Below are 225620 nucleotides of genomic sequence, written 5' to 3' on the forward strand. Positions count from 1 at the left end.
TCTCGGCGTCGGTGAACCCCCGTCCGAGATCCGCGCCCGTCATCCGCGCGGCCGGTTCTCCCAGCTCCGCGGCCAGGTGCAGCGCGGCACCCAGCGCCGTGCCGGCGTCGCCCGCCGCCGGCTGCACCCAGAGCTCGTCGAACGGCCCGTCGGCGAGCAGGCGCGTGTTGGCCACGCAGTTCAGCGCGATCCCGCCGGCCATGGTGAGCCTGCGCTGCCCGGTGTGCTCGCGCAGCCACCGCGCGAGGTCGAGCAGCACCTGTTCGATGCGCTGCTGCACGCTCGCGGCGAGGTCGGCGTGCTCGGGCCGGAAGTCCTCGCCGGGCTCGCGGCGCGGCGCGAACGCGCCGAAATCGACCGGGGCGGCCCGGAAACCGCCCGCGCCGTCGGCGGCGATCGCCTCGCCCAAGGCGCCGGCGAACCGCGGTTTCCCGTACGAGGCCAGTGCCATCACCTTGTACTCGTCGCTCGAGCGCGCGAAACCCAGGTGCGCGGTGAGGTCCTCGTAGCGCAGCCCGAGCGAATGCGGGAGCCGCTGCGCCGCCAGCTCGACCAGCTTGCCGTCGCGGTACTCCCCCGCCAGGTAGGAGGTCGCCTCGCCGCGCCCGTCCGCGACCAGCACGGCGGCGTCACCGAACGGCGCCGCGAGACCACTCGACGCGGCGTGCGCGACGTGGTGGCGGACGAACCGCACCGTGTCCGGGTCCAGGCCCGGCAGCGCGGTCTTGAGGAAGTTCGGGGCACGCCGGGCGAACGTGGTGCGCAGCTCCTCCCAGCCCGGGTCGACCCCGTCCAGGCCGTGGTCGACCAGGTCCGGGTCGTAGGAGTAGCCGACGGCGTCCAGATCGCCGGGCTCCAGCCCGGCCTGCGCGAGGCACCACCGGGCCGCCTGCTCGGGCAGTTCCCAGGTGGAGAAGGGGACCGGGCGCTTGCCGTGCTTGCGGCGGCTGAACCGCTCCTCCTCGGCCGCGGCGACGATCCGGCCGTCCACCACGAGCGCGGCGGCCGGGTCGTGGAAGACCGCGTTGATCCCGAGAACCCGCAAGCTCCTACCTCCGCCGATCGGTCGCTACTGCTACTTAGCGCTACCCCTGCTACTCCGCGTCTAAACGGGACTGAGACGGGTGGCGAACCACTCGAGGGTCCGGCGCAGGCCGTCGTGCAGTTCCACCCGCGGCTGCCAGCCCAACTCCCGTTGCGCGAGGCCGATATCGGGGCAGCGTCGTTGCGGATCGTCCACCGGGGCGGGAATGTGGCGCACCGGCACGCTCGTCCCGGCCAGCCGCTGGATCTCGTCCACGAGCTCGCGGATCTCCAGCTCGCGCGGGTTGCCCAGGTTCACCGGGCCGGGGAAATCGCTCTCAGCCAGCGCCAGCAGGCCCGCGACCGTGTCGTCCACAAAGCACAGGGAGCGGGTCTGGGTGCCCGCACCGGCGACGGTGACCGGCTCGCCGGTGAGGATCTGCCGGATGAAGGTGGGGATCGCTCGCCCATCGTCGGCACGCATGCGCGGACCGTAGGTGTTGAACAGGCGCGCGATGCCCGTGTTCACGCCCCTTGCCCGGCGGTAGGCCGTCGTGAGGGCCTCGGCGTAGCGTTTCGCCTCGTCGTAGACGCTGCGCGGGCCGACCGGGTTGACGTTGCCCCAGTAGGTCTCGCGCTGCGGATGCTGCCGCGGGTCCCCGTACACCTCGCTGGTCGAGGTGAGCACGAACCGGGCACCGTGCGCCTGCGCCAGGTCCAGCGCGTGGTTGGTGCCCGCGGCACCGGTCTGCAGGGTCTCCACCGGCAGGCGCTCGTAGTCACGGGGCGAGGCGGGGCTGGCCAGGTGCATCACCAGGTCGACCGGGCCCGGCACGTCGAAGCCACGGGAGACGTCGGCCTCGACGAAGCGGAACCGCGGCTCGGTTTTCAGGTGGGCGATGTTGCCGGCGTCGCCGGTGGAGAAGTTGTCGACACAGGTGACGTCGGCACCGGCAGCGAGCAGGCGGTCGCACACGTGGGAGCCGACGAAGCCCGCTCCTCCCGTGACGACGGCATGCTCGCGCATGCACTTCTCCTACCCGGCGGAGTCACTTCGAAACGCTACGGAGGGACTACTTCCTACGCGAGGGCGAGCAGCGCCAGGGCGGCGGCCGCCCCGCAGATACCGACCGTCTGCCTCCGGGTGAGGCGTTCACCCAGGAAGAGCAATGCCAGCACGACCGGGATCGCCGGGTAGAGCGCGGCGAGCACGGTGGCGACGGCGAGCAGCTGCTGGTGGGTGGCCACCCAGTAGAGGACGATGGCGACGCTGCCGAGCGCGCCCGCGGCGGCCGCCGGCCACGCCAGGCGCGGCCGCAGCGCGAGGGCGCTGCGGGTGGTGAGCACGAGCGGCAGGATGACGGCGACGGAGGCGGCACGGCTGACCCCGATCGGCCACAACCCCGCGTCGAGCGGCACGGGTTTCATGGCGAGGAACTGGAGCGCGAACCCGGTGCCGGCGATGAGCGCGTCCCGGACGCCCGGCCCGCCCGGACGCCCGCCGCCGGAGACGAGCCAGATCGCGGGCAGGGCGAGCACGATGCCGGCGATCGCCGCCGGGGAGGGCCGTTCACCCAGGACGGCGAGCCCGGCGAGGACCGGCAGCGCGACCGCGCCGACGTCACTGACCGGCACGACGACGCTCAGCGCGTCGCGGCTCATGGCCCGGTAGAGGAACCCGACGCCAATGCCGGTGCCGGCCCCGGAGAGAGCGCCCCAGAGGAGGCCGCCGGTGCCCGGGTGCGACCAGAAGAGCGCCACGAGCAGGGTGACGACCGTGCCACCGAGCTGCGCGTAGAGCGACACGGTCAGGCCGGGCGCCCGGCGCGCCACGACGCCGTTGACGAAGTGGGTGACGCCGAAACACCCGGCCGAGGCGAGGGCGAGCAACTCACCGGTCATCGGTCACCCCGGTGCCGGTGGCGCGGCTCATCGGCGGCCTCCCGGGCCCGGCAGGCCGCCCCGACCGGGCACACCTGCCCCTGCGCGACGCAGGCGGCCCGGTCGCACAGCCGGCACAGGCGGTCGGCTTCCGGGAGTTGCTCGTAGGCCGCCGCGAGGAGCTTGCCGGCCAGGTCCGCGAACAGCTTCCGCTCCCGCGGGTCGAGCGCCGCGGTGAGCGTGCCGAGCCGGCCGCCGCGTTCGCCCAGGATGCGGGACGCCGCGCCCGCGCCCGCGGCCGTCAGGTGCACCGCCACCGACCGGGTGAGCGTCGGCCGCCGCTCGACCAGGCCCCGCCCCTCCAGCCCGTCCACCATGCGCGCGGCCGCGGGCTGGCTGAGCCCTACCCGCCGCCCCAGCTCGGTCACCGACAGGCCGGGCGCCGTGGACAGCACGACCAGCGCCGCCGAGCCGCTCGCGCTCGTGCCCGCCGCCGCGGTGGCGTCGGCCAGCGCGAGATCGTTGACCGTCAGCGCCAGCGCCCCCAGCAGGTTTGCCAGGCGTTCATCATGCATGACTCATGCATAGTGCACCCGGCCGGAATTCGCAAACCGGGGAAGTGAACACGAATAACCCGCCCCCGCCGGGGAAGCCCCCGCTTGCGTACGCGTACTCAAGCACCTTTCCTTCGTTTCCCAAGGAGATCTCTGTGTTCCGACACACGAAACTGCTGCAGTTCGAGGCGAAGCCGGAACGTCCGGACCCCTATTTCGCACGGAAACTGCAGGAACTGATCGGCGGCGCGTTCGGCGAGATGACGGTGACCATGCAGTACCTGTTCCAGGGCTGGAACTGCCGCATCGAGGGCAAGTACAAGGACCTGATCATGGACACCGCGACCGAGGAGATCGGTCACGTGGAAATGCTGGCCACCATGGTCGCCCGCCTGCTCGAGGGCGCCCCCGCCACCGCCACCGCCGAGGCCGCCAAGGACCCGGTGATGGCCGCCGTGCTCGGCGGCATGGACCCCCAGCAGGCCATCGTCGGCGGCGGCGGCGCACTGCCCGCCGACTCCAACGGCACCCCGTGGAACGGCAAGTACATCGTCGCCTCGGGCAACCTGCTGGCCGACTTCCGCGCCAACGCCGCCGCCGAGGCCCAGGGCCGCCTGCAGACCGCCCGGCTCTACAACATGACCGACGACCCGGGCGTGAAGGACATGCTCAAGTTCAACCTCGCCCGCGACACCGTCCACCAGAAACAGTGGCTGCGCGCCATCGAAGAACTCCAGGCCGACGGCCTCGAATCCGACATCGCCCCCAACGCCCTGCTCGACGAGGAGGACCAGACCCACAACAACACCATCTGGCACCTCTCCGACGGCCCCGACGGCAACAAGGGCTCCTGGTCCAGCGGCGAAGACCGCATCGACTACCTCATGGACCCCCAGCCCCTCGGCGGCCCCGGCAGCGCGCCCAAACCCGACCCCCGGCTCTACGGCACGTATTCGCCCACCCAGGACGCTGTGGGCACGGTCAAGGGCAAGGCCCAGTCCGCGGTCAACAAGCTCACCTGAGGTGTGCGAACAGGCCCCTCGGGATCGCTCCCGAGGGGCCTGTTCCCGGGTGTGCTCAGGCCTGGCTGATCGCGGCGTCGGCCGCGACGCCGGCCGGAACCTTGTCCCCCAGCGTCTTTTCGTAGATGCGCAGCACGTCGATCGCGATGCGGTCCCACGAGTACCGCGACCGGGCCCGGTCGCAGCCGGCGATGCCGTAGGCCTCGCGCTGGGCCGGGTCACCCAGCAGACGGCGCAGGGTCGCCGCGAGCACCTCGGGCCGCTGCGGCGGCACCAGTTCACCGGTGACGCCGTCGACCACGGTGTCGATCAGGCCGCCGACCGCGGCCGCCACCACCGGGACGCCGCACGCCATGGCCTCCAGCGGCACGATCCCGAACGGCTCGTACCACGGCGTGCACACGACCAGGTCCGCCGAGCGCAGCAGTGCCGGCATCTCGTCGCGGGACACCTGCCCCATCAGCCGCACGCGGTCGGCGACCCCGACCCGCTCGGCCAGCTCCAGCAGGCGCCGCGCCTCCGGGTCGTCGGCCAGCCGCCCCCGCTCGGGACCGCCCGCGATGACCAGCTCGGCGCCCGGCACGGCGGGCAGCGCGGTGATCGCCGTCGCGAAACCCTTGCGCGGCACCAGCCTGCCGACGCTCACGATCCGGTGCAGGTTCCCGCGCGGTGCCACCTCCCCGTCCGGCGTGAACCGCTCGAGGTCCACCCCGCACGGCGCCACCGACATCCGCGACCGCGGCAGCCCCATGCGCGCCAGCTCGAACACCTCGTCGGAACAGGTGGCGGCCACCCGCGAGGCGTGCTTGCCGATCAGCCGTTCCAGCTGCACCCGCTCGGCCGGGCTGGTGTCCGCGGCACCCTGGTAGCGCTTCTTGACCACGCCGAGCGCATGGAAGGTCTGGACCACGGGGAGGTCGGTGCCGCGCGTGGCCAGCAGCGACGCCAGACCCGACATCCAGAAGTGCGCGTGCACCACGTCGGGCGACTCGCGCGCCCACGCCCGCGCCAGGTAGCGGCCGAACTCGGTCATGTGCGGCAGCAGCTCGTCCTTGGGCACGTACTCGGCCGGTCCCGCGGGCACGTGCACGACCCGGTACCCGCCCGGCGCGCGCACCTCCTCCGGCTGCGCCGGATCGTCCCGCCGGGTGTAGACGGTGACGTCGTGGCCCTGGCGGCACAACGCCGCCGACAGCTCCGCGACGTGCAGGTTCTGCCCGCCCGCGTCCACCTCGCCCAGCACGGCCAGTGGGTTGGCGTGCTCCGACACCATCGAGATCTTCATGCGCTACCTCCACTCGTCACCCGGCCGAGCAGGACGTCCCAGTTCCGCAGAAACCCGTCCAGGCCGTAGCGCGCGAGCGCGTGCTCGCGCGCCTGCTTGCCCATCCGGTGCGCGAGTTCGGGATCGGCCACCAGGTCCCGGACCGCTCGCACCAGCTCGTTCACATCCGCCGAGACGAAGCCCGCCTCGGGGGGTACCGCACGCGACGCTTCGGTGCTGGCCACCGCCACCACCGGCATCCCCAGGTGCATCGCCTCGATCAGCGACAGGCCCAGCGACGTCCAGCGGGGCGTGTGCACGTACACCCGGCACCGGGCCAGCCCCGCGTGCAGCGCGTCCTGGCCGAGGTCGCCCCGCACCCGCAGGCGCTCCCCCAGGGCGAAGTGCTCCGCGAGCTTCTCCACGCCGATGCCCCACACGTGCAGCGGGGCGGCCTCGGCGAACGCCGGCAGCAGGTCGGTGCCCACCGCCCGGCCGCGCCGCACCGGCTCGTTCATCACGAGCCCGACGGCCGCCTCTTCCCCGGTGTAGAGCTCGCCCGGGTCGACCACGCCGTGCTCGATGACCGTGGCGGGCGCCCGGCCGGAATCCCAGATCAGGTGGTTGAAATGGGTGACGTGCACCAGCGGGATCGCGTCCTGGCCGGCCAGCGGGTGCCGTGTGCGCGGCACGTCACCGGTCGGTGTGTTGTGCTCGACGAACACCGCGGGCACGTCCCGGCCGGGCCGTCGCCCGGTCCACCGCTCGGTCAGCTCGATCTCGTCCGGGCGCTGGAGGACGACCACGTCGATGCCGGCATCGCGCAGCTCGTCCGGGCCCATCTCCCGGGCGCCCGGCCAGTCCCGGCCACCACGGCCCAGGCCCCAGGGGCCGCCCTCCGGCAGTCGCGGAAGGAGGTACTCGTGCCCCCCGCGCACGAACGAACTGGTCCACGACCCGTGCACGTGCCACAGCAGGATCCGCAGCGGATCGTCCTCTGCCCGTCTCATGGAGAAGTTCTTTCACCCTGGCAGAGGAACTAAACACGCTACGCAGCACTGCTACTGTCGGTGATGATCACACTCGTTCGGCTTTCCTCGTCCGGGCGGGGATCAGGAAGATCACCAGCCCGAGCACGGCGACGACGGCGTGCAGGGCGTTGTCCGCCCAGCTCGGGTCGAAGATGCGCCGCACGTCCGCCGGATCGCCGGTGCCCGCCGACAGCAGGCCCCACACCGTGACGCCCAGCAGTCCGAAGAAGACCACCAGCCCGATGATCCGGGCGGACGGACCCCTGCGCGCCGCGCTCAGCGCGAGCACCCCGACAGCGGTGCGCACCACGTCGAGCAGTGTCCCGGTGTGGAATCCGAGCAGCTCCCCGGACGTGGCGAACCCCGCGATCCCCAGCACCAGGAACACCACGCCCACCAGCAGCGCGAAACCCTGGGCCAGCGGCGCCCGCCCCGTCGTGTGCTCAGCCATGTTGCGGACCTCCTTGATCGGACTCGTGGTCACCGGTGTTCCCCGGCGGCGCGGGAGGCAACCAGGTGTGGCGAACGGCGCGACGGGGTAGTCCGGGCCATGACCAGGTCGGCACGAGGCAGCGGGGGGTATGGGGACGTTGACTGAGACGCGCCTCGCGGGCACCGTCGAGGACAACGAATCCTCAGGTGACGACACGCCCACCTTCGCCGACCTGGCTGCCGCCGCGCCGGACGACCCGCGCCGGGAACGGCTCCGCACCGCCCTGGTCACCCAGTACCTGTCGGTGGCCGAGCACATCGCGCGCCGGTTCAGCGGGCGCGGCGAGGCCTACGAGGACCTGCTGCAGGTCGCGCGCGTCGGCCTGATCAACGCCGTCGACCGGTTCGAACCCGACCGGGGCACCGACTTCCTGTCCTTCGCCGTGCCGACGATCATGGGTGAGGTACGCCGCCACTTCCGGGACGCGAGCTGGTCGGTGCGGGTTCCCCGGCGGCTCAAGGAACTGCACCTGCAGATCGGGCAGGCCAGCAACGAGCTCGGCCAGCGCCTGGGCCGCGCGCCCACGCCCACCGAGATCGCGCGCGAGCTGGACCTGACTCCCGACGAGGTCAGCGAGGGACTGCAGGCGGGCAACGCCTACTACGCCGTCTCCGTCGACAAACCCGCCGGTGAGGACGACGAGGCCGCCTCACTGGCCGACACCCTCGGCGAAGAGGACTACGGCATCGAGACCGTGGAGAACCACGAGGCCCTGCAACCGCTGCTGCGCGAGCTGGCCCCGCGCGAGCGCACGATCCTCATGCTCCGGTTCTTCGGGAACATGACGCAGACCCAGATCGCCAAGCGGGTGGGGATCTCCCAGATGCACGTGTCGCGCCTGCTCGCGCAAACCCTGCAGCAGCTGCGGGACAAGCTCACCGAAGAGCCCTGACGCGTCGTTTCGCCCCGCCCGCACACGGGTAGCCGAGCACGGTGCCCGGCCCCGGCGCGCGAACCGTCCGAAGTGGACGACCGAGCGCGCCCGGAGCCACACCTGACGCGATACCCGGCTTGAGGAGCGACCTGGAGATGACCGGCTTTTTCGGGGGCGGGCCCGGCAGTCCGTTCGACCAGTTCCTGGCGCAGTTCTTCGGCAACGCCGTGCCCAGCAGGCGGCCGAACGCGGTCGACATCACCCGACTGATGTCCGACCAGGCCAGGGAGCTGGTCGCGCGCGCCGCCGAGAAGGCCGCCGAGCAGGGCCGCGGCGACGTCGACACCGAACAGCTGCTGTGGGCGGCCACCCAGGCTTCGCCGACGCGCCACCTGCTGGAAAGCGCCGGGGCCAAACCGGACGAGATCGCCCGCGAGATCGACCGCCACAGCGGCGGCACCGGGAAACGCAGCACGCCCGCGATGCTCGCCCCGGGCGCCAAGCGGGCCCTGCTGGACGCACACGGCATCGCCCGCACCCTCGGCTCCAGCTACATCGGCCCCCAGCACCTGCTGCTCGGGCTGGTGGCCAACCCGGACTCCGCGGCCGGGCGCATCCTCGCCCAGGCCGGGGTCACCCCCGAGGCCTTCCAGGGCGCCGGGCCGCCCGGCCCCGCGCGCGGCCGCCCGGACCAACGGCAGCAGGTGCGCACCGACACCCCGACGCTCGACCAGTACGGCCGCGACCTGACCGAGGAGGCGCAGGAGGGCAACATCGACCCGGTCGTCGGGCGGGACACCGAGATCGAGCAGACCATCGAGGTGCTGTCCCGGCGCACCAAGAACAACCCGGTGCTGATCGGCGAGCCGGGCGTCGGCAAGACGGCGATCGTCGAGGGACTGGCGCAGCGCATCTCCGACGGCGACGTGCCCGACCTGCTCGCCCGCCGCAAGGTGGTGCGCCTCGACCTGACCGCGATGGTCGCCGGCACCCGCTACCGCGGCGACTTCGAGGAGCGCATGACCACCCTGCTCGACGAGATCCGCCGCCACCGCGACCAGCTGATCGTGTTCATCGACGAGCTGCACACCGTGGTCGGCGCGGGCGCGTCGGAGGGGTCGATGGGCGCGGGGAACATGCTCAAGCCCGCGCTGGCGCGCGGCGAGCTGCACATCGTCGGCGCGACCACGCTGGACGAGTACCGGCAGCACATCGAGAACGACCCGGCGCTGGAGCGGCGCTTCCAGCCGATCCTGGTGCCCGAGCCCTCGGTCGCCGACACCATCGCGATCCTGCACGGGCTGCGCGACCGGTACGAGGCGCACCACCAGGTCCGCTTCACCGACGAGGCGCTGGCCGCGGCGGCGGAGCTGTCCGATCGTTACCTGACCGACCGGTTCCTGCCGGACAAGGCGATCGACCTGATCGACCAGGCCGGCGCGCGGGTGCGGCTGCGGTCGGGCCGCCGTCCCAACGACGTGCGCGAGATGCAGGACCGGCTGGAGGAACTGTCCCGCGACAAGGACCAGGCCGTCGCCGAAGAGAACTTCGAACGCGCCTCGACGCTGCGCGACGAGATCGCCGAGCTGCGGGAGCAGCTGCGCTCCGCCGACACCGGGGGGCTGTCCAGCGGCGTGCTCGAGGTGACGCCGGAGGACATCGCCGAGGTCATCTCCCGCCTGACCGGGGTGCCGGTCAGCCAGCTCACCGAGGACGAGCGCGACCGGCTGCTGCGGCTCGAGGAGCACCTGCACGAGCGGGTCATCGGGCAGGAGGAGGCCGTGGACGCGGTGGCCGAGGCGGTGCGGCGGTCGCGGGCCGGGTTCGCGCCGCCCGGCCGGCCCTACGGCAGTTTCCTGTTCCTGGGGCCGACCGGGGTCGGCAAGACCGAGCTGGCGCGGGCCCTGGCGTCCGCGCTGTTCGGGGACGAGGAGCGGATGATCCGGCTCGACATGTCCGAGTACGGCGAGCGGCACACGGTCAGCAGGCTGATCGGCGCACCCCCCGGCTACGTGGGGTACGAGGAGGCCGGCCAGCTGACCGAGGCGGTGCGGCGGCGCCCGTACTCGGTGGTGCTGTTCGACGAGATCGAGAAGGCGCACCCGGAGATCTTCAACGTGCTGCTGCAGGTCCTCGAGGACGGGCGGCTGACCGACGGCCGCGGGCGCACGGTGAACTTCACCAACACGGTGCTGATCATGACGAGCAACATCGGTTCCGAGCTGATCGCGAGCAGCACGCAGGGCGCGCTGGGGTTCGCCCCCGCGCGCGAGACCGGCGGCGAGGGGCCGTTGCGGGACCGGTTGATGCGGCGGCTGCGGGAGTCGTTCCGGCCGGAGTTCCTGAACCGGATCGACGAGATCATCGTGTTCCGGAAGCTGGAGGCCCGGCAGCTGGAGCGGATCACCGAGCTGATGCTGGAGCAGACGAAGCGGCGCGCGCACGCGCAGGACATCACGCTGGAGTTCACGCCCGAGGCGGTGGCGTGGCTGGCGCGGGCCGGCTACCAGCCGGAGTTCGGTGCGCGCCCGATGCGGCGCACGATCCAGCGCGAGGTCGACAACCCGCTGTCCCGGATGATGCTGCGCGGCGAGTTGCGTCCCGGCTGCCGGGTGCGGATCGGCGCCGGCGACAAGGGGCTGTCGTTCGACGTGTCGGCGTCGGTGGGCGGCTGAGCCGGGCGCTTCCTGGCGTGCCGGCCGCGGCCGGCGGGTAGTCCTGACTACCCCGGCCCCAGTTGGAGGGTGAGTCCGATGAGCAGTCCCGATCCCCGGTCCGACCGCACACCCGGAAGGGAGCGCGGTGGCGTCGTGCCGGGCGACACCCCGCCCGACCCGGACCCGGCCACCACGCCCGGACTGGAACCCGGCGGAGGCGTCGCACCCGGCGACACGCCGCCCGACTCGGGCCAGACGTCCGGCCTGTCGCACCACCAGCAGAAACCTCCGAAGGCGATGCCGGTGGTGACGATCGTGATCGCGGTGGTGCTCGCGGTGCTGATCGCCGCGCTGATCATCGCCTCCGCGGTGGGCTGGCTGCAGTTCTGACCCCACGGCGCGGCCCCGGGCCGCTACTGGTGCGAGCCCCTCGCGCCGGTCACGGCGTCGGCGCCCCCACGGGGTTGGGGTGCGGCACCGGCGCCGGGACGAGCCCGCGCGCCACGGGGCGGAGCAGGGCGTCGAGCGCGGCCAGTTCCTCCTCGCTCGCCGCCGCGTAGGGGGCGGCCGCCAGTTCGTCCGTGCGCTGCTCGATGTGGGTGCGCAGGTCGGCGCCCCGCGAGGTGAGGCCGTCCGGGCCGATGAGCCCCCTCGCCCTCAGCCGCTCCCGCGCCGCGGTCCATTCGGCGTCCGTCCAGCCGCGGTTCGGCGCCACGACGCTCCGGCTGCCGTCCGCCGCGTCGCGCAGGGCGTGCGCCTCCAGGCCGTCGATCCCCTCGGCCGCCAGCACCGCCACGTGCCCGTCCCCGCGGTGCTCCCGCAACGTCGTCGCCGCCTGCCACAGCGCGGCGAGCGGCTCGTCCGGCCAGGGCAGCGCGGCGTTCGCGGCGCCCAGCGGCCGGCCCGCCCAGTCCACCGCCTCCACCACCCGCCGCAGCACCGCGAGCGCCTCCGCGGGCACCTCCCCCACCTGCTCCCGCAACGCGGCGACCGCGCCGGCGCTGCGCGCCGCCAGCGCCTGTTCCGGCGGGACGGTCTCCCAGATCGCGGGCACCGAACGCGCCAGGAACGACGGCGCGAAGTTGTAGAACACCGCTGTGACCGCGCCCAGCCCCGCGGCCCCCAGCGGCGCCGCCCGCGTCCCGACGTAGCCGCGCCAGAACCCGCGCAGCCCGGCGGCCTCGTGCGCCGCCCGCGCCTGCGGCGCGAAGTACGTGACGTCGTGCAGCGTTTCCAGCACCACCCACAGCGCCCGCGCCCGTCCCGCTGTCATACCGCCACCTCCGGATGCTTCTGCGCCACCTGCGTGGCCTGCTCGAACGCGTGCCCCAGCTGTAGCACGGCGAAATCCGCCCGGTGCGGCCCGACGATCTGCAGCCCCACCGGCAGCCCGCCCGGCGTGAACCCGGCGGGCACCGACAGCGCGGGCGAACCGGTGACCGTGACGTAGTAGGCCGAGCGCATCCAGTCCAGGTAGGTCTCCATCTCCACCCCGGCGACCCGCGACGGGTACTCCAGCGCCGCGTCGAACGGCGGCACCTGGCTGACCGGCAGCAGCAGGAAGTCGTAGCGCCCGAAGAACTCCCGCACGCGGTGGAACAGCTCCGTGCGCAGCACTTCGGCGCGCCCGACATCGGTACCGGACAGCCGCAGCCCCTCCTCGGTGTTCCACACGATGCTCTCCTTGAGCCGGTCCCGCGAGGTCTCCAGCAGCGGCCCGAACGTCACCGCGAACTGCCACGCCCGCAGGATCCGGAACGCCTCGTCGGCCCCGCTGAAGTCCGGGCAAGCGCGCTCCACCGCACAGCCCAGGTCCGCCAGCACCCGCGCCGACGCCTCGACCACCTGCGCCACTTCGGGCTCCACCGGCAGGCCACCCAGATCCGGTGACCACGCCACCCGCAGCCCGCGCACGTCCCGGTCGAGCGGCCGCGCGAACACCTCCCCCGGCTCGTCCAGGGCGATCGGCGAGCGCGGATCCGGGCCGGCGAGCACCGACAGCAGCAGCGCGGCGTCGGCGACCGTGCGGGCCATCGGGCCCGCGGTGCCCAGACCGGTCCACCCCAGCGGCGCCGGCCACGACGGCACGCGCCCGGTGGACGGCCGGAAGCCGACGACGTTGCAGAACGACGCCGGGTTGCGCAGCGAACCACCGAGGTCGCTGCCGTCGGCCAGCGGGTGCATGCCGCAGGCGAGAGCGGCCGCCGCGCCTCCGCTGCTCCCACCCGCCGACCGGGCCGGGTCGTAGGGGTTGCGCGTGGCGCCGAAGACCGGGTTGAAGGTGTGCGAACCGGCGGCGAATTCCGGCACGTTCGTCTTGCCGAGCGTGATCACCCCGGCGGCCCGCATCCGCTCGATCACCAGCTCGTCGCGCCGGGGCACGTAGTCGGCGTGCAGGGGCGAGCCGAAGGTCGTGCGGATGCCGGCTGTCTCGTGCGTGTCCTTGTGCGCGACCGGGATCCCGTGCAGCGGCGGCAGTTCCGCACCCCGCGCGGCGCGCTCGTCGGCCGCGGCTGCGTCGGCGAGGGCCTGCTCGGCCACCAGCGTGACGACCGCGTTCACCTCCGGGTTGACGCGTTCGATCCGCCGCAGGTGCGCCTCGACGACCTCGCGGGCGGACACGTCGCGGGCACCCAGCGCGGCACGCAGCTCGCGGGCGGACAGGAAGCAGATGTCGGTCACGAGGATGATCCTGCCAGCTCCCCCCGCCAGGTTCGGTGAGACGATGCCGGAGTGGCGGGTGCGGCGGAGCGACGGGCGATCGACGGCCCGGCCGTCGAGGCGGCGGCGAGCGGTCTCGGCGACCCCGGCGTGGTGCGCGAGTGGGCCGGGCGGTTCTCGCTCCTGGCCGACCCGTCGCGGCTGACGCTGCTGGTGTGCATCCACTACGCGCGCGAGATCTGCGTGTCGGACCTGGCGATGGTGGCGGGCATGACCGACACCGCGGTGTCGCAGGCGTTGCGGCTGCTGCGGGCCCACGGTCTGGTCACCGCGCACCGCACCGGGCGGATCGTGCGGTACCGGCTGGCGGACGCGACCGTCCACGACCTGATCCACCACGTCCGCCCGCACCCCGGCGCCGCGCCCCACTGACGCGCCGTATAGGTCGTTATACGGTCCGGGTGGACGGCACGCCCCGCCGTTGGCGGGTACGGTGCAGACATGATCGGGTTGCCCGACGGCATCACCGCGTGCTTGTTCGATCTGGACGGTGTCCTCACCGGCACCGCCGCGCTGCACCGGGAAGCCTGGAAGAAGACGTTCGACGAGTTCCTGCGTGAACGGGACGGGGACGGCTTCAGCCCGTTCACCGACGCCGACTACGCCAACTACGTGGACGGGCGGCCACGGCTGGACGGGGTCCGCACGTTCCTGTCCGCGCGCGGCATCAGCCTGCCCGAGGGCGAGCCGGACGACGCGGTGACCGAGCACACGGTCAACGGGCTCGGCAACCGCAAGAACCACCTCGTGCTGCGGATCATCGACGAGCGCGGCCCCAACCCCTACGACGGCTCGCGGCGCTACCTGGAGGCCGCGCGCGACGCCGGGCTGGCGATCGCGGTGGTCACCTCGTCGGCGAACGCGCAGGCCGTGCTGGACGCCGCCGGGTTCACCCCGTTCGTGCAGGCCCGCATCGACGGGCTGGTCATCACCGGGCGGGGCCTGCGCGGCAAACCGGCCCCCGACTCGTTCCTGGCCGGGGCGCAGGCGCTGGGCGTGGCACCGGCGCGGGCGGCGGTGTTCGAGGACGCGCTGGCCGGGGTCGAGGCCGGGCGGGCCGGGAAGTTCGGGTTCGTGGTCGGCGTGAACCGGGCGAACCAGGCCGAGGCGCTGCGCGAGCACGGCGCCGACGTGGTGGTGGACGATCTCGCGGAACTGCTGGGGGACAACGGATGAACCCGATCACGCGCGGCTACGAGTGCGCGCCGTGGGAGCTGCGGTGGCGCGGTCTCGCGGTCGACCAGCTGCAGCGCACCGAGTCGACCTTCGCCCTGTCCAACGGGCACATCGGCCTGCGCGGCACCCTCGAGGAAGGTGAGCCGCGCGGCCTGCCCGGCACCTACCTCAACGGCTTCTACGAGGAGCACGAGCTGCCCTACGCCGAGGCCGGGTACGGCTACCCGGAGGCCGGGCAGACGATCGTCAACGTCACCGACGGCAAGATCATCCGCCTGCTGGTGGAGGACGAGCCGTTCGACATGCGCTACGGCACCGCGACCTCGCACGAGCGGGTGCTGGACTTCCGTTCGGGCACCCTGAGCCGGGAGACCGAGTGGTCGTCGCCGACGGGCCGTCACGTGCGGGTGCGCACGCAGCGGCTGGTGTCGTTCACACAGCGCGCGGTCGTGGCGATCCGGTACGAGGTCCAGCCGCTGGACGGGAAGATGCAGCTGGTGCTGCAGTCCGACCTGCTGGCCAACGAGCCGATCGAGTTCGACAGCAAGGACCCGCGGGTGGCGGCGGCGCTGCAGTCGCCGCTGGAGTCGGAGTTCTTCATGGCCGACGACTACCGCGCGGTCCTGGTGCACCAGACGAGGCGGTCCGGGCTGCGGCTGGCCGCGGCGATGGACCACCAGATCGAATCCCCGGACGGGCTGCGCACCGACATGATCGTCGAGGAGGACCTCGCCCGGCTGACCGTCGCCGTGGACGTGCCGCAGGGCGGCGTGCTGCGGCTGACGAAGTACGTCGGGTACGGGTGGTCCGCGCAGCGGTCGGTGCCGGCCCTGCGCGCCCAGGTCCACGCCGCGCTGGCCGGGGCGTTGCAGACCGGGTGGGACGGGCTGCTGGCCGAGCAGCGCGCGTTCCTGGACGACTTCTGGGAGACCGCCGACGTCGAGATCGACGGCGATCCGGAACTGCAGCAGGCGACCCGGTTCGCGCTGTTCCACATCCTGCAGGCCGGGGCGCGGGGTGAAAGCCGCGCGATTCCCGGCAAGGGCCTGACCGGGCCGGGTTACGACGGCCACGCGTTCTGGGACACCGAGTCGTTCGTGCTGCCGGTGCTGACCTACAGCGTGCCGGAAGCGGCCCGGGACGCGTTGCGGTGGCGGCATTCCACCTTGCCGAAGGCGCGCGAACGGGCGCGAACGCTCGGGTTGCGCGGGGCGGCCTTCCCGTGGCGGTCGATCAACGGCGCGGAGTGTTCGGCGTACTGGCCGGCGGGGACGGCGGCGTTCCACGTCAGCGCCGACATCGCCGACGCCGTGGCCCGCTACTACTGGGCCACGAACGACGCGGAGTTCGAGCGCCAGTGCGGCACCGAGCTGCTGCTGGAGACCGCCCGCCTGTGGATGTCGCTGGGGCACTTCGACCGGCACGGGCGGTTCCGCATCGACGGCGTGACCGGGCCGGACGAGTACTCGGCGGTCGCGGACAACAACGTGTACACGAACCTGATGGCGCAGCGGAACCTCCGCGAGGCGGCGGCGGCGTGCGAGCGCGTGCCGGATGTCGCGTCACTGTTCGGTGTGGACGAATCCGAGCTCGGGACCTGGCGCCAGGCCGCGGAATCGATGTACGTGCCCTACAACGAGGAGCTCGGGGTGCACCCGCAGTCGGAGGGCTTCACCGAGCACGTCGACTGGGACTTCGCCGGGACCCCGCGGGAGAACTACCCCCTGCTGCTGCACTACCCGTACTTCGACCTGTACCGCAAGCAGGTGGTCAAGCAGGCGGACCTGGTCCTGGCGCTGCACCTGCGCGGGGACGCGTTCACACTCCAGGAGAAGCAGCGCAACTTCGCCTACTACGAGGCGCGGACGGTGCGCGACTCGTCGTTGTCGGCGGGCACGCAGTCGGTGATCGCGGCCGAGGTGGGGCACCTCGACCTGGCCTACGACTACCTGGGCGAGGCGGCGCTGACCGATCTGCACGACGTGCACAACAACGTCCGCAACGGACTGCACATGGCCTCGCTGGCCGGGGCGTGGATGAGCGTGGTGGCGGGTTTCGGCGGGATGCGCGACCACGACGGCAAGCTCACCTTCGCGCCGCGGCTGCCGTCCGCGTTGGACCGCATCCAGTTCCGGATGTGCTTCCGGGAGAGCCGGTTCGCGGTGGAGATCCACCGCGAGTCGGCGACCTACCGGCTGCTGGCGGGCAAGCCGGTGGAGATCAGGCACCACGGCGAGCCGCTGTCGGTCCGCGAGCGCCCCGTGACGCTGCCCATCCCCGCGATCGACCCCGGGCCGGTGCCCCGCCAGCCGAGCGGCCGCGCGCCGGCCCACCGGGACCCGGAGCGCGTGCGGCGCAACCTCGCCCCGAGGTGAGGCGGGGCCGGCCGCCCCGCCGGTCCGGGCTGACCCCGCGACCGGTCCCGGTCCGGCCTCCCGGGCCGGCGGCTGTGGAATCCCACAACGGCACGCGTGGCCGGATCTGGCCCGCGCCGGCCGCCGGTTCCTAGCGTTGGTGTCGCGTCCGCACGGACCCTCGGACGCGACATCAGCCGAAGAGGACTGAGATGACCTGGGACTTCTCCACCGAACCCGAATTCGAGGCGAAACTGGACTGGGCGCGCGGCTTCGTCCGCGACGAGATCTACCCGCTGGAGGTGCTCGACCTCGACCACACCGAGTTCCGGCGGCTCGCCGCGCCGCTGCAGCGGCAGGTCAAGGAGCACGGCTTGTGGGCCGCCCACCTCGGGCCAGACCTCGGTGGCCAGGGCTACGGTCAGTTGCGCCTGGGCCTGCTGCACGAGATCCTCGGCACCAGCGAGCTGGCGCCGTACGTGTTCGGGTGCCAGGCGCCGGACTCCGGCAACGCCGAACTGCTCGCCATCGCCGGCACCGACGAGCAACGGCAACGGTGGATGCACCCCCTGCTGGAGGGCCGGCTGCTGAGCGCGTTCTCGATGACCGAGCAGGGCACCGGATCCGATCCGCGCCAGTTCACCACGTCCGCCCGGCTCGAGGGCGGCGAATGGGTGCTCACCGGGCGGAAGTGGTTCGTCGGCAACGCCTCCCGCGCCGACTTCCACATCGTCATGGCCGTCACCGAGCCGGACGCGCCACCGCACCACCGGATGTCCATGTTGATCGTGCCGGCGGACGTGCCCGGGATCGAGACCCGCGAGCTGGGGCTGATGAACGACCCGGACCACCGCAACCCGGTGTGGTCGCACTGCGAGGTCGCCTACCAGGACGTGCGGGTACCGGCGGAGAACCTGCTCGGCGCGCGCGGCGAGGCGTTCGCGCTCGCCCAGAAGCGGCTCGGTCCCGGCCGGATCCACCATTGCATGCGCTGGATCGGCGTGTGCCGGCGGGCGTTCGACATGCTCTGCGAGCGGGCGGTGAGCATCAGCGTCCACGGCGGGCCGCTCGCGGAGAAGCAGACGGTGCAGAACTGGGTGGCCGACTGCGCGGCCGCGATCGAGTCCGCCCGGCTGCTCACGCTGCACACCGCGTGGAAGATCGACCAGGTGGGCGCGTCGGCGGCCCGCACCGAGATCGCGATGATCAAGTACCACGGCGCGACCGTGCTGCACGACGTGATCGACCGCGCCATCCAGGTGCACGGCTCGCTCGGGTTCTCCACCGACATGCCGCTGGAGCAGATGTACCGGTGGGCGCGGGCGGCCCGGATCTACGACGGCCCCGACGAGGTGCACCGCGTCACCGTGGCCCGCCGGCTGCTCAAGGGCTACCAGCCGGTGCCGGTGCCCACCGAGCACGTCCCCACCCGGCGGGCGGCGGCGCTGGAACGGTTCCGCGATCACCTCGAACTCGCACTGGCGGCCCGGTGAACGCGCCCGCCCAGCTGCTGGACCGGACGCTCGCCCGCTGGCTCACCGAGCACACCGGGCGCGGCGGGCCCTGGGAGCTACGCCGGCTGGCGGGCGGCAACTCCAACGAAACCTGCCTGCTCGCCTGCGGCGAGGCCCGGTACGTGTTGCGCAGACCACCGCGGCACGCGCTGTCGGCGTCGGCGCACAGCGTCGCCCGCGAGCACCGGGTGCTGACCGCGCTGGCCGGATCCGGTGTCCCGGCACCGCGGCCGGTGGTGCTGTGCGAGGACCCGGCGGTGCCGATGGCGCCCTTCCTGGTGATGGAGCACGTTCCGGACGCGGTGTCGGTCACCGGCGAGCTGCCCGCCGCCTACGCCGGCCAGGAGGACGCGGTCATCCGCCTGGCCGACGCGATGGTCGACGCGCTCGCGGCCGTGCACCTCCTGGACTGGCAGGCGGTGGGCCTGGACGGCTTCGGGCGACCCGAGGGGTTCCTGGCCCGGCAGGTGCCGCGCTGGCATCGCCAGTGGACGGCCATCGCCCGGCGTCCCCTGCCCGCGATGGACGAGGTCGCGGAATGGCTCGAGGGCAACCGCCCGCCCGGCTCGCCGCCGGCCCTGCTGCACGGCGACTTCCATCTCGACAACTGCCTGGTGTCGGTGCGGGAACCGCGGCTGCGGGCGGTGATCGACTGGGAGATGGCCACCATCGGCGATCCGCTGCTGGACCTCGGTCTGCTGCTCGCCTTCTGGGGTCCGCGCCCGATCGCCCGGCCCGCGATGCCGGCCATCCAGGCCGTCTCCCGCACGCCCGGCGCGCCGGGCCGGGACCACCTGCTGGCCCGGTACGAGGCCGCCACCGGGCGACCTGCCGAGCACATCGAGTACTACCAGTGCCTGGCGTTCTTCAAGCTCGCCACCATCGTGGAGGCCGCCTGGTCGCAGCACCTGGCGGGCGAGCTGGACACGCCCTACGCGCGGGCGCTCGAACACGACGTACCGGCGCTGCTCGAGGAAGCTGCGACCCTCGCCGGCCTGCGCGGCTAGGTTCCGCTACGCGCCCCGCCCCGCAAGCCACTGTCCACACGCCCTGGATCTGGAGTTTCCGACAACACCCCGCTCGCGCGGCTCTGGTCGCGCACCTCTGCGCTCCGGCATGGTCGGCGCAGGAGGAACGTCGACAAAGGAGACGACGTGAACGATCAGCGCGAACGCACCTTCGGCCTCTGGTACGACTTCCGCAACCCGCCGCAGTGGCACCGCCCCTTCAGCACCCTCTACCGGGAGGCGCTCGACCAGATCGCCTGGGCGGAAAGCCTCGGCATCGGGTCGGTGTGGCTGACCGAGCACCACTTCTGCGACGACGGGTACACGCCCTCGCCGTTCACACTCGCCGCGGCGATCGGCGAGCGGACGAGCACGATGCGGATCGGGACGAACCTCATCGTCGCGCCGCTGCACAACCCGGTCCGTCTCGCCGAGGACGCGGCGACGATCTCCCTGCTCACCGGTGGCCGGTTCGACCTCGGCGTCGGCCAGGGCTACTGGGCACCGGAGTTCGCCGCGTTCGGGCGCACCGTGCGCAACCGTCCCAGCCTGCTCGAGGAAAGCGTCGCGCTGATCCGCCGGGCCTGGTCCGGATCGGACGAACCGTTCGAGGGCAAGCGGTTCCGGCTGCCCGCCGTCCGCGTGACCCCGGTTCCCGAGCGGGCCCCGAAACTGCTGGTCGGCGCGATGGCCGCCCCGGCGATCGAGCGGGCGGCCCGGATCGGCGACGGATTCCTCAGCACCCAGAACGCCCACCAGCCGTCCTATCTGGACGCACTGGAGCGGGTGGGGAAGCCGCGGGAAGCCGGTGAGATCTTCGCCGGGCAGTGGGCGGTGATCGCCGAGGACCCGGAACGGGAGTGGGCCCGGATCGGGCAGCACGCCCTGTACCAGCTCAACAACTACATCTCGTGGGGTGCGTTCGGGCCGCCGGAGGAGGTTCCGGTGTTCGCCGACGCGGACCAGATCGTCGCCGCGGGCGCGTTCCAGCTGTGGGATCCGGCGACCGCCGTCGACGAGCTCACCACGTTGCTGCGGGAACGCCCGCAGATCAAGGACGTCCACTTCTGGGCGCAGCTGCCCGGGGAGCCGGTGGACAGCGGTTCGGCCCGGGTGGAGCTGCTGGCGTCCAAGGTGATCCCGGAGGTGCGGCAGCGCCTCGCCGTCGAGGCGGCGCCGTGAGCACCCCGCTGCTGGTGACGGACTTCCTGCACCGCGCACGGGAGTTCTTCCCCGGGCGGGAGATCGTGCAGTACCGGGGTGGTGAGACGGCGCACCGCTACACCTACCGCGACTACCACGACCGCGTGCTGCGGCTCGCCGGAGCCCTGCGCGAGCTCGGGATACGGCCGGGTGACCGCGTCGCCACGCTCGCCTGGAACCACCACCGCCACCTCGAGCTGTACCTCGCCGTGCCGCTGGCCGGTGCCGTGCTGCACACCGTCAACCTGCGCCTGGAACCCGGGGAGATCGCCTACATCCTCGGTCACGCCGACGATCGCGTCGTCGTCGCCGACACCTCCCTGCTGGCCGCCCTGGAGCAGGCGCGGGCGGACCGGCCGGACATGCTGGTGGTGGGCACGGACGGCGCGGGGCCCGGGGTGCTGGACTACGAGGCGCTCATCGAGGCGGCCCCGCCGCTGACCGACCCGCCCCCGGTGGCCGAGGACGACCTGGCCGCCCTGTGCTACACCTCCGGCACCACCGGCTTCCCGAAGGGCGTGGGCTACTCGCACCGGGCGCTGTACCTGCACACCTTCGCCGCCTGCCTGGCCGACGGGCACGCGATCAGCGAACGCGACACGGTCCTGCACGTCGTGCCGATGTTCCACGCCAACGCCTGGGGCATCCCCTTCGCCGCCCTGATGTCCGGTGCCTCCCAGGTCCTGCCCGGACCGCACCCCGCCCCGGCCGACCTGGCGCGGATCATCGCCACCGAGCGGGTCACCTACACCGGCATGGTGCCCACGGTCGCGGTCGACCTGATGCGGGAGGCGACCGCCGCCGGCACCGGCCTGGACAGCCTCCGCGCACTCGTGCTCGGCGGGTCGCCGCCGTCGGAGGACCTGGTGCGCGAGCTCGAGGAACGGCTGCGCGTCCCGGTCTTCCAGGGCTGGGGCATGACGGAGGTCTCCCCGATGGGCACCTTCTCCCGTCCGCTGCCCTCCTCCGAACACGACGCGACCGCCCGCCGCCGGCAGATCCGCAAACAGGGCAGGCTGCTGCCGGGCCTGCGGTGGCGGCTGGTCGGCGACGAGGGGCGGGACCAGCCGCACGACGGGGTGGCCCGCGGCGAACTGCTGGTCCGCGGCCCGTGGGTGGCCAGCGCCTACTTCCGCGACGAGCACCCGGAGTGCTTCACCGACGGCTGGCTGCGCACCGGCGACATCGCCACCATCGACCCGGACGGCTACCTGGAGATCGTCGACCGGGCCAAGGACCTGATCAAGAGCGGCGGCGAGTGGATCAGCTCGCTCGCGCTCGAACAGGCCCTGGTCGCGCACCCGGCGGTCGGCGAGGCCGCCGTGGTCGCGGTGGCGCACGAGCGCTGGCAGGAACGCCCGTTCGCGCTCGTCGTCCCCGCCCCGGACGCGGTGGCCGAGCCGGCCGACCTGCTGGCCTGGCTGCGCGAGCGGGTGCCGCGGTGGTGGCTGCCGGATCGCATCGCCGTCGTCGACGCGCTGCCCCGCACCAGCGTCGGCAAGATCGACAAACGCGCCCTGCGCGACCAGGTGGCCGGCGGCCTGTTCGACGAGGTGCGGGGGCGGACATGAGGTTCGGCGTCTTCTACGTGCTGGAGTGCCCCGACCACGACTTCAGCCGCGCCTACCGCGAGATGCTCGCGCAGATCGGCTACGCCGAACACCTCGGGTTCGACGAGGTGTGGCTGGCCGAGCACCACGGCAGCGAGTACGGCTCGATGCCCTCACCGCAGGTCGCCGCCGCGGCGGTGGCCCAGCGCACCGAACGGATGCGGATCGGCATCGCGGTCAGCAACCTCACCTTCGACTGGCCGGTGCGCGTCGCCGAAGACTACGCGATGGTCGACGTGCTCTCCGGCGGCCGGCTCGACTTCGGGGTGGGCCGCGGGTACCAGCCCGGCGAGTTCCGCAACATGGGCGTGGGCGACCGGCAGGCCGTCAGCCGGGAGGTCTTCGAGGAGGCGCTGGAGATCGTCCGGGGACTGTGGAGCAGGCGGCCGGGCGAGCCGTTCTTCTTCCACGGCAGGCATTTCCACATCGACGGCGTGTCCTGCCACCCGATGCCGGTGCAGCGTCCGACCCCACCGGTGTACGTGGCCTCGATCAGCCCGGAAACCTTCGACCTGGTCGCCACGCTGGGGTGCAACCTGCTCGTCACGCCCACGCTGATGACCCTGCCGGAACTCAACCGGCTGGTGGTGGACATCAAGCGGAGGCTGATCGCGGGCGGGCGCGACCCGCTCTCCCTGGACTTCCCGATGAACTGGCAGATCCACCTGGCCGAGACCACCGGCGAGGCGGTCCGGGACGCCGCCGGCCCGCTGTCCTGGTACTACCGCAACGTCCTGGACCTCGTGCCGAGCGGGCCCGACGTGCCGCGGACCTACGAGCGGTACGCCGAGCTGGCGGCCGCGTCGGAGGAGGCGGGCGGGCTGACCCTGGACGGGCTGCGCGAAAGCGGCGTGGTCTACGTCGGCGACCCGGCCGGGCTGGCCACCGAGATCGACGCGCTGCACCAGGAAACGGGGCTGCAGCACCTGATCTGCTGGATGCGGTTCGGCGGCCTGGCCCACGACAAGGTGCTGCGCTCGATGGAGCTGTTCGCCGAGCACGTGATGCCGCTGTTCCGGGACCGGCCACCGGTCGTGCCGCGCGCACTGCGGGACGAGGTCGCCCCCGTCTGGTGACACGTGAGTTGACGAGAGAAGGGTGAAAACACAATGGCACATCTCGAGGTCGAAGGAAGCCGCCGGATCTACTTCGAACACCACCCCGGGCCAGGAAGGCCGATCGTGCTCGTGCACGGCTGGGGCGCGACCGGCCGGTGCTGGGACACCGTCGCCCCCGCCCTGCGGGACAACGGCAACGAGGTCGTCATCCTCGATCAGCGCGCCTGCGGGCGGTCCGACAACGACTTCGCCGACGTGTCGATCAGCGCACTGGGCGGCGACGTCGTGCGGCTGTGCGAGGCGTTGTCGTTGCGCAACCCGGTGATCAACGGCTGGTCGCTGGGCGGGGCGGTCGCCGTGGAGGCCGCTTCGCGCCTGGGCGGCAAGGCCGGTGGGCTGGTCCTGACCGGCGGCGCCACGCCCCGGTACACGGCCGCACCGGACTGGCCGCACGGCGGGACCGTCGAGGACGTCGAGGGCGTGCTCGCCGGGCTGGCCGCCGACCGAGCCACGACCTTGCAGGGCGTCGCCGACGCGGTCTGCGCGAAACCGGTGAGCCCGCAGGTGATCTCCTGGCTGTGGGGCATGTTCCTGGAGATGGGGCCGCGCGGCGACGGGTCCCTGCGTGATCTGGCCGATGTGGACCAGCGCAAAGCTCTGGGAGCGCTCGAGGTCCCGGTGCTGTCCCTGCACGGCACCGAGGACGCGTTCGTGCCGTTCTCCGGCGCGGAGGCCGCTGTGGAGCTGTGCGCCGACGGTCGTCTCGTCACCTTCCCGGGGTGCGGCCACGCGCCGTTCCTCGAGGACCGCGAGACCTACCTGGCCGAACTGACCGGCTTCCTGAACCGATGAGCACGTGGCTGGTCACCGGCGGCTCCCGGGGTATCGGGCGCGCGGTGGTCGACCACGTCGCCGGCGCCGGTGACCCGGTCGCGTCGTTCTCCCGGTCGGCCTCGGCCGTCGCACCCGCCCACCCGGACCGGGTGCTCGAGGTGAAGGCCGACGTGACCGACCCGGAGTCGATCCGCCGCGGCGTGGAGACGGTCCTGGAGCGGTACGGGTCGATCGACGTGGTCGTCAACAGCGCGGGCGTGCACTGCGGCGGCCGCATCGACTCCCTCGGCCGGGAGGCGTGGGACGAGGTCCTGGCGACCAACCTGACCGGCGCGTTCGAGGTCTGCCGGGCCGTGGTGCCGGTGCTGCGGCCCGGGGCGGCGATCGTGAACGTCGGCGCGGTCGTGGGCCTGCGCGGTTTCCCCGGCGACGTGGCCTACGGTTCGGCCAAGGCCGGGCTCAGCGGGATGACGCAGGTGCTGGCGGTGGAGCTCGCCCCGCGCGGCATCCGGGTCAACCTCGTCGTGCCGGGCTTTGTGGACACCGACATGACCGCCGGGCTGACAGAGCAGGCGCGGCGCCGCATCACCGACACCATCCCGGCCGGACGGACGGGCACGCCGGGCGAGATCGCCGACGTGGTCGCCGCGGTCGCGCGCTCGACCTACATGACCGGCGCGACGGTGCCGGTGGACGGCGGCCTGCTCGCCACGTTCGGGGGCGGCCGGCCGTCCGGTGTTGTGCCGCCCTCCAACGAGCCGCCGCGGTGAGTGTTCTCCCCCACCCGGGCTGTCACTAGCGTCGGAGGCACGTGCGATCCGGCGCGAACGCGTTCAACGAGGAGCCGATCATGACTGCCGGAAATGCGACCCAGACGGTCGAGGAGCGGAACAAGGAGATCGTCGCGTCGTTCATGGAGGTCTTCTCCACGGGTGACGTCGAGAAGATCCTGTCGCTGCTGTCCGAGTCGGCCACCTGGTGGGTCGCCGGGACCCTGGAGGGAATCTCCGGGACGAAGAACAAGAAGGAATTCGGCGAAATGCTCGCCGGACTGTCCGCGCTGACCGTCAGCGGTGCGATCAGGCTGACGCCGCTGGCCTGGACCGCCGAGGGCGACCGGGTCGCCGTGGAGACCGAGTCCTATTCGGAGCTTCGCAACGGCCGGGTCTACAACAACCTCTACCACTTCGTCTTCGAGGTGCGGGACGGCCGCATCCAGAGCATCAAGGAGTACCTGGACACCGAACACACCCGCGCGGTCTTCCTGGCCCCGTGAGTGACGCCATCAATTCATCAGTGAGGAGATTCCCGATGGACGTCGGCATGCTGCTGGTCTTCCAGAACTGGTTCGAAAACGTCAGTGACGAGGAGGTGTTCACGCGCGAGCTGGAAATGGGTGTGCTCGCGGAGAAGTACGGCTTCGACTCGGTCTGGTCGGCCGAGCACCATTTCGACGACTACTCGATGTGCCCGGACAACCTGCAGATCATGGCCTACCTCGCCGGCCGCACGTCGCGGATCAAGCTGGGCACCGGAGCGGTCATCCTGCCCTGGAACGACCCGCTGCGCGTGGTGGAGAAGGTCGTCATGCTCGACCACATGTCGAACGGCCGGGTGCTGTTCGGCATGGGCCGCGGCCTGGCGAAGATGGAGTACGAGGGCTTCCGCGTCGACATGAACGAGTCGCGCGGGCGGTTCGACGAGGCCGCCGAGATGATCATCCGCGGGCTGCGCAACGGCCACGTGGAGAACGACGGCCCGTTCTACCGGCAGCCGCGGGTCGACATCCGTCCCGCCCCGGGCCCGCACTCGTGGGAGGGCCGTCTGTTCGGCGTCGCGATGTCCCCCGACTCCATCCCGGCCGTGGCTCACCTGGGCGCGCAGATGATGACGTTCATGCAGTACGACTTCCCCAAGCACGCCGAGGCGATCACCCGCTGGCGCAACCTGCACCGCGAGGCGCACGGGACCGAGCCGGGGCCGCCGCTGCTGCAGGACTTCGTCTACTGCCACGAGGACCCCGACGAGGCGAAGCGGGTCGCCCAGGAGCACATCTCGCGGTACTTCCTGTCGGTCATCAAGCACTACGACTTCGCCGGCTCGCACTGGCGCGAGACCAAAGGCTATGAGGCCTACCAGGCCGGTGCGGACATGATCCGCGAGGCCGGCATGGAAGCCGCCGCGCAGGCCTACGTCGAGGCCAACGCCTACGGCACGCCCGAGCAGATCGTGGCCAAGTACGCCGAGCGCCGCGAGCTCATCGGCGACTTCATGGCCAACGCGGCGTTCTGCTTCGGCGGCCTGCCCCTGGACCAGGCGGAGGCCAGCATGAAGCTGTTCGGCGAGAAGGTCGTGCCCGAGCTGCACAAGATGAAGGCACGCACGCCGGCCGGGGTGTGAGCCCGGTGCGGTCCGGGGCCCGGGCGAGGGCTCCGGACCGCGCCCGACCAGGCGGGAGCTGGAATGGACACGACGATCTCGCCGTCACTGGCAGAGGACTTCCGGGAAGTGATGGCCCGCGTGTGCACACCGGTCTCGGTGGTGACGACACTGGACGGACAACGACCGCACGGCACGACGGTGAGCGCGTTCTCGTCGCTGTCGCTGCGACCGCCGATGGTGCTCGTCGCGCTGGACCGCGCGTCGGACCTGCTGGCGCTGGTGCGCGACACCGGGCGGTTCGGCCTCAACGTTCTCGGCAGCGGGCAGGCCGGGCTGGCCGTGCGCTTCGCCGGCAAGGGCCGGGACAAGTTCGACGGCGTGCCGTGGCGGCCGGAGCACGGCGTGCCCCGGCTGCCGGACACGGCGGGCTTCCTGGCCTGCGCGGTCGACAGCCTGGTGGCGGGCGGTGACCACATGATCGTGCTCGGGCGCGTGCTGGGCGCCGGGCGCGGCGAGGTGCCGCCGCTGACCTACCACGCGCGGTCGTTCGGCACGCACACGGCCGTGGGGGGTGAGGCGGCATGACCCCCTCCTCCCCCGGGGAGGCCGTGCAGCACGCCGTCGCCGCGCTCGCCCGGGGCGGGATGGTCGTGGTGGTCGACGACCCGGGCCGGGAGGGCGAGGCGGACCTGGTGGCCGCGGCCGCCTCGGTCACCGCCGAGCAGATGGCCTTCATGGTGCGCCACTGCACCGGCATCGTGTGCACCCCGATGCCCGGTGAGCGGGCCGACGCCCTGCGCCTGCCCCTGATGGTCGCGGACAACACCGACCGTCACGGCACCGCGTTCACCGTCAGCGTGGACCACGTCTCGACGGGCACGGGGGTGTCGGCGGCGGACCGGGCGGCGACGGTCCGCGCCCTGGCCGACAACGCGCTGCGACCCGCTGACCTGCGGCGCCCGGGGCACGTCTTCCCGCTGCGCGCCCGGGACGGTGGTGTGCTGGTGCGGGCCGGGCACACCGAGGCGGCCGTCGACCTCACGTCGATGGCCGGTGCCGGCGAGGTCGCCGTGATCAGCGAGCTGGTGGCCGGGGACGGCTCGATGCTGCGCGGTGACGGCGTGCGCGCGTTCGCCGAGGCCCACGACCTGCCGGTCCTGCACGTCGCCGACCTCGTCCGGTACCGGCGCGCGACCGAGCAGCTGGTGACACCGGTGGCGAGCGCGTCCATGCCGACCGTCTTCGGGGACTTCCGGGCGGTGGCCTACCGGTCGACGCTGGATGGCACCGAGCACCTCGCGCTGGTGCTGGGTGACGTCGCCGCCGCCGGGCACACCGAGGCCGGGGTGCTGGTCCGGGTGCACAGCGAGTGCCTGACCGGCGACATCCTCGGCTCGTTGCGCTGCGACTGCGGAGCTCAGCTGGAACAGGCTCTGCGGGCGATCGCCGACGAGGGCTGCGGCACGGTCGTCTACCTGCGCGGGCACGAGGGCCGCGGGATCGGCCTCGCGCACAAGATCCGCGCCTACGCACTGCAGGAAAAGGGACTGGACACCGTGGACGCGAACCTCGTCCAGGGGCTTCCGGTGGACTCCCGCACCTACGGTGTGGGCGCGCAGATCCTCGCCGACCTGGGCGTTCGCCGGCTCCGGCTGATCACCAACAACCCGGCCAAGTACCGCGGCCTGGACGGTCACGGCCTCCAGATCGCGGGCCGGGTCGCCCTGCCGGTGGCCGCGTCCCCGCACAACGTGCGCTACCTGCGCACCAAGCGGGACCGGATGGGACACCGGTTCGACGAGCCGCGACCACACCCGGTCGGGGGTATGGACCCGACGGGCCACCGTAAGGCAACGTAGAGGCGGCTGCAGGTGACCGGCGTTCGACGACGAAGGCGGTTTCGATGCGCGAATCCATCGTGAGTGCCCTGCCGCCGGCGCGGCCGGCGACGGGCCCGGCCTGGTCCTGCGATGGTGCGAACGAGACCGGCCACCGGGAACGCGACGTCATCGCGGCGTTCAGCGAGGTCACCACGGAGGCGATCACCGCGACCCGGCTGGAGGGCCTGCTCGGCCTCCTCGGCCGCAAGCTGTGCCACCTGCTCGGTGTCATGCGGTGCTCGGTCTACCTGCGCTGCGACGACGGGCGGTTCCGGGGTGCCGCGGGGTACTGCGAACGCGACGGTGACATCTCCGCCGCGGTGCAGACGCAGGAGGCCGGTATCCCGGGTGACCACTTCAGCCGCGAGGTGATCGAGACGGCCGCGCCGGTGCTGATCAGCGACGTGACCAGCGACCCGCGGCCGCACCACCGCACGATGGAGCACTGGCGGGTGCGGGCGATGCTGGGCGTGCCGCTGGTGTTCGACGACGAGGTGATCGGCCTGATCTTCGTGGACAACGTGGATCAGGACCACGTCTACACCGGCGAGGACGTGGCGCTGGCCGAGTTGTTCGCCCGGCTGGGCGCGCTGTTCCTGCGCCAAGCGATGCTCAACGCCCACCTCAAGCGGAAGGCCGCGGAGGTCGTGCGGCAGAAGAACACGCTGGCCTACCTCGCCGACGTGCACCAGAAGCTGACCAACGCCGTGCTCGACGGCGCCAGCATCCAGGCCGTGGTGAGCCTCTTGTCGGAGCTGTCGGCGAAACCGGTGGTGCTCTACAACGAGGACTTCAACGTGCTCGCGTGGTCGGCGCCGCCCGCGCTGAAGATGACGCAACCGCCGGTCCTGCCGCCGCGGATCCGCGAGATGCCCTCGGTGCGGCAGACGCTGGCGACGCTGAGCGCCAGCCGCCCGTCGGCGGTGGTGCCGCAGACGCTCGCCGTCGGACTGGGCCGGCGGCACCTGATGTGCCGGCTGATCATCGAAGGGCAGGTCAGCGGGTACCTCGGCATCGTCGAGGTCGGGCGCGGCCTGGAACACCGGGACAGCAAACTCGCCGAACACGGCGCGACCGTGTTGTCGTTGCAGATCCTGTCCGAACGGCGGCAGGCCGAGGCCGAGGGCCAGGCCCGCGAGGACTACCTCTCGGACCTGCTGCACCGCACCCGGGACGCCGAGCAGCTGGTGCGCCGCGGGCCGCAGTTCGGGGTGGACCTGTCACAGCCGCACGTGCTGGTGCGGTTCTCGCTGGACAGCGCGAACCAGAGCGTGAGCGTGTCGGTGGGACGCAAACTCGTGGTGGAGCAGCTCGCGCGGGCGCTGGACGTTCCCGACCCGGCGGCGGTGAGCCTGCCCGGGGCGGTGATCGCACTGGTGCGACTGCCCGACGGGGCGGTTCCGGAGGACCTGCGGGACGCGGTCGGCCAGGTGCGGGCCGCGGTGGCGCCACGGCTGCGCGTGAGCACCGCGACGATCTCGGCCGTCTGCCGCAGCGCCGAGGATTTCCCCATGGCGCACCGGCAACTGCGCGAGATCGACGAGCTCGCCCGGTCGTTCGGGTGGCCGGGCGGTGTGCTGACCGCCGACGAGCTGGGGGTGTTCCGGGTGATCGCCGCGACCGGCCGGGTCAAGGAGGCGGTCCACTTCGCGCACGAGTTCATCCGCCCGCTGCAGGACGGTGACAGCGACGCGCTCCTGGACACCTGGCGGGCGTTCGTCGCCGCGCAGGGGCGGGTGCAGGCCACGGCCGCCGACCTGGGCGTGCACGAGAACACCATCCGGTACCGACTGGGCAAGATCCGCAGGCTGATCCAGCGTGATCCGTCCGGATTGGACTGTCTCCTGCAGGCGCGGCTGGCGTTCCAGATCCTCGACCTCGCCGGCTGGTGACGCGCGAGGTTCACGACAGGCCCATCTCGCGGGCGCACGGCTGGGCATCTCGGGCGATTTCCTTGCCCGCGGCGGGGTGCGCGGAGCAGAGTCGAAGACATGAGGTACAGCGTGACATCCCGGATCAATCCACAGTGGATTCCTACCGGCCGCACCGGTGCTACGCGGGCAGCCGCCGGAGCCGGGCTCGCACTGGGGCCGCACCCGCGTTCGGCGCGGCCGGGTTACCGTCCCGCCGGCCGCGGCGGCGCTCACGCACCGGCTGTGCGAGGCGGACCGCAACACCCACCCGCCGCACACGGCGCGGTCACCACCCCCACCGCAGGCCCGCCGGCCAGAGCGGCGCGCACGCACCGGCTGTGCGAGGCGGACCGCCACACCCACCCGCCGCGCACCCGACACGGTCCCACCACCACCGCAGGCCCGCCGGCCAGGGCATCACCCGAGACGGCCACGGCCACCCATTCCCCGGCGACCGGCACACCTCCCGTAATGCGGCGACCGGCACACCTCCCGTAATGCGGCCGCCGCAGCCCCGGGGGGCCGGCGTGGCGACCGCCGACGCCAGCACCACCCCCGCCGCGACCGCCGCGGCCTCGGTGTGCCGGGGTGTCAGTCGGGTGGCTCGGGCAGGCCCTCGTCGGGCTTGACTTCCTCCGAGTTGGGCGGCGTTTCGACGTCCTCGGTCGGCCCGATGTCCAGATCCGGGTGCCGCACCTCGGGGAAATCCGGCGACAGCGGCGGCTCGGGGTTCTTCTTCTCGTCCTTGTCGGTCATGGCACCGGCTTACCCCGATTCCGCGAAACGTCAACCGGGCTGGCACCGCGGGCACCACACGGTGCCGCGCCCGCCGACCCGGCCGTGCTCGAGCGTCGTCCCGCACCGCGGGCACGACCCGGACGGCTCGTCCCGGCGGCCGGTCAGCCAGCTCGTGCGCGGCGGCACCCGCTCGGCCTTCACCGCGGACCGCAGCACCTTCCGCATCTCGCGGTGCAACGCGTCCACGACCTCCGCGTCCAGCGAAGCCGCGGGCACGTGCGGGTTCAGCTTGGCGCGCCACAGGATCTCGTCCACCAGCAGGTTCCCCAGCCCGGCGAGCACCGACTGGTCGGTGAGCAACGCCTTGAGCTGCCGCCGCCCGTCGAGCAGCTCGCGGAACCGGTCCCGGGAGACCGCCAGCGCGTCCGGGCCGGTGTCGGCGAGGAGCCGCTCGAGTTCGGCGTCCCCGTCCACCAGCCGGAGCCCCTGCAGCTTGCGCATGTCGCGGTACCGCAGCTCACCGTCGCCGAACACGAAGATCACCCGGTCGTGCTTGCGCCGCTCGTCCGCACCCGGGGCCCAGTCGAACGACCCGGTCATGCCGAAGTGCAGCACCACCACCGGCCCGCCGTCCACCGGCGCGATCAGCCACTTGCCCAGCCGCCGCGGCTCGGCGAACCGCTGGTTCCGCAGCTCCTCGCGGAGCCGGCGGGCACCCACCCCGCGCAGCACACCGTCGTCGAGGACCACCACGTCCTCGATTCGCTTCCCCACCGCGTGCGCGGCCAGGACCCGGCGGAACCCCTCGACGTCCGGCAACTCGGGCATGCCCGAGCGTTCCACACCCGCGACCCCGCCAAACGTCAATTCATCACGTGTTGATTTCTGTCCCCGGCACGGGCATCCTGGAGGCATGGTGCTGTCGAAGAAGGTGGCCAGGTTCAACCGCGTCGCGACCAACCGGGTGACCGGACCGTTCAGCAAGCGGCTCCCCGGGTTCGGCACGATCGTCCACCGGGGACGGAAGTCCGGGAAGACGTACCGGACTCCGGTGAACGTCTTCCGCACGCCCGGCGGGTTCGTCGTCGCGCTGACCTACGGCCCGGACGCCGACTGGGTGCGCAACGTGCTCGCCGCGGACGGCTGCGAGATCGAGACCCGGGGCCGGGTCGTCAAGGCGACCCGGCCCCGGCTCGTGCACGACGAACGCCGCTCCGGCATGCCGCCGGGGGTCCGACAGATCCTGTCGGTGATCGGTGTGACGGACTTCCTGGCCCTGGACCGGGTCAGCTGAGCAGTTCGCGCAGCTCGCCGACCACGCCGGCGCGGCGTTCCGGGGCCGGTTCGAGGAGGGTGACCTGCAGGGTGGTCACCCCGGCCTCGCGCAGGGCCGCCAGCCGCTCCTTGACGTACCCCTTCGGGCCGACGAGGGAGATCGCACGCAGCAGGTCGGCGGGCACCGCCGCGGCGGCCTCCTCCTTCTTGCCGTCGAGGTAGAGGTCCTGGATCAGCTTGGCCTCGGCCTCGTAGCCGTACCGGCAGGCGAGCTCGTTGTAGAAGTTCTTGCCGCGTGCGCCCATGCCGCCGACGTACAGGGCGACCACCGGGCGGACCCAGTCGAGCATGTGGCCGACGTCCTCGCCGATCGCGACCGGCACGCCGACGGCGATGTCGAGCTCGCCCAGGGACGGGTCCCGCTTGGCCTTGCCCTCGGCCAGCGCGTCGCCCCACACGTCGGCCGCGCGCTCGGGGTGGAAGAAGATCGGCTGCCAGCCCTCCGCGATCTCCGCGGTGAGGGCGACGTTCTTCGGGCCGATCGCGGCGATCTGCACCGGGATCCGTTCGCGCACCGGGTGGTTGATGAGCTTGAGCGGCTTGCCGAGGCCGGTTCCCTGGTCCGCCGGCAGCGGGATCTGGTAGTGCTTGCCCTCGTGGACGACCCGCTCGCGGCGCCACACCTGACGGCAGATCTCGACGATCTCACGGGTGCGGCCGAGCGGCGCGTCGTAGCGCACGCCGTGGAAGCCCTCGACGACCTGCGGCCCGGAGGCGCCGATACCGAGGATGAAGCGGCCGCCGGAGACGAAGTCGAGGCCGGCCGCGGTCATCGCGGTCAGCGTCGGGGTCCGCGTGTAGATCTGGAGGATGCCCGACGCGAGCTGGACCCGCTCGGTCTTCGCGGCGACGTACCCGAGCTGGCTGACCGCGTCGAACGAGTAGGCCTCGGGGATGGTGACGACGTCGAGCCCGGCCTTCTCCAGCTCGACGACGTCCCGGACGCTCTCGGCGAACCCGCCGGAGTACGAGATCTGGGTGCCGATCCGCATCGATCCCACCTTCTGTTCTAAGCGTGCGCTTACCTGCGCTGCCACACTACCGGCTGGTAATCCACTCCGAAACCACCCGGTCGAGGACGGGCAGCGGCAGGATCCCGTGCCGCAGCACGACGTCGTGGAAGTCCCGCAGGTCGAACCGCTCCCCCAGCGCCCGCTCGGCGCCCGCCCGGATCCGCTCGATCTCCAGCCGTCCCGCCATGTAGGACAGCGCCTGGCCCGGGCATCCGGCGTAGCGGTCGATCTCCTCCTCGATCTCCACCGGCGCCATCGGGGTGTTCTCGCGCAGGTAGTCCACCGCCCGCTGCCGGCTCCAGCCGAGCGCGTGCATCCCGGTGTCGACCACCAGACGGGCCGCGCGCATCGCGTCCTGGGTCAGCAGCCCGAAGCGCGCCACGTCGCCGGTGTACAGGCCCATCTCGTCGGCCAGCCGCTCGGCGTAGAGGCCCCAGCCCTCGGTGTAGGCGTTCACCTCGGCGATCCGGCGCAGCAACGGCAGGTCGAGCCCGAGCGCGAGCGACAGCTGGAAGTGGTGCCCCGGCACGGCTTCGTGGTAGGCGACCGCCTCGCTGACGTGCCGGAAGCGCTCACCGGCGTGCGTGGTGTTCGCGTAGTAGGTGCCGGGCCGGGAACCGTCGAGCGCCGGTTCGATGTAGTAGGCGATGGTGCCCGCGTCGGCGTCGGTCTCCGGCACCGCACGGACCTCGCACCGTTGCGGTGGGACGGTGCGGAACCACCGCGGCGCCTCGGCTTCCGCCCGCGCGATGGCGGTCCGGGCCGCCGCCAGCAGCTCCTCGCCGCTGTCCCAGCGCAACGCGGGATCGGTGCGCAGGCGGGTGAAGACCTCGCCCAGCTCGCCCGTGCCGAAGACGCGGCGGCCGAGCGCGCGGAACTCCCCGGCCAGGTCGGCGATCAGGGCCAGCCCGATGTCGTGCAGCTCCTGCGCGGAGCGTTCGGTGGTGGTGTGCGCGCGGATCAGCCCGGCGTAGCGCTGCAGGCCGCCGGGCTGCCAGCACAGGCCGGCCTCCTCGGCCGGGCGGGCACGCGGCTTCAGCTCCGCGACCAGGAATTCGCGGTACCGGGCCAGCGCGGGCCGCACGGTGTTCTCCAGCAGGGTGTCCCGCTCCGCGGCCCGCGATCCGACGTCGAGGCTCAGCGGTGCCACTCCCGGCGTGGCGAGCAGCCGGTCGAAGTACCCGATCGCCGCGTCCACGAGGAACCCGGGCGGGACGAGGCTACCGCTCTGGCGCTCGATCACCTCGTCCACGAAGGACGGGATCGCGGCCAGCCGGGCGAGGAAACCCGACACCCGCGCCTGGTCGGTCAGCGGGACCATCGGCAGCGTGATCAGCAGCAGCTGCATCGGGGCGGTGAAGGCGTCGCTGACGGCGAACTCGGGCAGCTTCGCGTCGAGGAGGTCGACCGCCGCGCGGGCCTGCTGGATCACCACGTCGCGGGTCAGCGACTCGTCGAGCCCGGTGACGTCGACGGCCTCGGCGCGGGCGGCGATGTCGAGGTAGGCCGCCCGGTGGCCCGCCTCCGCCGCGGCGCCGAGGCGGGGCAGCCGGTCGTGGTCGCCGGGCAGGCCCAGCACCGACGGCCGCAGCGGGTCGGCCTCGAACAGCCGGTCCGTCAGCTCGCCGGCGAGCGCGTCCACCCGGCTCATGCCCGCGCGATCCACTCGTCGACCACCGCTTCCAGCACCGACATCGGGAGCGCGCCGCCGCCGAGGACCAGGTCGTGGAAGGCGCGGATGTCGAACCGCTCCCCCAGCGCCCGCTCGGCCCGCGCCCGCACCCGCTGGATCTCCAGCCGGCCCACCATGTACGACAGCGCCTGTCCGGGGTAGGCGATGTACCGGTCCACTTCGGACTCGATCTCCACCTGCGGCATCGGCGTGTTCTCCCGCAGGTAGTCCACGGCCTGACGGCGGCTCCAGCCCTTCGCGTGCAGGCCGGTGTCCACGACGAGCCGCCCGGCGCGCATCGAGTCCATCGTGAGCATGCCCAGCAGCGCCACGTCGTCGGAGTACAGGCCCATCTCGTGCGCGAGCCGCTCGCTGTAGAGGCCCCACCCCTCGGCGTAGGCGTTGAAGTCCCCGATCCGGCGCAGCAGCGGCAGATCGGTCAGCGTCAGTGCCGTCGAGAGCTGGAAGTGGTGCCCGGGAATGGCCTCGTGGAAGGCCATCACCTCGGCGGCGTGCCGGAACCGCTCGGTCACCTCGTGGGTGTTGGCGAAGTAGATGCCCGGGCGCGAACCGTCGACGGACGGCTGCAGGTAGAACGCGGCGGGCCCGCCCGGCGCTTCGGCCGGCGGCACCGGTTCGACCCGCCACGGGTGCGGCGGGATCCGGCCGAACCACGCCGGCGCGGCCTCCTCGGCGCGGCCGATGGCCGCCCGGGCGGTGTCCAGCAGCTCCTCGGCACTGCGCCAGCGCAGGTCCGGGTCGGTGCGCAGCCGCCGGAAGATCTCGGCCAGGTCGGCGGTGCCGAACACGCGGCTGCCGATCTCGGTGTACTCGCCGGCGAGGTCGGCGATGATCCGCAGCCCGGTCTCGTGCAGCTCGTCCGGGGTGCGGTCGGTGGTGGTGTGCGCGCGGGCCAGTGCGGCGTAGATCCGCTCACCGTCCGGCAGCCAGCACACGCCCGGCTTCTCCGGCGGCCGTCCGTGCGGCGCGATGTCGGTGGCCAGCGCGTCCCGGTAGGCGGCGAAGGCCGGGCGCACGACCTCGGCCAGCACCCGCTCGCGCTCCCGGCCGAAGTCCTCGGTGGGCGCGGGCTGGCGCAGCAGCGGATCGGCGTCCGGGGCGGCGAGGTAGCGGTCCAGGTGCGCGATCGCGGCCCGCACCAGGTGCTCGACCGGCACGCGTCCCGCGGCGACGCCGGCACGGTGCCGGTCCGCGGCCTGCTCCAGGTACCGCGGGATCGCGGCGAGCCGCCGCAGGTGCCGCCGGCCCTGCTCGTCGTCCGCGACGCCGACCATCGGCAGGATGGTCAGCAGGCCCACGGCGGGCGCGACGAAGATGTCGCTGACGGTGTACTCGACGAGGTGGGCGTCCAGCCGGTCGAGGTAGCCGCGCGCCTGGTCGAGCAGGACGTCGCGGGTCACCCGGTCCTCGCCGCTCACCGTGGCCGGGTCGAGCGCCCCGGCGCGCCGGACGAAATCCTCGAGCCGCTCGCGGTAGGCCGCCTCGGCCTCCTCGCTCAGGTCCCCGAGCCCGTCCCGGTCCGAGTCGAGGCCCAGCACCGCCGGCCACAACGGTTCGGCGTCGAACAGGGCTTCCACGAACTCGTCGGCGAGCTTCACGACCTCGGTCATGCATCCATCCCAGTGTCGTCGGGTCACGGCTGCCGCCAGCCTAGAACGTCGGCCGGGGTGAACACTCCGGCCACGAGGGCCAGGCGGTAGCGTTTCCTGCTGTGGCCGTGACCGATCCCGCCGACGTCCGCCTGCTCGCCGCACTGGCCGAGCTGGGCAAGGTGGCCGTGCACGAACTCGCCGCCCGGATCGGGATGGATCCGCGCGAGGCCGCCTACCGCCTGGTGGCGCTGTCCGGCAGCGGGCTGCCCCTGCTGGTCGGCGTGGAGAGCGACCCGCAGGGCCTGCGCGCCGCGCTCGCGTTCCGCTCCCCGCCCGCGCCCTACCAGGCTCATCCCTCGGGTGCGGTGCCCGCCGGCCACCCCGGGCGCCCGGCCGCGGGCCCTCCGCCGCCGGCCGGGTTCGCGCCACCCGGCGGGGCCGGCGTGCCCGGCCACCCGGCGCCGAACCCGCCGTCCGGGCCGTACCCGGCGCCGGGTGCCCCGCAGGGTGTCCCGTCCGGGCCGTACCCGGTGCCGAACGGTGCCCACGGCATGCCGTCCGGGCCGTACGCGGTACCGGGCGCCGCGCAGAACGCGCCGTCGGGACCGTACGCGGTGCCCGCCCCCGCGCACCAGCAGCCGGGCGGTCCCGGCGGCGTGCCCTCGGGCCCCCATCCGGCGCCCGCGCCGGACCCGGTGATCAGCACGTGGGGCCCGCCGCAGACGGCGTCGTGGGCGCGCGGCGACCAGCGCCCCGCTCCCCCGCCCGGCCCGCGGACCGGCCGGATCGGCGACCGCCTGGCGAGCCAGGGCCTGGAGGGCGAACAGCTGACCGTGCAGCTGCTGGAGGTCCAGGACCCGGCGGACTTCCTGTTCGGCGCGGCCGGGTACCGGCTGGAGCCGGGCGAGCGGGCCGTCGTGGTGCACACCGAGGTCACCAACACCGGCCCGGTGCCGTTCGTGTCGCTGCCGGACAACTACCTGGAGCTGCTGACGGCCGACGGAACCGCGATCGCCAAGGCGGCGGTGTCGCTCACCTCACGGCCGCCGCACAAGATCGGCGTCCAGCCCGGCGAGACGGCCGGCGGGCACACGGTCTACGTGCTGGCCGAGTCGACCCGCGTGGTGTCGGTGCGCTGGAGCCCCCGGCCCGAGCCGGACGAGCGCTCGCTGACCTGGTCCCTGGAGGACTAGCGCGTGTCTGACACCAGTTTCGGCTGGTTGTTGGGATGCTGCTGGTGGTGTGGCGGTGCGAGTTGCTGTCGGATGCGGCCTCGCCGGATGGTCGGCGACGAACCGGGGACATCTGCGCGCCCGCGGCGTCACCACAGTGATCCCCGAGCCAGCTGACCAGCCTAGGCACCGCAAACGCCGCGGTTCCGGCACGCGGGCGACCGCCTGCCTTCGACGCGGCGGACCACCGAGGTCGCAGCGTCGTCGAACGACGGTTCACCCTGCCCGAACCGTGGCGGGCCCCCGGCTACTCGTTACGACACGTTGGCCATCGTCTACCGATCAGCAGTCGTCCTGCATGTCCTGATCACCTGGACAAAGACAGTGTTAGACACGCTCTGGCGCTACCGCGCTTCCGCCCCGCTGGGGCCGGCGCCGTCGCGGGCGTCAGCTCTCCGCGCGCAGCACGTCCAGCGCGTGCGCGAGGTCGTCCGGGTAGGGCGCCTCGAACTGGACCCACCGGCCGTCGGCCGGGTGCGCGAACCCGAGCGTGCGCGCGTGCAGCCACTGCCGCGTCAGGCCGAGCTTGCGGGCCAGCACCGGGTCCGCCCCGTACGTCAGGTCCCCCGCGCACGGGTGGCGCAGCGCCGAGAAGTGCACGCGGATCTGGTGGGTGCGCCCCGTCTCCAGCTTGACGTCGACCAGCGACGCGGCGCGGAAGGCCTCGATCACCTCGTAGTGCGTGACCGACGGGCGGCCGCCGGCGACCACGGCGAACTTGTAGTCGTGGCGGGGGTGCCGGTCGATGGGCGCGTCGATGGTGCCGCGCGTCGGATCGGGGTGGCCCTGCACCACGGCGTGGTAGCCCTTGTCGACCGTGCGTTCCTTGAACGCGCGCTTGAGCACCGTGTAGGCGTGCTCGCTCTTGGCCACCACCATGACGCCCGTGGTCCCGGCGTCGAGCCGGTGCACGACCCCCTGGCGCTCGGCGGCGCCGGAGGTCGAGATCCGCAACCCGGCCGCGGCGAGCCCGCCGACCACGGTGGGACCGGTCCAGCCGGGACTGGGGTGCACCGCGACGCCGACCGGCTTGGACACCACCACGATGTCGTCGTCGTCGTGGACGATGCGCAGCCCGTCGACCGGCTCGGCGACCACCTCGACCGGGTTGTCCGGCTCGGGCAGGGTCACCTCGAGCAGCGAGTTGGCCGACAGGCGGTCGGACTTGCCGGCGGGCCGGCCGTCCAGCAGGACGTCACCGGACTCGGCCAGTTCGGCGATCACCGTGCGGGACAGGCCGAGCAGTTTCGCCAGGCCCGCGTCCACGCGCATGCCGTCGAGCCCGTCGGGGACGGGCAGCATCCGGGCGCTCACCGCTTCGCCCTGCCCTTCACGGTCCCGTCGTACTCGCGGCCGAGCAGCGACAGCAGCACGATCAGCACGCCGCCGACGCAGATCGCCGAGTCGGCCACGTTGAAGACGGGCCAGACGTCGCCGTTGGGCGCGAACAGCGACACGAAGTCGACGACGTGCCCGCGCAGCACGCCGGGGGCGCGGAACAGCCGGTCGGCCAGGTTGCCCGCCGCGCCGGCGAGGATCAGCCCGAGCCCGACCGCCCAGCCGACCGACCGCAGCCGCCCGGCGAACCAGATCAGCGCGACGACGACGCCGATCGCGACGATGCCGAAGATCCAGGTGCCGCCGGTGGGCCCCATGCCGAAGGCCGCGAAGGGGTTGCGGATCAGCTGCAGGTAGACGAGGCCACCGAGGATCCGGACCGGCTCGTGCCCCGCCAGGGTGGCCACGACGACCGACTTGGTCACGACGTCGAGCGCGAGCACGACGACGGCGATCACGGCCAGCAGCAGGGCGCGCCGCTTCGGGGGCGGGCTCACCTGCTGCTCGTCCGGCACGGTGTCCGGGGAGGGCTGGGGGTCACTGCTCACCCCGCCATTGTCCACGTCAGGCCCGCCCGCCCGGTCGCGGTCCCCGCTCAGGCCAGGAACCCCGGCAGCGGCCGCGGGTCCGGCGCCGGCGCCCACCGGCCGTCGACCACCGCGTAGGTCCACCGGGCGCCGCGCGCGACGATCTGCCGCAGGGCGGTCACCAGCCGGTCCACGTGCTCGGTCGTGGTGCCCAGGCCGAGGCTCACCCGCAGCGCCTGCTGCCCCTCCCGCCCCGTGCGCCGCACCAGCCGCCGCACGGCGATGTGCGCGCAGAACGCCCCGTCGCGCACGCCGATCCCGTACTCGGCCGACAGCACCGCCGCGACCCAGCCCGGGTCGAAGCCGTCGAGCACGAAGCTCACCGTCCCGACCCGCTCGGCGGCGCCGTCGAACAGGCGCAGCTCGGCCAGGCCCGGCACGGTCGCCAGACCGCGGCGCAGCCGCTCCAGCAGCGCGCGCTCGTGCTCGGCCACCGCGTCCCACGACGCGGCCAGCCGCTCGCACGCCACGCCCAGCGCGTACACGCCGACCGTGTTCGGCGAACCGGCCTCGTGCCGTTCGGCGCCGGACTGCCACGCCACGCCGATGCCGTCGCCGTCCCGGCGCACCGCCTTCGTCGCCCCGCCACCGGCCAGGTACGGGTCCGCCGCGCGCAGCCAGTCCGCCCGGCCCACGAGCGCGCCGGCCCCGAACGGGGCGTACAGCTTGTGCCCGGACAGCGCCACGTAGTCCACGTCCAGCTCGCGCAGCGAGATCGGCCGGTGCGGGGCCAGCTGGGCGCCGTCCAGCGCGATGCGCGCGCCGTGGCGCCGGGCCGCGGCCGCGATCTCGGCCACCGGCAGCAGCTCGCCGGTCACGTTCGACGCCCCCGTGACGACCACCAGCCGCGGCCCCTCCGGGCAGGCCCGCAGCGCACTGTCCACAGCGGACACCGCAGCCAGTCGCGTGGCGGGCAACGGAATCCGGTGCACGTTCGGGCCGCGCCAGGGCAGCAGCGCGGCGTGGTGCTCGGTGTCGAACAGCACCACCGAGGTGTGCCGCGGCACGCTGCGGGCCAGGAGGTTCAGCGCGTCGGTCGTGTTGCGGGTGAACACCACCGCGTCCGACAAGCGGGCGCCGGCGAAGCGGCGCAGCACGTCACGAGTGCGCTCGTAGACCTTTGTGGACACCTGCGAGGCGAACCCGGCGCCGCGGTGCACGCTGGCGTAGTAGGGCAGGAACTCGTCCACCGCGCGCCGCACGTCCTCCAGGCACGGGGCGCTGGCGGCGTGGTCGAGGTTGGCGTAGCCCAGCGCGCCACCGGTGACCAGCGGGACGGTCGCCGTCGCGGTGACGGCGGGCAGGGTGGGGGCGGCGACACGATCGAGAGCGAGAGTCATCGAAGGCTCCTCGGGTCCAGGGACCCGCCAGGGGGTCCGCGCTTGCCCGCCGCACCTCGCGACGAGCCAGGTCCTCACCCGGGGCACCCCACCGCGGAAGGAGGGTTGCCGGCCAGCGAGCCGGGGCTTGACGCTGGCACTCATGACCTACCGGCACACCGTAGCCGATGACCGCGGCCGCGCGCCAGCGCGTCTCACGTCCCGGACTCGCCCTTCCAGCGCGCGAGCGGGCCGGCCCGGTCGACCGCGCGGATGCGGCGCTCGGCGGCGTCGCGTGCCGATTCGGTGGTGACGATCAGGATCTGGTCGCCGCGCTGGAGACGGTCGGTGCGCTCCGGGGTGAAACTGCGGCCGTCGCGCACGATCAGGCTCAGCGAAGCGCCGTGCGGCAGCCGCAGCTCGGACAGGTACACGCCGTGCAACCGCGAATCGCGGTGGATCCGCACCTGCAGCAGCTCGGCCTGCAGCTCGTCCAGCGGCGCGGCATCGACCGCGATCTCCTTCGGCTCGGTGTCGGCGGGCAGCCGGAGGAGGCGCGCCAGCGGGCCCAGCGTGGGCCCCTGCACCAGGGTGAGCACGATCACCAGGACGAACATCGCGTCGACGAGCCGTTGCGCGCCGGGCAGCTGCCGGGACAGCGGGATCATCGCGAGCACGATCGGCACCGCGCCGCGCAGCCCGGCCCAGGACAGGAAGACCTGCTCGCGCGCCCGGACGCGGAACGGCAGCTGCGTGATCAGCACCGACAACGGCCGGGCGAGCAGCAGCACCACCGCCCCGGCGATCAGGCCGGGCACGACCGCCTCCAGCAGCCGCTCGGGCGAGGCGAACAGGCCCAGCAGCACGAACAACCCGATCTGGGCGAGCCACCCGAGTCCCTCGGCGAAGGACAGCGTGTCGGAGCGGTGCGGCAGGCTGGAGTTGCCGAGCACGACCGCGGCGACGTAGGTGGCCAGCAGCCCGGACGCGTGCAGCAGCTGCCCGGACGAGTAGGCCACCACGCAGACCGCGACCGTCGCAAGTGGATACAGGCCGGTCGCCGGCAGCGCGGCGCGGCGCAGGGCCCACGCGCCGGCGAACCCGAGCGCGAGGCCGAGGACGAGCCCGGCGGACAGTTCGTAGACCACCAGCAGCGGCAGCGACCAGTCGACGCGGGTACCCTCGGCGAGCACGACGACCGCCATGTAGGCCGGGGCGTCGTTGATGCCGGACTCCAGCTCCAGGGCGCCGACGAGCCGTTTGGGCAGGCCCACGCTGCGCAGCACGGAGAACACGGCGGCGGAGTCCGTCGGGGCCAGCACGGCGCCCCACAGCAGGGCGGTGCGCCAGTCCAGACCGAGGAGCCAGTGCAGGGCCGGGCCGGTGATCGCGATGCTCAGCCCCACCGCCACCGTGGACAGTGCCACCCCCTGGGGCAACGCGGGTTTCACCGCCGTCCAGCGGGTGGTCAGGCCGCCCTCGGTGAGGATCATGACGAGCGCGGCCAGCCCCAGCGCCTGGGTCAGGAACGGGTCGGCGACCCGGACGCCGAAGCCCACCTCGCCGAGCAGCACGCCGATCGCGAGGTAGAGCAGCAGCGACGGCAGGCCGAGCCGGGTGGAGAACCGGACCGCGAGCACGGCGGCCAGCAGCACGGCCGCGCCCATCCCCAGCACGACCGGCAGCTCGCCCACCCGCACCTCCCCTGCCCGGTTTGTCAGGCTCTCAGAATAAGGAGGCCAGGCGGTCCGCCGCGCCGGGCGGGTCGGTTGTGAGCTCGATCAACTTGTCGCGGCCGCGTTCCCCTTGCACGACAACGAGATCACGGGCACGCACCCCGAGTGCCGGTGCGAGCACCTCGCGCACCGCCTCGTTGGCCTTGCCCTCGACGGCGGGCGCCCGCACCCTGACGACGAGCGCCGTCCCCAGCGGGCCGTCCCAGGAACCCCCGACGGCGTCCCGCTTGGCCCCCGGCTTGACCCGCACAGCGAACCGCATGGGGTGACTGTCGCACGGTCGTGGTCTTGCGTGGTGACCGGGCGCCCGGCGCAACCGCGATTGCGCGCGGCGGGCAGCCTGGGCACGCCTCGTGGGCGATCCGGCACCGCGCGGGGCACCACGCGGCGGCACCTCGGAGCGGAGGTGCAGCCCCGGTCAGGCGGCGCCCGAACCGAGGTCCGGGAGCTCGACCCCCAGGCGCGCCAGGGGTTCCTCCGCGGCCGGCAGCAGCCGCACCGCGCGGTCGGCGCGCCGGTCGAACCAGCCGGCCGCCACGCCCCGCGCGAACAGCGCCGCGGGGAGCGCGCCGCCCAGGTGGTCCCGTCGCTCGGTCCAGTCCAGACAGCCCCGCAGCAGCGGGCGGCGCCCGCCCTCGGGGACCTCGACCCCCAGCGACGTCAGCACCTCCCGCCCCCGGCCGGTCAGCGTGAGCCCCCCGGAGGCGTCCACCAGCCCGGTCCGCACCATCCCCTCCCGCAGCGCGACGCCCACCGCGCCGGCCAGGTGGTCGTAGCAGGTGCGCGCGAACGCCAGCCGCCGCACGCGCAGGGAATCCCGCAAACCGGTGGCCGCCCGGTGTTCCGCGTGCTGGGCCAGGTGCTCGATCAGCTCCGCCACCCGGGGATCGGCGATCCGCACGTACCGGTGCCGCCCCTGCTTCACCCCGGCGACGAACCCCGCCTCCTTCAGCCGGGTCACGTGCTCGCTCGCGGTCGACGGCGCGATCCCCGCCGAGCGCGCCAGCTCGCCCACGGTCCAGGCGCGGCCGTCGAGCAGGGCCAGGCACATCGCCGCCCGGCTCGGGTCGGCGAGCACCGCGGCCACCTCGGCGAGGGCGATCGTCTCCACACGCCCACGGTAGCCCCGCGACCTTTCGGCGTGCGCCGAAACGTCAGCCGAGCGCGCCCAGGAACACCGACGACACCTCCACCGCCGGCTTCGACGAGTCCGATCCGAGCAGCAGCACGGAGAACGCCACGTCGTCCCGGTACCCGGCGAACCAGCCGTTGGCCTGGCTGCCGTCGCCGAACTGCGCCGTGCCGGTCTTGCCGGACACGGCACCGCGGCCGCGCAGCCCGGTCGCCGTGCCACCGGTGACGACCTCCCGCATCATCGACCGCAGCGCCGCGATCACCTCCCCCGGCGGCGCCCGGTACCCGGTGTTGACCTGGGTCTCCATGCCCTGCCACAGCTCCGGCGTGACCGCCCCGCCGTGCGCCACCGTCGCCGCCATCAGCGCCAGCCCGAACGGGCTGGCCTGCACGGTGCCCTGCCCGATCGCCGACTCGACCTGTTCGGCCTCCCCCGTGCTGGCGACCACTTTGCCGGCCTCGGTGGTGATGCCCGGGATGGTGAAGTCGGCGTTGAGGCCGAACTCGCTCGCCGCCGAGGCCAGCGCGTCGGCCGGCAGCGCCGCCGCCAGCTGGGCGAACGTCGTGTTGCACGAGTGCGCGAACGCGGAGTGCAACGGCAGCGGCGGCAGGGCGAACTGGTCGTCGTTGGGGATCGTCCGATCCCCGATCCGCACGGTCCCCGGGCAGTCCGCCACCGTGTCCGCGGTCGCCGCCCCGGACTCCAGCAGCGCCGCGGCGGTCGCGATCTTGAACGTCGACCCCGGCGCGTACAGGCCGTTCAGGGCCTTCGGATCGGTGCCCGCGGCCGCGTTCTGCGCCACCGCCAGCAGGTCACCGGTCGACGGCTGGATCGCGACCAGCATCGCCGGCACCCCGGCCGAATCGACCGCCCGCTGCGCCGCGTCCTGCGTCGGCAGGCTCAGCGTCGTGGTCAGCGGCTCCACCTCGACCTCGCCCTGGCCGGACAGCGTCTCCTGGACCGCGCCCTCGGCGTCGGTGCTCACCACCGACCAGCCGCCTGCCCCGCGGCCCGACACCACCCGCTGCAGCGCGGGTGTCAGCACCGGCCCCGCGCCGGGGCCCGCCGGCGGCCCGGCCGCCTGCCACACCAGCACGGGACGGCCGTTGCGGTCCACCAGGGCGTTCTTCCCGGCCCGCGTGCGCACCGCGAGCAGCTGCCCGGCCCGCAGCCTGGGGTGCACGACGGCCGGGCTCCAGTGCACGAGCCACTGCCCGCCGGAGGCGACCAGGTCGAGCGTGTTGTCGTAGGTCCACTCCTGTCCGGGCGCGATCGTCCACGTGACGTGGAAGGTCGCCGTGGCCCGCGCGCCGCCCGGCCTCACCTGGCCCAGTGGGGCCGACACCGCCGCGGGGGCCAGGCCGCGGCGCACGTCGGCCAGCACGACGCTCGCCTCGCGCGGCGCGTCGGTCAGCGCGCCGGCCGCGTCCGCGTCACCACGGGCGAACGCGGCGAGGAAGCGCGCGGCCACCGTGCCGGAATCCGCGGTGGCCGTCCCGCCGGCCCGGGGCTCGTCCGGCGACGAGCCGCCCCACACGACGACCACGGCCGCCGCGACGATCGCGACGACCGCGGTCGCACCCCCGGCCAGGACCCACTTGCGCCACCCCACCGGCGATACCCCCTGTTGGTGTTTCCCGGTCTGTCGGGTGTCAGGGGGCCTTCGTTACCGCCACGGTGACCTTGTCGCCGTCTCCGACGGCACCCGCGAAACCACCGTCGACGTGCCCGAAGGACACCTCGTTCGCCAGCGTCTCGCCCGCCAGGAACTCCTGGTGCAGCGTCGCGGCGGCGACCACGTCCTCCGGCGCGTCCACGGTCAGCGCGATCCGGTCGGCCACGTCGAGACCGGCGTCGCGGCGCGCCTGCTGCACGACGCGGACCAGGTCGCGCGCCACGCCCTCGGCGGCCAGCTCCGGCGTCACGTCGGTGTCCAGCCGCACCAGACCCGAGCCGCCGGGCAGCTCCGCGGTCGCGCCCTCGTCCTTGGCGACCAGGCGCCGCTCGTACTCGCCCTCGGCCAGCTCGATCCCGGCCGCGACGACGGCACCCTCCGGTGTGGTCGTCCAGTCGCCCGCCTTGACGGCCTTGATCACCCGCTGCACGTCCTTGCCCAGGCGCGGACCGGCGGCGCGGGCGTTGACCGCGACCTCGAACCGGCCGTGCGCGGCGACGTCGGTGCTCAGCTCGACCGCCTTGACGTTGACCTCGTCGGCGATGATGTCGGTGAAGTCCGCCAGCCGCTCCGCGTCGTCGGCCGCGATGAGCAGCTTCGCCAGCGGCAGCCGCACGCGCAGCTTGTTCGCCTTGCGCAGCGACAGCGCCGACGAGCACACCTGGCGCACCCGGTCCATCGCCGTCACCAGCGCCGCGTCCGCGGGCAGCTCGTCGACCAGCGGCCAGTCCTGCAGGTGCACCGAGCGGCCGCCGGTGAGCCCGCGCCACACCGCCTCGGTGGTCAGCGGCAGCAGCGGCGCCATCGTGCGCGACACGACCTCCAGCACGGTGTGCAGGGTGTCGATCGCGTCGCGCTCACCGGCCCAGAACCGCTCGCGCGAGCGGCGCACGTACCAGTTGGTGAGCACCTCGAGGAAGTCCCGCACCGAGGCGCACGCGCCCGCGACGTCGCAGGTGTCCAAAGCGGACCCGACGTCGGTGACGAGCTCGCCCGTCTTGGCCAGGATGTAGCGGTCCAGGACGTGCCGGGAGTCCGTGCGCCAGGTGCCTTCCACCCCCTCGGCGTTGGCGTACAGCGCGAGGAAGTAGTAGGAGTTCCACAGCGGCAGCACGGCCTGGCGCACCGCGTCGCGGATGCCCTTCTCGGTGACGATCAGGTTGCCGCCGCGCAGGATCGGGCTGGCCATCAGGTACCAGCGCATCGCGTCGGAGCCGTCCCGGTCGAACACCTCGTTGACGTCCGGGTAGTTGCGCAGCGACTTCGACATCTTCTGGCCGTCGGAGCCGAGGACGATGCCGTGCGAGACGCAGGTGCGGAACGACGGCCGGTCGAACAGCGCGGTCGCCAGCACGTGCAGGGTGTAGAACCAGCCGCGCGTCTGCCCGATGTACTCGACGATGAAGTCGCCCGGGTAGTGGTGCTCGAACCACTCGGCGTTCTCGAACGGGTAGTGCACCTGGGCGTAGGGCATCGACCCGGAGTCGAACCACACGTCGAGCACCTCGGGCACCCTGCGCATGGTGGACCGCCCGGTCGGGTCGTCCGGGTTGGGCCGGGTCAGCTGGTCGATGTGGGGGCGGTGCAGGTCGTCCGGCCGCACACCGAAGTCGCGCTCCAGCTCGTCCAGCGAGCCGTACACGTCCACCCGCGGGTACTGCGGGTCGTCCGACATCCACACCGGGATCGGCGTGCCCCAGTAGCGGTTGCGCGAGATCGACCAGTCGCGGGCGTTCTCCAGCCACTTGCCGAACTGGCCGTCCTTGACGTGCTCGGGGTACCAGGTGATCTGCTGGTTCAGCTCGACCATCCGGTCCTTGAACGCGGTGACCTTGACGAACCACGACGACACCGCGCGGTAGATGAGCGGGTTCCGGCAGCGCCAGCAGTGCGGGTAGGAGTGCTCGTAGGTCTCGTGGCGCAGCAGGACCGGGCCCTGCTGCGCGACCGGCCCGGTGCCGTGCTTGAGGTCGCGGATGATGTCCGGGTTGGCCTCGAACACCTGCTGGCCCTGGTAGTCCGGCACGGTCGCGTCGAAGCGGCCGCGCGCGTCGACCGGGGTCACCGGCACGATGCCGGCCGCGTCACCGGCGGCCTTGTCGTCCTCGCCGTAGGCGGGTGCCATGTGGACGATCCCGGTGCCGTCGTCGGTGGTGACGAAGTCGGCGAGCAGCACCTGGTGGGAGTTCTCGGCACCCACGAAGTAGGGGAACGGCGGCGCGTACTTCACGCCCGCGAGGTCCGCGCCCCGGTAGCGGGCGACGACGGCGGGCTCCTCGCCCAGCTCCCTGGCGTAGGCGGACACGCGCGGCTCGGCGAGCAGGAACCGCTTGCCGTCCGCTTCGACGACCACGTAGTCCACGTCCGGGTGCACCGCGACCGCCTGGTTGGACGGCAGGGTCCACGGCGTGGTGGTCCAGATCAGCAGATACGCACCGTCCAGATCGGACCCGTTGCCCTCGGCGCGGAACCCGACGGTGAGCGCCGGGTCCTGCCTGCTGGCGTAGACGTCCTCGTCCATCCGCAGCTCGTGGTTGGACAGCGGCGTCTCGTCGCGCCAGCAGTAGGGCAGCACGCGGTAGCCCTCGTAGACCAGGCCCTTGTCCCACAGCTGCTTGAACGCCCAGATCACCGACTCCATGTAGGTGACGTCGAGCGTCTTGTAGTCGTGGTCGAAGTCGACCCAGCGGGCCTGGCGGGTGACGTACTCGCGCCATTCACCGGTGTAGCGCAGCACCGACCTGCGGCACGCCTCGTTGAACGCGGCGATGCCCATCTCGTCGATCTGGGACTTGTCGGTGATCCCCAGCTGCCGCTCGGCCTCCAGCTCGGCGGGCAGCCCGTGGGTGTCCCAGCCGAAGCGGCGCTCGACGCGGCGGCCACGCATGGTCTGGTAGCGCGGCACGATGTCCTTGACGTACCCGGTCAGCAGGTGGCCGTAGTGCGGCAGGCCGTTGGCGAACGGCGGGCCGTCGTAGAAGACGTACTCGTTGCTGCCGTTCGCTCCCGGCTCGCGCGCGTCGATGGTGGCCCGGAACGTCCGGTCGGACTCCCAGTAGGCCAGCACGCTGGTCTCCAGCGCCGGGAAGGACGGCTGGGACGGGACCTGGCCGGCCGGCCCGTCGCCGAGCTGAACCTTCGGGTACATCGGTGCGCTCCTCGCGGTGCTCGTCACTGCTCGTGGTGGATCGGTGCGATCCAGCACGGGGACGAAAAAGCGCCGTCCGGGCGCGCTTCCGCGGTACCACCCCGTTTGCCCGCTCCGCGGAGCGGGCCACTTCGTTGACGGCTGTGACGGGCCGTACCCGTCCGGTTCTACTGGGGGCCGCGACGGCCCTGTTCTTCCGGAGGCTCCCCGGTGATGGCCGGATCGACGCCGTGTCCTTCCAGGTTAGCGGCCTCCCGCAACCGCGTTCCCGGAGGGTCGGCGCACGGCGACAGCGGTCAGCACGGCCGCGGCCCCGTACAGCGCGGCACCGAGGACACCGGCCGTGTGCAGCCCGTGCACGAACGACGCGGGCTGCGCCGGGCTGCCCGCGAGGGCACCGAAGGTCGCGATCCCGAGCGCGCCGCACGCCTGCCGCGCCGTGTTGTTCACGCCGCTGGCCACACCCGCCTGCCCGGCCGGCACCCCGCCGACCGCCGCGGCCACGACCGCCGCCGTCAGCAGGCCCAGCCCCACGCCGAGGAAGAAGAACGCGATCAGGAACGTGCCGAGGCCGCTGACCGGGGTGACCCGGAGCAGGCCGAGCAGGCCGGCCGCGCCGGTGACCAGGCCGGCGATCATGACCGGGCGCGGCCCGAAGCGCGCGGTGAGCCGCCCCGTGACCGGGGCCAGCAGCGACAACGGCAGGAACCCCGGCAGCATCGCCAGCCCGGCCGTCAGCGGGCCGGCGTGGTGGACGCCCTGCAGGTAGAGGGTGGCGAGCAGGATCGTGCCGAGGCCGACGAAGTTCATCGCGCCGGCGACGACGTTGGCCGCGGCGAAGGTGCGGGACCGCAACAGGGTCAGCGGCAGCATCGGCGCCGGGCTGGTGCGTTCGGCGGCCACGAACGCCACGGCGGCGATCACACCGAGGACGGCGGCCGGGATGTTCGACTGGATGACGGCGTAGACCAGCGACGCCAGTGCGATCGCGCCCGTCACGGTGCCGCGGACGTCGATCCGCCTGCCGCCGGGCGGATCCGCCGGCACCAGCAGGGTGCCGGCGGCGGCGAGCGCGGTCAGCGGCACGTTGATCCAGAACAGCGATCGCCACCCCACCGCGGTCACCAGCAGACCGCCCAGCAGCGGGCCGGCCGCCAGTGCCAGCGCGGAGACCCCGGCCCAGATGCCGAGCGCGCGGGCCTGCTCGCGGCGGCCGGGGAAGGTGCGGGTGATCACCGCCAGGGTGCCGGGCAGCAGCAGGGCGGCGCCGATCCCCTGCGCCACGCGGAAAACGACGAGGACGGTGGTGCCCGGCGCCAGCGCGCACCCGGCGGAGGCCAGGCCGAAGACGCCCAGCCCGGCGAGCACGACCCGCCGGTGGCCGATCGCGTCACCGAGCGCCCCGCCGGACAGCAGCAGGGCGGCGAGCACGACCGTGTAGCCGTCGACGATCCACTGCAGCGCGGGGACGCCGGCCTGGAAGCGGGCACCGATGGTCGGCAGCGCCACGTTGACCACGGTGACGTCGAGCTGGACCAGGAACATGCCGGCGCACTGGGTGAGCAGGACGGTGCTGCGGTTGTCGGGCATGGGGACACCGAACCGCGGAATCGGTTCCACGTGGGTGGAAGTGTCGGGCGCAGCGGGTCGCCGCGTCGCGCGGATTCCGGACGCTTCGGCCGCGGTGGAAGTGTCCCGGGGGCATGCTGGGGGGCATGACCGGTGGGGATGTCGACATCGCGCGCACCGCGGCGCTCTTCGCGGATCCGGCGCGGGTGCGGGTGCTGACGGCGCTCGGCGACGGGCGGGCGCTGGCGGCGTCGGTGCTCGCGGCGGAGGCCGGGCTGTCGGCGCAGGGCGTCAGCGCGCACCTGGCCAAGCTGCGGGAGGCGGGCCTGGTCGAGGCGGAACGGTCCGGGCGGCACCGGTTCTACCGGCTCGCCGGTGGCGCGGCGGAGATCCTCGAGACGCTGGCGCGGTTCTCGCCCGCGCAGCCGGTGACGTCGCTGCGGGCGGGAACGCGGGCGCAGGCACTGCGCTTCGCCCGGACCTGTTACGACCACCTGGCGGGACGGCTCGGCGTCGAGGTCACCGCGGCGCTCGTGGAGCGCGGGGCGCTGGTCACCACGGACGGCGTGCCCGGCACCGGGCGGCGGCCGGGTGACCAGCTGTCCAAACCGATGGCCGAGCACCCGTACGCGGTGGGCCCGGCCGCGCCGGAGGTGCTGGGGGCCCTCGGGCTGTCCGTGGACGCGGTCGACGCGGGCCGCGGGCGGCGGCCGATGCTGAAGTTCTGCCTGGACTGGTCCGAACAACGGCACCACCTGGCCGGCGCCCTCGGCGCGGCGCTCGCCGCACGGTTCCTCGACCAGGGGTGGCTCACGCGCCGCCGCCCCGGACACCGGGCGCTCCGCCTGACCGACCACGGCGCCGACGCCCTGGCCGACCTGCTCGGGGTGCGGCTCGCCGCCTGACGCCGGTCGCCCCACCGGAAGGCGCGGGCAGCCGCGCGGGAGTCCGGCGCGCCTCGCCGCCCGAGACCGGTCACCGTCCGCGGCGAGGCGCGAGGGCTCAGGCCTTGGACTTCTTCTTCGCGCGGTGAGCCTGCGCCAGGTGCGCGTCCGGCGTGCACCGCGCGCACGGCGTGAACCCGAGGTCGCGCGCTTCACTGACCGAGATCGGGATCACGTCCCGGTCGGCGAGCCAGCCGCAGTCCGTCAGGTGGTATCGCGGGTGCTCGTCGACGACCACGACCTCCACGTCGAGTTCGTCGACGATCTTCGCGTCGGCCTCGTCGGTGCGTTCCTCGCCCGGTTCGCCCTCCTCGGCCGTACCGACGAGCTCACCGGCCGCCGGGATGAGCGCGGTCTGGTCCGCCGGCTCCCCCGCCTCGGCGACCGCGGTCGCCTGCTCGGCGGGCTCGTCCGCCGTCTCCGCCGTCACCGGCTCGTCGGCCACATCATCATCGCCGGCCGACGTCGCCGCTTCGGCCGAGGGTTCGTCCTCGGGCTCCGCGACAGCCGCCTGCCGGCGACGGCCGACCCGGCGCCGCACCCAGTCGACGACCAGCAGCAGCCCGGCGACCACCGACAGTCCGATCGAGATCCACGCCCACAGCGAGCTCGCCGTGATCAGGGCCGTGATCAGCAACCCCAGGGCGGCCAGAACCAGGACCAGAACGATGAAGAGCACGGTGAATTACAACACGGACCACGCCCGGAACGGTTCCGACCCTCCCACGCGGAGCGCCGGAACCGTCACCGGGAAACTCAGCCCGCCTCGGCCCGCGGACCGAACGAGTAGCCCTGCCCGCTGCCGGACCCGGAGGTCGCCTGGCCCGAGTTCGACGACGCCGACGCCGGAGCCGCCGACCCGCGGTCGTCCAGCTCGCGCAGCTGCGATTCCAGGAACCCGCGCAGACGCGTCCGGTACTCGCGCTCGATGGTCCGCAGTTCCTCGATCTTCTTGCCCAGCGCGGTCTTCTCGCTGTTCAGCGTGTTCATCGTCTCGGTGTACTTGCGCTGCGCCTCGCGCTCCATGGTCGTCGCCTTGTCGCGCGCCTGACGCTCGAGCGTCTCGGTGCGGGTGCGGGCGTCGTTGAGCATGTTCTCCGCGCGGGTGCGCGCCTCGTTGACCATCGAGTCGGCCTTGGTGCGGGCGTCGGAGAGCACCTGCTCGGACTTGGCGCGGGCCTCGGCCAGCATGCCGTCGGACTCGGTCTTGGCCTCCGCCGTCAGCCGGTCGGCCATCTCCTGCGCCAGGCCGAGGACCTTCGCCGCCTGCACGTTCGGCTCGCCGCCGTCCGACATCGGGTGGGCCTGGGTCTGCTCGGCAGCCGAGGGCGGCGGCACAGGCGCCAGGCGGCGCTCCTGCGGGCCGGCCCCGGCACGGGCGGCCTCGAGGTCGGCGCGGGTGCCCTCCAGCTCGGCGTCGAGTTGCTCGACCTGCTGGCGCAGCTCGTTGTTGTCCTCGATGAGCCGCGCGAGCTCGGTCTCCACCAGGTCGAGGAACGCGTCCACCTCGTCCTCGTTGTAGCCCCGCTTGCCGATGGGTGGCTTGCTGAACGCGACGTTATGCACGTCAGCGGGGGTCAACGACATCAGATCACCTCACGCACTCCATGGCCTGCTCCGTCACCCGGGTTCCCCCGAAGTCACCCGGGAAGCGCCAGTTGCATCAGTATGAACACAACCAACAGCAGCACCATAATCGATAAGTCCAGTCCGACGCCGCCAACGCGAACCATCGGAATGATCCTCCGCACCACGCGGACCGGAGGATCGGTCACTGTGTAGATGGTCTCCAGCGTCACCGCAACCCCGCCGGCGGGGCGCCAATCGCGTGCGAAGGCACGCACGAGCTCCACCACGACACGCGCTGTGAGCAGCAGCCAAAAGACGAACAGCACGTAGTAGAGGACTAGCCGGACCGCATCCACGAACACCACTCTGCCACATCACCGTGACCCCCGGAGCACCCGGAACACCCAATGTGTCCGGGTCACGTAATCGAACTGTGATTTAGCCAACGGTTTCACCCGTTCGGCCTAAATCGTCACCGATCGTAGTGGTGCTATCACACGGTTCACCCCCGTTTTCCGGAACTCGACGTCGCTCTCAGTGACGAAGGAAGAGTCCGCCCTCGGCGATGCGACGGCGCTCCTCCGCCGTCACCTCCACATCCGGCGGCGACAGCAGGAACACCTTGTTCGTGATCTTGTCCATCGACCCGCGCAGCGCGAACGCCAGGCCCGCCGCGAAGTCCACGAGCCGCTTGGCGTCCGCGTTCTCCATCTGCGTGAGGTTGATGATCACCGGGGTGCCCTCCCGGTACGCCTCGCCGATCCCCCGCGCCTCCACGTAGCTCGTGGGGTGCAGCGTGGTGATCCGCCCCAGCGCGTCCCGGGCCGAGGCGCGGGCGGGCTCGGGCACGGGGCGCAGTCTCGCCACCGGCTCCGGCTGCCGCTCGACCGCGAGCGCGCCGTGCACCGACGGCTCCGGCACGCGGGGACGGGCCCGCGGCGGGGCCTCCTCCTCGTACTCGGAACCGGCGCGGTACCGTCGGCGGGCACGCGGCAGCGGCTCCTCGTCGAAGCCGTCGTAAGCTTCGTCGTCGGCGTAGTCCCGCCGGTAGTCGTCGTCGTAGCGGTCCGCGGCCTCGTAGGAGTCGTAGCCGTCGTAACCACCGCTGTCGGCCGGGATCATGCCGAAGTAGGCCTTCAGCTTCTGCAGCGCGCTCATGCCTCTCCCTAGCCGCTCCCTCACCTGACTACCCGGACGCGATCGCTCACTTCCGGGTGATCTCGCTACGGCGAGGCTAAACCGCGGGCGCCGAGCAACGCGGTTCCGACACGCACACATGTCGAACCGTGCGCGATGGCGGGTTCCAGATCACCGCTCATCCCGGCGGACAGCTCGACCGCGCCCGGGTGGTCCCGGCGGAGGCCGGAAGCGGCCCCGGCCAGGCGCGCGAACGCCTCCGCGGGGTCCGCGCCGAGCGGGGCGACCGCCATCACGCCGCGCAGCCGCAGGCCCTCGAGCCCGGCGACGTGATCGGCCAACTCACCCAGCTGGGTGAGCGGACATCCGCCTCGTGACGGATCGTCGTCAAGGCTCGCCTGGACGAGGACGTCGAGCGGGCCCGGCCGCTCCCCCGCCTCGACGGCGGCGCGCACCGCCTTCGCGAGGGCATCGGCGAGCCGGACCGAGTCGACCGACTGCACCTCGTCGGCCCACCGCACGACCGACCGCGCCTTGTTGCGCTGCAACCGGCCGACCATGTGCCAGCGCGGCGAGGCGCCCGGCCGCAGCCGGCGCACCTCCTCGGCCTTCGGCCCGGCCTCCTGGTCGCGGTTCTCCGCGAGGTCGGTCTGCCCGAGGTCGGTGAGCAGGGCCGCGTCGACCGCGGGGAACGTCTTGGTGACGGCGATCAGCCGGACCTCCGATCGAGGCCGCCCGGCCGCCGCGCAGGCCTTCGCGATCCGGGCCTCGACGGCCTGGAGTGCCTGGGCGATCCCGTCCCGGCGCTGCTCGTCGCTCATTCCGGCTCGGCCCAGGTCAGCGCCGCGATGCGCCCGGTGGTGCCGTCGCGCCGGTAGCTGAACAGGGTCGGGTCCTCGGCCGTGCACCGCGGATCGACGCCCACCTTGCCGACACCGGCCTCGGCGAGCTGGCGCCACAACCCGGCGCGCAGGTCGAGCCCGGGCTTGCCCGCCCTCGTGCGGGTCGCCGAGCCCGGCAGGTGCGCGTCCACGTCCGCGGCCATCTCGGCCGGCACCTCGTAGCACTCGCCGCAGATCGCCGGGCCGAGCAGCACCTCGATGCGGCCCATCTCGGCGCCCGCCTCGACCATCGCCTGGAGCGCGGCCGGCAGCACACCGACCCGGGCGCCGACGCGGCCCGCGTGCACCGCCGCCACCACCCCGGTCTCCGGGTCGCCCAGCAGCACCGGCACGCAGTCGGCGACGAGCACGGCCACCGGCAGGCCCGGCGTCGTGGTCACCAGGGCGTCGGTCGCCTCGGCCGGGGCGGTCTCGGTGCCGTCCACGACGGTGACCGTCCGCCCGTGCACCTGCTCCATCCAGGCCACCCGCTCGACGCCGAGCTCGGTACCCAGCCGCTTGCGGTTGGCCGCCACCGCGGCCGGGTCGTCACCGACGTGGTCACCGAGGTTGAACGTGTCGTACGGCCGCGCCGAAACGCCGCCCGCCCTGGTCGTGACCACCCGACGGATGCGCAAGTCCACTACCTCCACTCGCCTGGTTCCTCCCGAGCCTACTGGGAACCGGATGGCGCCCTCGGACGGTCTCAGCACCATGGACCTCCCCCCGCCGCCGGACAGCGTCACCGCACTCGCCGCACCCGGGAAGCTGCCGCCCGAACTGGCCGGGCTGTTCACCCCCGCCGGGGAGGAGCAGTGGTCGCGCATCGCCGAACTGGCCGAGACCCACCTGACCCGCGAGGTGGCGCCGGACGTGCGCGGGCCGCTCGCGCTCGCCGCGGCCTACGGGTACCTCGACGACGTCGAGTTCCTCGATTCCACGGAGATGACCGAACGCAACGAGCGCGCGCGGGAGCTGCTCGAGGAGGCCGTCGCGCACGGCGTGGCGCACGACGAGGCCGCCGAGCTGTGGGACTTCACCCACCAGGTGCAGGACGCCGCGCACTACGCGCGGGAGCACGAGGAGTACGTCGCCGAGCACGGCGCCACCGCCAAGCAGCGGCTGAACGCGAAGCTGGAACGGGCGCACGCGCTCTACGAATCGGGTGACCGCGCTCCCGCGCTGGCGTTGTTCCGGGAGGTCGCCGAGGCCGACATCTGGGGCGAGTTCAGCGGGGCGGGCCACCGGTCGGACATCGGGTGGTGCCGGCTGCTGGCCGACGCGGCGCACCACGAGGGACCCGAAGCGACGCGGCGGATCTGGCGGGAGGCGAAGGCGAGCCGGCACGCCGCGCACTTCCCGTACCCGCACTGGGCCGCGCCGCTGGTCGAGACGCTCATCGGGACCGGGGTTCCGGACATCCTCGAGATCGTCGTCTCCGAGCGGCTGGACCTGGCCCTGCGCGAGGAGAACCCGTGGGACCTGACCGAGGACGAACGGTGGACGCTGTCCCGCGCCATCGAGGAGATCGAGCAGTACCACCGGGCCTGACCGCTCGGCCAGGCCCGGGGTTCGCGCGTCAGCGCCGCATGAACGGCGGGACGTCGACGTCGTCGTCGGACGGGTCGTCGGTCACCGGGACGGCCCGGCTGGGCAGGCTGCCCTGGGTCGTGCTCGTCCGCGGCGCCGGGTAGCTGCGGCTGCCGCCACCCGCCTGCGGGAGCCCGCTGGGCTGCGCGCCGTAATTGGTGCCCGACGGCGGCGTCCGCGGCGGCGTGACCGGGAAACCACCACCCGCGGGCGGGGCCGGGGGCTGCGCCGACGCCGGGGGCGCCGGCGGGCGGACTTCGCCGGCCGTGGCGGACGCGGTGGCCGAGCGGGTGCCCACGGCGGGCGGCTCGAGCTTCTTGTGGGTGGGCGAGCCGGAGTCGAACCCGGCGGCGATCACGGTGACCCGGACCTCGTCGCCGAGCGAGTCGTCGATGATCGTCCCGAAGATGATGTTGGCCTCGGGGTGCGCGGCCTCCTGCACCAGCGAGGCGGCCTCGTTGATCTCGAACAGGCCGAGGTCCGAACCGCCCGCGATGGACAGCAGGGCGCCGTGCGCGCCCTCCATCGAGGCCTCCAGCAGGGGCGAGTTGATCGCCTTCTCCGCGGCCTGCACCGCCCGGCCCTCACCGCGCGCGGACCCGATGCCCATCAGCGCACTGCCGGCACCGGACATGACGCTCTTCACGTCGGCGAAGTCCAGGTTGATCAGACCCGGGGTGGTGATCAGGTCGGTGATGCCCTGGACACCGGAGAGCAGCACCTCGTCGGCCGAGCGGAACGCGTCCATCAGGCTGACGCCGATGTCGCCGAGCTGCAGCAGCCGGTCGTTGGGGATGACGATGAGGGTGTCGCACTCGTTGCGCAGCGACTGGATGCCGTCCTCGGCCTGCTTGCCGCGCCGCTTGCCCTCGAAGGTGAACGGCCGGGTCACCACACCGATCGTGAGCGCGCCGAGCTTGCGCGCGATCGAGGCGACCACGGGCGCGCCGCCGGTGCCGGTGCCGCCGCCCTCGCCCGCGGTCACGAAGACCATGTCGGCGCCCTTGAGCACCTCCTCGATCTCCTCGCGGTGGTCCTCGGCGGCCTTGTGCCCCACCTCGGGGTTGGCGCCCGCGCCCAGGCCCCTGGTCAGTTCGCGGCCGATGTCGAGCTTGACATCGGCGTCGGACATCAGCAGCGCCTGCGCGTCCGTGTTGATCGCGATGAACTCGACACCCTTGAGGCCGACCTCGATCATGCGGTTGACGGCGTTGACACCGCCACCGCCGATGCCGACGACCTTGATCACCGCGAGGTAGTTGTGCGGGGGCGTCATCGGGTCCGCCTTCCTATCGTGAATTCCCTCGTACCGCTCACCGGGAGCCCAAAACTCTCAACCTAAACTCAAGGTTCAGAGTTATGTCAACTCCCCGCTCCGTCCGCCGAAGGTAGGGATCCGGCGAAGCGGAATCCAGTAGCCACGCCGCGTGTCGGCCCGGCCGTTGCAAAATCTCCGCGCCGGAGGCGTCATTCCCCGGTCCGGCCGTCGGTCAGCTCCCGGAGCAGATCCAGGTGACCGGCGTGCCGCCCGGTCTCCTCGACCAGGTGGATCAGGACGTAGCGGAGGTTGACCAAGCCGTCCCGGTAGGACACCCGGGTGGCGGGCTCGAGGCGCGCCGCGATCTCCCGGCTGGTGCCGCACTGCGCCCGGTAACCGGCCACCAGGTCGGCGAGCGGGATCGTGAGGGCCTCGCGGAAGTCGGCATCGCGGTCGGCTTCGAGTCTCGCGGTCCACCGGTTCGCGCGACCGCCGAGGACGACCTCGAACCAGTAGTGCTCCACATAGGTCAGATGCCCGACGAGGCCGGCGATCGTGGTGAGCCCGCTCGGAACGAGGCTGCGCCGGGCCTGTTCGTCGGTCAGACCCTCGCACTTGAGCACGACGGCTTCGCGCAGGAAGTCCAGGAATCCGGACAGCTGCTCGCGCTCCTCGCCGTCGAAGGCCGGCTCGGTTCTGATCACCGGTGCAGCTTCTCACGGCGATGAGTTGCGCGCAATTGAATAGCGCGCTAGTTTTGTCGAAGGAGCTTCACCCCGCGACGAAAGGTGGACACCATGCCCAGCCGCGACGCCACGACCCACTGGGAAGGCGGCCTGCAGGCCGGCACGGGTCACGTCACGCTCGACTCGTCGAACGCCGGCCAGTTCGACGTCTCGTTCCCGACCCGCGCCGGCAACCCCGACGGCCAGACCAGCCCGGAGGAACTCATCGCCGCCGCGCACTCCTCGTGCCTGGCGATGAACCTGTCCGGTGTCCTGGAGTCGGCGAACCTGACCGCCGAGTCCATCGACGTGAGCGCGGAGGTCACGCTCGGCCCGGCACAGGGCGGCGGCTTCGAGATCAGCGGTATCGCGATCACCCTGCGCGCGAAGGTGCCCGGTGTGGACCCCGAGAAGTTCACCGAGCTGGCCGAGACCGCGGAGCGGACGTGCCCGGTGTCGAAGGCCCTGGCCGGGACGACGATCACCTTGGATGCGGCCCTCGCCTGACGCCGCCGGGGAGGGAGGCGGGTGCGGAAGGTCGCTGCGGGAGCGGGCCCACAGGCAGCGACCTCTCCCACCACACACCCCACGACCTCGCCACCCTCCTGACACACACCACCGCGTTGTGACCACCCCTGCCTGTTGTGCGTTGGCGGGATGACCACCCAGCTCGTGTCAGGCACGGGCGCCGCGCGCCGCTACGAAACGGTGGGCAGTTCGGGGCTGGCGACGTCGTAGGTCTGGCCCTCGCGCGTCAACAGCACGCTCAGCACGCGCGCCTTGCGTTCCGCGTTCCCCGCGTCGCCCCACCGGACGGTTTTGCCGGTGTTCAGCGAGAATTCCACGCCGCCCGGGGTTCTGGCCCGCACCACGGTGATCTGACCCTTCAAGGGCTGCGGCACGGACGCCAGCACCGCGACCACCGAGCGCGTCACCGCGTCCTCCGGCGACACCTTCGCCACCTGCATCTCCGGCAGGCCCTCCGGTTTGTTCTGCACCACCTTGTAGTCCAGCCCACCGGAATCGACCAGGTGAAAACCGTTGGTGGCGGCGACGAACGCGACCGGCGCCCGTTCCGTCACCGTGATCTCCACAGTGGACGGCCACGACCGGGACACGTCCACAGTGGCCACACCCGGGATGTTGGTGACCCGGGCGGCGATCTCGTCGGTGTCCAGTAACAGCATCGGTTTCAGGTCCGGCACCGCGGCGGCCGCCAGGATCTGGTCCGACGGCACACTCGCCGCCCCGTGCACCTCCACCGAGCGGACGCCCAGCAGTGACGTGAACATCACGACGTAGCCCAGCCCGGCCACGGTCAGCACACTCAGCAACGCCACCCACCGCCGCCGCAACGCGCGGCGCCGCGAGATCCCGGTCCCGGTCCGGCGCCGGGCGGTCAGCGGGCGACGGCCCCGGCGGCTGCGCACCGCCGACGACGACCGCCTCGTCGACGGCCGGCTGCGCTCCTCGCTCCGCGCTCGCGTGGCCACCTAGCCCCCGGCCCGCCGGTCCAGCTCGGCCAGGATCTCCGGGCCCAGCTGGGTCACGTCACCCGCACCCATCGTCACCAGCAGGTCTCCCGGCTTGACCAGATCCGCCGCCAGTGCCACGGCCCGGTCGAACGCCGGCTCGTAATGCACCCCCGCCCCGGTGATCCTCTCCGCGATCAGCGCGCCGGTGACCCCCGGCTCCGGCTCCTCCCGCGCGCCGTAGACGTCGAGCAGCACGACCTCGTCGGCCAGCCCGAGCGCGTCGGCGAACTCGCCGGCGAACAGCTTCGTCCGCGAGTACAGGTGCGGCTGGAACACCACGACCACCCGGCCACCGCCCGCGGCGTGGCGGACCGCCCGCAGCTGCGCGGCGACCTCCGTCGGGTGGTGGGCGTAGTCGTCGTAGACCCGCACGTCACCGGCACGTCCCTTGAACTCGAACCGCCGCCGCACACCCCCGAACGCGGCCAGCCCCTCGGCCAGCCCGTCCAGCGGGGCACCCAGCTCCAGCCCCGCCAGCAGCGCGGCCACCGCGTTCAACGCCATGTGCTCGCCCGGCACCGCGACCCGTACGTCGGTCTGCGCCCCGTCCAGCGCGATCCGCACGACCCCGCCGCCGTCGGCGGGCCGGTAGTCCAGCACCTTCGCGTCGCCCGGATCGGTCACCGACCGGCCGTACCGCCGCACCCGCACGCCCTGCGACGCGGCGTGGTCGCCCAGCGCGTTCGCGGCCTCGTCGTCGGCGCACACCACCAGCAGTCCGCCCGGCTCGATCCGCTGCACGAACCGGGTGAACACCGCGGTGTAGGCCTCGGCGGTGCCGTGGTGGTCCAGGTGGTCCGGCTCGACGTTGGTCACCACCGCGACCGACGGCGAGTAGCTCAGGAACGAGCCGTCGCTCTCGTCGGCCTCGGCGACGAACAACCCGCCCTCGCCGTGGTGGGCGTTGGCACCGGACTCGTTGAGATCACCGCCGATCGCGAACGACGGGTCCAGGCGGCAGTGCTGCAACGCGACCGTGAGCATCGACGTGGTCGAGGTCTTGCCGTGGGTGCCGGCGATGCAGGCGACCCGGTGGCCCGCCATCAGCAGGGCCAGCGCCTGCGCCCGGTGCAGCACCGGGATGCCGCGGGAGCGGGCGGCCACCAGCTCCGGGTTGCTCTCCTTGATCGCCGTCGACACGACCACCGCGGACGGGCCACCGGGCAGCGCGTCCAGGTTCTCCGGCCGCTGCCCGATACCGATCTCGGCGCCCTGCGCCCGCAGCGTCAGGAACGCGCGGGAGTCCTTGGCGTCCGAACCGGACACCCGCGCACCGCGCGCCAGCAGGATCCGCGCGATGCCGCTCATGCCGGCGCCGCCGATCCCGATCAGGTGGGCCCGGCTCAGCTCGGCGGGGACGTCGCTCATTTCCCGCACACCTCCAGGACGATCCGGGCCAGCACCTCGTCCGCCTCGCGGTGGCCCAGCCCGACCGCCGCGGCACTCATCCCGGCCACCTTCGCCGGGTCGGTGACCAGCGGGATGACCAGCTCGGCCACCTTCGCCGGGCTCAGGTCGGCGTCGTCGACCATCAGCGCCGCACCCGCCTGGACCGCGGGGCGCGCGTTGACCGCCTGCTCGCCGTTGCCGTGCGGCAGCGGCACGAACACCGCGGGCAACCCCACCGCGGACACCTCGGCGGCGGTCATCGCGCCCGAACGGCACAGCACCATGTCCGCCGCCGCGTAGGCCAGGTCCATCCGCTCCAGGTAGGGCACCGGCACGTACGCCGGGCGTCCCGGGAACTCCTGCACGACCAGGCTGTTCTTCGGGCCGTGCGCGTGCAGCACGCCGACACCCGCGTCGGCCAGTTCCTTGGCCGCGCCGGAGACCGCCGCGTTGATCGACTGCGCGCCCTGGGAGCCGCCGAACACCAGCAGCGTCGGGGCGTCGGGGTCCAGCCCGAAGTGCTCACGCGCCTGCGCGCGCAGGGCCGCGCGGTCCAGCGACGTGATCGACTGGCGCAGCGGGATCCCGACGACCTCGGCACCCGGCAGCGGCGTGCCCGGCACGGCGACCGCGACCCGCTCGGCGAACCGCGCGCCGACCCGGTTCGCCAGGCCCGGCGACTGGTTGGCCTCGTGCACCACGATCGGCACCCGGCCGCGCGCGGCGAAGTACGCCGGCAGCGACACGTACCCGCCGAACCCGACCACCACGTCCGCGCCGACCCGGTCGAGCACCGCGCGGGTCTGCTTCACCGAGTCGCGGATCTTGAGCGGCAACCGCAGCAGGTCGGCGGTGGGCTTGCGCGGCAGCGGCACCGGCGGGATCAGCTCCAGCGGGTAACCGCGTGCCGGGACCAGCTTGTTCTCCAGGCCGCGGGACGTGCCCAGCGCGACCACCGTCGCGTCCGGCCGCAGCCGCCGCACGGCGTCGGCCAGCGCCAGCGCGGGTTCGATGTGTCCGGCCGTGCCGCCGCCCGCCACCACCACGGTGGGAGCCACGCCGGTTACCGCCTTGCTCACTTGCTCCTACGTCCCTCTCCGCACTGAACTTCCCCGTCCGCCCGGCGCCGCGCGCCGGCGCTCGGGCGCCTGCGCCGATCGTGCCCCGCGCGCCGACGGGCGGTCACCGCGGGGTGCCCCACGGCCGCTGCCCCGGCGCCGCGTGGGCGGCCGGTAGACGTCGGGCGCCGGCAGGCGCAGGAGACGGCCGAACTTACCCGGTCCCTGCGAGCGCAGCGCCGCCACCGACTCCGGTTCGTGCCGGGCGGCGTTGGCGAGCAGGCCCATCAGGAACATAGTGACCCAGATCGACGTGCCGCCCGCCGAGATCAGCGGCAGCGTCACGCCGGTGACCGGCAGCAGCCCGACCACGTAGCCGATGTTGATCCCGGCCTGGGACACCGTGAACACCGTCAGCGTGCCGGCGGTGATCCGGATCCACGGGTCCAGGTTACGCATGGCGATCCGCAGGCCCACGATGGCGAGGCCGACGAACAGGCCGATCACCACGATGCACCCGATGAAGCCCAGCTCCTCGCCGATCACGGCGAAGATGAAGTCGTTCTGCACGTTGGGCAGGTAGGACCACTTCGACGGCCCCTGCCCCAGCCCCTTGCCGAACAGGCCGCCGTCGGCCAGCGCGTACTTGGCCTGGGTCGCCTGGTAGGCCGCACCGCTGGTGTCCGACCCCGGCGACAGGAACGACAACACGCGCGAGAGCCGGTACGACGCGGTCAGCGCCAGCACCACCGCCGCGGCGAGGCCACCGGCCAGGATCACCGCGAACAGCCGTTTCGGCGCGCCGGCGAACCACAGCAGCGACAGCAGCACCACGCCGAGCGTGATCGTGCCGGACAGGTTCGGCTGGGCCATGACCAGCGCGAACATCAGCAGCGCCACCGGCACGACCGGCACCATCAGGTGCCGCCACTGGTGCAGCACGTGGTACTTGGTGACCAGCACGTGCGCACCCCACAGCGCGAACGCGACCTTGGTGAACTCGACCGGCTGCACGGAGAACCCGCCGACGACGAACCACCGCTGGGCGCCACCGCCGGCCGAACCGAGCGGCGTCAGCACCAGCGCGAGCATCGCCAGGCACACCACCACGGCCATCGACGACAGCGCGCGGGTCCGCTTGAGCGGCATCCGCAACGCCACCCAGAACACCAGGGCCCCGGTGAGCACGAAGATCAGGTGCTTCTTGAACAGCGAGTACACGCCCGAGCCGGTGTCCGGGTCGACCGAGGCGACCGAGGACGCCGACAGCACCATCACGATGCCGATCGAGGTGAGCAGGCCGGTCAGGGCCAGCACCAGGTGGAAGTCGGCCAGCGGCCGGGACAGCCACGCGGTCAGCGCGGTGAACGTGGCGCGGGCCGGGCTCTGCCGGTCGCGCCTGCGCTGCTCGCGGTCCTGCTTCTGGTCCGGCTCCTCAACGACCGTCATCGGCAGACCCCGTCGCACGGGCCAGGACCGCGTCGGCGAAGGCGTCGCCCCGATGGGCGTAGTTGCGGAACATGTCCAGGGACGCGCCGGCGGGCGCCAGCAGCACCACGTCACCGGGCCGGGCCAGGTCGCTGGCCACCGAGACCGCCTCGTTCATGGCCTCATCGTCACCCGAGGCGACCCGATGAACGGGGACATCCGGCGCGTGTCGCGCGAGAGCGGCCGCGATCACCGGCGCGTCGGCACCCATCAGCACGGCGCCGCGCAGGCGCCCGGCGACCACCTCGACCAGCTCGTCGACCGCGGCGCCCTTGAGCTGGCCGCCGGCGATCCACACCACGCTGGGGTGCGCGAGCAGCGACCCGGCGGCGGCGTGCGGGTTGGTGGCCTTGGAGTCGTTGACGTAGCGGACCCCGCCGAACTCCCCCACTTCGACGGCCCGGTGCGCGCCCGGCTGGAACTCGCGCAGCCCTTTCGCGACACCACCGGGGTCGATGCCGTAGGCCCGGGCCAGCGCCGCGGCGGCCAGGGCGTTGGCGAGGTTGTGCGGGCCGGCCGGGCGCACCTCGGCGGCGGAGATCAGCTCCTCGGCGGAATGCCGCGGGTCCGGCCCGTAGGCGCGGTCGATCAGCAGGTCCTCGACCAGGCCGAGCTCGCCGGGACGCGGGGTGTCGAGCCGGAACCCGACCCGCTTCGCGCCGGCCGGGGCGTAGGAGTCGGCCAGCCGCACCGACCACGGGTCGTCGGCGTTGTGCACGACGACGGCCGAGTGCGCGTGGATGGTGCCCTTGGCGGCGGCGTAGGAGGCCATCGTGCCGTGCCAGTCGAGGTGGTCCTCGGCGAGGTTGAGCACGACGGAGGCGTGCGGCGCCAGCGTCGAGGACCAGTGCAGCTGGAAGCTGGACAGCTCCACGGCCAGCGCCTCGTACCCCTCGAACACCGCGTCCAGCACCGGCAGGCCGATGTTGCCGCAGGCCAGCGCGTGCACCCCGCCCGCGCGCAGCATCGACTCGAGCATGCCGACCGTGGTGGTCTTGCCGTTGGTGCCGGTGACCGCGAGCCAGGTGGCCGGGTTCGGCAGATCCCGGGAGGCGCGCCAGGCCAGCTCGACGTCGCCGATCACCTCGATGCCCGCGGCGGCCGACGCGACCAGCAGCGGCGCGGTGGGCCGCCAGCCGGGGCTGGTGACCACGAGGTCGGTCCCGGCGGGCGGCTCGCTCAGGCCGGGGACCAGGTCGGCGCCCAGGCCCGCCAGCTCGGCGAGCCGCTCGGCGTTGCCGTCGGTCACGGTGACGCGGGCGCCGCGCTCGGTCAGGGCCCGCACCGCCGACCTGCCGGTCACCCCGGCGCCGGCGACGAGCACGTTCCGTCCGGCGAACACGGTTGTCAGCCCCCCGCGCCCAGTTGCTCGGAGTAGAAGAGACCGAGGCCGAACATGCAGCAGATCGCGGCGAGCAGCCAGAACCGGATGATCACCGTGGTCTCGGCCCAGCCGGCCAGCTCGAAGTGGTGGTGGAACGGGGCCATCCGGAACAGCCGCCGCCGCGTCGTGCGGAACACCGCGATCTGCAGCACCACCGAGATCATCTCGACCATGAACAGGCCGCCGATGACGATCGCGAGCAGCTCGGTGCGGGTCAGGATGGACAGCCCGGCGACCAGGCCGCCCAGCGCGAGCGAGCCGGTGTCGCCCATGAAGATCTTCGCTGGTGCGGCGTTCCACCACAGGAACCCGACGCACGCGCCGGCCGCGGCGGCCGCGACGACCGCGAGGTCCAGCGGGTCGCGCACGTCGTAGCAGGCGGCCTGCGGGGTCACCACGCACGACAGGCGGGCCTGCCAGAACGCGATCACCACGTAGGTGGCCAGCACCATCGCCGAGGTGCCGCCGGCCAGCCCGTCCAGGCCGTCGGTGAAGTTCACCGCGTTCGACCAGCCGGAGATGACCACGTAGCAGAAGATCACGAAGATCACCGCGGGGAAGGTGATCAGCGCCAGGTCGCGCACGTAGCTGAGGTTGCGCGAGGCCGGGGTGAGGCCGTAGCGGTCGGCGAACTGCAGCGCCAGGATGCCGAAGGCGACCGCGACCACGAGCTGGCCGACCAGCTTGGCGGTCTTGTTCAGCCCGAGGTTGCGCTGCTTGCGGATCTTGATGAAGTCGTCCAGGAACCCGACCACGCCCAGCCCGACCGCGAGGAACAGCACCAGCAGGCCGGACGCGGACGGGCCGTCGTTGCCCGTGCTGCCGGAGCCGATCCAGTTCATCACGTGCGCGGCGAAGTAGCCGACCACCATCGCGATGATGATCGCGACCCCGCCCATCGTGGGCGTGCCGCGCTTGGACTTGTGGCCCTGCGGGCCCTCTTCGCGGATCTCCTGGCCGAAGCCCTGCCGGGAGAACACCCGGATCAGGTAGGGCGTGAGCAGGATGGAGACCAGGAGACCGATCGCGGCCGCGATCAGAATGCTGATCACGCAACACCTTCCTTGAGCAGTGCGTCAGCGACGAGCCAGAGCTCGGCGACCTTCGAAGCCTTCACCAGCACGACGTCACCGGGCTCCAGCTGCTCGCGCAGGAGGGCGATCGCGGCATCGGCGTCGGGCACCAGCACGGACTCCTCACCCCACGAACCCTCGTGGCTGGCGCCCTGGTGCATCGCGGCGGCCTCGTCTCCGACCACCACGAGCCTGCTGATGTTGAGCCGGACCGCGAGGCGGCCGATCTCGTCGTGCGCGGACACGCTATCGGCACCGAGTTCGCCCATCACACCGAGGACCGCCCAGGAGCGCTTCCCGCGGCTGGCCGAGGCCAGCGTCTTGAGCGCGGCGCGCATCGACTCGGGGTTGGCGTTGTAGGAGTCGTTCATGACCACGACGCCGTCGGCGCGGGTGGTGACCTCCATGCGGCGCGCGGAGCGGCGCTGGGCGGCCGACAGCCGCTGCGCGACCTCCTCGACGCTCGCGCCCAGCTCGAGCGCGATCGCGGCGGCGGTCAGCGCGTTGCCGACGTGGTGCTCGCCGTGCAGCGACAACGTCACCGGCGCCTGCCCGGCCGGGGTCACCAGCCGGAACGACGCGCGGGCCGCCTCGTCGAGCGTGATGTCCTCGGCGCGCACCTGCGCGTCCGGGTGCTCGCCGACACCGACGACGCGCGCCGTCGTCCGGCTCGCCATCGCCGCGACCAGCGGATCGTCCAGGTTGAGGACGGCCACCCCGCCCTCGCCGGCCGCGGGCAGCGCCTCGACCAGCTCGCCCTTGGTCTTCGCGATGCCCTCGCGCGAGCCGAACTCGCCGACGTGGGCGCTGCCCACGTTGAGCACGGCGCCGATGCGCGGCGGGGCGATCCGCGCCAGGTGGGCGATGTGCCCCGGCCCGCGGGCGGACATCTCCAGGACCAGGTGCCGGGTGTGCTCGTCGGCGCGCAGCGCGGTCCAGGGGTGGCCGAGCTCGTTGTTGAACGACCCGGGCGGCGCGACCGTCTCGCCCATCGGCTCGAGCAGCTGCGCGATGAGGTCCTTGGTGGAGGTCTTGCCGGACGACCCGGTCACCCCGACCACCGTGAGGCCGCCGCGCGACAGCTCGATCACCACGTACCGGGCGAGTTCGGCCAGCGCGGCCAGCACGGCGGCGCCGGAGCCGTCCTTGTCGCCGGTCAGCGCGACCGAGCGCTCGTGCGCCTCGCCGGGCGGCAGCGGCGGCACGATGACCGCGGGCGCGTCGACCTCGCGGGCGGCCAGCACGCCGGCGGCGCCGCTCTCGATCGCCTTCGCGGCGAAGGTGTGCCCGTCGACCTTCTCCCCCGGCAGGGCGACGAACAGCCCGCCGGGCGTCAGGCGGCGCGAGTCGAACTCGACGCTGCCGGTGACCGTCTCACGGCCGTCGGTGCGGTGCAGACGGCCACCGGTGACGGCGGCGATCTGCTGCAGGGTCAGCGGGATCAACGGGTCTCCTGGTTCTCTTCGAGCCGGTGCCGGATCGCCGACGCCAGCTCGTCGCGGTCGGAGAAGGGGTGCACGACGCCCGCGACCTCCTGGCCGGTCTCGTGGCCCTTCCCCGCGATCAGCACGACGTCCCCGGCGCCGGCCAGCTCGACGGCCTTGACGATCGCCTCGCGACGGTCGCCGACCTCCAGTACCTCGCCGGCGTCGTGGCCGGCCGCGCGGGCGCCGGCGAGCATGGCCGCCCGGATCGCGGCGGGGTCCTCCGAGCGCGGGTTGTCGTCGGTGACGATCAGGACCTCGCTGCGCTTGGCGGCGGCCTCGCCCATCATCGGCCGCTTGGCCGTGTCGCGGTCGCCGCCGCAGCCCAGCACGGTGATGATGCGGCCCTGCGTGCGCGCCCGCAGCGCGTCCAGCGCCTGGGCGACCGCGGCCGGCTTGTGGGCGTAGTCGACGACGGCGGTGAAGTCCTGGCCCTCGAAGACCCGCTCCATCCGGCCCGGGACCTCGACGTGCGCGAGACCGGTGACGGTCTCCTCCAGCGTCACCCCGCAGGTCTCCAGGATCGCCGCGGCCAGCAGCGCGTTGGCGATGTTGAACGTGCCGGGCAACGGCAGCGTGGCCCGCGCGGTGCGGCCGGACGGCGAGTGCAGCGTGAAGGACTGCTCGCCGGTCGGTGTCGTGGCGAAGTCGGTGGCGGTCCAGCTGGCGTCCACCCCCGGTTCGGTGGTCACCGTGATCGTGTGCGGGGTGACCAGCGCCTGGCCCCACGCCGTGTCGATGCACACCACCTCGGTGGTGGAGCGGCCGTCGAACAGCAGCGACTTGGCGGCGAAGTACTCCTCCATGTCGCGGTGGAAGTCCAGGTGGTCCTGCGAGAGGTTGGTGAACGCACCCACCGCGAACCGGGTGCCGTTGACCCGGCCCAGCGCGAGCGCGTGGCTGGAGACCTCCATCGGCACGTGCGTCACGCCCTGCTCGACCATCACCGCGAGCAGCGCCTGCAGGTCGGGCGCCTCGGGCGTGGTGAACGCGCTGGCCAGCCGCTCACCCGCGATGCGGGTCTCGATGGTGCCGATCAGGCCGGTCACGTGCCCGGCGGCGCGCAGGCCCGACTCCACCAGGTAGGTGGTGGTCGTCTTGCCCGAGGTACCGGTGATGCCCAGGACGGCCAGCTCCAGCGACGGTTCGCCGTAGATCCAGGCGGCCATCGCGCCCAGCACGCCGCGCGGGTCCGGGTGCACCAGCACCGGCACGCCCGCCTCGCGCAGCGCCGGGCGGTCCGCGCCGGCCTCGTCGGTGAGCACCGCCGCGGCCCCGGCGGCGATGGCCTCCGCGGCGAAGTCGGCGCCGTGCGCCCGCGCGCCCGGCAGGGCCGCGAACAGGTCACCGGGCAGGACGTGCTGGGCACGCAGCGTGGCGCCCGTGACGACCGTGTCGCCCGGCCAGTGCGGCTCGCCGACCAGGCGCGCGTCCGCGCGCGCGACCAGGGTGGTGAGCGGGACCGGCTCGATGCGGGACGGACGGGGCGGCGCCACGACCGCCTTCACCGGGCTGTCCGGTACCCGCCCCTTCGCTTCCTGCGACATGGTGCTGCTTCCAGACGCTTTCACCGACACAGCACGGAAGGTTACCCAGGTGGTGTTCCCGCCCGGCGGCCGGTACTCCTAGCGCCTGTGTCTCGAGTGGACAGCGGTTTCTACGGCAGCACCAGCGGCACGTACGGCGCCGCGCCGTTGGACAGCGGGATCTGGAACCGCTGCGCCAGGTACGAGGCGATGTCGTGGAACAGGGGCGCCGCCGAGTGCCCCGCCGGCAGGGTCGTGTCCGGCGCGTCCAGGCGGATGCCGACCACGAACCGCGGGTTGTCCGCGGGCAGGATGCCCGCGAAGGTGATGTTGTAGAGCGAGTCGCTGTAGGCGCCGGTGGCCGGGTTGACCTGCTGGCCGGTGCCGGTCTTGCCGGAGATCTGGTAGCCCTCCAGCGCCGCCGTCGGCGCCGTCCCGCTGTTGCCGTTCTTCCCGCTCTGGGTGACCGCCCGCATCATGTTCCGCACGGTCGTCGCGGTCTGCGGGCTCACCACCTGCGTGGTCTGCGGCGCCGCCTTGGGCACGACGGTGCCGTCCGGCCGGATCTCCTCCTTGATGATGCTCGGCTGCACCCGCAGGCCGTTGTTCGCGATCGCCTGGTACATCGCGGCCATCTGCACCACGGTCATCGACAGGCCCTGGCCGATCGGCAGGTTGCCGAACGTGGTGCCGGTCCAGGTGTTGCGCGGCGGCACGTACCCGCGGCTCTCCCCGGACAGGCCCAGCCCGGCGCTCTGCCCCACGCCGAAGCGCTTGAGGTAGTCCAGGTACTTGTCCGGGCCGAGCTGCTGGGCCAGGAGCAGGGTGCCGATGTTGGAGGACTTGGCGAAGATGCCGGTGACCGAGTAGTTCTGGGTGCCGTGGCTCCACGCGTCGTGCACGACGTGGTCGGCGACCTTGAGCTGGCCGGGCACCTGCAGCACCGACTCCGGGGTCACCAGGCCCTGGTCTATGGCCGCGGCCGCGGTGACGATCTTGTTCACCGAGCCCGGCTCGTAGGGCGTGGAGACCGCTTCCAGGTCCATCAGTGACTGCGTGTAGGTCTTGTTGTCGTACGGGTCGAACGTCGAGTCGTCGGCCAGGCCGTAGATCTCGCCGGTCTTCGAGTCCATCACGACCGCGCTGGCGCCCTTGGCGTGCGACTCCTTGACGTAGCCGGCCAGCGCGTTCTGCAGGAAGTACTGCACGTCGGAGTCGAGCGTGAGCACGACGTCGTTGCCCGGGGTCGCCGGCTGCACGTCCCGCTCGGTGCCCGGGATGATGACGTTGTCGTTGCCCTGCTTGGTGTCCGCGACGTACTGCCCGGGCTTGCCGGACAGGTCGGAGTTCAGCGTGTACTCCAGCCCGGACAGGCCCTGCAGGGTGTGCTTGCTGACGTCGGGGTCGTCCATCCGCCAGTTGGCCAGGCCGATGACGTTGGACGCCAGCGTGTCGCCCGGGTACTCGCGGGCGGCGCGCACCTCGGCGGCGATCTCCGGGAACTCGGTGGTGATCTCCTGCGCGATCGACGGCTCGACCCCGTCGACGAGGTAGGTGAACGACGTGGTCTTGTGGAAGTCGGCCAGCAGCTCCTGCTCGGTGACGCGGCCGGGCAGCTTGGCGGCGATGAACCTCGCCGCGTCCGCCGCGCGCGTCTCGTAGTTCTGGCCCCCCGCCGGGTTCTTCGCCGCGACCTCGTCCCAGGCCTTGCGCATCGCGCGCAGGTTCACCGACAGCGCCCGCGTCTCCACGCTGAAGGCGAGCTTGACGTTGTTGCGGTCCACAATGGACCCGCGCTTGGCCGGGATCGGGATCATGGTGCTGCGCTGGCTTTCCGCCTTGGCCGACAGCGCGGCGGCCTGGAAGCCCTGCACCTGCACGAGCTTGAGCCCGGCCAGCACCAGCACCGCGACCAGCGCCACGCGCACGCCGACGTAGCGGCCCTTGCCCGTGGCGGCGTTGGGCTGGCCGGCGACCTGGCGCATCCGGGCGCCGTAGCTGCGGCGTCCGGCGCGCGCCATCACTGCCCTCCCGTGGTCTGCTGCCCGGGCGCCGCGTTCTGCGGATCGGCCGGCGGGGCCTGCGGGTCGGGAGGCGGGGCCTGCGGATCCGCCGGCGGCGCCACCTGGCTGTCGCCCTGCGGCACGTCACCCTCGATCGGGCGGCCGCCGGCCGGGGTGCCCGGCTGCACGACCGGCGCCGCCGGCGCCTGCTGCACGGGAGCGCCCTCGGCCTTCTTCGGCTGGCCGACCACGGTCACCGACCCGTCCGGGTTCTGCACGAGGTGCGCCGGGTCGCCCGCGGGCACCATGCCCAGCGCCTTGGCGCGCTCGGCCAGCGACGACGGCGACTCGGCGCCGCTGACGTCCTGCTGGAGCTGCTCGACCCGCTCGGCCAGGGTCGCGTTGTTCTCGCGCAGCTGCTCCAGCCGGTAGGAGTCCGCGATCGCCTGGGTGGACAGCAGCAACGTGGTCACCACGCCCGCGCCGAGCAGCACCATCACCAGCATCACGAACGTCGCGCGCGACCGCGGCATCCGCAGCTTCAGCCGGGTCGTCCGCCGCTGCGGCTCCGGCCTCGCCTTGAGGCCCTCGGCCCGCTGCGCGCGCCGGGCGTAGGCGCGCTCGGCGGCGGTGCTGCGCTGGGGTTGCTGGCGGGGCTGCTGCTGGGGACGGCGGCGGCGCTTCGCCGGTACCGGGGTGCCCAGGCCCTCCTCGGCGGGGACGTCCGAACGGCGGGGGCGCCGTCGCGGCTCGGCACCGGCCTGCCTGCGCGTGCGCGTGGGCGCTGTCATGCGTCCGCCTCCTTGATCCGTTCGGCGACCCGGAGGCGCACGGACGCGGCCCGCGGGTTCTCTTCGATTTCCGCTTCGGACGCCTTCTCGGCGCCACGGGTGATCAGCTTCAGTTCCGGCCCGTGGCCGGGGAGTTCGACGGGCAGGCCGGGCGGGGTGCGCGACTTCGCCAGCTCCGCGAAGGCCTGCTTGACGATCCGGTCCTCCAGCGAGTGGTAGGACTCCACCACGATCCGGCCGCCGACGCGCAGCGCGCCCAGCGCCGCCGGGATCGCCCGCCGCAGCACCTCCAGCTCGCCGTTGACCTCGATCCGCAGCGCCTGGAACGTGCGCTTGGCCGGGTGCCCGCCGGTGCGCCGGCTGGCGGCCGGGACCGCGTCGTAGAGCAGCCGCACCAGCCGCTCGCTGCGGTCGAACGGCTCGCGCGCCCGCTCCGCGACGATCGCCTTGACGATCCGCTGAGCGAAACGCTCCTCGCCGTAGTCGCGCAGGATTCGCACCAGCTCGCCGGGTTCGTAGGTGTTGAGGACGTCGGCGGCGGTGCGTCCGGTGGTGGGGTCCATCCGCATGTCCAGCGGTGCGTCGCGCGCGTAGGAGAACCCGCGCTCCTCCTCGTCCAGCTGCATCGAGGAGACCCCGAGGTCGAACATCACACCGTCCACACGGGACAGCCCGAGCCGGGCGAGGACGTCGGGCAGGGTGTCGTAGACCGCGTGCACGAGCTGGACGCGGTCGCCGAACTCGGCCAGCCGCGCGGCGGACTTCTCGAGCGCGTGCGGATCGCGGTCCAGCCCGATGAGCGTCAGCTGGGGGAACGCGGTGAGCAGTGCCTCGGAGTGCCCGCCCAGGCCGGTGGTCGCGTCGACCGCGACGGCCGGGCGGCCCTCGAGCGCGGGGGTGAACAGCTCCAGCACGCGGCCGGTCATGACCGGTACGTGCGCGAACTCGGCTGCCACTTGTCCCACCCCCTGAAAAACCGTCGTGCCGGATGCCGTCAGGTCCCCGCCCGCCCGCTGCGAACCTGGTGCCGGGGAAGGTGCACCAGGGCCACTGAGCGGACAGAGGCCTCACGACATCCGCCGCCGGATGCCGCCCCCACTGCGTTGCTGCTCCCGGGCCCGCGCCCCCCGACGGCGCGGGTCACCGTACCCCGTTCAGAAGACCCCTGGCAGGACCTCTTCCTGGGCCTTCGCGTAGCTGTCCTCGTGTTCCTCCAGGTAGGACTCCCACCGCTGGGCGTCCCAGATCTCCAGCCTGGTGATGGCCCCGATCACCACGCACTCCTTGTTGAGCCCGGCGTAGCGCCGCAGCTCGGGCGCGATCGCGATGCGCCCCTGGCCGTCCGGACGCTGCTCGTCCGTGCCGGCGAACAGGTACCGCTGGTAGGCCCGCACCGACTCGTTGGTGAAGGGCGCCTCCGCGACCTTGCGGGCCAGCTGCTCGAACTCCGCGCGCGGGAAGACGAAGAGGCAGTGATCTTGCCCCTTGGTGACCATGAGCCCACCTGCCAGCGCGTCGCGGAACTTCGCGGGCAGCGTGAGCCGCCCCTTGTCGTCCAGCTTCGGGGTGTGGGTGCCGAGGAACACCGGCACTCACCTCCCCACCGCCCCCGGTGATCCCACCGGTCGCGGCCCCGGGGGCCTCCCTTCCGCCCCACTGGCCACCACCGTACCCCACTTTTCCCCACAGTCAACGTGGAAGACGTGCCCTTCCGGGCGATCCTCCGAACGTTTTCCCAGGTCAGCGACCGGGGGGCGAAGTGGGGACACGGTGGGGGGCGCCCGGGCCCCTCCCCCGCGGCGGTTAGCTCAGGCGCCCCTCCGGACCCCGTGACGGGCCCCTCCGGGGGGTGGGTGGGCGGAAGTGGGGGGCGCGGTGGTGGACGGTGGGGGCGCCGGTGGTGCGGAGTGGGGGGGCGCCGGTGGTGGAGGGTGGGGTCACCGATGGCGCGGGGGTGGGCGCCGGTGGGGTGCCGGTCGCCGGGGGTGAGGACGCGGGTGGAGCGGGGTGGCGAGCCACGGCGCGGGGCCGCTGTCGGGGGGCGGCACCCCGACGGCCCCGCGAGCCGGGCCCATGCAGGCAGCACCGAGCGGGAACCTCCGCGCGCGCCCAGCACCGGCACCGGAGGTGGCGAGCCACGGCGCGGGGCCGCTATCGGGGGGCGGCACCCCGACGGCCCCGCGAGCCGGGCTCATGCAGGCAGCACCGAGCGGGAACCTCCGCGCGCGCCCAGCGCCGGCGCCGGTGAGCGCAGGCGGGACCGCAGCGGAGGCCTCGATGGCGCAGCGGCAACTCTGCGGCGCGGTGGAGGCGCCGAGAACGCGGGTGGTGGGAAGTGGAGGCCCGGTGACGGGCCCTTCCGAGCCCGGGGGGCGCGGTGGTGGATGGTGGGATGGTGCCGCCGAGCGGCAACCGCGACGGGCCTGCGCCGCCGGCGGCAACTACAGCTGGCCCATGGCGCGAAGCGGCAGCGTGGCGCGAAGCCGCAGCCGCCGTCCGCGGGGATGCGGTCACCGAAACCGGCGGAACGCGGGTCCGGCTCAGCCGAGCAGCTCGGCGAGCCTCGCGGCGAGACGGGCCGAGTCGGTGGGCACCAGGTTCATCCAGTCCGCTCCCCCGCGTCCCGGCGCCACCGTCGCGAGGTAGGCGCCGAGGTCGGTGCGGAACCAGCTCACCCCGCCGACCCGGCGCAGCCGCCCGCCCTCGCGCACCCGCACCGAGAACTGCCCGGCACCGAGCACCGGCCGGGACCGGATCGCGCGCAGCTCGGCCAGCTGCTGCTCCGTGCCTCGCGAATGCCCCCTGCCTCCCGAATGCCCCGTGCCCCGCGAAAGCCCCGTGCCCCGCGAACACCCTGTGCCCCGCGACCACTCCGCGCCGCTCGAACACTCCGTGCCCCGCGAACCCGCGTCGCTGGGGAGCGCGTCGACGGGCAGGCTCACCCCGTACCCCGTACCCCGGTCCCGGCGCCAGCGGCGGCAGCAGGCCGACCACCGCGGCCCAGATCTCGCTGTCGCGGATGCCGGACAGCCCGATCGTCCTGCTCGGCTGCGCCGCGAGCACACCCCGCCTGCCCCCGGCGGCCGCCACGGCGCGGAACGGCGTCTCGGCGTCCAGCTCGGGCAGCGCCTCGCACTCGACGTACACCTCGGCCGATGCCAGGGTGGTCAGCCGGTCCGCCAGGGCGGGGTCGAGGCTGTCGCCGTCGGCGAGGTTGCGCTCGGCCAGGTTCGCGTACACGGCGCGGCGGATCTCGGCGCGTTCGGCCCCGGTCGAGCCGACGCTGCGGACGTCCAGCGGCACCGGCACCCGGGTGTGCCCGAGGTCGTGCCACAGGATGTCGAACGCGGACGCCGAGACCCGGATCACCGCTCCCCCAGCTCCGGTGGCTCGTCGAAGAACCGGCCGGGCACCGACTCGCGCAACGCGGCGTCGCGGGAGTTGAGCACGTCGATCGCCTTCTGGCGGGCCTCCTCGGCGGCTGCGCGGCGCCGCTCCATCGCCTCCGACAACCCGGCGAGCGCCGCGAGGTCCCCGCCCGTGGCGGCCTCGCGGATCATCGCCACCGGGTCGTAGACCACCGGCGGCGGCATCTCGTCACGGGCCCGCGCGGCGATCCCGGCCTGGCGGCCGACCGCGTCCGACACGGCCAGCGACAACTCGCTCGCGTGCCCGGACCAGTTCCGCGCCTTCGCCAGCGTCGCGCGCAGCGCCTCGCCCGCGGGCCCGGCGAACGCCTCGCCCGCCTGGCCGGAGATCGCGCCCAGCACCTGCGCCGCCTCGCGCATCCGCGCGGCCAGCCCGGCCCACTGCTCGCCGATCTGCCCGGCGGTCGCCGGGTCGTTGCCGTCGGCGACCTCGGCCGCCATCGCCTCGTGGCTGTAGGACTCGTACCGCCGCACCGGTTCGGGCACCTGGTTCACGCACTCGCTCCTAGGGCAGTTTCGGCTCGATCAGCGCGGCCACGGTGTCCGCCCGCCGGCACGCCAGCTGCGTGTCCGTGAACCCGGCGTTGGTGACGTCCACCTGGACGCTGGCCTCCTGCCCGACGCCGAGCAGGACCGCGCACGTGCCGTCACCGGCGCTGCGATCGGACACCCGGAAACCCTTGTGCCTGCCGACGGTGACCCGCTTGCCGGTCCCCTTGTCGATCTCCAGCGCGGTCAGGGGCGCGTCCTCGGCGAGGGTGACGGTGACGCCGAACGTGGCGGGCTCGCTCCAGTCGCACGCGCGCGCCGGGCCGATGGTCTTCTCCTTGCCCAGCGACGTCAGGCCCGCGGTCGAGCGGTCGGTCGCCGAGAGCAGGTCGCACGGTTTCAGCGCGGCCAGCCCGGCCGGCGGCGGGCTGGCGGGCGCGCTCGGGGGCACCGGCCCGGTGGTCGGCGCGGACCCGGCCCCCGGGGACTGCCCGCACGCGGCGAGCAGCAGCCCGGCCGCGGCCAGCACGAGGACCGTCGCGCGCATCCGCTCAGCCACCGCTGCAGTCGACGCCCTCGGCGGCGGCGTCGTCGCTGTCGGAGTACCGCTTCAGCGCGCGGCTGATGTTCGTCTTGAGCGTCTCCAGCTCTTGCCCGAACGCGATGAGCGAGTCGGCGGCCGAGCCGGGCCCGCCCAGGCCGTAGCGCGCCATGAACTCGCCGATCTCCCCCGCGTACCCGGCGCCCAGTGGCACGGTGCGGCCGAGTACGCGGGCTTCGCGCACCATTTCGCCGACGGTGTCCTGCAACCGGCTGATCTGCTGATAGGCACCGGCCGCCAGCTCGGGCGAGACCGCGAACGCCCCCGCGTTCACGTCCAGGCCGCTGTGCGTGTCGGTCATCGGTTGTGTTCGCACCTCTCGGTAGCCGGCCGGTTCCGCACCGCAGCATACCGGCCGAATCGAATTCAGGGTTCTTCGACCGACTTGGCCCGCGTTTGACACACTGGATGCGAGGCTGGGTGCCGGGGCGGGCCACCGCGGGCGAAACCCGGCTGTGAGATCCTTCCGCGCCGCGGCACGGTCCAGAACGAGGGCCGCACCCGTGTTCCGGTTTTGAGATAGGGCTTCGGCACCAGGAGGTCGAGTGACGTCGAGGACACAGCCGGCAACGCCCGGGGAGTACACCGGCGAGCAGGCGCCGTACCACCCCTCCGGCGCGAGCCCGGCGCAGGGCGTGCCGATCAGCCACAACGGCCACGGTGAGCTGCACGAGACGATGCGCCGCATCGCCTCGAACGTCGAGCGCGTGCTGGTCGGCAAGCCCGAGGTGGTGCGCGTGGCGCTGGTGACGCTGCTGGCCGAGGGCCACCTGCTGGTCGAGGACGTGCCGGGCGTCGGCAAGACGTCGCTGGCCAAGGCGCTGGCCCGGTCGATCGACTGCACGGTCAGCCGCATCCAGTTCACGCCCGACCTGCTGCCCAGCGACGTCACCGGCGTGTCGATCTACAACCGGCAGACCGGCGATTTCGAGTTCCGGCCCGGCCCGGTGTTCGCCAACATCGTGGTCGGCGACGAGATCAACCGCGCCTCGCCCAAGACCCAGTCGGCGCTGCTGGAGTGCATGGAGGAGAAGCAGGTCACGGTCGACACCACGACCTACCGGCTCGACGATCCCTTCATGGTCATCGCCACCCAGAACCCGATCGAGATGGAGGGCACCTACGCCCTGCCCGAGGCGCAGCGCGACCGGTTCACCGCGCGCGTGTCGATCGGCTACCCCGACCAGCAGGCCGAGCTGGCGATGGTCGACGAGCACGCCGGCCACGACCCCCTCGCCGACCTGCAGCCGGTGTCCGACGCGGCCACCCTCCAGCGGCTGATCCACTCGGTGCGCGCGGTGCACATCGCGCCGGAGGTGCGCAGGTACGCCGTCGACCTGGTGGCGGCCACGCGCCAGGTGCCGGAGATCCGGCTGGGTGCCTCGCCGCGCGCCACGCTGCAGCTGGTCCGCTCCGCGCGCGCGCAGGCCGCGCTGTCCGGCCGCGACTTCGTCGTCCCGGACGACCTGCACGCCGTGGCCGTCCCGGTGCTCGCGCACCGGCTCGTGCTGACCACCGAGGCGCACGCGGCCCGCCGCTCCGCGACCGACGTGGTCCGCGCGGTGCTGCACCGGGTGCCGGTGCCGCAGGGCGGTCACCCGCAGACCGCCGGACGCCGGTAGACGGTGACGGCCGGGATGTTCCGCTCACTGTCCGGGCTCACCACGCGGGGGCGGTGCCTCCTCGCCGCCGGCGTGGCGGCCGCGGTGTGCGCGGTGGTGCTCAACGAGCGCGACCTGCTCCGCGTCGCCGTGTTCGTGGTGGCGCTGCCGCTGCTGGTCGCGCTGTTCATCGCGGCCTCGCGGGTGCGCATCGGCGCGTCCCGCAAGCTGCTGCCCGACCGGGTCTCGGCCGGCTCGGCCGGCGAGGTGGAGCTGGCGCTGTGGCTCAACGGCAAGCTGCCCGCCGGTGAGGTGCTGCTCGAGGACGGCGTGCCGTACGCGCTGGGGTCCCGCCCGCGGTTCGTCGTGGAGCGGCTGCCGCACGGCCGGGTCATCGCGCTGCGCTACCCGATCCAGCCGATGATGCGCGGCATCCAGCAGGTCGGCCCGCTGCGCGCGACGCTGACCGACCCGTTCGGGCTGTGCGAGTTCGACCGCGAGCTGATCGCGCACTCGCGGCTGGTCGTGGTGCCGAAGGTGGTGGGCCTGTGGGGCCTGCCCAGCGGCGCCGGGATCGGCGCGGGCGACGACGGGAGCGTGCGGCTGCACGCCGGCCAGGGCGAGAACGACGTGATCGTGCGCCAGTACCGCCAGGGCGACGACCTGCGCAAGGTGCACTGGCGCTCGACCGCCCGCCGCGACGAGATCATGGTCCGTGTCGAGGAGCGGCCGTGGCGCGGCGGCACCACCGTGCTGCTGGACCACCGCGCCGCCGCCCACCACGGCACCGGCCCGGCCGCGAGCCTGGAGTGGGCGATCTCGTTCGCCGCGAGCGTCTGCCTGCACGTCCGCCGTGCCGGGCACCGGGTCCGCCTGGTCACCGAGCACGGCAAACCGCTGGCCGACGTCCCCGGCGACGGCGGCGAGGGCTACGACAACGTGGTGCTGGACGCGCTCGCCGCGCTGCAGCCCGCGCACCAGCGCGACCTGACCACCGGCCACGACCCGGCCGAAGGGCAGGAGCTGATCGCCGTCCTGGGGACCGTGTCCAACCAGGCCGTCACCGAGCTGGCCCGGTTCCGGCCGCGCGGCATCCGCAGCCTGGCCGTGCTGCTGGACACCCCGGCCTGGTCCGGCGGGGTCAGTGCACCCGAGCAGCGCGCGGCCGCGACCGAAGAGTCGGCCGCGCTGCTGCGCGCCGCGGGCTGGGGCGTGGTCGTCGCCGGCCCGGACACCCCGATGCCGCGGGTGTGGGCGGACCTGTGCCGCACCGCGGCGGGACGGGGCACCCTGATCGGGGGCGCACTGTGAGGACGCCGCCGACCACCGGCCGGGCATCCGGCCACCTGAACTCCGGGGGAACGCTGTGACCACGCTGACCGGCCGACCGCCCCGCCCCGGGCAGCAGCCCGACGCGCCGCCGCCCGGCAGACCGGAACTGCACCGCCCCACGCAGCGCGTCGTGGAGCCGCCGCCGCAGTGGCGGGTGTCGATCCTGGCGCCGGTGGCCGCGGCTGTCGCCACGCTGTGCGCCTCGACCTCGCTGACCGGTGTCGTCGGCGGCCTGAGCTGGTTCGGCTACGTCACCGTCGCCGTCGTGCTGGTCGCCGCGACCGGGCTGGCGCTGCGCGCCGTGCGCACGCCGACCGCCGTCGTCGGGCTGGCCCAGCTGGTCGTGCTGTTGCTGCTGATCACCGGGGTGTTCACCAGCCGCGGCATCCTCGGAGTGATCCCCGGCCCGGCCGCCTTCGACGAGCTCAACGGCGTCCTGACGGCCGCGTTCGAGCAGATCCGCACCGGCCTGCCGCCGGTCGAGGCGACGCCGCCGATCCTGTGCCTGGTGACGATCGCGATCGGGCTGGTCGCGGTGCTGGTCGACACACTCGCGGTCGCCGCCTCCGCGCCCGCGGCCACCGGCCTGGTGCTGCTGTGCGTCTACGCGGTGCCGGCCTCGCTGGCCGACTCCATGCTGCCGTGGTGGACGTTCCTGCTGGGCGCGGCGGCCTTCGCCGGGCTCCTCGCCGTGGACGGCAACCACCGCCACCGCCGCTGGCGCAACCGCGACGCCCCCGGTCTGGGCAACGCGCCCGCCGCCGCCTCCGCGCCGGTGGCCGTGGTCGCGGTCGCGCTGGTGCTCGGCCTGGTCGCCGGCACGACGCTGACCGCGGTCGGCACGGTCGGGCGCCTGCCCGGCAGCGGCGGCAACGGCTCGGGCACCGGGTCCGGCGGCCTGGGCGTCAACCCGTTCACCTCCCTGCGCGGGATGCTCGACCAGGGCAGCACCGTCGACCTGTTCCGCGTCCGCGGCCTGGGCAACGACAAGCGCCTGCTGCGCGCGTTCACACTGGACACCTACCGCCCCAACCACGGCTGGAGCCTGCCGGACGGGCCGATGCCCGCCGGGTTCCCGGCCGGCCAGCCGCTCCCGGCCGCGCCGGGCGACAACGGCACCGGCGAGGCGCGGCAGATCACGATCGAACCGCTGAACTGGGTCGACGTGTGGATGCCGGTGTACGGGCAGCTGCGCGGCCTGCAGGGCGTGCCGCAGGGCTGGTACTACGACCCGACCAGCGGTGCGGTGTTCAGCGAGCGCAAGCAGCGCATCCCCGCCTACGTCGAGACCGCCTCGCTGGCCGAGCCGAGCAAGGAGCAGCTGGAGTCGGCCAAGGCCGGCGGCGACATCCCGGCCTCCTACAGCCAGATCACCGGCGTCGACCCGCGGGTGGCGAGCCTCGCGCGGAGCCTCGCGGCGGGCGCGACGACCGACTTCGACCGGGCGACGGCGATCTGGCGGTACTTCGGCGCCGAGAACGGGTTCACCTACGACACCCAGACGGCGGCCGCCACCGACAGCGACGCGCTGGCCGACTTCCTGCTCAAGGGCAAGCGCGGGTTCTGCGAGCAGTTCGCCTCCGCGATGGCGGTGATGCTGCGGGTGCTGAACATCCCGTCGCGGGTGGCGGTCGGGTTCACCTCCGGCTACGCCGACGGTGACTCACGCATGATCACCTCGCAGGACGCGCACGCGTGGGTCGAGGTGTACTTCGCCGATCTGGGGTGGGTCAGCTTCGACCCGACCCCGCGCTCCGACGGCCGCGGCTACGTCCCGCCGTACCTGCAGTCCGGCACCACCTCGGGTGGTTCGTCGGACTCGGAGGAGCAGGACGTGCCGAGCGTGTCGACGACCCGGGTGGCCCCGACGGGTGCGCCCGCGCCGCAGGACAGCACGGCGAACACCGGTGGCGCGCAGGCCGCCCCGGCGGGATCGGCGCCGAGCTGGACCGGGTGGACCGCGCTGGCGCTGGTGCTGGTCGCGCTGGCGCTGACCGGGGCGGCGTTCGTGGCGATCCGGAAGCTGCGGGGCCGGCCGGCGTCGTGGCTGCCGCTGGCCGCCGTGGGGGCGTGGCTGGTCACCGTGGTGCTCACCGCGTGGCTGGTGCACTGGATCCTGGCGCTGGTGCTGCTGCTGCTCGCGGTGGTCGGGCTGGCGCCGGCGGTGGTGCGGGAGATCCACCGCCGCCGTCGCCTCGCGGCCATCACGGCGCGCCGGCCGGGCGCGGCGGATGCCGCGTGGGCGGAGCTGATGGACGAGTGCGCGGACCGCGGAATCCCGATCCCGCCCAGCGACACGGTACGGGCGGCGGCCCAGAAGGTGGCGGCGCAGCACAACCTGGACGAGGCCGGCCAGACCGACCTGCGCACCGTGGTCGGCGTGGTGGAGCGGTCGTGGTACTCGCCGGACTCCTCGCCGGGTGAGGACCTGTCCTCCGCGTTCGAGGGCCTGCGGCGCAGCCTGGAGCGCACCGCGCCGATGTCCTGGCGGGGGCGCCTGTTCCCGCGATCGGTGTTCCGGAAGCACTGAGCACGGCGCGCCTGGTCGCCCCGATGCGGTGGCGGCCAGGCGCCGCGTCGTCGTGACGACCCGCCGCGCGTGGGCGCCCAGCGCCGTCTGAACCGCACGGCATCGATCACGTCCCCCGGGCGCGAGCACCGCACCCGGTGCTCCGGCAACTTGGTCCCTGATCCGGTGCGACCACAGGCGCCGCATCGTCCGGGCGGATGCTGTCGCAGGTGTAGCGCCACCGGGGCGCACGGCACCGGTCACGTCACCGGGACGCCTGTTCCCCGAGGTTCCGGAAGGCCAGCCCCATGCGATGAGGCGCTCGGCCGTCACCCGCTGATCATGCGAAAGTGCCTACGCCCCTCGCGGGCGTAGGCACTTCGCGGTAAGGGGAGCTACTGCTCTTCGAAGCGCTGGCGGAATCGTTCTTCCATCCGCGTGGTGAACGAACTCTTCGACTTGGCCGCCTTGCCGCCGCCCGGCTTGCCCTCGGCCCCGCCGCGGCCGGAGAACAGCGCGAGCATCGCGCCCGCGAACATGACGACGAAACCGAACACGCTCATCAACGGTACGTCCGCGACCCACAGGGCCCGTACCATCACACCCAGTACGAGCAGGGCGACACCGACGACGAACAGCGCGATCCCCTGGATTCGGCGGCGGCGGGCGGGCCGGCGGAACCGGGCACCGCGCACCGTTGACGCGAACTTGGGGTCCTCGGCATAGAGCTCGCGCTCGATCTGGTCGAGCAGCCGCTGCTCATGCTCGGAGAGTGGCATCTTTCCTCCTCCGGCACAGCTGTCGCGGGCGCCGGGCCGCGCAACGTCCTGGACCCAACAGACACCCCTGGTGGTGTCACCCTCCAGGATACGAGTCCTTCGCGATCAGGACTACCCGATCCCACTCCAACCTGTGCCCCGTTTGGCTCAAATCTCCCCGCCGGCCTGGGCGCTGGTGGTTCTGCGGTGGTGTCGCCTTCCCCTGGCACAACGTTTCACGCCCCGGTGGGTTCCCCCCGCCGGGGGTCGAGCAGCGACGCCGGGCGAACCGCCGCGGCACCGAACTTCGACCGCGCCACGTCGGCCGCCACCTCGGCGTCGCGCCACCGCGGCTCGGGCTGGGAGAACGTCAGCTGTTCGGGCTCGGCCTCCCCGCTCAGGCCCTCGACGCGGACGCCGATCAGCCGGACGTCGGCCCCGGCGACCGCCTCCGACAACAACCCCACCGCGGTCGAGTGGATCACCCGTGCCACGTCCGTCGCCGAGGGCAGCGTCCGGGCGCGGGTGATCGTGCGGAAGTCGGCGAACCGCACCTTGATCGACACCGTGCGGCCGCGCAGCCCGCGCCGCCGCAGGCTCTCCGCCACCCGCTCGGACAACCGCAGCAGCTCGCGCTCGAGCACCCGCGGGTCGCGCTGGTCGGTGTCGAAGGTGTGCTCGGCGCCCAGCGACTTCTCCGGCGAGTCGACCACCACGCCACGCTCGTCGCGCCCGTGCGCGAGGGCGTGCAGGTGCTCGGCCGCCGCGTTGCCGACCGCCTTGCGCAACCGGGGCAGCGGCGCCGCCGCGATGTCCGCGACCGTGGTCAGCCCGAGCCGCCGCAGGCTCTCCTCGGTCTTCTTCCCCACACCCCACAGCGCCGACAGCGGCAGCGGGTGCAGGAACTCCAGCGTCCGCGAGACCGGCACCACGACCACCCCGTCCGGTTTGGCCATGCCCGACGCGAGCTTCGCCACGAACTTCACCCCGGCCACACCCACCGAGCAGGTGATGCCGTGCTCGGCCCGCACCCGCCGCCGGATCAGCTCCGCGATGCCCGCCGGGGTCTGGCCGAGGCGCCGCAGGGCGCCGCTGACGTCCAGGAACGCCTCGTCCAGGCTCAGCGGCTCGACGAGCGGCGTCAGCTCGCGGAAGATCGCCATCACACCCTGGGACACCTCGCCGTAGAGCCCGTGGGTGGGCGGGATGAACACCGCGTGCGGGCACAGCCGGCGTGCGACGGCGACCGGCATCGCCGCGCGCACCCCGTACTCGCGCGCCGGGTAGTTCGCCGACGTCACCACCGACCGCGGGCCGGCACCCGCGACGACGACCGGCTTGTCCACCAGCTCCGGCCGCGTGCGCAGCTCCACGGCCGCGAAGAACGCGTCCATGTCGACGTGCAGCAGTCCGCACCCGGTGTCGTCCGGCGTGTGCCCCGCGCCTGCCCGGAACCGCTCGTACCCGGCCGGCAGGGCCGCATTCCTTCCCATCGCCGACGAGCCTACGCAGGGGGTCCGACAGTTCCGGTCAGTGGCGGGCGAGCAGGTGCAGCCGGCTCGCGAGATCGCGCAACGGCGGCATCGCGCCCGCGGCGGCCTCGAAGTCGGCCAGGTCGTCGGCCGAGTACTGCTCCGACTCGACCTCGCCCAGCACGTCGGACACCACGCCGTCGCCCTGGATGAGCTCCACCCGCAGCCCCGCACCGGCGATCAGCCCGCGCAGGCCGTCGGCGTCGAAGCGGCGCAGCAGCGTCTCGCCGTCATCGGCGAGCACGCCGTCGGAACTGGTGAGCAGCTCGTGGGCCTCGCGCACGCGTCCGGCCAGCGCGCGGTGCAGGACCGCGGCGTGCCGGTTGGTGGCCAGCAGGGACACGGCGCCGCCGGCGGCGACGATCCCGGCCATCGCGGCGACCACCGCCGCCGGGTCGTCGACCACCTCGAGCAGCCCGTGGGCCAGCACCAGGTCGGCCGATCCGGCGGGCACGCGCGCGGCGAGCGCGTCGGTGTCGTCGGCCACGACCGTGATCGCCCCGGCGACGCCGGCCTCCTCCGCGCGGCGCCGCAGCGTCGCCAGCGCGTTGGGGCTGGGCTCGACGACGGTGACGCGGCAGCCCTCGACGGCGAGCGGGACCGCCCACACGCCACTACCGCCGCCGACGTCGACGACGGCGGGCTGGTCGATGCCCCGCTCGCGCGCCCGGTCGAGCTCGGCCCGCAGTGCCCGCCAGACCGTGCCGGAGCCGCGTGCTGTCCCGGTGTCCGTTCGCATGGCGGACAGCGTAGTGAGCCCGGTCCGGACCGCTCGGGGTGGCACTCCGGCTACGCTCGACTCCGTGCACACGGTCGCCGTACTCAGCCTCAAGGGTGGTGTCGGCAAAACGACGGTCGCGCTGGGCATCGCTTCGGCTGCGCTCCGTAGGGGCGCCCGGACGCTGGTGGCCGACCTGGACCCGCAGGGCAACGCCACCGCCACCCTGGACCCGCCGTACACCGAGGCCACGCTGGCCGACGTGCTCGCCACCCCGGTCCGTCCGGTCCTGCGGCAGGCCGTGGCGCCGAGCGCGTGGAGCCCCGAGGTCGACGTCCTGGTGGGGGCCGAGGACCTGGAGCTGCTCAACGAGCCGGGGCCGGACGACGACAAGGTCGGCAACCTCTCCCGCGCGCTGGACGAGCTGCACGACCACCCGCTGCGCGGCCGCCCCTACGAGCTGGCGATCCTGGACTGCCCGCCCTCGCTCGGGCGGCTGACGAAGTCGGCACTGGTGGCCGCCGACAGCGCGATCCTGGTCACCGAGCCGACCATGTACGCCGTCAGCGGCGCACAGCGGGCGCTGGAGGCGATCGAGCGGATCCGCGACGAGCACAACCCCGAGCTCGCCGCGGTGGGTGTGCTGGTCAACCGCCTGCGCCCGCGTTCGCACGAGCACCAGTTCCGCATCGCCGAGCTGCGCGAGTCCTTCGGCGGCCTGGTGATGCCGACCGCGATCCCGGACCGGCTGGCGGTGCAGCAGGCGCAGGGCGCGTGCAGCCCGATCCACGAGTGGCACTCCCCCGGCGCCCAGGAGGTCGCGCTGACCTTCAACATGGTGCTGGCCAAGATCCTGCGCTCGAACCGGGCCGGCCGGCACCGCATCGACCGCGAGGCCGAGCCGCCCGCCGAGACCACCGGCCCGATCGGGCGGGTAGCGCGGACCGCGGACGATGCCCGAAGGTGACACCGTCTTCCTGGCGGGCCACAAGGTCGGCAGGGCGCTGGCCGGCCGCGTGCTGACGCGCACCGACTTCCGCCACCCGGCGCTGGCCACGACCGATCTGACCGGCTCGACCGTGCTCGGCGTGCGGACCGTCGGCAAGCACCTGCTGACGCGCTTCTCCGGGGATCTGAGCCTGCACAGCCACCTGAAGATGGACGGCTCGTGGGAGATCTACCGGCCCGGCTCCCGCTGGCGGCATCCGGCGCACCACGCGCGGGTCGTGCTCGAGGCCGAGGGCGTCCAGGTCGTCGGGTTCCGCGTGCACGACCTGGAACTGCTGCCCACCGGTGAGGAGTCCCGGCTGGTCGGCCACCTCGGCCCGGACCTGCTCGATCCACAGTGGAGCGAGGAGCACGAGGCGCGCGCGGTGGCGGCGCTGGAGCGCGAGCCCGGCCGGGAACTCGGGCTCGCGTTGCTCGATCAGCGCGTGATGGCGGGCGTGGGCAACCTCTACAAGTGCGAGATCTGCTTCCTGCTCGGCGTGACGCCGTGGACCCCGGTGTCGGCGGTGGACAGCGCGAAGGTGGTGCGGCTGGCGCGGAAGCTGTTGCTGGCCAACGCGTGGCGGCACGAGCAGAGCACCACCGGCGACCTGACCCGGGGACGCCGGAACTGGGTGTACGAACGAACCAGGCAGGGCTGCTTCCGGTGCGGGGGCCGGCTCCGGGTGGAATCCCAGGGCCGTGACCCCCACGACGTCCAGGCGCGCCCCACCTGGTTCTGCCCGCGCTGTCAGCACGGGCCCTCGCCTCAGCCGCGCAGCAGCTCGGTGAAGGACGTGCGATAGCGGCGCGGCGCCGGCCGCCGGTCTTGGGTGACGACGTCGGCGACGAGCCGGCCGGCGTCCCGCGGTGTCCGTTGTGGATCGCCGACGAACGAAATCCGGCACGGGCCGGATGTCCAGCCTCCGGTCACCCGATCGGGTAAACCCGATCATGAGGACCGAAGCCCCTGCGCACGGCGTGGATCGATCCAGCCGGCCGCCGTGCGCGCGACGGAAAAATTCCCGTCCCGGGCGATCTCCGCGCGTGAGAACGGCCACGCCGGACCGGCCGAAATGCAGTTGCCGGGCGAGCCGGGACGCGCCTAACGTTGCCGGTACACGGGAAAGGAGGTGGTCCAAAGTTGTGTAGCAACGGGACTCGTGAGGTGGCTGTCCGCTAGCGGATGCCACACCCTGGACTGCTGGTGAATACCAGACAGCCACCGCCCCCCGGCGTTTCCGAGCACTGGTCCGGCTCGGGCCCGAACGGCTGACGACGGTCGGGAGTCGCGCCGGGGGTTCCCCCCCATCCCCTAATCCGGAGGAAAAGCCCCCGTAGATCGTCCGGGGCGCGCTATCCTTCGCCGGTGCTGCAGCCCGCGTACCCGATCAAGACCGCACGGCTGATGCTCCGGCCCTTCACGCAGGCGGATCTGAGCGCACTGCATGCGTTCCAGTCCCGGCCGGACGTGACGCGGTACCTGTACTGGGAGCCCCGCACCCGGCAGGAGACGGCCGCCGTCCTCAAGGACAAGATCGCCCGGTCGGTTCTCACCGAACCCGGCGACTACCTGTCGCTCGCCGTCGAGCTGATCGACACCGGTGAGCTGATCGGCGACCTCACGCTGTGGTGGACCAGCCGCGAGCACGCCAGCGGTGAGATCGGGCTGGTGTTCCACCCGCAGCACCACGGCAAGGGTTACGCGGCCGAGGCCGCCACGGAGCTGTTCCGGCTCGGTTTCGAGGAGCTGGGACTGCACCGCATCTACGGCCGCTGCGACGCGCGGAACGTGCCGTCGGCGTCCCTGATGGAAGGCCTGGGCATGCGGCGCGAGGCGCACCTGCGGGAGAACGAGCTCGTCAAGGGTGAATGGACCGACGAACTCGTCTACGCCATGCTGTCGTCGGAGTGGAAACGGCGCTGAGCGAAGATGGGACCGTGCTCTTCGACAGGCTGATCCGTCCCGCGCTCTACCGGCTCAACGACAACGACCCCGAGAAGGTGCACGAACGCACCCTGCGGGTGCTCACCCGGCTCTCCGACGTGCCGCCCGCGCTGGCCGCCGCGCGCCGCCGGTTCGCGGTCGCCGACCCGGTGACGCTGTTCGGGCTGCGGTTCGCCAACCGCGTCGGCCTGGCCGCCGGCATGGACAAGGACGGGCGGGCGCTCGCCGCGTGGCCGGCGCTGGGGTTCGGCTTCGCCGAGATCGGCACCGTGACCCGGCTGGCGCAGCCCGGCAACCCGAAGCCGCGGCTGTTCACGCTGCCGCACAGCGACGCCATCATCAACCGCATGGGGTTCAACAACTCCGGCGCGGCGGCGCTCGCGCAGCGACTGGCGGCCAAGGGGAAGCCGGACATCCCGCTGGGCATCTCGATCGGCAAGTCGAAGGTGACCCCGCTGGAGGACGCGGTCGCCGACTACCAGGAGTCGTTGCGGGCGCTGTACCCGTGGGCCGACTACTTCGCGATCAACGTCAGCTCGCCCAACACGCCGGGACTGCGGACGCTGCAGGACCGCTCCGCGCTGGCCGAGCTGCTGGCGGAGCTGGGGCGGACCGGTGAGGACCTGGCGAAGGCGGCGGGGAAGCCGGCGACGCCGCTGCTGGTGAAGGTGGCGCCGGACCTGACCGACGACGCCCTGGCCGAGCTGCTCGAGGTGTGCGACGAGCACGGGGTGTCCGGGATCATCGCCACGAACACGACCCTCGCGCGGGACGGTCTGGCCGCCGGTGAGGCCGCGGTGGGCGCCGAACCGGGCGGCCTGTCGGGGCGGCCGCTGACCGAGCGGGCGCGCGAGGTGGTGCGGTTCGTGCACACGCACACCGAGGGGACGGTGCCGATCATCGGCGTGGGCGGCATCTCCAGCGGCGAGGACGCCCAGCGCATGCTCGACGCGGGCGCCAGCCTGATCCAGCTCTACACCGGTTTCGCCCTCCACGGACCCGGCCGGGTGCGCGAGATCAACCGCACCCTGGCCGGTTCCCGCGCGGAGAGCTGACTCCGGGGCCGACTGTCCTGACCGGACCGGTCCCCAGTGGACTGCGCTGGTCCAACGGCGCGGCACGGCGGACCACGGCGCCCGGCGTTCGCCGGTGAGGAGAGCCCGTGCAGCGTCGCCTTGCCGATCGTGGTCCGGCCGCTGCCCTGACCGGGCCGCGGTCCCCCGCTGCGGGCGCTCGCCTAACTCTGATCACCGCCTCAGCCCATCGGGGCACGCCGCCGCGGGTGTCGCGCGAAGGCCCCCGGTCAGAAGAGCCCGCCCAGCGTCGCCTTGTCGATCGTGGTCCGGCCACTGGCCCCTGACCGGGCAGCCGTCCCCCGCTGCGGGCGCTCGCGTACCTCTGATCACCGCGTCAGCCCACCCTGGGCACAACGCGGGTGTCGCGTGAAGGCCCCCAGACAGGAGAGCCCGTGCAGCGTCGCCTTGCCGATCGTGGTCCGGCCACTGGCCCCGGACCGGCCGCGGTCCCCCGGCTGCGGGCGGTCGCGTACCTCTGATCAGCCCACCCGGGGCACCCCATGGCAGGTGTCGCGCGAAGACCCCCGTCAGGAGAGCTCGCGCAGCGCCAGCGCCAATCCCGCCAGGCGGTCGGTCGCGTCGGTCAGGAAGAGGCGTGAATCGGCCAGGCCGTGGCTGCTCGCGGCGACCGCGCGCCCCGCCGCGGCGACCAGGCTCCCGAAGTTCTCCACCCCGTCCTCGAGTTGTTCGCGCAGCGTCGCGATCGCCGAGTCCAGGGCGGCCCGCTCGCGGGCCGGGGCGGCGTTGCGGGCCCGCTCGATCGACTGGATGCGCATCGCGAGCGCGCGCAGCGCCGTGGCGGCCTCCGCGGCCGTGGCACGGGCGTCGGCCACCGACATCTCCGGCACCGGCGCCGTGCCCAGCGACGAGGGCTCCGACAGCTGCCGCAGCAGGTCGGCCAGCGTCGCTTCGCACTCGGCGAGCCGCTGCATCGGGGCGCGCGCCGCCGAACCGGCCGGTGGCATCGGCGGCGGCGTGGTGCTGACCGGCAGCACGACCCGGTTCAGCTGCCGCAACCGCAACCCGGACCGCACGCCGAGCGTGGTGAACACGACCGCGCCGACGATGCCGGGCGCAGCCTCCGGGATCCCGCCGCCCCCGGCGAGCCCCAGCCCGCCGATGACGGCCCACACCACGCACAGCACCGCGGCCATGATCCACAGCGTCAGCGCGCGGGAGGTGCGGTTCTTCCGCCGCGCCAGCTTCGCCTCGGGCGAGTTCCACGCCACCCACTTGTTGCGGGCCTCCGCCAGCACCGGCATCGCCTGCGCGACGACCCGGGGCCGTGGCACGCCGGAACCCTGCTGGTCCGGCGGCAGGTACCGCTGCAACTTGGCCTGGGCGCGCTGCGCGTAGTCGGGCAGGCGCTCGATGTGCTTTTCCAGCTTCGCCTGGAACTCCGAGAAGTCCCGCCTGCCCGACGTCATCCCGCCGTCCCGCTCAGGCCTGGTTCTTCTGCTGCTCGGCCTGGACGCGCGACTCGATCTCGCGCTGGATGTCCGCCCCTGGCGCCGCCTTCTTGTCACCGGAGGTCACCTGTGCCACCGAGTCGCCCCGCATGGACGCGCGGATCTGCTCCAGCCGCGAGCTGCCGGCCATCTGGGTCGAGGCCTGCTGCACCTCGAGCATGCGGCCCTGGACCGAGTTCTGCGCGAGCTCCGCCTGCCCCAGCGCGGTGGTGTAGCGCTTCTCGATCTTGTCGCGGACCTCCTCCAGCGACGGGGTGTTGCCCGGCGCGGCCAGCTGCGACATCTGGTTGAGCGAGGCCGACACCTGCTCCTGCATCTTGGCCTGCTCCAGCTGCGACAGCAGCTTGGTGCGCTCGGCCAGCTTCTGCTGCAGCATCGCCGAGTTGCGCTCGACCGCCTGCTTCGCCTGGGCGGCGGCCTGCAGCGACTGGTCGTGCAGCGTCTTGAGGTCCTCGATGCTCTGCTCGGCCGTCACCAGCTGCGTGGCGAACGCCTCGGCGGCCGTCTCGTACTGCTGCGCCTTCTCCTCGTCCCCCTTGGCGCGCGCCTCGTCCGCCAGCACCAGCGCCTGGCGTGCCGACGCCTGCAGCTTCTCGACCTCGGCGAGCTGGCGGTTGAGCTTCATCTCCAGCTGCCGCTGGTTACCGATCACCGCGGCGGCCTGCTGGGAGAGCGCCTGGTGGTTGCGCTGCGCCTCCTCGATGGCCTGCTGGATCTGCACCTTGGGGTCGGCGTGCTCGTCGATCTTCGACGAGAACGACGCCATGAGGTACTTCCAGAACTTCACGAAAGGGTTGGCCATCTCCTCCGCCTGCCTTCTAGATCCCTGCCTGGGTGTCGCCGGATGATCGTCCGCCGTCGCTCTCCCCTGTCTGAGCAACGCCGGGACCCCGGAGTGGGTTCCATCGTGTCAGGTCGCGGCCGTGTGTTCCAGGCGACCCCGGGGGATTTCAGGGACGACCCTGACCGGCATCCCGGACCCCGGACGCGCCGGAGGCCACCGCCGGCGCGCGCAGCAGCCGGGCGGTGGCCTCCGGGGTCGTGTTTCAGCAGGTGATCAGGCCGCGACCATCTTCGGCGCGCGGATGGTCGTGCGCAGCGACGGACCGACGCGCTGGCCGGAGACCCGCAGGTCGGTGAGGTCGTTGCCGATCATGCCGTCGATCAGCCGGCCGCCCTCGAGCCGGCCGGTGGCCGCGCGGGGCTCCTCGGCGTGGCGGGCACGGCCCTCGCCCTCGGGCGTCTCGGCGATCGCGGGCACGTCCACGCTGTCCAGCGCGGAGATGTCGGCGGCGACGTTGCTCAGCAGCTCGGCGAGCGGGAGCTCGAGCGCCTCGCAGATGGACGCCAGCAGCTCGCTGGACGCCTCCTTCTGCCCGCGCTCCACCTCGGACAGGTAGCCGAGGCTGACCTTGGCGGCGCGGGAGATGTCGCGCAGCGTGCGACGCTTGTTGGTGCGGGCGTGCCGGAGCCGGTCGCCGATCGCCTCGCGCAGAAGCACGGTCATCGCGCGCCTCCCTTCCTGATACCGACCACGTTACCCAGTTCGGGCACCTCCCCGCAGCGATTGACACGGTGGTACGCCCAGGGCGAACGCGGCGATCAAGCCAGATGTTCCCCCAGCAGGTCCAGCGCGGCCCCGACCGACGCGCGCCGGACCGCCGCCCGGTCGCCCTCGAACCAGTGGGTGCGCACGTCACGGTCACCCGGGCCGGCCAGCCCGATGTGGACCGTGCCGGGCGCCACGCCGTCCTGCGGGTCCGGCCCCGCCACGCCAGTCAGGCCCAGCCCCCAGTCGGCCCCGCAGCGGGACCGCGCGCCCTCGGCGAGCTGCGCCGCGACCTCGGGGTGCACCGCGCCGTGGGCCGCCAGCAGCGCCGGGTCGACGCCGGCGAGCTTCGCCTTGAGGTCGGTGGCGTACACCACCAGACCCCCGCGGACGACCGCGCTGGCCCCGGGCACCTCCGTCAGGGCCGCCGTCACGAGGCCCGCCGTCAGCGACTCCGCGGCCGCCACCGTCTGCCCGAGCCGCAGCAACGCGGCCACCACCGGACGAGCCGAGGTCATGCCCGCGCCGCCGCGCGCAGCCGCACCGCGCGCACGACGTAGTCCGCGCCGGTCACCACCGTCAGCAGCACGGCCAGCCCCATCAGGGCCCACTGCACCGGCAGCGCGCCGTCCGGCAGCGGCAGCAGGTAGGTCACGATCGCCAGGATCTGGGTCATCGTCTTGGCCTTGCCGCCGCGGCTGGCCGGGATCACACCGTGCCGGATCACCCAGAACCGCAGCAGGGTCACGCCGATCTCGCGGACCGCGATCACCACCGTGACCCACCAGGGCAGCTCACCCAGCACGCTCAGGCCCACCAGGGCGGCGCCGATCAGGGCCTTGTCTGCGATCGGGTCGGCGATCTTGCCGAAGTCGGTGATCAGCCCGTAGCGGCGGGCGACCCAGCCGTCCACCTGGTCGGTCAGCGACGCGATCGCGAACAGGACGGTGGCGCCGATCCGCCAGCCGGCGTCCGCACCGCCGCCGGCGAACAGCGCCAGCACGAACAGCGGGACCAGGACGAGCCGGGACAGCGTCAGCAGGTTCGCGACGTTGAGCGTGGGGACCGGGGTCGGCTCGGGCTCGCGATGCGGCGGGCGGGCCTCCCCGCCCGCCTGGGCCGACTCCTCCGCCGAGGCACTCATCTGCCGGCGTCCAGCTCGACGAGCAGGTCGACGCCCTCGGTGTCGACAACCCGGCACCGCACGATCTGCCCGGCCTCGAGCCCGTCGCCGTCGAGCACGATGCACGCGCCGTCGACCTCGGGCGCCTGGTGCGCGGCCCGGCCGGACACCTCGTCCTCGTCGGCCTCCTCGACGAGGACGTCGACGATCTCGCCGATCCGGTCCTCGGCGCGCTGCGCGGTCAGCTCCTCCACCAGCGCGGACACCCGGGCGACCCGTTCGGCGACCACCTCCGGGTCGACCTTGCCGTCGAGGGTCTCGGCCTCGGTGCCGTCCTCGTCGGAGTAGCCGAACACGCCGACCGCGTCCAGGCCGGCCTCGGTGAGGAAGTGCTCCAGCTCGGCGACGTCGTCCTCGGTCTCACCCGGGAAGCCGACGATCACGTTGCTGCGGATGCCCGCCTGCGGCGCGTACTCGCGGATCTGCTGGATCAGCGCGAGGAACGACTTGGTGGACCCGAACCGGCGCATCCGGCGGAGCACGGTCTCGCTGGAGTGCTGGAACGACATGTCGAAGTAGGGCGCGACCCCCGGCGTCGTCGCGATCGCGCGCACCAGGTCCGGGCGGGTCTCGGCGGGCTGCAGGTAGGACACCCGGACCCGCTCGACGCCGTCGACGCCGGCCAGGCGCGGCAGCAGCATCTCCAGCGCGCGGGTGCCGCCCAGCTCGCGGCCGAGGTCCTTGCCGTAGGACGTGGAGTTCTCGCTGACCAGGAACAGTTCCTTCACACCCTGCCCGGCCAGCCAGGCGGCCTCGGCCACGATCTCGTCGGGGTGGCGGGAGACGAACGAGCCGCGGAAGGACGGGATCGCGCAGAACGAGCAGCGGCGGTCGCAGCCCGAGGCGATCTTCAACGCCGCCACCGGCGCGTCCGACAGCCGGCTGCGCAGGACCCGCGGACCCCAGCCGTGACCGGGGATCGCGACGTCCTCGGTGGCCGCGGAACGCTCGACCGGGGTGATCGGCAGCAGCTTGCGGCGGTCGCCGGGCGCGTGCGAGGCGATCGTGCGGCCGGCGGCGATGTCGTCCAGCCGGGCGGCGAGGTCGGCGTAGTGGTCGAACCCGAGCACCGCGTCGGCCTCCGGCAGGCTCTCCGCCAGCTCCGCGCCGTACCGCTCGGCCATGCAGCCGACCGCCACGACCTTCGCGCCGGTGTCGGCGGCGGCCAGCAGCGTGTCGACCGAGTCCTTCTTCGCCGACTCCACGAACCCGCAGGTGTTGACGACGATGACGTCGCTGCCCTCGGGTTCGTCGGCCAGTTCCCAGCCCCCCTCGGCGAGCCGGCCGGCCAGCTCCTCGGAGTCCACCTCGTTGCGGGCACAGCCCAGGGTCAACAGGGAGACGCGGCGGTTGGAGGACCCGGTGACGGCAGAAGACACGCCACTCAGGGTAGCTGGCGGGCCGGGACGTGGCCGAACCCACCGCGACAGCGCACGCGCGGCCCGATACGGTCGATCGGTGCACGCTGATCCTCCCAGTTCCGTCGAGATCCGGCGAGCCCGGATCTCGGATGTCCGAAAGATCAAGGCCCTGGTGGACGCGGACGCGGGACGGGTGCTGCTCGAGAAGGAGCTCGTCACCCTCTACGAGGACATGCAGGAGTTCTGGGTCGCCGATGCCGGCGGGGGAAGCGGTGACATCGTCGGGTGCGGCGCGCTGCACGTGCTGTGGGAGGACCTCGCGGAGATCCGCACCGTCGCGGTGGACAAGCGGATGCGCGGGCAGGGCATCGGGCACAAGCTGGTGGACCAGCTGATCACGCTGGCGCGCGAGCTGGGACTGCGCCGGGTCTTCGTGCTGACCTTCGAGACGAGTTTCTTCTCCCGCCACGGGTTCACCGAGATCGACGGGACGCCGGTGCCCAGCACGGTGTACGAGGAGATGCGCCGTTCGGTCGACCCCGGCGTGGCCGAGTTCCTCGAACTCCCCTACGCCAAGCCGAACACGCTGGGCAACACGCGCATGCTGCTGGAGCTGTAGCACTGCGCCCTGCGGGTGAAGTTCACCGTTGTCCGCCTTTCGGGTCTGGTGGTCACCACCGCGGGCCCCGAAGCTGATCATGCCCGGTCACGATCAGCGAGGGAGCCCCGATGCGCGCCACCGCCCGACTGCTGTCCACCGCCGTCCTGGCCACCGCGCTGGTCGCCGGGCCCGGCACCGCGCAGGCCGTCGACCTCCGGTCCGTCACCGACACCTACCTGTTCGGCACCTCGCTGAGCCGGTTCGAGCAGATCCGCGCGGACCGGCCCTACGCGTCGGTGCTCGACTGGTCGTCGGACACCTGCTCGTGGTCGCCGGACAAGCCGCTCGGGTTCGACTTCTCCCCCGCCTGCCACCGCCACGACTTCGGCTACCGCAACTACAAGCGGCAGGACCGCTTCACGTCGGCCAACCGGAAGAAGATCGACGACAACTTCTACACCGACCTGAAGAAGATCTGCGGTGGCGACTGGAGCTGCAACGGCACCGCGTGAACCTACTACCAGGCCGTCCGGAGGTTCGGGGGCTCCTAGTCCCCGCCGTCGTCGTCCGGCGTCGAGCCGCCGCGGATGAGCATCAGCGTGCCTTCCAGGTCCTCCGGTTTGACGAGCACGTCGCGGGCCTTCGAGCCCTCCGACGGGCCCACCACGCCGCGGGTCTCCAGCAGGTCCATCAGCCGCCCGGCCTTGGCGAAGCCGACGCGCAGCTTGCGCTGCAGCATCGAGGTCGACCCGAACTGCGAGGTGATGATGAGCTCGGCGGCCTGCAGCAGGACGTCGAGGTCGTCGCCGATGTCGGGGTCGATGTCCTTCTTCTCGCCGGCCTTGGCGGCGGTGACGCCCTCCTGGTACTCCGGCTGCGCCTGGTCCTTGGTGAAGTTGACGATCGCGGCGATCTCGTCGTCGCCGACGTAGGCGCCCTGGATGCGGACCGGCTTACCGGCGCCCATCGGCAGGTACAGCCCGTCGCCCATGCCGATCAGCTTCTCCGCACCCGGCTGGTCCAGGATGACCCGCGAGTCGGTCAGCGACGAGGTCGCGAACGCCAGCCGCGACGGCACGTTGGTCTTGATCAGGCCGGTGACGACGTCGACCGACGGCCGCTGCGTGGCCAGCACCAGGTGGATCCCGGCGGCGCGGGCCTTCTGCGTGATCCGCACGATCGCGTCCTCGACGTCGCGCGGCGCGGTCATCATCAGGTCGGCCAGCTCGTCGACGATCGCCATGATGTAGGGGTACGGGCGGTACTCCCGCTCGCTCCCCGGCGGCGCCTGGATGTCACCGGACCTCACCTTCTTGTTGAAGTCGTCGATGTGACGCACCCGGTTGGCCTGCATGTCCTGGTAGCGCTGCTCCATCTCCTCGACCAGCCAGGCCAGCGCCGCGGCGGCCTTCTTCGGCTGGGTGATGATGGGCGTGATCAGGTGCGGGATGCCCTCGTACGGGGTCAGTTCGACCATCTTGGGGTCGATGAGGATCATCCGGACCTCGTCCGGCGTGGCCCGCGACAGCAGCGACACCAGCATCGAGTTGACGAAGCTCGACTTACCGGACCCGGTGGACCCGGCGACCAGCAGGTGCGGCATCTTCGTCAGGTTCGCGGTGACGAAGTGGCCCTCGATGTCCTTGCCCAGCCCGATGACCATCGGGTGGTTGTCCTTGCCCGCCGTCGGCGAGCGCAGCACGTCGCCGAGGCGGACCATCTCGCGGTCGGAGTTGGGCACCTCGATGCCCACCGCGGACTTGCCCGGGATCGGGGCGAGCAGCCGCACGTTGTCGGTGGCCACCGCGTAGGCGATGTTCTTGGTCAGCGCGGTGATCTTCTCGACCTTCACGCCCGGGCCGAGCTCGACCTCGTACCGGGTGACCGTGGGGCCGCGGGTGAATCCGGTGACCTGGGCGTCGACGTTGAACTGCTCCAGCACGCCGGTGATCGCCTCGATCATCGCGTCGTTGGCCTTGCTGCGGGTCTTCGGCGCGTCGCCCAGCTGCAGCAGGTCGGCGGGCGGCAGCTCGTAGTCGCCCTCGACGGTGCGGGTGACCGTCATCGGCGGATCGGCCTTCTTCGGCTTCTTCTCCGGGACCTCGGCGGGCACCGGCCGCGGCGGCCTGGCCGGGGACGGCGGCTCGGCGAGCGCGGACTCGATGTCCAGCTGCTGCGGCGCGTCCTCGGCACCGCTGGCCTGGCGGCGGCGCGACGGCTTGCGCAGGCGGACGGCCTTCGGGTCGGCCTCGAGCGCCTCGGTCTTGTCGCGCTCCGCGGCGCGCTTCTCGCGCTCGGCCTCCTCCTCGGCCAGCTCCTCCGGGTCCAGGCCCCACGTGCGGACCAGGTGCGGGATGTCGCGGATGCGGGTGCCGGTGAACACCAGCACGCCGAACGCGAGCGCGATGACCAGCAGCGGGACCGCGACCCAGGCGGTGACGCCCTGCGCGAGCAGGTCGCCGGAGAGGTAGCCGAGCACGCCGCCGGCGTAGCGCTGGTCCTCGATGTCGTGCGGGCGGCCGTTGAACAGGTGCAGCAGGCCCAGCAGCGCGAGCACGCCCAGGACGCTGCCGATCACCATGCGCGGGCGGACCTCGGGCTGGGGTTCCGAGCGCATCAGCGTGACCGCGGTGACCACCAGGACCAGGGGCAGCGTGACGGCCCCGGCGCCGAGGATCGAGCGGGTGCCCAGCTCGACGTAACCGCCGACCGGTCCCGCCGCGCGCCACCACACGCCGGCGGCGATCAGCACGGCCAGCGCGACGTAACCCAGTGCGAGACCGTCGCGGCGGTGTTCCGCCTCCAGCTCGCGTCCGCGGCCGACGGTGCGCACGACGCTGCCCAGGCCCTTGGCCAGCAGGGTCCAGCCGCCGCGGACGGCCTTGCTGAACGTGCCGGCCTTGCGCGGGGCCGGTTTGCGGGAGCGCGAAGCGGCGGGCCGCGACCGGGTGGCGCCGCGCGTGGACTTGCGCGCCGTGCCGCCCTTGCCGCCGGTCCGTTTCGTGCCGCTGCTCCTCGTCGCCGACCCGCTAGCCATGCCTCCTACGGTAACCGCCTGGGCTCACCAGCCCCAGCAGCCACACTCGGCACAGCAGGAACTTTCCCCGCACGGGCAGACCTTGATCCGCCATCACGGTGATCTGCCATGCTGGCGCCATGTTCGCGCTGCACTCCGACGACACCGGGCAGACACGCCGCAGGCCACCGGCCGTGTGGCGGACGATGACCCGTCTGGACCAGGGGCTGGTGTCGCTGACCGGCCGGCTGCGGATCACCGGGCGGATCGCGCCCGGCCTGCGCGGCCGTCCGTTCCTGATGGCCGCCAACCACATCGGCGTGTTCGACCCGTTCGTGCTGATCGCCGCGTGCCGCCGGATCGGGATCTCGCCGCGGTTCCTGCTGGCCGGCGGGATCCTGGACGCGCCGGTGATCGGGCCCGCGCTCAAGGTCAGCGGGCACATGCGGATCGACCGCGGCAAGGCCAGCGCGCTGGAGCAGTTCGCGCAGGCCGTGGAGGAGATGCGGACCACGCCGGACCCGATCATCGTCTACCCGGAGGGCCGGATCAGCCACGACCCTGGCCTGTGGCCGGAACGCGGCAAAACCGGCGCCGCCCGGCTCGCGATCGCCGCCGGCGTGCCGGTGGTGCCGATCAGCCAGTGGGGCGCGCACGAGGCGGTGTACTGGGGCACGGAGCGCGTCGAGGGGCCCGCGGACCTGCTGCCGCTGGCCCGGTCCGGTCTGACGGCGCCCCTGCGCCGCCCGACCTACCGCGTGCACTTCGGCGAGCCCGTCGACCTCGGCGACATCGAGCCCGCTCGCCCGGGCGCGGGCGTGCGGGCGCACGCGAAGATCATGCGCGCGATCACGGCGGGGCTGGTGCCGCTGCGCGCGGACGAGCCCGACAAGCCGAAATTCCACGACCCGACGCGGCCCACGGACACGATCAGCCCCTGGCGGCCCTGACCACCCGACGGCCCTGAGCGCCCACGGCTCCGGCCACTGTGCCGGCGTCAGCGACGGTAGGCCGCCCCCGGGTGGTCTGCCGCCAGGCGGGGGCCCGCGCCCCCGAGGCGTTCGCGGAGCGTGCCGGCCCCGGGGTGTTCCGGGACGCGCCCGCGGCGGCGCAGCTCCGGCACCACCCAGCGCGCGAAGTCGGCGAAGGTGCCGGGCGTCGTCGCGTACGCGAGGTTGAAGCCGTCCACACCCGCCTCCTCGACCCACCGCTCCAGCTCGTCCGCCACCTCCGGGCCCGACCCCGCCACCACGGGACCGCGGCCGCCCAGGCCGATGAACCCGGCCAGCTCGCGGGGCGTCCAGGCGCGCCCGCCCGTCGTGAACGACGCCAGCGCCGACCGGTTCGCGTCGCCGTCGGCGTAGGTCAGCGGCTCGTCCACGTCCAGCTCGGCCAGGTCGACTCCCGTCCAGCCGCCGAACAGGGCGAACGCGCCGGGCACCGACACCAGCGACTCGTACGACCGCAGCTTCTCCGCGGCTTCCGCGGACGTCGCGCCCACCACGGGCGTCAGCATCGTGAAGATCTTCACCGCCCGCGGGTCCCGCCCGTGCTCGGCCACGCCCGCGCGGATCGCCTCCACCGAGCGGCGGACCACCTCCGGCGACGGCCCGGACACGAACACCGCCTCGGCGTGCCGGGCCGCGAACCGCACCCCCCGCGGGGAGGCGCCCGCCTGGAACAGCACCGGCGTGCGCTGCGGCGACGGCTCCGACAGGTGCGGCCCGGGCACCGAGAAGTACCGGCCCCGGTGCCCGATGTCGTGCACCTTCGCCGGATCCGCGTACACCCCGCCGGACCGCACGATCGCGTCGTCCTCCCACGAGCCTTCCCACAGCTTGTAGCAGACCTCGAGGTACTCCTCGGCGATGTCGTACCGCTCGTCGTGCCGGACCTGGCTGTCCAGGCCGAGATTGCGGGCCGCGCTGTCCAGATAGGACGTCACGATGTTCCACGCCACCCGTCCGCCGGTCAGGTCGTCCACCGTGGACAGCCGGCGGGCCAGCGAGTACGGCTGCTCGTAGGTCGTGGACACGGTGACACCGAACCCGAGGTGTTCGGTCACCGCCGCCAGCGCCGGCAGCAGCACGGTCGGCTCGTTCACCGGGATCTGTGTGGCGTCGGCGACCGCGGCGTCCTTCGATCCGGCGTACACGTCGTACACCCCGAGCACATCGGCCAGGAAGAGCGCGTCGAACCCGCCCTCCTCGAGGGTGCGCGCCAGGTCCAGCCAGGACGACAGATCGGTGTAGCGGTGTCCCTCGTCGGCGGGGTGCTTCCACAACCCCGCCGACTGGTGGCCGACGCAGTTCATGTGGAACGCGTTCAGGTAGATGCGGCTCATGCCAGCCCCTCCCGGTTGGTCTCGCGCGCGAACCACGCGGAGGCGAACGTCAGCACCGCAAGCCCCGCGAAGTAGGCGACGATCAGCCACGGCTCGCCATCCCCCGCCACCAGCAGCGCGGCCGCGATCAGTGGCGCGAACCCGCCGGAGAGCACGGCCCCGATCTGGTAGCCCAGTGACGCGCCGCTGTAGCGCACGCGGGTGTCGAACAGCTCCCCGAACCACGCGGCCTGCGGGCCGTACATCGCGTCGTGCACCACGTTGACGCCGAACACGATCGCCAGCACCACCGCCACCGCGGACCCGGAACCGGCCGCCCAGAAGAACAGCGCGAGCGCGACGATCCCGGCGAGCGCGCCGAACAGGTACGGCGGGCGGCGCCCGAACCGGTCCGACACGTAGCCCCACAGCGGCGTGCTGACCAAGCCGATCGCCGAGGAGATCATCACCGCGACCAGCCCGACGGCACTGTTCTTGCCGAACGTGGTCTGCAGGTAGGTCAGCGAATACGTGGTCAGCAGCACGAACAACGCGATCTGCGACAGCCGCAGCCCGGTGGTCAGCGCGACGTTGCGCGGCTGGGTGCGCAGCACCTCCACGACCGGCAGGCGCGCGGTCCCGCCGACGGCGCGCAGCTGCGCGAACACCGGCGCGTCGGTCAGCCGCAGCCGGATCACCAGGCCGATCACCACCAGCACGACGCTGAGCAGGAACGGCAGGCGCCACGCCCAGGACAGGAACCCCTCGTCACCGGCCAGGGTGCGCACCAGGTAGAAGACCCCGGTGGCCAGCAGCATCCCGGTCGAGGACCCGACCTGGGTGAAGCTGCCGGACAACCCGCGCCGGCCCGGCCGGGCGTGCTCGACCGACAACAGCGCCGCGCCGCCCCACTCGGCGCCCACGGCCAGGCCCTGCAACAGCCGCGACACCACGAGCAGAGCGGGGGCGGCGATCCCGGCCTGCGCGAACGTGGGCAGCACACCGATCGCGGTCGTGGCGATCCCCATCAGCAGCAGCGCACCGACCAGCACCGCCTTGCGCCCGACGCGGTCCCCGAGGTGACCGGAGATCACCGCGCCCACCGGCCGCGCGCCGAACCCGACCGCGTAGGTGCCGAACGCCGCGAGCGTGCCCGCCGTCGCGGAGACGTTGGGGAAGAAGAGGGGTTTGAACACCAGCGCGGTCGCGGTGGCGTAGAGGTAGAAGTCGTACCACTCGATGGTGGTGCCGATCATGCTGCCGGCCGCGGCACTGCGCGGCGTCGTGCGCGGCGGGGTGGGGACCGTCGTCGTCATGTCCTCGCACGGTAGGGATCCGGGCGTCGCTGTGCGCAAGCTCTCAGATACTGGAACCGGTGTTCCGATCGCCTAGGGTGGTGATCGTGACCACTCGCGTTCTCGTCGTGTACTACAGCGCCACCGGCAACACCGCGAAGCTCGCCGCCGCGCTGGCCGAGGGGGCCACCGGGGCGGGCGCCGAGGTGCGCGTGCGCACGGTCGCCGAAACCGCGCCACCGGAGGCGATCGCCGGCAATCCGCGCTGGCGGGCGTGGGTGGACTCCGGTCCGCACGACGAGCAGGCCACGCTGGCCGACCTGGAGTGGGCCGACGGGCTCGCGATCGGCAGCCCGACCCGGTTCGGTGGTCCGGCGAGCCAGCTGAAGTCCTTTCTGGACACCACGGGCGGGCTGTGGGCCAAGGGAAAGCTGGTCGACAAGGTCGCCACGTCGTTCACCACGGCCTCGACCGCGCACGGCGGCCTGGAGGCGACCGTGCTGGCGATGAACAACATCTTCTACCACTGGGGCGCGATCGTGCTGCCGCTCGGCTACGGGCAGCCGCACCTGCTGGAGTCCGGCAACCCCTACGGGGGTTCGTTCGTGTCGCGCAAGTCGGCCGAGCCGGACAAGGAGTCGCTGGAGGCGCTGCGCATCCAGGGCACCCGGCTCGCGACGATCGCCGGGTACGTCCGGGTGGGGCGCGGCGGCGCCTGACCGGCGCGGTCCGGCCGCATCCCCCGCCGTCCCGCCGTAACCGGCAAGCGAGTTTGATCGGTTAGATGAGGCGTGACGGAATTCCGGTACCGCCGTACCGGAGCGCCGCTTAGGGTGGGCGTCGTGGTCACCGAAGCTCCCGCGCCGGCCCGCGCCTTCGTCCCCCACCGGGGCCGCGGCACGGCGTTGATCCTCGTCTCCTCGGTCTGTTTCGGCAGCTCCGGCACCATCGCGAAGCCCGCGATGCTGGCCGGCCTGTCCGCCGAGCAGGTCGCGGCGGCCCGGATCGGTCTCGCGGCGCTGGTGCTGGCCGCCGGGGTGGCGGTGGTCCGGCCGTCGCTGCTGCGGGTGCGCCGCGCGGAGTGGCCGCTGCTGCTCGGATACGGCCTGCTCGGCGTCGCGGGCGTGCAGCTGTGCTACTTCGTCGCCGCCGGGCGGCTGCCGGTGGGCATCGCGATCCTGCTCGAGTTCACCTCGCCGGTGCTGATCGCGCTGTGGACGCGATTCGTGCGCGGCGTGCGGCTGCCCGGCCGCATGTGGGCGGGCATCGCACTGGCGATGGCCGGGCTCGCGGGGGTCGCGCAGGTGTGGCAGGGCCTCAGCCTGAACGCGGTCGGCCTGCTCGCCGGCCTGGGCGCGGCGCTGTGCTCGGCCGCGTACTTCCTGCTCGGCGAACACGGCGTCAGCACCCGTCACCCGCTCGGCATGGTGACCTGGGGCATGATCGTCGGCGCGGTGGCGGTGTGCGCGGTGGCGCCGCCGTGGCGGCTGCCCGCGGACATCCTCACCGCCCCGGGCGAGTTCGGCCCGTGGCACCCGCCGGTGTGGCTGCTGCTGGTGGCCGTCGCACTGTTCTCGACCGTGCTGGCCTACGGTTTCGGGCTGCCCGCGCTGCGCCACCTCCCCGCCTCCGTCGCGAGCGTGATCGGCCTGCTCGAGCCGGTCGTCGCGACGGCGACCGCGTGGGCGCTGCTGCACGAAACCCTGGCCTGGCCGCAGCTGTCGGGAGCGGTCGTCCTGCTGGCCGGGGCCCTGCTCGTGCAGCTCAACTCGCCGCGCCCGCAGGTGCCGGAAAGTCCCTAACGCGTCAGCACGATCCGCCCGAACACCTCGCCGCTGTCCATCTTCCGGTGCGCCACCCCGGCCCGCTCCAGCGGCAGCAGCTCGTGCACCACCGTCTGCAGCTCACCGCGAGCCGCGGCGGCGAACTGCGCGGTCCGCACCGCACGCAGATCGGCGGCGGGCACGGTGCCGGCGCTGAAGGTGGCGAACGACAGCGACTTGCGGAAATCCGCCAGCATCTTCGCGCCGAAGTCCGCCGGCGGCTGCCCGCCGACCATGCCGACCGCGACGAGGCGGCCGTTGGGGTTGAGCCGGTCGAAGAAGGACGGCAGAGCGGCCCCGCCGACGACGTCGAAGATCACGTCGAAGCCCGCACCGCCCGCGCCCGAGCGGTCCAGCACGTCGGTCGCCCCGAGCTCGCGCAGGCGCGCGCCACGCTCGGCCGACGACGTCGTGACGGCCACCGCACCGGCGCCGCCCCGGGCCGCGAGCTGGACCGCCGTGATCCCGATGCTCCCGGCCGCGCCGCGGACCAGCACCGACTCGCCGGGGCCGAAGCGGGCGTGGGCGAGGCCGAAGTGCGCCACCACACCGGAGCTCCCGAGCGTCACCGCGTCCACACCGGACAGCCCCGCGGGCAGCGGGACGACGTCCTCGGCCAGGGCGAGCGCGTGTTCGACGTAGCCGCCGCCGGTCCCGGTGAACGCCCACACGCGCCGTCCCACCCACGCCGGGTCGACCCCGTCACCGGCCGCGATCACCGTGCCCGCCACCTCGCCGCCGGGGATGTGCCCCTCCGCGAACCCGTAACCGGCCAGGGCACCGCTGCGGATGAGGACGTCGGCGCCACTGACGCCGATCGCCTCGGTGTCGACCAGCACCTGCCCGCGGCCGGGAACCGGGGCCGGCAGGTCGACGACCGCCAAGCCCTCGGGTCCGCCGAACTTTTCGATCACCACTGCTTTCACGTCGTCCGACGCTAGCGGGCGCCCCGGCCGGGCCGGCTAAAGTGAGAGCGGTGGCCGATCATGTGCCTCGGAACCTGCGCTCCGATGCCCTGGACAACCGGGCACGCATCCTCGGCGCAGCCCGCGCGCTGTTCGCCGTCGAAGGCCTGGACGTGCCGATGCGGAAGATCGCCCGGCGGGCCGGTGTCGGGCCCGCCACCCTCTACCGCCGGTTCCCGGCCAAACAGGTGCTGCTGGACGAGGTCTTCGCCGGCGAGGTGCGCGCCTGCCACGCGATCGTCGCGGAGGGACTCGCGGATGCCGATCCCTGGCGGGGCTTTCGCACCCTGATCGAGAAGATCTGTGCGCAGCACGCCCGCAACCGCGGATTCACCGACGCCTTCCTGTCCGCTCAGCCCGGCATGGCCGACGCGGCCGGCCGGGAACACGTCCTGAAGGCGATCGCCGAACTCGCCCGGCGGGCCAAGGCCACCGGGCACCTGCGTGCCGACTTCGTCCTGGACGACCTCGTCCTGGTGCTCACGGCCAACCGGGGCATCAACGCCGCCTCGGCATCCGCCCGGATCGCGGCCTCGCGGCGCTTCGCCGCGCTCGTGATCCGGGCGTTCCAGGCGCCGGCCGCCCCGTGACCACCCGAGCCGTCACAGGAAGGCGCTCACCCCCGTCTCCGCGCGGCCGATCAGCAGCTTCTGGATCTGGCTCGTCCCCTCGTACAGCGTCATGACCCGGGCGTCGCGCAGGTACTTCTGCACCGGGTACTCGTCGATGTAGCCGTAGCCGCCGAAGATCTGGATCGCGCTGTTCGCCGCGCGCACCGCCGCCTCGCTGGCGTAGTACTTGGCCTTCGAGGCCGCCACGCCGAACGGCTCGCCGCGGTCGATCAGCGAAGCGGCCCGCCACACCAGCAGCCGCGCGGCGTCGAGCTCGACGGAGATGTCCGCGATCATGTCCTGGATCAGCTGGAACGACGCCAGCGGCCGCCCGAACTGCTGCCGCTCGCCGGCGTAGGCGACCACGGACTCCAGGCAGCCCAGGATGATCCCGGCGCACCCCGCGCCGACCGACACCCGGCCCTTGTCCAGCGAGTGCATGGCGATCGTGAAACCCTGGCCCTCCTCGCCGAGGCGGGCGTCGGCCGGCACGCGCACGTCGGTCAGCGAGATCTCGCCGGTCGCCTGGCCGCGCAGCCCGAGCTTGCCCTTGATCTCGCGCACCGCGAACCCGGGCGTGTCCGTGGGCACCAGGAACGCCGACACGCCCTTCGGGCCCGGGCCGCCGGTGCGCGCGAACACCAGGCACACATCGGCCCAGGTGGCGTTGGTGATGAACATCTTCTGCCCGGTCAGGACGTAGTCGTCGCCGTGGCGGACCGCGCGGGTGCGCAGGTTCCCGGCGTCGGACCCGGTGTCGGGCTCGGTGAGGCCGAAGCAGGCGAGCACCTCGCCGGTGGCGATCCCCGGCAGCCACCGCCGCTTCTGCTCCTCAGTGCCGTGGGACAGGATCACCTTGCCCACCAGGCCCATCGACACCGACACGATGCCGCGCACAGCCGAGTCGGCGCGGCCGAGCTCTTCCATCCCGAGGCAGTAGGTGACGTAATCGCCGCCGAGCCCGCCGTAGGACTCCGGAATGGTCAGCCCGAAGAAGCCCATCTCGCCGAGCTTCGGCACGATCGCCGGGTCGACCGCCTCGGCGCGGTCCCACTCGGCGCGGTGGGCGACGACCTCGTTGTCCAGGAAGTCCCGCGCGTACTCGCGGAACTTGCGCTGGTCGTCGGTCAGGGTCAGGTCCATCTCAGCTCCCGGTGAAGTCGGCGGGCCGCTTGGCGAGGAACGCCTCGGCCCCTTCGCGTTTGTCGTCGCTGGTGTAGAGCAGTGCCTGGGCGAGGCGCTCGACGACCAGGCCGGTGTGCCGTCCGGCGTCCATGCCGGTGCGGACCACCAGCTTCGCCAGCCGAACGGCCAGCGGACCGCGGGCCAGGATGGTGCGGGCGAGGTCGCGGGCGGCGGCGACCGGGTGCTCGGCGATCCCGGAGACCAGGCCGATCCGCTCCGCCTCGGCGGCGCCGGCCGTCCGCCCGGTGAGGATCAGCTCGATGGCCCGGCTGACGCCGACCAGCCGCGCCAGCCGCTGGGTGCCGCCCGCGCCGGGCAGCACCGACAACGCCGTTTCGGGCAGCCCGAACTTCGCCGACGGCGCCGCGATGCGGATGTCGCACGCCATCGCGAGCTCGCACCCGCCGCCCAGGGCGTAGCCGTTGACCGCGGCGATCGTGGGTTTCTCGAACGCCTCGATCTCGTCGTAGAGCCGCTGCATCCGGGCGTCCAGACCGGTGTGCAGGGTGTAGTCGCGCAGCCCGGCGATGTCGGCGCCGGCGGCGAAAGCCCGCTCGCCGGCGCCGGTGAAGACGACCGCGCCGGCCTTGTCGTCGTCCCGGATCTCGCCGAGGGCCGCCCGCAGATCGTCCAGGACCTGGTCGTTGATCGCGTTGCGGACATCGGGCCGGTTGAGGGTGACCACGGCGACGCCGTCGGCCACGCTGGTGAGCACCGTCATCGTCGTCCTCCCACCCGCGCCCGCAGCTGGAACTTCTGGATCTTGCCGCTCGCGGTGCGCGGCAGCTGGTCGAGCACCTCGACCCGTTCCGGCCAGTACTGCTTCGCCACGCCCTTCTCCGCCAGGAACGCGCGCAGCTTCTCCAGATCGAGGCCGGGCGCGCCGGGTTTGAGGACCAGGCAGGCGCAGGCGCGTTCCTGCAACCGCGGGTCGGGCACCGCGACGACCGCGACCTCGTCGACGTCGGGGTGCTCGTAGAGCACGTTCTCCACGTAGGCCACCGGGATGTTCTCGCCACCGCGGATGATCACGTCCTTGGTGCGGCCGGCGATGCGCAGGTAGCCGTCGGCGTCGATGGTGGCCAGGTCGCCGGTGTCGAACCACTCGCCGTCGAAGCTCGCGCGGGTCATCTCCAGCCGTTCGGCGTAGCCGACGAACAGGAACGGCCCGGTGACCTGCAGCCGCCCCTCGGTGTCCGGCGGGAGCTCGGTCCCGTCCGCGTCGACCACGCGGATGCGCATGCCCGGCCACGGGTAGCCGTCGGTGTCGATGACCTTCTCGTCCGGATCCCCCGGGATGCCGAGCGTGACCAGCGCGTCCTCCGTCTGCCCCCACCCGCCGAGCACCACCATGCCGGGCAGCTTCCGCCGGGCCTCCCGCACCAGGGCGCGCGGGATCGGCGCGCCCATGCAGCAGAACCGCCGCAGCGAGGACAGGTCGTGCCCGGCCAGGTTCGGCGCGGACAGCAGGTCGTGCAGGAACGGGGTGGCCGCCGAGGTGTAGGTGATGCCGTGCTCGGCGACCAGTTCGACGAACCGCCGCGCGTCCCAGGTGTCCTGCAGCACGCAGGTGGCGCCGTTCTGCACCGGAAGCCGTGCGCCGTAGAGGAAACCGGTCAGGTGGGCCAGAGTCGAGGCCATGTGGAACACGCTGTCGGCGGTGATGCCCAGGCGCTCCGGCAGCGGGTTGTTGGCGGCGATGGCCGTGTTGTGGGTGTGCATCACGCCCTTCGGCTCGCCCGTGGTGCCCGAGGTGAAGATCAGCAGCGTCACGTCGTTCGGGTCCGGTCGCAGTGCCGCCAGCTCCGCCGGGTCGCGACGCTCCTCCCACGGCGTGGCGGCGAACGAGTCCCACGTCGACCCGACCACCAGCACGTGGTCCAGATCCGGCCACTGTGGGCGGAGCCGCTCGGCCATCGCGGCGTGGCCGAACCCGCGGAAGGACTCCGGCACCACGATGACCTTCGACCTCGCCAGCCCGACCATGAACCCGACCTCGCGTTCGCGGTAGATCGGGATGAGCGGGTTGGAGATCGCCCCGATGCGGCTGGCCGCGTAGTGGACCACGATCCACTCGATCCAGTTGGGCAGCTGGAACGACACCACGTCCCCGGGACGCACCCCGAGTTCGAGCAGCCCCAGCGCACAGCGGTCGACCTCGTGCTTCAACTGCGCGTAGGTGACGCTGCGCCGCGAATCGACGAACGCGGTCTTGTCCGGCGTCGCGGCGGCCACCTCGTCGAGGTGGTCGGTGATGGTGCGGTCGACCCAGAACCCGGCGCGGGTGTGGGCTTCGATCAGCTCGTCGTCGAGGATCGTCGCGAAGGGCATGACAGGCTCCGGGTCAGCTCATGGTGAGGCCGCCGCTGACGCTGACGGTCTGGCCGGTGACGTAGTCGGCCTCGTCGGAGGCCAGGAAGGCGACGACGTTCGCGAGGTCGCTGGGCTGGGCGAGGCGGCGGAACGGGATGGCCTTGGTCAGGGCCTCCCGCAGCTTCGGGTTGTCCCCGCCGATGGAGGCGAACAGCGCGGTGTCGGCCGGACCCGGGCACACCGCGTTGGCGTTGACCTGGCTGCGCGCCATCTCGCGGGCGATGGACTTGGTGAACGCGATGACCCCGCCCTTGGCCGCGGAATACACGGCCTCACCCGAGGAACCCACGCGGCCGGCGTCGGAGGCGATGTTGACCACCGAGCCGGAACCCTGCTCCGCCATGATCGGCAGCACGGCCCGGCACGTGTTCAGCACGCCGTAGAGGTTGATCCGCACGACCCGGTCCCAGTCGTCCGGATCGGACTCGACGAACGGGCCGGCCTTGTCCCAGCCGGCGTTGTTGACGAGCACGTCGATCCGGCCGAACTGGCGGTGCACCTGCCCGACCATCGCGGCGACCGACTCGCGGGAGGTGACGTCGGTGCGCACCCCGATCGCGCCGCCCCCGATGCGGTCCGCGGTCTCCTTGGCGGTGGTTTCGTTGATGTCGGTGACCACCACGGTCGCGCCCTCGGCGGCCAGTTTCTCCGCGATGCCGCGGCCGATCCCCTGGCCCGCGCCGGTGACGACGGTGATCTTGCCGGTGAGCTTTCCCATGTCTGGTCCTTTCAGGGTGCGTAGGCGCGGCCGAGGAGGTTGCGGGCGATGACGAGCTTGGAGACCTGCGCGGTGCCGTCGCCGATCTCCAGTCCGATCACGTCCCGCAGCCGCTGACCGACGGGGCTTTCACTGGAGTAGCCGAGGTGGCCGAACGTGAGCAGGCACTGGTGGATCGTCTCGGCGGCGAGCTTGGGCGCCCAGAACTTCGCCATCGCGGCCTCGGTGCTGTGCTCCAGGCCGTTGTCCTTGCGCCACAACGCCTCGTAGCAGACGTGACGAGCGCCCCGCAGGTACGTGGCGTGCTCGGCGAGCGGGAACGCCACACCCTGGAACCGGCCGATGGGGGCCCCGAACGCCTCGCGGTCGCGGGACCACTGCAGCGCCTCGTCGAGCGAGACCTGGGCGGCGCCGAGACACGCCAGCCCGATGATGGCGCGGGAGTAGTCGAAGCCCTGCATGACCGAGACGAACCCCTGCCCCTCGCCGCCGACCAGCGCCTCGCGCGGCACGGGCAGACCGTCGAAGTGCAGCGAGGCCCGGCCGATGGCCCGGCTGCCCAGGTCGTCGAACGGCGCGCGTGAGGTGTACCGGTCGTCCAGGTCCACCCAGAAGGCGCTCACCCCACGGGCGCCGGGCCCGCCGGTGCGGGCGAGCACCAGCGCGACGTCCGCGGAGGCGCCGAGGGTGATCGAGGTCTTCTCGCCGGTCAGGCGCCAGCCGTCGCCGTCGGGCTCTGCCTTCATCTCCAGCTTCGCGGCGTCGGTGCCGTGCCCCGGTTCGGTGATGCAGAAGGCGGGCACGACCTCCCCCGAGGCGATCGGCGGCAGCCACGCGGCCTGCTGCTCCTCGGTCGCATTGCGGGTGAGGATGTCGCTGACCAGCGCGCTGACGATGATCAGGTAGCTCGCGTTGAAGTCGCCGCGCGCGACCTCCTCGGCGGCCATCCCGGCGATCACCGCACTGGCCTCCTGGCCGCCGTGGCGTTCCGGGATGCGCAGACCGGTCAGGCCCATCGCGGCCAGGTCCGCGACCAGTTCGGGCCGCAGCTTCGCCGCCTTGTCGTCGGACTGGTAGTGCGGGGCGAGGACCTTCGTGGCGAACCGCCGCAGCTCCTGGCGGTAGGCCTCCTCGTCCGCGGAAAACGTGAAGTCCATGCTCAGTGCCAGTTCACGTGGGAGTTGAAGTCCGGCTTGCGCTTCTCGGCGAAGGCCTGCGCACCCTCCAGCCCCTCGGGCGAGGCGGTGAACAGGTCCAGGGCGGACATGGCCAGATTGGACAGTCCGGCCTGGTGATCGGTGTCGGCGTTGAACGACTGCTTGCAGAACCGGATCGCCGTCGGGCTCTTCTCCGCGACCTCCTCGGCCCACGCCTTCGCCGTCTTGAGCAGCTCACCCGGCGGGACGACCACGTTGACCAGCCCCATGCGCTCGGCCTCGGCGGCGTCGTACTGGCGGCACCAGAACCAGATCTCGCGCGCCTTCTTCTCCCCCACGACCCTGGCCAGGTAGGCGGTGCCGAACCCGGCGTCGAACGAGCCGACCTTCGGGCCGGCCTGGCCGAAGCGGGCCGTCTCGCTGGCGATCGTGACGTCGCAGAGCACGTGCAGGACGTGCCCGCCGCCCACGGCGATCCCGTTGACCGCGGCGATCACCGGTTTGGGGATGTCGCGGATCAGCTTGTGCAGGTACCCGATCTCGAACATGCCGCTCTCGGTCGGGCCGTAGTCGCCGGTCTCGGCGCGCTGCTTGACGTCACCGCCGGTGCAGAACGCCTTGTCGCCGGCGCCGGTGAGGATCACGGCCTGCACCTGACGGTCGGCCCAGGCGGCGCGGAAGGCCTTGATCAGCTCCTCGACGGTCCGGCCGCGGAACGCGTTGTAGCGGTGCGGCCGGTTGATGGTGATGACGGCGGCCGGGCCGTCGACCTCGTAGCGGATGTCCTCGTAGTCCTGCATCGCTCGCCTCCTTCGTTGGGTGCTGACCAGCGTGACGAATTTTGACCGCTGAGTCAATAGTTGGTTTTGGAGTCAAACCTGTATCGTGCGGTCGGGAGTTCGAGGAAAGGACCGGCATGGGCGCCCAGCAGGCGGCGGAGGAGACACGGCCGGCGTCGGCGCGCGTGCAGCGCAAGCGGGGCCGGCGCATCCAGACGATCGTCACCACGGCCGCGGAGCTGTTCGGCGAACGCGGCTACGACGCGGTGAACCTGGAGGACGTGGCCGAGCGGCTGGACGTGACCAAGGGCTCGCTGTACTACTACTTCTCCAGCAAGGACGAGCTGGCCACGGCCGCGATCGAGACGCTCGGCCGCGAATGGACGGCGCGTCTGGAGGCGCTGCTGGCGGGCATGAGCGGCACACCGGCGGAACGGCTGCGCGCCCTGATCCACGAGCACGTCACGATCGCCGTCCGGGACCACCCCGCCGCGCTGCGGGTGTTCCTGGTGCCGCGCGAGTGGCCGGACGCCCAGCACGAGCGCATCAAGACGCTGCGGCAGGAGCACAACCGCCTGTTCCGCACGCTGATCGAAGAGGGCGTGGCCGCCGGCGAGTTCACCGTGACCAGCGTGGGGACCGTGCTGCAGTGCATGCACGCGGCGATGAGCCAGGCGCCGCTGTGGTGCTCGGACCTCCCGGAGCCGGCCCGCAGCCGCGCGATCGACGAGGTGACCGGGACGCTGATGATGCTGGTCGGCATCGCCCCCGCCTGAGCCGGCCCGCCGCACTCCACTGATCCCCAGCCACCGGCGAGCAGCGGCGCGCCGCTCAGTCGCCGCGCACGGCTCGCCATCCCCGCGCCCCGGGTGGGGCACCAGGGCAGCCGCGACCCAGAAGGGGCAGCGCGCCTGCCGCACGCCACTGATCCCCAGCAGCAGCGGCGCCACCGGCGAGCACCGGCGTCACCCAGAGAGGCGGACCGCTCGCCCTACCCGGCGCCCCGGGCGGGGCACCCGCCGCAGCCGCCACCCAGAGGAGGCGGTGCTGACGCAGCGGCACCCCGGGCAGGCCTCGACGCCGCTCAGAGGGGCAGAGAGCTCGCCCTACCGCGGCGCCCCGGGCGCAACACCCACGGCAGCCGCCGCCCAGACGGGCTCACCGCACCCGGGCCGATGCCCAGCGACGGCGGCGTCGTGCGCCGGATCAGGAGCCGCTCAGGCGGGCGAGCGCGCCGTAGAACACGTCGCCGATCCGGGACGGGTCGGGGGCCGCGAAGCTCTGCCCGCCGGTCGGGGCGGTGATCGCCGCCAGGTCGGCCAGGTCGGCGTCCGGGCCGATCCCGATGCCGATGATGGCGACCGGGCGGCCCGGGTCGGCCAGGCGGGCCAGCTCGGCCAGCAGCGCGTCCCGGGTGACGCCGTCCGCGTCGTCGTTGCGGCCGTCGGTCAGGACGATCACCAGGTTGAGCCGCCCGGGCTGCCACTCCGCGCACGCCACCCGGTAGGCCGCGAGCACCGTGTCGTACAACCCCGTGTCCCCGTCCGGCGTCGCCCGGATCGCGCGCAGCCGGTCGGCCGCCCCGGTCGCCAGCTGCTCGCTCACCGGCCGCATCGGCAGCACCTCGCGGTAGTCCCGGTCGCCGTCCAGGCGCGTCGCGAACTCCCACACACTGGTTTCCGACGTCGACTTGAACAACCCCAGCCCGCGCGCCGCCGCCTCCGTCGTCAGCTCCATCCGCGTCTGCCCGGTCCCGGGCACCACCTCGTTCATCGACCCGGACACGTCGATCAGCACCCGCGCCCGCGAACTCGTGTTGATCCGCGCCCACTGGCCGAGCAGCGCGTCCACCTCGGCATCCGTCGGCACCGCCGCGGAGGGCACCGTCCGGCCGCTCACGTTCTGCGCCGACCCGTCCCGCAGGTACCGGCCGTCCGGCGTGCGGAACCCGGCGTTGGCCAGGGCGTTCATGCCCTCCAGGCCGAGCAGCGCCGACAGCAGCGCCCCCGCCGCGGCGCGCTCGTCCCCGCTCGAGCCGCCCAGCACCGCGAACGGGTAGTCCAGCGCGGGTGCCTCCGCCTGGTAGGTCGCCACCAGCCCGGTCCGCGAGCCGGCCACGCCGTTGCGGACGTTGTGGCGCAGCACCGCGTTCTCCGACGCCGGGAACCCGTTCACCGGTTGCGCCGGGTCCGACAGCCGCGCGAACAACTCGTCCGATGTGGACAGCGCGTTCGGTGACAGGCGGCGCAACGCCGCTGCGTACGTGTCGGCCCCCGGCACGGCGGCCCGGATCCCGACCAGCGCCGACAGGCCCGCCGGGTCGCGCCCCGGATCGGGCACCCCGAGCGTCAGGCCCGGCGCGGCGAGCACGTCCGCCCACGAGGGGATCCGGCCCGGCCAGCCGAGCCCGGTCGCGGCCTCCTCGGTCAGCGCGAACACCACCGGCGAGCTGGCGATGCTGGTGCCCGCCGTGACCTCCTCGGCGCCGACCCCCTTCGCGCGCCGCAGCTGCAACGTCGACTCGGGCACCCACACGTCGGGCCGGTCGGCGCCGTCGGACAGGGCCAGCGACTGCGCCACCGACGCCGAATCGACCGCGTTCACCTCGAACGCCGCGCACTCCGTCTGCGCCACGCGGCGGGCGACCTGCGCGATCGCGGGCGCCACGCCGGGCGCGGCGGCGATCCGCACCACGACGGGCTCGTCACACCCGGACCGGTTATGCACGAGATCGGCGGCGAACCAGCCCGCCCCGGCCAGCACGACGAGGACACCGGCCACCGCCCACGCCCGCCGCGGCCGTCGCCGCCGGGCGGGTGACGAGTGTCGGCCCACCTCGCACCGCCTCCACCGGATCGCCCGTGAAGCTGACGCGATCCAGGTTAAGGGGTGTGACCGGGATTACCTACGCTGTCGTTCCGGCCTGTCCGTAACTCACGGGGATGACGGTCGGCACGATCATCGGGCGGCGGCGGTAGGTCTCGGCGACCCATCGGCCCACCACCCGGCGCACGGCCTGCGCGATCCGGTGGCTGTCGGTGATGCCCTCGGCCTCGGTGCGGGACAGCTCCATCTCCACGAGCGGAACCACCGCATCGAGTGCCTTCGGGTCGTCGGAGAACCCGCGCCCGGACACCGTCGGGGTGCTCACCGCGCGCCCGGTGGTCGAATCGATCGCGACGTTGATCGCGATGAACCCTCCCTCGCCCAGCACCAGCCGGTCGGACAGGGTCGACTCGCCGACGTCACCCACGGACAGGCCGTCGACGTAGACGTGGCCGACCTCGACCCGCCCCGAGGTACGGGCCCGGCCGTCGACCAGGTCCACCACGACACCGTTCTCGGCCAGCACCACGTTCTCCGGCGCGACACCGGTGCGGATCGCCAGCGCACCGTTGGCCCGCAGGTGCCGCCACTCGCCGTGCACCGGCATCACGTTGCTCGGCCGGATCGCGTTGTAGAGGAACAACAGCTCCCCCGCCGACGCGTGCCCGGACACGTGCACCTTCGCGTTGCCCTGGTGCACCACGTTCGCGCCGAGCCGCACCAGGCCGTTGACCACGCCGAACACCGCGGTCTCGTTGCCCGGGATCAGCGAGCTGGCCAGCACGACCGTGTCACCGGCCCGGATGGAGATCTGCCGGTGCTCGCCGCGCGCCATCCGCGACAGCGCCGACAGCGGCTCGCCCTGCGACCCGGTGGACACGAACAGCACCCTGGTCTCGGGCAGGTTGATGGCCTCGTCCAGGTTGATCAGCAGGCCCTCGGGGATGTTCAGCAACCCCAGGTCCGCCGCGATCCCCATGTTGCGCACCATCGACCGGCCGACGAACGCGACCCGCCTGCCGTGCTTGACCGCCGCGTCGAGCACCTGCTGCACGCGGTGCACGTGGCTGGCGAAGCACGCGACGATGACGCGCTGGGTGACGCGGCCGATGACGTCGTCGAGCACCGGGCCGATGTCACGCTCCGGCGTGACGAACCCGGGCACCTCGGCGTTGGTCGAGTCGATGCACAGCAGGTCCACACCCTCGTCGCCGAGCCGGGAGAAGCCGGCCAGGTCGGTCAGGCGCGAGTCCAGCGGCAGCTGGTCCAGCTTGATGTCACCGGTGTGCAGCACGACCCCGGCCGCCGTGCGCAGCGCGACCGCGAGCGCGTCCGGGATGGAGTGGTTGACCGCGAAGAACTCCAGGTCGAACGGGCCCACCGTGCGCCGCTCGGACTCGGTCACCTCGATCAGCTTCGGCCGCTGCCGGTGCTCCTTGCACTTGGCCTCCAGCAGCGCGAGCGTGAACCGCGACCCGTAGACCGGCAGGTCGGGCCGCATCCGGAGCAGGAACGGCACGGCGCCGATGTGGTCCTCGTGGCCGTGGGTCAGCACCAGGGCTTCGATGTCGTTCAGCCGGTCCTCGATCGCCCGGAAGTCGGGCAGGATCAGGTCGACGCCCGGCTGCTCGTCCTCGGGGAAGAGCACCCCGCAGTCGACGATGAGCAGCCGCCCGTCGTACTCGAACACGGTCATGTTGCGGCCGACCTCGCCGATTCCGCCGAGGGCGACTGCGCGCAGGCCGCCCTCGGGCAGTGCGGGTGGGGTGTTGGTCGGTCCGGGTCCTGCCAAGCTCACCTGTGAATGGTCCCAACGCTGGTGTGAGTGGTCGGCGCCACGTAGGCCGCCGCGGAGTCGGCTTGCGCCACCCGGGAACTGTGCCAGTCCGGCGACGGCGACTCTTCGAGGGGGACCCCCGCCTGGGCGAGATCGGTCGCGATGGCCTCGGTCTGCTCCGGCGTCGCGGGCACGATCGGCAGCCGTGGGCCGCCGACCGGGTGGCCGCGCAGCGCGAGCGCGGTCTTGGAGAACACCACCCCGCCGACGCGGGACATGGCGCGGAAGACCGGCAGCATGCCGCGGTGGTTGGTGCGGGCGGTGGAGGTGTCGCCGTTCTCGTAGGCCTCGATCATCGCGCGGATGCGCCCGGCCACGACGTGCCCGATCACGCTGACGACGCCGGTCGCGCCCACCGACAGCCACGGCAGGTTCAGCGCGTCGTCGCCCGAGTAGTAGGCCAGGTGGGTGTTGGCGATGACCTCGCTGCCGGCCAGCAGGTCGCCCTTGGCGTCCTTGACGGCCAGGATGCGCGGGTGCTCGGCCAGCCGGCGCAGGGTGTCGACCTCGATCGGCACGATCGAGCGCGGCGGGATGTCGTAGAGCATCACCGGCAGGCCGGTGGCGTCGGCGACCGTCGTGAAGTGCGCGTACAGACCGGCCTGCGACGGGCGGGAGTAGTACGGCGTGACCAGCAGGACACCGTGGGCGCCGGCCTTCTCGGCCTGCTGCACCAGTTCGATGCTGTGCGCGGTGTTGTACGTCCCGGCGCCGGCGACGACCGTCGCGCGGTCGCCGACCGCCTCGACCACGGCACGGATCAGGTCGGCCTTCTCCGCGTCCGTCGTGGTCGGGCTCTCGCCGGTGGTGCCGTTGACGACCAGTCCGTCGTTGCCCAGCTCCACGAGGTGCTCGGCGAGCTCCTGCGCCCGCTTGACGTCCAGTGCGCCGTCCGCGTCGAAGGGGGTGACCATCGCGGTGAGCACGCGCCCGAAGGGCCTCCCGGGCGCTGCCGTAGGTGGGGTGGACATGCTCTGACGGTACCTCGTTGCGCCGACAATATTCCCGTCGACCTGCCCAAACGGCATGATCCGCAGGAAAGCACGGTCACCCGCCGGAGAATCGCTGGACCAGGCGATCTCCGGCCGCAACCTTTCGCGTCAGCGGACCTTGCGGGTCACCGATCCGGTGAGCTGCCCGCCGCCCCGCTTCGACACCAGGCAGTAGACCGTGCGGGACGGGTCGTCGTAGGACTCCTTGGGTGCCGCCTCCCACTGCGCCTGCGACGGCACGAGCGCGCGGTAGTCGAGCGTGCCGCGGGCCTTCTCGTCGAGCGTCCCGGAGTGGAAGCTCATCGCGCAGAACGACTCGGCGTAGCGGCGCAGCGCGTCGGCGCCCGGGTAGCCGACGAACCCGGCCTCGTCGTCGCCGGAGCTGGAGTTGCCGAGGCTGCCGTTGGCGTCGTAGACCTCCAGCTCGTGCGATTTGTCGCAGTCGACCGCGTTGTCGGAGCCGAGGTTGTAACCGGGCTGGAGGCGGCCGTTGTAGCAGGCGTAGGAGCTGGTCGCGCTGAACTCCAGGTCGCCGCCGTCGCCGTAGGTCATGGTCGGCAGCATCGCGTCGTCCGCAGGCTGTCCGGCCCACCACTGGCCGGCCAGGAAACCGCCGGCCAGCAGCACGGCCCCGGCCACCGCGCCGGCGGTGATCCGGAGCCCGCGGCGGCTCTTGCGCGGCGGCGCGGGCGCGGCGTGCGTCGGCGCCGGGCCGGGGTGGACGGCCGTGCCGAACCCGCCCGGCGGGGTGTTGTGCGCGGCGATGCCCAGCAGGTGCCCGGCCTGCCCGTAGGAGATCCGGCCCTCCGGCTTGACCACCAGCAGCCCCATGATCGCCGAGGCCAGTGGCCCCTGGACGCGGGTCAGGTAGGGCACCTCGTTGACGATCGCGTGCAGGGTGGCCGCGGTGGTCGGCCGGTCGAAGGCCATCACGCCCTCGGCGGCCAGGAACAGCGTCGCGCCCAGCGACCACAGGTCCGAGGCGGGCATCGCCTCGTGGCCCTCCAGCCGCTCCGGCGCCATGAACGCCGGGGAGCCCACGATCATCCCGCTGGCGGTCAGCCGCGGGTCGTCGATCGCGGTGGCGATGCCGAAGTCGGTCAGCTTCACCCGGCCGTTGGCGCCGACCATGATGTTGCCCGGTTTGACGTCCCGGTGCACGATCCCGGCGTCGTGCGCGGCCCGCAACGCCGACAGCACCTGCTGCCCGATCGTGGCCACCTGCTGCGGCGGCAGCGCGCCGTGGCGGCGCACCAGCTCACCCAGCGTGGGCGCCTCGACCAGCTCCATCACGATGAACGTGGCGCCGTCCTCGGACACCACGTCGAAGACCGTGACGATCGCCGGGTCGTTGAGCCGTCCCGCGGTGCGCACCTCGCGCAGCACCCGTTCGGTGAAGACGCTGTCCTCCGCGCCGTCGGGCAGCCGCAGCTCCTTGATCGCGACCTGGCGGCCGATCACCTGGTCCTGGGCCCGCCACACCAGGCCGTGCCCGCCCCGGCCGAGCTCGCCCAGGAGCGCGTAGCGGCCGGCGACGACGCGGGGGCCGGCCGGGCGCGGCGTGGTCTGCTGGGTCTGCTCTTCGGTCACCGTGGCTCCGGGGATCAGGTCGGTCGGGACAGCTGGATGCTAGTCCGACCCCCTCCGCCGCCGTTCGGTTCCGGATCAGCCCGCGAAGGTGAGGTAGATCAGCGCGACGTTGAGGACGATGATGACGGCCGCGATCACCCAGGCCAGCGTGGTGGTCACCCGGTGGTTGGCGGACGGGCCCATCAGGTCGCGGTCGCTGGTCAGGCGTACCAGCGGCACCAGCGCGAACGGGATGCCGAAGGACAGCACCACCTGCGACACCACCAGCGCGCGGCTCGGGTCGACCCCGATCCCCAGCACGACGATCGCGGGCATCAGCGTGATCAGCCGGCGCACCAGCAGCGGGATCCGCTTGCGCAGCAGGCCCTGCATGATCATCGCGCCGGCGTAGGCGCCCACCGACGTCGAGGCCAGGCCGGAGGCCAGCAGGCCGAGCGCGAACAGCAGCGCCACCCCCTGGCCGAGCGTCTGCCCGACCGCGAAGTGCGCGCCCGCGATCGAGTGCACGCCGTCCAGGCCCCGCAGGTTCGTCGCGGCCAGCAGCACCATCGACATGTTCACCGCACCCGCCAGCAGCATCGCCAGGCCCACGTCGACGCGGGTGATGCGCAGCAGCCGGGACCGGCGGGCGCCCTCGATCCGGCCGTGCCGGTCGCGGGCCAGCCCGGAGTGCAGGTAGACGGCGTGCGGCATCACGGTCGCGCCGAGCATCGCGGCGGCGATCAGCACGCTCTCGCTGCCGGCGAACTTCGGCACGAGCCCGGCGGCCGCGTCGGCCGCGGACGGCGGTTCGACGAACACGCTGGCCAGGAACCCGATGGCGATGACCCCCAGCAGGCCGGTGACGACCCGTTCGAACGCGCTCTGGCCCCGCCGGTCCTGCACCACCAGCAGCGCCATCGACACCAGGCCGGTGATCACGCCACCCAGCAGCAGCGGCAGGCCGAACAGCAGGTTCAGGGCGATCGCACCGCCGACGACCTCGGCCAGGTCGGTGGCGATCGCGACCAGCTCGGCCTGCGCCCAGTAGCCCAGGCGGGCCGGCCGCGGCATGCGCTCGCGCAGGTTCTCCGGCAGGGACAGCCCGGTGACCAGGCCCAGCTTCGCCGACAGGTACTGCACCAGCCCGGCCATCAGGTTGGCCACCACGATCACCCACACCAGCAGGTAGCCGAACTGGGCGCCGGCGCTGATGTTGGAGGCGACGTTGCCCGGGTCGACGTAGGCGATCGCCGCGACGAAGGCAGGCCCGAGCAGCAGGGAACCCGACCGCACCCGTTTGAGCCGTGGCCGGATCTGTTCCGTCAGCGCCATCCGCCCTCCTGCGACCGTGCCGAACCCCGAGTTTAGGTGCACCGAACTTCGATGTACAGAGCATCAAAATGTGGTCTGCACCGCGCCGACACGATGCGTGGGAGTACCCCGTGCGGCCGGCTCTGGAAACCCGGGGCCGGGCTGGCCCGACGAGCGAGCGGGCCGCTCATCGTGACCGTGGCGCACTCACCGCCGCCCCGCGCTCAATCGCGCCCGGACGGCCCGGGACCGGGCGACGTCGGCGATGGTGAGGGCCATGGCGGGCCCGCGTCGGGGACGAACCGGCGACGGAATACGCCGCCCAGTGCACAACGGTGCGGCTGGCCGATGGCCGGGGAAGGGGAGTGGGAGGCCCCGAGCTCAGGCGTTCGCGGTGGACACCTCGTGGCCGGCCGCGCGGAGGGCCTGGACGGCGCGCTCCAGCTCGCCCTCCTTCACCAGCACGTGGTCGGTGTCGAAAGTGGACACCGAGAACAGCGCGACCCCGGCCGAGGCCAGCTCGCTGGCCAGCGCGGCGATGATCCCGGTGAGGGTGAAGGCCAGCGGGCCGCGCACCGTCAGCAGCCGCCACCCCGCCTCGACCCGGGCACCCTCGGGCACCCGGCCGGCCGGGCAGATCACCGACGTCTCGGTCGCGGTGCGGGTGATCGACACCAGACCGTCCACCGCGTCCAGCACGGGCACCTGGCCGCCCGGGTCCAGCCGCGCGACGGCGTACTCGCCCGGCTGCAGGTCGATCGCGAGCCGCTTCACCCTTCCAGCACCTTCGGGCTCGTGGCGACCTCGGTGCCGTCCGGCAAGGTCGAGATCGTGAAGTCGGCGAAGACGTTCGGCGCCGCCTTCTGCAGTTGCCGCAGGCACTCCACGGCCAGGCCGCGGATCTCCACGTCCGCGTGCTCGGTCGCGCGCATCGCGATGAAGTGCCGCCAGGCGCGGTAGTTGCCGGTGACCACGATGCGGGTCTCGGTCGCGTTCGGCAGCACCGCGCGGGCCGCCTGCCGGGCCTGCTTGCGGCGCAGGGTGGCGCTGGGCGCGTCGGCGAACTTCTCCTCCAGCCCGGCGAGCAGCTCGGTGTAGGCGTCGACGCTGGCCCGCGTGGCCTGGCGGAACTTCTCGTGCAGCTCCGGGTCGTTCGCGATGACCTCGGGCTCGACGAACTCCGCGTCGCGCTCCGGCACGTACCGCTGGGACAGCTGCGAGTAGGAGAAGTGGCGGTGGCGGATCAGCTCGTGGGTCAGCGAGCGCGACACCCCGCTGATGTAGAAGGTCACCGAACCGTGCTCCAGCACCGACAGGTGACCGACCTCGATGATGTGGTCGATGTACCCGGCGTTGGTGGCCGTCTTCGGGTTCGGCTTGCTCCAGGACTGGTAGCAGGCCCGGCCGGCGAACTCGGCGAGCGCCTCACCCCCGTCGGCGTCGGTCGACCACGGGACGTCCTCCGGCGGGAAGAACTCCGTCTTCGCGATCAGCTGCACCTTCGGTGACACGGTCTCGGCCACGCTCGCACTCCTTCCCCTCGCGGCTCCCCCGGCAGCGTAACCGCCGAGTCCGACAATCCCGCCGCGGACACCGCATGGTGTCATCGTCGGTCTTGACTGACACCACCTGTGACGTCATAGTGGTGTCATGGACCTGACGCCGTACATCACGAGCCTCCGCGAGGATCTGACCGCGACGGCCTCCGCCGGGGACGAGCAGATCCGGCGGGCCGCCGCGCTGCTGTCCGGCGCGCTCGAACCCGCCACCCGGCTGGTGCTCATGAACGCGCTGGCCGACCTCGCCGCCGAGGCGACCGCGCAACTGCCGGACCACGTCGTGGAGGTGCGCCTGGACGGCCGGGAGGTGCGGGTGGTCGTCACCGGCACCCCCGGCGAGCGTGCGCGGGCCGAGCGTCCGGCTCCGCCGCCTCCCCCGCCGCCGCCGGTCATGGAGGGCGGCGACATCTCGCGGATGACGCTGCGGATGGTCGAGCGCATCAAGGACCAGGCCGAACGGGCCGCGGCCGCACAGGGCGTCTCGCTGAACACGTTCATCTCGCAGGCCGTGCAGGGCGCGCTGCACGGGTCGCAGTCGTTCCGCGCCGAGAAGCAGAGCGGCTCGCAGTCCGAGTCGCACCTGCACGGCTGGGTGAAGGGATAGTCATGACCGATCCGGAGCTCGTGCGCACGCAGACGTTCTCGCTGCCGGGGCCGCTGGAGCTGGACATCGCGGTCACCCAGGGCAAGGTCGAGGTGAAGCTGGACGCCGAAGCCACCGAGGCGACGGTCGAGATCCGGCACGACCCGGACGCGCAGCAGCCGTGGGCGCAGGGGATTTCGAACCTGCTGAGCTGGGTGAACGAGCGGTTCGGCGACCAGCTGGGCGCCGACCTCAGCGGCACCCCGGCCGACGCGGTGCAGCAGACGCGGCTGGAGCAGACCGGCAACCGGCTGACGGTGCACGCGCCGAAGGCGCTGCCGCTGCGCAACATCCCGCTGTCGGTGACCGTGATCGCGCCCGCCGGGACGGGCCTGGAGGTCAAGGCCGGTTCGGCGGACGTGACCGTCACCGGGCCGGCCGGGCGGGCGGACCTGTCCACCGGCACCGGGGAGATCCGGCTGGACCGGACCGAGGGCGCGGCGACCGTGCGGACGGGCTCGGGCGCGATCCGCCTGGGGCCGACCCTGGCGGGGCTGCACCTGCGCACCGGCAGCGGTGACGTGGAGGTGGCGTCCCTGACCGGTTCGGCGACGCTCGCCACCGGCACCGGTGACGTGTGGCTGGGCACTGTGTCGGGGTCCGTGCTGGCCCGCAGCGGGAGCGGCGACGTGTCGGTCGCCGAGGCGGCCGCCGGGAACCTGGAGCTGGTCACCGGGTCCGGTGACATCCGCGTCGGCATCCGGCCGGGGGTTTCGGCGGAGGTCGACCTGACGGCGAGCGCGGGGAAGGTGTCGAGCGAGCTGGACCTGTCGCTGGAGCCGCCCGACGGCGAGGTCCCGCTGAACCTGCGGGCGCGCACCGGGTCCGGCACGGCGCTCGTGACGCGCGCGGCGCAGTAGAGCCACCGGAGGGGCGGCGTCCGCCGCCCGAGGGGGTGGGGGGTGGTGTGGCACGGGGGCGTGTCACACCACCCCGGCCCACGGATCGCCACCTGCGCGTCACCACCCCGGCCCACGGATCGTCACCGCCCCAGACCGACCCGCTCAGGCGCGTTTCACCGCCGGCACCAGATCACCGCGCTCCCACCCGCTCCGCCGCCACCTGCGGCACCTCGACGTCCGCCTCGGCGAAGGCGCTCGGCACCCGCGCCGCCCCCGCACCGGCGGCTCCCCCGCCAGCTCCACACGTGCGGCACCTCGACATCCAGCTCAGCGGCGCCCGGCCCCGCACCACCCCGGCTCCAGATCGTCACCGCCCCAGCCCCCGCGCTCAGGCGCGTTTCAACGTCGACGCCAGATCACCCCGCTCCCCCACCACGACACCGTCCAACCCCAGCCACGACGCCATCACCCGCAGCTCCCCCGCCAGCTCCGCAGCCACCCGCGGCACCTCGACATCCGGCTCGGCGAACGCGCCCGGCACCCGCAGCACCCCGGCCTCCCGGTCGGCCTTGAGGTCCACCCGCGCCACCAGCTCGCCGTCGAGCAGGAACGGGAACACGTAGTAGCCGTGCACGCGCTGCGGCTCCGGCACGTAGATCTCGATGCGGTACCGGAACCCGAACAGCCGCTCGGTGCGGGCGCGCTCCCAGATCAGGGGGTCGAACGGGCACAGCAGCGCCCGCCCGGTGACCTTGCGCGGCATCCGCGCCCCCACCAGCCGGTACGCCGGGCCGCGCCAGCCGCGAACCGCGACCTGTTCCAGCACCCCGTCCTCGACCAGCTCCGCCACCGCCTGGCGGCTGACGTCGGGGCCGAGCCGGTAGTAGTCGCGCAGATCCGGCTCCGTGGCCACGCCCAGCGCCGTCGCCGCCCGGGAGATCAGCTCGCGCGCGCCCTGCTCCGCCGTCACCCGGCGCGCCAGCACCTCGGCCGGCACGACCCGCTCGGTCAGGTCGTAGAGCCGCTCGAACGAACGCCGCGTGCCGGTGGTGAGCTGTCCCAGCCCGAACAGCAGTTCGCAGATCTTCTTGACCTCCGAACGCTCCCACCACGACCCCGGGGTGCGCTTGGACTCGCCCTCCAGCTCGCGCTCGATGCCGCCCGCGCCGATCGGCCCGAGCTCCTTCACCACGGCCAGCACGTCCTCCACCAGCCCGGGCGAGCGGTCGGCCAGGCGCTGGTAGTTGCGCCACCACCCGGGCCGCTTCGCGCCCGAGCGGAGCAGCGGCCAGTCCTCCACCGGGATCAGGCTCGCCTCGTGCGCCCAGGTCTCCACGAGCATGCGCGGCTTGCGGCTGGTGTGCGTCCAGGCGGCCTCGTCGATCAGCGCCTGGTCGTAGGCGCCCAGGCGCGCGAACAGCGGCGCGTAGTGCGCCCGGACCGCCACGTTCACCGAGTCCAGCTGGATCAGCTGCACGCGCGACAGCACACGCCGCAGGTGCCGCCTCGTGGGCGCGGACTCCGGCCGGGGGTCGGCGAACCCCTGCGCGGCCAGCGCGGCCCGTCGTGCGGCCGCCACACTCATCGTCTCCATCGGAGCTCATGGTGCCAGCACCCACCGACAAAACCGGTAGGTTCTCCCGCCATGAGCACCGTGACCGTCCGTGAAGCCGTCGAAACCGATGCGGCGGAGATCGCGCGCATCCAGCGCGTCACCTGGCGGACCGCCTACCAGGGGGTGCTGAGCGAGCAGGCGCTGGCCGAGCTGGATTCGGCGGACACCGAGGCGCGGTGGGCGGAGGCGATCGCGCACCCCGGTTCCCGCGTGCACCTCGCGGTCGAGGGCAGTTTCGTCGTCGGGTTCTGCGTGGCCGGACCGGCGCCGCGCGACGACGTCGCCGACGCGCACGGCGCCCTGCCCGCGGACGCCGGCCGCACCGGCCTGATCGGCACCCTGCTGGTCGAACCCCGCTGGGCCCGGCGCGGGCACGGCGCCCGCCTGCTGGCCGCGGCGGCCGCGGGGCTGCGCGAGCTGGGCGCCGACCGGGGCATCACGTGGGCGGCGGAGACCGATGCGGCGACGCTGAGCTTCTTCCGCCGCGCCGGCTGGCACCCCGACGGCACGGTGCGCACCCTCGACACCGGCGAGGGGCGGTTGCGGGAACTCCGCCTGACCGGCGCTCTCGAGATCCCGCTGGTCGAGTGAGCCCACCGGCCTGATCGGCATCCCGCCGGCCGCGGGGGCCTGGATGGTTGCGCGAGGCATGGCCGATGCGCCCGCCTACCGGCCGGGCCGCCTGGGCCCGGTACTGCTCACCGCGGAGGCCGGTGCCACGAGCCCCGAACTGGTCGACCCCGGAATCAAGCCTCGTCGCCCGCGCGGGCCGGTGTGCGGACCCCGCCACCGGCACGCTCGACGGCCGCCATCGCCGGACCGGTCAGCTCATTGGCCAGCTCGAAGTCCAGGGCATCGGCCGGGGCGGGCTTGCCGCGCCCACGGAACCACCGCGCCGCCATCACGACCAGGAACACCACGGCCACGATCTGGTAGCTGCTGCCGGCCACCTGCTGCGCGAAACTCCAGTGCTGCCACTCCAGCGGCACCCAGTAGTGCGGCGCCAGCCACAGGATGACCACCGCCGCCCAGCCGGACACGATCAGCCACTTGTTGTTCTTCCGCACGCCCATCACCAGGACCAGCGCGGCCGTCGGCAGGGCCAGGACCCAGTGGTGCGACCACGAGATCGGCGAGATCAGCAGAACCCCGGCGGTGTTCACGCCCAGCGCCAGCGCGAGGTTGTCGTCCCGAAGCGCGCGCGCCGTGCCGAGGAAGGTCATCACGACCACGGCGATCACGCCCAGCCCGCCGGCCACGGTCAGCGTCGTGCCGGTCAGGTGCAGCTTCTCGAAGGTCGCGGTGACCGACTCGTTCGCGTGGATCGGGCCGATGTTCATGCCCGTCGCGTGGAAGACGCGGTCGGTCCAGTAGGTCCACGAGTCACCGGGCATGAGGACGAACGCGATCGCCGACATCACCAGGAAGCTGACGAAGCTGGTGACCACCGCGCGGAAGTCCTTGCGCAGCAGGAAGATCAGCACGAACCCGGCCGGGGTCAGCTTCACCGCCGCGGCGATGCCGATCAGCGCGCCCCGCGGCCAGCGTGGGTTGGGCCACAGGACGTCCACCGCGACCAGCATCATCAGCAGGACGTTGATCTGGCCCCAGAAGATCGTGTTCGACACCGGGTGCGCGACCACCATGACGCACGCGCCCGCGACCACCATCCACGGCTTGGCCAGCAGCCCGCGCAGCTCCGGGGAGGCCTTGCGGTAGGCGAGGACGATCGGGAACAGCGCCAGGCAGGTCGCGGCCGTCAGCAGCGGGTAGCCGATCGGCGGCGGGATGATCGCCAGCGGCGTGAACAGCACCGCCGAGAACGGCGGGTAGGTGTAGGGCAGCGCGCCGCCGATGGCCGAGACCGGCAGTTCCGAGTAGATCGAGTGCCCCTTGAGGAAGGTGTCCGCGCCGAGCCGGTAGACGTCGACGTCCGTCGGCCACTTCCGGATGCCGTGGGCGTAGTACGCGAGCGCCGCGAACAGGCCGAGCGCGAGCAGCAGCTCCAGGCCAAGGCGCACCCGCTCGGCGGCACTCCCGTGCCTCATCGTCGCGATGACAGCTCTCACTCGTTCTCCCAGTCCCGGCCAGGCGCGATCTCACGGAACAGACGCCGCACCGCCTATCTTCGTTGCCCCCGTGATCGATGTTACGAGCGGGTCCCCCTTCGGCTACTCCCGGCCGCGCTCGGCGAACACGATCCAGCGCAGCACGCTGTAGAGGAACACGGCCTCGCACGCGCCGGCGAGGATCCGGGCGAGGTGGTATTCCAGGCCCAGCGCGGCCAGGCCGGCCCCGGCGCCGAGGATGAACGCGAAGTAGTTGACGGCCACGGCGACGGCGTAGAGCACGGCCTGACGGCCGACGGGAGCGTGCGAGCGGAAGTTGAACACGCGGTTGAGCACGAAACTCAGCGCGAACGCGCACACGTAGGCGATCGTGATCGCGGCCGGCAGCGGCAGGCCCGCCACACCGTGACCGAGCGTGAGCAGGACCAGGTCGACGGCGAAGGTGAACCCGTTGATCAGCGCGAACCCCACGAAACTGGGCGGGACCAGCGTGTTCAGCCCGAGGGGCAGGTACCGCACGACCGTCGCGCAGAACGACGCGAACCTCTCCGCGGGCGAGCGCGTCACCCGGATGTCCCGTTGCACGGGCGCCACCGTGGCAGAACCGGGTGACGGGAAGGTGAGCGGAGGGTGGTCGGCAGACGGCGGAAAGTACGCCGGAGCCCACGGAGATCACACTTGTAGCTGATATCGTCGACAGACCCCCCGCCCGTGTGATCGGGATCGCCCCCGCGTCCCGCCCCGCATGCCCCCAGCCCCCCGTCAGGAGGCGCGGTTGTTCGCCTGGTTCTGGGTGACGCTCGGCGTCGCCTTCGGGTCCGCGATCCTGCCCGTCATCAGCGTCGAGGTGTTCGTGCTGGGGCTCGTGGCCAGCGAACCGGGACTGCACTGGCTGCTCATCGGGGCGGCCGTGTCGATCGGCCAGATCGGCGGCAAGCTGCTCTACTACCTGGCCGCGCGCGGGTCCATCGGGCTGCCGCGGTTCCTGCACGACCGGCTGCACCGCCGGCGCCCGCCCAGCCGGCGCCGCGACAAGTGGCACCTGCGCACCAAGTGGCTGCGCGGCAAGGTCGAGGCGCTGCGCGAACGCTGTCACCGGCACCCGCACTGGATGACGGGCACCTACGGGGTCAGCTCGGTGATCGGGCTGCCCCCGTTCATGGCGACGACCGTGCTGGCGGGACTGGCCGACATGCGGATGTCGACGTTCCTCACGGCGGGCCTGGCCGGGCGGTTCATCCGCTACAGCGCACTGGCCGCCTGCCCGGCGGTGTTCGCAGGCTGGTTCCACCACTGACGGTCCCAGCCCGGTACACCGGACTCGCGCCGCGGACGCTGCGGTCCCCGGACGGGCGTCAGCCGCGAGCGGACTCGGCCGACTCCAGCTCCAGGGCCTTGCGCATGGTGGCGCGGGCGCGGCGCCGGTCGCCCGCGAGGTCGTACGCGTGGGCCAGCCGGTACCAGTACCGCCAGTCCCCGGGGTGTTCCTCGAGCTCCGCGCGGCGCTCCTCGAACCACGCGTCGGCTGCGGCGCGGTCCACCCGGCCCGACGGACGGCGCGGCAGGCCGGCCACGTCGGGCAGCCCGCCCTCGGCGTCGAGCCGCCGCGCGAGGTGCTGGATCCGCGTCCCGGACCGCCAGGTCGCGAGCACCATCCACAGCCCGAGCAGCGGCAGGACCAGCACGCCGATCCCCAGTGCGATGCCCACCCCGGTGCCGGTCGCGATCAGGGCGATCGCCCGCTGCCCGAGCAGCACCAGGTAGACCACCAGCGCGGCGGTCAGCACCAGGGCGGTGTTGCGGGCCTTCACAGGTCGAGCACGTTCTCGAGGCCGACGGTCAGGCCCGGCCGCTTCAGCACCTCCCGCACGCCGAGCAGCACGCCCGGCATGAACGAGGTGCGGTCCATCGAGTCGTGGCGGATGGTGAGCGTCTCGCCCTCCTGCCCGAACAGGATCTCCTCGTGCGCGACGAGACCGGGCAGCCGCACCGAGTGCACGTGCACGTCGTCCACCCGCGCGCCGCGGGCGCCGTCCAGCTCGCTCGTGGTGGCGTCCGCGCCCGGCTTGCGGCCGGCCTCGCGGCGGGCCTGCGAGATGAGCCGCGCGGTGTGGGCCGCGGTGCCGGAGGGGGCGTCGGCCTTGCGGTTGTGGTGCAGCTCGATGACCTCGACCGAGTCGTAGAACCGCGCCGCCTGCTGGGCGAACCGCATCGCGAGCACCGCGCCGAGCGCGAAGTTCGGCGCGATCAGCACCCCGACCTCCGGCTTGGCGGACAGCCACGACCGCACCTGCGCCAGACGCTCGTCGGTGAACCCGGTGGTGCCGACGACCGCGTGCAGGCCGTTGGCCACCGCCCACTCCAGGTTGCCCATCACCGCGTCCGGGTGGGTGAAGTCGACGACGACCTCCGCCCCGGCCCCGGTCAGCCGCGCCAGGTCGTCCCCGGCGTCGACCGTCGCCACGACGGTGGTGTCGGGCGCCTCCCCGGCGGCCTTGACCACCTGCGCCCCCATGAGTCCCTGGGCGCCCAGCACACCGACCCGGATGGGGTTGTCCTCGCCGCGGGCGTTCATTTCGCGATCACCTCGTGCAGATCTTCCGGTAGGTCCTGCTCGTGAGCGTACGGCCCGACGACCGCGGCGGCGGTGACCCCACCCGGCGTCCCGAACAGGGTGCGGGCCAGCTCACACACCTCCTCGGTGGTCACTGCGGCGATGCGCTCCACGGCCTCGTCGACGGTCACGTGGTCGCCGTAGTTGAGCTCCTGCTTGCCGATGCGCGACATCCGCGACGCCGTGTCTTCCAGGCCCAGCACCAGCCCGCCGCGCAGCTGCCCCTTGGCGCGCACGACCTCGGCGTCGGTGAAGCCGTCCTTGCCGACCTGGCCGAGCACGTCCCGCAGCACCGCCGACACCTCGCCCAGCCGCTCCGGCTGGCATCCGGCGTAGACGGAGAAGTGCCCGGTGTCGGAGTAGGCCGCCACCGACGAGTACACCTGGTAGGCCAGCCCGCGCTGCTCACGGATCTCCTGGAACAGGCGCGAGCTCATGCCGCCGCCGAGCGCGGCGTTGAGCACCGACAGCGCGTAGCGCCGCTCGTCGTGTCGCGACAGGGCCTTCATGCCGAGCATGACGTGCGCCTGCTCCGTGTCGTCGCCGTGCAGCACCAGCCGCCGCTCCCCTGCCACCCGCGCCTTGCCCGCGCGCGGCGCGACGGGGGTGTCCGAACCGGACAGACGACCACCCAGGGCCTTGCGCGCCAGGCGCAGCACCTGGGCGTGCTCGACGTTGCCGGCCACCGCGAGCACCATCCTCGGCAGCGTGTACCGGCGCCGGTAGAACCCGCGCAGCCCGGCCGCCGACATGCCGGTGATCGACTCGTGGGTGCCCAGCACCGGCCGCGCCAGCGGGTGCGAGCCCAGCACGGTGGTGACGAACGTGTCGTGCAGCAGGTCCTCGGGGTCGTCGTCGCGCATCGCGATCTCCTCGAGCACCACGCTGCGCTCGGTGTCCACATCGGAGTCCGCGCAGAGCGCCTCGAACACCACGTCGGTGACGAGGTCCACCGCCAGCGGCAGGTCCTCGTCGAGCACCTGCGCGTAGTAGCAGGTGTGCTCCTTCGCGGTGAACGCGTTCAGCTCACCACCGACCGCGTCGATCTCCTCCGCGATCCGCACCGCGGACCGGTTCGTGGTGCCCTTGAACAGCAGGTGTTCCAGGTAGTGCGCCGCACCGGCGACCTTCGGCGTCTCGTCCCGCGAGCCGACCCCGACCCACAGGCCCACGGTCGCCGACCGGACCCCCGGCACGTGCTCGGTGACCACCCGCAGCCCGCCCGGCAGCACCGTGCGCTTGACGAGGAGGCCGTTCGCCCCGGTCTCGAGCGTGCGCGTGGTGCCCACGGCCTGCTCGTGCCCGGCAATCTGTCGCGCCATCGAATCCCAACTCGTGTGCGTGAACAGGGAAACGGCCCGCCCCGCCCGGGGACGGGCCGTTTCCCGGCTACCGCTTGTCCTACTTGGCCTCGGCGCCCTCGGCGGGCTGCTCCTCGGCCTTCTTCTCGCCCTCGTCCTCGTCCTTGACGAGGACCAGGCTGATCTTGCCGCGGTTGTCGATGTCGGCGATCTCGACGCGGAGCTTGTCGCCCACGTTGACCACGTCCTCGACCTTGCCGATGCGCTTGCCGTTGCCCAGCTTCGAGATGTGGATCAGACCGTCCTTGCCCGGCAGCAGCGAGACGAACGCGCCGAACGCGGCCGTCTTCACCACGGTGCCCAGGAAGCGCTCGCCCACCTTCGGCAGCTGCGGGTTCGCGATCGCGTTGATCTTGCCGATCGCGGCCTCCGCGGACGGGCCGTCGGCCGCGCCCACGTAGATCGTGCCGTCGTCCTCGATCGAGATGTCGGCGCCGGTCTCCTCGGTGATCGAGTTAATCATCTTGCCCTTCGGCCCGATGACCTCGCCGATCTTGTCGACCGGGATCTTCACGCTCGTGACGCGCGGCGCGTACGGGCTCATCTCGTCCGGGCTGTCGATCGCCTCGGCCAGCACCTCGAGGATGGTCAGCCGGGCGTCCTTGGCCTGGTTCAGCGCACCCGCCAGCACCTCCGAGGGGATGCCGTCGAGCTTGGTGTCCAGCTGCAGCGCGGTGATGAAGTCCTTGGTGCCGGCGACCTTGAAGTCCATGTCGCCGAAGGCGTCCTCGGCGCCGAGGATGTCGGTCAGGGCGACGTAGCGCGTCTCCCCGTCGACCTCGTCGGACACCAGGCCCATCGCGATGCCCGCGACCGGCGCCTTGAGCGGCACACCGGCGTTGAGCAGCGACATGGTCGAGGCGCACACCGACCCCATCGAGGTGGAGCCGTTCGAGCCCAGCGCCTCCGACACCTGGCGGATCGCGTAGGGGAACTCGTCCCGCTTCGGCAGGACCGGCACCAGGGCGCGCTCGGCGAGCATGCCGTGGCCGATCTCGCGCCGCTTGGGCGAGCCCACGCGGCCGGTCTCGCCGGTGGAGAACGGCGGGAAGTTGTAGTGGTGCAGGTACCGCTTCGTCGTCTCCGGCGACAGCGAGTCGATCTGCTGCTCCATGCGCAGCATGTTCAGCGTGGTGACACCCAGGATCTGGGTCTCGCCGCGCTCGAACAGCGCCGAACCGTGCGCCCGCGGGATGACCGCGACCTCGGCCGCCAGCTGGCGGATGTCGGTCAGGCCACGGCCGTCGATGCGGACCTTGTCGCGCAGGATCCGCTGGCGGATCAGCTTCTTGGTCAGCGCGCGGAACGCGGCGCCGATCTCCTTGTCGCGGCCCTCGAAGGCCTCACCCTCGCCGAGGCCGACCTTGGCCAGCACGGCGGCCTTGACCTCGTCGGTGGCGTTCTCGCGCTCCTGCTTGCCGGCGATGGTCAGCGCCTTGGCCAGGTCCTCGCTCGCGATCGCGGCGACCGCGTCGTAGGCGTCCTGCTGGTAGGCGGGGAACACCGGGAAGTCGCCGGTCGGCTTGGCGGCCGCATCGGCCAGCCGCTGCTGCGCCTCGCACAGCACGCGGATGAACGGCTTGGCGGCGGCCAGGCCCTCGGCCACGGCCTGCTCGGTCGGCGCCGGGGCGCCACCGTCGATCAGGTCGAGCGTGTTCTCGGTGCCCTCGGCCTCGACCATCATGATCGCGACGTCGTCACCGACGACGCGGCCGGCCACGACCATGTTGAAGGTCGCCTTCTCCAGCTGCGACCAGGTCGGGAACGCGACCCACTGGCCGTCGATCAGGGCGACGCGCACGCCGCCGATCGGGCCGGAGAAGGGCAGGCCACCGATCTGGGTCGAGGCCGACGCGGCGTTGATCGCCAGCACGTCGTAGGGGTCCTCCGGGTGCAGGCTCTGCACCGTGACGACGATCTGGATCTCGTTGCGCAGGCCGTCGGCGAACGACGGGCGCAGCGGCCGGTCGATCAGGCGGCAGGTCAGGATCGCGTCGGTGGAGGGACGGCCCTCGCGGCGGAAGAACGCGCCCGGGATCCGGCCCGCGGCGTACATCCGCTCCTCGACGTCCACCGTCAGCGGGAAGAAGTCGAAGTGCTCCTTCGGCTGCTTGGAGGCGGTGGTCGCCGACAGCAGCATCGTCTCTTCGTCCAGGTAGGCGACGACGGCGCCGGCGGCCTGCCGGGCGAGCCTGCCCGTCTCGAAGCGGATCGTGCGGGTGCCGAACTTGCCGTTGTCGATGACGGCCTCGGCCTCGTGCACGACGGGTCCGCTTGCTTCGGTCATGTGTAGTTGACTCCTCGTTCGTTCGGGCAGCACGCGCTCCGCCCGTGCGGAGCGGCGTCCGAGGAACGAGCCGGTCTTCGATCGAAGCCCACGGGAACGTCCCGTAAGCCACTACCGAGGACCGGCGTCCTTGCCCTCGAGCGCCTGCCCTTCCTCTTTGGTTCTGTTCTGATGGACCGAGGGGGAGCGACCGTGGTCACTCCCCCTGTCGATCACGTCATCGGCGCAAGCCGAGTCGCTGGATCAGCGACCGGTAGCGTTCGATGTCCACCTTCATCACGTAGTTGAGCAGCCGGCGGCGACGGCCGACCAGCAGCAACAGGCCGCGACGGGAGTGGTGGTCGTGCTTGTGCGTCTTGAGATGCTCGGTGAGACCGATGATCCGCTTGGTGAGCAGCGCGACCTGGGCCTCCGGGGACCCGGTGTCGGACTCGTGCAGACCGTACTCGGTCAGGATCGACTTCTTCTCGTCGGTGGACAGCGCCACTGAGTATCTCCTCGTTGTTGTGATGTGCCGTGAGGCCCGGGCACCGCGAGTGCACGGGTAGTCGGTCGCGGCCGCCACGGACTGCAGCCGGACCCAGTGGTTCAGGGTATCAGGGAGTGTTCTACCTGGCCTGCTGGGACAACGGGAAGCGCTCGACCACCACGTACCGGGCGCCTTCGGCGGTGCGCTGCGAACGCATGAGCACCGCTTCCGCGGCCGTCCACATCTCGCTACGGTAGTCCGCCAGCCGCGCCGGCAGCTCCCGCGGCACCTCCCCGCGCGTGCACGCCAGGGTCAGGTGCGGCAGGTACGGGCGGCCCTCGTCGCCGGCTCCGGCGGCCAGGCCCAGCTCGGTGATCCCTTCGCCGTACACCCCCAGGTAGAGGACGTGGGCGAAGGTCCCTGCTCCTTCCAACCAGATCCGCGGGGCGGGCATTCCCGCCAGCCGCGGCCGCAGCCAGTCGGCCCGCCCGGCGGGGTCGTCCTCGCCGTAGAAGGCGAGCGTGACGTGCCAGCTCTCCGGCGCGCTCCACCGCGTCCCGTCGGTGCGGGGCAGCCGGGCCACCCGGGCCGCCAGCGCTTCGACGACCGGGGCGGGCGGCAGGATCGCGGAGAACACCGCCACGGCGCTAACCCTGCTGACCGGCGCGGCGGAGCAGGTCGGCCAGCGCCGGGAAGTCGTCGTCGAGCCGCTTGGCCGCCTCGATCAGGTCCTCGTCCTCGGCGATGTCGCGCAGCGCGGACAGCACTGCCCGCTCCTCGGACAGCGCGTTGACCGGGAAGGTGTCGCGGCCCACCGTCGGGCGCGCGTCGCGCACGTCCTCCAGCGCCGCCATCAGGGCTTCCTTGTGCCCGGCCGCCACCTCGGGGACCAGGCACTTGCGCTCGAGCATGATCATCCGGGCGAGCACGACCGGGTTGCCGATCTTGGCGCGGCGGCCGCTCATCACCTGGCTCAGCATCGGCGCGCTGATGCCCAGCACCTCGGCCAGGTAGGCCTGCGAGACGTCGAACGCGACCACGAGACGGCGCACCCGGTCACCCAGCGGTTCCCCGTACCACTCCCTCTGGAGGGCGATGTTCCGCTGGACGATCTTGTGGTCATCCACCTGTGCTCCCTGCTCTCCCCAAACAGACCCGGCCACCGCGCACCCATCTTGCCAGGTGGGACCGGGCACGCGGGGCGGAATCACCCGACGATTCGCATTCGCACCGGCCGCGGTCAGCCGCCCGTGCGCAAGATCGTCCGGGTGCGGCGCACGTCGTCCGCGATCTGCTCGACCAGGTCCTCGACGCTGGAGAACCGGACCATGTCGCGCAGCCTGCCGACGAAGTCCAGCGCGACGTGCTGGCCGTAGAAGTCCTCGTCCACGTCGAGCACGAACGCCTCCACCGTGCGCTCGCGGCCGGAGAACGTGGGGTTCGTGCCCACCGACACGGCCGCCGGCAGCAGGCGGTCCGGCTGGTTGTCGCGCACGAACCAGCAGGCGTACACGCCGTCGGCCGGCACCGCGGCGAACCGCGGCGTCGACAGGTTCGCCGTCGGGTAGCCCAGGTCGTGCCCGCGGCCGTCCCCGCGCACGACGATGCCCTCCAGCCGGTGCGGGCGGCCCAGCGCGTCGGCGGCCGCGACCACGTCACCGGCGTCGATGCACGACCGCACGTAGGTCGAGGAGAAGGTGATCTCCGCGGCTTCCCCGTCGGGCACGTTGCCGCCCTGCAGCTCGGCGCCGTAGGTGGAGAACCCGAAGCGCCGCCCCAGCTCCTTGAGCAGTGCGACGTCACCGGCGGCCTTGTGGCCGAAGGTGAAGTTCTCCCCCACCACCACCGCGGCCGCGTGCAACCGGTCGACCAGCACCTCGTGCACGAACTCGTGCGCGCTCAGCCGGGACAGCTCCGCGGTGAACGGCAGCACGCAGAACACGTCGATGCCCAGCTGCTCGACCAGCTCGGCCTTGCGGCGCAGGGTCGTCAGCTGCGCGGGGTGACTGCCCGGCCGGATCACCTCCGACGGGTGCGGGTCGAACGTCAGCATCACCGCGGGCAGGTTGCGGGCCTTGGCCACCTCGACCGTTCTGGCGATCAGCGCCTGGTGTCCGCGGTGCACCCCGTCGAACACGCCGATCGTGACCACACACCGTCCCCAGCCCCCGGGGAGATCCGCCAGTCCTCGCCACCTTTGCACGGCCTTCACCTTATGCGGGAGCGAGGACGACCACCGAGCGGGCCACGCCGCCCGCGTCCACCGCCAGTGCCAGGGCGCGCCCGTCCGGGCCGAACACCCCGTACGTGCCCTCGATGCCCGACGCGCGGACCTGCTGTCCATACCGGACGGCGCGGGCGGTGGTGGCGTCGACGTCGTAGCGCGGGAAGGCGGTGGCCACGGCTTCGTCCAGATCGAGGGACAGCCGGGGCTGGTCCTCCAGCTGTTCCAGCGTGCGCGCGGCGGCGATGCCGAACGGGCCCACGGTGGTGCGGCGCAGCGCCGACAGGTGCCCGCCGACGCCGAGCCCGGCGCCGAGGTCGCGGGCCAGCGCCCGGACGTAGGTGCCGGAGGAGCACTCGACCACGGCGTCCAGCTCGATGCGGTCGGCGACGCGGCGGGTGGCGAGCAGGTCGAAGCGGTGGACGGTGACGGGCCGCGGCTTGAGCGCGACCTCCTCGCCGGCCCGCACGCGCGCGTAGGCGCGTTTGCCGGCGATCTTGACCGCGCTCACCGCGCTCGGCACCTGCTGGATGTCGCCGGTCAGCGCGGCGATGCCGGACGCGATCCGCTCGTCGGTGACGGCGGCCAGCGCGTCGGGGTCCGCGGTGGACACCGGCTCGCCCTCGGCGTCGTCGGTGGTGGTCGAGACGCCGAGGGCCAGTGTCGCCAGGTACGTCTTGCGGTCCAGCGCGAGGTGGCCGAGCAGCTTGGTCGCCCGCTCGACGCCCAGCACCAGCACGCCGGTGGCCATCGGGTCGAGCGTGCCGGCGTGCCCGACCTTGCGGGTGCCCATGATCCGGCGCACCCGGGCCACCACGTCGTGGGAGGTCATGCCCGGTGGCTTGTCCACCACGAGCAGGCCGGGCGGGGGCGCGGGGCGTCGAGTCTTCGGCTGGGACACGGCTGGACACCTTACGGTGGCGCCGTCACGCGGCCGCCGCGACCTTCCGGGCCGGGGCGTCCCACACGTGGCGGCGAACCTGCACCGGGACGCGCTCGCCCCGTTCCTGCGCGGCGAACAGCTCGGCGCGGGCGCGGCGCCACCACACCAGCATGCGGAACGTGCCGAGCGCCAGCACCACGACGATCGCCAGCAGCGCCAGGCGGAACTGCCCGCCGGTGAGCTGCAGCAGCACCCCGACCGCGAGGGCGGTCAGCGTGGTGGCGACGAACCCGCCGACGTTGACCACGCCGGTGGCCGTGCCCACCCGCGACAGCGGGTTGTAGTCGCGGGCCAGCGCGAACCCGATCATCGACGCCGGACCGCCCAGGGACAGGAACGCGAACGCGGGCACCAGCACGCCGACCGGGATCTGCCCCGGCCAGCTCAGCAGCACGCCCCAGACGGCGGCGGCGCCGGCGAGGTAGCCGAGCACCAGCGGCATCCGGGTGCCGGGACGGGCCGAGATGATGCTGCCGACCAGCGGGCCGCCGATCATCGAGCCGAACACGAACACGGTCAGCAGGGCGCTGGCGGTCGCGGCCGGGCGACCCTGGCCCTGCACCAGGAACGGCACACCCCACAACAGGGTGAGCACGTTGGGCGCGAACATCGTCGCGAAGTGCACCCAGAACCCCAGCCGCGTGCCGGGGACGCGCCACGCGGTGCGGACCTGGCGGGCCAGGGCTCCCGCGCGCACCGGGCCGGCCTTCGGGGCGGCGCCGGAGGGGGTGTCGCGGACGCGGCCGGCGACGACGGCGGCGTAGATCGCGGTGACCAGGCCGGCGGCGAGGAAGGTCGGCGTCCAGCCGGGGCCGGCGAGCAGCAGGGTGAGCGGGACGGTCGCGGCCAGGTTGCCCAGGAATCCGATCGCGGTGGTGAAACTGGTGACGACCGCGTACTGGCGGCCCGGGAAGTGCGCGGCCACCAGGCGCAGCACGCTGACGAAGGTCAGGGCGTCACCGAAGCCGAGCACACCGCGGGCGAGCAGGCCCAGCGCGTAGGTGTCGGCGACCGCGACGAGGATCTGGCCCAGCCCCAGGAAGAGCAGCGCGGCGGTGAGGACCTTGCGCGGCCCGAAGCGGTCGACGAGGACGCCGGTGGGGATCTGCATGGCGGCGTAGACGCCCACCTGCAGGACGGTGAAGGTGGACAGCGCGGCGGCGCCGACCCCGAACCGGTCGGCGGCTTCCAGCCCGGCGACCCCGAACGAGGTGCGGTGGAAGACGGAGAGGAGGTAGACGATGGCGGCGGTGAACCAGATGAGCCACGACCGGCGGCTGGCCTTGCCGGTCACGGGTGCCTGCTGCGGCGGCACGAAGGATTCCTCCCAGGCGGAGTAGGCGGCAACGGATACGGGGACGCCCGCGTCGCCGTCCCGAAAGTTGTATCGCCTATGCAAGGCTGGAACTTACCTGTTACCGGGGTGTTTTCAGCCACATGGCGCAGTGCCGCGGCGCCCGGCCGGACGAGCCCCGCACGAGCGGGTCCAGCACAGCGCACCGGCCCTGCCGCCGACGCACAGAACCCGGACAGCAGCCCACGCACGGACGGCACGCGGCTGCTCGCCGCCCGGACCGGACGTGCCGCTGCGAAACAGGCACGGCCGGCCCGCTCAGCGGGTAGGTTCCGGACCGACGGGAGGGGACCGGACATGCAAGTACCGGGCTCGGCTGATCGACGGGGCGGTCACCGGCAACCGGGCGGTCGAGGCGCGGCCGATGCGGTGAGCGTGGTGGACGCGCGGGAGGCGGTCGCCCGGGCCCACCGCGCGGAGTGGGCCCGGGTGGTCGCCACCCTGACCAGGCGGTTCGGCGACCTCGACGTCGCCGAGGAGGCGGCGGCCGAGGCGTTCGCGACCGCCGTCGAACGATGGCCCTCCGACGGCGTACCCCCCAGCCCCGGCGCGTGGCTGACCACCACCGCCACCCGCAAGGCCATCGACCGGCTCCGGCGCGAGAGCAAGCGCGACGACAAGCACAAGGAGGCTCGGCTCGTCCACGACGACGACCCGCCCGAGCCCGCCGGCGCCCTCGAGGACGAGCGCCTCCGGCTGATCTTCACCTGCTGTCACCCGGCGCTGGCGCTCGACAGCCGGGTGGCGCTGACGCTGCGCCTGGTCGGCGGCCTGACCGTGCCGGAGATCGCCCGCGCCTTCCTGGTGCAGGAAACCGCCATGGGTCGGCGCATCACCCGCGCGAAGGCCAAGATCAAGGCCGCTCGCATCCCGTACCGGGTGCCGTCGGCGGCGGATCTGCCGGCACGCGTCTCCGGCGTGCTCACGGTCCTGTTCCTCGTCTTCAACGAGGGCTACCTCGCGACCGGCCCCGGCACCGATCCCGTCCGCCAGGACCTGACCGCCGAGGCGATCCGGCTCACCCGTCTCCTCCGTGCCCTGCTGCCCGAGGACGGTGAGGTGGCCGGGCTGCTGGCGCTGATGCTGCTCACCGAGGCCCGCCGCGCAGCCCGGGTGTCACCGGGCGGTGACCTGATCGCCCTCGACGAGCAGGACCGCGGGACCTGGGACGCGGCGCTGATCGCCGAGGGGCACCGGCTGGTGCGCGAGCGCCTGGCCACCGGGCAGGCCCCGGGCCGCTACCAGATCCTCGCCGCGATCAACGCCGTGCACACCTCCGCCCGCGACTTCCGCGACACCGACTGGTCGCAGATCGTCGCCCTCTACGACCAGCTCGTCCGCCTCGACCCCTCCCCGGTCGTCGCCCTCAACCGGGCCATCGCGGTCGCCGAACTGGAGGGCCCGGCGGTGGGGCTGGCGGCTGTCGACGGTCTCGGCGACAAACTCGCCGGCTACCACCCCTACCACGCGACCCGCGCCGAACTGCTGCGCCGGCTGGACCGCGTCGACGAGTCCCGCGCGGCCTACGACAAGGCCATCGAGCTGGCCGGCAACACCGCCGAGACCGCCCACCTGACCCGCCGCCGCGACCAGCTGGGGTAGACCCCGGCCCGGCCGGGCGTCTCACCGCACGGCGCCGAGCACCGTCCAGCGGTCCGAGCGCCACCGGGCCACCACCGCGGCCAGCCGCAGCACCATGAACAGCGACAGCCCGGTCCAGATCCCCGTCAGCCCCCACCCGAGGCCGAGCGACGCCCAGATCAGCGGCAGGAACCCCAGCGCCGCGCTGACGAGCGTCGCGGTGCGCAGGAAGGCCGCGTCACCCGCGCCGAGCAGCACCCCGTCCAGCGCGAACACCACCCCGGCGATCGGCTGCAGCGCCACGAAGAACCACCACGCGTGCGGCACCTCCCCCAGCACACCCGGATCCGAGGTGAACGCGTGCGGCAGCACCGGCGACACCGCCGCGAACACCACCCCCAGCACGCACCCCATCACCAGCCCGTACCCGGTGATCTGCCCGGCCACCCCGCGCGCCTGCCGCGCCGAGCCCGCCCCCAGCGCGGCCCCGACCAGCGACTGGGCCGCGATCGCGACCGAGTCGAGCACCAGGGACAGGAACGTCCACAGCTGCAGCACGATCTGGTGCGCCCCGACCGCCGCGGTCGACGTGCGCGCCGCGACCGCCGCCGCCGACACGAAGCACGCCTGGAACGCCAGGCTGCGCAGCACCAGATCGCGCCCCAGACCCAGCTGCGCACGCATCACCGCGGGCCGCGGGCGCAACGGCACCTTCTCGGCCACCAGCGCCCGCAGGAACAACCCGGCGCTGATCACCTGCGCCACCACGTTGGCGACCGCGGAGCCCGCCAGCCCCCAGTCCGCGGCGTAGACCAGCACCGGGCACAGCACGGCCGAGATCCCGTTGCCCGCCAGCACGAACCGCAGCGGCCGGACCGCGTCCTGCACCCCGCGCATCCAGCCGTTGCCGGCCATGGTGATCAGGATCAGCGGCGCCCCGAACAGCGCGATCCGCAACCACGACACCGCGGCGCCGGCGATCTCGTCACTGCCCGACAGCACCCGCGCGACCGGCCCCGCCAGCACCTGCCCGGCCACCAGTATGAGCAGGCCGACGACCACCGCCAGCCAGGTGGCCTGCACGCCCTCGCTGACCGCCTCCGCCCGACGGCCCGCGCCGTGCAGGCGCGCGGTGCGCGAGGTGGTGCCGTAGGACAGGAACGTCAGCTGGGTCGACACCTGCGACAGCACGACCCCGCCGAGCGCGAGCCCGGCCAGTGGCAGCGCACCGAGGTGCCCGACGACGGCCGTGTCGACCAGCACGTACAGCGGTTCGGCGGCGAGCACCCCCAGCGCCGGGACCGCCAGACCCAGCACGCGCCGGGCCGGCACCTTCTCCCCGGCGGACTCCACGGTTTCGGACACCCCTGCAGGTTAACGAGGGGGTCCGACGGGATCAGCCGAGCAGGGGCGCCTCCGCCAGCGCCCGCCGCACCATCGCCAGCCCTTCCTCGGCGGTGCCGTGGATCGTGCACCCGGCCGCCAGCCGGTGCCCGCCGCCGCCGAGGCTGCGCGCCGCCTGCGAGACGTCGATCTTGCCGATCGCCCGGAACGACACCGACCACTCCCCCGGCCCCTGCTCCTTGAGCACGACCGCGACCTCGGCCTCCCGCGTCGAGCGGATCACGTCGACCACGCCCTCGACCTCCTCCAGGCGCACCGTGGCGGCGACGTCCGCCGTCACCACGGCGTGGACCAGCCCGAAGCCCTGCGCCGCCTCCGGCTCCAGCCGCGCGGTGGCCAGGACGGCGGACAGCATCGGCAGCCACGCGAACGGGTGATCGTCGATCACCTCGCGGGCCAGCCGGTCCGGGTCCACCCCGGCCTCCAGCAGACGGGCCGCCGCCCGGTGGGTCGACGGACGGGCGCGGCGGAACCCGCCGGTGTCGGTGACCAGCCCGGCGTAGAGACACCGCGCGATCGGCTCGTCCAGCGTCACACCCATCTCGTCGAGCAACGCGAGCACGAGCACCGCGGTGGCCTCGGCGGTGTCGTCGACCAGGTGAACCGAGCCGTAGCGCAGGTTCGAGGCGTGGTGGTCGACGACGAGCACCTCGCCCCCGCCGGAGCGAGTCGCCGCCACCCGGTCGGCCAGCCCGCCCAGCCGCGCCGGGCTCGGGGTGTCGAGGCAGACCAGCAGCCCGGCCGACGGCGGCACCTCGCCGGCCGGCACGAACAGCCCGTCGACGTCCAGGCCGCGCAGGCTCTCCGGAACCTCGGCCGGCTCGCCGAAGGACACGCGCACGGTCGCACCGCGCAGGTACAGCGCGCGGCCGAGGGCCAGTGCGCTGCCGAGCGCGTCGGCGTCGGGGCGGACGTGGGCCAGCAGGGTGACGTCGGTCGCTTCGCGCAGCAGCCCGGCGGCACGCGGGAAGTCGAGCGGGGCGGAGGTGCTCATGCGGGCAAGCTACGCTCCTTCCCGATGTTCGACTACGGGATCCTCCTCTACCCCGGCGCCAACCGCGTCTACGCCGACGCCTCCGCCGGTCTGCTGCGCGCCGAGCTGACGGTCTTCGGCGAGGCCCTGCGCACGCCGCTGTCCGGGATCGGCGAGCGCCGGGTCGGTGGCGTCACCTACGTCACGTTCGCCACGGAGACACCGCTGTCCGAAGAGGACATCGCGCTGCTGTCGAACCTCTCGTCGCTCTACGCGCTGTTCGAGTTCAGCGGCGACCTGCTGCGCCCCCTGGAGATCGCGCCGCTGGACAAGCTGGACTCCGACCTGCTCACGATCCAGAAGTACCCGGGCAAGACCAACGAGCTGTTCACCAAGCTGCTGCTCAACGTCACGCTGCTGTCGCGGGCGGAGCCGGCCGGGTTCCTGACCCGGCCGCTGCACGTGGTGGATCCGTTGTGCGGACGGGGAACCACGCTCAACCAGGCGATGATGTACGGCCTGGACGCCACCGGCCTGGACGTGGACAAGCGGGATTTCGAAGCCTACGAACGGTTCGTCAAGACCTGGCTGCGGCAGAAGCGGATCAAGCACACCGCGGACTCCGGCCCGCTGCGGCGGCACAAGCACCGGCTCGGGCAGCGCCTGGAGATCTCCTACGCGCTGGACAAGGAACGCTGGAAGGCCGGCGACGCGCGCCGGGTCATGTTCTTCAACGCCGACACCCTCACGACCGACGAGCTGCTCAAGGCCGCCTCGGCCGACATCGTGGTGGCCGACGCGCCCTACGGGGTCCAGCACGGCAGCCACCAGCCGGACGAGCTGGCGCGCAGCCCGCGCGACCTGCTCGCGGCGGCCGTGCCGGTGTGGGAGCGGGTGCTCAAGCCGGGCGGCGCGCTCGGCCTGTCGTGGAACACCCACGTCGCCAAGCGGGACGAGATCGCCGCGATCCTCGGCCGCGCGGGGCTCGAGGTCCGCACCGGCGGCCCGTTCGAGGAGTTCGCGCACCGCGTGGACCAGGCGATCCTGCGGGACCTGATCGTGGCCCGCAAGCCCGCCTGAACCCGAGCCGGCGCGTCGCTGCGGACCTCAGGACACGTGCGCCGCCGGCACCACGCCGAACGTGCCCGCCACGAACCGCCAGAACAGGGGCACCGCCTCGGCGACCGGGCGCTCCGCGACCTCGCCACCGGTGCCGACGTGCTCGACCCGCACCCAGCCCGGCACCATCACCACCCGCCGGGACCACGGCCCGGTCACCACCACGGCACCCCACGGGGCCCGCGGCACCGGCCGGTCCACCACGATCAGGTCACCCAGCGAGGTCGTCCCGAGCAGGGGGGCGCCGGAGTCGAGCACGCTGTCCACCACCTCGGCCATGTGGTCGTAGGCCGGGCGGGCGGCGGCGATCTGGCGGAACTCCGCGGCGATGTCCGCCCACGGCCGTGGCCGGAACGGGTACAGCCATCCCATCGACCTCACGTGGACCCCCTCAGATCCGGGCTCAGCGGCAGCGCTCCCGAGATCCAAGCACCACCCGTCAAGGTGCCCGCGACACGAACATGCCCCGCGCCGGCGGGCGCGGGGCACGGACAGCCGGACCGACCGGACCTACTCCTCGGTGTCCTCGTCGTCCTCGGCTTCGCGCGGCTGCTTGTACGGGTCGGGGTCACCCGCGTGCTTGGCGCCGGTCGCGCGGCGGGCCAGCTCGGCGTCGGCCTCGCGGGCCTTGGCCAGCAGGTCCTCGATGTGCCGGGCCTCCTCCGGGATGGTGTCCGCGACGAACGTCAGCGTCGGCGTGAACCGCACCCCGGTACCCTGCCCGACCCGGCTGCGCAGCACGCCCCGTGCCGACTCCAGCGCCGCCGCCGCGCCCGGGAAGTCCGGCTTGGACTCCAGGTTCTCCCCCAGCACCGTGTAGTACACGGTCGCGTCGTGCAGGTCCGCGGTGATCTTCGCGTCGGTGATCGTCACGTTCTTCAACCGCGGGTCCTTGATCTCGTGCTCGATCGCCGACGCGACGATCTGCGAGATCCGCTTGGACAGCCTGCGGGCGCGAGCCGGATCGGCCATCACGCACTCCCCTCAGTCTTCCGGCCCGACCAGCCGGCGGCGGGCGGACAGCAGCTCCAGTTCGGGGCGCTGCGCCACCAGTCGTTCACAGCCGTCGAGCACATCACGAACATGCTCGCCGTCGGCCGCCACCACCGCCACCCCGATCAGGGCACGGCGGTGCAGGTCGAGATGACCGGCCTCGGCGACCGACACCTCGAACCTGCGGCGAACCTCGGCGACGAGCGGCCGCACCAGCGACCGTTTCTGCTTCAGCGACTGGACGTCGCCGAACAGCACGTCGAGCTCGAGAGCACCTACGTACATCAGTTCCCTGTCCCAGGTGAGGCCGCGGGGCCGGTCACCCGACCGGCCCCGCGAACCACTACCCGACTCAGACGCGCGGCTTCTCGCGCTGCTCGTAGGTCTCGATGATGTCGCCGACCTTGATGTCGCTGTAGGACCCGAGCGTGAGACCACACTCGTAGCCCTCCCGGACCTCGACCACATCGTCCTTGAACCGCCGCAGCGAGCTGACCGGCAGGTTCTGGGCGACGACCACGTTGTCCCGCAGCAGGCGCGCCTTGGCGTTGCGGCGGATCTCCCCGGACTGCACCAGGCAACCGGCGATCGTGCCGAACTTGGAGGACTTGAAGACCTCGCGCACCTCGGCGCGGCCCAGCTCGACCTCTTCGTACTCCGGCTTGAGCATGCCCTTGAGGGCCTGCTCGATCTCGTCGATCGCCTGGTAGATGACCGTGTAGTACCGGACGTCGACGCCCTCGCGGTTGGCCCGCTCGGTCGCCTTGCCCTCGGCCCGCACGTTGAAGCCCAGGACGATCGCGTCGGAGGCCGTGGCCAGGTCGATGTCGCTCTCGGTGACACCACCGACGCCGCGGTGGACCACGTTCAGCTCGACCTCGTCGCCGACGTCCAGCTGCACGAGCGACGCTTCCAGCGCCTCGACCGTACCCGAGTTGTCACCCTTGATGATCAGGTTGAGGCTGTTGGTCTCCTTCAGCGCGGAGTCCAGGTCCTCCAGGCTGACGCGCTTGCGCTTGGCGGCGTTCTGCGCGTTGCGGATGCGGGCCTGACGGCGCTCGGCGATCTGCCGGGCCACCCGGTCCTCCTCGACGACGAGGAACGTGTCGCCGGCGCCGGGCACCGACGTGAAGCCGATGACCTGCACCGGACGCGAGGGCAGCGCCTCGGTGACGTCCTCGTTGTACTCGTCGACCATCCGCCGTACGCGGCCGTACGCGTCGCCGGCGACGACCGAGTCGCCGACCCGCAGGGTGCCGCGCTGGACCAGCACGGTGGCCACCGGGCCGCGGCCGCGGTCGAGGTGCGCCTCGATCGCGACGCCCTGTGCCGCCATGTCCGGGTTGGCCCGCAGGTCCAGGGTGGCGTCCGCGGTCAACAGGATCGCCTCGAGCAGCCCGTCGATGTTGATGTTCTCGCGGGCGGAGATGTCGACGAACATGGTGTCGCCGCCGTACTCCTCGGCCACCAGGCCGTACTCGGTGAGCTGCTGGCGGATCTTCTGCGGGTTCGCACCCTCCTTGTCGATCTTGTTCACCGCGACCACGATCGGCGCCTTGGCCGCCTGGGCGTGGTTGATCGCCTCCACCGTCTGCGGCATGACGCCGTCGTCGGCGGCGACCACGATCACCGCGATGTCGGTGGAGTTCGCACCACGGGCACGCATGGCGGTGAACGCCTCGTGACCGGGGGTGTCGATGAAGGTGATCAGGCGCGGATTGCCGTCGAGCTCGGTCTCGACCTGGTAGGCACCGATGTGCTGGGTGATGCCACCGGCCTCCCGCTCGTGCACCCGCGTCTTGCGGATGGTGTCGAGCAGGCGGGTCTTACCGTGGTCGACGTGACCCATCACGGTCACCACCGGCGGGCGGACCTGCAGGTCCTCCTCGCCGCCCTCGTCCTCACCGTAGGTGATGTCGAAGGTCTCCAGCAGCTCGCGGTCCTCCTCCTCGGGGGAGACGACCTGCACGTTGTAGTTCATCTCCGAGCCGAGGAGCTCCAGCACCTCGTCCGAGACGGACTGCGTCGCGGTGACCATCTCGCCCAGGTGGAACAGCACCTGCACCAGGGAGGCCGGGTTCGCGTCGATCTTCTCCGCGAAGTCGGTCAGCGAGGCACCGCGCGGCAGCCGGATGGTCTCACCGCTGCCCTTGGGCAGCCGGATGCCACCGACCGACGGCGCCTGCATGTTCTCCATGTACTCCTGGCGCTTCTGCCGCTTCGACTTGCGGCCCTTGCGCGAGGGACCACCGGGACGCCCGAAGGCACCGGCCGTGCCACCGCGGCCACCGCCGCCGCCACGACCGCCGCGGAAGCCGCCGCCACCACCGGCCGGGGCGCCGCCGCCGCCACCGGGGCGGAAACCGCCGCCACCGCCACCGCCGCCGGGACCACCGCGCGGGGCGCCGCCACCGCGGGGACCACCCGGTCCGCCACGGCCGGCACCGGCACCACGGCCGCCGCCGGGACCACCACGGCCCGCACCACCGGGACCGCCGCCGGGCCGCTGCACGCGGCCGGGCATCATCCCCGGGTTCGGGCGCGGCGGCATGTTGCCCGGGCTCGGGCGGTTGCCGCCACCGGGACGCGGAGCCGGACGATCGCCGCCGGACCGCTCGGCCGGGCGCTCGCCGCCCTGACCGCCGGGACGTGCCGGCGGCCGCGGCGCGGGCGAGCCGGAGCCGACACCGAAGGGGTTGTTGCCGGGCCGCGGGGCGCGCGGACCGGGCTTCGGCCCGGGCTTGGGGCCCTGCGGCTTGGGCGGTACCACCGAACCGGACTGGCCGGTCCCGCCGGCACCGGGACGCGGTGCGGGCTTCGGTGTCTGGGGCTGCGCCTTCGCGGCCGGGGCCTGCTGCTGCGGGGCCGGCTCCTGGGCCGGACGCTGCTGCTGCGGGGCCTGCGGCTGCGCGGCCTCGGGCGCCTGCGGCGCCGGGGCCTGCTGCTGCGGGCCGGGACGCGGGCCGGGCTTGGCGCCCGGGACCGGGCGGGCCTGCGGCTGCTGCTGGCGCGGCGCACCCGGCTTGGGTGCCGCGCCGTTGCCGTTCCCGGACGGCGGGGCCGGCCGGGCGCCGCCGGACCGGCCGGCGGGCTTGCTGTCCTTGGTGACGAAGGCGTCACGCAGCCGCCGGGCAACGGGTGCCTCGACGGTCGACGACGCCGACTTCACGAACTCGCCCTGCTCCTTCAGCTTGGCGAGAACTTCCTTGCTCGTAACCCCGAGCTCCTTCGCGAGCTCGTGCACACGGGCCTTGCCTGCCACTGCTCTCCTCAACTGGTGAGGCCGGGCGGCAAAACCCGCTCGACCTCGTCCTATCGTCGCGCGTTCATGGCTTCAGCTTCACGGCTGACTCATGACGGGTCGACCTGCTTCCTTCATTCCATCCGGAGCGGGGCCTTCCCCCGCTCCATGCTTCCCGGTGAGCTTCCCGAGGTGCTCGCGCAGCCCCGCCGCGTCGAGCGTCCCGTGGACCCGAAGGGCCCTGGGAAACGCCCGCCGCCGCTCGGCCTTGGCCAGGCACTCCGGGGCCGGGTGCACCCAGGCACCCCGTCCCGGCAGCCGCCGACGCGTGTCGGCGACCAGCCGCCCGTCCCGCACGACCACTCGCAGTAGCTCACCGGCCGTAGCCCGCTTCCGGCATCCCACACACGTCCGTACCGGGGTGTGCCCCGGGTGGTCCGAGCGAGGGGTAACCGAGCGCGAACTCCGCACCACCGTCGAGTTTAACTCCTGGCCTGTCACTCAGCCGAACCGGTTGTCGCGTGGGCCGCGTCCTCCGGCTCGGCACCGGCTGCCGCATCGCTGCGGATGTCGATGCGCCACCCGGTGAGCCGGGCGGCCAGGCGGGCGTTCTGGCCTTCCTTGCCGATGGCCAGGGACAGCTGGAAGTCCGGCACCACCACGCGGGCCGTCTTCGCACGCTCGTCCACCACCTTGACCGACACAACCTTCGCCGGCGACAGCGCATTCCCGACGAAGCGAGCCGGGTCCTCGGAGTAGTCGACGATGTCGATCTTCTCACCCCCGAGTTCGCTCATCACATTGCGTACCCGCTGACCCATCGGGCCGATGCAGGCGCCCTTGGCGTTGACGCCGGGCACCGTGGAGCGGACGGCGATCTTGGAGCGGTGCCCGGACTCGCGCGCGACCGCCGCGATCTCGACGGTGCCGTCGGCGATCTCGGGGACCTCCAGCGCGAACAGCCGCCGCACCAGGTGCGGGTGGGTGCGCGACAGCGTGATCGACGGGCCGCGCGAGCTGCGCGACACGCTCACCACGTAGGCCTTGATGCGGGCGCCGTGCTCGTAGTTCTCCCCCGGCACCTGCTCGCCCGGCGGCAGCACGCCCTCGGTGTCGCCGACCTGCACGATCACCATGCCGCGGGCGTTGGCCCGCGCGTCGCGCTGGATGACGCCGGCGACGATCTCGCCCTCACGGGTGGAGAACTCGCCGTAGGTCTTCTCGTGCTCGGCGTCGCGCAGGCGCTGCAGGATGACCTGGCGGGCGGTGGTGGCGGCGATGCGGCCGAACCCCTCGGGGGTGTCGTCCCACTCCTCGTCGACCTCGCCGTCCTCGGTCAGCGTGTGCGCCAGCACCCGGACGACCCCGGTCTTGCGGTCGATGTCGATGCGCGCGTGCGGCTGGTGCCCCTCGGTGTGCTTGTAGGCCGTGAGCAGGGCCGTCTCGATGGCCTCGAGCACCGTCTCGAAGGGGATGTCCTTGTCCCGCTCGATCGCGCGCAGGGCCGCGATGTCCACGTTCACTTCGGATCCTCCTCCGGCTCGGTGGTGTTGTTCCCCGAGGCGTCCTGGTCGAGCAGCTTCAGCTCCTCGGTCGGTGGTTGCCTGAACTCGATCTCGATCACGGCCTTGGCCACGTCGGCGTAGCGCACGTCCCTGATCTCCCCGGCCACCAGCACGCGCACGGAGTGCTCGCCCGCGTGGCCGACGCGGCCCACGTACTCGGCGCCGTCCTTCGGGGTGATCCGCACCAGGCGGAACCGCGAGCGGCGCCAGTGGCGGGGCCGGGTCAGCGGGCGGTCGACGCCCGGCGAGGTCACTTCGAGCGTGTAGGCGCCCGCGATCAGCTGCTCGTGCTCGTCCAGCGCGGCCGAGACGGCACGGCTGATGTCGGCGACCTCGTCGAGTCCCACGCCGTCGTCGGAATCGACGACGACCTTGACGAGCTTGCGGCGGCCCGCCTGCTGGACGTCGAGCGCGTCGAGGTCGAAACCCGCGCCGGACACGGCTTCGGCCACGATCGGCTCGAGCCGGGCGGCGAGTTCTCCAGGCACCTTGGCGCTCTCCTGTTTGGTCTGCTGTCGGTCGGTGGGGAACCAGCTTATCTTGTTGCCCCCGGTCACCGCCCGTGGTCACCGGCCCCCTGGCAGGATGGGCGCACGTGAGACCCCGTACCCGTCGTGACGTCCTGCGCGCGAGCGCCCTGGCGGCACTGGCCGTCCCGCTCGCGGCGTGCCAGACCGGCTACTCCGACGAACCGGATCCGCTGGCCCTGCTGGCCGAACAGGCGCGGGCCGACGCGGCCGCCGCCGACGCCGTGGCCGCGTCCTCGTCGGCGGACGCGGCGGTGGCGCGCGAGTACTCCGCCGCCCGGACCGCGCACGCCCGCGCCCTGCAGTCCGAAGTGGACCGCCTCAACCGGCCGAAGTCGACGGCGCAGCCGGTGGTGGCCGCCCAGCAGGGCATGGCCGGGCTCAAGCAGCGGCTGGCGACGGCCCGCGCGCAGGCGGAGGCCCTGGTCGGCGGGCTGCCGCGGTACCGGGCCGGGCTGGTGGCCGCGGTCGCCGGCGGGTGCGCCGGGCTGCAGCAGGTCGGCAGCAACCTGGGGCCGGGCACCGACCCGGGCCAGGTGAGCGCGCCCTCGTCGGCCGTCCCGCCGGAGTCGGCCGGGCCGCTGCAGCAGGCGCTGTCCGCCGAGCACGCCGCGTTGTGGATCTACGGGCTGGTCAGCGCGTTCCTGCCGGACGCCTACACCGCCGGGGTCGCCGAGGGCACCGCCGAGCACCAGGACCGGCGCGACGCGTGCGTGCGCATGCTGACCGCGGCCGGGGTGGAGCCGGAGGTGGCCGAGCCGGCGTACATCACGCCGAAGCCGGTCACCGACGCCACCTCGGCGAAGAGCGTGGTGGCCACCGCCGAGGCCGACGCCGCCACGGCCTGGCGGGGCGTGCTGGAGCAGACCGACGACGCGGCGCTGCGCGCGGTGGCGCTGAAGGCGCTGCTGGCCTCGGCCCGCCGCGGCACCCGCTGGCGGGAGGCCGCGGGCGAGCACCCGGTGGCGATCGTGCTGCCGGGGTCCGCCCAGAGCTGAGAGGACGTAGCCTTCCCCGGGACCCCGCGGACACGTTCGAGCGAGGACGGCACGTGCTGACCCTGACCCGCACCCTGACCGGCATGACCGAGGAACGGGCGGCCCGCCTGCGCGGCCTGTTGCTGCGCCAGCTCGTCCGCCTCCGGCTGGGACCGTCGGGCGAACCCGTCGTCCGGCACCTGTTCCTGGTCCCACCGGCCCCGGGCGGGACGCGCTACACCCTCTACGAGGCACCCCAGACGCTGGTCGACGCGCCGCTGCACGAGGTGCAGGGCCGGGCGCTGAGCGAGCTCCTCACCGCACGGGGCGACCCCCGCCTGCTGCCCGCTGCGGGCGGGCGCTGGGAGGCTGTGGACCCCGGCCGTCGCGGTGTTTACGTCGGCACGTGCGCCCGGTTCGGCGGATCGGGGGCGGCGACCACGATCACCCGGCTGGTCGACCACACCGCGGCGGTCATCGTCGTCGACGAGACGCACCGGCCGGTGGACCTGCGCAGCACGAAGGACCTGGTCCTCGCCGACCGGCACGTGCCGGCCTCACCCGCGGTGCCCGGCCTCGGCGAGCCGGCGTTCCTGCTGATCGACTCCCTGGTCGGCTACCTGCGCGCTACGCGCCCGGCGCCAGGTCCAGCGCTTCCCGGCTGATCCGCCGCAGGGTGGCGTCGTCGGTGCGCCCGTCGAAGAACGCGGACAGCACGATCGTCACCGAGCTGCCGGTGGCCCGGGACAGGTAGTCGCCGTCGGCGAGTTTCGGGGCGCCCTGGATCTTCGCCGTACCGTCGCGCACCAGGTCGTTGACGTTGCCCGTGCCGTCGGTGTCCACGAGCTTCTTGAGCTGCTGGGCCTCCTCCGGCGAGGGCATCGCGACCACCGCGACCGACACCAGCGCGCGCGAGGACCCGGCGCTCGTCGTGTACAGGGCGCGGGACAGCCGCTGGCACGGATGCTGCCCGAACCACTTCTTCACGTCGGCGTAGGCGTTGGCGGCGCAGTCGGTCGCGGCGACCGGGCCGTCGGTCATCACGAACTGGAACTCCCGGGCAGGCGCCTGGGCCACGGGTGGCGTGCCGCCGGAGTCGTGCCGGACCAGCCACCACACCAGCCCCGCCACGACGGCGACGGCCAGCAGGGCGAGCCCCTTGAGCAGCGGACCGCCCGTTCGCCGGGGCGCCGCCGCTTCCGCGGGCACCCGGGGCATCGGCGCGGTGTCGCCGCGGCCGGGAGAGAACTGCGCACCAACCACGGGTGGACACCGTAGCTCACTCCTGTGAGTGACCTACCGCAAAGCGTCCAGAAGCCGTTCGACGTCGTCTTCGGTGTTGTAGAGGTGAAAGCCCACGCGCGCCTTGCCGGCGCGGGCACTGGCCACGATCCCGGCGCGGGTGAGCGCTTGCGGGTCCGCGTCGAGCGCGACGATCGCGCTGCCCCGCTCGGGCAGCCCGAGCCTGGTCAGCAGGGTGTCGGCGAGTTTGACGTCGTGCGCGCGCACCGCGGCCAGGTCGAGCGAGGCCAGGTAGGGCAGCGCGGCGGCGGCCCCGACGTGGGAGAACCAGACCGGCGACAGGTCGAACCGGCGGGCGCCCCGGGCCAGGCGCAGCGGCATGCCGTAGGTGGTCTGCCACGGGTCCTCCCCCGCGTACCAGCTCGCGGCCACGGGCGTGGTGCGCTCGGCGACCCGCGGGTGCACGGCGAGCCAGGCGCAGCCGCGCGGCGACAGCAGCCACTTGTAGCCGCCGGCCACCACCCAGTCGGCCCAGTCCAGCTCCAGCGGCATCCACCCGGCGGCCTGTGTCGCGTCGAGCGCGACCGGGACGCCCGCGGCCTCGCACTCCGCGCGCAGGGCGTCCAGGTCGGCCAGGGCGCCGTCGGCGGACTGCGCGACGCTCACCGTGACCAGGTCGTGCCCCCGCACCGCGCCGGGCAGCTCGGCGAGGGGCACCTCCGTGATCCGCGCGCCGCGGGCGGCGAACGGGAAGGTGGTGCTGGTGAACTCGCCGCTGGCGGTCAGCACCCGCGCCCCCTCGGGCAGCCCGGCCGCGACCATCGCGAGCATCTGCGCCACCGCCGAGCCGATCGCCACCCGCTCCGCCGGCACGCCGACCAGGTCCGCGAAGGCGCGCCGCGCCCGCTCGACGTAGGGCTCGAAGTCGCCCGGCTGGTCACCGCCGGAGCGCCAGCGCGCGACCGCGGCGGCCACCTCCTCGGCCACTGTGGCCGGCGGCACACCGATGCTGGGGGTGTTCAGATATCCCTGCGGTACGGCGAAATCGGCTCCGAAGGCTGTGCGCATGCCCGGACGCTAACCGACCCCGAACGGGTGGTCACAGTGTTTTCACAGGAGCAGCGGGAAGACTGCGTGGGTGCCCCGGATCCGCTTCCGCCTGCCCAGCCCGGTCAGCACGCCGTTCACCTTCTGGTACCTGACGGTGCTGCTGGCCACCACCGGCCTGCAGCGCCTGCTGGGCGAAAGCATCTCGGCGCGGCTGCTCGAACTGGCGAGCACCGACGCGCACAACCTGTGGCACCGGCCGGTGATGAGCCTGGTCAGCAGCGCGCTGTGGCTGGGCGACGACGGCTGGCTGGTGTACGTGATCATCTTCACGCTCGCCGTGGCGCCGCTGGAGCGCCGGATCGGGGCGGGGTGGACGTTCGCGGTGTTCGCCAGCGGTCACGTGCTCGCGACGCTGGCGACGGAACTGCCGGTGATGTGGGCGATCGGCGCCGGCGCGCTGCCCCACACCGACGGCCGGTGGCTCGACATCGGCGTCAGCTACGGGTTCTTCGCGACGGCGGGCGCGCTCGTGCCGGTGCTGGCTCGCCGGTTCCGGGCGATCGCGGTGCTGGCCATCGAGGCGGGCATCGTCGTGATCTACCTCATAGACGCGCCCGGCACGCTGGGCGCGATCGTGACCCTGGCCGGGCACCTGATCGCCGCGCACATCGGGATGGTGGGCTGGTCGCGGTGGTTGCGGCGGCACGGCGTGGCCGGGACGCTCCCCCGTCCGGCCGAGCCCGGTGATCGGGTTCGCCCCTTGGCGGGATCGGCGGCGCGGTGAACGATGGGGAGATGCACTGGCTCGAACTGGAGGGCGCGGCCAACGCCCGCGATGTGGGCGGCACGCCCACCGAGGACGGCGGCGCGATCGCGGAGCGGCGGCTGCTGCGGTCGGACAACCTGCAGGGCCTGACACCGGCCGACGTCAAGGTGCTCGTCGACGACATCGGCCTGACGACGGTGGTCGACCTGCGCGGCACGCCCGAGGTGACGCGGGAAGGTCCGGGGCCGCTGCGGAGCGTCGAGTCGGTGCGGCACCACCACTTCTCGGTGCTGCCGGAAAGCGGCGAGGCCACCGACGCCGCGGCCGGCGACGTCGGCGACGCGCTGTACCTGAACCGGCGGAAACGGACGCTGGAGCGCTTTCCGGACGACGTGATGACCGCGCTGTACCTGGGCTACCTGGAGGACCGGCCGGAGAGCATCGTCGGCGCGTTGCGGGCGATCGCCACGGCGCCGGGTGCGGCGCTGGTGCACTGCGCGGCGGGCAAGGACCGCACCGGCGTGGTGACGGCGTTCGCCCTGACCGTGGCCGGTGCCCGCCGGGACGCCGTGATCGCCGACTACGCCGCCAGCGGCGAGCGGATCCGGGAGATCCTGGCGCGGCTGCGCGGGTCCGAGACGTACGCGGGTGACCTGGAGAGGCGCCCCGATGACGACGACCACCGCCCGAAGCCGGAGAGCATGGAACTGTTCCTGGAGCAGGTGGACGAGCGCTACGGGGGCGTGCCGGCGTGGCTGGCCCGGCACGGCTTCGGCGAATCCGACGTGGCGGCGCTGCGGAGCAAGCTCCGGGACCGGTGAGGCCGGGCGCGGCGCGGATCGTCGGGGCACGTCCGTCCGGATGCCGGGCGCCCGCGCCGCGGCGCAGGGCTGGTTCACCCGGCGCGGCGGATCAGCGCGGCGCCGGGGCCGTGGTCCCGCCCAGCGGCATCGGGTCGAGGCCGAGTTTGCGGTGGTCCCACGAGCGCGTCCGCACCGGGTCGATCCGCACCACGACGCGCTTGCGCAGCATCATCTCCACCGCCGGGCGCAGGTCGTCGGAGTAGGGCCCGTAGTAGCGCTCGAACACGTTCACCCCGACGGCCCAGATCTCGTCCGGGTCCTCGCTGATCACGCCGCGCCCCTCGATCGACACGCCGCGCAGCTCGTCGTAGGTCAGGCCGTCCTCGATCAGGCAGGTGATCCGCGGGTCGCGGCGGAGGTTGACCGCCTTCTGGGACTTCGCCTTCGTCTCCAGCCAGATCGTGCCGTCCAGCACGGCGAACCACATCGCCACCAGGTGCGGACCGCCGTCGGCGCCGACCGTCGCGATCGTCGCCGTCCGGCTGCCCGCCACGAACGCGGCGATCTCCGCGCCGGTCATGCGGATCCGCGCCCGCTGGTTCACTCCCACCACGCACTCCTGTTCAGCAGGGTCAGGATCCGCGCCGCCGGATCCTCGTCGTCCGGCCGCAGCACCAGATCCGGCGCGGACGGCGGCTCGTAGGGATCGTCGATGCCGGTGAACCCGCGGATCTCCCCGGCGCGGGCCTTGGCGTACATCCCCTTCGGGTCGCGCGCCTCGCACACCGGCAGCGGCGTGTCGACGAACACCTCCAGGAACGGCAGCCCCGCCCGCTCGTGCGCCTGGCGCACCCGCTCCCGGTCCTGCCGGTAGGGGCTGATCAGCGACGCCACCGCGACCACCCCGGCGTCGGCGAACAGCCGCGCGACCTCCCCCACCCGCCGCACGTTCTCGGCCCGGTCCTCGGCGCTGAACCCGAGGTCGGCGTTGAGCCCGTGCCGCAGGTTGTCCCCGTCGAGCAGGTACGCCGGCCGCCCCGCCGCGACCAGCCGCCGCTCCAGCTCGACCGCGATCGTCGACTTGCCCGACGCCGACAACCCGGTCAGCCACACCGTCAACCCGCGCGTCGCGCGTTCCTCCCGGCCGACCGCCGCCGCGTGCCAGACGACCCGGGACGCGGGCAGCGCCGGGCCGGTGATCATGCCGGCCGCCACCGTGTTGCCCGTCGTGTCGTCGACCAGGATGAAACTGCCCGTCGCCCGGTTGCGCCGGTAGGCGTCGAACAGCAGCGGCTTGCGGGTCCGCAACTGCACCCGCCCGATCTCGTTGAGCGCCAGCGCTCGCGCGGACTCGTCCCGGTGCAGCGTGTCGACGTCGAGCCGGTACTCCAGCTTCTGCACGGCCGCGGTCGTCTCCGCCGTGGTGTGGCGGATCGTGTACGTCGCGCCCGGCGTCAGCGTCCCGGCTCCGGCGAGCCAGCACACCATCGCGTCGAGGTCCTGCCCGGTGTGCGGCCGGTTCGCCGGACGGCAGATCAGATCGCCCCGCCCGACGTCCAGGTCCCCGGTCAGCTGCACCGTCACCGCCTGCGGCGGGAACGCCTCGGTGACCGGAAGCCCGCCCGGCCCCCAGATCGCGGCGACCCGGCTGGACAGCCCGGAGGGCAGCACCACCACCTCGTCCCCCGGCTTGAACACCCCGCCCGCCACGGTTCCCGCATACCCGCGGAAGTCCCGCCCCGCCTGGCGGATCACGTACTGCACCGGCAGCCGCGCGTCGATCAGGTTGCGGTCGGAGGCCACGTGGACCTCCTCCAGGTGGTGCAGCAGCGACGTGCCCTCGTACCAGGGCATGCTGGCCGACCGGTGCACGACGTTGTCACCGTGCAGCGCGGACACCGGGATGAACGACAGGTCGGTGACGTCGAGTTTCATCGCGAACCGGCGGAAGTCCTCGCGGATCTCGGCGAACCGTTCCCGCGACCAGCCCACCAGGTCCATCTTGTTCACGCAGAGCACCAGGTGCGGGATGCCCAGCAGGGAGGCCAGGAACGCGTGCCGCCGCGACTGCTGCACCACGCCCTTGCGGGCGTCGACCAGGATCAGCGCGAGGTCCGCTGTGGACGCTCCGGTGACCATGTTGCGCGTGTACTGGATGTGGCCCGGGGTGTCGGCGATGACGAACTTCCGCCGTGGCGTGGCGAAGTAGCGGTAGGCCACGTCGATCGTGATGCCCTGCTCGCGTTCGGCGCGCAGGCCGTCGGTCAGCAGCGCCAGGTTCGGGTAGTCCTCGCCGCGCTGCCTGCTCGCCCGCTCCACCGCCGCGAGCTGGTCGGTGAACAGGGACTTGGAGTCGAACAGCAGCCGCCCGATGAGCGTGGACTTGCCGTCGTCGACGCTGCCGGCCGTGGCCAGGCGCAGGAGCTGGGGCATCAGAAGTAGCCCTCCTTCTTGCGGTCCTCCATGCCGGCCTCGGAGATCCGGTCGTCGGCACGGGTCGCCCCGCGTTCGGTCACCCGCGTCGCGGCGACCTCGGCGACGACCTCGTCGGCCGTGCTCGCGGTGCTCTCGATGCAGCCGGTGCAGGTGGCGTCCCCGACCGTGCGGAACCGGACGCTCGCCTCGTAGGGCTCCTCGCCGCCGAGCAGCCGCAGGAACCTGGTGTGCGCCAACAACATCCCGTCGCGCTGCACGACCGGGCGGCGGTGGGCGTAGTAGATCGGCGGCAGCTCGATGCGCTCGGCCGCGATGAAGGACCAGATGTCGAGCTCGGTCCAGTTCGACAACGGGAAGACCCGGATGTGCTCGCCGCGCCGGTGCCGCCCGTTGTAGAGGTTCCACAGCTCGGGCCGCTGGTTGCGCGGATCCCACTGGCCGGACTCGTCGCGGAAGCTGAACACCCGCTCCTTGGCACGCGCCTTCTCCTCGTCGCGGCGCGCGCCGCCGAACACGGCGTCGAACCCGCCCTCGCGGATGGCGCGCAGCAGGGTGGCGGTCTGCAAGCGGTTGCGGGAGGCGCGCGGGCCGGTGTCCTCGGTGACGCGGCCGGCGTCGATGTCGTCCTGCACCCGCGCGACCTCCAGGCACAGCCCCATCCGCTCCACCACACGGTCGCGGAAGGCGATCACCTCGTCGAAGTTGTGGCCGGTGTCGACGTGCAGGACCGGGAACGGCAGCGGCGCGGGCCAGAACGCCTTGGCCGCCAGCGCGAGCATGACCACCGAGTCCTTGCCGCCGGAGAACAGCAGCACCGGGTGCTCGAACGTGGCCGCCACCTCGCGGAAGACGTGCACCGACTCCGCCTCGAGCGCATCGAGGTGGGACAGCTCGTAGACCGTGGACACCCGCAAAAATTAGAACACGTTCTTGCCAGCGGTCAACCGGGCGAGCATGCTGGTGCGCATGGACCTCACCGCGATCGAGGCGATCCGCCGGACCAAGCACGCCTACCTGCGCTGCGTGGACCTCAAACGCTGGGACGAGCTCGCCGGCACGCTCGCCGAGGACGCCACCGCCGACTACGGCACCCCCACCTACGGCGACCCGATCCGCCTGACCGGCCGCACCGCGATCGTGGACTTCCTGCGGAAACGCCTGGTCCCGGAGATCATCACGGTGCACCTGGCCACCCAGCCGGAAATCGACGTCGACGGCGACACCGCCACCGGCAGGTGGGCCTTCCAGGACCAGGTGATCGCCACCGAGCACAACGTCGCGATCGTCGGTGCCGCCTTCTACGAAGACCGCTACCGCCGCGAGGGCGACGGCGCCTGGCGGATCACCCACACCGGCTACGTCCGCACCTACGAGGCGATGCTCTCGCTGGCCGACCTGAAGAGCTTCCGGCTCACCGCGAACCGGTGGGCCGTCCCGTCCGCTTAGAACCCGTTCTAGGAGTTGCCGGTGCTCACGCAGCCGTTCGCCGACGCCCTCGCCGAGGCCGAGAAGATCATCCGGGAGGCCCCGCACATCGCCGGCGAGCAAGACCTCGTCGAGGGCCTGGACTACCTCGCCGGCAGCATCCGCGCCTCGCTGCAGATGGCCTGGGCGTACGAGAAGGACTTCCCGTTCTTCGTCCGCTCCACCGGCCCGTACACGAAGATGGGCCTGGACAACCCGGACACCCTCTACTTCCACTCCTACCTGCGCGACGACGCCGAGTACGTGGTCACCGGGCAGCGCGGCACCACCGCCGACCTGAGTTTCCAGGTGCTGAGCGGCGACTACTCGCCGGTCGAGGTACCGGACAGCCTCACCGCCTTCGACGACCGCGCGTTCGACATCGACGACGACGGCCGGTTCGAGATCCGGTTCGGGCCCGGGCTGAGCGGTCGCAACCGCTTCACGCTCGGGCCGGGCTCGGCGATGCTGATCGTGCGCGAGGTGTTCAGCGACTGGGCACGCGAACGCCCCGGGATGGTCCGGATCCACCGCGCCGGCGCGGAAGGCCAAGCTCCCCCGCCGCTGTCGCACGACGCGCTGGCCAAGCGGTACGGCGTGGCGGGCAAGATCCTGCTCTCCCGGCTGCGCACGTTCCTCGCCTTCCCCCAGTGGTTCTACCTCGACCTGCCGGTCAACACGCTGACCGAGCCGCGCACCACGCCCGGCGGCCTGAGCACCCAGTTCTCCTCCGTGGGGCACTACGACCTCGACGACGAGCAGGCGATGGTCGTGACGGTGCCCCGCTGCGCCGACGCGCCCTACCAGGGCATCCAGCTGGGCAGCATGTGGTACGTCTCGCTGGACTACGCACACCACCAGACGAGCCTGACCGCCGACCAGGCACGCGTGGACCCGGACGGCAGGATGCGGTTCGTCATCAGCGAGCGCGACCCCGGCGTGGCGAACTGGCTCGAGCGCACCGGTCACCGCCGCGGGTACGTCCAGATCCGGTGGCAGCGCACCGCGCGCGACCTCAAGCCGGACGACGGGCCGGAGGTCGAGGTCGTGCCGGTGGCACAGCTGCCGGAGAAACTGGCGTACTACGAGCAGGCGACGGTGACCCCCGCGGAGTGGTCCGCCCGGATCGCGGCCCGGCAGGCCGCCACGGCCGCGAGGATGCTGGGCTGATGTTGTTGCGCGACAAGGTCGTCGTGGTCTCCGGGGTGGGCCCGGGACTCGGCCGCTCGATCGCCGTGGAGAGCGCGCGGGCCGGCGCCGACGTGGTGCTGGCGGCGCGCACCGAGTCCCGCCTGGCCGAGGTGGCCAAGGAGATCGACGAGCTGGGCCGCCGGTCGATCTCGGTGGCGGCGGACATCACCAGCGACTCCGACGCAACGCGCCTCGTCGAGGCCACTGTGGACGCCTTCGGCCGGGTGGACGCCCTGGTGCACAACGCCTTCGCGGTCCCGCCGATGACCGATCTCGCCGAAGTCGACCTCGACGGCGTGCGCGCCGGGTTCGAGGCGAGCTCGATCGCGGCACTGCGGCTGACCCGGCTGTTCCTGCCCGCGCTGGAGACCACGGGCGGGTCGGTGGTGATGATCAACTCGGCGGTGCTGCGACACTCCCGGCAGCCCTACGGCCCGTACAAGATGGCCAAGGCGAGCCTCCTGGCACTGGCGCAGAGCCTGGCCAGCGAGCTGGGGCCGCGCGGGATCCGCGTCAACACGGTGGCACCCGGCTACATCTGGGCCGATTCACTGAAGTGGTACTTCGGCTACCTCGCCGAGAAGCGCGGGATCACCCGGGACGAGGTCTACGCCGAGACCGCGTCCGCGATCGACCTGCGCCGGCTGCCCGAACCCGACGAGATCGCCGACGCGGTGATCTTCCTGGCCTCGCCGATGGCGCGGGCCGTCACCGGGCAGTGCCTGGACGTCAACTGCGGCGAGTACCACCACTGAGGGGGCCTTCTGCCATGTCCACGGGACGCGACAGCGTCGGCACGGTCGACGACCTGCACGACTCGGCCACCCGGTTCTGCGGGTTGTCCGATTTCGGCGGCGACGAGTACCGCGAGGGCCTGGCGGTACTGCTGGAGTCCTACGCCCGCGACGCCGGGCTGACACCGTTCGGCAACAAGATCAAGCGGGCGTTCCTGCGGCAGGCGCTCGTGGCGCGGCTGCTGAGCGAAGACGCCTGGAAACGCTTCCCCGAGTACGCGGACGTGCCGGTCGAGCGGCCGATCTTCGTCACCGGCCTGCCGCGCACCGGCACCACGGCCCTGCACCGGCTGCTCACCGCCGACCCCGCGCACCAGGGGCTGGAGGCGTGGCTGGCGGAGGTGCCGCAGCCGCGCCCGCCGCGCGAGACGTGGACCGGCAACCCGGTGTTCCAGGGCATCCAGGCCGGGTACGAGCGGCACCACGTCGAGCACCCGGAGTTCCTCGGGGTGCACCACAGCTCGGCCGAGCAGGTCGAGGAGTGCTGGCAGCTGCTGCGGCAGTCGGCGAAATCGGTGTCCTACGAGTGCCTGGCCCACGTGCCGACGTACTCGCAGTGGCTGGCGGCGCAGGACTGGACCGACGCGTACGCCCGGCACCGGCGGAACCTGCAGCTCATCGGGCTGCCGGACGCGGGCAAACGGTGGGTGCTGAAGAACCCGTCGCACCTGTTCGCGCTGGACGCCCTGCTGGAGGTGTACCCGGACGCGCTGGTGATCCAGACCCACCGCGCCCCGGAGACGATCATCGCCTCGGTGTGCAGCCTGAACCAGCAGGCCTCCGCGGGCTGGTCGACGATCTTCCACGGCCCCGTGGTGGGCCGCACGCAACTGGACCTGTGGTCGCGCGGCGCGGCGACGTTCGAGCGGGAGCGGGCCAAGCACGACCCGGCCCGGTTCTACGACGTGGACTACGGCGAGTTCGTCGCCGATCCGCTGGGCGTGGTCGGGAAGGTGTACGACCACTTCGGACTGTCGCTCACAGCCGAAGCGGAGTCGGCGATGCGGGCGGTGTACACCGAGAGCACCACCGGCGCGGGACGCCCGTCGCACCGCTACACGCTGGAGGAGTTCGGCCTGACGGCCGAGGAGGTGCGGGAGCGCTTCGCCTGAGGTCCGCGGTGCCTACTGGACCGTGTCGAACCGCTCGGTGCCCACCACTCCGAGCAGCTGCAGCTTCTCGGCCGCCTCCGTGCGCGGCGGGGCCGTGAGCACGAGCAGCGCCTGCGACTGGTCCTCGGTGAACAGCACCTGGCAGTCCACCTCGATCTCGCCCAGCTGGGGGTGCACGAGGACCTTGTGGTCCTCGAAGCGTTTGGCCACCTCGTGGCGGTCCCACAGCTGCGCGAACTCCGGACTGGCCTTGGTCAGCACCCGCACCAGCTCCCCGGCCCGGGACTGCGGACCCATCGACCCGAGGGCGGCGCGCAGGCCGGCCACGAGGGCGCGGCCCTGGCGGGCGCGGTCGTGCTCGGGGTAGATCAGGCGCTCGGCCGGATCGGTGAACCAGCGGTAGATCTCACTGCGCGCCCAGCCGGTGAGGTGGGACCGGTCGCCGTAGAGGGCTTCGGCCATGCTGTTCTGCACGAGCACCTCGCCGAGGTTCGACAGGATCAGCGCGGGCGTGTCCGACAGCCGGTCCAGCACGCGCTGCAACGCCGGCGCCACGTGCGCCGCCGCGACCATCGGCGTGGGGGCGTTGCGGCCGGCGATCCGGAACAGGTAGTCGCGCTCGGTGCCGGTCAGGCGCAGCGCGCGGGCCAGGGCGGCCAGCATCTGCTCGCTCGGCTGCGGCCCGCGCTGCTGCTCGAGCCGCGTGTAGTAGTCGGTCGACATCGCCGCCAGCGCCGCGACCTCCTCCCGGCGCAGGCCCGCCGCGCGGCGGCGCGGCCCGGCCGGCAGCCCGACGTCCTCGGGCCGCAACTGCTCACGGCGGCGGCGCAGGAACGCGGCCAGCTCTACACGGTCCACGCCCCCAGTATCCGCGACCGGGCCGCGCGAACCAGGGACCGCCGATCCCCCGATGAGCACTCTCTTCTTCCGGCCCGGACGGATACCCAGACTCAGGGTCATGAACATCAGCGGAAACACCATCTTCATCCCCGGATCCACCAGCGGCATCGGCCTCGCGCTCGCGCGGCGGCTCCAGGCGAAGGGCAACACCGTCATCATCGGCGGCCGCCGCACCGAACTGCTCGACGAGCTGGCCGCCGAGCACGGATTCGACACCGTGCGCATCGACACCGCCGACGCCGCCAGCATCCGCGCCGCGGCCGCCGAGGTGATCGGCAAACACCCGGACCTCAACGTCGTCGTGGCGATGGCGGGCATCATGCGCGTGGAGGACTGGCACCACCCCGACGGCTTCCTGACCTCCGCCGAGGAGGTCGTGACCACCAACCTGCTCGGCCCCATCCGGCTGGTGGCCGCGTTCATCGAGCACCTGCGGACGCGGCCGGGCGCCACGATCGTGACGGTGTCCTCGGGCCTGGCCTTCGCGCCGCTGCGGGCCACGCCGAGCTACAACGCGAGCAAGGCGGCCATCCACATGCTCAGCGAGTCGCTGCGGCTGCAGCTGGCGGACACCTCGGTCAGCGTCGTCGAGCTCGAGCCGCCGTCGGTGCGCACCGCGCTGCTGCCCGGCCAGGAGGACAGCGACTTCGCCATGCCGCTCGACGAGTTCGCCGACGAGGTGATCAAGCTCTTCGAATCCCAGCCGGACGCCAAGGAGATCCAGGTGGAGAACGTGAAGTTCCTCCGGTACGGCGAGGCCCGCGGCGACTACGACCAGGTCGTGGCCACCCTCAACGCGGCCGACCCGCACGGCCGGTGACACCGGCGCGGCCGCCCCGGCAGCACCCTCGCCCGCCGGGGCGGCGTGCGATGCTGAACCGGTGAGCGACCTGTACATCACCGGTGTGCACCCCTGGGGAGCCGAGCTGTCGGACGTGGAGATCCGGGACGGCCGCATCGCCGCTGTGCACCCCGCCGGCGGCCCCGCGCCGACCGGGGTCGAGGTGGTCGAGGGCGACGGGCGCCAGCTCGTCCCGTCGTTCTCCGACGTCCACGTCCACCTGGACTCGACCCGGCTCGGGCTGCCGTGGCGGCCGAACGACTCGCCCGGCGGCGTGTGGTCGAACATGCTGCACGACCGCGCGCACTGGCGCGAGGGCCCGGTGCCGATGCGCGAACGGTCCACGCACATGCTCGGCCTGCTCATCGCCCACGGCGTCACCCGCGTGCGCGGCTACGCGCAAATCGACGCCGACTGCAAGCTGGAACGGCTCGAAGCCGTCGCGGCCGCGCGCGAAACCCACGCCGCCCGGGCCGACGTGGAGATCATCGCGTTCCCCCAGGCCGGGCTCCTGCGCGAACCCGGCGTGCCCGGCCTGGTGGAGGCTGCGCTGCGCGAGGGCGCGACCGTGATGGGCGGCATCGACCCGTGCGCCCTCGACCGCGACCCGGTGCGGCACCTCGACATCGTGTTCGGGCTCGCCGAGCGGTACGGCGTCGCGGTGGACGTGCACCTGCACGAGCCCGGCGAGCTGGGCCTGTTCAGCCTCGGCCTGATCATCGAGCGGACGCGAGCCCTGGACCTGCGGGGCAAGGTCACCATCTCGCACGCCTTCACGCTCGCGCACACCCCGCCACCCCAGCTGGACGACGTGCTGGCCGAGATGGCGGAGCTGGACATCTCGGTCGCCACGGTCGCGCCGCCCGGCCGCGGCACGCTCCCGCTCACCCGGCTCACCGAAGCCGGCATCCGGGTCGGCCTCGGCGACGACGGCCAGCGGGACTACTGGTCGCCCTACGGCAACGCCGACCTGCTGGACCGCACCTGGCAACTGGCGTTCACCAACGGCTTCCGCAACGATCCCCAGGTGGAGCACGCCCTGGCGGTCGCCACGTGGGGCGGCGCGTCGGTGATCGACCCGTCGGTGCCGGCGCTGCGGGGCGTGGACGACCGGCCCGGCGTCGCGGCCGGCGACCCGGCCGATCTCGTGCTCCTCGACGGCGAGGCGCCCGCGGCCGCGGTGCAGGACCGGCTGCCGCACCGCACGGTGATCCACGCCGGGCGCGTCGTGGCCCACGACCTGGCGCTGGTGTGAGTCAGCGGGCCAGTGCGGCGCCGACGGCGAGTTCGTAGATCGCGCGCAGCTGCTCGAACAGCGCCGCGTTGGTGCCCGGCGTGATCTGCGCGGTGGCACTGACCGCGACCGCGCGCCGGCCGTCCCGGGTGGCCGCGGCGAACTGGGTGTACCCGGCGGTGTTGCCGGTGTGTCCGTAGACGCGGCCGTAGCGGGTGTCGTAGCGGAAGATCCCGAGGCCGGCCGCGTTGACACCCGGCCCCGGCGGTTCCGAGCCGCCCGGCCGGAAGCGGAACTGCGCGGCCCGCACCGCCGGGTGCAGCAGCGTTCCGGCGGCGTGGGCGCGGATGAACCGCACCAGATCGGCCGGGGTGGACACCACTCCCCCGGAGGCCCAGCTCCAGCCCGCCGCGACCTGGGTGCTCACGTCGTCGGCGCCGTCGTAGCCGTGCAGGTACGGATCGGGCAGCGCCGAGCCGCGGGGCAGGCTCGTGCGGGTCAGGTTCAGCGGCCCGGCGACCAGGCGCCGCATGAGGTCCTCGTACCGGATGCCGGTGGCCGCCTCGCACATCAGCCCGACGAGGATGTTGTCCGAGTTGGAATAGGAGTACCGGGTGCCGGGTGGGAACTGCAGGTCCGGGTCGTCGAGGTAGCCGAGCAGAGCGCGCGGCGGCGGCGGGTCCTGCAGCGACGCCAGCAGCGCGTCCCGGAACCGCCCGGACTTGCTGAAGTCCGGGATCCCGCTGGTGTGGCCCAGCAACTGGCGCAGTGTCACCGGCGACCACTGCCGGGGGAAACCGTCCAGCCGGTGGCCGACCGTGTCATCGAGTCCCAGTTCCCCGCGGCTCACCACGGACAGCGCCGTCGCGGCGCTGAACGCCTTGGCCACGCTGGCCACGCGCATGTGGTCGTCGGGCCGGGGCGCGCGGCCGGACACCACATCGGACACCCCCACGCTGTGGAACGCCGACCCGCCGTCGCGTCCGATCGCGACGGTCAGGGCCGGTGGGCCGCCGGGTTTGCCTGCCAGGTCGCGCATCGCGGTCAGGAGTGCGCTGTGGACGGGTGGTGATTCACCGGCCACGGCCCGGCCCGCGACGGCGCTCCACCCGGCCGTGCCGAGTGCCCCCACCTTCAGGACCGTCCTGCGCCGCAGCGACATCGGCCGAGACTAGCACCGCGGCGAACCTGGACAAACCCCCTCAGGCCGACGATTTCTCCTGCCGGACAAGGGGTTCGATCTTGCCGGTGCGCTTCCCCGCCACGACCACGGCACCGCGCACCAGGCTTCGCGCACCGTCGAGGACCTCGGCGGCGAGGGCGAGCCCCACCTCGGCCTCGCGGTCCCCCGCGGACTCCAAGGCGGACAGTGTGCTCGGCGGGATCGTCACGTCCGGCACCTCGTAGGCGAGGTATTCGGCCTCGGCGTAGCCGGACAACGGCTCGATCGCGACGAGGACCGGGATGTCCACACCGGACAGTTCGGTCACCATGCGGGAAAGCCCCGCCAGGTCGTACACCGGCCGGGTGATGAGGAACTGGGCGCCGGCCGCGATCTTCGCCTTGGTGCGGGACAGTTCGACGTCCGCGTCCTCCGCGCCCGGGTTGATCCGCGCGCCGATGTGGAACGCGGTGCGGGTGGCCAGGGTGAGCCCGGTGTGGTCGCGGCCGGCGTTGAGACCGGCGAGCAGCCCGATGAGGCCGACCGAGTCGACCTCCCAGATACCGTCGGCGCCCGGGTAGTCGCCCAGCGGGAGCGGCGTGCCGGTCTCGCAGACCACCGTCCGCAGGCCGAACGCGTGGGCGCCCAGGAGGTCGGCCTGCAGCGCGGCCAGTGACCGGTCCCAGGCCTCGACGGTGGTGATGGTGTCGACCCCGGTCTCCCGCTCCAGGTGCAGCGCGTCGCCGAAGTGCCCGCGGACCAGCACCAGGTCGAGGCCGCTGTCGCGGACGAGCTGGGCGTCCTCCGGTTCGCCGCGGGGCGTGACCTGCGCGGCGAGGACGAAGCCGGGTTGTGCCAGGCGGCGGGCCAGCGGGCTCTGCGGCGGCGCCGGGCGCGGTTGCGGCACGGCCGTGACCGGTCTCGTCTCGCGCGGACGCAGGTCCGCCAGGCGGGCGACGACCTCGCGGATGTGGCCCGGGGTGGTGCCGCAGCAGCCGCCGATCATCGCCGCGCCGTGCTCGGCGTAGCGGCGCGCGTAGCGGCCGAAGTGGGCGCGGGCGACCGGGTAGGTGAAGCGGCGTCCGGTGCGCCGGGGCATTCCGGCGTTGGGGTGCACCCCGACGGGCAGGTCGGTGGCGTCGGTGAGCTGGTCGAGCACGGTGAGCATGTGCTGCGGGCCGAGGGTGCAGTTCGCGCCGATCGCGGTGACCGGCAGGCCGGACAGCGCCTTGGCCACCTCGCTCGGGGTCTCGCCGCCCGGGGTCAGGCCGTCGGCGGTGAAGGTCGCGTGGGCGACGATCGGCAGGTCGGTGAGGTCCGCGGCCGCCTCGACGGCCTCGGTCAGTTCCTCCAGGTGGCCGAAGGTCTCGAGGACCAGCAGGTCCACTCCCCCGTCGACCAGGGCCGTGACCTGCTCGCGGACCACGTCGAGCCGCTCGTCGGCCCGCACCCCGCTCCGCTGGCCGGCGCTGACCGCCGGCGAGACCGACCCGGCGACGTAGATGGTGCGGTGCACGCCGCGGCGGGCCTGCCGCGCCAGCCGGACGGCCGCCAGGTTGATGTCGCGGACGCTCACGGAGCAGCCGTGCTCGGCCAGCCGGAGCCGGTTCGCGCCGAAGGTGTTGGTGAGCAGCACGTCCGCACCGGCCGCCACGTAGCCCTCGTGGATGGTGCTGACCAGCTCCGGGTTGGACAGGTTGAGTTCGGGTAAAGCCCGGTCGAGGGAATTGCCGGCCACGTGCAGGACGGTGCCCATGGCCCCGTCGAACACCAGAACCCGCTCCGACAGCTTCTCCGCGAACCGACCTCTCACGAACCCTCCCGGCGCCGTTACCTCCGGGCGTGCACGTGCACGAGGATCCGGCCGGCGCCGCACCCCCACCACACCACCGCGACGCCCGCCATGGATCCATCGTAGGCGGGAAAGCGGACCTACCGGCCGGTTTCCTCGCGCAGGTGCACCACTGATGCACTGCCGCACGGCCGTTCGGGTGAGGCGCCCACCACCGGGGCGGGGAACCGGCGTGCGCTATGTTGTCGTTCACCCCTCCGTGGGTGCGGGCGCCGTGCTGGTGTGCCCGCCTGGGGCCGGTAGCTCAGCTGGTTAGAGCAGGGGACTCATAATCCCTTGGCCGCGGGTTCGAGCCCCGCCCGGCCCACAACCAGGGAATACCAAGGGACTCTATCCCGCACGCCGCTTGTAAAGCAAGGGACTGGCCTCTACTCTTCCGAGGCATGAGCGTCGACACCGACAGCCCGCCTCTCGACGACCTCCGCGAGCTGCTGCCCGACTGGCAACGCCACCTCCGCGCCGCGAACAAGGCGCCGAACACCATCAGCTCCTACCTGCGCGTAGCCGAGGAGTTCGTCGCATTCCTGCTCGAGCGGGGCATGCCAACCGGCGCCGCGTCGATCACACGGGAGCACATCGAGCACTACCTCGTGCACCTGCAGGAACGCCCGAACAAGCGCACCGGAAAGCCGCTCTCCGCGGCGAACATCGCCAAGCACTACCGGTCGCTGCAGCAGCTGTTCCGCTGGCTCGACGAGGTCGAGGGCGAGATTACGTCGAACCCGTTCGCCAAGATGTCGCCGCCGGCCGTGCCCGAGCAGCCGGTGCCGGTGCTCACCGAGGACCAGCTCCGGGCCCTGCTCAAGGCCTGCAGCGGCAAGACGTTCGAGGCGCTGCGGGACACCGCGCTGATCCGCCTGTTCATCGACACCGGCGCCCGCTGCGGCGAGATCGCCCCGCTCACGCTCGACGACCTCGACTTCGATGCCGACGTGGCGCACGTGATGGGCAAGGGGCGCCGCGGCCGCGCGGTCCCGTTCGGCGCGAAGACCGGCGAGGCCCTGCGCCGCTACCTCCGCGCCCGCTCCCGCAACAAGCACGCGGCCAAGACCGACGCCCTGTGGCTCGGACGCAAGGGCGCACTGACCGAGTGGGGCATCCGGCAGGCGCTCAAGCGGCGCGCCCAGCAGGCCGAGGTGCCCGACGTGCATCCGCACCTGTTCCGGCACAGCTTCGCGCACCGCTGGCTCGCCGAGGGCGGCCAGGAACAGGACCTCATGCGACTCGCCGGCTGGCGGTCCCGTGAGATGGTCGGCCGCTACGGCGCATCCGCAGCCGACGAACGCGCCCGGGAGGCCCACCGCCGCGCCGGGCTCGGCGACCGCCTGTGAAGAGACCTGAAGAGGTGGCCCCAAGACGTTCCAAGGCCCTCAGGGAAGACTGGTCAAGAACCACTGATTCACACATTTCCGCAGGCCACACCAGATCCATTCCGGCAAATTAGGTGACGTCAGGCAAGAATTGGCAAGACATTCCAAGACGCGACCCCGAAGCGATCTGAAGAGGTTGCGGCTGACCTGCGAAGACACCCTCGATACGACACGCACAGAAAATGTCGCCCCCATGTGATTCACATACGAGTGCGGCGTGCTAGAAATGGCATCAGCACGAAAGAAGAACGGCGCCCGACCCCATGAGGCCTAGGAAACTTCCGGGGCCGGGCACCTACTCACCTCTTGCGAAGGGAGCGTGCCCATCGTGGCATACCCACTTACCCCCGACCAGCGCAGCCTCCGCGCGCGTCTCGCCGCGTACACGATGCACGGCCAGGGCAAGACCAACACCGCGGCCGGCACCGCGAAGTTCCTCGAGCGGTTCGAGCGCGAAGCCGACCCGGACAACAAGCTGAGCCCCGAAGAGCGCCAGCGACGCGCCCTGCATCTCCGGAAGGCCTACTTCGCCAGGCTCGCGCTCCGCTCCGCGCAGGCGCGCCGCGCGAAGGCCAGTCGGCCCACACCGGGCGCCCCCACGCAGGCAACCCACTAGCGAAGGTGGGACGCCGACCGTGACCCGTAACGAGAAACGGGGCGGTCCGGCTCCGTCAAGCCGACCCGCCCCGTCCACGAGTGGTAGCCGCCCAGCCACCAACACCACCAACCGCACCAGCATAACGCGATCGCGCCCGAGAACGGGCGCCCGATCACGCCGCGCCGCAACACTGAAGGCCTGTGCGCAGGCCTACGCGCACCTCAAGGCGCACGGCCTGATCTCCGAGACCGTCGTCGAGACCCTGCAGGCGTGCATCCGGGAGGCGTCATGACCGACGCCGTGACGCTGTCCCGCGACGAGTACGAGCGGCTCACGCTCGACGCCGGTCGCTGGCGCTACCTCGCCGACTGCCCTGCAACCGCCGAACACCTGCTCGTACTCGTCGCAGAACGGCTCCACTGGGAACAGCGACGCGACCAGGTCCAGACCTCGCACGCCATCAGCGCAGCCGAGGCATGGGGCCAGGTCGCGAACCGACCCACACACGACGAGCTCGAGCGCCGCCGCAACCACTACGACCGGCCACCCCGGACCCCCGAACAGATCCGGGCACAGGCCGCGTGGTCCTGGCGACGCTTCGAACGTCAGATTCAGGAGGCAGCGTGACCAGCGCTTATGACACTCCTGACACTTCTGACACCGATCAGAAGGACGCGGAGAACCTGCTCGCCGGCCTCCGGGACGGCGCATGGCTCGACGCGCAGGAATTCCCACCACTGCAGTACGCGGTTGACGGCCTACTGCCCGAGGGATTCTCACTCCTCATCGGACCGCCCAAGGCCGGAAAATCGTGGCTCGCTCTCGGCTTGCTCCTCGCCATCGCCGGAGGCCGACCCGCAGTCGGGAGAATCGCGATGAGCACCAAGCGTCGCGTGCTGTATCTCGCGCTCGAGGACGGCGACCGGCGCATGCAGGACCGGTGCCGCAACCTGCTCAATGGAGAGCCGATCCCGCCGCTGTTCCACTACCTGACCCAAGTCCAGCCCGGCCGCGTCGTCGCCACCATCGAGGCGTTCCTCGAACAGCACCCGGACACGGCGCTGATCGTCGTCGACACCCTCGGGAAGGTCATGCCGCCGTCCCAGCCCGGCGAGTCGGCGTACCAGCGCGACTACCGCGTCGCCGGACGGCTCAAGGTCATCGCCGACATGCGCCCAGGACTGGCGGTCAGTGTTCTGCACCACGATCGCAAGGCGATCGCCGACGACTTCGTCGACGCCGTATCGGGCACCCACGGCCTCGCAGGAGCCGCCGACACGATCATCGTGCTCGCCCGGAAGCGGCAATCGTCCGAAGCTGTCCTCAAGGTCACCGGCCGCGACGTACCCGAGGCCGAGTACGCCCTGACGATGACCAACGGCGAATGGGTCCTCGACGGCGCCAACCTCGCCGAGGCCGCGCAAACCGCCCAGCACCGCGAAGAAACCGCGGACCGCAGCGACCGAACGATCGACATCGCCACGTTCGTCCGCCAGCACCCGGCAGGTGTCCAGGCCAAGAAGGTCGCCGAGAGGTTCGGCCCCGACGCCTACAAGTACCTCACCCGCCTGACCGACGACGGCTTGATCAGCAAGTTCAAGCGAGGTCTCTACGGACCCGTGTCAGAAGTGTCAGAAGAGTCAGAAACGGAAGAAGCCGCATGACTGCCACCACCTCCGACAGCGATGCCAACTTCGTCGCGTTCATCCCCGCCGGCGGATGGCGCGTCGAGATCATCGGCACCAACGGCGAGCGATGGGACGAACCACTCGTCGGCTGGGGCCTCACCCGCTCCGGGCACGCAGTCGCCTTCACAGGCGGCCCCGAGGGCTTCGCCGAAGAAGTCCCCGACCTGTCGAACAAGACCCGCGTCTACCACCCGGACGCCACCCACTACGGCCCCTTCGCATCAGGAGAGGTCGCATGACCCGACAGATCGAGGTCCCCATCGGACAATGGGCCTTCGCCGCCACCAGCGAACGCCTCGCCATCCTCTGCCACCAGGCCGCCGTCAGCGGCATCACCGGAACCGACCCCGAGCAATTCACGGCCGCAGCACGACACCTCGCCACCCAGCCCCTCGACGCACCCGGCATCCTGCTCATCCCATCCCGACTCCACGACTTCCTGCTCGGCGTCATCGCCGGGCTGGGCTACACCACCGTGGTCCACCAAGCGGGCCCAGGAACACCGATCGATGCTCCTATGTTCGTCAAGCCGCTGTCGGAGGGGGTGTGACGGAGGCCGTGGATGGTCGGGGAAGGTTGGCATAGATTTCCCGGGCGATGTAGCGCTTCAGGCAGCGGATGATCTCGCGTTTGCGCAGGCCTTCGGCGGTGCGCCGCTCGACGTAGTGGCGGGTCGGTTGGTGGCGACGCATCCGGACGATCGTGACGATGTAGAGGGCACTGTTTGCGGCGCGGTCGCCGCCGCGGCTGAGTCGGTGTCGGCCGGTGGTGCGTCCGCTGCTGGCCGGCTGGGGCGCGACACCGCAGAGCTTGGCGAAGGCGGCTTCGTTGCGGATGCGTTCGGGGTTGTCGCCTGCGGTGACGAGGAACTGGCCCGCGATCTCGACGCCGACACCGTGCAGTTCGACCAGTTCGGGTGCCGCTGCGTGGACCAGGGCCCCGATCTGCTTGTTGAGGGCCTTGATCTCATCATCGAGTTGCTTCCAGCGGCGTGCCAGGCCCCGTAGGGTGGCCTTGACTCCGGCCATCAATAGCCGGCCTGGGGTTGTTGCCAGGCCGAGCAGGTCCTCCGTCTCCGGCCGCAGCCGCAGGCATCGGTTGACCAGCGTCTTCTTGCTCAGCACGACAAGTTCGTCGCGCAACGGAGAGGGTGACCCGATCATGACGCCCCACAGTGTGTTGAATGCGCTGGTGCGTGCCTTGACTGCGCTGGAACGAGTCACCCGAAGGGTCCGGATGACCTCGACCAGGCCGGACTTGGCTTTCGGGGTGGCCGTCGAAGTCTGGCCGAGGACAGCCCGGGCGATCTGCTCGGCATCGAGCCGATCGGACTTGCCGTCCATGTGCCGTGCCAGTCTGTTGGGCCGGTTGACCTCGACCACGCGAATCTCCCGGGCGGTAAGGAACCGAGTCAGCGTGGCGCCGAAAGATCCGGTGCTCTCGACCCCGATCGCGCCTACCTCGCCGTGTTCCTGAACCCATGCCAGAAGGTCGGCGTAGCCGCGGTCATTGGCGGGGAACTCCCGATGACCCAACAGGCGGCCGTGGTCATCGACCGCCGCCGCGTAGTGAGTGTTCTTGTGGGTATCGACGCCGCCGATCACGGCACCAGCTGCTGGCTCTATAGCCATCTGGGTTGTCATGCTGGATGTGCTCCTCCGTTAGGGCTGATCTCACGGATGGAGCGAACCGGCCGGGCGGGGCGACAAGTCTGCGACGGGGGCTTCTAGCCCAAGCTCCTATCAGGTCAGCTCCGCCTGGCCGGTGCGCACCACAGTGCTGCACCGGAGCCGGCCGACAAATCGAACGCAGGACACCACCACTATCGATAGGTCATACCTTGACCAGGGTCAGACCGATCCGGTGCAGCACCGAGCTAAGTCTTCACAGACCTTCCCGACGGAATCGCACTCATGAACATGGCCGAAAAGCCGCGAGCGGCCGAATGAGAGGCCATTCCGCGGCGGCACCCCAGAGGGGGTGGGGGGTGACCCACCCCCTCCCCCTCCCCCTAACGGCTGTCATCCCGTCTGACAGTGGCCTCACCGAATGGATCAAGGGCGAAAGGAGCTGATGTGCCCGGTGTCAAGGGCCGCTCAGGCGGCCAGAACAGGAAGCGCGCGGAGCAGCGGCTCGGGAATCCGCACTACGCGCAGGACGACCCGCGGAACCGGGTCGACCGGCCGGTTGCGTCAGGTGATGGCAGGCAGCCTCGCCTGATGGATCTGTGGCCGGCGGAGGAGCCGCCGCTGAAGCTGATCGAGAACCTGTGGGCGTCGCTGTCCACGTCGGGGTTCGACGAGTACTTCACGGATTCCGACTGGGTCGGTGCCGTGATGCTGCTGGTCGGGGCGGATGCGTTGCTGAAGGAGACGATCCGGAGCGGCACGGTGTCGGCGCTGAAGTCGGCTGAGTTGCGCGGCATCCTCGGCGATCTGCTGGTGACGGAGTCGGCGCGTCGGCGGCTGCAGATCGAGGTGCAGCGGGCCGACCTGGACGCTCCGCGTCCGGCGCCGGTGTCACACCTGCAGCTCGCTCAAGAGCTGCAGTGATCGTCACGTGATGAGGAATGGAGATCAGGATGAGTAAGTGGTTCGAGGCGACAGCGTCGCTGCACACGCCTTCGGCGTACGAGGCGCACGGCCTGCACTGGTTGGAGGCGAACAAGCGCATCTCGCCTGAGATGCGGGCTGCGCGGAAGGCGCTGGACGAGTTCCGGGCCGCTTGGCCGCCGCCCCCGAGCCCGGAATCGTTGGGGCAGTTGGTGGTGTCGGAGCCGACGAACCCGGCGGCGTTCGGCGTGATCGCGTTCCTGGCGAATCACAGCCCGGAGGAGATCCGGAACGTGTGGATGGCGGCGTTGTCGCGGGCGGACCGTCCGCTGTGTGAGCGGTTGAACGACGCGACGCACGCTGCGATCAACGCGACGCGGGAGGAACGGATCGCGGATCTGCGGCGCAAGCTCGAGGAGATGTTGCCGCGGCTCGCCGAGCTGGGTGCTGGTCTGTCGGCGAACGAGTTCCGGTCGCCGTCGTTCACGGCGACGCGGAAGGCAGCCGCGCAGTTCTCGGAGCTGTTCGATGAGTACCTGCCGTTGCACCGTGCCGCGCTCGCCGAGGGCATGCGCTTGGTGCGCCGGAGCACGGAGTTGCAGGTACGGCAGGTGCACCCGGAGCACTTCTTCGGCCCGGATGGTGGGCTGGAGCTCGACGAGCAGCGTGAGGAGGTGGCGGCGTGAACGCAAGGCCGCTGAACGATCCCACCTTCACCGCAGAGGTCGTGGAGAAGCTGAACCACGGCCACTCAAACGAGGACCCGTTCGTCAGTGGGTTCGTGAAGATGCTGCCGGGCGCAGGCAGGACGGTGCCAGTCCAGCACCCGGCGCCTGTGGCCCGGTACACGGATCCGTCGCAGGGGATGGGTTCGCAGGTGGTCGAGCAGCCGGAGGACCCGCTGGTGACGATGATCGCGAAGATGGCGGGGGCCCCCTACGCCGATTCCGCCGTCTACTACTGGACGGGGGCGGAGTGATGAGCGTTCCGGGGCTGAACACCAGCGAGTTTGAGAACGCGATCCGCTCGGCGTTCGCGGACCCGCGGACGGCGGCGCAGCGGGCCGCCGACACGCTCGACGATGGCCTCGCCGGCCTGTTCTCTCGCTCGTTCGGCGCGGATGGCTCCGACGCCCCTAAGCGCGAACGCGGCGGCTACGTCGACCCCTCGCAGGGCGTCGGGTATCAGCCTGACACCGAGGGCTCGCCGCGGGGCGGCTTCACGGAGGAGTTGGCCCGTGGGCTCGGTGCGTCTTCGCCGCCGTGGCCTCACGATCCCGGAGTCGGTCAGACCTGGTGACGGGGTGGTGATGGGGGGCGGGTGTGGCGACGGACGCGCCCACCCCCCTTTGCCGCGTCACCTGTTTTGTCGGTACCCGCAGGTACCATCACGATGATCTTTTCTGCCGCTCCCGCCCAGCGGCAGACGTTTGAGAGGGCGGTTTTTCATGGTCGCGATCGTTGATGTAGCTGGGGTGCGTGTCCGCCCGGATCTGACCGGCTTCCGGCAGGAGTTGCGCGCCGGGTTGGCGCGGATCGACGACGACTTCCGCATCAACGTCCGCGCTGACCTCGATACGGGGGCGGCGTCGCGGGATCTGGCCGCGTGGCGGGCCCTTGAGAGCAGCCGGGGCACGATCACGCAGGAAGTCAGGATCGACCGGGACAAGCTGCGCGACGGGCTGTCTGACCTGGCCGGTGGGGTGGCCTCGTTCGGTCGGCTCGCCACGTCGGCCGCGATGGCGTCCACGCAGATCGTCAGTGCGGCCAACGCTGCAGCGACGGTCGGGCCGCTGCTGGCGTCCGCGGCGGGTGTCGGTGCGTTGCTGCCGGCCGCGATCGTGCCCGCGGTCGGCATCCTGGCCGCGGTGAAACTCGGCGCGGACGGCGCGAAGAAGGCGTTCGAGGGCACCAAGGGCACCGTCGCGGACCTCCGCAAGGAGGTGTCGTCCAGCTTCGAGAAGTCCCTCGAACCCGCCGTGCGGAACGTGAACAAGATCTTGCCCGGCCTGACGACGGGGTTGAAGTCGACCGCGACCGCGCTCGGCGGCATCGCGACACAGGCCACGAAGGCTTTCAGCAAGCCGGAGAAGATCCGCCAGGTCAACGACCTGCTCGTCGACGGATCGCGGGTCACGCAGAATCTCGGCAAGGCGTTCACCCCGGTCGTCGAGGGCTTCGTGAACATCGCGTCGATCGGCATTCCCACGCTCGTGCAGCTCACCCGGGGCGCCGGGTCGGCCGCTGACCGGTTCCGTGACTGGACGGCGTCCGCGGAGGGCACCAAGCAGATCGAGATGTGGATCCGCGGTGGTGTCGACGCCTTCCACGAGCTGTGGGACATCGCCGGGGATGTCGTCGACATCGGTCAGGAAGTGATCGGCGTCTTCCGCGAGGCGGGGATCGGCGTCACGGGCGGGCTCGGGCCGGCCGTGACCACGGTGAAGGAGTTCGTGCAGTCCGCGGAGGGGCACGCCACGATCCGCACGCTCGCGGACACGATCAAGCTCCTGTCGGACACCGTGCAGAACACGCTGGCCTACGCGTTCGAGACGCTGGGGCCGCCGCTGCAGCACGGCCTGGAGGGGTTCCAGGACCTCGTCGAGGCGGTCGGCCCGCACCTGCCCGCTGCGATCGACCTCGTCGGCGACGCGCTCGAAGGCGCAGGCAAGATCATGTCCTTCGTCGCGGGCATCATCGACGACCTGCCCGACGGCATGGTCGACGCCGCTATCAAGGCCGGTGTCCTGTACCTGGCGTTGAAGAAGTTCGGCGGGCTGAAGATCGCGAAGTCGCTGGCGTCGTCGTTCGGTGGCCTGCCCAGCATCCTCGGCAAGGCCGAGAAGGACGTCGCGGCGTCCGGCACGCGGGCCGCGTCCGGGTTCGGCGCCAAGTTCAAGGGCGCACTGGGCAAGATCGGGTTCGTCGCGATGGGCGCCACCATCGTCGAAGAGCTGACCAGCGGGATCTACAAGGGCCACACGAACAACTCGTTCGCGCGTGCGCTCGGCCTCGACGATGACGACGGCGCGATCTCCGGCGCGTTCAAGCTGTTCAAGACCGGTGCCGAGGAGACGGTCAAGGCCCTGTCGAACCCGGGTCACACGATCTTCGACGACATCATCCCGCAGATGCGGGAGTCTCTGGGACTGCTGCCCGAGGTGAAGACCTCGGTCGATCTGTTCGGCATGTCGATCGACTTCGCCAAGTTCAAGGCCGACGAAGGCGGCAAGGCGTTCGGTGACACCTTCCGCGGCATGGCCACCAGCGCGTGGGACTTCGCGAACAGCAGCACCGCCGCGGTGGGCACGGGTGTCGCAGGCATGACCGGGTCGATCTGGTCCGGCATGGGCCAGATGCAGGACTCCACACTGGCCGGCTGGGCCGGGATCGTGGGCGCCACGAACGCCGGCGGCCAGCAGATGGCCGACGCCACGCGAGCGAAGGCGCAGGCCGCGAAAGACGCGCTCGCCGGGAAAATGGTCGAGTCGATCGGCGTGGTCGGCTCCGGCTGGGCCGGCATCGTGGGGTCCTCGAACTCGGGCGCGGACGGCATGATCGGGGCCGCGCACCGGGGCGCCGGCGGCGTCCGGGGCGCGTTCTCCGATGGCGGCTGGTTCGGCATCGGGTCGGGCATCGTGTCCGGGATCGGCTCGGGGATCGCGGCCACGTCGGGTGCGCTGGCCCGCGAGGCGGCGCAGGCCGCGAAGAACGCGCTGGCCGCGGCCAAGAACGCGATCGGTATCCACTCGCCGTCCCGCGCCTTCCGCGACGAGGTCGGCAAGCAGATGATGGCCGGCTGGAAGCTCGGCGTTTCCAGCAACGAGAGGATGGTCGTCGGCGCCGTCCGGGACGTGGCCGACGAGCTGGTGTCCACCGCTCGCCGCAAGGTGACTGGTGTCGACTACGGCGCCGTGTCGCAGGCGTTGTGGGCTGCGCTGGACAGTGCGGGCGGGCGCGCGGCGGGCGCCCTCGCCGACCAGTTGCACGCGTCGGGCGGTGGGTCGCTGACGGCCGTGTACCCGACGCAGGGCGGCGGGATCGATGCGGCGGTGGAGCGGGCCCTGTCCAGCTGGTCGCTCGAGATCGACCGGCAGGGCGTGCTGTCCCTGTCCCGCCAGGCCACCCGCGACAACCTGGTTGGACGGTGACCCGAGGGTGACGAGCCGGGTGAACGCGCCCCGGCGGGGTGGAAACCCACCCGGCGAGTCACCTAGCCGCCTCACCCCCGGTGAGCTGCGGAAACAAGCGCAGGGTGACCAGGGTGAACGGGGTGAAAGGCCAGCGGCCGGCCAGCGGGCAGGGGAGCGGCTCGCTGTCCGGCCGCCACCGCACGAGTCCTAGGCCCCCGCGCCCCTAGCTCTAGGGGCCACCCCTAGGGCCCCACACGCCGCCTGAGCTGGGATCTAGGGCTCTAGGGGTGGCCGCTCACTTCGCTCACTTCGGTCACTTTTCGCAGGTCAACCGGAGTGGACAGCGGAAGTGACGCGCGAAGTGGAAACCCACTCCGCGCGCCACCCGATCACTCCCCCTCGACGGGCTCGAACCCACCCATCCGAGCGGCCTCGACCAGCCCCATCCCCAGCCGGTACGCCTCCGCCGGCGTCATGTCGTACAGCCCATCGCCGAGCGTGATCGTCGGCTCCGCCGCGTCCACGTGCTGATCGATCGACACGTCCACCACCACCGGATCCCACCCGCTCACACGCGGACCCAGCTGACGCGGCACCGCACGCAGCTTCGTCATCACCACCGACACGACCGGACCCCGATGGAAGTGGTAGCGCTCCTCCGGGTCGGTCGCCTCGCAGTGCTCCTCATCGCACCACTCCGGGCACGGCTTCGTCTGCCAGAACGGCCGGCGCCCGCTCATCGCGCACCCCCAGCCACCAGCTGCAGCTTGCCGCGCCGCTTCGTCCGGCGCCGCGCCGTCCCCGAGACGACGTGGAACCGCGGCCGCGCCGGCCGCGCCGGGGCGATCATCTCCAGCATCAGCTTCTCGACCGGGATGCCCTCCGCGTCGGCAACCGACTGGGTCATCCGCCCGACGAGCGTGTCGAGCTCACCACTCGGATAGGCGCAAGCAACCTGCAGCACCGCCACCAGGGCCTTGCGCCCAGGGGTGGACAGAGCAGTACCTTCATGCATGGGTCGGAACCTCGTTTTCCGATCAAGGCCCCGGCCGGTGTTGCAGTCACCGCGTCCGGGGCCGTCCTGTCTGGACGGATTCTCCGGCCGTAGACGCCAAGGGATTAGGCCCCTGACACTCGCCGGTCACCAGCAAAAGCGCTGGTGAGCACGCCGCACATGCGTCACGGACTCATAATCCCTTGGCCGCGGGTTCGAGCCCCGCCCGGCCCACCGGTTCTGACCAGGTGTTATGGGTCATTGCTTGATCCTCTTCTTGCGGCTTGTCCCTAGAAACGCTCCGCGGCTCCGACCCACGCTTACGTCATGAGCCACCCGGTCAGAGCTACCTCAGTGGGACCGACAAGGCCGCACACCGCCGGGCGCAGAAAGTCATGACGCGCTTGCAGGCACAGGTCGACCGCCAGCGCGGCCCCGCTTCTTCGGGGACGCGGTCCTACGCGATCAAGGAATGGCTCAAGACCGCCGACATCGAAGATCTGCCGCATGGAGCAGATCCGCCACACCCGGGCTTTCGAGGCGGTGAATCCGCGCCGGGCCAGTTCGGCGGCGATGAACCGGTACCCGTCGGCCAGGTCGTCGGCGTGGATGTCGAGCGCGGCGTTGCTCAGGTGCGCGTCGTCCCTGACCCGCTGGGAGACCGGGACGATCGCCACCGGTAGTAGGCCTGCCGGGAGATGCCCGGCACCGCGCACGTCACCGCGGCCGGCACCCTGTCGGGGCGCCGGCCGCGGCCAGTTCACGGACGAGCGGGAAGGCTATTTTCCCGGCAGATTGCCCTGCGCCAGATAAGCAGCCGCTGTGCGCAGGACTTCGTTTTCCCGCTCCAGCAGCCGGCTGCGTTTACGCAGTTCCCGCAGCTCAGCGGACTCCTCACGGGTCAGGTCAGGGCGGATGCCGTCCTCGACATCAGCCGTGCGCAACCAGTTCGCCAAACACCCCTCGGAAATCCCGACGTCCTTCGCGACCTGCGTCAATGCGACCTCGCCACGGCGGGCCACCGCGACCACGTCGTCACGGAACCCACGGGGATAGGGCTTGGGCACGATGACACCCCATCGCGAGCTGGCCATGCGCTTCCTGAGCGGGTGTACAGGTGGAGTCGCGACGTGATCCGCGCCCGAGCCGCCGGGTCCGCAGTACCTTGTGGACACGAGCAGGTCTCCACGATCGGAGGATGCTGGCCTCGTTCGTCGAAGCCGTCAGACGCCGATGCGCTGAGCCAGCGCTTCGCGGTGGGCGAAGGCGTCGCCGAGGAAGACCTCGGACGAGCGGGCGCGCTTGTAGTACAGGTGCGCCGGCACCTCCCAGGTGAAGCCCATGCCGCCGTGAAACTGGATGTTCTGGTGAGCGGCGGTGACGAAGGCTTCGCTGCAGTACGCCTTGGCCAGCGACGCGGCGACGGGCAGTTCGTCGTTGTCCTGCGCCGCGGCTTCGAGCGCGTAGTAGGCCGCCGACCGGGCCGATTCGACTTCGATGAGGACGTCGGCGGCCATGTGCTTGAGCGCCTGGAACGCGCCGATCACCTGACCGAACTGGACCCGGGTCTTCAGGTACTCGACGGACATGTCCAGCGCGGCTTGCGCACCGCCGGTCTGTTCGGCCGCCAATGCGACCGCGGCGAAGTTCAGCACTCGCCGGAGCACGGGGCCGCCACCGCCCTCGGCCCCGATCAGCCGCGCCGGAGTCGTGTCGAACTCGACGACGGCGAGCTTTCGCGTTTCGTCGAGCGTGATCGACGGCCGCCTGGTCACCCCGGCGGCCGCCGGGTCGACGGCGAACAACGAGATGCCGCTGGCCGTGCGGGCGGGCACGATGACGAGGTTGGCGGTGAGGCCGTCGAGCACGAAGTGCTTGGCGCCGCTGAGTGTCCAGCCGTCGGGGGTGTGGGTGGCCGGCACCGTGATGCCGCTGTCGTCCCAGCGTCCGTCCTCTTCGGTCAGTGCGACGGTGGCGATCAGGCTGCCGTCGGCGATCGCGGGCAGGTACTGCTGCTTCGCTTCCTCGTCGCCTGACTCGAGCAGGGTGGTCGCCGCGAGCACGACGGTGGAGAAGAACGGCGCGCACAGCAGGGCCCGGCCCATCTCCTCGAGCACGATGCCGAGCTCTGTCCAGCCGGCCCCTTGGCCGCCGTACTGCTCGGGGATCGCCAGGCCCTGCAAGCCGACCTCGCGGGCCATCTGTGTCCACACGGCCGGGTCGTAGCCCTCGTCGGTGGCCATCAGGCGACGCACTTCGGATTCCGGCGACTTGTCGCGCAAGTAGTCCCGGACGAGCTCACGCAGTTGCAGCTGGTCTTCGGTGAACGATCCGAACACGGTGGTCCTCCTATTTTCCGTCCGGGCGGGCGGTGCCGCCCTTGCGCACGTCGCGGAACGGCACGCCCCGGTCGGGTTCGTACCCCTTGGGCAGGCCGAGGATGCGCTCGCTGATGATGTTGCGCTGGATCTGGTCGGTGCCGCCGCCGATGGAGTTGATGAACGACCACATCATCTGGTGGTCGACTTCGTAGGCGGCCTTGTCGGCGGGGTCGTAGAGCATTCCGCGCGCGCCGATGAGCCGGAACTTCAGCGCCCACGATTCGTGCAGGATGCGCGAGTTCGCCAGCTTGCCCAGCGACGCCAGCGAGGATCCGCCGCCGGCTTCGATCTCCTTCTTCGCTCGGACCGCGTTCCAGTCGTTCACCAGCCGCCACGAGTGGATGCGCATGATGTTCTGCCGGACCGCTTCGTCGCCGAGCTTCCCGGCGGCGCGGGCCGCTTCGATCAGGTCATCGGACGCGGTGAAGATCGGCGCCCGGCCGCCTTCCCCCTGCGCGCGAGCGCCGAGCTCGAAGCCCATCGTGCGGCGTTCTTCCTTCAGCGCGGTCTGCAGGACGCGCCAGCCGTCGTTCAGTTCGCCGACGAGCGTGCCGGCGGGGATGCGGACGTCGGTGAGGAAGACCTCGTTGAAGTCAGATTCGCCGGTCATCTGCTTGATCGGGCGGACCTCGATGCCGGGGAGGTCCATCGGGATGATGAAGAAGCTGATGCCGGCGTGCTTGGGCACGTCCCAGTTCGTCCGGGCGAGCAACAGCGCGAACTGGGCCTCGTGGCCGCCGGTGGTCCAGATCTTCTGCCCGTTGACGACGAACACGTCGCCGTCACGCTCGGCGCGGGTCTGCAAACCGGCCAGATCCGAGCCGTTGCCCGGCTCGCTGTAGAGCAGGCATCCGCGGGTCAGCTCGCCGGACAGCAGCTTCGGCAGAATGTCGCGTTTGAGCTCGGGCGAGCCGAATTCGACGATCGTGTTGCCGGCGAGCGCGGTGAAGGCGCGGGTCTCGACCGCCGCGCCGGGCGCCCCGACGGCGGCGAACTCCGCAGCCACCGTCTTCGCGTCCGCGCGGGACAGGCCGCGCCCGAACGCGTCCCGCGGCCAGGTCGGGGCGGCCCAGCCGGCCTCGACCACGCGGCGCCGCCAGTCGGCGTCGTCGGTGCCGTGCCAGTTGGCTGCCAGCCAGGCACGCACCTCATCGGCGAGCTCGCCGGTTGCCCGCTCTTGTTCGATGGTCATAGCGCGGTCCTCTCGATCGCGGTGAAGTACGGGATGGTTTCGTCGCCGGCTTCGGCGAACGCGACTTGGACACGGAGTCCGAGGAGGTCGGCGTCCGGGTCGACGCCGTCGAGGGCGGTCCACCACCACGGGCCTTCGTCGAGCTCGACGATGCCGACGGGGTGCCGGCTGGTGGTGCCGTCGGCCTGGCGCCGGTGCACGACGGACCAGCTGACGACGGTGCCGGTGCCGGCGGCAGGCACGTGTTCGTAGCGATCGGGATCGATGGTGGTGTCGAACTGGGGCGCGAGCAGCGTGCCCGTCTGTGTGTCGCGGACGAGCAGGAACTGGTCCCGCGCGGTCCCGTCGAGGAAAGCCGCGGTCGCCGCGTCGCGGCGCACTGGAATTCCGAGCATGGTCTCCCCCTCAGTCGTCGGTGCCGAGGATCAGCGTCGAGTGGTAGTCGAGAACCCCGCCGTTGCCCGAAACGAGCACGCGGTCGTGCCGCTCGACCTGGCGGTCACCGCCTTGACCGCGGGCTTGGACGACGCCTTCGTGCACCGGCGTCATGCCCCACATGTAGAAGGCGCTCAGCTCGCCGCCGCCGGTGTTGACCTTCAGCTTTCCGCCGGGGCCGAGCATCCCCGGTTCGGACAGCGCCGGACCGCCTTCGCCCTTGGGCACGAAGCCGTAGTCCTCCAAGGTGAGCAGGGCGGTGAAGGTGTAGCAGTCGTAGACCTCGACGACGTCGATCTCGTCGAGCGTGACCCCGGCCATCTTGAGTGCCCGCGGGCCGGCCGAGGCGGCTCCGCTGACGAGGCCGAAGTCGTCGTTGCGGAGCCCCGCGTTCCCCGGGTGTGCCTGCGCCCAGCCCAGTACCCGCACCGGAGGCTGCCGCAGGGCGCGAGCGCGGTCGAGCGAGGTGACGACGACGGCGACCCCGCCGTTGCTGACCAGGCAGCAGTCGTACAGGTGGAACGGTTCTGCGATGTAGCGGCTGGCGTGGTACTCCTCCAGCGTCAGCGGGGTTCCGTAGAACTGCGCGATCGGGTTGAGCTGCGCCCACTCCCGCTGCGCCACCGCGATGTGACCGAAGTGGTCCTGCGTCGTGCCGTACTTCTTCATGTGGCGGCGGGCCGCCAGTGCGTACATGGTGTTGGCCGAGGAGATCCCGCTCGCGGCCGTGATACCGCGCCAGCCCGTGGCCACCGACCTGGCCGCGTAGGATTCCGACACCCGGGTCTTGTCCTTGAGCGGGTCGTCGGCCCACACGACGGCGATGGTGTCGGCCATGCCGGACTGCACGGCCATCGACGCGTACTGGATCATCTGCGCAGCCGTAGAACCGTAGCCCTGCATGTAGGTCAGCAGCTTGAGATCGGTGAGGCCGAGGTCACCTTGCAGGTGGATCCCCATCGAACCGGTGACACCGCCGGACATGAGCAGCCCGTCGACGTCGGTCAGATTCAGCCCCGCGTCGTGGACGGCGAGGCGGACCGCCTCGGCGGCGAACTGCGGCGCAGTCCGGCCGTAGACCTTGCCTTGTGCGGTGATGCCCAGACCGGCGATCGCCGGCTCCCTGAACGACATGGTGGTCCCTCTACTTTCCCTGCCACCGCGGCACGCGCTTTTCGGCGAATGCCCGCATGCCCTCCTGGGCGTCGGCGCTGGTGATGACGTTCTTGCCTTCGACTTGCGAGCGCTCCCAGTCCGGCTGCTCGGCCACGACGGCACCGTTGGTGATGCCGCGGGCGATGCGCTTGCTCGCCTGCACCGCCACCGGGGCGTTGGCCATGACCCGGCCGGCCAGCTCGAAGGCCGCGTCCAGCAGCTCTCCGGCCGGCACCACCCGGTTGACCAAGCCCAGCTCCGAGGCTCGTTGCGCGGAGATCGGCTCGCCGGTCAGGATCGCTTCCATCGCGATCTTGACCGGGATCTGCCGGCCCAGGCGGAACGCCCCGCCGGCGCCGGCGTAGATGCCGCGCTTCACCTCGGGAAGGCCGAAGGACGCGGTGTCCACGGCGACCGCGAGATCGCTGGCCAGCACGATCTCCGTGCCACCGCCGAGGGCGAAACCGTTGACGGCGGCGATGACCGGCTTGGAGATCGCGTGCCGCACGAACCCAGCGAAGCCCCACCGTTCGACGCGGGGATCGTCGAGGTGAACGCCGGCCGCGGCTTGCTTGAGGTCCTGCCCGGCGCAGAAAGCCTTCTCGCCCGCGCCGGTGACGATCACGACCCACACGTCGGTCTGGTCTTCCGCGTAGTCCAGTGCTTCGCCGATCCCGAGGGTGACCTGCGTGTTGACGGCGTTGCGGGCGTCCGGGCGGTTGATCGTCACGAGCAGGACGTGCCCGTGCAGCTCGACCCGGACGGCGTCGCCGCCGGCGGTCGGCACGACGGTCGCCGTCGCGGGATCGGTCATCGCTTCCTCACTTCGTTGTGCTTTCGCGTGCTCTGCCATCCACGGTCGCACCATTCGAGCAGGGCGTAAACGATCAGCCCGCTCACGACCACGTGAGCCGTTGGGAAACGCACCGGTGTCGTGATCTGTGATGTACAGCAACACAGATGCCGCGCCAACATCGATTGCGGGACAGCTCTTCCCGACCATCCAGATGTCCTCATGGACCCGGGTGTCCGCATTTCGTCCGCCGACAAGGAGGTTGGTCTTGACCGACAACACCCCCAGCTACGACCCGCCGCTGCTCGGTGTCCAGGTGGTCGATCTCGTGTCCGGTCCCATGCAGGCCGTCGGCCGGCACCTCCTGGACCTCGGGGCCTCCGTGCACCGAGTGCGTCTGAGCGGCGTGACCAGCGACGCCGGCTCCGGACCCGTCGTCGACGGTGTTGCGCTCGGCAGCGTGCTCGCCGCCCGCGGCGCCACGGAGTCGGCGCTCACTCCGGACTCGCAGACCTGGCAGGACCTGCTCGCGGACGCCGACCTGCTCATCGAGAACACGGCGCCGGGAAGTGCGGCAGAAAGCAGACTTGACGTCGAGGCGATTCGCCGGGCGCACCCATCGCTGGTGATCCTGTCGGTCAGCGACTTCGGCCGTGGCAACGCGTTCAGCACCTGGCAGGCCACCTCACCGGTTTTCCACGCACTGACCAGCGAACTGTCGCGCTCCGGTCTGCCCGGCCGGCCGCCGCTCATCCCGCCTGCCGAGCTGCCTTACGACGTCGCGTCGGCTCAGGCCGTGTTCCAGCTGCTGAGCCTCTACCTCGACCGGCTGCGCACCGGAGCCGGAAACCGGATCGACTTCTCCGTCCTCGACGGGGCGATGCAGACGCTCGACCCCGCCTACGGCATGGCCGGCAGCGCCGCGGCCGGCGTCCCGCCCAGTCAGGCGCCCCGCGGCCGGGCCGACGAGCGGTACAAGTACCCCATCATCCCGTGCAAAGACGGGTTCGTCCGCATCTGCGTGCTGGCCAAGCGGCAGTGGCGCGGCATGTTCGCATGGATGGGCCGGCCCGAGGAATTCGCCGACGCGAAGTACGACAACCTCATGGTCAGGTTCGGCTCACCGACGCTGCTGCCCGCGATCGCCGGGTTCTTCGCCGACAAGACCCGTGCCGAGCTCGAACAGCAGGGCCAGGAACACGGCGTTCCCACCGCCGCCGTCCTGACGCTGGACGAAGCGCTGCAGACCGAACAGATCAAGGCACGGGCGTTCCTGCGCGACGTCGAACTCGCTCCGGGCGTCACCGGCCCGGTCCCAGCCGGTGTCGTCGAGATCGACGGCGCCCGTGCGTGGGTCGACGACGTCCCCGCCGCCCCTGCACCGAGCCGCACGGTGGAGCGCACCAGCGGTCGCCCCAGCGGCCTTCCGCTCTCGGGACTGCGGATCCTCGACCTCGGGGTCATCGTGGTCGGCGGCGACACCGGCCGCCTCTTCGGCGACCTCGGCGCCGATGTCATCAAGGTCGAGAACTCCGCCTTTCCGGACGGCGCCCGCGCCGCGCAAGGGGCGACCGGGATGGCGCCCGGCTTCGCCGCCGGGCACCGCAACAAGCTCAGCATCGGGATCAACCTGCGCGATCCCGAAGGCCACCGGCTCCTGCGCGAGCTCGCCCGATCCGCCGACATCGTCCTGACGAACTTCAAGCCGGGAGTGATCACCTCTCTCGGCCTCGACTACGCCTCGCTCCAGGACGTCAACCCCGGCATCGTCGTCGTCGACAGCTCGGCGTTCGGCCCGACCGGCCCCTGGGCCAAGCGCCTCGGCTACGGCCCGCTCGTCCGGGCCGCCGCCGGGTGCACCGACCAGTGGGTCTACCCGGGCGAACCGGGTAGCTTCAGTGATGCGGTCACCGTCTACCCGGACCACGTCTGCGCCCGGATCGGTGCCTACGCCGCGCTCGCCCTGCTCGTACGGCGCCGGCGGACCGGACGCGGTGGCTCGGTCAGCATCGCTCAGTCCGAGGTGATGCTCAGCCACTTCGCCACGAGGATCGCCGCCGGTGCACGCGCGGACGGGCCCGAGCACGACGCGCCATGGGGCCTGTTCCCCGCCGCGGGCGACGACGAATGGGTGGCGGTAACCATCCGTGACAACGCGGACTGGACCGCACTGTGTTCGGTGATCGACCGGCCCGACCTATTGGCCGACCGGTCGCTCGCCGACGCCGCCGGTCGGGACGGCCAACGTGATCGCGTCGACGAAGCGGTCGCGGCGTGGACCGCGCTGCACTCTCCTGCCGATGCGATGGCTGCCCTGCAGGCCGCCGGCGTCCCGGCCGGCGCGATGCTGCGTGGAATCGACCTGCCTGAGTGGGACTACTACCGCGCACGCCGGTCCTTCCGCGACGAGCCCCACCCGCTCAGCGCGGAGCCCTATGTGCTGGAAAACGTGCAGATCCATGCCGACGGAATCACCGATCCGCCACTGCGCCCCGCGCCCCTGCTCGGTGAGCAGACCTACGAGATCGCCCGGGAACTGCTGGACCTCGACACCACCCACGTCGACGATTTGGTGCGGCGGGGAGTGCTCGAAGCCAGCAGCACGCGGGTCGAGCCGGCGCCGGGCAGCGTCACGGCCGACCCGCGCTGAACCGGCCTATGATCGGTGACAGCGAGTCACCGAGGACACGTGGGACGGCCAGATGGAGATTGACTTCACCCGCCTGAAGTACTTCCTGGCGGTCGCGGACGAACTGCACTTCAAGCGCGCCGCCGAGCGGCTGCACATCACGCCACCGCCGCTGAGCAAGCAGATCAAGCTGCTCGAACGGGAGCTCGGCGGCGCGCTGTTCGAACGCGATTACCACGAGGTCCGCCTGACACCCCTCGGCGAAGCATTGGTCGAACCGGTCCGGAGGATCCTCGAGCAGGTAGCCGAACTGAAGGTCACCGCCGACACCGTCATCAAGCAGGTCGCACCGCTGCGCGTCGGCGCCACCGCTTACGCCCCGTCGGACCTGGTCAACGCGTTCGAAGACGCCGTGGCGAGCCTGACTTCGACTCCCACCGTCTTCAGCATCCCCGGTTCCGCGGCCGAGGTGGCCGCCCACCTCGTCGCGGGGCACCTCGACCTGGGCTTGATCCACCTGCCGCCCACCGACGAACGCATCGACTACCGCGTCATCGCCAAGTACCGCAGCGGCATCGCGGTGCGCAGCGACGACCCGCTGGCCGAAAAGGACCTCATCGTCCTCGACGACCTGCGCGACCGGGAGGTCGCCGTCGACTTCGCCGGCGCCAACCCGTTCATCCTGGCCAACGTGACCCGCCGGCTCACCGCCCGCGGGATCACCAAGCTCGTCCAAGCCAGCCCGACCGGAAGGGGCAGCGAGATCGAGGTGGCCGCGCAGGTCCGTTCGCGCCACCTGGCCGTGATGATCAGCTACGCGCCGACTTCTTTCCTCGGCCGGGTGTTCTCGCCGCCGGAGTTCACGCTGATCCCGATCGACGAAGACAGCTGGGAGGCCGGCGAGCTGGCCATCGCGTGGGCGCGCGAGCGAAGCAGGCAGCACGTCGCTCTCGAGCCGGCTATCGACGAGCTGGTAGCGGCCTTCCACGGCGGCTCGCCCAGCGCCTAGATGTACCTGGCCATCATGTAGGCCCACTCGGTTTGCAGGGTGCGGTTGAAGCGTGGGTGGCGAACCAGGCCGCGACGCGTAGCAGGACCCGGCGCAGGTGGAGCCGCGTTCGTCGGCGTGGATTTCGGCGTAGGCGAGCCGGATTGGTCATCCACGGCGGCGTGGACGTAGTCATAGCCCGGGCCGCGTGCCGAGCGGGGGGCAGGTGCCGCGGCCATGGGCGCGCCAGCCCCCGCCGGGTGGGTTTTTGCCGATCCTTTTCACGTCCAGATGCACCGGGTCCCCGGGTGCGGGGTGCTCGTAGCGGCCGGTACGGCGGGTGGCGCGGATACGCTGCCCGGTCACCGGATCACACTCGGCCAGCCGGGGCGGCCCATGCCGGGCCAGGATGCGTGACACCGTGCGCACCGGGACACCCGTCTCTCGGGTGATCCGCGCGGGGCCGCAGCGCAACCCCAGCCTCGTTTCGATGACCCGCCGCCCGGTCTCGGCCGTGGTGCGGCGGAAGTGTGCTGCGGCGGCTGGATCGGTTGGCCAACCCGGCCAGCGACCCGCGTGACCAGCAGCAGACGAGCATGAACGGTCAAACGAGCGTCAGCGTGTCCCACAGAGGCCTCCGGCTAGGGTGACTGACTTCGCGATCACCACCGCACCGACACGCCGTCACCAACCTCACGGCCAAGTGCACCTGGGTGTACCGGTTCCCTGGTCGTGTCGGTCGGCCTGCTGACAACGACGACGGGAGTGCGGCGACGCTACCGCTGCTCGCCCACGGCGCACTGACCCGAGTTCTCCGTCGCGCTTGTGGGGTAAACTCGGCGGGCGGCCGGCGGCCTGGTGGTAGTTGCAGCGGGCGGGCTGCTCCCCCCGAACCCCGGGGGCGGATCGTGTCGGGCGCGGCCCCCGGGAGAGCCGATGGACGACGACGAAACGGACCGGACCGGCCTCCGGCGGCTGACCGGCGCGTACCGCCGGGTCTACGGCCGGCTGCCGCCACCGGTGCAGCTGGTCGGGTTGCAGCTATGGCTGCCGGTGGCCTTCATCGTCCTGTTCTGCTTCTGTTACATCGCCGCCTTCCACGCGCCGAAGATCCACCAGGCCCCGGCCGCGGTGGCCGCCCCGGCCCCGGCGGTGGCCGCCCTCCAGCAGGCGACCGGGACCGCCGTCGACTACCGCACCGTCGCCGACGCCGCCGCAGCACAGGCCGAAGTCCGCGACGGGTCGGTCATCGGCGCCCTGGTCGACACTACGGGTGCGCACCCGACGCTGTACGTGGCCAGTGCCCACCAATACCAGACGGCGACGATCGCCCAGAGCCTGTTCACGCCGGTCTTCGCCGCGCAGGGCAAACAGCTGACCGTGCAGGACCTCGCCCCGCTGCCGCCGTGGGACTCCTTCGGCATGACGACGATGTACCTGATGCTCGCATGGTGCATCGGCGGCTACATGGTCTCGATGTTCATCGGGATGATGGGCGCCCCGCTGCTGCACCGCACCCGGGTCGCGATCATCGTGGGCGGCGCGGTGGTCCTGTCCCTCGTGTCCAACCTGCTGGCCGGTCCGGCGATCGGCGCATTCCACGGCCACTTCTGGCAGCTGACCGGTATCGCGATCGGCTGGATCATCGCGATCGGGCTGACCGTCAACGGGCTGAGCTACTTCGCCGGCCGGTTCATCACCCTGCCGGCGATCCTGCTGTTCGTCTTCCTGTCCATCCCCTCCAGCGGCGCCGCCTACCCGACCTGGATGCTCCCGTCGTTCTTCGGCGATCTGCAGCACTACGTCGTCGGCTACGGCATGACCGAGATGATCAAGCGGACGCTGTACGGGGTGGGCCAGCCCTACGCCTTCGGCCTGCTGCAGATCCTCTGCTACGCCGCGGCCGGGGTGGTGCTCATGGCGATCGGCAAGCCGTTCCGGCAGCGACGGGAGGTCCGCCGGATTCTGGCGCAGCGGACCACGATGATGGCCGACGCGCAGAACGCCAACCGGGAGCAGGGACTCAAGCTCCGCGAGCGGGTCCTCGCGCATTACGGAGTGCCAGACGCAGACAGCGCCGAGGACGCAGAGGATGTCCTGGCCGGTGAGGAGCTCACCGGTGACGCGTTCTCCAACTACGGCCGGCCGCTGTCCGGCCTCGAAAGCGGCCCCGGCCGCGATGAGCACCGCACACACGCGAAGGGCCGACCGGCACCGCCCGAGCGGTAGCGCACGCACATCCGCCGTGGGGCGTCAGCAGACCGGCCTTCCTGACCAGCGGTCCGGGCTGCTGGGGACACCCCTTCACTTCGGGGGTGAGGTGGCGCCCGCGACTTGCCGCCAACTCCCCCCATGTGCTCTCACGGGGGAATCGGCGTTCGAATGCCCAGGCCTTCATACCCACCAACTCATCTTGCTGCCGAACTCACCTGCCGGTGATTCCGCCACCGGCCACCCCGGCGGCCGGTCGCGGGCAGCAGTGGTTCGATGTGGGCCGAAGCGGTGTCGGTGAGTTCATGCCGGCCGAGCATCCCCCAAGCCTGAATCACACCCCTGAAAGGTTGCCAGGACAGGCCCAAGTTGTACCCACCCCGTCGGCTGCATGGGTTTGCTCAAGGTTTGGTTGACACCTCACCTTTGAGACTGCGGTCTCGCCTGCCGCGCAGCAGGTTCTCGACGCACTGAACACCGGGGACATGCTCGAAGTCCACTTCGGCTCGGGACACAAGTACTCAGCCGGGAAGGTCTGGAAGCAGAACTTCAGCCCGATGCGGTTTTCCGGCTGGTTGTCGAAGGACTTCGACGGCTACCGGTTCACCGGGGAGAAGCCCGTTAGCGTCGAAGGGGCACAAGCCATCCACGATGCGATCCACGAGAACGGCGACGATTCCCTGTTTGCCTGGATCGTCGACTACTGTTGCGAAGGATGGCTGATCTGTGACGACAGTTCAGGCGAAGCGGCCGACTTCTTCCATCTCGACGCGGACGAACGGCTCCCCTCGCCGGGGCGTGACGGTGACCGACTACGAGGTCGTGGTGAGCCAGGCGCTGAAGAACCTGATGTACCTGGATCGGCGCCGGCTGATCGGTCGCCTCAGCCGCCCTTCACTTGCCGATCCGGCGAGCTGGATCGACGGCGATCGGGTTCACGACAAAGGGGCGGGCTTTCTGGAGAAGCTCGAAGCTGCCGGGGCGCAGGGGCGGACCGAAGTGGTGATCGTGCAACCCAATCTCAGCAGAGGGCGGTACCGGCGGCTGACTGCGGACATCGAGGCCGGCATCGTCTCCCGCGACACCCTGCGCCTGCAACTGCTCGAGATGCTGCTGAAGACCGCGCGACTGGCCGCTGTCCGGTACGTGACCGATCTGACCATGATCGGCAGCGGCTGATGAGCATGCACTGGGCCACCCGTGGCGCCGGCGATCCAGGTCACGACAGAACCTGAACTCCTGACAGGGTTTGGAAGGCCTCGTCGGCGGTGGCCAGTGGCAGTGATTCCACCATGCACTGCGCGGCGATCATCCGGTCGAACGGGTCCCGGTGCTGCCATTCCATGGACCCCGCGAGGAGGCTGTGCTCGTCGGTCACGGGAACGCTCTCCACCGCCAGCCGCTCAAGGTGCTGCCGGTAGGCGCGCACCAGGACCTCGGCCTGGGGCAGCTTGCCCAGGCGCTGCTTGGTCGCGATTTCCCAAGCCGAGGCCGCGGAGACGAACAACTCCGTCCGCCGATCGGCGACTGCGGTGCGGACCGGGTCGGAAAGCCGGTCGGGTTCGGTCAACGCCCACAGCAGCACGTGCGTGTCGAGCATCAATCGTCGGCGCGTCACGCCTCCCACGCCGCGAGCTCATCGTCGGGAAGCGGCTCGAAGAACGAGTCCGGAACGCGGTACGGCACGAAACCCAATTCCCTGTCCGGCGGCTCCTGAATCGGCACCAGCCGGGCCACCGGGACGTCCCCCCGCGCGATGACGACTTCCTCGCCCCGCTCGACGTCAGCCAGGATCGCGGACAGCCGCGTCTTGGCCTCCTGCACCTTCACCGTCCGCTCCACGCCACCCACGCTACTTGACCAACCAAGACTAGTCAACGTTGGTCACCTCGGTGTCAGGCCGGTGATGACCGATGTTCGTGGTGGTCGAGGCGGTGATGTGCGCGGTCCCGCTCGAGCAGCTGCCGAATGCCCCAGGTGGTTCCGCAACCTCGGTCCCATGTCCAGCGAGTCCGCCGCGAAGCTGTTGCAGGAGCAGTACCAGGACGCGGTGGACAAATTCGCCGCGCCCTGGCCTCGCGGTAGTTGTCCCGGCCCGGGTGCTCCCCCGAGATGACGCGGAAGTACTCGACCAGCCTGTCGAGCGCGACGGGCAGGTCCAGAACCTCGGCTGTGCCGTCGGCCTGCAGGTACGGCCGTTCCAGTCGTCGGACGAGACGCACACCGACACGCGGGCGTCCCTGCGTCCGTCCGCGCGTCCCCACCGCGTTCCCGAAGTCGAACGCCGACGTGCTCGGCGCGGAGGCGAGAGTGGGCGCGGAACCACCAAACCGCACAGCCAGACCGACGAGCACCGGGTTCGCGGTCAACCCGACCAGGCCCAGCAGCGTGACGAGGACGACCGCGGCCCCAACCCGGCCCGACAACCGGCAGAGCGCGAGCAGCACCACCACCGTCGCCGACGCCGGGTCACATGACAGTGCCCGGCATCGGTATCACTCCTCGTTTCGGTGGTGATTCCAGCGGCGAGCGTGCTGGTGTCGATCACGAACCGGCGTTAACCGGGCGAGCTCGCCGACCCGCGGCACCTGCCCGGCGGGGTGTCCGGCGCGTAACTGCACAAACCACCGAGCCACCAACGGTTCACCGTGCCAGCGTCCCCAGCAGTACCGGGATGACGACCGAACCCGGGACCCAGGTGGTACCCAGCCACCGGACGCTGGACGTTCAGCCCGCCGCCAGTGCCCGCCTGGCCTCCTCCTCGCAGTCGGACGTCGTGGCTGTCGCCAGGGAGGCTCCGACCGTCTGGATCGCCGCCGGGTTCATCGACAGGCTGGTCATCCCGAGGCCGACCAGGACGCGCGCCAGCCGCGGGTCCGCGGCCGCTTCCCCGCAGACCCCGGCCGGCTTGCCAGCTGCCCGGGCGGCGTCGCCGATCAGCTGGATCAGCCGGAGCAGAGCCGGCTGCCACGGGTCGTTGAGGCTCGCCACCGCACCGAGCTGCCGGTCGGCGGCAAAGGTGTACTGCGCGAGGTCGTTGGTGCCGACCGAGACGAAGTCGGCCACCTCCAGGATCTCCCCGGCGGCCAGGGCCGCGGCGGGAACCTCGATCATCACCCCGGCCCGCGCGATCCCCGCGGCCCGGGCCCGCCGCGTGAACCAGTCCGCCTCCTGCGGGGTCGCCACCATCGGCGCCATCACCGACACCTCGGCACCCGAATCGGCCGCCGCGGCGGCGATCGCTTCCAGCTGGCGGTCCAGCACGTCCGGCCGTTCGAAGGCGACACGCAGTCCGCGCACCCCCAGGGCCGGGTTCGGTTCGGGCTCCGGGACGAGGAACGCGAGCGGTTTGTCCGCCCCGGCGTCGAGCGTCCGGACCACCACGGGCTTGCCAGCGAACGGCGTCAGCACCGCGGTGTAGGCAGCCCGTTGCTCGGCAACGGAGGGCTCGGCGGGTGCGTCCAGGTAGCAGAACTCGGTGCGGAACAACCCCACACCTTCGGCCCCGGCCGCCGCGGCCGCGCGGGCGTCCGCGACGGAGCCGACGTTGCCGAGGATCTTGACGCGGTGCCCGTCCGCGGTGGCACCGACACCGTTCCAGTCCGCCGACGCCGGCCGACCCGCGACCAGCACCGGCGCGCGGGGATCGGCGGGCTCGACGATCCCGCTGTCCCCGTCGACGAGGAGTGCCTCGGCGTCGAGTTCCAGCACGCCGCGCACCGCCACGACCGCGGGGATCCCCAGGGCCCGCGCGAGGATCGCGGTGTGGCTGGTCGGCCCGCCCTGTTCGGTCACCAGCGCGAGAACCTTGTCGGGGTCGAGCCCCGCCGTGTCGGCCGGGGCGAGATCGCGGGCGACGAGCACGCTCGGCGAGGACACCTCCGGCACGCCCGGTGGCTCGACGCCGAGCAGTTCGGCGACGATGCGGTCCCGCACGTCCTGGATGTCGCGCACCCGCTCGGCGAGGTATCCACCGGCGGCGGCCAGCGACCGGGCGAACCCGTCCGCGGCTTCGTACACCGCACGCGGCGCGGGCACGCCTTCCACGGTGACCAGCCGTTCGGCCTCAGCGACCAGTCCGGGATCGTTCGCCATCGCCGCCGTCGTGAACAGGATGTCCGCCGGTTCGCCGTTCGCCGCGGCGGCGAGCTTCTCGAGCCGCTGCGCGACAGCCGCCGCGGCGGGCGCGATCCGGGCCGCCTCGGCCGCGGGATCGGCGGGCGCCGGGGTGCGCGGAGGTTCGCCCAGCGATTCGGTGACCCGCACCGCGGGACCACTCGCACGCCCCGGGCTCACCGCGACCCCGGACAGCCTCGTTTCCAGCATGCACAACACCTTTCAGTCGAGCAGTGCACCGGCCAGCGACTGGTCGCAGATCAGCACATCGAGCACACCGGTGCGCAACGCACCCAGCGTGCCGCGCGCCTTCTCCGTCCCGGCCGCGACACCCGCAACCGTGGGGATGCCGGCCAGGTCGGCGAACGACGTGCTGATCACCCGGTCGTCCACCGGTCCGGGCACCGGATGCCCGTCGGCGTCGAAGAACCGGGCGCAGAAGTCGCCCACCGGGTGGTGGCCTTCGAACTCGTCACGTTCCTCCGGCGTCAGCTCCATGGCCTCCAGCAGGGCCGCTGAGGACCCCACACCCACGCTGCCGATGCCGACGACCGCGACGTGCACCTTGCGCGCCCGGTCCAGCGCGTCCCGGATGGACGGTTCGGCGAGCAGGATGTCCCGTCCCGCCTTGGAAGTCAACAGCGCGGGCGCGTGCAGGAGCTGGAAGCGACCGCCGAGGCGCGCGGCCAGGTCGCGGACCAGTTCCTCGCCGGTGATCGCGGATTCGACCGACGACAGGCCGCCCACCAGCGGCAGCACCTCGACGTCGAGCACGCTCTCCTCGGGCACCTGCTGCACGACCGCCTGCAGGCTGCGCCCCCACGACACCCCGACCCGCTGCCCGGAGTGCAGGTTCTCCAGCAGCCAGCGGGCGCCCAGCTCACCGACGCGCGGCAGCGGGCGCTCCCCCGCGGCGTTTTCCGCGACCCGGCAGTCGCGCAACCCGAACCGGGCGGCGAGCTCGCCCTCGGTGTCCAGGTCTCGTCCGGCGGGGTCGTTGATGCGGATCTGCACGATGCCGCGTTCCCTGGCCGCGGTCAGCATCCGGGACACGCTGGAGCGGCTCACGCCGAGTGTCTCGGCGATCTGGTGCTGGGAGCGGCCTTCCTCGTAGTACAGCCGCGCGGCCTTGACCAGCAGCTGCTGTTCGCGGGGCGGCGGCATCAGGCGTCCGCAGTGGACACCAGCCGGGACAGCTCGGCGAGTGTCGCCTCGGCGTTGTCGCCCTCGGCGCTGATCACGACCTCCTCGCCGTGCCCGATCGCCAGGCCCAGCACCGAAAGCATGCTGCGCGCGTCGACCGGGTCCGCACCGGGGCGGGCGATCGAGACCGGTCCGCCGTGCCGGGCCGCGGCCTTGACGAACTGGCTCGCGGGACGGGCGTGCAGACCGACCGGCGAGGCGATCCGGACTGTGATCTCAGGCATGTCGCTCCTTCGCATTGGGGGTTGTGAGCCGCTGGACCGGCATGTTACACACATCACTGTCAAACGTGAAGAAGAACTGCACAAATGTGCGCACGCGTTTGCTCAGGGGGCCGACAAGGAGGAAATTATGGAGGAGCTTGCTGTAATGGCGCAGCAGGCGGACACCGGGTCCAGTTCCGGTCCCCTCGGTGTCCTCGAGTGGCTCGGCAGCCACTTCATCGGGTTGTTCAACGCCTCCGGCAAGCAGTTCGTGAGCCTGGTGACCGGAATCCTGCCCACTCTGATCGTCCTGCTGACCGCGATGTACGCGATCACGACGTTCATCGGTGAGCAGCGCGTCACCAGGGCGGTCCGCTGGTCGGCGCGGTGGTGGATCACCCGCTACACGATCATGCCGATCCTGGCCGTGCTGATGCTGACCAACCCGATGGCCTACTCGTTCGGCCGGTTCCTGCCGGAACGGCACAAGCCCGCGTTCTACGACTCGGCGGTGTCGTTCGTGCACCCGGTGACCACGTTCTTCCCCTACGCCAACGCCGGCGAGCTGTTCGTGTGGCTGGGCGTGGCCAACGGGGTGGCCCAACTGGGACAGTCGACCGTGCCGCTGGCGTTGCGGTACTTCCTGGTCGGCATCGTGGTGATCTTCATCCGGGGCGTGGTGACCGAGCGGATCACCGCGTTCATGATCAAGCGGACGGGGCGGACCGAGGTGTTCGCGGACTTCGACCGGCAGTTCGAGGCGGCCAAGGGGGGTGCGAAATGACCGAAACCCACACCTCCCGCGCGGTGTTCGTCCGCGCCGGTGAAGGCGGCTGGGGCAAGGGCCTGCTGCTGCGGACCGACGGCAAACGCGACAAGGTCCTGTCCGTGACGGGCGGCGGCATCCACCCGGTGGCGGCCCGGATCGCCGAGCTGATCGGCGCGGAGGCCGTCGACGGGTTCCGCACGTCCGTGCCCGACGACGAAGTGGTCGCCGCGGTGATCAACTGCGGCGGCACGGCCCGGATCGGGGTCTACCCGCGCAAGGGACTGCCCACTGTGGACGTCTACCCGGGCGCGCCGGGTGGTCCGCTGGCGAAGTTCATCACCGAGGAGCTGTTCGTCTCGGCCGTCGGCGTCAAGGAGATCACCGAGGCGGACAGCGACGCGCCGGCCGCCGGTGGGACGCCGCCGAAGGTGCCGCCACGGGAAGAACGCCCGTCGGCCCGCGATGTCGCGGCGACGGTCACCGGCGGGCAGTCGACCGGGTTCGGGCGGGCGTTCGATTCGGTGTCCGGGGTGTTCGTCAAGTTCGGGTCGGCCGTCGGCTCGTTCGTGAACACCATGCTGGCCTCCGGTCGCCAGACGGTGGAGCTGACCCTCACCACGATCCTGCCGTTCATGGCCTACGTCAGCCTGCTGCTGGGCATCGTGAACTACACCGGCATCGCCCGCGGCATCGCGAACGTGCTGTCCCCGATCGCGAGCAACCCGCTCGGGCTGGTCGTGATCTCGCTCGTGGTGTCGCTGCCGTTCCTGTCCCCCATCCTCGGACCGGGGGCGGCGATCGCGCAGGTGGTCGGCACGCTGATGGGCAGCCAGATCGCGATCGGCGCGCTGCCGGTGCAGTACGCGCTGCCGACGCTGTTCGCGATCAACGGCCAGGTGGGCTGCGACTTCATCCCGGTCGGCCTCGCGCTGGGCGAGGCGAAACCCGAGACCGTCGCGGTCGGCACCCCCGCGGTGCTGATCAGCCGCTTGATCACGGCGCCACTGGCGGTCATCATCGCCTGGGGCGCGAGCTTCGGACTGTGAGGTGTCGACGATGACTGTGTACTACGAGAGCACGATCCTGCGAGCCGGCGAAGAGGCGCAGGACATGGTGGACGGCGGCGTGGTGATCCTCTACGCCGATCCGATCCCGGACGCGCTGGAAAGCGTCAGCGTCGTGCACTCCCCCGCCGCGAAACCGGAACGAGAGGTGCGCGTCGGCGACATCTTCCGGCTCGGTGACGCGGAGATCGAACTGACCGCGGTCGGTGAGCGCGCCCACGAGAACCTGCAGACGCTCGGGCACATCGTGGTGTACCTCAACCCGGACGAGGGCACGACCCTGCTGCCCGGCGCGGTGCACGGCAAGGGGACGGTGTCGCTGCCGGCCGCCGGGGCGACGCTGTCGCTGAGCGGCGGGAGTCCGACGTGACCTGGCAGGCCGCCGCGTTCCTGGTGGCCGGGTTCGTGGTGGCGGGTTTCTTCAGCTACCGGCAGCACGTGCGGTACGCCCGGGTGGTCAACCAGGTCGCGACGGAGGAGAACCGGGCCGGCGTACTGCTGGTGACCGGGCGGGCCAAGGGCAAACTGCGCGGCGCGGTGGTCCTGCTCGTGGTCGACCGGGGGCGGAACACGGTGACCAGGGCCCTGGCCATGGAGGGCGCCTCGGTGTTCGCCAGGTTCCGGGAACGTCCGGAGCTGACCGGCCCGCTCGGCGCCCTCGCCGACCGGGCTCCCTCGAAGGCCGTGGCCAAGGCAGCGGCCGACGCGCTGACGATGGTGTCCCGGCTGACCGCGGGGCAACGCGCGGCCGCCTGATTCTCCGGGAAAAGGGGCCGGCTTCCACCTGGAAGCCGGCCCCTTTTCCGTTTCCGGTTCTGCACGAATGTGCAGATATTGCGAAGACTTGTGCTGATTCCCGGCGCCGTGGTACCAAGATGTCACTGAAGTGCATATGACGTGCACATTTGTGCAAACGGGGAAGGTGTCGAGATGAGCTACGTCGATCGGCTGCGGGCCCGGGAACGCGAACTGGGCCGGCCGGTCCGCATCGGGCTGGTGGGCGCGGGCCAGATGGGGCTGGGTTTCGTCGTGCAGGCCGCCCGGATCGACGGCATGGAGGTCGCCGCCATCGCCGACATCGCCCCAGACCGCGGGGTGCGGGCCTTCGCGCGCGCCGGCCGCGGTGACGTCCGGACGGACGGGGACCTGGCGAGCGCGGTGGAGCGGGGACAGGCGGTCGTGGTCGACGACGCGCTGGCCCTGACCCACCTGCCGGTCGACGTGATCGTCGACGCGAGCGGCGTGCCCGAGGTCGGCGCCCGGGTCGCGTTCGCGGGCCTGCTGGCGGGCAAGGACATCGCGCTGCTCAACGTGGAATGCGACGTCACCGTCGGCCTGCTGCTGTCCCGGATGGCCGCCGGTCTCGGCCGCGTCTACACGGTCTGCCGCGGCGACGAACCCGTGGAGTGCAAGGCCCTCGTGGACTACGCGCGCGACATCGGCTTCACGGTGGTGTGCGCCGGAAAGGGCAAGAACAACCCGCTCGACCCGACGGCCACGCCGGACTCGGTCGCCGCCGAGGCCGCCGCGAAGGGCATGAACCCGCACATGCTCGCCAGCTTCGTGGACGGCTCGAAGACCATGATCGAGATGGCCGCCCTCGCCAACGGTGTCGACCTGCGGGTGAGCCGCCGCGGCATGACCGGCCCGTACTCCACTGTGGACGATCTGGGCAAGATCTTCCGCCCCGAGGCCGACGGCGGGCAGCTGCCGGAGGCCGGTGTCGTCGACTACTGCACCGGTCCGGTCGCGCCGGGCGTGTTCGTGATCGGGCACTGCGACGATCCGGTGGTCGTCGAGGAGATGGCTTACCTCGGCATGGGCCCGGGCCCGTACTACACCTTCTACCGCCCCTACCACCTGGCCAGCGTGGAGGCGCCGCTGTCGGTCGCGCAGGCGGTGCTCGACCGGACCCCCAGCCTCGCCCCCGTCGCGTGGAACGCGGAAGTGCTGGCCGTGGCGAAGCGGGACCTGGTGGCGGGCGAGCTGGTCGACGGCATCGGTGGCGAGACCGTCTACGGCATCACCGATTCCGCCGAGGCGGCCCGGGAGGGCGGCCACGTGCCGCTCGGCCTGGTCAGCGGCGCCCGCGTGCTGCGCGACGTGCCCGCCGGCACCGTGCTGACCTCGGCCGACGTCGCGATCGACGAGACCACCACGATCGCGTCCCTGCGGCGGCTGCAGGACCGGCTCCTGCAGGGCGAGCCCGTGCGGGACCTGGTCGCGGCCTGAAGGAGATGAGGATGGATCTGATCGGGGACGCGGGAGCGGCCCGGAAGACACTGGTCACGATGTGGACGATCCGGCGCTTCGAAGAAGCTGTGGACGACCTGTTCGCGCGGGGCCTCATGCACGGCACGATGCACCTGTCCATCGGGCAGGAGGCGGTTCCGGTCGGTACCTGCCTCGCACTGTCCGAAGGGGACTACATCACCTCCACCCACCGCGGTCACGGGCACTGCATCGCCAAGGGTGCCCGCCTGGACGAGATGATGGCCGAGCTGCTGGCGAAGGAGACCGGCTACTGCCGCGGCCGCGGCGGGTCGATGCACATCGCCGACGTGGCGACCGGCAACCTCGGCGCGAACGGCATCGTCGCCGGCGGCGTGCCGATCGCCGCGGGCGCGGGCCTGGCGGTGAAGATGCGCGGCGGGCCGGAGGTCGTCGTGAGCTTCTTCGGCGACGGCGCGGTCAACGAGGGTGCCTGGCACGAGGGCGTCAACCTCGCCGCGATCTGGGACCTGCCGGTGGTGTTCGTGTGCGAGAACAACCACTACGGCATGTCCATGTCGGTCAGCCGCGCGTTCCGCGTCAAGCAACTGTCCGAGCGCGCCGCCGCCTACGGCATCCCCGGGGTGACCGTGGACGGCAATGACCCGCAGGCCGTGCACGACGTAGTGGCCGACGCGGTCACCCGGGCACGGGCGGGCGAAGGCCCGACGCTGATCGAGGCGACCACCTACCGCTGGAAGGGCCACTCCAAGAGCGACAAGAACCTCTACCGCACCCGCGAAGAGATCGAGCAGTGGCGCGAACGCGACCCCATCGCCCGCTTCGAACAGCGGGTTGCGGACACCCTCGGGGAACGGGAAATCCAGGCCTGCCGGGACGAAGCACGCGAGCGGGTGCGGGCGGCGATCCGCGCCGCCAACGCCGCTCCGGACGCCTCGGCGGACTCGCTCACGGAGGCGGTGTACGCGCGATGACGGCAGTGGCGGAACAGACCCGCACCCTCACCTACGCCGAGGCGGTGCGCGAGGCGCTCGCCCAGGCGATGACGGCCGACGACCGGGTGTTCCTGCTCGGTGAGGACGTCGGCACCTACGGGGGCGCGTTCGGCGTCACCGGCGATCTCGTGCACCGCTTCGGCGAGGAGCGCATCCGGGACACCCCGATCAGCGAACTGGGCATCGTCGGCGCGGCGGTGGGGGCCGCGCTCGCCGGGATGCGCCCGGTCGTGGAGATCCAGTTCTCCGACTTCACCGCGCAGGCGATGGACCAGATCGTCAACCAGGCCGCGAAGATCCACTTCATGCTCGGCGGCGCGGCGACCGTGCCGATGGTGCTGCGGGCGCCGACCGGTTCCGGCACCGGCGCCGCGGCGCAGCATTCGCAGAGCCTGGAGGCGTGGTTCGCGCACGTGCCCGGACTGAAGGTGGTCATGCCGGCCACTCCGGCGGATGCGAAGTCCCTGCTGCTGGCTGCCATCGACGACCCCAACCCCGTCATCGTGCTGGAGCACAAGCTGCTCTACAAGCAGAGCGGGCCGGTGCCCGAGGAGGCCACACCCGCCCGGCTCGGCGAAGCGGCGGTGCGGCGGACCGGCACCGACCTGACCATCGTGGCGACCGGCGTCATGGTGCCCCGATCGCTGGAGGCGGCGGAAACCTTGTCCGGGCAGGGCATCGACGCCTCCGTCATCGATCCCCGCACGCTCAAACCGCTCGACGCGAAGCCGATCGTGGACGACGTGATCCGCACCGGGCGCGCGCTGCTGGTGCAGGAGGCGCCCAGGACCGCCGGGTTCATGGCCGAGATCGCCGCGGTGATCGGCGAGTCCCCGGCGTTCGGGCACCTGCGCGCACCGATCACCCGGCTCTGCGGACTCGACGTGCCGATCCCCTACGCGCCCCAGCTGGAACGAGCCGCGGTGCCGCAGGTCGACAGCATCGTGCGGGAAGCCACGGACCTGGTGCGGAGGTGGTGATGAAGGAATCGCCGCTGGTCATGCCGAAGATGTCCATGACCATGACCGAGGGCACGCTCGTCACCTGGCACAAAGCCGAAGGGGACGAGGTGCGAGCCGGCGAGGTCGTGTGCGAGGTCACCACCGACAAGGTCGACATGGAGGTCGAGGCGACCACCGACGGGACCCTCGCCCGCATCGTCGCCCAACCCGAGGACGTCGTCGCCGTCGGCGAGCCGATCGCCTACCTCGCCACCGCGACCGACGATCTGCTGGAAGGCCTCTTCGACACCCCCACCCCCGAGACCGAGCCGGAGCCGGAGCCTGCCGCGGAACCCGTGGCCGTGCCCGCCGGACCGCCCTCCTGGGTTCCCGCGGTGCCTGCCGCCCGGCGGGCCGCGGCCGAACGCGGGATCGACCTCGCCACGATCACCCCCACCGGTCCGGCGGCCACGATCCGCCTGTCCGACCTGCCGCCCCTGGAGGTGAAGCCCCGCCGCGGCCCGCGCGCGGTCATCGCCCGGCGGATGTCGGCCAGCACGCAGGTGCCCCAGTTCGTCGTCTACCGCGACCTCGAGCTGACCGCGACCGGCCGCAACTGGACCACGGTGTTCGTGCGCGCACTCGCCCGGGCTCTCCGCGAGCACCCCCGGCTCAACGCCGAGTGGGCCGACGGCGACGTGCGACGGCACGACCACGTCGGCGTCGCGCTGGCCGTGGACACCGAGCGCGGGCTGCTCGCTCCGGTGCTGCGCGATCCGGATCTGGACGACGCCGACGTTCTCGCCGAGCGCGTCCGGGACGTCGTCCGGCGGGCACGGGCCGGCAAGCTCACCCTCGCCGAAATGTCGGGCGGCACCACCACGTTGTCGAACCTCGGCGGGTTCGGCGTCGACGCCTTCCACGCGCTGCTCAGTCCACCGCAGGCGACGGCACTGGCGATGGGGCGGGTGCAGGAGAAGGTGGTTCCGGTACCCGGCGGGATCGGGTTGTCCTTGCGGTGCACGGTCGGTCTCACGATCGACCACCGGGTCGGCGATGGCGCCGATGCCGCCCGTCTGCTCAGCACGATCCAGGACATGCTGACGTTATGATCGGCGGTATGGCGCAACGCTCCCACGCCGCCGCGGTCGTGCTGGCCAGCGGGTCCGGCACCCGGGTCGGGGCCGACGTCAACAAGGTCTACCTGCCGCTGGCCGGACGGCGCCTGGTGTCCTGGTCGCTCGGTGCCTTCTCCCGGGTCCCCGGGATCGGCGTGCTGGTCCTGGTGTCCCGGCCGCAGGACCACGACCTCGTCGACTGGGTGCTGGAACGCGAGGTCGACGGCGCCGAGGTCGAGGTGGTGCACGGCGGCCGGAGCCGCCAGGAGTCCGAGCTGCGGGCGTTGCGCCACCTCGCGGAGCGGATCGACAGCGGCGCCATCGACACCGTGCTCCTGCACGACGGCGCCCGCCCCCTGGCCAGCCCGGAGCTGATCGCCGGAGTCCTGCAGGCCGCGCGGCGGCACGGGGGCGCGGTGCCCGGCCTCGCGGCCGACGACATCATGGCGATCGCGGACGACGGCCTCGAGAACCTGCCGTCCGGCACCGCGATCCGGGCCCAGACCCCCCAGGCGTTCCACGCCCGCCCACTCCTCGACGCCTACGAAGAGGCCGCGCGGCAACGGTTCGAGGGCACCGACACCTCGTCGGTGATGGAACGCTTCTCCGCGCTGCCCATCCACTGGGTCGCCGGGGAGCAGGAGAACATCAAGGTCACCTACGCGCACGACCTGGTGATCGCCGAACAGGTCCTGGCCTCGGCGAACTACCGGAGATGAGGCAACCATGGACACCGTCAGGCACGCGGAACTGACCTGCTCCCGGTGCGGCACGGACACCGTGCACGAGGTGGTCTACGCCGGCCGTCTCCTGGTCCAGGTCACCTGCACCACGTGCGGCAAAACGTTCGGCCGGGACGTGCGCGGCGAGTACCTGGCCGATCTCCGTCAGCGGCTGGCCACCAAACCGAAGCGCATGTTGCGCCGCCTGCGCAAGGACCCGCTCCGGTTCGCGGGCTCGCTGCCCAAGACCGTCTCGGCCAAACCGCTGGAACTCCTCTCCGAGATCCGCGTGGTCTGGCACTCCGGCAAGAACCGCCAGGGACGTCGACGGCGCTCCTGAAACCGGCGCGCAGCGGCCGTATTCCTCCGCGACCTCGCCGGGGGTGAGCCGTCCGCCTCCGCGGAACCAGCGGGCGGCGCTCACGCACATCTCCGCGGATCGCACAGGACGCGAGAGCGGGGCTGGTCGTGGGCACGCCGCTCACGTGGACGGCGCTGGTCCGCGCGTTCGGGTACCACATCTCGACCGGTTTCGTCGGCACCCCGATCATCTGCGACACCCTCACCGCCACCGGGCACGCCGACGCCTCCTCGCGCCCGCTCACGGCGACAGACTGCCCATCGTGGTTTTACCCGGTGACCATGGGCGCCACCACGACACCACGTGGTCCCCTCGGCGAAGTCACGGGTCCGGGGCCGAGGGCCTCGACGATCGCCGGCACCCTCGTGCCCGCCGGCCGGCGGCAGGATCGGGGCGGCCTGGTCGCCGGCGGCGAAGTGGTCGTCAAAGTGGCACATGCCGCCGGCGGCAAGCTTCACCCGGATCTCGCCCAGCTCGACAACTCCATAGCGGCCGGAAACCTCCCGCGGCACCGCACCGGGGTCGGCATGCGACCACCGCAGCATTGCGTGAACCGTGGGAATGCCAGAAGGTTAGGCAGGCCACTAAAAAGTTGGAATTCCCGAACCGGAAAGGCCCGGCGGAGCTCAGCTCGGATCGTCGGCCGGACGGTCCAGCAACTGTTCCACCAGCGCACGGCAGGCCGGGCCCGGCCGCCTGCCCGCCGCCGTGGCGAGGTGGATCTTCCGTTCCGCCCAGGGTTCGGCCAGGTCGATGACCGCGACTCCGTCCAGGAATTCCTTGCCCACCAGGCTTTCCGGTTGCACGGTGACCCCGAGCCCGGCTCGGACGAGACTGAGCGCGACAACGCCTGTGCGCACGCGCTGGCCGGGCTCGAACTCGCGGCCCAGCCGGCGCGCGGCCGCGCGGAACGCATCGACCATCGGGCCCACGGCGATGACGTTCTCCGGGAGCAGTTCTTCGAACGTCACGCTCAGCCGGTCGGCGAGCCGGTGGTCGCGCGGCAGGGCCACCACGATCCGGTCCCGGCGGTACGGCGTGACGTCGAGGCCCGTGAGGTCGAGTTCGTGCGCAGCGGCGAACAGGCCGAGATCCGCATCCCCGCGCGCGACCTGCTGCACGATCTCCAGGTTTTCGACCTCGTGGACGATCAACCGAATCTTCGGATACTGACGGCCGAATTCACCGAGTTCTCGCGCGAGGAACGGCGCGATGATCGACTGCGCAGACGCCACGGTCAGGTCGCCCTGCATTCCTTCGGTGAACGCGGCGATCTCGGAGCGGATGTCCTCGAGGCTGCCGAAGATCTTGCGGACGTGCCGGGCCAGCACCGTGCCGGCGGGCGTCGGCATGACCCCGCGCGGAGTGCGTTCCAGCAGCTCGAGCCCGGCGATGTGCTCCAAGTCGTGGATCCGCTTGGTGGCGGTCGATGCCGACACGTTCTCCCGGATCGCGGCCAGGCCGATCTGCTTCTCCTCGACCGCGGAAAGGAACAACCGCAGCGTGAGCAGGTCGACCTGCCGGATCAGGTGCACCCTGTTGAACGTGCCCACCGATCACCTCCTTCCCCGGATTCAACCTCGTCGGCCGGCGGCCGACAAGTCAGGCGGGCGCGGCCCGCTCGACGAGGTTCACCTTGACGTGATCAGGGCGCTTGAGGGTGCCCTCCCGGACGAGGGTGACGATCGTCTTGACGTTGAGCGCGGACCGGACCCGCTGCTCGATCGTGGCGCGCAGGTCCGTCTGCCGTTCGGGCGTGAAGCCGGCGGCGCATTCGACGACCAACGGCAGCGGCTTCTGGGTGGAGTGGCCGTCGAAGTCGGCGCGGATGCGCATCTCCCCGGACGCGGCCGGGACCAGCTCGGCGACCAGCTGCTTGATGGCGGAGGAGAAGACGTTGATATCGCGGACGATGAGCATGTCGTCGGTGCGGCCGACGCAGCGGATCTTGTAGCCGGTCCGGCCGCACGGGCAGTCTGTCCCGGTCACGACGACGTGGTCGCGGGTCCGGAACCGCAGCAACGGCGAGGCCTGCCGCCGGAGAGCGGTGTAGACGAGTTCGCCCCGCGCCCCCTCGACCGGGGCGACCTGCTCGCCGCACCGTGCTCGACTCGGTGCGCGGCAACCAGGCGATCGTCGTGCCGGCGTTCCTCGCCGCGGGGTATCACGTGCGGACGGACATCCCGGCGCAGATCGCCGCGAGCGGGCACCGCAACACCCTGCTGGCCGACCCGTTCGGCCCGGCGCCGGAACATGGGCAGTCCGCCGACGAAGCCCTTGCTCATCCCGAACGCGTGCAGCAGTCGGTCACCGGGCCGGAAACCGTTCGCGTAGAGGGCCCGCGCGCCCAGCTCACACCAGGTCGTGATGTCACTCGCGGTCAGCCCGGCGTAGGACGGGCTGCCCTGGTGCCGAGGAAGCCTGCATCTGCACGATCTCCCCCGGGGCCGCGGCCACGTGCGATCCCAGCGGCGGGGACGCCGCCAGGCTGTCGCGCAGCTCCTGCTTCTCCGTGAACGGGAGGCCGGCCAGGTCTTCGACGGTGCGGACCTTCGCCGGGTCCACCCCGGCTTCGGCGAACTTCGCCCGGTAGAAAGCACTTCGCTCGACGAGGTACGCCATCTGCTCCCGCAGCCGCGCGTCCTGCACGGCCCGTGCCTCGCCGGGCCGCGCGGACTCGATCGCGCTCCAGTGGTTCGCGGAGTAGGGCGACCATGACACGTCTTCTTTCTGCTGAGGGGTCAGGCGCGCGTCGGCAGGACCGCGCCGAGCAGGTCGTTGTCCGCGCCGACTTCGCGGACGGCGTGCAGCGGCGGCGGCCGCAGGCCGTCGAAGGACAGCGGGAGACCGACGACCCCGATCTCGCCCGGTTCCGGGGCGCCGATGATGCCGAGTTCGCGCGTCTGCTCGTGCGCGACGAGTTCCGCCGTCGTCTGGACGGGGGCGCACGGGATCCCCGCGGCCTCCAGGCGGTGCCGCCACTGCGCCCGGGTGCCGGTGGCGAGGCGTTCCCCGATCAGCCGGTCGATCTCGGCCCGGTTCGCCAGCCGCGCGGCGTTGGTGGCGAAGCGGGGGTCGCCGGCCCACTCCGGCCGGTCGAGCGCGGCGCACAGCCGGGCGAACAATGCGTCGTTGGCGCAGCTCACGACCAGCGCGCCGTCGGCGGTGGCGAACGCCCGGTGCGGCACGATGAACGCCACCCCGGAGCCGTGCCGCCCGCCAGGGTTGCCGTCGGCCTCGTAGCCGGCGATGCCGACGGACATCCACGCGATCGCCGTCTCCAGCAGGGAGGCGTCCACGTTCGCGCCGGTGTGCTTGACGTGCCTGCGGTGCAACGCGGCGAGCACGCCGATCACCGCCCACATCCCGGTCCCGAAGTCCACGATGGACACCCCGGCGCGGACGGGTTCGCCGTCCTCCTCGCCGGTGACGTCCATGATCCCGGAGAACGCCTGCATCAGCGGGTCGTACCCGGGCAGCTCGCGCAGCGGGCCCGCCTTGCCGAACGCGCCGATCTCGCAGTGGATCAGCTCCGGCTTGGTCACCCGCAGGCTTTCCGCGTCCAGGCCGTAGCGCGCCGCGGTCCCCGGCCGCAGGTTGTGCAGGAAGACGTCGGCTCGCTCGGCGATCAGCCGGTGCAGCGTCGTGAGCTGCTCGCGGTCCTTGATGTCAAGGCTGAGGTAACGGCGGCCGCGGTTGAGCGCGTGGAACGCGGCCCCGTCGCCCTTCCACTGGCTCGGGCCCCAGCCCCGCGCGGAGTCGCCGGTGGGCCGCTCCACCTTCCACACCTCGGCGCCGAGCTCGGCCAGGATCTTGCCGGCGAACGGCGCGGACGCGCTGTCGCTCAGCTCCACCACCACGATGCCCGTCAGGGGCAGCTCACGCGTCATCGCGCACTCCGTTCCCGGCCGCGCCCGAGGCGACCAGCTCGCCGATCTCGTCGTCCCCGAAGCCGAATTCCCGCAGCAGCTCCTCGGTGTGCTCGCCGAGCCGGGGCGCGGGGTACCTCAGCTCCGGGGTGCTCTCGCTCCAGCGCTGAGGGATACCGATGGTGCGCAGCTTGCCCTCCGAGGGGTGGTCCTCCTCGGCGAAGAACCCGACCTCGGTCAGGTGCGGGTCGGTGAGGAGGGTTTCCGGGGTGTGCATCCGGATTACCGGGATGTCGGCCTCGCCGAGCAGTTCGAGCCACTCGGCGGTGGTCCGGGTGGCGAACTCCTTCGCCAGGAACGCGTACAGCTCACCGATCTGCTCGGTGCGGCCGTGAATGTCGGCGAACCGGGGGTCGGCGGCCAGGTCCGGCCGGCCGACCGCCGTGAAGAAGCGCTGCCAGTGCCGGTCGGTGTAGATGTTGACGCCGAGGTAGCCGTCGAGCGTCCGGTAGGGCTTGCGGTCGGGGTTCATCATCCGCGCGTAACCCCAGTCCCCGATCGGCGGCACGAACGTGTGCCCGTAGAGGTGGTCGCCCATCGCGAAGTGCGCGAACGTCTCGAACATCGGGACCTGCACCTCCTGCCCGCGCCCGGTCCGTTCCCGGTGGTACAACGCCATCGCGATCGCTGACGAGGCGGCCATCCCGACCACGCGGTCCGCGATCGCGGTGGCCACGTACGCGGGTTCGCCCCGTCCGCGGCTCTGCAGCACCGGCATGCCGACGGCGGCCTGGATCAGGTCGTCGTAGGCGGGCTTGTCGGCGTACGGGCCGTTCTGGCCGAATCCGAAGCAACCGCAGTACACCAGCCGCGGGTTGATCTCCCGGACCTCGGGGTAGGACAGGCCCAGGCGGTTCATGGCCGCCGGCCGCAGGCTGTGCAGCAACACGTCCGCCGACCGCAGCATGCGGATGAAAGCGCTCCGTCCGGCGCGCTGCTTCAAGTCCAGCACCAGGCTGCGCTTGTTCCGGTTGAGGTGCAGGAAGATCGCGGACATCCCGGGATTGCGGCGCGGTCCGACGCCGCGGGTGGTGTCCCCCTCCGGGGACTCCACTTTGGCGACGTCGGCGCCCATGTCCGCCAGCAGGAGCGACGCGTACGGCCCCATGAAGTTCGAGGTCAGGTCGAGGATCCGCACGCCGTTGAGCGGTCCGGCCACGTCACCCTCCCGAGGTGGGGGCGAACACGGGGAGCGTCTGCGCCCCGCGCCGGACGAACCGGACCTCGACCGGCATGCCGATCTCGACGACGGCGGGGTCGGCCTCGATCTGGCCGAACAACCGGTACCCCTCGGCCAGCTCGACGAACCCGACGGTGTAGGGCACGATCGCGGTCCACACCGGCGTCGGTCCGCGCATGACGGTGCTGAACGACCACACCGTGCCGCGACCGCCGGACTCCTCCCAGCGCAAGCCCCGGAACGAACAGTGCGGACAGTACGAATGCGCCGGCCACACGACCTCACCGCACGAATCGCAGCGCTGGAAGGTCAGTCGTTCCTCGTCGAGGGCGGCCCAGTAGGGCTCGGCGTCGAGCAGCCGGTACGGCTGCGGCCAGTCCTCGCTCATCACGGCCTCCCGTCGTGGCCGGACAACAACATCACGCCAGCCGCGGCCAGCATTCCGCCCGCGCCCTGCACCAGTACCGTGCGCGGTTTCCGCGCCGGCGCCAGCCCCAGCGCGGTCCCGCGGAGCTGGCGGACGGCCTCGACGAGGCTGTCCATGTTGCAGGAGATCCCGGGCTGGCCGAAGGACAGCCAGCCGCCGTTGGTGTCGGCGGGCAGGTCGCCGTCCGGGCCCGTGCGGCCCTCGCGGTAGACGTCGATGCCGTGGCCCTTCTTCGCGAACCCGAGGTCCTCCAGGATGATCGGGCCCATGTGCGCGAAGTTCACCGACAGCTGCACCATGTCCACATCGGACGGGGTGAGCCCCGATCGCGCGTACGCCTGCCGGGCCGCTTCCACGGTCGCGGTGTGCGTGAGGTTCGGGAACTCGCCGAGCCCGGCGAACCGGCCGTCGCGCATGTTCACCCGGTCGGTCAGGTACTCGTGCGTGGTCGCCGAGCCGTAGCCCAGCACCCACACCGGATCGTGGGCCTCGCGAGCGCGTTCCGGTGAGGTCACGACGAGCGCGCCGCCGGTGCCGCCACCCCACGTCGAGCACATCCACCGCCGCAGCGGGGTCGCGACATACGGCGAGGCCAGCACCTTCTCCCGGTCGATCTCGCCGTGCTTGCGCTTGGCGGCGTGCGGGTGGTGCGCGCCCCAGCGCTGGTTGGCCACCACGACGTCGGCCAGGTCGGCTTCGGTCAGCCCGTACTCGTGGAAGTACCGGCAGGCGGCCTGGGCGTAGAGCGACGGGATCGTCGGCACGTAGGGCACCTCGAACTGCGGGTCCGCGTCGGCCTCCGAGCCCATCGCGACCGCGTCCACGAACAACTCGGTCGCGTCGCTCTGCACGCACAGCACGTACTCGGCGGCGCCCGCCGCGATCATCTGCGCCGCGACGCCGATCGTGGAGGTCAGGCCGGCGCCGTGCAGGGTGATCTCGCTGTTCAGCGTCACCGGCATCTGCAGGTGCGAGATGAAGATGTTGCTCCACTGGGACCGCTTGTCCGCCCACGGCGAGCGCCCGGTGAACACCGCGTCCACCTGGTGCTTGCCGATCCCGGCGTCGGCCAGTGCGGCCATGGTTGCTTCGGTGGCCAGTTGCAGCGGGTCCTTCCGGTCGGCCTTCGACGCGTAGGCGTCGCCCATCCCGACGATCGCGGCGACCGGGCTCATTGCTTCTCCGTGGGCAGTGACGCCGCCAGCAGCTCTTCGAGGTCCTCGCGACGGCGCAGCATCAGCAGGCTCCACTCGCTGCGCTGCACCACGTAGCCGTCCTGGTTGAGGGCCTTCATCAGGAAGGTCGTGACGCCGGAGCGGTCGTCCTTCTCCTTCTTCGCGGTCACCTCAGCGGTCACGTAGATCGTCTCGCCGATCGCGACCGGCTTGAGGTAGCGCAGGTTGTCGATGCCGTAGTTCGCCTGGATCGACGGGCCGAACTGGATCAGCCCGGTCATGATCGAGTACGTCAGCGAGCCCTGCACCAGGCGCTTGCCGAAGCGGGTCTGCTCGGCGTAGTGCCGGTTCGAGTGGATCTCGATCCAGTTGCCGGTCAACGCGCAGTAGTTGACGACGTCGGCCTCGGTCACCGTCCGCCCGCCCGAGCGAAACGTCTGCCCGATCTCCAGCTCGTCGTAGGGCATGTCGATGCGGTTGTTGATCTCCATTGACCTCGTTCTCCTCGGGATCGCGGCCGCTCAGGCGGGCAGGCGCATCGACTTGGCGATGATGGTGCGCTGGATCTGCGAGGTGCCGCCGCCGATCGTCGACTGGATGCTCTCGCGCAGGTAGCGTTCCATGTCGCCTTCGGGCAGGTTCGCGTAGCCGCCGAGGATTTGCATGCCGTCGAGCGCGCACTGCTTCAGGGTTTCCGAGCCGTACAGCTTGGCCATCGACGTCTCGCGGGCGGCGGGCAGGTTGTCCGCCTTCATCTGCGCGGCGCGGTAACACAGCAGCCGGGCGGCGTCGACCCGTGTCTGGTTCTCCGCCAGCATGTGCTTGAGCACCTGGAACTCGTAGATCGGCTTGCCGAACTGGATCCGCTGGTGGGCGTAGCGGTTGGCGTTGTTCACGGCTTCCTGGGCGTTGCCGACGTACGCAGCGGCCACCGCGCAGCGCTCCAGCTCCAGGTGTTCGGTGATGATCTGCCAGCCTTGGCCGACCTCGCCGAGCAGCGCGTCGGCCGGCACGCGCACGTCCTGGAGGAAGATCTCGGTGGTGCCGGTCGCGTGCCGCGACAGCGTCGGCAGCTTGCGGATCTCCAGGCCCTGCGTGTCGTTCGGGATCAACAGCACCGACAGGTCGTTGTGCTTGTCCTCCCTGCCCGTGCGGACCAGCATGGCGATGACCGTGTCCTTCGCCGCGGCGCCGCTGCACCACAGCTTCGAGCCGTTGACGACCCAGTCCCCGTTTTCCTCCTGCCGGGCGTGGGTCTTGGTGTTGGCCGCGTCCGAACCGGCGTCCGGCTCGGAGATCGACACGGAGAACCGGATCTGTCCGTGGATGAACGGCTTGACGTAGCGGGCCTTCTGCTCGACGGTGCCGTACTTGATGATGTTCATCGCGGTGAAGGTCGGCACGAGCACCGAGCAGGCGAAGTCGAACCCGAACTTGCCCAGCCCCTCGGCCATCAGCGAGTAGTCGAAGATGTCCCCGCCGGAGCCGCCCTCGGACTCCGGGATGAGGATGCCGAGCCAGCCCTGCTTGGCGATCTTCTCGTAGGCCTCGTACGGGTACCGGCGCTCGAAATCGCATTTGCGCACGTACTCGACGGTGATCTCGTTGTCCATGAAGTCGTTCACGGTTTCCAGCCACGCGGCCTGCGACTCGTTGAGGAAATTCCTGGGCATTGTTCGTGCTCCCATCGCGGTTTCCCCCAAGCTAATCCGGCCGGACCGGTAAATCAATTGACGATTCTCGAATTCGCGGTTCGGTCGATCCGAATCGGTTTCCGCCGAACGCGCCGGCTGCGCGCAGGCACGCAAGCTCGTCCGGCGAGAAGCCCCAGTCGCCGAGCACCTCGTCGCCGGGCGCCGCGGGCGGCCGCTGGATCGCTCCCGGAGTGCGGCTGAACCGCGGGGCGGGCGCGGGCTGCACGATGCCGTCCACCTCGACGAAGGTCCCGCGGGCCCGCAGGTGGGGATGCTCCGGCGCCTCCGCCATGGACAGCACCGGGGTCAGGCACACCTCCCGGCCCTGGGCAAGGGCGCACCACTCGTCGCGGGTCCGCGTGCGGAAGACCGCGGCGAAGCGTTCCTTCACCTCCGGCCAGCGGTCGCGGTCGTGCTGGTCCGGCAGCTCGTCCTCGGCGAAGCCGAGCAGCGCCACCGTCGCCCGCCAGAACCGCGCCTCGTTCGCGGCGATGCTGACCCAGCCGCCGTCCTTCGTCTCATAAACCTGGTACCACGGCGCGCCGGAATCGAGCCGGTTCGTGCCGCGTTCGTCGGTCCAGTAACCGGCCGCGCGGAAGCCGTACAGCGCGGTCATCAGCGATGCCGATCCGTCCACCATGGCCGCGTCCACGACCTGCCCGTGCCCCGACTGCCTGCTCTCCAGCAGAGCGGACACCACGCCCAGGGCGAGGTAGAGCGCGCCGCCACCGAAATCGCCGACCAGGTTCAGCGGGATGACCGGCGGCCCGCCCGCTTCGCCGATCGAGTGCACGACACCGGTCAGCGAGACGTAATTGACGTCGTGGCCGGGCGCGCGGGCCAGCGGCCCGTCCTGTCCCCACCCGGTCATCCGGGCATACACCAGCGCGGGGTTGACGGCCAGGCACTCGTCCGGCCCGAGCCCGAGTTTCTCGGCCACTCCCGGCCGGAAGCCCTCCACCAGCACGTCGGCGCGCTCGACCAGACGCAAGACCACGTCGACCGCCTTCGGGTGTTTCAGGTCCATCGTCGCGCTCCGGCGGCTCCGGTTCATCAGGTCGTACCGGGGATCGATCGGAGCGCCACCGTCGTACCCGGGCGGCCGCTCGATGCGCACGATGTCGGCGCCGAGGTCGGCCAGCAGCATGCAGCCGAACCGGGTCGGCCCGACGCCGCCGAGCTCGACGATCCGCAGGCCGGTCAGCGGTCCGCCGGAATTCGGCCCTTTCGTCAACACTCCCATCAGCCGGATGCTACGCGGACCATCGCGGCAATCCTATTTCGCAAACCCGAAGCAGCGGTTCGAGAACTCCGAATTGAGCGCCCGGTGGTCCTGCTTGAGCTACGGCGCAATTCACATTCACGCGGCACCCCCACTCGGCGAGGGGCGTTCGATCACGACGCCGGAATCCCCGCCCGCACCCGAACCCGCCACCCGTCGATCCTCCCGGCCGACGAGCCGTGGTCGCGACCATGGTCGGCAGCAGGGAACGCCTCGATGATCGATGTTTTGAGCTCGCTGTGCGGCGCCGCCACCCGCAGCGCCGGAGGCGACCCGGTGCTGGGGGTGGCGGCGCTGGTTGACGGCCCACCGCAAGCCGCTCCGTCGCTGAGGAAACAGCTCCTATGCCGGGTCCTTGTGCTGCTCGCCGGTAGAAGTCTGGTCTTCGAGCAGGGGACGGTTGGTTGTGCGCATGCCGAAGAGGCCGATCGTGGCACCCCCCAGCACCAGCACACCCGCGATCACCGCGAAATAGCCGCCGAAGCCCAGCACGGCGACAAGGCCGGCAGTGCCGAATCCGGCGGCGAACACGCCGATCCGGCCGAGCCCGTTGGCCAATCCGGTCCCCAGGCCGCGCAGCGGGGTCGGGAACATCTCCGGCAGGTACGCGTACAGGAACACGGTCTGGGTCTGCAGGAACATCGTCACCAGGAATCCGGTGACGAGCACGATCGCGGGCTGACCGGCGGCCCCGAACGCGACCACCAGCGCCCCGACGATCACCGTCATCACGGGGAGCAGCACCTTGCGTTCCCACCGGTCCACCACCGGCCACGCGAGCAGCGCACCCGGAACCGCGGCGATCGAGAAGTAGGAGGTGAAGCCCAGTGCCTGCGTCGTGCTGTATCCCTGGTGCACGAGCAGGGTCGGGACATAGGCGTTGTAGCCGTAGAACGCGATGACGATCAGGATCGTGCTGACGCTCATGACGATCGCGTTGCGCCGGTTGCGGCCGCGCAGGAGTTCCGCTGCCCTGCCGGGGCGCACGGCCGGTTCCTCGACGGGAGTGGGCAACCGGCCGCCGACCTTGCTCGTGGCTTCCGCTTCAAGGCGGGCGACGGTCGCCTTGGCGCCGAGGTGATCGCCGTGCATGCTCTGCCATCGCACGGACTCCGGCAGGATCCGGATGCCGGCGATGCCGACCACGGCCCCAGCCGCGCCGAGGACGAACACCCAGCGCCACATCCCGGGGCCCGCGGGAATCGTCAGGCGCGCGAACCACGCGGCCACCGGGACCCCGATCAGCCCCACCGCCAGCAGCACGGCCTGATACCGCCCGCGCGAGCGCTTGGGAAACATTTCCGCGACGTACACGATCAGCACCCCGGTCATTGCCTGGACACCGAATCCGGTGAAGAACCGCAGCGCGAGCAGGGCCGGGAGCGTCGTGGCCAGCGTGGTCAGGAGCGAGAACAACGAATACGCCAGTACGGCGCCGATGATCGTCCGCTTCCGCCCGAAGCGATCGGACACCCGGCCCCCGACGAGACCGCCGGCGAACATCCCGAGGAAGGTGACCGAGGTGACGACACTGACGTCCTTGAGCGACAGGCCCCATTCCTGGCTGATCGCGGGCGCGGCATAGGAGAACGAGTTGATATCGACGAGGTCGAACGCGAACAGTGCGCCGAGTACCGCGCACCACAGTTTCTGTGAACGGGTGACGATCGGCAACGAACTCAGTCGTGCCGGTGCCGAATAGGAATTCCGCTGATTGGTGGCCTCGTGCTCGGGTATCGTCATGTGATCCGCTCTTCGTGATCGGGGCTGACGCCGGCGGGAGAAGGGGGCGCCTGCGCATGCGTGCGTGATGGATGCCACTGTGCTGAACCCGTTTCGCCGCGGCAATCTAAGTTTCGCCTCGCGCAACCTGTGTTCTGATGAGGTGCTGGATGGTGACATCGAGCGAACCGAAGCGCATCCACGCGTGCGGCCCGGTGACCGCCGCCAGCAGCGGGCCGAGTTTCGCGGCCGCCGCGGTGAGCGGTGCTGCCAGTCGCCGCAGTCCCGCCTCCGGCAACTGCTCCTCGGGGCCGGCGATGGCGACGGCCCCTAGCGGGTAGCCGTCTTCGGGGTCGAGCAAGGCGGCACCGATTCCGTTGAGGTGCGGGTGGTTGTCGCTGAACGACATCGCGTACCCGACGGCGCGGATGGTCGCCAGCTCGTGCTCCAGCCAGGACCGCTTGCGCCGCGCGTGCGCCGCGATGACGGTCGCGGCGTGTTCCCCTGGCAGGTGGGCGAGGATCGCGCGTCCGCTGCACCCGGAGGTGAGCGGGGCGCGCTCGCCGGCGTCGAAGTCGCGCCGGTGCGGGTTCGCCGCTGGCGCGGCGCTGAGGACCAGCACCCGATGCGACCCGCTGCGCAGGTGCAGCGTCGCCGTGTGGCCGGCCTGTGCGGCCAGCGTCATGAGCAAGGGATGGGCACGTTGCAACAACGCAGGACGCGGGCCGATCAGCGACGCGAGGGCCAGTGAACGGCTGCCGATCCGATAACCGCGACGACCGCTGTGGTCGATGTAGCCGTCGCTCTGCAAGCTGCGCAACACCCGGTAGGTGCTGGCCTTCGGCAAGCCCACCGCGTCCGCGATCGCGTGCAGGCTCGCCGGTTGTTCCATTCCGGCCAGCACTTCGAGCAGCCGCAGACCGCGCCGGAACAGGTCCGGCTGCGTGGCGGTGGCCTGCTCTGCGTTCATGTCTGGTGCTCCCCTCGCTCGCGTCACCAGTGTCAACACGCCGCGCGACCCATAGCCCGCGGACACGCCGTGGCGTTTCCGGTAGCACGGCCGCCGGTTCCTGCCCGAAGGCGTTCGCGGTCAGCGGCTCGGCGACGTTCCACACCCTCCGGTACGCAAGTCCTGGCTTGTCCACTGGGTAGTTGCGCACGGCCGTGCACCGGCTGGGGCCGAACGTCTCGATGCAGGTTTCCAGCCCAGGGCCGCCAGGCCCGTGCACACTCGGCCACCCCGGCCGGGCGGAAGCCTGCAGGTAGTCGACGGCAGCCAGCCGGGCCACGAGCGCGCCGATCTTGGACGCGGCCTTCGTGCGCCGGGCGACCTCGGCGAACCCCCGCTCCCGCACCGCGAAGTGCTCGGGACGGTGCCCCAGATGCTCGGGACACGCCGCCACACCCGGCCGCAGGTCGGCAGATCCCACGATGCCGTGCGCGTGTTGTTCCGCCGGCCCGCCCGCATGCTCCACCTGCCCCGCCGCACCAGACCCGGTCGTGCGGTACCCGGCGAGGCATTCGCTGAACACGGTTTCCACCACCCCCGCGAACGTGGTGGGTGACGTCGTTGTCATCCATCTATCTCCCCGGGGAGGGTTCAGGAGCGGGTGAGTGCCTTCACGAGGCTGCCGAGATCGGGCTCCTTGTCCAGGGCGAGCACGATGGCGGCGATCGTGTCCGCCTGGCCTTGCGGCACCGCCCGCCCCGCCGTGGTCGTGAACTTCGCAACCACCTCGGCTGTCGTGAGCGGGTTGTCCGGGGTCCCGCGGCTCGCCGGCACCCGGCGGGCGACGGTGGTGCCGTCACCAAGCCGGATGATCACCTCGCCGGGGAAGTGGGCCGGGTAGTCGCTGTCGCGGTCGACCGGGCAGGTCACCTTCGCCGCCAGCGAAAGCACCTCGGGGTCGTCGTAGCGTTCGTCGTAGAAGGCGGCCAGGTCGACCCGGCCGGTGACGAGAGCGAGCGCGGTCGCGTACTGGATGCTGAAGAGCGCGTCGTAGATCGTGCGCGGCGCGATCTTGCTCTCTCGCGGCTCGGTGACCTGGTGCAGGAGCCGTTCACTGGTCGGGGCTTCGATGCAGGCGATCTCGCTCACCCGCACGCCGCGTCCGTGTAGTTCGTCGCGCACAGCCAGGGCCGCGTCGATGAACGCGTGGGTGAAATGGCAGCACGGGTAGGGCTTGAGCGCGATCTCGGTGGTCGCCCACCGCGACCCCAGCGTGTCGAGCCCGGTTTCGGCCCGGTCCGGCACGCGGCCCACGTGCGCTTGGTAGACGCCGTGCACGCCTTCGAACACGGTGCCGGGGCCGGCGAAGCCGGCCGCGCCCATCGTCGCCGCGACGATGCCGCTGTGTGCCGCCCACCCCGGATGCAGGCGCTTGAGCCAGGACCCGTTGATCTCCAGGATGCCGGCGGCCTGGCTGCCGGCGAGGCCGAGCGAGCGGACCGTCGCGGCGGGCTCGAGCTTGCGGAGGCGAGCTGCTGCGGCGACGGCGGCGAACGTGCCCATGATGCCCGTCGGATGAAATCCGCGGTCGTGGAGCTCGCCGGGCACCGCGCCGGCCAGGCGGCAGCCGATCTCCAGGCCGATCACGTACGCGAGCAGCGCTTCCTGACCGGTCGAGCCGCGTTCCTCCGCCACCGCCAGGGCCGTGGCCAGCGCGGGTGCGCTGGCGTGGTGGACGGCCCGGATGTGCGTGTCGTCGAAGTCCAGGCCGTGGATCAGCGTGCCGTTGGCCAGTGCGGCCGATGCCGCGGGCAGGCGCGTGCCGAAGCCGACGACCCCGGCATCGTCGCCGGTCCCGAGCTGCCGGGCCGCTTGGTGAATCGCGGTGCCGAAATCGGTCGTGGACGAGGCCAGGGCGATGCCGAGGGCGTCCAGCGCGTGGAGGCGGGCACGCTCCGTCACCTCCTCTGGTACATCGTCGATCGTCAGGTCCGCGGTGAAGGCCGCGATTTCCTCGGCGTAGGTCTGGTGCGTCATGGTCGCCGGCTTTCGGTGAGCTTCTCCTGGGGGTTGCGGCCGCGCAGTCCGAGCGCGGCCGCCGTATCGAGGACGGCACGGGCCGTCCGGAGGGTCGCCGCGTCGATGAGGTGCCCGTCATGTGCGGCGGCCCCATCGCCACCAGCGAGCGCCGCGTCATAGGCCGCGACCATCCGTTCCGCGGCCGCGATCGCCTCCCGGCTCGGGGCGTAGACATCATTGGCGATCTCGATCTGCGCGGGATGGATGGCCCACTTTCCGGTGAACCCAAGTGTCCGCGACCAGACACACTCCCGCCGGTAGCCGTCGAGGTTGCCGATGTCACCGTAGGCACCATCGACGGCGGCGACGCCTGCCGTGTGCGCAGCGAGGGAGATGGCCGTGCGCACCGAGTGCCACACATCTCCCGGGTACAGGTCCTGGCGGTCGTTGCCCGCCACCGCGAGATCGGCGTCCATCGACGCTGAGAAGTCGCCAGGACCGAACACGAGCGACTCGATCCGGTCACTGCTGCGGGCGATCTCGGTGAGCCGCTCGATCGCGGCGGCGTCTTCGACCAGCACCTGTATTCCCACCCGGTGTTCGATGCCCAGCTGGGATTCGAGTTCGGTCAGCGTGGTGTCGACCCACCACACGTCACGCCGGGCCACCACTTTCGGCACGACCACGAGATCCACCTGGCTCCCGCTGCTTCCCACGACGGCGGACAGATCGGACAGCGCCATCCCGGTGCCGGGCTGGTTGATCCGGACGGCGAGCAGCCGGTCCGACCAGACGGGATCGCGGCTCACTTCGGCCGCGATGCGGCGTGCCTCGTCCTTGCGGTCCGGGCTGACGCCGTCCTCGAGATCGAGAATCACGACGTCGGCGGCGCTGCGGGCGGCCTTGCCGATCATCCTCGTCGACGTCGCCGGGGTGACCAGGTAACTGCGGTGGCGGCGGGTCATGCGCGATCACCGCCTCCCGCAACCAGCCACGGGATCCAGGCCCGGGCGGCCGGCATCGTTCGCGGCACCTGGCAGAGATCACGCAGGCGACCGAGCGTTTCGGCCGGCCACCCGGCTGCGGTGGCTGCCTGGATCAGCTTGTCGTCGACGACCCGGCGGTTGTCCGGATCGCCGCTCTCGCCGCGCGGCAGGTCGCGGTGGCGCTCCAGCCTGACACCATCGCCAGTCTGGAGACACACGGTGGCGGCTGCCGGGCCCTGATCCGGATCGATCGCGACCATGATCCGCGCAGCGAGCGCCTGGACAGCCGGATCGTCCAGGCGCCCGTACGACGCCCACGTCACCTGCCCGTCGAGCAGCGCCACCGCGCACTGGAACCGGACGCTGAACTGCGCGTCGACGACATTGGCCGGACGCACCTTGTGCGGCGCATCCCCACCCACGATCGAGTCCGCCCGCGGGCTGATCACGACCGTGACCGAATCGGCGCGTCGCATGCCCAGCTCAGAATGCAGATCCAGGCAGATGTCCGTCGCGGCGTGCGTCAGGCGGCACGACGGATAGGGTTTGAACCCGGTGTCGAGCAAGTACCAGGCGCTGCCCAGATCCGCGGTCAGCGCGCCCGGATCCGGTACCGTGCCGAAGTTGATCAAAGCGCCGGCGTCGCCTTCGATCGCGGCCGCAGAACCACGGAACCCCGACGCCGCCAGAAGCACCGCGGTCAACCCGTTCCGCGCGGCGAGACCCGCATGCAGGCGCTTGTTCCACGCACCGTTGCAGAGATACTGCATCGACCCCGACGCCATCGACCCGGCCAGCCCGAGCGCGGATTCGGTCGTGGCGGCGTCCAGGCCCAGCACTCTCGCCGCCCCGGCCGCGGCGCCGAACGTGCCGGCGATCGCCGTGGGGTGGAATCCGCGGTCGTACGCGCCCCCGCCGATCGCACGGCCGACCCGGCAGCAGACCTCGTGCCCGGCCACCAGCCCGCTCAGCACGTCGGGTCCGGCCGCGCCCGCGTGCTCCGCGGCGGCCAGCACTGCGGGAATGACAGGTGCGCCGGGGTGCGAGCACGCCGGGATGTTGGTGTCGTCGAAATCGAGGCTGTGTGCGAACATCCCGTTCAGGAGTGCGGCGTGTTCCGGAGACGCCGTGCCGCGCCTGCCGATCACGGTGCAGGGTCCGCCGTCGTCGCCCAGCGCGCGGACCGTGCGCAGCACCGGCTCCGACGACTCGAGGCGGGCCCCCAGGGTCGCGACGGCCAGGAAGTCCGCGAGGCACAGTCCCGTCACGTCCATCACCGCAGCAGGCGGCCCACCGGCCGTAACGCCGGCTGCGAGTTCGCTCAGCTGCCTGGTCGCACCGGCGCTCATGCTGCCCGCATCTTCGAAAGGTTGGTGCGCCGGTACTCGACGACGACCTCGTCCCGCTGGTTGTACCCCGTGGTGCGCCATTCCACGACACCCCAGCCGGGCCGTGAGCGGGTCACCTTCGTCGTCAGGACTTCGGAACGGGCACGGACGGTGTCTCCTGCGTAGGTCACCGCCCCGTACACCAGGTCTTCGATGCCGAGGAACGGCCCGCCGGCTTCGGACAGGTCCTCGACCGACAGCCCGAGCACAGTGGAGTAGACCAGGAACTGGTTGATCGGGATCGTGCGGTAGCCGAGGCGCCGCGCGTACGGCTCATCGAAGTACATCGGATTGTGGTGCATCATCCGAGTGCTGTAGGCGATGCTCTCGGCCAGGGTGAAGGTCCGTCCCCAGTGGTGGACGAACTCCCGGCCCACTTCGAAGTCCTCGAAGGACAGGCCGCGGGTGCGAACGACAGTGGTCATGACTCTCCCGATCGGGTCGTCTCGGGGCGTGCGCCGGGGCGTCGCCGCCGTCGGAGTGGTCCCCACTCTAAATATCAGAGGTTTTTTGTCAAGCCCCTTGCCGAGGCTCGCCCGCGTTGCTTACGGTCAATACCTCTGATGTTTTAGCTGCACGGGAAACCGTTGAACAGCCTGGAAAACCTCAAGGAAGCAGGTGCCCACATGGCTGCTGCCGTCAAGATCGACTACGACGAGCTGAGGGAGGCGACGCGTGAGTTCGCCGATCGCGAGGTCGTGCCGATCGCGGCGCAACTCGATCTCGAGGACGCGCGCATCCCGGTCGACCTCTACGAGAAAATGGGCAAGATCGGTTACTTCGGGATCATGGCGCCCGAGGAGTACGGCGGACTCGGGCTCGACGCACGAGCTCTCGGGGTCGTCACCGAGGAGCTGTGCCGCGCCAGCCTTTCGGTCGGCAGCCTCATTCAGCGCAACGTGGTGACCGGAAGCATCATCGCCCACCATGGCACCGAGGACCAGAAAAGCCGGTACGCGCCGGGCCTCGCCAGCGGTGAACTACAGTCGGCGTCCGCCGGTACGGAACCCAATGCCGGCTCCGATGCAGCGAACATCCAGACGACCGCACGCCGCGACGGAGACCACTATGTCGTCAAGGGCACCAAGCAGTGGTGCACCAACGCCGACGTGGCTGACGTGCTCTTCCTTTACGTGCGCACGTCGGACACGTCCAAACACAGCGGCCTCAGCCTCCTGCTCGTCGACAAGCCGCGGGATGGGTTCCTGCCCCCGAAGCTGGACGGCACCCATCTCGCGACCGCCGGCTATCGGGGAATGAAGTCGTTCCAGCTCTACTTCGATGATCTCGACGTCCCGGCGGACAACCTCGTCGGCGGCGAAGAAGGCCACGCCTTCGCCCAACTCATGGCGGGCTACGAAATCGCCCGGACAGGGTTCGCCTTCCGCTGTGTGGGCCTCGCACAGGCCGCCTACGAAGCCGCCGTTCGCCACGCCGAGGAGCGGGTTCAGTTCGACAAGCCGCTCAAGGAGTTCCAGGCCGTCCGGTTCCGGCTCGCCGACATGCGGACGCAGATCGAAGCGGCGCGGGCGCTGGCGACGCAAGCCGCGGAGAAGCTCGACTCCGGCGCGCGCGCCGATCTGGAGGCCGGAATGGCCAAGCTGTTCGCGGCGGACATGGCGCACAAGGTCTGCTGGGACGCGCTGTACATCCACGGTGGCAACGGGTACGCCATCGACACGCCGGTGAACCGGTACTGGCGCGACAGCGGGCTGCTGCCCATCGGCGAAGGAACCAGCGACATCCAGCGCGAAATCATCGCGCGCTCGATCGTGGGACGGAGCACACGCTGATCATGGCCTGCACCAGTCACGACAACTACTGGGAAGACTTCGCTGTCGGCACCCGGTACGAGCACGCCCGCGGCCGCACCGTGAGCAACGAGGACAACCTCGCGATCACACACCAGACCCTCAACACCGCGCAGGCACACTTCAACCTCGACTTCCTGAGTGGCCTCATGGATGGCGCCTTCGAAGAGCGGCTCGTCATGGGAGCGGTGAACCTGGCGATCATCATCGGCTTGACGACGGAGGACATGAGCGAGAACGCGATCGCGGACGTCGGGATGACCGAGATCCGCCTCACCAACCCGGTGTACCGAGAGGACACGCTCTATGCCTCCAGTGAGGTCGTGGACGTGCGCGAATCCACTCGCGAAGACGCCGGGCTCATGACGTACCGCTTCACTGGCCGGAAGGCCGACGGTACGGAGGTCGCGACGGGCCTGCGGACGGTCATGCTGAAGAAGCGCTCGCACTGGGCAGAGGCGGACGGGAACGCGGCCGGGGGTGAGCTGGATGCCATCAGCGCTTGACGGAATCCGGGTCATCGACGCGACGCAGGGCGTGGCCGGGCCTATGGCGACCCGGCTGCTGGCGCAGATGGGCGCCGACGTGATCAAGGTCGAGCGCCCGGGAAACGGCGACCCCGTCCGGCTGTGGGATGACATCGTCAACGGGATGGCGTCCGGGCACGCCTGGGTCAACCCCGGCAAACGAAGCCTCGCTCTCGATCTCAAATCCCCGGAGGGGCTCGAGATCTTCCTCGAGCTGGTCGCCGGGGCGGATGTGCTGATCGAGAACTTCGTGCCCGGCACCATGGAATCCTTCGGCATCGACTTCGATCAACTCCGGCGCGACAACCCGCGTCTGATCGTGTGCCGTATCTCCGGATTCGGCCAGGACGGCCCGTATCGCGACCGCTCGGCCCTCGATTTGATCATCCAGGGGGAAACTGGACTGATCAGCACCAACGGCACGCCCGAGCAGCCGGCCAAGATCTCCGTGTCGCTGTGCGACATCGCCGGTTCGATGTACGCGCTGACCGCGATCCTGGAGTCGTTGTACCACCGGGAGCGCACCGGCGACGGCCAGCAGATCGACCTGGCGCTGTTCGACGCGGTGATGACGTGGACGGGATACTTCCCGTATATGTGGTGGTACGGCGGAACCGAGCCGGGGCGGGTCGGGCTCAACCACCACACGATGTTCCCCTACGGCGCATACGACTGCGCCGACGAGCGGCAAGTCATTGTCGCCGCCGGCGCGGGCAGCCGCGAACAGTGGCTGAAGTTCTGCACCGCGATCGAGCACCTCGAACTGGTCGACGACCCGCTGTACTCGTCCAACCGCGCGCGCATCGAGAACAAGGTGAAGCTCGACCCGATCGTGCGGAACGCCATCCTGGCCCGCCCGCTGAAGCACTGGACGGAGCGGTTCCACGAGGTCGGGATCCCGGCGGGGGCGGTGAACGAGTTCTCCGAGGGCCTCTCGCATCCGCGGATCGCGCACCGCGGTTTCGTCAAGGACGTCGACAGCGCGGTCGGCCCGGTCAAGACGTTCGACTTCGCGCCGCAAATCTCCGGTCTGGATTCGGTGAACCGGCTGGGGCCGCCGCTGGTCGGTGAGCATTCCGGCGAGGTGCTCACGGAGCTGGGCATCAGCCCGTCCAGGATCTGCGCACTCCGCGAGCGCGGCGTGATCCAGTGACCGGTGTGGGGTCGCGGGCGGAATCCCGCGGCCCCACATCAGCGCGGTGTCTGCTTCTTGCCGCGCCGGCCGAGCTTGACGTACACCGGGTGGAGACTGTCCAGGTGGCGGCGCATGGCTTCCTCGGCCCCCGTCGCGTCTCGGGCCTCGACGGCCTCGAGGATTTCCCGGTGCTCTCGCGACACCTGGTCCCGGAATCCAGCGCCGGCGTGATCGCGTTCGATGTTCCTGTGCAACGCCGCGCTGATCGGCGACAGCAAAGCCCGCAGCAGCGGATTCGCCGTCGCATCAAGAAGCGTGTTGTGGAACTCGTTGTTGGGACTCCAGGTCGCATCATCCACAGTAGCGTCAAGGTCCACGATAGACTGCCGCAGGGCGGCGATGTGCTCGTCGGAACGACGCTCGGCCGCGATCCCGCAGGCGGGGATTTCCAGGAAGCGGCGGGCCTCGAGGATCTGTTCGGCGCTCAACTGGCTGCGGGCCAGCATCACGAGCGAGTTGCGCAAGTAGGCCTCGATGTCGTCGGTGGACGGCTCGACAACGAACGTGCCGCCGGTGACGCCCCGTGTGGCGATGACGAGCTTCTCCGCGGCGAGCGTGCGCAGCGCCTCGCGCCAAGTGCTGCGCGACACGCCGTAGCGCGCCATCAGCTCCGGTTCCGGGGGCAGGCGCTCCCCTGCCGCCAGGTCGCCGCTCATGATCTGGCTGCGCAGCGTGTCGGCAAGCTGCTGATACTGGGGAACCCGGGCGCCGGACACCATGCCGACCATCTTAGGCGCTCCCGCCCGCCGCTTCGCAGAGCACCCAGAAAACATCAGAGATTTCACCCGGGACGTCGATTCCGTCAGGACCTCTCAGCCGGACTGCCCAAGCCGGGTCACCGCGAACGCGACGTAGATGGGTGGAAGCTTGCCCGTCGCGGATCTTGACACTCCCCGGGCCGATGAAGATTCCCGGATACACCACGTCCAAGGCCAGTTCTGTGATCTCCCAGGTCACCAGGCCTTC

General features: G+C 72.0%; 217 protein-coding genes, 1 tRNA gene, 4 pseudogenes and 1 riboswitch (1 of these 223 only partly in view). Of the genes and pseudogenes, 85 read left to right on the forward strand and 137 right to left on the reverse strand.

Annotated features, from left to right (window positions below; translation table 11 throughout):
* The 4 genes in view from FB470_RS31245 to FB470_RS31260 are tightly spaced (at most 60 nt apart) and all read right to left on the reverse strand, a layout consistent with a single transcriptional unit that may run on beyond the window.
* Positions 1–1045, reverse strand: the 5' portion of a protein-coding gene (locus tag FB470_RS31245; RefSeq protein ID WP_306997320.1) for a carbamoyltransferase family protein. It extends 584 nt beyond the left edge of the window; 1045 of the gene's 1629 nt are visible here — the first part of the coding sequence; its start codon is at positions 1043–1045; its stop codon lies beyond the left edge, outside the window.
* 60 nt (positions 1046–1105) lie between these two features.
* On the reverse strand, positions 1106–2050 hold the full coding sequence (locus FB470_RS31250; RefSeq protein ID WP_306997322.1) for a UDP-glucuronic acid decarboxylase family protein: 945 nt from the start codon (positions 2048–2050) through the stop codon (positions 1106–1108).
* Positions 2051–2103: 53 nt separating this feature from the next.
* A complete protein-coding gene (locus tag FB470_RS31255) occupies positions 2104–2925 on the reverse strand; it encodes an EamA family transporter (protein WP_306997323.1) in 822 nt (273 codons plus the stop codon).
* On the reverse strand, positions 2922–3479 hold the full coding sequence (locus FB470_RS31260) for a MarR family winged helix-turn-helix transcriptional regulator (RefSeq protein WP_306997325.1): 558 nt from the start codon (positions 3477–3479) through the stop codon (positions 2922–2924). The genes FB470_RS31255 and FB470_RS31260 overlap by 4 nt, the downstream gene beginning before the upstream one ends.
* A gap of 134 nt (positions 3480–3613) precedes the next feature.
* Between FB470_RS31260 and FB470_RS31265 the strand changes: the two genes are divergently transcribed.
* The gene (locus FB470_RS31265; RefSeq protein ID WP_306997328.1) at positions 3614–4480 is read left to right on the forward strand and encodes a manganese catalase; all 867 of its coding nucleotides are present in this window, start codon (positions 3614–3616) and stop codon (positions 4478–4480) included.
* A gap of 55 nt (positions 4481–4535) precedes the next feature.
* Here the strand turns inward: FB470_RS31265 and FB470_RS31270 are convergent, their stop codons facing one another.
* The 3 genes from FB470_RS31270 to FB470_RS31280 form a co-directional block, all read right to left on the reverse strand.
* Entirely contained in the window at positions 4536–5765 is a 1230-nt protein-coding gene (locus FB470_RS31270; protein ID WP_306997331.1) for a glycosyltransferase, read from the reverse strand.
* Entirely contained in the window at positions 5762–6586 is an 825-nt protein-coding gene (locus FB470_RS31275; protein WP_306999590.1) for a glycosyltransferase, read from the reverse strand. The genes FB470_RS31270 and FB470_RS31275 overlap by 4 nt, the downstream gene beginning before the upstream one ends.
* Before the next feature lie 235 nt (positions 6587–6821).
* The gene (locus FB470_RS31280; RefSeq protein ID WP_306997333.1) at positions 6822–7259 is read right to left on the reverse strand and encodes a DUF4383 domain-containing protein; all 438 of its coding nucleotides are present in this window, start codon (positions 7257–7259) and stop codon (positions 6822–6824) included.
* A 106-nt stretch (positions 7260–7365) separates the two neighbouring features.
* Here FB470_RS31280 and FB470_RS31285 point away from each other — a divergent pair, with 106 nt between their 5' ends.
* The 3 genes from FB470_RS31285 (at position 7366) to FB470_RS31295 (ending at position 11189) form a co-directional block, all read left to right on the forward strand.
* On the forward strand, positions 7366–8160 hold the full coding sequence (locus FB470_RS31285; protein WP_306999592.1) for a SigB/SigF/SigG family RNA polymerase sigma factor: 795 nt from the start codon (positions 7366–7368) through the stop codon (positions 8158–8160).
* Positions 8161–8297: 137 nt separating this feature from the next.
* Positions 8298–10817, forward strand: a complete 2520-nt coding sequence (locus tag FB470_RS31290) for an ATP-dependent Clp protease ATP-binding subunit (protein ID WP_306997335.1) — start codon at positions 8298–8300, stop codon at positions 10815–10817.
* Positions 10818–10895: 78 nt separating this feature from the next.
* On the forward strand, positions 10896–11189 hold the full coding sequence (locus FB470_RS31295; RefSeq protein ID WP_306997338.1) for a DUF6480 family protein: 294 nt from the start codon (positions 10896–10898) through the stop codon (positions 11187–11189).
* Positions 11190–11238: 49 nt separating this feature from the next.
* Here FB470_RS31295 and FB470_RS31300 read toward each other — a convergent pair whose 3' ends face one another.
* Positions 11239–12072, reverse strand: coding sequence for an SCO6745 family protein (locus tag FB470_RS31300; RefSeq protein WP_306997340.1), 834 nt, complete (start codon positions 12070–12072; stop codon positions 11239–11241).
* Entirely contained in the window at positions 12069–13481 is a 1413-nt protein-coding gene (locus tag FB470_RS31305; RefSeq protein WP_306997341.1) for an amidase, read from the reverse strand. The genes FB470_RS31300 and FB470_RS31305 overlap by 4 nt, the downstream gene beginning before the upstream one ends.
* A gap of 51 nt (positions 13482–13532) precedes the next feature.
* Here FB470_RS31305 and FB470_RS31310 point away from each other — a divergent pair, with 51 nt between their 5' ends.
* From FB470_RS31310 to FB470_RS31380, 15 genes are all read left to right on the forward strand, one after another.
* Positions 13533–13892, forward strand: coding sequence for an ArsR/SmtB family transcription factor (locus FB470_RS31310; RefSeq protein WP_306997343.1), 360 nt, complete (start codon positions 13533–13535; stop codon positions 13890–13892).
* Positions 13893–13961: 69 nt separating this feature from the next.
* Positions 13962–14696: an HAD family hydrolase gene (locus FB470_RS31315; RefSeq protein ID WP_306997345.1), complete on the forward strand. Its 735-nt coding sequence runs from the start codon at positions 13962–13964 to the stop codon at positions 14694–14696.
* Positions 14693–17071 carry a glycoside hydrolase family 65 protein gene (locus FB470_RS31320; RefSeq protein WP_306997347.1) on the forward strand — a complete coding sequence of 793 codons (2379 nt, stop codon included), beginning with the start codon at positions 14693–14695 and terminating at the stop codon, positions 17069–17071. The genes FB470_RS31315 and FB470_RS31320 overlap by 4 nt, the downstream gene beginning before the upstream one ends.
* 191 nt (positions 17072–17262) lie before the next feature.
* A complete protein-coding gene (locus tag FB470_RS31325) occupies positions 17263–18543 on the forward strand; it encodes an acyl-CoA dehydrogenase family protein (RefSeq protein ID WP_306997350.1) in 1281 nt (426 codons plus the stop codon).
* Positions 18540–19571 (forward strand): phosphotransferase family protein, encoded by a 1032-nt coding sequence (locus FB470_RS31330; protein WP_306997353.1) that lies wholly within the window; start codon positions 18540–18542, stop codon positions 19569–19571. Before FB470_RS31325 ends, FB470_RS31330 begins: the two co-directional genes overlap by 4 nt.
* Positions 19572–19718: 147 nt before the next feature.
* On the forward strand, positions 19719–20753 hold the full coding sequence (locus FB470_RS31335; RefSeq protein WP_306997354.1) for an LLM class flavin-dependent oxidoreductase: 1035 nt from the start codon (positions 19719–19721) through the stop codon (positions 20751–20753).
* A complete protein-coding gene (locus FB470_RS31340; protein ID WP_306997356.1) occupies positions 20750–22345 on the forward strand; it encodes a long-chain fatty acid--CoA ligase in 1596 nt (531 codons plus the stop codon). Before FB470_RS31335 ends, FB470_RS31340 begins: the two co-directional genes overlap by 4 nt.
* Complete coding sequence (locus FB470_RS31345) at positions 22342–23460, forward strand: LLM class flavin-dependent oxidoreductase (RefSeq protein ID WP_306997358.1); 1119 nt, start codon at positions 22342–22344, stop codon at positions 23458–23460. Before FB470_RS31340 ends, FB470_RS31345 begins: the two co-directional genes overlap by 4 nt.
* Positions 23461–23493: 33 nt before the next feature.
* Positions 23494–24294, forward strand: a complete 801-nt coding sequence (locus FB470_RS31350) for an alpha/beta fold hydrolase (RefSeq protein ID WP_306997360.1) — start codon at positions 23494–23496, stop codon at positions 24292–24294.
* Complete coding sequence (locus tag FB470_RS31355) at positions 24291–25046, forward strand: SDR family NAD(P)-dependent oxidoreductase (protein WP_306997362.1); 756 nt, start codon at positions 24291–24293, stop codon at positions 25044–25046. The genes FB470_RS31350 and FB470_RS31355 overlap by 4 nt, the downstream gene beginning before the upstream one ends.
* An 80-nt stretch (positions 25047–25126) precedes the next feature.
* On the forward strand, positions 25127–25552 hold the full coding sequence (locus FB470_RS31360; protein ID WP_306997364.1) for a nuclear transport factor 2 family protein: 426 nt from the start codon (positions 25127–25129) through the stop codon (positions 25550–25552).
* Between the two features lie 35 nt (positions 25553–25587).
* Positions 25588–26676 (forward strand): LLM class flavin-dependent oxidoreductase, encoded by a 1089-nt coding sequence (locus tag FB470_RS31365; RefSeq protein WP_306997367.1) that lies wholly within the window; start codon positions 25588–25590, stop codon positions 26674–26676.
* Between the two features lie 63 nt (positions 26677–26739).
* Positions 26740–27243, forward strand: coding sequence for a flavin reductase family protein (locus tag FB470_RS31370; RefSeq protein WP_306997369.1), 504 nt, complete (start codon positions 26740–26742; stop codon positions 27241–27243).
* The gene (locus tag FB470_RS31375; RefSeq protein WP_306997370.1) at positions 27240–28517 is read left to right on the forward strand and encodes a bifunctional 3,4-dihydroxy-2-butanone-4-phosphate synthase/GTP cyclohydrolase II; all 1278 of its coding nucleotides are present in this window, start codon (positions 27240–27242) and stop codon (positions 28515–28517) included. Before FB470_RS31370 ends, FB470_RS31375 begins: the two co-directional genes overlap by 4 nt.
* A 44-nt stretch (positions 28518–28561) precedes the next feature.
* Positions 28562–30430 carry a GAF domain-containing protein gene (locus tag FB470_RS31380; RefSeq protein WP_306997373.1) on the forward strand — a complete coding sequence of 623 codons (1869 nt, stop codon included), beginning with the start codon at positions 28562–28564 and terminating at the stop codon, positions 30428–30430.
* Positions 30431–31042: 612 nt separating this feature from the next.
* Here FB470_RS31380 and FB470_RS31385 read toward each other — a convergent pair.
* Positions 31043–31207: a hypothetical protein gene (locus FB470_RS31385; RefSeq protein WP_306997375.1), complete on the reverse strand. Its 165-nt coding sequence runs from the start codon at positions 31205–31207 to the stop codon at positions 31043–31045.
* A gap of 30 nt (positions 31208–31237) precedes the next feature.
* Positions 31238–32017 carry an Fpg/Nei family DNA glycosylase gene (locus FB470_RS31390; protein ID WP_306997377.1) on the reverse strand — a complete coding sequence of 260 codons (780 nt, stop codon included), beginning with the start codon at positions 32015–32017 and terminating at the stop codon, positions 31238–31240.
* A gap of 85 nt (positions 32018–32102) precedes the next feature.
* Here FB470_RS31390 and FB470_RS31395 point away from each other — a divergent pair, with 85 nt between their 5' ends.
* Positions 32103–32483 carry a nitroreductase family deazaflavin-dependent oxidoreductase gene (locus FB470_RS31395; RefSeq protein WP_306997379.1) on the forward strand — a complete coding sequence of 127 codons (381 nt, stop codon included), beginning with the start codon at positions 32103–32105 and terminating at the stop codon, positions 32481–32483.
* Here the strand turns inward: FB470_RS31395 and FB470_RS31400 are convergent.
* From FB470_RS31400 to FB470_RS31410, 3 genes are read right to left on the reverse strand one after another with little or no spacing between them, the layout of a single operon-like run.
* Positions 32476–33516 carry an LLM class F420-dependent oxidoreductase gene (locus FB470_RS31400; RefSeq protein ID WP_306997380.1) on the reverse strand — a complete coding sequence of 347 codons (1041 nt, stop codon included), beginning with the start codon at positions 33514–33516 and terminating at the stop codon, positions 32476–32478. The genes FB470_RS31395 and FB470_RS31400 overlap by 8 nt on opposite strands.
* Positions 33517–33562: 46 nt before the next feature.
* Entirely contained in the window at positions 33563–35188 is a 1626-nt protein-coding gene (locus FB470_RS31405; protein ID WP_306997382.1) for a DUF885 domain-containing protein, read from the reverse strand.
* The gene (locus FB470_RS31410) at positions 35185–36840 is read right to left on the reverse strand and encodes a DUF885 domain-containing protein (RefSeq protein ID WP_306997384.1); all 1656 of its coding nucleotides are present in this window, start codon (positions 36838–36840) and stop codon (positions 35185–35187) included. Before FB470_RS31410 ends, FB470_RS31405 begins: the two co-directional genes overlap by 4 nt.
* Before the next feature lie 101 nt (positions 36841–36941).
* Here FB470_RS31410 and FB470_RS31415 point away from each other — a divergent pair, with 101 nt between their 5' ends.
* A complete protein-coding gene (locus FB470_RS31415; protein ID WP_306997386.1) occupies positions 36942–38015 on the forward strand; it encodes an AsnC family protein in 1074 nt (357 codons plus the stop codon).
* Positions 38016–38441: 426 nt separating this feature from the next.
* Here FB470_RS31415 and FB470_RS31420 read toward each other — a convergent pair whose 3' ends face one another.
* From FB470_RS31420 to FB470_RS31460, 9 genes are all read right to left on the reverse strand, one after another.
* Positions 38442–39368: an RluA family pseudouridine synthase gene (locus FB470_RS31420; protein ID WP_306997388.1), complete on the reverse strand. Its 927-nt coding sequence runs from the start codon at positions 39366–39368 to the stop codon at positions 38442–38444.
* Positions 39365–39940: a signal peptidase II gene (lspA, locus tag FB470_RS31425; RefSeq protein WP_306997390.1), complete on the reverse strand. Its 576-nt coding sequence runs from the start codon at positions 39938–39940 to the stop codon at positions 39365–39367. The genes FB470_RS31420 and lspA overlap by 4 nt, the downstream gene beginning before the upstream one ends.
* A gap of 47 nt (positions 39941–39987) precedes the next feature.
* Positions 39988–41319 carry an aminotransferase class V-fold PLP-dependent enzyme gene (locus FB470_RS31430; RefSeq protein ID WP_306997392.1) on the reverse strand — a complete coding sequence of 444 codons (1332 nt, stop codon included), beginning with the start codon at positions 41317–41319 and terminating at the stop codon, positions 39988–39990.
* Positions 41320–41352: 33 nt separating this feature from the next.
* Positions 41353–41467, reverse strand: a riboswitch (SAM riboswitch).
* A gap of 46 nt (positions 41468–41513) precedes the next feature.
* Complete coding sequence (locus FB470_RS31435) at positions 41514–42992, reverse strand: potassium/proton antiporter (protein ID WP_306997394.1); 1479 nt, start codon at positions 42990–42992, stop codon at positions 41514–41516.
* A 31-nt stretch (positions 42993–43023) separates the two neighbouring features.
* A complete protein-coding gene (locus tag FB470_RS31440; protein WP_306997398.1) occupies positions 43024–43296 on the reverse strand; it encodes a DUF167 domain-containing protein in 273 nt (90 codons plus the stop codon).
* Between the two features lie 156 nt (positions 43297–43452).
* Positions 43453–44145, reverse strand: a complete 693-nt coding sequence (locus FB470_RS31445; protein WP_306997400.1) for an ArsR/SmtB family transcription factor — start codon at positions 44143–44145, stop codon at positions 43453–43455.
* Between the two features lie 43 nt (positions 44146–44188).
* Positions 44189–45781 carry a penicillin-binding transpeptidase domain-containing protein gene (locus FB470_RS31450; protein WP_306997402.1) on the reverse strand — a complete coding sequence of 531 codons (1593 nt, stop codon included), beginning with the start codon at positions 45779–45781 and terminating at the stop codon, positions 44189–44191.
* Positions 45782–45821: 40 nt separating this feature from the next.
* Complete coding sequence (gene ileS, locus FB470_RS31455; protein WP_306997405.1) at positions 45822–48992, reverse strand: isoleucine--tRNA ligase; 3171 nt, start codon at positions 48990–48992, stop codon at positions 45822–45824.
* 243 nt (positions 48993–49235) lie between these two features.
* The gene (locus FB470_RS31460) at positions 49236–50582 is read right to left on the reverse strand and encodes an MFS transporter (RefSeq protein ID WP_306997407.1); all 1347 of its coding nucleotides are present in this window, start codon (positions 50580–50582) and stop codon (positions 49236–49238) included.
* A gap of 125 nt (positions 50583–50707) precedes the next feature.
* Between FB470_RS31460 and FB470_RS31465 the strand changes: the two genes are divergently transcribed.
* Positions 50708–51466 (forward strand): ArsR/SmtB family transcription factor, encoded by a 759-nt coding sequence (locus FB470_RS31465; protein WP_306997409.1) that lies wholly within the window; start codon positions 50708–50710, stop codon positions 51464–51466.
* A gap of 97 nt (positions 51467–51563) precedes the next feature.
* On the opposite strand, the gene FB470_RS31470 is transcribed toward FB470_RS31465, so the two are convergent.
* The 6 genes from FB470_RS31470 to pgeF all read right to left on the reverse strand — a co-directional run bounded on the left by FB470_RS31470 (position 51564) and on the right by pgeF (position 55730).
* A complete protein-coding gene (locus FB470_RS31470; RefSeq protein WP_306997411.1) occupies positions 51564–52184 on the reverse strand; it encodes a hypothetical protein in 621 nt (206 codons plus the stop codon).
* A 77-nt stretch (positions 52185–52261) separates the two neighbouring features.
* Complete coding sequence (gene wag31 / locus FB470_RS31475) at positions 52262–53092, reverse strand: DivIVA-like cell division protein Wag31 (protein WP_306997413.1); 831 nt, start codon at positions 53090–53092, stop codon at positions 52262–52264.
* 53 nt (positions 53093–53145) lie between these two features.
* Positions 53146–53430: a YggT family protein gene (locus tag FB470_RS31480; RefSeq protein ID WP_179777946.1), complete on the reverse strand. Its 285-nt coding sequence runs from the start codon at positions 53428–53430 to the stop codon at positions 53146–53148.
* Between the two features lie 178 nt (positions 53431–53608).
* Positions 53609–54232, reverse strand: a complete 624-nt coding sequence (locus FB470_RS31485) for a cell division protein SepF (protein WP_306997415.1) — start codon at positions 54230–54232, stop codon at positions 53609–53611.
* Between the two features lie 65 nt (positions 54233–54297).
* The gene (locus FB470_RS31490) at positions 54298–55032 is read right to left on the reverse strand and encodes a YggS family pyridoxal phosphate-dependent enzyme (RefSeq protein ID WP_306997417.1); all 735 of its coding nucleotides are present in this window, start codon (positions 55030–55032) and stop codon (positions 54298–54300) included.
* Positions 55029–55730, reverse strand: coding sequence for a peptidoglycan editing factor PgeF (gene pgeF, locus FB470_RS31495; protein WP_306997419.1), 702 nt, complete (start codon positions 55728–55730; stop codon positions 55029–55031). Before pgeF ends, FB470_RS31490 begins: the two co-directional genes overlap by 4 nt.
* Positions 55731–55806: 76 nt before the next feature.
* On the opposite strand from pgeF, the gene FB470_RS31500 reads away from it, so the two are divergent.
* Positions 55807–56643 carry a hypothetical protein gene (locus FB470_RS31500; RefSeq protein WP_306997420.1) on the forward strand — a complete coding sequence of 279 codons (837 nt, stop codon included), beginning with the start codon at positions 55807–55809 and terminating at the stop codon, positions 56641–56643.
* 28 nt (positions 56644–56671) lie between these two features.
* Here the strand turns inward: FB470_RS31500 and ftsZ are convergent, their stop codons facing one another.
* Both ftsZ and FB470_RS31510 read right to left on the reverse strand, forming a co-directional pair.
* Positions 56672–57958, reverse strand: a complete 1287-nt coding sequence (gene ftsZ / locus FB470_RS31505; RefSeq protein WP_306997422.1) for a cell division protein FtsZ — start codon at positions 57956–57958, stop codon at positions 56672–56674.
* A 191-nt stretch (positions 57959–58149) separates the two neighbouring features.
* Positions 58150–58644: a DinB family protein gene (locus FB470_RS31510; RefSeq protein ID WP_306997424.1), complete on the reverse strand. Its 495-nt coding sequence runs from the start codon at positions 58642–58644 to the stop codon at positions 58150–58152.
* Between the two features lie 93 nt (positions 58645–58737).
* Here FB470_RS31510 and FB470_RS31515 point away from each other — a divergent pair, with 93 nt between their 5' ends.
* The gene (locus tag FB470_RS31515) at positions 58738–59172 is read left to right on the forward strand and encodes an OsmC family peroxiredoxin (RefSeq protein WP_306997426.1); all 435 of its coding nucleotides are present in this window, start codon (positions 58738–58740) and stop codon (positions 59170–59172) included.
* Between the two features lie 191 nt (positions 59173–59363).
* Here FB470_RS31515 and FB470_RS31520 read toward each other — a convergent pair whose 3' ends face one another.
* The 16 genes and pseudogenes from FB470_RS31520 to FB470_RS31595 form a co-directional block, all read right to left on the reverse strand.
* Positions 59364–60158 (reverse strand): cell division protein FtsQ/DivIB, encoded by a 795-nt coding sequence (locus FB470_RS31520; protein ID WP_306997428.1) that lies wholly within the window; start codon positions 60156–60158, stop codon positions 59364–59366.
* Positions 60159–61568 (reverse strand): UDP-N-acetylmuramate--L-alanine ligase, encoded by a 1410-nt coding sequence (murC, locus tag FB470_RS31525; RefSeq protein WP_306997430.1) that lies wholly within the window; start codon positions 61566–61568, stop codon positions 60159–60161.
* Positions 61565–62668 carry an undecaprenyldiphospho-muramoylpentapeptide beta-N-acetylglucosaminyltransferase gene (gene murG, locus FB470_RS31530; protein WP_306997432.1) on the reverse strand — a complete coding sequence of 368 codons (1104 nt, stop codon included), beginning with the start codon at positions 62666–62668 and terminating at the stop codon, positions 61565–61567. Before murG ends, murC begins: the two co-directional genes overlap by 4 nt.
* Positions 62669–62674: 6 nt before the next feature.
* Positions 62675–64096, reverse strand: coding sequence for a putative lipid II flippase FtsW (gene ftsW / locus FB470_RS31535; RefSeq protein WP_306997435.1), 1422 nt, complete (start codon positions 64094–64096; stop codon positions 62675–62677).
* On the reverse strand, positions 64083–65477 hold the full coding sequence (gene murD / locus FB470_RS31540) for a UDP-N-acetylmuramoyl-L-alanine--D-glutamate ligase (protein ID WP_306997436.1): 1395 nt from the start codon (positions 65475–65477) through the stop codon (positions 64083–64085). The genes ftsW and murD overlap by 14 nt, the downstream gene beginning before the upstream one ends.
* Before the next feature lie 5 nt (positions 65478–65482).
* Positions 65483–66571: a phospho-N-acetylmuramoyl-pentapeptide-transferase gene (gene mraY, locus FB470_RS31545; protein WP_179777134.1), complete on the reverse strand. Its 1089-nt coding sequence runs from the start codon at positions 66569–66571 to the stop codon at positions 65483–65485.
* Positions 66568–68037 (reverse strand): UDP-N-acetylmuramoyl-tripeptide--D-alanyl-D-alanine ligase, encoded by a 1470-nt coding sequence (locus FB470_RS31550; RefSeq protein ID WP_306997438.1) that lies wholly within the window; start codon positions 68035–68037, stop codon positions 66568–66570. The genes mraY and FB470_RS31550 overlap by 4 nt, the downstream gene beginning before the upstream one ends.
* On the reverse strand, positions 68034–69623 hold the full coding sequence (locus FB470_RS31555) for a UDP-N-acetylmuramoyl-L-alanyl-D-glutamate--2,6-diaminopimelate ligase (RefSeq protein WP_306997440.1): 1590 nt from the start codon (positions 69621–69623) through the stop codon (positions 68034–68036). The genes FB470_RS31550 and FB470_RS31555 overlap by 4 nt, the downstream gene beginning before the upstream one ends.
* Positions 69624–69733: 110 nt before the next feature.
* Positions 69734–71623 (reverse strand): peptidoglycan D,D-transpeptidase FtsI family protein, encoded by a 1890-nt coding sequence (locus tag FB470_RS31560; protein ID WP_306997442.1) that lies wholly within the window; start codon positions 71621–71623, stop codon positions 69734–69736.
* A complete protein-coding gene (locus FB470_RS31565; RefSeq protein WP_306997443.1) occupies positions 71623–72396 on the reverse strand; it encodes a hypothetical protein in 774 nt (257 codons plus the stop codon). Before FB470_RS31565 ends, FB470_RS31560 begins: the two co-directional genes overlap by 1 nt.
* Positions 72393–73352 carry a 16S rRNA (cytosine(1402)-N(4))-methyltransferase RsmH gene (gene rsmH / locus FB470_RS31570; RefSeq protein ID WP_306997445.1) on the reverse strand — a complete coding sequence of 320 codons (960 nt, stop codon included), beginning with the start codon at positions 73350–73352 and terminating at the stop codon, positions 72393–72395. Before rsmH ends, FB470_RS31565 begins: the two co-directional genes overlap by 4 nt.
* Positions 73353–73550: 198 nt before the next feature.
* A complete protein-coding gene (gene mraZ, locus FB470_RS31575; RefSeq protein WP_306997448.1) occupies positions 73551–73982 on the reverse strand; it encodes a division/cell wall cluster transcriptional repressor MraZ in 432 nt (143 codons plus the stop codon).
* Positions 73983–74936: 954 nt separating this feature from the next.
* A pseudogene (locus FB470_RS31580) lies at positions 74937–75765 on the reverse strand (ESX secretion-associated protein EspG).
* Positions 75762–76319 carry a PE-PGRS family protein gene (locus tag FB470_RS31585; RefSeq protein WP_306997452.1) on the reverse strand — a complete coding sequence of 186 codons (558 nt, stop codon included), beginning with the start codon at positions 76317–76319 and terminating at the stop codon, positions 75762–75764. Before FB470_RS31585 ends, FB470_RS31580 begins: the two are co-directional and overlap by 4 nt.
* 10 nt (positions 76320–76329) lie before the next feature.
* A complete protein-coding gene (locus FB470_RS31590) occupies positions 76330–76872 on the reverse strand; it encodes a DUF3558 family protein (protein ID WP_306997454.1) in 543 nt (180 codons plus the stop codon).
* Positions 76865–77215 (reverse strand): hypothetical protein, encoded by a 351-nt coding sequence (locus tag FB470_RS31595; RefSeq protein WP_306997456.1) that lies wholly within the window; start codon positions 77213–77215, stop codon positions 76865–76867. Before FB470_RS31595 ends, FB470_RS31590 begins: the two co-directional genes overlap by 8 nt.
* A 244-nt stretch (positions 77216–77459) precedes the next feature.
* Here FB470_RS31595 and FB470_RS31600 point away from each other — a divergent pair, with 244 nt between their 5' ends.
* The 3 genes from FB470_RS31600 to FB470_RS31610 are packed head-to-tail and all read left to right on the forward strand — an operon-like array spanning position 77460 to position 82377.
* Complete coding sequence (locus tag FB470_RS31600) at positions 77460–78536, forward strand: AAA family ATPase (protein ID WP_306997458.1); 1077 nt, start codon at positions 77460–77462, stop codon at positions 78534–78536.
* 15 nt (positions 78537–78551) lie between these two features.
* On the forward strand, positions 78552–79826 hold the full coding sequence (locus FB470_RS31605; RefSeq protein WP_306997460.1) for a DUF58 domain-containing protein: 1275 nt from the start codon (positions 78552–78554) through the stop codon (positions 79824–79826).
* Between the two features lie 55 nt (positions 79827–79881).
* A complete protein-coding gene (locus FB470_RS31610; protein WP_306997462.1) occupies positions 79882–82377 on the forward strand; it encodes a transglutaminase TgpA family protein in 2496 nt (831 codons plus the stop codon).
* Positions 82378–82751: 374 nt separating this feature from the next.
* Here FB470_RS31610 and FB470_RS31615 read toward each other — a convergent pair whose 3' ends face one another.
* From FB470_RS31615 to FB470_RS31625, 3 genes are all read right to left on the reverse strand, one after another.
* The gene (locus FB470_RS31615) at positions 82752–83135 is read right to left on the reverse strand and encodes a DUF3040 domain-containing protein (RefSeq protein WP_306997464.1); all 384 of its coding nucleotides are present in this window, start codon (positions 83133–83135) and stop codon (positions 82752–82754) included.
* Between the two features lie 215 nt (positions 83136–83350).
* Positions 83351–84607, reverse strand: coding sequence for a DNA polymerase IV (gene dinB, locus FB470_RS31620; protein ID WP_306997465.1), 1257 nt, complete (start codon positions 84605–84607; stop codon positions 83351–83353).
* 37 nt (positions 84608–84644) lie between these two features.
* The gene (locus tag FB470_RS31625; protein WP_306997467.1) at positions 84645–85385 is read right to left on the reverse strand and encodes a class I SAM-dependent methyltransferase; all 741 of its coding nucleotides are present in this window, start codon (positions 85383–85385) and stop codon (positions 84645–84647) included.
* 64 nt (positions 85386–85449) lie between these two features.
* Here FB470_RS31625 and FB470_RS31630 point away from each other — a divergent pair, with 64 nt between their 5' ends.
* The 4 genes from FB470_RS31630 (at position 85450) to FB470_RS31645 (ending at position 89354) form a co-directional block, all read left to right on the forward strand.
* Positions 85450–86331 carry a ParA family protein gene (locus FB470_RS31630; protein WP_306997469.1) on the forward strand — a complete coding sequence of 294 codons (882 nt, stop codon included), beginning with the start codon at positions 85450–85452 and terminating at the stop codon, positions 86329–86331.
* Entirely contained in the window at positions 86318–87157 is an 840-nt protein-coding gene (locus tag FB470_RS31635; RefSeq protein WP_306997471.1) for a DNA-formamidopyrimidine glycosylase family protein, read from the forward strand. Before FB470_RS31630 ends, FB470_RS31635 begins: the two co-directional genes overlap by 14 nt.
* Before the next feature lie 563 nt (positions 87158–87720).
* Positions 87721–88278 (forward strand): GNAT family N-acetyltransferase, encoded by a 558-nt coding sequence (locus FB470_RS31640; protein ID WP_306997473.1) that lies wholly within the window; start codon positions 87721–87723, stop codon positions 88276–88278.
* 14 nt (positions 88279–88292) lie between these two features.
* On the forward strand, positions 88293–89354 hold the full coding sequence (locus FB470_RS31645) for a quinone-dependent dihydroorotate dehydrogenase (RefSeq protein WP_306997474.1): 1062 nt from the start codon (positions 88293–88295) through the stop codon (positions 89352–89354).
* Between the two features lie 548 nt (positions 89355–89902).
* Here the strand turns inward: FB470_RS31645 and pspM are convergent.
* The 6 genes from pspM to rimO form a co-directional block, all read right to left on the reverse strand.
* Complete coding sequence (gene pspM, locus FB470_RS31650; RefSeq protein WP_306997476.1) at positions 89903–90802, reverse strand: phage shock envelope stress response protein PspM; 900 nt, start codon at positions 90800–90802, stop codon at positions 89903–89905.
* Positions 90803–90815: 13 nt separating this feature from the next.
* Positions 90816–91646: a phage shock protein PspA gene (pspA, locus tag FB470_RS31655; RefSeq protein WP_306997478.1), complete on the reverse strand. Its 831-nt coding sequence runs from the start codon at positions 91644–91646 to the stop codon at positions 90816–90818.
* 255 nt (positions 91647–91901) lie between these two features.
* Positions 91902–92351, reverse strand: coding sequence for a helix-turn-helix domain-containing protein (locus FB470_RS31660; RefSeq protein WP_306997479.1), 450 nt, complete (start codon positions 92349–92351; stop codon positions 91902–91904).
* A gap of 95 nt (positions 92352–92446) precedes the next feature.
* Positions 92447–92911 carry a CinA family protein gene (locus tag FB470_RS31665; RefSeq protein WP_306997481.1) on the reverse strand — a complete coding sequence of 155 codons (465 nt, stop codon included), beginning with the start codon at positions 92909–92911 and terminating at the stop codon, positions 92447–92449.
* On the reverse strand, positions 92908–93537 hold the full coding sequence (gene pgsA / locus FB470_RS31670) for a CDP-diacylglycerol--glycerol-3-phosphate 3-phosphatidyltransferase (protein ID WP_306997483.1): 630 nt from the start codon (positions 93535–93537) through the stop codon (positions 92908–92910). Before pgsA ends, FB470_RS31665 begins: the two co-directional genes overlap by 4 nt.
* Positions 93534–94955 carry a 30S ribosomal protein S12 methylthiotransferase RimO gene (gene rimO / locus FB470_RS31675; RefSeq protein ID WP_306997485.1) on the reverse strand — a complete coding sequence of 474 codons (1422 nt, stop codon included), beginning with the start codon at positions 94953–94955 and terminating at the stop codon, positions 93534–93536. The genes pgsA and rimO overlap by 4 nt, the downstream gene beginning before the upstream one ends.
* Positions 94956–95034: 79 nt before the next feature.
* Here rimO and FB470_RS31680 point away from each other — a divergent pair, with 79 nt between their 5' ends.
* Complete coding sequence (locus FB470_RS31680) at positions 95035–95556, forward strand: amino-acid N-acetyltransferase (protein ID WP_306997487.1); 522 nt, start codon at positions 95035–95037, stop codon at positions 95554–95556.
* 110 nt (positions 95557–95666) lie between these two features.
* Complete coding sequence (locus FB470_RS31685) at positions 95667–96050, forward strand: phospholipase (RefSeq protein WP_306997489.1); 384 nt, start codon at positions 95667–95669, stop codon at positions 96048–96050.
* A gap of 35 nt (positions 96051–96085) precedes the next feature.
* Here FB470_RS31685 and FB470_RS31690 read toward each other — a convergent pair whose 3' ends face one another.
* Entirely contained in the window at positions 96086–98575 is a 2490-nt protein-coding gene (locus FB470_RS31690) for an FtsK/SpoIIIE family DNA translocase (protein ID WP_306997490.1), read from the reverse strand.
* 119 nt (positions 98576–98694) lie between these two features.
* Here FB470_RS31690 and FB470_RS31695 point away from each other — a divergent pair, with 119 nt between their 5' ends.
* Positions 98695–99504: a lysophospholipid acyltransferase family protein gene (locus tag FB470_RS31695; protein WP_306997492.1), complete on the forward strand. Its 810-nt coding sequence runs from the start codon at positions 98695–98697 to the stop codon at positions 99502–99504.
* 47 nt (positions 99505–99551) lie between these two features.
* Here FB470_RS31695 and FB470_RS31700 read toward each other — a convergent pair whose 3' ends face one another.
* Together FB470_RS31700 and FB470_RS31705 are read right to left on the reverse strand one after the other, a co-directional pair.
* The gene (locus FB470_RS31700) at positions 99552–100898 is read right to left on the reverse strand and encodes an LLM class flavin-dependent oxidoreductase (protein WP_306997494.1); all 1347 of its coding nucleotides are present in this window, start codon (positions 100896–100898) and stop codon (positions 99552–99554) included.
* Complete coding sequence (locus tag FB470_RS31705; protein ID WP_306997496.1) at positions 100895–102193, reverse strand: MFS transporter; 1299 nt, start codon at positions 102191–102193, stop codon at positions 100895–100897. The genes FB470_RS31700 and FB470_RS31705 overlap by 4 nt, the downstream gene beginning before the upstream one ends.
* 86 nt (positions 102194–102279) lie before the next feature.
* Between FB470_RS31705 and wrbA the strand changes: the two genes are divergently transcribed.
* Together wrbA and FB470_RS31715 are read left to right on the forward strand one after the other, a co-directional pair.
* The gene (wrbA, locus tag FB470_RS31710) at positions 102280–102891 is read left to right on the forward strand and encodes an NAD(P)H:quinone oxidoreductase (RefSeq protein WP_306997497.1); all 612 of its coding nucleotides are present in this window, start codon (positions 102280–102282) and stop codon (positions 102889–102891) included.
* A gap of 123 nt (positions 102892–103014) precedes the next feature.
* Positions 103015–103974, forward strand: coding sequence for an EamA family transporter (locus FB470_RS31715; protein WP_306997498.1), 960 nt, complete (start codon positions 103015–103017; stop codon positions 103972–103974).
* On the opposite strand, the gene FB470_RS31720 is transcribed toward FB470_RS31715, so the two are convergent.
* The gene (locus tag FB470_RS31720) at positions 103971–104921 is read right to left on the reverse strand and encodes a zinc-binding dehydrogenase (RefSeq protein ID WP_306997500.1); all 951 of its coding nucleotides are present in this window, start codon (positions 104919–104921) and stop codon (positions 103971–103973) included. The genes FB470_RS31715 and FB470_RS31720 overlap by 4 nt on opposite strands.
* Before the next feature lie 50 nt (positions 104922–104971).
* Here FB470_RS31720 and FB470_RS31725 point away from each other — a divergent pair, with 50 nt between their 5' ends.
* Positions 104972–105550 (forward strand): TetR/AcrR family transcriptional regulator, encoded by a 579-nt coding sequence (locus tag FB470_RS31725; RefSeq protein WP_306997502.1) that lies wholly within the window; start codon positions 104972–104974, stop codon positions 105548–105550.
* Positions 105551–105562: 12 nt separating this feature from the next.
* On the opposite strand, the gene FB470_RS31730 is transcribed toward FB470_RS31725, so the two are convergent.
* Genes FB470_RS31730 through FB470_RS31755 form a run of 6 tightly spaced genes read right to left on the reverse strand, consistent with a single transcriptional unit; the run spans position 105563 to position 111804 of the window.
* Positions 105563–106714, reverse strand: coding sequence for an acyl-CoA dehydrogenase family protein (locus tag FB470_RS31730; RefSeq protein WP_306997503.1), 1152 nt, complete (start codon positions 106712–106714; stop codon positions 105563–105565).
* A 1-nt stretch (position 106715) separates the two neighbouring features.
* Complete coding sequence (locus FB470_RS31735; protein ID WP_306997505.1) at positions 106716–107477, reverse strand: enoyl-CoA hydratase/isomerase family protein; 762 nt, start codon at positions 107475–107477, stop codon at positions 106716–106718.
* The gene (locus tag FB470_RS31740) at positions 107474–109087 is read right to left on the reverse strand and encodes an AMP-binding protein (RefSeq protein WP_306997507.1); all 1614 of its coding nucleotides are present in this window, start codon (positions 109085–109087) and stop codon (positions 107474–107476) included. The genes FB470_RS31735 and FB470_RS31740 overlap by 4 nt, the downstream gene beginning before the upstream one ends.
* A 13-nt stretch (positions 109088–109100) precedes the next feature.
* Positions 109101–109847 carry an SDR family NAD(P)-dependent oxidoreductase gene (locus FB470_RS31745; RefSeq protein WP_306997509.1) on the reverse strand — a complete coding sequence of 249 codons (747 nt, stop codon included), beginning with the start codon at positions 109845–109847 and terminating at the stop codon, positions 109101–109103.
* Between the two features lie 11 nt (positions 109848–109858).
* Positions 109859–111004 (reverse strand): acyl-CoA dehydrogenase family protein, encoded by a 1146-nt coding sequence (locus FB470_RS31750; protein ID WP_306997511.1) that lies wholly within the window; start codon positions 111002–111004, stop codon positions 109859–109861.
* Between the two features lie 2 nt (positions 111005–111006).
* Complete coding sequence (locus FB470_RS31755) at positions 111007–111804, reverse strand: enoyl-CoA hydratase-related protein (RefSeq protein ID WP_306997514.1); 798 nt, start codon at positions 111802–111804, stop codon at positions 111007–111009.
* Positions 111805–111920: 116 nt separating this feature from the next.
* On the opposite strand from FB470_RS31755, the gene FB470_RS31760 reads away from it, so the two are divergent.
* The gene (locus FB470_RS31760; RefSeq protein ID WP_306997516.1) at positions 111921–112559 is read left to right on the forward strand and encodes a TetR/AcrR family transcriptional regulator; all 639 of its coding nucleotides are present in this window, start codon (positions 111921–111923) and stop codon (positions 112557–112559) included.
* Positions 112560–112989: 430 nt separating this feature from the next.
* Here the strand turns inward: FB470_RS31760 and FB470_RS31765 are convergent, their stop codons facing one another.
* The 7 genes from FB470_RS31765 to thyX form a co-directional block, all read right to left on the reverse strand.
* Positions 112990–114618 carry a substrate-binding domain-containing protein gene (locus tag FB470_RS31765; RefSeq protein ID WP_306997518.1) on the reverse strand — a complete coding sequence of 543 codons (1629 nt, stop codon included), beginning with the start codon at positions 114616–114618 and terminating at the stop codon, positions 112990–112992.
* 70 nt (positions 114619–114688) lie between these two features.
* On the reverse strand, positions 114689–116407 hold the full coding sequence (locus FB470_RS31770; RefSeq protein WP_306997519.1) for a ribonuclease J: 1719 nt from the start codon (positions 116405–116407) through the stop codon (positions 114689–114691).
* Positions 116404–117417 (reverse strand): 4-hydroxy-tetrahydrodipicolinate synthase, encoded by a 1014-nt coding sequence (gene dapA / locus FB470_RS31775; protein ID WP_306997521.1) that lies wholly within the window; start codon positions 117415–117417, stop codon positions 116404–116406. The genes FB470_RS31770 and dapA overlap by 4 nt, the downstream gene beginning before the upstream one ends.
* A 129-nt stretch (positions 117418–117546) precedes the next feature.
* Positions 117547–119028: a serine/threonine-protein kinase gene (locus tag FB470_RS31780; RefSeq protein WP_306997523.1), complete on the reverse strand. Its 1482-nt coding sequence runs from the start codon at positions 119026–119028 to the stop codon at positions 117547–117549.
* A gap of 75 nt (positions 119029–119103) precedes the next feature.
* Positions 119104–120342, reverse strand: a complete 1239-nt coding sequence (locus tag FB470_RS31785) for an Nramp family divalent metal transporter (RefSeq protein ID WP_306997525.1) — start codon at positions 120340–120342, stop codon at positions 119104–119106.
* 360 nt (positions 120343–120702) lie between these two features.
* Entirely contained in the window at positions 120703–121095 is a 393-nt protein-coding gene (locus tag FB470_RS31790) for an ACT domain-containing protein (RefSeq protein WP_306997527.1), read from the reverse strand.
* Positions 121092–121844: an FAD-dependent thymidylate synthase gene (gene thyX / locus FB470_RS31795; RefSeq protein ID WP_306997529.1), complete on the reverse strand. Its 753-nt coding sequence runs from the start codon at positions 121842–121844 to the stop codon at positions 121092–121094. Before thyX ends, FB470_RS31790 begins: the two co-directional genes overlap by 4 nt.
* A 127-nt stretch (positions 121845–121971) precedes the next feature.
* Here thyX and FB470_RS31800 point away from each other — a divergent pair, with 127 nt between their 5' ends.
* The gene (locus FB470_RS31800) at positions 121972–122484 is read left to right on the forward strand and encodes a toxin-antitoxin system HicB family antitoxin (RefSeq protein ID WP_306997531.1); all 513 of its coding nucleotides are present in this window, start codon (positions 121972–121974) and stop codon (positions 122482–122484) included.
* Between the two features lie 2 nt (positions 122485–122486).
* Complete coding sequence (locus FB470_RS31805; protein WP_306997533.1) at positions 122487–123383, forward strand: DUF4097 family beta strand repeat-containing protein; 897 nt, start codon at positions 122487–122489, stop codon at positions 123381–123383.
* 370 nt (positions 123384–123753) lie between these two features.
* Here FB470_RS31805 and FB470_RS31810 read toward each other — a convergent pair whose 3' ends face one another.
* Positions 123754–124959 (reverse strand): winged helix-turn-helix domain-containing protein, encoded by a 1206-nt coding sequence (locus tag FB470_RS31810; RefSeq protein ID WP_306997535.1) that lies wholly within the window; start codon positions 124957–124959, stop codon positions 123754–123756.
* Between the two features lie 51 nt (positions 124960–125010).
* Here FB470_RS31810 and FB470_RS31815 point away from each other — a divergent pair, with 51 nt between their 5' ends.
* Positions 125011–125571: a GNAT family N-acetyltransferase gene (locus tag FB470_RS31815; RefSeq protein ID WP_306997537.1), complete on the forward strand. Its 561-nt coding sequence runs from the start codon at positions 125011–125013 to the stop codon at positions 125569–125571.
* A 155-nt stretch (positions 125572–125726) separates the two neighbouring features.
* Here the strand turns inward: FB470_RS31815 and FB470_RS31820 are convergent, their stop codons facing one another.
* Positions 125727–127028 (reverse strand): glycosyltransferase family 87 protein, encoded by a 1302-nt coding sequence (locus tag FB470_RS31820; protein WP_306997539.1) that lies wholly within the window; start codon positions 127026–127028, stop codon positions 125727–125729.
* Positions 127029–127151: 123 nt separating this feature from the next.
* The gene (locus tag FB470_RS31825) at positions 127152–127634 is read right to left on the reverse strand and encodes a GtrA family protein (protein WP_306997540.1); all 483 of its coding nucleotides are present in this window, start codon (positions 127632–127634) and stop codon (positions 127152–127154) included.
* Between the two features lie 190 nt (positions 127635–127824).
* Here FB470_RS31825 and FB470_RS31830 point away from each other — a divergent pair, with 190 nt between their 5' ends.
* Positions 127825–128346 carry a hypothetical protein gene (locus FB470_RS31830; RefSeq protein WP_370876626.1) on the forward strand — a complete coding sequence of 174 codons (522 nt, stop codon included), beginning with the start codon at positions 127825–127827 and terminating at the stop codon, positions 128344–128346.
* A 58-nt stretch (positions 128347–128404) separates the two neighbouring features.
* On the opposite strand, the gene FB470_RS31835 is transcribed toward FB470_RS31830, so the two are convergent.
* From FB470_RS31835 to FB470_RS31880, 10 genes are all read right to left on the reverse strand, one after another.
* Complete coding sequence (locus FB470_RS31835) at positions 128405–128860, reverse strand: tetratricopeptide repeat protein (protein WP_306997544.1); 456 nt, start codon at positions 128858–128860, stop codon at positions 128405–128407.
* The gene (gene dapB / locus FB470_RS31840; protein ID WP_306997545.1) at positions 128857–129624 is read right to left on the reverse strand and encodes a 4-hydroxy-tetrahydrodipicolinate reductase; all 768 of its coding nucleotides are present in this window, start codon (positions 129622–129624) and stop codon (positions 128857–128859) included. The genes FB470_RS31835 and dapB overlap by 4 nt, the downstream gene beginning before the upstream one ends.
* Complete coding sequence (locus FB470_RS31845; protein WP_306997547.1) at positions 129621–130985, reverse strand: M16 family metallopeptidase; 1365 nt, start codon at positions 130983–130985, stop codon at positions 129621–129623. Before FB470_RS31845 ends, dapB begins: the two co-directional genes overlap by 4 nt.
* A 79-nt stretch (positions 130986–131064) precedes the next feature.
* Entirely contained in the window at positions 131065–133311 is a 2247-nt protein-coding gene (locus FB470_RS31850; protein ID WP_306997549.1) for a polyribonucleotide nucleotidyltransferase, read from the reverse strand.
* 217 nt (positions 133312–133528) lie between these two features.
* Positions 133529–133798, reverse strand: a complete 270-nt coding sequence (gene rpsO / locus FB470_RS31855) for a 30S ribosomal protein S15 (protein ID WP_167097395.1) — start codon at positions 133796–133798, stop codon at positions 133529–133531.
* A 121-nt stretch (positions 133799–133919) separates the two neighbouring features.
* Positions 133920–134423 (reverse strand): 2'-5' RNA ligase family protein, encoded by a 504-nt coding sequence (locus FB470_RS31860; RefSeq protein WP_306997551.1) that lies wholly within the window; start codon positions 134421–134423, stop codon positions 133920–133922.
* Positions 134424–134427: 4 nt separating this feature from the next.
* On the reverse strand, positions 134428–134907 hold the full coding sequence (locus tag FB470_RS31865; protein WP_306997553.1) for a helix-turn-helix domain-containing protein: 480 nt from the start codon (positions 134905–134907) through the stop codon (positions 134428–134430).
* Positions 134908–135020: 113 nt separating this feature from the next.
* The gene (locus FB470_RS31870; protein WP_306997555.1) at positions 135021–135983 is read right to left on the reverse strand and encodes a bifunctional riboflavin kinase/FAD synthetase; all 963 of its coding nucleotides are present in this window, start codon (positions 135981–135983) and stop codon (positions 135021–135023) included.
* Between the two features lie 10 nt (positions 135984–135993).
* Positions 135994–136905 (reverse strand): tRNA pseudouridine(55) synthase TruB, encoded by a 912-nt coding sequence (truB, locus tag FB470_RS31875; RefSeq protein ID WP_306997557.1) that lies wholly within the window; start codon positions 136903–136905, stop codon positions 135994–135996.
* Between the two features lie 25 nt (positions 136906–136930).
* Positions 136931–138241 carry an MFS transporter gene (locus FB470_RS31880; protein WP_306999594.1) on the reverse strand — a complete coding sequence of 437 codons (1311 nt, stop codon included), beginning with the start codon at positions 138239–138241 and terminating at the stop codon, positions 136931–136933.
* 435 nt (positions 138242–138676) lie between these two features.
* On the opposite strand from FB470_RS31880, the gene FB470_RS31885 reads away from it, so the two are divergent.
* The gene (locus tag FB470_RS31885) at positions 138677–139903 is read left to right on the forward strand and encodes an RNA polymerase sigma factor (protein WP_306999596.1); all 1227 of its coding nucleotides are present in this window, start codon (positions 138677–138679) and stop codon (positions 139901–139903) included.
* Between the two features lie 21 nt (positions 139904–139924).
* On the opposite strand, the gene FB470_RS31890 is transcribed toward FB470_RS31885, so the two are convergent.
* Positions 139925–141247, reverse strand: coding sequence for an MATE family efflux transporter (locus tag FB470_RS31890; RefSeq protein ID WP_306997560.1), 1323 nt, complete (start codon positions 141245–141247; stop codon positions 139925–139927).
* 31 nt (positions 141248–141278) lie between these two features.
* Entirely contained in the window at positions 141279–142280 is a 1002-nt protein-coding gene (locus tag FB470_RS31895; protein WP_306997562.1) for a DHH family phosphoesterase, read from the reverse strand.
* A 24-nt stretch (positions 142281–142304) separates the two neighbouring features.
* Here FB470_RS31895 and FB470_RS31900 point away from each other — a divergent pair, with 24 nt between their 5' ends.
* Positions 142305–143339 (forward strand): TRM11 family SAM-dependent methyltransferase, encoded by a 1035-nt coding sequence (locus FB470_RS31900; protein ID WP_306997564.1) that lies wholly within the window; start codon positions 142305–142307, stop codon positions 143337–143339.
* Between the two features lie 27 nt (positions 143340–143366).
* On the opposite strand, the gene FB470_RS31905 is transcribed toward FB470_RS31900, so the two are convergent.
* The 7 genes from FB470_RS31905 to rimP form a co-directional block, all read right to left on the reverse strand.
* A complete protein-coding gene (locus tag FB470_RS31905) occupies positions 143367–143750 on the reverse strand; it encodes a hypothetical protein (RefSeq protein WP_306997566.1) in 384 nt (127 codons plus the stop codon).
* 138 nt (positions 143751–143888) lie between these two features.
* Complete coding sequence (rbfA, locus tag FB470_RS31910; protein WP_306997568.1) at positions 143889–144350, reverse strand: 30S ribosome-binding factor RbfA; 462 nt, start codon at positions 144348–144350, stop codon at positions 143889–143891.
* 12 nt (positions 144351–144362) lie between these two features.
* Positions 144363–144656: a DUF503 domain-containing protein gene (locus FB470_RS31915; protein ID WP_306997571.1), complete on the reverse strand. Its 294-nt coding sequence runs from the start codon at positions 144654–144656 to the stop codon at positions 144363–144365.
* A 67-nt stretch (positions 144657–144723) separates the two neighbouring features.
* Entirely contained in the window at positions 144724–147633 is a 2910-nt protein-coding gene (gene infB, locus FB470_RS31920) for a translation initiation factor IF-2 (RefSeq protein ID WP_306997574.1), read from the reverse strand.
* A gap of 78 nt (positions 147634–147711) precedes the next feature.
* The gene (locus tag FB470_RS31925) at positions 147712–148113 is read right to left on the reverse strand and encodes a YlxR family protein (RefSeq protein WP_306997576.1); all 402 of its coding nucleotides are present in this window, start codon (positions 148111–148113) and stop codon (positions 147712–147714) included.
* Complete coding sequence (gene nusA, locus FB470_RS31930) at positions 148110–149135, reverse strand: transcription termination factor NusA (protein ID WP_306997577.1); 1026 nt, start codon at positions 149133–149135, stop codon at positions 148110–148112. Before nusA ends, FB470_RS31925 begins: the two co-directional genes overlap by 4 nt.
* Positions 149132–149665, reverse strand: coding sequence for a ribosome maturation factor RimP (rimP, locus tag FB470_RS31935; RefSeq protein ID WP_306997579.1), 534 nt, complete (start codon positions 149663–149665; stop codon positions 149132–149134). Before rimP ends, nusA begins: the two co-directional genes overlap by 4 nt.
* Positions 149666–149772: 107 nt before the next feature.
* On the opposite strand from rimP, the gene FB470_RS31940 reads away from it, so the two are divergent.
* Positions 149773–150702, forward strand: coding sequence for a ferritin-like domain-containing protein (locus FB470_RS31940; protein ID WP_306997581.1), 930 nt, complete (start codon positions 149773–149775; stop codon positions 150700–150702).
* Positions 150703–150755: 53 nt separating this feature from the next.
* A complete protein-coding gene (locus FB470_RS31945) occupies positions 150756–151346 on the forward strand; it encodes a hypothetical protein (protein WP_306997583.1) in 591 nt (196 codons plus the stop codon).
* Here the strand turns inward: FB470_RS31945 and FB470_RS31950 are convergent.
* Positions 151309–151944, reverse strand: a complete 636-nt coding sequence (locus tag FB470_RS31950) for a hypothetical protein (protein WP_306997585.1) — start codon at positions 151942–151944, stop codon at positions 151309–151311. The two genes, FB470_RS31945 and FB470_RS31950, sit on opposite strands and share 38 nt — an antisense overlap.
* A 33-nt stretch (positions 151945–151977) precedes the next feature.
* A complete protein-coding gene (locus FB470_RS31955; RefSeq protein WP_306997586.1) occupies positions 151978–152991 on the reverse strand; it encodes an aminotransferase class V-fold PLP-dependent enzyme in 1014 nt (337 codons plus the stop codon).
* Positions 152992–153061: 70 nt separating this feature from the next.
* On the opposite strand from FB470_RS31955, the gene FB470_RS31960 reads away from it, so the two are divergent.
* Entirely contained in the window at positions 153062–153757 is a 696-nt protein-coding gene (locus tag FB470_RS31960; protein WP_306997588.1) for a rhomboid-like protein, read from the forward strand.
* An 11-nt stretch (positions 153758–153768) separates the two neighbouring features.
* Positions 153769–154560 (forward strand): tyrosine-protein phosphatase, encoded by a 792-nt coding sequence (locus tag FB470_RS31965; RefSeq protein ID WP_306997590.1) that lies wholly within the window; start codon positions 153769–153771, stop codon positions 154558–154560.
* Positions 154561–154651: 91 nt separating this feature from the next.
* Here FB470_RS31965 and FB470_RS31970 read toward each other — a convergent pair whose 3' ends face one another.
* The 3 genes from FB470_RS31970 to cysD are packed head-to-tail and all read right to left on the reverse strand — an operon-like array spanning position 154652 to position 157886.
* On the reverse strand, positions 154652–155152 hold the full coding sequence (locus FB470_RS31970) for a pyridoxamine 5'-phosphate oxidase family protein (RefSeq protein ID WP_306997592.1): 501 nt from the start codon (positions 155150–155152) through the stop codon (positions 154652–154654).
* Positions 155143–156975 carry an adenylyl-sulfate kinase gene (cysC, locus tag FB470_RS31975; protein WP_306997595.1) on the reverse strand — a complete coding sequence of 611 codons (1833 nt, stop codon included), beginning with the start codon at positions 156973–156975 and terminating at the stop codon, positions 155143–155145. Before cysC ends, FB470_RS31970 begins: the two co-directional genes overlap by 10 nt.
* Positions 156975–157886, reverse strand: a complete 912-nt coding sequence (cysD, locus tag FB470_RS31980) for a sulfate adenylyltransferase subunit CysD (RefSeq protein WP_306997597.1) — start codon at positions 157884–157886, stop codon at positions 156975–156977. The genes cysC and cysD overlap by 1 nt, the downstream gene beginning before the upstream one ends.
* Positions 157887–157944: 58 nt before the next feature.
* Between cysD and FB470_RS31985 the strand changes: the two genes are divergently transcribed.
* The 4 genes from FB470_RS31985 to FB470_RS32000 are packed head-to-tail and all read left to right on the forward strand — an operon-like array spanning position 157945 to position 161539.
* Positions 157945–158424, forward strand: coding sequence for a nuclear transport factor 2 family protein (locus FB470_RS31985; protein WP_306999598.1), 480 nt, complete (start codon positions 157945–157947; stop codon positions 158422–158424).
* 21 nt (positions 158425–158445) lie between these two features.
* Positions 158446–159612 (forward strand): hypothetical protein, encoded by a 1167-nt coding sequence (locus FB470_RS31990; protein ID WP_306997599.1) that lies wholly within the window; start codon positions 158446–158448, stop codon positions 159610–159612.
* Positions 159612–160388, forward strand: a complete 777-nt coding sequence (locus FB470_RS31995) for an SDR family oxidoreductase (RefSeq protein WP_306997602.1) — start codon at positions 159612–159614, stop codon at positions 160386–160388. The genes FB470_RS31990 and FB470_RS31995 overlap by 1 nt, the downstream gene beginning before the upstream one ends.
* Before the next feature lie 14 nt (positions 160389–160402).
* Positions 160403–161539 carry a sulfotransferase family protein gene (locus FB470_RS32000; protein ID WP_306997604.1) on the forward strand — a complete coding sequence of 379 codons (1137 nt, stop codon included), beginning with the start codon at positions 160403–160405 and terminating at the stop codon, positions 161537–161539.
* A 12-nt stretch (positions 161540–161551) separates the two neighbouring features.
* Here FB470_RS32000 and FB470_RS32005 read toward each other — a convergent pair whose 3' ends face one another.
* Positions 161552–162397, reverse strand: a complete 846-nt coding sequence (locus tag FB470_RS32005) for a helix-turn-helix transcriptional regulator (protein WP_306997606.1) — start codon at positions 162395–162397, stop codon at positions 161552–161554.
* A gap of 100 nt (positions 162398–162497) precedes the next feature.
* Between FB470_RS32005 and FB470_RS32010 the strand changes: the two genes are divergently transcribed.
* A complete protein-coding gene (locus FB470_RS32010; RefSeq protein WP_306997608.1) occupies positions 162498–163259 on the forward strand; it encodes an SDR family oxidoreductase in 762 nt (253 codons plus the stop codon).
* Between the two features lie 61 nt (positions 163260–163320).
* On the forward strand, positions 163321–164535 hold the full coding sequence (locus FB470_RS32015; RefSeq protein WP_306997610.1) for an amidohydrolase family protein: 1215 nt from the start codon (positions 163321–163323) through the stop codon (positions 164533–164535).
* A 1-nt stretch (position 164536) separates the two neighbouring features.
* Here FB470_RS32015 and FB470_RS32020 read toward each other — a convergent pair whose 3' ends face one another.
* Together FB470_RS32020 and FB470_RS32025 are read right to left on the reverse strand one after the other, a co-directional pair.
* The gene (locus FB470_RS32020) at positions 164537–165676 is read right to left on the reverse strand and encodes a serine hydrolase domain-containing protein (RefSeq protein ID WP_306997613.1); all 1140 of its coding nucleotides are present in this window, start codon (positions 165674–165676) and stop codon (positions 164537–164539) included.
* A 40-nt stretch (positions 165677–165716) separates the two neighbouring features.
* Positions 165717–167489 carry a bifunctional homocysteine S-methyltransferase/methylenetetrahydrofolate reductase gene (locus FB470_RS32025; RefSeq protein ID WP_306997615.1) on the reverse strand — a complete coding sequence of 591 codons (1773 nt, stop codon included), beginning with the start codon at positions 167487–167489 and terminating at the stop codon, positions 165717–165719.
* Between the two features lie 272 nt (positions 167490–167761).
* Between FB470_RS32025 and FB470_RS32030 the strand changes: the two genes are divergently transcribed.
* The 7 genes from FB470_RS32030 to FB470_RS32060 all read left to right on the forward strand — a co-directional run bounded on the left by FB470_RS32030 (position 167762) and on the right by FB470_RS32060 (position 171734).
* A tRNA-Ile gene (locus tag FB470_RS32030) sits at positions 167762–167835 on the forward strand.
* Between the two features lie 76 nt (positions 167836–167911).
* A complete protein-coding gene (locus FB470_RS32035; RefSeq protein WP_306997617.1) occupies positions 167912–168859 on the forward strand; it encodes a tyrosine-type recombinase/integrase in 948 nt (315 codons plus the stop codon).
* A gap of 367 nt (positions 168860–169226) precedes the next feature.
* Positions 169227–169514 carry a hypothetical protein gene (locus FB470_RS32040; protein WP_306997620.1) on the forward strand — a complete coding sequence of 96 codons (288 nt, stop codon included), beginning with the start codon at positions 169227–169229 and terminating at the stop codon, positions 169512–169514.
* A 270-nt stretch (positions 169515–169784) separates the two neighbouring features.
* The gene (locus FB470_RS32045) at positions 169785–170123 is read left to right on the forward strand and encodes a hypothetical protein (protein ID WP_306997622.1); all 339 of its coding nucleotides are present in this window, start codon (positions 169785–169787) and stop codon (positions 170121–170123) included.
* Entirely contained in the window at positions 170120–171160 is a 1041-nt protein-coding gene (locus tag FB470_RS32050; RefSeq protein WP_306997624.1) for an AAA family ATPase, read from the forward strand. The genes FB470_RS32045 and FB470_RS32050 overlap by 4 nt, the downstream gene beginning before the upstream one ends.
* Positions 171157–171423, forward strand: a complete 267-nt coding sequence (locus FB470_RS32055) for a hypothetical protein (protein ID WP_306997626.1) — start codon at positions 171157–171159, stop codon at positions 171421–171423. Before FB470_RS32050 ends, FB470_RS32055 begins: the two co-directional genes overlap by 4 nt.
* Positions 171420–171734 (forward strand): hypothetical protein, encoded by a 315-nt coding sequence (locus FB470_RS32060; protein WP_306997628.1) that lies wholly within the window; start codon positions 171420–171422, stop codon positions 171732–171734. Before FB470_RS32055 ends, FB470_RS32060 begins: the two co-directional genes overlap by 4 nt.
* On the opposite strand, the gene FB470_RS32065 is transcribed toward FB470_RS32060, so the two are convergent.
* The gene (locus FB470_RS32065; protein ID WP_306988316.1) at positions 171709–172827 is read right to left on the reverse strand and encodes an IS110 family RNA-guided transposase; all 1119 of its coding nucleotides are present in this window, start codon (positions 172825–172827) and stop codon (positions 171709–171711) included. The genes FB470_RS32060 and FB470_RS32065 overlap by 26 nt on opposite strands.
* A 432-nt stretch (positions 172828–173259) precedes the next feature.
* Between FB470_RS32065 and FB470_RS32070 the strand changes: the two genes are divergently transcribed.
* The 5 genes from FB470_RS32070 to FB470_RS32090 all read left to right on the forward strand — a co-directional run bounded on the left by FB470_RS32070 (position 173260) and on the right by FB470_RS32090 (position 177886).
* Positions 173260–173736, forward strand: a complete 477-nt coding sequence (locus FB470_RS32070) for a phage terminase small subunit (RefSeq protein ID WP_442320400.1) — start codon at positions 173260–173262, stop codon at positions 173734–173736.
* A 29-nt stretch (positions 173737–173765) separates the two neighbouring features.
* Positions 173766–174422 carry a hypothetical protein gene (locus tag FB470_RS32075; RefSeq protein WP_306997632.1) on the forward strand — a complete coding sequence of 219 codons (657 nt, stop codon included), beginning with the start codon at positions 173766–173768 and terminating at the stop codon, positions 174420–174422.
* Positions 174419–174715 (forward strand): hypothetical protein, encoded by a 297-nt coding sequence (locus tag FB470_RS32080; RefSeq protein ID WP_306997634.1) that lies wholly within the window; start codon positions 174419–174421, stop codon positions 174713–174715. Before FB470_RS32075 ends, FB470_RS32080 begins: the two co-directional genes overlap by 4 nt.
* Entirely contained in the window at positions 174715–175035 is a 321-nt protein-coding gene (locus FB470_RS32085; RefSeq protein WP_306997636.1) for a hypothetical protein, read from the forward strand. Before FB470_RS32080 ends, FB470_RS32085 begins: the two co-directional genes overlap by 1 nt.
* Positions 175036–175210: 175 nt before the next feature.
* Positions 175211–177886: a hypothetical protein gene (locus tag FB470_RS32090; RefSeq protein WP_306997638.1), complete on the forward strand. Its 2676-nt coding sequence runs from the start codon at positions 175211–175213 to the stop codon at positions 177884–177886.
* A gap of 371 nt (positions 177887–178257) precedes the next feature.
* On the opposite strand, the gene FB470_RS32095 is transcribed toward FB470_RS32090, so the two are convergent.
* From FB470_RS32095 to FB470_RS32135, 9 genes are all read right to left on the reverse strand, one after another.
* Entirely contained in the window at positions 178258–178608 is a 351-nt protein-coding gene (locus FB470_RS32095) for a DUF6907 domain-containing protein (protein WP_306997640.1), read from the reverse strand.
* Positions 178605–178883 carry a hypothetical protein gene (locus tag FB470_RS32100; protein WP_306997641.1) on the reverse strand — a complete coding sequence of 93 codons (279 nt, stop codon included), beginning with the start codon at positions 178881–178883 and terminating at the stop codon, positions 178605–178607. The genes FB470_RS32095 and FB470_RS32100 overlap by 4 nt, the downstream gene beginning before the upstream one ends.
* Positions 178884–179182: 299 nt before the next feature.
* Positions 179183–179539: a hypothetical protein gene (locus FB470_RS32105; RefSeq protein WP_306997643.1), complete on the reverse strand. Its 357-nt coding sequence runs from the start codon at positions 179537–179539 to the stop codon at positions 179183–179185.
* Positions 179540–179641: 102 nt separating this feature from the next.
* Complete coding sequence (locus FB470_RS32110; protein WP_306997645.1) at positions 179642–179929, reverse strand: hypothetical protein; 288 nt, start codon at positions 179927–179929, stop codon at positions 179642–179644.
* 156 nt (positions 179930–180085) lie between these two features.
* On the reverse strand, positions 180086–181201 hold the full coding sequence (locus tag FB470_RS32115; RefSeq protein ID WP_306997647.1) for an acyl-CoA dehydrogenase family protein: 1116 nt from the start codon (positions 181199–181201) through the stop codon (positions 180086–180088).
* A 10-nt stretch (positions 181202–181211) separates the two neighbouring features.
* A complete protein-coding gene (locus FB470_RS32120) occupies positions 181212–182435 on the reverse strand; it encodes an acyl-CoA dehydrogenase family protein (protein WP_306997648.1) in 1224 nt (407 codons plus the stop codon).
* Positions 182432–182830, reverse strand: coding sequence for a Zn-ribbon domain-containing OB-fold protein (locus FB470_RS32125; protein WP_306997650.1), 399 nt, complete (start codon positions 182828–182830; stop codon positions 182432–182434). Before FB470_RS32125 ends, FB470_RS32120 begins: the two co-directional genes overlap by 4 nt.
* A gap of 10 nt (positions 182831–182840) precedes the next feature.
* Positions 182841–184004, reverse strand: coding sequence for a thiolase family protein (locus FB470_RS32130; RefSeq protein ID WP_306997652.1), 1164 nt, complete (start codon positions 184002–184004; stop codon positions 182841–182843).
* Positions 184005–184014: 10 nt separating this feature from the next.
* Positions 184015–184839 carry a crotonase/enoyl-CoA hydratase family protein gene (locus FB470_RS32135; RefSeq protein WP_306997653.1) on the reverse strand — a complete coding sequence of 275 codons (825 nt, stop codon included), beginning with the start codon at positions 184837–184839 and terminating at the stop codon, positions 184015–184017.
* A 247-nt stretch (positions 184840–185086) separates the two neighbouring features.
* Between FB470_RS32135 and FB470_RS32140 the strand changes: the two genes are divergently transcribed.
* Both FB470_RS32140 and FB470_RS32145 read left to right on the forward strand, forming a co-directional pair.
* Positions 185087–187468, forward strand: a complete 2382-nt coding sequence (locus FB470_RS32140; protein ID WP_306997655.1) for a CaiB/BaiF CoA-transferase family protein — start codon at positions 185087–185089, stop codon at positions 187466–187468.
* A 52-nt stretch (positions 187469–187520) separates the two neighbouring features.
* A complete protein-coding gene (locus FB470_RS32145; protein ID WP_306997657.1) occupies positions 187521–188456 on the forward strand; it encodes a LysR family transcriptional regulator in 936 nt (311 codons plus the stop codon).
* 43 nt (positions 188457–188499) lie between these two features.
* Here the strand turns inward: FB470_RS32145 and FB470_RS32150 are convergent.
* Positions 188500–189064 (reverse strand): annotated as a pseudogene (locus tag FB470_RS32150) (transposase family protein); the annotation flags it as partial.
* A gap of 307 nt (positions 189065–189371) precedes the next feature.
* Here FB470_RS32150 and FB470_RS32155 point away from each other — a divergent pair.
* Both FB470_RS32155 and FB470_RS32160 read left to right on the forward strand, forming a co-directional pair.
* Positions 189372–190664 carry an ABC-2 transporter permease gene (locus FB470_RS32155; protein ID WP_306997659.1) on the forward strand — a complete coding sequence of 431 codons (1293 nt, stop codon included), beginning with the start codon at positions 189372–189374 and terminating at the stop codon, positions 190662–190664.
* A 786-nt stretch (positions 190665–191450) separates the two neighbouring features.
* Positions 191451–191825 carry a hypothetical protein gene (locus tag FB470_RS32160; protein WP_306997660.1) on the forward strand — a complete coding sequence of 125 codons (375 nt, stop codon included), beginning with the start codon at positions 191451–191453 and terminating at the stop codon, positions 191823–191825.
* Between the two features lie 40 nt (positions 191826–191865).
* Here FB470_RS32160 and FB470_RS32165 read toward each other — a convergent pair whose 3' ends face one another.
* The 6 genes from FB470_RS32165 to FB470_RS32190 form a co-directional block, all read right to left on the reverse strand.
* Positions 191866–192264, reverse strand: a complete 399-nt coding sequence (locus FB470_RS32165; RefSeq protein ID WP_306997661.1) for a type II toxin-antitoxin system VapC family toxin — start codon at positions 192262–192264, stop codon at positions 191866–191868.
* Positions 192261–192488 (reverse strand): type II toxin-antitoxin system Phd/YefM family antitoxin, encoded by a 228-nt coding sequence (locus tag FB470_RS32170; protein WP_306997663.1) that lies wholly within the window; start codon positions 192486–192488, stop codon positions 192261–192263. The genes FB470_RS32165 and FB470_RS32170 overlap by 4 nt, the downstream gene beginning before the upstream one ends.
* Positions 192489–192541: 53 nt before the next feature.
* On the reverse strand, positions 192542–193099 hold the full coding sequence (locus tag FB470_RS32175) for a hypothetical protein (protein ID WP_306997666.1): 558 nt from the start codon (positions 193097–193099) through the stop codon (positions 192542–192544).
* Between the two features lie 274 nt (positions 193100–193373).
* Positions 193374–194972, reverse strand: a complete 1599-nt coding sequence (gene ptsP, locus FB470_RS32180) for a phosphoenolpyruvate--protein phosphotransferase (protein ID WP_306997668.1) — start codon at positions 194970–194972, stop codon at positions 193374–193376.
* Positions 194973–194984: 12 nt separating this feature from the next.
* The gene (locus FB470_RS32185) at positions 194985–195926 is read right to left on the reverse strand and encodes a sugar-binding transcriptional regulator (protein WP_306997670.1); all 942 of its coding nucleotides are present in this window, start codon (positions 195924–195926) and stop codon (positions 194985–194987) included.
* On the reverse strand, positions 195926–196189 hold the full coding sequence (locus tag FB470_RS32190) for an HPr family phosphocarrier protein (RefSeq protein WP_306997671.1): 264 nt from the start codon (positions 196187–196189) through the stop codon (positions 195926–195928). Before FB470_RS32190 ends, FB470_RS32185 begins: the two co-directional genes overlap by 1 nt.
* A gap of 127 nt (positions 196190–196316) precedes the next feature.
* Between FB470_RS32190 and srlA the strand changes: the two genes are divergently transcribed.
* The 11 genes and pseudogenes from srlA to FB470_RS32245 all read left to right on the forward strand — a co-directional run.
* Positions 196317–196952 carry a PTS glucitol/sorbitol transporter subunit IIC gene (gene srlA, locus FB470_RS32195; RefSeq protein ID WP_306997673.1) on the forward strand — a complete coding sequence of 212 codons (636 nt, stop codon included), beginning with the start codon at positions 196317–196319 and terminating at the stop codon, positions 196950–196952.
* Complete coding sequence (gene srlE, locus FB470_RS32200) at positions 196949–197983, forward strand: PTS glucitol/sorbitol transporter subunit IIB (RefSeq protein WP_306997675.1); 1035 nt, start codon at positions 196949–196951, stop codon at positions 197981–197983. Before srlA ends, srlE begins: the two co-directional genes overlap by 4 nt.
* Positions 197984–197993: 10 nt before the next feature.
* Entirely contained in the window at positions 197994–198371 is a 378-nt protein-coding gene (locus FB470_RS32205; RefSeq protein WP_306997677.1) for a PTS glucitol/sorbitol transporter subunit IIA, read from the forward strand.
* Positions 198368–198757: a transcriptional regulator GutM gene (locus FB470_RS32210; RefSeq protein ID WP_306997678.1), complete on the forward strand. Its 390-nt coding sequence runs from the start codon at positions 198368–198370 to the stop codon at positions 198755–198757. The genes FB470_RS32205 and FB470_RS32210 overlap by 4 nt, the downstream gene beginning before the upstream one ends.
* Positions 198758–198931: 174 nt before the next feature.
* Positions 198932–200233, forward strand: coding sequence for an NAD(P)H-dependent oxidoreductase (locus FB470_RS32215; RefSeq protein WP_306997679.1), 1302 nt, complete (start codon positions 198932–198934; stop codon positions 200231–200233).
* An 11-nt stretch (positions 200234–200244) separates the two neighbouring features.
* Positions 200245–201207, forward strand: coding sequence for a thiamine pyrophosphate-dependent dehydrogenase E1 component subunit alpha (locus FB470_RS32220; RefSeq protein WP_306997681.1), 963 nt, complete (start codon positions 200245–200247; stop codon positions 201205–201207).
* On the forward strand, positions 201204–202208 hold the full coding sequence (locus tag FB470_RS32225) for an alpha-ketoacid dehydrogenase subunit beta (RefSeq protein WP_306997683.1): 1005 nt from the start codon (positions 201204–201206) through the stop codon (positions 202206–202208). Before FB470_RS32220 ends, FB470_RS32225 begins: the two co-directional genes overlap by 4 nt.
* Complete coding sequence (locus tag FB470_RS32230) at positions 202208–203281, forward strand: dihydrolipoamide acetyltransferase family protein (protein ID WP_306997685.1); 1074 nt, start codon at positions 202208–202210, stop codon at positions 203279–203281. The genes FB470_RS32225 and FB470_RS32230 overlap by 1 nt, the downstream gene beginning before the upstream one ends.
* The gene (locus FB470_RS32235) at positions 203278–204006 is read left to right on the forward strand and encodes an IspD/TarI family cytidylyltransferase (protein WP_306997687.1); all 729 of its coding nucleotides are present in this window, start codon (positions 203278–203280) and stop codon (positions 204004–204006) included. The genes FB470_RS32230 and FB470_RS32235 overlap by 4 nt, the downstream gene beginning before the upstream one ends.
* A gap of 7 nt (positions 204007–204013) precedes the next feature.
* Positions 204014–204349 (forward strand): hypothetical protein, encoded by a 336-nt coding sequence (locus FB470_RS32240; RefSeq protein ID WP_306997689.1) that lies wholly within the window; start codon positions 204014–204016, stop codon positions 204347–204349.
* A 128-nt stretch (positions 204350–204477) separates the two neighbouring features.
* Positions 204478–204609, forward strand: a pseudogene (locus tag FB470_RS32245) (alpha-L-rhamnosidase-related protein); the annotation flags it as partial.
* 387 nt (positions 204610–204996) lie between these two features.
* On the opposite strand, the gene FB470_RS32250 reads toward FB470_RS32245, so the two are convergent.
* Together FB470_RS32250 and FB470_RS32255 are read right to left on the reverse strand one after the other, a co-directional pair.
* Positions 204997–205923 (reverse strand): LysR family transcriptional regulator, encoded by a 927-nt coding sequence (locus FB470_RS32250; RefSeq protein ID WP_306997692.1) that lies wholly within the window; start codon positions 205921–205923, stop codon positions 204997–204999.
* Positions 205924–205972: 49 nt separating this feature from the next.
* On the reverse strand, positions 205973–206359 hold the full coding sequence (locus FB470_RS32255) for a phenylacetate--CoA ligase family protein (protein ID WP_306997694.1): 387 nt from the start codon (positions 206357–206359) through the stop codon (positions 205973–205975).
* A gap of 125 nt (positions 206360–206484) precedes the next feature.
* On the opposite strand from FB470_RS32255, the pseudogene FB470_RS35885 reads away from it, so the two are divergent.
* A pseudogene (locus FB470_RS35885) lies at positions 206485–206610 on the forward strand (CbiX/SirB N-terminal domain-containing protein); the annotation flags it as partial.
* A 130-nt stretch (positions 206611–206740) separates the two neighbouring features.
* Here FB470_RS35885 and FB470_RS32260 read toward each other — a convergent pair.
* The 14 genes from FB470_RS32260 to FB470_RS32325 form a co-directional block, all read right to left on the reverse strand.
* Positions 206741–207091, reverse strand: coding sequence for a phenylacetate--CoA ligase family protein (locus FB470_RS32260; RefSeq protein ID WP_306999630.1), 351 nt, complete (start codon positions 207089–207091; stop codon positions 206741–206743).
* A gap of 20 nt (positions 207092–207111) precedes the next feature.
* Complete coding sequence (locus FB470_RS32265) at positions 207112–208260, reverse strand: CaiB/BaiF CoA transferase family protein (protein WP_306997696.1); 1149 nt, start codon at positions 208258–208260, stop codon at positions 207112–207114.
* The gene (locus FB470_RS32270) at positions 208250–209458 is read right to left on the reverse strand and encodes a CaiB/BaiF CoA transferase family protein (RefSeq protein ID WP_306997698.1); all 1209 of its coding nucleotides are present in this window, start codon (positions 209456–209458) and stop codon (positions 208250–208252) included. Before FB470_RS32270 ends, FB470_RS32265 begins: the two co-directional genes overlap by 11 nt.
* Position 209459: 1 nt before the next feature.
* Positions 209460–209867 (reverse strand): Zn-ribbon domain-containing OB-fold protein, encoded by a 408-nt coding sequence (locus FB470_RS32275; protein ID WP_306997699.1) that lies wholly within the window; start codon positions 209865–209867, stop codon positions 209460–209462.
* The gene (locus FB470_RS32280; RefSeq protein WP_306997701.1) at positions 209867–211081 is read right to left on the reverse strand and encodes a thiolase family protein; all 1215 of its coding nucleotides are present in this window, start codon (positions 211079–211081) and stop codon (positions 209867–209869) included. The genes FB470_RS32275 and FB470_RS32280 overlap by 1 nt, the downstream gene beginning before the upstream one ends.
* Complete coding sequence (locus FB470_RS32285) at positions 211078–211572, reverse strand: MaoC family dehydratase (protein ID WP_306997702.1); 495 nt, start codon at positions 211570–211572, stop codon at positions 211078–211080. Before FB470_RS32285 ends, FB470_RS32280 begins: the two co-directional genes overlap by 4 nt.
* A gap of 30 nt (positions 211573–211602) precedes the next feature.
* Positions 211603–212754: an acyl-CoA dehydrogenase family protein gene (locus FB470_RS32290; RefSeq protein WP_306997705.1), complete on the reverse strand. Its 1152-nt coding sequence runs from the start codon at positions 212752–212754 to the stop codon at positions 211603–211605.
* A gap of 31 nt (positions 212755–212785) precedes the next feature.
* Complete coding sequence (locus tag FB470_RS32295) at positions 212786–214018, reverse strand: CaiB/BaiF CoA transferase family protein (RefSeq protein WP_306997707.1); 1233 nt, start codon at positions 214016–214018, stop codon at positions 212786–212788.
* Positions 214019–214399: 381 nt separating this feature from the next.
* A complete protein-coding gene (locus FB470_RS32300; RefSeq protein ID WP_306997708.1) occupies positions 214400–215926 on the reverse strand; it encodes an MFS transporter in 1527 nt (508 codons plus the stop codon).
* On the reverse strand, positions 215907–216815 hold the full coding sequence (locus tag FB470_RS32305) for an IclR family transcriptional regulator (protein WP_306997710.1): 909 nt from the start codon (positions 216813–216815) through the stop codon (positions 215907–215909). The genes FB470_RS32300 and FB470_RS32305 overlap by 20 nt, the downstream gene beginning before the upstream one ends.
* A 564-nt stretch (positions 216816–217379) precedes the next feature.
* Positions 217380–218765: an MmgE/PrpD family protein gene (locus FB470_RS32310; protein WP_306997712.1), complete on the reverse strand. Its 1386-nt coding sequence runs from the start codon at positions 218763–218765 to the stop codon at positions 217380–217382.
* Positions 218762–219712: an HpcH/HpaI aldolase/citrate lyase family protein gene (locus tag FB470_RS32315; protein WP_306997714.1), complete on the reverse strand. Its 951-nt coding sequence runs from the start codon at positions 219710–219712 to the stop codon at positions 218762–218764. The genes FB470_RS32310 and FB470_RS32315 overlap by 4 nt, the downstream gene beginning before the upstream one ends.
* Positions 219709–221082 carry an MmgE/PrpD family protein gene (locus FB470_RS32320; RefSeq protein ID WP_306997716.1) on the reverse strand — a complete coding sequence of 458 codons (1374 nt, stop codon included), beginning with the start codon at positions 221080–221082 and terminating at the stop codon, positions 219709–219711. The genes FB470_RS32315 and FB470_RS32320 overlap by 4 nt, the downstream gene beginning before the upstream one ends.
* Positions 221079–221546, reverse strand: coding sequence for a MaoC family dehydratase (locus FB470_RS32325; protein WP_306997718.1), 468 nt, complete (start codon positions 221544–221546; stop codon positions 221079–221081). The genes FB470_RS32320 and FB470_RS32325 overlap by 4 nt, the downstream gene beginning before the upstream one ends.
* A 162-nt stretch (positions 221547–221708) precedes the next feature.
* Between FB470_RS32325 and FB470_RS32330 the strand changes: the two genes are divergently transcribed.
* Genes FB470_RS32330 through FB470_RS32340 form a run of 3 tightly spaced genes read left to right on the forward strand, consistent with a single transcriptional unit; the run spans position 221709 to position 224612 of the window.
* Entirely contained in the window at positions 221709–222914 is a 1206-nt protein-coding gene (locus tag FB470_RS32330; RefSeq protein WP_306997720.1) for an acyl-CoA dehydrogenase family protein, read from the forward strand.
* A 2-nt stretch (positions 222915–222916) separates the two neighbouring features.
* On the forward strand, positions 222917–223438 hold the full coding sequence (locus FB470_RS32335; RefSeq protein ID WP_306997722.1) for a MaoC family dehydratase: 522 nt from the start codon (positions 222917–222919) through the stop codon (positions 223436–223438).
* Complete coding sequence (locus tag FB470_RS32340) at positions 223422–224612, forward strand: CaiB/BaiF CoA transferase family protein (protein WP_306997724.1); 1191 nt, start codon at positions 223422–223424, stop codon at positions 224610–224612. Before FB470_RS32335 ends, FB470_RS32340 begins: the two co-directional genes overlap by 17 nt.
* 38 nt (positions 224613–224650) lie before the next feature.
* Here FB470_RS32340 and FB470_RS32345 read toward each other — a convergent pair whose 3' ends face one another.
* A complete protein-coding gene (locus tag FB470_RS32345) occupies positions 224651–225382 on the reverse strand; it encodes a FadR/GntR family transcriptional regulator (protein ID WP_306997726.1) in 732 nt (243 codons plus the stop codon).
* Positions 225383–225620 lie beyond the last annotated feature (238 nt).

It is taken from the genome of Amycolatopsis thermophila, assembly GCF_030814215.1.
GTDB classification, from domain to species: Bacteria; Actinomycetota; Actinomycetes; order Mycobacteriales; family Pseudonocardiaceae; genus Amycolatopsis_E; species Amycolatopsis_E thermophila.

What these genes read in the sequence shown, in the direction of transcription:
- FB470_RS32335 (WP_306997722.1), top strand. Translation starts at nt 222,917, where the DNA reads ATGGCCTGCACCAGTCACGACAACTACTGGGAAGACTTCGCTGTCGGC.
- FB470_RS31250 (WP_306997322.1), bottom strand. Translation starts at nt 2,050, where the DNA reads ATGCGCGAGCATGCCGTCGTCACGGGAGGAGCGGGCTTCGTCGGCTCC.
- FB470_RS32215 (WP_306997679.1), top strand. Translation starts at nt 198,932, where the DNA reads ATGAGCTACGTCGATCGGCTGCGGGCCCGGGAACGCGAACTGGGCCGG.
- FB470_RS31685 (WP_306997489.1), top strand. Translation starts at nt 95,667, where the DNA reads ATGCGCGCCACCGCCCGACTGCTGTCCACCGCCGTCCTGGCCACCGCG.
- pgsA (WP_306997483.1), bottom strand. Translation starts at nt 93,537, where the DNA reads ATGAGTGCCTCGGCGGAGGAGTCGGCCCAGGCGGGCGGGGAGGCCCGC.
- FB470_RS31390 (WP_306997377.1), bottom strand. Translation starts at nt 32,017, where the DNA reads ATGCCCGAGTTGCCGGACGTCGAGGGGTTCCGCCGGGTCCTGGCCGCG.
- FB470_RS31405 (WP_306997382.1), bottom strand. Translation starts at nt 35,188, where the DNA reads ATGAGCCGGGTGGACGCGCTCGCCGGCGAGCTGACGGACCGGCTGTTC.
- FB470_RS31400 (WP_306997380.1), bottom strand. Translation starts at nt 33,516, where the DNA reads ATGCGGATCGGCACCCAGATCTCGTACTCCGGCGGGTTCGCCGAGAGC.
- FB470_RS32230 (WP_306997685.1), top strand. Translation starts at nt 202,208, where the DNA reads ATGAAGGAATCGCCGCTGGTCATGCCGAAGATGTCCATGACCATGACC.
- wag31 (WP_306997413.1), bottom strand. Translation starts at nt 53,092, where the DNA reads ATGTCGTTGACCCCCGCTGACGTGCATAACGTCGCGTTCAGCAAGCCA.
- FB470_RS31460 (WP_306997407.1), bottom strand. Translation starts at nt 50,582, where the DNA reads ATGCCCGACAACCGCAGCACCGTCCTGCTCACCCAGTGCGCCGGCATG.
- FB470_RS31485 (WP_306997415.1), bottom strand. Translation starts at nt 54,232, where the DNA reads ATGAGCGCGCTGCAGAAGCTGAAGGCCTACTTCGGCATGATCCCGGCC.
- FB470_RS31850 (WP_306997549.1), bottom strand. Translation starts at nt 133,311, where the DNA reads ATGACCGAAGCAAGCGGACCCGTCGTGCACGAGGCCGAGGCCGTCATC.
- FB470_RS32060 (WP_306997628.1), top strand. Translation starts at nt 171,420, where the DNA reads ATGACCCGACAGATCGAGGTCCCCATCGGACAATGGGCCTTCGCCGCC.
- FB470_RS32010 (WP_306997608.1), top strand. Translation starts at nt 162,498, where the DNA reads ATGAACATCAGCGGAAACACCATCTTCATCCCCGGATCCACCAGCGGC.
- srlA (WP_306997673.1), top strand. Translation starts at nt 196,317, where the DNA reads ATGGAGGAGCTTGCTGTAATGGCGCAGCAGGCGGACACCGGGTCCAGT.
- FB470_RS31605 (WP_306997460.1), top strand. Translation starts at nt 78,552, where the DNA reads ATGTTCCGCTCACTGTCCGGGCTCACCACGCGGGGGCGGTGCCTCCTC.
- FB470_RS31805 (WP_306997533.1), top strand. Translation starts at nt 122,487, where the DNA reads ATGACCGATCCGGAGCTCGTGCGCACGCAGACGTTCTCGCTGCCGGGG.
- FB470_RS32340 (WP_306997724.1), top strand. Translation starts at nt 223,422, where the DNA reads ATGCCATCAGCGCTTGACGGAATCCGGGTCATCGACGCGACGCAGGGC.
- FB470_RS31905 (WP_306997566.1), bottom strand. Translation starts at nt 143,750, where the DNA reads ATGGGATGGCTGTACCCGTTCCGGCCACGGCCGTGGGCGGACATCGCC.
- FB470_RS31660 (WP_306997479.1), bottom strand. Translation starts at nt 92,351, where the DNA reads ATGACCGTGCTTCTGCGCGAGGCGATCGGCGACCGGCTCCGGCACGCC.
- FB470_RS31465 (WP_306997409.1), top strand. Translation starts at nt 50,708, where the DNA reads ATGACCGGTGGGGATGTCGACATCGCGCGCACCGCGGCGCTCTTCGCG.
- FB470_RS32130 (WP_306997652.1), bottom strand. Translation starts at nt 184,004, where the DNA reads ATGTCGTTCAGGGAGCCGGCGATCGCCGGTCTGGGCATCACCGCACAA.
- FB470_RS31965 (WP_306997590.1), top strand. Translation starts at nt 153,769, where the DNA reads ATGCACTGGCTCGAACTGGAGGGCGCGGCCAACGCCCGCGATGTGGGC.
- FB470_RS31320 (WP_306997347.1), top strand. Translation starts at nt 14,693, where the DNA reads ATGAACCCGATCACGCGCGGCTACGAGTGCGCGCCGTGGGAGCTGCGG.
- FB470_RS31760 (WP_306997516.1), top strand. Translation starts at nt 111,921, where the DNA reads ATGGGCGCCCAGCAGGCGGCGGAGGAGACACGGCCGGCGTCGGCGCGC.
- FB470_RS31350 (WP_306997360.1), top strand. Translation starts at nt 23,494, where the DNA reads ATGGCACATCTCGAGGTCGAAGGAAGCCGCCGGATCTACTTCGAACAC.
- FB470_RS32045 (WP_306997622.1), top strand. Translation starts at nt 169,785, where the DNA reads ATGACCGACGCCGTGACGCTGTCCCGCGACGAGTACGAGCGGCTCACG.
- FB470_RS32095 (WP_306997640.1), bottom strand. Translation starts at nt 178,608, where the DNA reads ATGAGCGGGCGCCGGCCGTTCTGGCAGACGAAGCCGTGCCCGGAGTGG.
- rbfA (WP_306997568.1), bottom strand. Translation starts at nt 144,350, where the DNA reads ATGGCCGATCCGGCTCGCGCCCGCAGGCTGTCCAAGCGGATCTCGCAG.
- FB470_RS31625 (WP_306997467.1), bottom strand. Translation starts at nt 85,385, where the DNA reads ATGCGAACGGACACCGGGACAGCACGCGGCTCCGGCACGGTCTGGCGG.
- FB470_RS32205 (WP_306997677.1), top strand. Translation starts at nt 197,994, where the DNA reads ATGACTGTGTACTACGAGAGCACGATCCTGCGAGCCGGCGAAGAGGCG.
- pspA (WP_306997478.1), bottom strand. Translation starts at nt 91,646, where the DNA reads ATGGCCAACCCTTTCGTGAAGTTCTGGAAGTACCTCATGGCGTCGTTC.
- FB470_RS31410 (WP_306997384.1), bottom strand. Translation starts at nt 36,840, where the DNA reads ATGACCGAGGTCGTGAAGCTCGCCGACGAGTTCGTGGAAGCCCTGTTC.
- FB470_RS31745 (WP_306997509.1), bottom strand. Translation starts at nt 109,847, where the DNA reads ATGGGAAAGCTCACCGGCAAGATCACCGTCGTCACCGGCGCGGGCCAG.
- FB470_RS31785 (WP_306997525.1), bottom strand. Translation starts at nt 120,342, where the DNA reads ATGGCGCTGACGGAACAGATCCGGCCACGGCTCAAACGGGTGCGGTCG.
- FB470_RS32280 (WP_306997701.1), bottom strand. Translation starts at nt 211,081, where the DNA reads ATGAGCCCGGTCGCCGCGATCGTCGGGATGGGCGACGCCTACGCGTCG.
- FB470_RS31255 (WP_306997323.1), bottom strand. Translation starts at nt 2,925, where the DNA reads ATGACCGGTGAGTTGCTCGCCCTCGCCTCGGCCGGGTGTTTCGGCGTC.
- FB470_RS31565 (WP_306997443.1), bottom strand. Translation starts at nt 72,396, where the DNA reads ATGACAGCGCCCACGCGCACGCGCAGGCAGGCCGGTGCCGAGCCGCGA.
- FB470_RS32075 (WP_306997632.1), top strand. Translation starts at nt 173,766, where the DNA reads ATGAGTAAGTGGTTCGAGGCGACAGCGTCGCTGCACACGCCTTCGGCG.
- cysC (WP_306997595.1), bottom strand. Translation starts at nt 156,975, where the DNA reads ATGCCCCAGCTCCTGCGCCTGGCCACGGCCGGCAGCGTCGACGACGGC.
- FB470_RS31295 (WP_306997338.1), top strand. Translation starts at nt 10,896, where the DNA reads ATGAGCAGTCCCGATCCCCGGTCCGACCGCACACCCGGAAGGGAGCGC.
- FB470_RS31275 (WP_306999590.1), bottom strand. Translation starts at nt 6,586, where the DNA reads ATGGGCCCGGACGAGCTGCGCGATGCCGGCATCGACGTGGTCGTCCTC.
- FB470_RS31440 (WP_306997398.1), bottom strand. Translation starts at nt 43,296, where the DNA reads ATGCGGTTCGCTGTGCGGGTCAAGCCGGGGGCCAAGCGGGACGCCGTC.
- FB470_RS32240 (WP_306997689.1), top strand. Translation starts at nt 204,014, where the DNA reads ATGGACACCGTCAGGCACGCGGAACTGACCTGCTCCCGGTGCGGCACG.
- FB470_RS31810 (WP_306997535.1), bottom strand. Translation starts at nt 124,959, where the DNA reads ATGGAGACGATGAGTGTGGCGGCCGCACGACGGGCCGCGCTGGCCGCG.
- FB470_RS32135 (WP_306997653.1), bottom strand. Translation starts at nt 184,839, where the DNA reads ATGACCGATCCCGCGACGGCGACCGTCGTGCCGACCGCCGGCGGCGAC.
- dinB (WP_306997465.1), bottom strand. Translation starts at nt 84,607, where the DNA reads ATGGGAAGGAATGCGGCCCTGCCGGCCGGGTACGAGCGGTTCCGGGCA.
- FB470_RS31380 (WP_306997373.1), top strand. Translation starts at nt 28,562, where the DNA reads ATGCGCGAATCCATCGTGAGTGCCCTGCCGCCGGCGCGGCCGGCGACG.
- FB470_RS31270 (WP_306997331.1), bottom strand. Translation starts at nt 5,765, where the DNA reads ATGAAGATCTCGATGGTGTCGGAGCACGCCAACCCACTGGCCGTGCTG.
- FB470_RS32225 (WP_306997683.1), top strand. Translation starts at nt 201,204, where the DNA reads ATGACGGCAGTGGCGGAACAGACCCGCACCCTCACCTACGCCGAGGCG.
- FB470_RS32120 (WP_306997648.1), bottom strand. Translation starts at nt 182,435, where the DNA reads ATGACCATCGAACAAGAGCGGGCAACCGGCGAGCTCGCCGATGAGGTG.
- FB470_RS31515 (WP_306997426.1), top strand. Translation starts at nt 58,738, where the DNA reads ATGCCCAGCCGCGACGCCACGACCCACTGGGAAGGCGGCCTGCAGGCC.
- FB470_RS31845 (WP_306997547.1), bottom strand. Translation starts at nt 130,985, where the DNA reads ATGGCGCGACAGATTGCCGGGCACGAGCAGGCCGTGGGCACCACGCGC.
- FB470_RS31995 (WP_306997602.1), top strand. Translation starts at nt 159,612, where the DNA reads ATGTTGTTGCGCGACAAGGTCGTCGTGGTCTCCGGGGTGGGCCCGGGA.
- dapB (WP_306997545.1), bottom strand. Translation starts at nt 129,624, where the DNA reads ATGAACGCCCGCGGCGAGGACAACCCCATCCGGGTCGGTGTGCTGGGC.
- FB470_RS31985 (WP_306999598.1), top strand. Translation starts at nt 157,945, where the DNA reads ATGGACCTCACCGCGATCGAGGCGATCCGCCGGACCAAGCACGCCTAC.
- FB470_RS32020 (WP_306997613.1), bottom strand. Translation starts at nt 165,676, where the DNA reads ATGTCGCTGCGGCGCAGGACGGTCCTGAAGGTGGGGGCACTCGGCACG.
- FB470_RS32295 (WP_306997707.1), bottom strand. Translation starts at nt 214,018, where the DNA reads ATGGGAGTGTTGACGAAAGGGCCGAATTCCGGCGGACCGCTGACCGGC.
- FB470_RS32065 (WP_306988316.1), bottom strand. Translation starts at nt 172,827, where the DNA reads ATGACAACCCAGATGGCTATAGAGCCAGCAGCTGGTGCCGTGATCGGC.
- FB470_RS32275 (WP_306997699.1), bottom strand. Translation starts at nt 209,867, where the DNA reads ATGAGCGAGGACTGGCCGCAGCCGTACCGGCTGCTCGACGCCGAGCCC.
- FB470_RS31555 (WP_306997440.1), bottom strand. Translation starts at nt 69,623, where the DNA reads ATGTCGCAGGAAGCGAAGGGGCGGGTACCGGACAGCCCGGTGAAGGCG.
- FB470_RS31385 (WP_306997375.1), bottom strand. Translation starts at nt 31,207, where the DNA reads ATGACCGACAAGGACGAGAAGAAGAACCCCGAGCCGCCGCTGTCGCCG.
- FB470_RS32220 (WP_306997681.1), top strand. Translation starts at nt 200,245, where the DNA reads ATGGATCTGATCGGGGACGCGGGAGCGGCCCGGAAGACACTGGTCACG.
- FB470_RS32265 (WP_306997696.1), bottom strand. Translation starts at nt 208,260, where the DNA reads ATGACGCGTGAGCTGCCCCTGACGGGCATCGTGGTGGTGGAGCTGAGC.
- FB470_RS31345 (WP_306997358.1), top strand. Translation starts at nt 22,342, where the DNA reads ATGAGGTTCGGCGTCTTCTACGTGCTGGAGTGCCCCGACCACGACTTC.
- FB470_RS32100 (WP_306997641.1), bottom strand. Translation starts at nt 178,883, where the DNA reads ATGCATGAAGGTACTGCTCTGTCCACCCCTGGGCGCAAGGCCCTGGTG.
- FB470_RS31915 (WP_306997571.1), bottom strand. Translation starts at nt 144,656, where the DNA reads ATGTACGTAGGTGCTCTCGAGCTCGACGTGCTGTTCGGCGACGTCCAG.
- FB470_RS31700 (WP_306997494.1), bottom strand. Translation starts at nt 100,898, where the DNA reads ATGAGCCGCATCTACCTGAACGCGTTCCACATGAACTGCGTCGGCCAC.
- FB470_RS31690 (WP_306997490.1), bottom strand. Translation starts at nt 98,575, where the DNA reads ATGGCTAGCGGGTCGGCGACGAGGAGCAGCGGCACGAAACGGACCGGC.
- FB470_RS32185 (WP_306997670.1), bottom strand. Translation starts at nt 195,926, where the DNA reads ATGCCGCCGCCCCGCGAACAGCAGCTGCTGGTCAAGGCCGCGCGGCTG.
- FB470_RS31395 (WP_306997379.1), top strand. Translation starts at nt 32,103, where the DNA reads ATGGTGCTGTCGAAGAAGGTGGCCAGGTTCAACCGCGTCGCGACCAAC.
- FB470_RS32145 (WP_306997657.1), top strand. Translation starts at nt 187,521, where the DNA reads ATGGAGATTGACTTCACCCGCCTGAAGTACTTCCTGGCGGTCGCGGAC.
- FB470_RS32055 (WP_306997626.1), top strand. Translation starts at nt 171,157, where the DNA reads ATGACTGCCACCACCTCCGACAGCGATGCCAACTTCGTCGCGTTCATC.
- FB470_RS31800 (WP_306997531.1), top strand. Translation starts at nt 121,972, where the DNA reads ATGGACCTGACGCCGTACATCACGAGCCTCCGCGAGGATCTGACCGCG.
- FB470_RS31370 (WP_306997369.1), top strand. Translation starts at nt 26,740, where the DNA reads ATGGACACGACGATCTCGCCGTCACTGGCAGAGGACTTCCGGGAAGTG.
- srlE (WP_306997675.1), top strand. Translation starts at nt 196,949, where the DNA reads ATGACCGAAACCCACACCTCCCGCGCGGTGTTCGTCCGCGCCGGTGAA.
- FB470_RS31615 (WP_306997464.1), bottom strand. Translation starts at nt 83,135, where the DNA reads ATGCCACTCTCCGAGCATGAGCAGCGGCTGCTCGACCAGATCGAGCGC.
- FB470_RS32190 (WP_306997671.1), bottom strand. Translation starts at nt 196,189, where the DNA reads ATGCCTGAGATCACAGTCCGGATCGCCTCGCCGGTCGGTCTGCACGCC.
- FB470_RS32035 (WP_306997617.1), top strand. Translation starts at nt 167,912, where the DNA reads ATGAGCGTCGACACCGACAGCCCGCCTCTCGACGACCTCCGCGAGCTG.
- ileS (WP_306997405.1), bottom strand. Translation starts at nt 48,992, where the DNA reads ATGTACCCGAAGGTTCAGCTCGGCGACGGGCCGGCCGGCCAGGTCCCG.
- FB470_RS31705 (WP_306997496.1), bottom strand. Translation starts at nt 102,193, where the DNA reads ATGACGACGACGGTCCCCACCCCGCCGCGCACGACGCCGCGCAGTGCC.
- FB470_RS31900 (WP_306997564.1), top strand. Translation starts at nt 142,305, where the DNA reads ATGTTCGACTACGGGATCCTCCTCTACCCCGGCGCCAACCGCGTCTAC.
- ftsZ (WP_306997422.1), bottom strand. Translation starts at nt 57,958, where the DNA reads ATGACGCCCCCGCACAACTACCTCGCGGTGATCAAGGTCGTCGGCATC.
- FB470_RS31755 (WP_306997514.1), bottom strand. Translation starts at nt 111,804, where the DNA reads ATGCAGGACTACGAGGACATCCGCTACGAGGTCGACGGCCCGGCCGCC.
- FB470_RS31820 (WP_306997539.1), bottom strand. Translation starts at nt 127,028, where the DNA reads ATGAGGCACGGGAGTGCCGCCGAGCGGGTGCGCCTTGGCCTGGAGCTG.
- FB470_RS31315 (WP_306997345.1), top strand. Translation starts at nt 13,962, where the DNA reads ATGATCGGGTTGCCCGACGGCATCACCGCGTGCTTGTTCGATCTGGAC.
- FB470_RS31955 (WP_306997586.1), bottom strand. Translation starts at nt 152,991, where the DNA reads ATGCGCACAGCCTTCGGAGCCGATTTCGCCGTACCGCAGGGATATCTG.
- FB470_RS31500 (WP_306997420.1), top strand. Translation starts at nt 55,807, where the DNA reads ATGGACCTCCCCCCGCCGCCGGACAGCGTCACCGCACTCGCCGCACCC.
- FB470_RS31290 (WP_306997335.1), top strand. Translation starts at nt 8,298, where the DNA reads ATGACCGGCTTTTTCGGGGGCGGGCCCGGCAGTCCGTTCGACCAGTTC.
- FB470_RS32310 (WP_306997712.1), bottom strand. Translation starts at nt 218,765, where the DNA reads ATGACGCACCAGACCTACGCCGAGGAAATCGCGGCCTTCACCGCGGAC.
- FB470_RS31895 (WP_306997562.1), bottom strand. Translation starts at nt 142,280, where the DNA reads ATGAGCACCTCCGCCCCGCTCGACTTCCCGCGTGCCGCCGGGCTGCTG.
- pspM (WP_306997476.1), bottom strand. Translation starts at nt 90,802, where the DNA reads ATGACGTCGGGCAGGCGGGACTTCTCGGAGTTCCAGGCGAAGCTGGAA.
- FB470_RS32125 (WP_306997650.1), bottom strand. Translation starts at nt 182,830, where the DNA reads ATGCTCGGAATTCCAGTGCGCCGCGACGCGGCGACCGCGGCTTTCCTC.
- FB470_RS31360 (WP_306997364.1), top strand. Translation starts at nt 25,127, where the DNA reads ATGACTGCCGGAAATGCGACCCAGACGGTCGAGGAGCGGAACAAGGAG.
- dapA (WP_306997521.1), bottom strand. Translation starts at nt 117,417, where the DNA reads ATGTCCACCCCACCTACGGCAGCGCCCGGGAGGCCCTTCGGGCGCGTG.
- FB470_RS31730 (WP_306997503.1), bottom strand. Translation starts at nt 106,714, where the DNA reads ATGGACCTGACCCTGACCGACGACCAGCGCAAGTTCCGCGAGTACGCG.
- FB470_RS31560 (WP_306997442.1), bottom strand. Translation starts at nt 71,623, where the DNA reads ATGGCGCGCGCCGGACGCCGCAGCTACGGCGCCCGGATGCGCCAGGTC.
- FB470_RS32155 (WP_306997659.1), top strand. Translation starts at nt 189,372, where the DNA reads ATGGACGACGACGAAACGGACCGGACCGGCCTCCGGCGGCTGACCGGC.
- FB470_RS32345 (WP_306997726.1), bottom strand. Translation starts at nt 225,382, where the DNA reads ATGGTCGGCATGGTGTCCGGCGCCCGGGTTCCCCAGTATCAGCAGCTT.
- FB470_RS31665 (WP_306997481.1), bottom strand. Translation starts at nt 92,911, where the DNA reads ATGACCTCGGCTCGTCCGGTGGTGGCCGCGTTGCTGCGGCTCGGGCAG.
- FB470_RS31325 (WP_306997350.1), top strand. Translation starts at nt 17,263, where the DNA reads ATGACCTGGGACTTCTCCACCGAACCCGAATTCGAGGCGAAACTGGAC.
- FB470_RS32000 (WP_306997604.1), top strand. Translation starts at nt 160,403, where the DNA reads ATGTCCACGGGACGCGACAGCGTCGGCACGGTCGACGACCTGCACGAC.
- FB470_RS32235 (WP_306997687.1), top strand. Translation starts at nt 203,278, where the DNA reads ATGATCGGCGGTATGGCGCAACGCTCCCACGCCGCCGCGGTCGTGCTG.
- FB470_RS31750 (WP_306997511.1), bottom strand. Translation starts at nt 111,004, where the DNA reads ATGGACTTCACGTTTTCCGCGGACGAGGAGGCCTACCGCCAGGAGCTG.
- FB470_RS31375 (WP_306997370.1), top strand. Translation starts at nt 27,240, where the DNA reads ATGACCCCCTCCTCCCCCGGGGAGGCCGTGCAGCACGCCGTCGCCGCG.
- FB470_RS31355 (WP_306997362.1), top strand. Translation starts at nt 24,291, where the DNA reads ATGAGCACGTGGCTGGTCACCGGCGGCTCCCGGGGTATCGGGCGCGCG.
- FB470_RS32085 (WP_306997636.1), top strand. Translation starts at nt 174,715, where the DNA reads ATGAGCGTTCCGGGGCTGAACACCAGCGAGTTTGAGAACGCGATCCGC.
- FB470_RS31735 (WP_306997505.1), bottom strand. Translation starts at nt 107,477, where the DNA reads ATGACGGTGCTCACCAGCGTGGCCGACGGCGTCGCCGTGGTCACCCTC.
- FB470_RS32315 (WP_306997714.1), bottom strand. Translation starts at nt 219,712, where the DNA reads ATGACCCGCCGCCACCGCAGTTACCTGGTCACCCCGGCGACGTCGACG.
- FB470_RS31490 (WP_306997417.1), bottom strand. Translation starts at nt 55,032, where the DNA reads ATGAGCGACGAGCAGCGCCGGGACGGGATCGCCCAGGCACTCCAGGCC.
- FB470_RS31740 (WP_306997507.1), bottom strand. Translation starts at nt 109,087, where the DNA reads ATGCCCTTCGCGACGATCCTCGACGACGAGCTGATCGAAGCCCACACC.
- FB470_RS31815 (WP_306997537.1), top strand. Translation starts at nt 125,011, where the DNA reads ATGAGCACCGTGACCGTCCGTGAAGCCGTCGAAACCGATGCGGCGGAG.
- FB470_RS31595 (WP_306997456.1), bottom strand. Translation starts at nt 77,215, where the DNA reads ATGACCGACACGCACAGCGGCCTGGACGTGAACGCGGGGGCGTTCGCG.
- FB470_RS32325 (WP_306997718.1), bottom strand. Translation starts at nt 221,546, where the DNA reads ATGACCACTGTCGTTCGCACCCGCGGCCTGTCCTTCGAGGACTTCGAA.
- ptsP (WP_306997668.1), bottom strand. Translation starts at nt 194,972, where the DNA reads ATGCTGGAAACGAGGCTGTCCGGGGTCGCGGTGAGCCCGGGGCGTGCG.
- FB470_RS32285 (WP_306997702.1), bottom strand. Translation starts at nt 211,572, where the DNA reads ATGGAGATCAACAACCGCATCGACATGCCCTACGACGAGCTGGAGATC.
- FB470_RS32290 (WP_306997705.1), bottom strand. Translation starts at nt 212,754, where the DNA reads ATGCCCAGGAATTTCCTCAACGAGTCGCAGGCCGCGTGGCTGGAAACC.
- FB470_RS31695 (WP_306997492.1), top strand. Translation starts at nt 98,695, where the DNA reads ATGTTCGCGCTGCACTCCGACGACACCGGGCAGACACGCCGCAGGCCA.
- FB470_RS32320 (WP_306997716.1), bottom strand. Translation starts at nt 221,082, where the DNA reads ATGAGCGCCGGTGCGACCAGGCAGCTGAGCGAACTCGCAGCCGGCGTT.
- FB470_RS31300 (WP_306997340.1), bottom strand. Translation starts at nt 12,072, where the DNA reads ATGACAGCGGGACGGGCGCGGGCGCTGTGGGTGGTGCTGGAAACGCTG.
- FB470_RS31430 (WP_306997392.1), bottom strand. Translation starts at nt 41,319, where the DNA reads ATGACTCTCGCTCTCGATCGTGTCGCCGCCCCCACCCTGCCCGCCGTC.
- FB470_RS31365 (WP_306997367.1), top strand. Translation starts at nt 25,588, where the DNA reads ATGGACGTCGGCATGCTGCTGGTCTTCCAGAACTGGTTCGAAAACGTC.
- FB470_RS31635 (WP_306997471.1), top strand. Translation starts at nt 86,318, where the DNA reads ATGCCCGAAGGTGACACCGTCTTCCTGGCGGGCCACAAGGTCGGCAGG.
- FB470_RS31260 (WP_306997325.1), bottom strand. Translation starts at nt 3,479, where the DNA reads ATGCATGATGAACGCCTGGCAAACCTGCTGGGGGCGCTGGCGCTGACG.
- murC (WP_306997430.1), bottom strand. Translation starts at nt 61,568, where the DNA reads ATGAGCGACGTCCCCGCCGAGCTGAGCCGGGCCCACCTGATCGGGATC.
- ftsW (WP_306997435.1), bottom strand. Translation starts at nt 64,096, where the DNA reads ATGACGGTCGTTGAGGAGCCGGACCAGAAGCAGGACCGCGAGCAGCGC.